The organism is Pseudooceanicola batsensis HTCC2597 (assembly GCF_000152725.1).
GTDB lineage: Bacteria > Pseudomonadota > Alphaproteobacteria > Rhodobacterales > Rhodobacteraceae > Pseudooceanicola > Pseudooceanicola batsensis.
Genome location: NZ_CH724131.1, coordinates 1035081 through 1260497, shown reverse-complemented (window position 1 = coordinate 1260497; position 225417 = coordinate 1035081). Strand labels below are relative to the sequence as shown.

Below are 225417 nucleotides of genomic sequence, written 5' to 3'. Positions count from 1 at the left end.
GAGCGGCCGGGACGCGGTCAGGGGCGCACCTCACCTGCGCGGCGGGCCGGGCACGAGCCCCGAGCAGGCCCCGGGCGCGAACGACGACGGACCGAAGCCATGATATCCCTTTCCATCCTGTTCGGGGTTTTCTTTCTGCTGCTCGTCATCGGGACGCCCATCATCTTTGCGCTGATGGGGGCGGCTCTCGTCGTGCTGCAGGCGAACGACCTGCTGTCCTCGCAACTTGTCTTGCAGCGCATCTATGCCGGGCTCGACAGTTTCCCGATGCTCGCCATTCCGTTCTTCATGGCCGCAGGCGCGCTGATGGAGCGTGGCGGGATCTCGCGCCGCCTCGTCAATTTCTCTTCCTATCTGGTGGGATGGATCCGGGGCGGGCTGGGACATGTGGCCGTCATCGCTTCGACCATCTTCGCCGGTATCTCGGGCTCGGCGGTGGCCGACACCACGGCCATCGGCTCGACGATGATCCCGATGATGAAGCGGCGCGGCTTCGATCCGGCCTTCGCGGCTTCGGTGGTGGCGGCCTCGGGGGTCAACGGGCCCGTGATCCCGCCGTCGATTCCGCTGGTCCTCTACGGTGTGATCTCGGGCGTCTCCATCGGGGCGCTGTTCATGGGCGGCATCGTGCCGGGCCTCATGATGACCGTCGGTCTGATGGTCCTGATCTATATCAAGGCCAGCCGCGGCGACTGGGAGGTCGAGACGGAACCGTTCTCGATGCAGGGGCTGTTCAGAAGCTTCCTGTCGGCCACGGGCGCGTTGGTCATGCCGCTGATCATCGTGGGCGGCATCTTGGGCGGCATCTTCACCGCCACCGAAGCCGCCGTGGTCGCGACGGTGTATGCGCTGATCGCGGGTCTCGTCATCTATCGCGAACTGACCGTTCGGCAGCTGCCCGGGATCTTCAGGACCGCGGCCCTGAACACGGCGGTGGTCATGGTGATCGTCGGGGTCGCGAACCTCGTGGGCTATGTGCTGACGATCGAGCAGATCCCGCTGGCCCTGTCCAACTGGTTCTCCGATCACATCACCAACGCCCTGGTGCTGCTTCTGGTGATCAACGTGCTGCTTCTGGTGGCCGGGTGCTTCCTGGACGGCGGGTCGGCGATCATCGTCTTCACCCCCGTGCTGTTGCCGGTGACGCAGGCGTTCGGCATCGACCCCGTCTTCTTCGGAGTGATGATGACGGTAAACCTGATGATCGGAACGGTCACCCCGCCGGTCGGCCTGTCGCTCTACATCGCGAGCGGCATCGCCAACATCACCATCCTGCAGATCTGCCGGGCGATCCTGCCGTTCATCGCGGTTCATCTGGCGGTGCTTCTGCTGATCACCTTCTTTCCGCAACTCGTGCTGGCAATCCCGCAAGCACTTTATGACTATTGAGACAGGACCAGACACATGGCGACGAAGAATTCCATTCTGCTCGGGACATTGGGCAAGTACTCCGACCGGTTTCACACCTATCAGCCCGCCCGGAGCTTTTCCGAACGGCTCGAAATCTCGAAGACGATCGCCCGCGTCGACGGGGTGGAGCCGGTCTATCCCCAGGACCTCGGTCATGACGGGGAGCATGTCGAACTGCTGAAGGAAAGCGGCCTGGCCGTGTCCGCGGTCAACGTGAACCTCAAGGGCGAGGACCTTTTCCGCGCCGGATCCTTCACCAATCCCGATGCAGGCGTGCGGCAGACGGCGGTGGATTACATGAAGCGCGCGATGGAGATGTCGGCCGAGTTCGGCGCCGACATGATTTCCGTCTGCCCCCTGATCGACGGCAGCGATCATGCCTTTCACGTCGATCACATGGCGCAATGGCGATGGGCGATCGAAGCGTTCGAAGAGGTCGCCGCGCACAGGCCGGACGTGAAGGTCAGCATCGAGTACAAGGCCTACGAGGTCCGCAACCGGATCGTTCTTCCTTCGATGGGGCGCACGCTGCATTTCTGCGACCGGGTCGGGGCGGACAACCTCGGTGTCACGATGGACCTCGGGCACGCCCTGATCGAGCATGAAAGTCCCGCCGCCGAACTCGCCGTCGCCTTCGATGCGGGAAGGTTGTTCTATGTCCATTTCAACGACAATAACCGGCAGGCCGACTGGGACATGCCGGTGGCGTCGGTCAACCTCTGGGAGACGCTCGAGACGATCCACTATATGGACAGCCTCGGCTATGACGGTTGGATCGCCTACGATGTCTTCACCCGCGCAGGCGACGGCCCGGAGGCCGTCGGTCACACGTTCGAGACGATGGAAGACCTTCGGGCACTGCTGGCCAAGATGGGGCCGGAGCGGATCAGGCGCTTTGTCGAGAGCGGCGACAGCGCCCGCACCACGCGCGACCTGATCAAGGCGCTGCTCTGATGAAACCGGGACTCGGCAGTTACGCGTTCCGCTGGTCCATCGGTCACAAGGACCGCCGTCCCGACAGGCCGATGACCGCGATGGAGGTGCTCGAGGTCGCGGCCGGTCACGGGCTGGGCGTGGTGCAGTACGCGGACAACCTTCCGCTGCACACGCTGGATGCGGACGACCTCGACGCTCTCGCCGCCGCGGCAAAGAGCAAGGGCATCGCGCTGGAGCTGGGCACGCAATCCTTCGATGCGGAGGAGGTGGAACTCTATATCGGCATAGGCGAGCGGATCGGCGCGGGCATACTGCGCGTCGCCCTCGATGCGCCAGACGCCGCACGGCCGGTCGCTGACCTGGCGAGAGAGTTCCGCTCTCTTCTGCCGGCGTTGAAATCGGCCGGCATCCGGCTCGCGATCGAGAACCATTTCAACTTTCCGTCCCGGCGCGTCGTCGATGTCTTGGACCGCGTGTCGGACGACCAGATCGGCGTATGTCTCGACGTCGCCAACTCGATCTGTGCGGGGGAATGGCCGATGGAGACCGTCGGCATCCTCGCGCCGCACACGATCAATCTCCACCTCAAGGACTACGTCATCCAACCCGATGGCTACGGTGTGGGGTTCAGCATCCACGGCACCCCGCTCGGCACCGGTCGCACAGATATCGAAGCGGTCCTCGACGCCGTGGGGCGCCGCGACATGAGCGTGATCTACGAGCATTGGCTTCCTTGGCCGGGTGATTTCGCGACGGCACGACGGCAGGAACTCGACTGGGTCGCCGAGAGTGTGGAGCGCCTTAGAACTGCAGTCCGATAGCGGTCGCGCGGACGGGACGCCCTGCAATTCCGTCCGCGTCCGGGCTTTGGAACGCATCCGTCCCTCGCAGACCTTGTGACCTGCGAGGGACGGCGGGCGAAGCGCTGGCGTGTTTGCGACACAGGCCGGCTTCCGCCCGCCCGTCAGGGGCTAGTCAACGGCTGCTCTGGGCCGACGTCGACTGCGTTGGCAGCACTCGAGGCGGAACTCAGGCCGCGACGTCACGCGGGCGAAGAGAACCTGCGGAAGACGTCGGCGCATTCTGAGCCGGCGGAGCTTGCTCCCCCGGGCATGAACGCCTTCGCGCATTGAGAGATTGTTCGTTTTTTCGGGACATGACTGTCTAGTCTCATTACAACTACTCAACACAAAACGACTCAATTGGAAAAGTGCCATGGCCGTAAAAAGGGCGGGAGTTTTTCAAGAGAATTCGTCGAACGGATACTACCTCTACGGGACTGCGGGGGCCGGATCGATCGTTATTGATGACGGATCGGTCTTGCACTTGGAGGCGACCGACGCGGCCTCGGAACCGAAGGTCCGCATCGGGCTGAACGGCGGGACCGGAACCGCCTTGATCACCGGTTCCGGATCAGGTCTCATTCTCACAAGCCAGGGAAGCGTGACGCCAAAGACTTCTGTTCACGTCGGACAGGGCTCGGGCAGCATGGGAACCCTCGAATTGGCTTCTGGGGCGGCCCTGTTCGTTCAGGACCTTGTTGGCACGACGGGGAGCGGCGACGGGGGCGGCGAAAGCGTTCGGATCGGCCTGGGCGGGGGAGCCGGCACAGTGTCGGCCTCCGCGTCCACGATTACGGTGAGGGGGTCGGGCGCGTCCTTCGAAATAGGCGTTAGCCAAGGCACCGGCACCACAAGGCTCGATAGCGGTTCAACCCTTAAGGTCATTTCGGAAACCGGCGAAACTGGCGATATCGCCGAACTGGTCGTCGGAGGAAACAGCGGCTCCGGCGTTCTCGATGTCGACGCCTCGTCAGTGAAAATCAGCGCGACCGGAGAGAGCGCCGCCTCTATTCTTGTGGGTTTCGGCGGAATCGGCGATGCAACTGTGTCCGGCTCGGGGCTGGTTACAATAAGCGGCCACACCGCGATCTTGTCGGTCGGGGACTCCGCTACGGCGGGCGCAAGTCTTGAAGTGCTCACGGGGGCCGCCGTGGAGATCAGCGATGCCGCAGGGGCGCTGGAGGGCCCGATGGACGGGGCCGGCAGTGTCTTTGCCGTCGGGTTCGGGACCCGGACCGAACCGGCTCATGCTCTCATATCCGGAGCAACTTCGCACATCAGCGTCGATGACCTCGCGATCGTCGGCGGCAAGGAGATCGCAAGCGGCCAGCTGATCGGCTCCGGCAACGGTACGCTGACCATCCTACAAGACGGCACGCTCGAGGCCGGAGCGATCAAGATCGGCCCCGGCGGTACGTTGGTCACCGGCTATGCCAAACTCGACGCGGAGGAGACTGGAGTTCATCTGGAAGGCGGTACGTGGGACGTGCTGTCCGGGGTACAGCGAATCGTGGGCGGTTTCACCTCCAAAGCCGGGACCATCAATTTTCATTTCGACGCGCAGACACACGACGCCGGACGCACGTTCGTAACGAGCGGCGACATCGACATCGATCAGGAAACCGAAATCAATATCCTGATAGAAAACGGATATATCAGCGCCGGCACGAGATATAAGTTCGTATCGGTAGGAGAATCAGGAGCTTACGACGTCCCGGCAACGGTCAATGTTCTCGGTCAGGCCGATGAATTCGCCTATGCAATTGCCAGCGACCGGACAGGCCTCTTCATCGAGGCGCTCAATAGAGGCAACGGTTCGGGCACCAGTGTTATCGACTTCGGTAGTACTGTGTATTCGGCTGCGACCTTCACGCTGAACGGTGATACGGGGATTGGAACCGGCACCGGCGGCGTCTACGGTGACGTGCGCGCCATGAACGTCGAGGGGGCATGGGGGACCAGGGGCCGCGACTCGTTCGTGGGGACAGGCGGAACCGGCGTCAGCCTCGGCGGGCGGGATGGCAATGATACTCTGACTGGCGGTTCAGGCGACGACTCATTGTCCGGGGGCAGCGATCACGATCTTCTATACGGAGGAGGCGGCGACGACAGGCTGTTCGGAGGGTCGGGCAACGATACCTTGATCGGCGGGCCCGGTGCGGACCGACTGGACGGCTCGATCGGCGAGAACTGGGTCAGCTATGAATTCGCGACCTCGGGTGCCCGTCGCATCTCTCTCCGCGGTAGTCCGGGCGAAGGCGGTGAGTCGCAGGGGGACGTACTGCTCAACATTCTCAATGTCCGCGGCTCGGTCCATGCGGATTTGTTCGTCGGAGACAGTGAAGCCAACCGGTTCACCGGATTGGGCGGCGACGACATGATCATCGGCGAGGCGGGAAACGACACGCTCGACGGCGGATCGGGCGACGATGTGATCAACGGTGGAGCAGGCGCGGATTCGATCATAGGCGGCTCAGGTGTCGACACGGTCCGCTACGCGTCCTCCTCCTCTGTTTCGATCAATCTCGCCGCCAATACCGCAGTCGGCGGACAGGCTGAAGGAGACGTTTTCTTCGGCATCGAGAACGTGGTGGGATCGCAGGAGGCCGATACCATCGTCGGCAACGGTCAGCCAAACCGGATCGAAGGCCTCGCCGGCGATGACCACATACGTGGCGGAATGGGGGCCGATACGATCCTTGGCCGCGAGGGCAGCGACACCGCCTCCTACCAGGACAGCAGTGTGGGAATCCGGATCGGCCACTTTCTTGTCGGTTCCGGAGGAACGGCTGAGGGTGACAGATTGGTCCAGGTCGAACGGCTCTTGGGTTCAGGACATGACGACATCCTCGTCGGTGGGGGGGTGGCCCCCATTCTCGAAGGCGGGGGCGGCAACGACCTTCTGATGGATTACGGTGCCGTTGCCATTATCCGGGGAGGAAATGGCAATGACACGATAAACGCCGGAAGCGGTTCTGACACGATTGATGGCGGCGCGGGTATCGACACGATCCGCTATGCCAATACCTCGGCGGTGCAGATCGACCTGGAGGCGGGCACCGGATCGGGCTTCGCGGCCGAGGGCGACATCATCGTCAATGTCGAGAACGTCGTGGGATCGAACGCGGCCGACACGCTGACCGGGGATGGCGAGAACAACCGCCTCGAAGGGCTCTATGGCGAGGACACGATCAAGGGCGGCCTCGGGGACGACGTGCTCCTTGGCGGCGGCAACGCAGATACCTTCGTCTTCGACGCGGTCGGCTGGGGCCGGGACCTGATCCTCGACTGGCAAGACAAATTCGACAAGATCGACCTGCGCGGCTCGGGCCTGACCCACGCCAGCTTCACCGAGGTCGACACGGCGCAGGGCGTCCGGCTGGATTACTTCAACGGCAGCACGATGGATGCGATCCACCTGTTTGGGGCGACCCTGTCGCCGGGGAACATCGACGCCAGCAACTTCCTGGTGTGACCGGGTCGCGCTCCTGCCTCCGGCGCAATGCCGGGGGCAGGGGCGTCATGCATCGTGTTTTCGGGTTGAGAACGTTGGACGCCGGTGCTGTCCGGTCCGCCACTTGCCCTCGCGAAAGCGTTCTCCCGATCCGGCTGCGGCCGAATTTTTCCGTAATATTAAAGGGGTTTGCTGGGCAGGCTAAGGACCTCCTTATCGGCCTTTGCGTTGAGGGCGCGACATGGCCATTGGCTGCGGGTTCGGCGGTACTAGGCCTCTCCAGATCCTAACGTCCGGCATTCCTATTCGGGCTTCTCCCAGTGACCTGCCGTTCAGCGCTCACACCAAGAGAAGTGTTGACACAAACTTCAAAATAAGAATTATGAATCACAATTCATGATTTGTGGAGGGGAGGCCGCGAGGATGAACAAGTCAAAGCAGTCGTATGCCGACTTTTATGACGAGGTCATGGCATTCGTAGAGGCGAAACTACCCTTCGATCTTGCCGAGAAGATCAGGCTGAATGTCGATCTGGAACATGAGGATTTCCTGCGCTGGCAGAAAATTCTGGAATCCAACAACTGGTATTGCGCCCACTGGCCCGAAGCGGACGGCGGGCAAGGCTGGTCGCCGCTCAAACGGTATATGTTCGAGCAGGCGCTGGCCGAAGCGGGCGCCCCATGGATGCTGCCCTTTGGTCCCGCCTACGTCGGCCCGGTACTCAGCGAATATGGTACGCAATCCCAGAAGGACCGGTTTCTGCCCGACATCATCGCGTCGCGGACAAGCTGGTGTCAGGGCTATTCCGAACCCGGAGCAGGCAGCGATCTTGCGGGTCTGAAAACACGGGCCGTGCGGAAGGGTGACACCTACATCGTGAACGGTCAGAAGCTGTGGACCACCTACGCCCATTGGGCCGACATGATGTTCTGCCTTGCCCGGACCTCGGACGAGGATCGGCCACAGCGGGGGATTTCGTTCCTGCTGTTGGACATGCGCCAGCCCGGTGTGACCGTGCGCCCGATCGTGACGATGGACATGCGTCATCACGTCAACGAGGTGTTTCTGGAAAACGTTGAGGTTCCGGCTGACAACCTTGTCGGAGCGGAAGGCGCGGGTTGGGAAATCGCCAAGTTTTTGCTGTCGAACGAACGGCTGATCGTGGCCGAAACTGGCAAGGCACGCAGGATGCTGCGGCAGGTGCGTGCAATTGCTGACACGGCGCGGGAAGGGGGCAAACCCCTGTCGCAGGCCCCGGTGGTGGCGCGGGAGATCAACGAGGTCCAGATCGCGCTTGATACGTTGGAAGCCTATTGCCGGTCGTTGTTTCGGAAGTTGGCCGACGGTCAGCAACCAACGTTCGAGGCGTCGTTGCTGAAAATCCGCGGTTCAGAGCTGTTGCAGTCGATCACGGGGCTGGGGGTGCGGTTGTCCGCGCGATCCGGGCTTCCGCTCGCGCCGTTCTTTGACGATGTCCGCGGCAACCAAGCGCCCACACTCGAAGCAGAATTGTCAGGCGTCCTGACAGAGTTCCTGTCACAGCGCGCGGCCACCATCTACGGCGGCTCCAACGAAGTGCAGCGAAATATCGTTGCCAAGGCGAGGTTCGGGTTTTGAGCATGAATGACCAAAGCGACGCAGATCTGATCCGTGACCACGCGTTCCGGTGGATCGACAACAGCTATGATGAAACGCGAGAGCTGATCGGGCGGCAGAATTCCACGGGGTTTGACGCATCCACCAATTCGGAAATTGCCGAACATGGCTGGCTGGGTGTTCTGGCGCCCGAGGCATGTGGCGGCACGGACGGCGGGCTGCCGGAAATGGCGGCGGTCATGGAAGCCATCGGACGCGGCCTGGTGATGGAGCCGGTGTTGTCCGTCGGTGGCATCGTCGCGCCGCTGTTGTCCGGTCTCGACACGCCGCAGGCCAAGGACATCCTTCGCGACGTTGTGGCGGGCAAGACCACCGCGGTTCTGTGTCATTTCGAACGGGACGCGGGGTTCGACCGTGGCTTGTCGTCCAGCCAGTGCGATGCCGAGGACGGCGGGTTCGTCGTGACAGCGCCCAAGGCTCCGGCGATCGACGTGGTCGGGGCCGACCTGCTGATCGTCACGGCGCGTGATCCGGATGGCAAAACCGGGGTCTTCGCCGTGGCGCCTGACACGCCCAGTGTCAGTGTCGAAACCTTCCGCTCTGTCGATCAGAGGGGGCTGGGGGCCGTCACACTGGACCAATGTCACCTTCCGGCCACGGCGCGACTGGATGTCGATGGGGCAGGGGAGCTGGTCGAAGGCGTGATCGAGAATGCGGGCATCCTGATCAGCGCCGAGGCGATTGGGGCCATGCAGGTCGTGATCGACGAAACGGCCGAATACCTTAAAATCCGAAACCAGTTCGGTCAGCCGCTGTCGTCCTTTCAGGTTCTTCAGCATCGCATGGTGGACATGCTGCTTCACCTGGAAGAGGCCAGAGGCGCGCTGGACGGTGCTTTGGACGCGGGCGAGGGCCAAGACCGCCTGCATGCCATCGTCCTGTCACGCATCGTTGGCGGACGGGCGGCGCGGTATGTCGCCGAACAGGCCGTTCAACTGCACGGCGGGATCGGGATGACCGACGAGACCCGGATCAGCCGATATTTCCGACGCCTTTTGATGTGTGAATCGCTGTTCGGAGATCCCGAATGGAATGCAGAAAGATACCGCCAGATGCGCGCGGTAAGTGCGTCATGACTCAGGAGAAACCCATGCAAAGCTACGATCACTACAAGACCATCAAATGCGAGCGCGATGGCCGTATCATGACGGTGACATTTAACCGCCCGGACCAGCTGAACGCCACGGATGCGGTTCTGCACAGAGAAGCCTCGCGGATCTTTACCGATCTTTCCTACGATGACGATGTGGACGTGATCGTGTTGACCGGGGCGGGCAAGGCCTTCTCGGCGGGTGGTGATGTCAACTGGATGCAGGATGGCATCGACGAGCCGACCCGGTTTGAACGCACCGCCCGTGAGGCCCGCGATATCGTCTTCAGCATGCTCGACATGGAAAAGCCGGTGATCTGCATGATGAACGGCCATGCCATCGGCCTTGGCGCGACGATTGCCCTGCTGTGCGACATCATCATTGCCAGCGACCGCGCCAAGGTTGGCGATCCGCATGTGCTGATGGGTCTGGTCGCGGGCGACGGCGGTGCAGTGCTTTGGCCGCAGAACGTCGGCTATGCCAAGGCCAAGTATTACCTGATGACGGGCGACCTGATGACCGCCGAAGAAGCGGAACGCATCGGTTTGATCACCAAGGTCGTTCCGGCGGATCAGCTGGAAGCCGAGGCATACGGGCTGGCGAAACGGATCGCCTCTGGCCCGCTCAAGGCGATCAGCTGGACCAAGATTTCCGTCAACCTGCAACTCAAAGCCGCGATGCATGCGTCCTTCGATGCGGGGATCGCCTACGAGACGGTGTCGAACGTCAGCTTTGATCACCAGGAAGCCGTGAATGCGTTCCGGGACAAGCGAGAGCCACAATTCACCGGACGATGATGTGACCGCTTCCGGGGAGGGAAGCGAATTCGCAGAAGGCGCAGCAGCGCTGAAACCGAGGGAGGAGACCTCATGTTTGAAGTGAAGAGACGTAAAGTTCTGGCCGGGCTGGGCGCGACAGCGCTGACCGCGCCTTTTGTCAGCCGCATGGCGCTTGCCCAAGGCGGGGACCCCATCAACATCGGTGTTGTGACCGCGCTGAGCGGCGCACAAGAGTTCATCGGGTCCTTCGTGGTGAACGGCTGCAAAATCGCGGTCGACCAGATCAACTCCAAGGGCGGCGTTCTGGGCAGACCCCTGGCGCTAGAGACGCGCGACAGCCGGGTGTCACCTGCGGATGCGACCACCGCGTCACGCGAATTGATCGGCAATGGCACGAACCTTCAGATCGGCACGATTTCATCCAGTGTCGCGCTCGCCATGGGGCCTTTGATGGCCCAGGAAGGCGGGATCATGATCACCTGCGGGGCAGGGTCGGAAAAGATTAACCACGAAAACTACAGCCCGAATGTCTTCCGTCCGGGCGATGGGCCCTTCATGCGGATGCGGGCTCAGGCCCAGCTGATGGCGCGGTTGAACCCCGACGTGACCAGTTGGACAGGCTTTGTGCCGGACCATGAATATGGCCGGACGACCTGGGCGGTGTTTGTGGATGGCCTGTTGGAATTCTACCCGGAAATCGCCGGGAAAGAGCCCGAGATCCTCGACCCGATCATCGTGCCTTACGGCGCGGGCGATTACCGCAGCTTCATCACGCAGGCCGCGCGTTCGAAAGCGACGGGTATCTTCAACTCGACCTACGGCGGGGACTCTGTGACCCTGTTCCAGCAGGCGCAGCCGTTCAAGCTGTTCGAGGAACGCGTCCTGATGGACTCGGCCAACGAATTCATCGTCGCAGGGGCCTTGGGCACCAAGACCCCCAAGCACTGGACCGGGATCCACTGGTATCACGAGACAAACGCCGGCAACCCGGTCAGCGATGCGCTGTTCGACGATTATGTGAAGCTGACGGGCGACGATACCCCCATGGGCTGGGTCGCCGAAGCCCACGCCGGGATTCTTGCCTATGCCGCCGCGATCGAAAAGGCCGGGTCGACCGAAACGGACGCGGTTATCGCAGCGATGAAAGGTCTGGAGTGGGAGACGGCGACAGGCAAACGCGTGATGCGGGCCGAAGACAACCAAGCGATCAAGGATGTAGAGCTGATCTATATCGAGCCGGATGCCGAGGCCAAAAAAGGCTATGCCGTGACCGACTACAAAAAGGTTGATGGCAACACGGTGATCGAACCCGCAACGCCGGGGCAGGCGGTCGAACTTCGGTCCGCCAACTGACACGCATTTGGCGCGCGGACACTCGACCCGCGCGCCATCCCCGACCTTCCTTCAAAGCGGCGAGGCAGCTATGATCGGTGACATCATCACGATCGGATTCAACGCGCTGAACTGGGCCATGGCGACGTTTCTTGTGGCGTCGGGCCTGACCTTGGTTTTCGGCATTCTGCACGTGTTGAACTTTTCCCACGGCGGGTTTTTCATGATCGGGGCTTATGTGGCCCACACCGTTCTGGTGCAATTCGGTTTTGACATTCCGCTATGGGCCTACCTTATCGCGGCGGTTCTGGCCGCTGTGGTGGTCGGAGCCGCCGGTACAGGCGTTGATCGCCTGATATTTCAAAGACTTAAAAACCTAGACGGTATCTATGTCCTGATTGCGACATATGCCTTGCTATTGGTGTGCAACGGGTTTGTTAAGGCCGTGTGGGGCCTGAACTACCTAAGCGTCTCACCGCCCGAAGGGCTTGGCGGGGCGATATTCTTTGCCGACGCCATCCTGCCGACCTTCTCGGTTTTTGTGATCGGCTGCGGGATCCTGACCTTCCTGCTGCTGGAAGCGGTCTTAAACCACACCACGATTGGCCGAACGCTTCAGGCGATTGCGGTTGATCCGTGGATGGCGCGTGTGATCGGCATCGACGTCAGCTCTGTCTATCGCTGGACGATGATCGCAGGGTTCGCCTTGGCGGGGCTTGCTGGTGGGCTGCTGGTCGCGAACCAGAGCCTGTCCCCCGATCTTGCGGGCATCTTTGTGCTGCAAGCCTTCGGGGTCGTGATCGTCGGAGGAATGGGGTCCATCCGGGGGGCTTTCGTGGCCTCGATCCTGCTGGGACTGGTCGAAGCCCTCAGCGCGGTCTTTCTGCCGGATTATCCCGGTGTCCTGTTCTTTGCCACGATCGCTGCGGTGCTGATCATCAGCCCCGGCGGTATCTTTGGAAAGTCTGCCGCATGACGAGCATTACACGCATCAATCGCTCTACCTTTTTCATCAGCCTGGCGGCCTTTGCAATCGCAGGACTGCTGCTGCCCATGGTTGCCAACCGCGGGGTGGTCTTTCTGGGTGGCGTCGTAGCGATCAACATGGTCTATGGCATCGCCTTCAACTTTGCCTTCCAGAAGGCCGGGATCCTGTCGTTCGGCAACGCGATGTTCGTTGCGGCAGGAGCCTATACCACCGGTTATCTGGTGACGCAGGTTCCGCAGATACCCTTCCTGATGGTCATCCTGCTGTCGGGCCTGTCCGGCGCTATCCTTGCCATGATCACTGGGTTGCTGGCCCTGCGCCGCTCCAGCGGTGTCTATTTCGCGGTTATTACGCTGGCCGTGGGTGAGCTGATCCATGTGCTGGTTACGAAACTGACCTTTCTGGGGCGGAACGACGGGCTGGTCGGTGTCTATCGGCCGACGCTGAACTTTGGTCTGTTTGAAATCGACCTAGGCCAGGGCAACGCTTATTATTACTTCATCCTCGTCGTTTGCCTGTTGCTGATTGCCGGGCTCTGGGTCGTTTGGTCGAACCGGTTCGGCCGGTCGCTTCAGACCGTGAAGTCCGACGAAATGCGCTCGGGTTTTCTGGGAACGGACACTGATCGCCGCAAGCTTCAGGCCCTAGTCATCTCGGGCGCGGTGACGGCTCTGGGTGGGGCGCTGTTCGCGCCTTGGGCGCAGATCGTGACGCCCGACCTTGCTCATTGGAGCCAATCGACCAAACCGCTTCTGTTCGCCTTGCTTGGCGGCACCTCGACCTTTTTCGGCCCGGCCGTCGGAGCCGTGTTGTTCGGCTTCCTAGAATACAGCACCCGCACGCTGGTTGGCATTTCCGACCTGCTGACCGGTGGGCTGTTGCTGGCGGTTGTGCTTGCGGTACCCGGCGGCGTGCTCGGACTGATCATCCGACTGACACGCATCAGAAGGTCGGGTCGGACAGAAGGCAGACTGGCGGAGGATCGGACATGACCACATTGCTGGAAGCAAAGGGCGTCTTTCTGAACTACGGCGCGATCCCGGTTCTGAAAAACATCGACCTTGAACTGATCCAGGGCGAACGGCTGGTCATTATCGGACCAAACGGCGCGGGCAAGACGACCTTGTTCAAGGTCCTGTCAGGCGAATTGCCCCCAACCAAGGGCGCGGTCCGTATGGGTGACGACGACGTCAGCCGCCACACCGGGTTCCGCAGGGTGCGCCGGGGCGTGGGCCGGTCGTTTCAGGTGGCGCGCGTCTTTCTTGAGATGACCGTCCTCGACAACGTCGCCGTCTCGGTCGAGGCGCGGCATGGTCATGAAGGCAGAGGCGCGGGCTTTTTCAGGATTTCCACGTCGCCCGAAGTGATGGACGAGGCCGTCGGCCTGCTAGCGCATCTGGGCCTGAGCGCCCAGCAGAACACGCTGGCCAGCGAACTGAGCCACGGCGACCGCAAGCGGCTGGAACTTGCGATGATCCTTGCCCTGCGGCCGCGCATTTTGATGCTGGACGAACCCACGGCGGGGATGTCACCCACCGACCGGGCGGCTGCAGTTGATCTGATCGACCGGATCGTGACGGAAAACAACATCACCCTGATCCTGACGGAGCATGATATGGGCGTGGTCTTCCAGCTCGGCACTCGCCTGTCTGTGCTGCACTATGGCGAACTGGTCGTCAGCGGCGCGCCCGAAGAGGTCCGCAAGAACCTACTCGTTCGCGAAATTTACCTTGGCCGGAATTCAAGACATGATTGAAGCTCACAATCTCGATGCGTTTTATGGCCAGAGCCATATTCTGCACAGTATCGACTTTCATCTGGCCGAAGGGGAAAGCGTTGCCCTGCTGGGTCGGAACGGGGCGGGCAAAAGCACCTTCCTGAAATCTCTGATCGACGCGGGGCCGACGGTGACTGGTCAGGTCAATCTGCTCGGGGAGGATCTTCACCAGATACAGACCCACAAGCGTGCCCAGATGGGAATGGCGCTGGTCCCCGAGGATCGCCGGATTTTCCCCATGCTGACCGTGGCGCAGAATATCGAAATCGGCGGTCATGCGGCGGGTAAGAACAATCCCCGCTATACGCTTGATGACGTGGTCGAGATGTTCCCGATGCTCAAGCCGCTGCTGTCGCGACTGGGCTATCAGTTGTCCGGGGGACAACAGCAAATGCTGGCCATCGCGCGTGGGATCGTTTCCCATCCCCGCCTGCTGATGCTTGACGAGCCTGCCGAAGGGCTTGCGCCTGTGATCGTCGATGAACTTGCGGACACCGTCAACGCACTTCGCAAGGGCGGCACACGGGGCATGATCCTGACAGAACAGAATGTCGATTTCGCACGCCAGACAACCGACAGGCTGTACGTTTTGGACGTGGGGTCTGTCGTGTTCTCGGGTACCTGGCCGGAATTTGATGCCAACACCGACCTGATCGACCGCTATCTCGTACTATAGGAGCTTCCGATGACCCTGACCGACGAATTACGCGCGATAGAACCGGACGAGGACACCAGAAAAGCCTACCGCGACAGCGGTGTTTGGCGTAACCGCACCATCGCTCAGGACGCGGAAGAGCTGGCGAAAACAGAGCCTAGCAAGGTTCTTTGGGTCGAAGGTGATAACCGGCTGACCGCAGGCGATGCTTATGGCAAGGCACGGAAACTGGCGGCCGGGTTGTACCATCGGGGCTTGAGGCCCGGAGATGTCGTTAGCTTTCAACTGCCGAACTGGACCGAGGCCGTGATCCTCGACATCGCCTGCGTGATGCTGGGGTTGGTGGTCAATCCAATCGTCCCGATCTACAGAAACGCCGAGCTTGAGCTGATCCTCAAAGACTGCGGCGCTCGCGCTTTGTTTATCCCGGAAGCTTTCCGCAGCGTCGATCACGCGGACATGGTCGATGCGCTGCGCCCTAACCTGCCGGATCTTCACGATGTGATCGTGGTGCGCGGGACGCCCCGGGACGGGATGTCGTCCTTTGATGATCTGCTGGCAACAACCGACACGGATATCCCATGGCCGGATCAGCGTCCTGAGGCCGTGAAGATGATCATGTATACGTCGGGCACCACCGGACGCCCCAAGGGCGTGTTGCACAGTCACGAAACCATGGCCCGCGCCATGCACGCCTGTTTCGACCATTGGGGTATCCAGACCGACGATTGGGTGCTGATGCCGTCGCCGGTGACGCATGTCACGGGTTTTTCTTACGGGATCGAATGGCCCTTGGTTGCCGGGACACGCACGATCCTGATGCAACAATGGGATGCCGCGCGGGCGACCGAGTTGATCGATCAGAACAACGTGGTTGCCACCGTCGGCGCCACACCTTTCCTGGCCGAACTCATTTCGGCCGCGGAAACTGCCGGGTCCCGGTTGGAAAGCCTGCGGGTGTTCGGATGTGGCGGCGCGGCTGTGCCTCCGGCCCTGATCCGCAAGGCGAATACCACATTTGCCAATACCTGCGCATTCCGCATTTTCGGATCAACCGAAGTGCCGGTGGTGACACTCGGCTATCTGGGTGACGATACGGCGGACCTTGCCGCCGACACAGACGGAGAGATCATCGATTACGAAGTTCGCATCGTGGATGACCACGGCAACGACGGGGCCGAAGAGGGCGAGATCCTGGTGCGAGGGCCCTCGCAATACCTTGGGTATCTGTCGCCGCAGGATCGCATCGGCGCTGAGGACGAACAGGGCTATTTCCGCACCGGGGACATCGGCAGCTTTGTCAGTGGCAAGGGGCTGGTGATCACCGGACGCAAGAAGGACCTGATCATCCGGGGCGGTGAAAACCTGTCGGCCAAGGAAATCGAGGACGTTCTGCATACGCACGAGGCCATCAAAGAAGCGGCTGTTGTTGCGATGCCTCACAAACGGCTTGGCGAAACCGTGTGCGCCTTTGTCATTCCATCGGGGGTCAATCAGCCCGACGTTGCGTTTTTGGTTGACTTTCTTGACGGATGTGGGCTGGCGCGGCAAAAGTTTCCGGAATGCGTGCGGTACGTGACGGACTTGCCGCGAACATCTTCGGGTAAGGTTCGTAAGGACCTGCTGAGGAAAGAAATCGCAGAATACGTTTCGTCAGCCGCGGAACGTGCCTAGGATCGGATCGCTGATCTGACGGTTGGTCTCGGTCGGAAAAAGATGTGGATTTGCGGGTCGCAAGGTGCATGGAGACAGTAGGTTCGAAACGACAGCGGAGAATTTCTCCTGCCCAGCAAGCTCGTAACGAAAAGACGCGCCGTGCTATCATCCAAAGTGCCGGGCACGTCGTCGGTCAGCATGGTTATGCCGGATGCTCGATCTCGCGGGTGACCGAACGTGCAGGCATCGCGCAGGGCGCATTCTATCTGCATTTCCCTAAACGGCAGGCCCTGTTCGACGTTCTGCTGCCCGAGATCGGAACCGAGATGGTGGCCGAAATCGCCAAGGCCGTGCGCGGCGCGACGACTCTGGCCGAGGTCGAGCGCAAAGGCATCGCAGCCAATATCGCCTATTTGGTCGACAACCCCCATGTCTATCGTGTGATGTTCGAGGCTAGCCAATACGCGCCTGTCGCCTTCAAACGGCATCACGATCTGCTGGTCGCAGGCTACGTCAGATCATTTCGCCGCATTCTGGGGGGCGATGCGCTGGACGAAAAGAAAATGGAAATGGTCGCTTCGATGCTGATGGGCGCGCGATCCTTTCTGTTCATGCGCTATGCAGACGCGGGCACGTTAATCAAGCCGCTCGACCCCGAGATTATCGAGATCTACGTCGATTTCGTCGAAAGCGGCATGAAGCGCATTTTGCAGGTTTGACCATTTCCGCTTTGCCGGTGTGGGGCCTCACTCCGGCGGTTTACAGGTGCCGTTCCACATCCATGCTTTGATGCAGAATACGGATGATCGTGATCACCTCGAATCTGCCCTTCGAGGAACCGAAACCTTCGGAACCGAGCGCCTGACCGGCGCGCTCCTGGACCGGCTGAATGAGCTACTCCCCATCTGTTGGACAGGATCTGGCGTAATTTAAGCTACTCGTTGCACCTGCTGATCGGGTTGGTTGATATCATTTCTCTGCCAATAGACCAGCGCCGGTGGCTTGCCGCCGAGGGCTGAATGCGGGCGCTGGTGGTTGTAGAAGGTCATCCATTTCCGGATGGCCGCCTTTGTCTCCGAACCGGTCTCCCAAGCATGCAGGTAGACGCACTCGTATTTCAGGGTGCGCCACAGCCTCTCGATGAAGATGTTGTCCGTTGCCCGACAATGGTTTGCTTGCAAACCATGAGAGGGGAGGAACCGACCTTTCACGTCCATCCGCTGCCCGGCAGCGCATGTTTTCATGCGCGAGAGGGGAGATCCGCACGCCAGATCGACGCAGCCGATCCGTCCAGGCGAAGGATGTGAACTGGCTTCCTTGATCGGTGTTCATGATCTCGGGCGGGCCAAACTTGTGGATGGCCTCGTTCAACGCGTCGACGCAGAACTGGGCTTCCAACGTGTTCGAGATCCGCCAGGACAGAACCTTGCGGGTGTGCCAGTCCATGATCGCCACAAGGTAGAGGAACCCGCGGCGCATCGGCAGGTAGGTGATGTCCGAGCACCAGACCTGGTTCGGACGTTCCACCCGCAACCCTCTCAATAGGTAGGGATAGGTCTTGTGCCCCTTCGTCGGCCTGTTCGTGTTGGGCTTCTGGTAAATCGGCATGAGCCCCATCAGGCGCATCAGCCACCGGATGCGCTTCTCGTTCACAAGGTGTCCGTCGTTACGCAGATGCCAGGTCATCTGCCGAACGCCGAAGAACGGGGTCTCCAGGAACTGCTCGTCGATCCGCCGCATCAGGCCGAGGTTCTGCTCGGTCTCGCCCTTCGGCTCGTAGTAATAGGACGAGCGCGCGATTGACAGCAGCTTGCACTGCTGCCCGATCGACAGATCCGGGTGGTCAGGCTCGATCATGCCGCGCCTCACTTCCCGCCCCAGGGCTTCAGCTTTCGTTCCAAAAAAGAGTTGGCCACCGCCAGCTCCCCGATCTTGGCGTGAAGCTCCTTCACCTGCTCCTCCTCAATCTCGGGCTTCTTGCGGCCCCCGCGCTCGAACACGCCGGACGCGCCTTCGAGCAGTGCCCTCTTCCATTGATGGATCATCGTCGCCTCTCGGTGTTTGCAGAGCAAACACCTGCCGGTAACAGATGAACCCCGAACCGGCTCGCCAGCTCGGCCGCTGTCTCTTCACCTTTCAGGGCTTCCAGCGCGACCTTGGCCTTAAACTCAGGCGCGTGCTGCTTGCGTTTCGACATCTCTGATCTCCTTCTCGTCGAAGATCAGCAGACTGCAAATCGTAGCTTATGTCAGTGTCCGAATTTCGGGGGGTAGCTCAGAATCATCACGTCAACATCCTCGAGATGAACGGCGAAAGCTACCGCCTCAACCAGAACCGCGCCCGCCTCGCAAAATCCGGAAACTGAGCCTACAAGAAATGGCTCGACGGCCAATGCGCCTTAGAAATTGCCTACTACTCGGGGGCCGCACGCTCCAAGGTGCGCATCGCAAAACTGGCCGACTTTTGCTCCGCCTTTGACTGAATGCTGATAACAAAAACCTAGCCGTTGTAACGACTGCTTTCGGGCATGTGTGCTGCAGCATTTCTGCCTTCGGTGGATGTCCGCTCAGGGCCGCGAGCGACTGCGTTGGCAGCACTCGAGGCGGAAATCAGCGAGCTTTCGCTCCTTGCAAGATATCGCTCCAGAGACCCTCTGAAGCAGTTGAGCGCAGGCCAAAACGTTGCCCCTCTTTTAGTAGCGGCAGGAGCATACAACTTGCGAAGCCGGCTCTCGGAAGGCCGGCATTCAGCCTTCTTGACCTATGCCCGAGGGTGTGAAATATCCTCAAGAACTGCCGAGCGGGTATGGTGTAACGGTAGCGCCCTAGCCTTCCAAGCTAGTCGTGCGGGTTCGATTCCCGCTACCCGCTCCAGCAAAAACTATCCGACACATCGCCGACAAAATCTCCTTGCATCAGCGAACATGTTACTGAAAATTCTCTAGAAAATGAGAATTTCTGGCTAGCCTTCCAAGCTGATGATACGGGTTCGATTCCCGTCGCCCGCTCCAGAAGAATGTTCCCGAAAGATAGTCGCCGAAGGCATGTGAGCACGACCACCGTGCCGTTGAGCCCCGCCGTGTCGTCGCGTGTGGTGCCTGATCTTGTGGGCCGGGCCTCCGGATTCGACCTTCACGATCCGAGCCGGCGGTCCGACGGTGCGGACAGGTGGTGATCGCGTTGCAACCCGAGGTGCCCCGAGGACCGCGGCGGTGGCGTCCGACGGAGGTGCCGGCGAGGGGGGAGATGCGGCGTCTTGCCCCGTGGCCCTTCGGGTTGACCCGATCCGCCGGCCCGGCCATGTAGCGCGGGCCGGTGCAGGTCGGCCGGCACGACCGACGAGGACTTGACATGGCGCGACAGCCGAGCCCCACGCCCGGAGCGGATGACCGAGAGGCAAGCCGCCGCGTCGGCGCCCTGGCCAGCCTCTGGCCGTTTCTCCGGCCCTATCGCGGCATGCTGGTGGCGGCGACGCTGGCGCTGATCCTGACGGCGACGGTATCGCTGATCCTGCCGCTGGCGGTGCGCCGCGTGGTGGACAATTTCGGCGACGCGGCCGGGCTTCTGGACAAGTACTTCGCGGCGGCTGTCGGCTTTGCGGGGCTGCTGGCGATCGGGACCGGGCTGCGCTATGCGCTGGTCTCGCGGCTGGGGGAACGCGTGGTGGCGGATATCCGCAAGGCGGTCTTCGGACGGGTCGTGTCGATGTCGCCGGCCTTCTACGAGACCACGATGACCGGCGAGGTGCTCAGCCGGATCACCACCGACACGACGCTGATCCAGTCGGTGATAGGCTCTTCGGTTTCGGTGGCGCTGCGCAATGTGCTGATCTTCGCCGGCGGGCTGGTGCTGATGCTCTTCACCTCGGCCAAGCTGACCGGGCTGGTGCTGCTGATCGTCCCGGTCGTCATCGTGCCGATCCTCACGCTGGGGCGGCGCCTGCGGGTGCTGAGCCGCGAGAACCAGGACTGGATCGCGGAAAGTTCGGGCAATGCCTCCGAGGCGCTGACCTCGGTCCAGACCGTGCAGGCCTTCACCCATGAACGGCGCAGCCGCGACAGGTTCGACACGATCACCGAGGAAAGCTTCGGCTCGGCGGTGCGGCGCATCCGGGCGCGGGCGATCATGACGGTGATCGTGATCTTCCTGATCTTCACCGGCGTGGTGGGCGTGCTGTGGATCGGGGCGCATGACGTGCGGCAGGGCGCGATGACCACCGGCGCGCTTGTGCAGTTCGTGATCTATGCCGTGATGGTCGCCGGGTCGGTGGCCGCCCTGTCGGAGATCTGGGGCGAGTTGCAGCGCGCCGCCGGCGCCACCGAAAGGCTGGTCGAGCTGCTGCGGGTCGAGGACAAGGTGCGCGATCCCGCCGCTCCGGCGCGCTTGCCGGCGCCGGTCCGGGGCGCCATCGCCTTCGAGGGCGTCACCTTTCACTATCCGTCACGTCCGGCGGTTCCGGCGCTGGACGACATCTCGCTGCGCGTGACGCCCGGGGAAACCGTCGCCCTGGTGGGGCCGTCGGGGGCCGGCAAGACCACGATCATCCAGCTCATCCTGCGGTTCTACGACCCCGAGGCCGGCGTGGTCCGGCTGGACGGCATCGACCTGCGCGACCTGACGCGCGAGGATTTCCGCCGCGCCGTGGCTCTCGTGCCCCAGGACCCGGTGATCTTCGCCGCATCGGCGCGCGAGAACATCCGCTTCGGCTGGCCGGAGGCCACCGATGACGAGGTCGAGGCGGCGGCGCGGGCGGCGGCGGCGCATGACTTCATCATGGCTCTTCCCGAGGGCTACGACAGCCCGCTCGGGGAGCGGGGGGTGATGCTCTCGGGCGGGCAGAAACAGCGCATCGCCATCGCGCGGGCGATCCTGCGCGACGCGCCGGTGCTGCTGCTGGACGAGGCGACCTCGGCGCTGGACGCCGAGAGCGAGCGGCTGGTCCAGGAGGCGGTCGAGCGGGTGGCCCGGGGCCGAACGACGATCGTGATCGCGCACCGGTTGTCCACGGTGAAGAAGGCGGATCGCATCGTGGTGATGGAGCAGGGGCGGATCGTCGCCGAAGGGCGGCACGATGAGCTCGTGCGGCAGGGCGGGCTCTATGCGCGGCTCGCCAGACTGCAATTCACGGGTGACGGTGCGGATATCTCGGCCGCCTGAACGCTGGCCGGTTTTCATTTCGCGATTTCTTGGCTGCAATCTGGCGCGAAAATCCCAGCAGGACTTGGATGAATGCGACAATCAGTACGCTCGCATTCCGGGGCGCATCGACGTCCGGTCCCCGCGTCGCGCCCCGGCGAACCCGGGCCGAGCGGGCGGTCGCCCCGGTCTTCTGCCTGCTGCCCCACGTCGAAAGTGACGTGACAAACGCGCACTCCGCGGGGGCGGTTCCGGCCGGCGACGTGCCGTAAACCTTGCCATAACGGCCAATCTCGCCCATTTTCGCGCAACCCGGGACAACCGGTACAGGCATTGGGAGGATAGGCCTATGGTAATGACGTCGCTCGCCGACAATCTCGAGATTCAGAACGCGATGCCCTACGAGGAGCGCGATCTACCGGTGACGGTCTACCAGATGCTGAAGCGCACGACGGACAAGTTCCCGTCGCACAACGCGATCACCTTCCAGTTGCAGTCCGGTCCGGAGGACAAGGCCGAGACCCTGACCTGGAAGGAACTGCACGAAAAGACCTGTCAGGCGGCGAACCTGTTCCGTTCGCTGGGGGTCGGGGAAGAGGATGTCGTTGCGCTCGTCCTGCCGAACAGCAACGAGACCGCCATCGCCACGGTCGCGGGCATGGTCGCGGGCATCGTGAACCCGATCAACCCGCTTCTCGATCCCGAACAGATCTCGGCCATACTGCGCGAGACCCAGGCCAAGGTTGTCGTCACGCTCAAGGGCTTTCCCAAGTCGGACGTCGCCGAGAAGACCGCCGAGGCGGTGAAGTTCGCGCCCAACGTCAAGGCCGTGCTCGAGATCGACCTCAACCGCTATCTGTCGCCGCCGAAAAGCTGGATCGTGCCCTTCATCCGCCCCAAGACCTCGGTGTCGCATCACGCGGATATCAAGGATTTCAACGCGGAATGCGCGAAGCAGCCCAAGACGCTGTCCTTCGAGGATCGCGCCGTCGACCGGGTCTGCGCCTATTTCCATACCGGCGGGACGACCGGTATGCCCAAGGTCGCGCAGCACAAGAACTCGGGCATCATCTACAACGGCTGGATCGGGCACGAGCTGCTCTACACCGAAGAGGACAACGTGATCTGTCCGCTTCCGCTGTTCCACGTCTTCGCCTGCCACGTCATCTTCATGTCGATGCTCAAGTCCGGGGCGCACGTGGTCTTTCCGACGCCCGCCGGCTACCGGGGCGAGGGGGTGTTCGACAATTTCTGGAAACTGTGCGAGCGCTGGAAGATCACCTTCATCATCACCGTGCCGACCGCGATTTCGGCGCTGATGCAGCGGCCGGTGGATGCGGATGTCTCGACGGTCAAGACCTCGTTCTCGGGCTCGGCGCCGCTGCCGCTGGAGCTGTTCAACCGGTTCGAGAAAGCGACGGGGGTGACCATCGTGGAAGGGTACGGCCTGACCGAGGCGACCTGCCTCGTGTCGTGCAACCCGGTTGCAGGCGAGAAGAAGATCGGATCGGTGGGGATCCCGTTCCCCTATACGGACGTGAAGATCCTCAAGCGTGGCGCGGACGGTACCGTGACCGAATGCGCCGCCGACGAGGTGGGCGAGATCTGCGTCTCGAACCCCGGCGTGAACGATGGCTCGACCTATACCGAAGAGGTCAAGAACAAGGACCTCTATCATTCGCGCCCGGACACCAACCGTCTCTACCTGCGGACCGGCGACCTCGGCCGCATCGACAAGGACGGCTACATCTTCATCACCGGGCGGGCGAAGGACCTGATCATCCGCGGCGGCCATAACATCGACCCCGCCGAGATCGAAGAGGCGCTGCTGGGGCATGAACAGGTGGCCTTTGCCGGGGCGATCGGCCAGCCGGATGCGCATGCGGGCGAGGTGCCCTGCGCCTATGTGGAACTGATCGGCGGGGCGACGGTGACCGAGGACGAGCTGATGGAATATGCCCAGACCCATGTCCACGAACGGGCGGCGCATCCCAAGCACCTCGAGATCATGGACGAGCTGCCGAAGACGGCTGTCGGCAAGATCTTCAAGCCCGACCTGCGGAAGAAGGCGATCACGCGGGTCTACAACGCGGCTCTCGCGGATGCGGGTATTCCGGCCGAGGTGGTCGAGGTGGTCGACGACAAGAAGACCGGCCTGACCGCAAAGGTGAAGAAATCGGGCGACGTGGACGAGATGGCGATCAACGCGCTTCTGGGCAAGTTCACCCGGCCCTGGGTCTGGGCCGACTGATCCGGTCGCGGCGGTCCGACGGCCGCCGCGCCACCAGCAGGCCGCGGCGGGCAGAGCGGGCCTCGGGCGCGCCCCGTGTATGTCGCGCCGCGACGATCTGCCCCGCGGCCGGTTCGGCCTTCCCAAGTGACGCAAGGGGATACCAGGCGGGACTTGCACCGACTCTTCCGGGCATGTCCAATGGGGGCGCGTCCCGGGGTCCGGGGCGTTCGGGAAGGGAGGCTCGGACATGGATGACGCGATTCACGGTAGGCTGAACGAGACGCAGCAGGCGGCGCTGGCGGCGCCGCTGGCGGAATTCACCGCGGCGCGGGCCTCGCTCTTTGCCACGAACACGGAACTGCCGTTCTTCGAACGCCTGCGCAACGAGGATCCGGTGCACTGGTGCGAGACGGGCAATTACGAACCGCACTGGTCGATCACGCGCTATGACGACATCGCCGCCGTGGATCTCGATCACAGGAGGTTCTCCTCGGCCGAGGCGATCACCCTGCGCACGGCGGAGACGATCGAATTCAACCGGTATCAGAGCAATGACGGCGTCGGGTTCATCACGATGGACCAGCCCGACCACGGCCCGCAACGCAAGGCTGTCGGTCCCGTGGTGCAACCGCCGAACCTGAAGAAGCTGTCGGCTCTGCTCCGGGAGAGAGCAGCCCATCTGCTCGACCGTCTGCCCATAGGAGAGCCCTTCGACTGGGTGGACCTCGTCTCCAAGGAGTTCACGGCGATGACCCTCGCCACGCTCTTCGACTTTCCCTTCGAGGAGCGTCGGAAGCTGACCCACTGGTCGGACATGATCACCAATGCCCCCGGTCACGGACCGGTGGAAAGCTGGGAGCACAAGAAGCAGGAGATGGACGCCTGTTTCGCGGCGTTCGACCAACTCTGGAAGGACCGGGCCACGCGGGACGGCGGGTTCGACCTGGTCTCGATGCTGGCCCAGGGCGAACAGACCGCCTCGATGCCGCGTCATGTCTTTTACGGCAACGTCATCCTGCTGATCGTCGGCGGGAACGACACGACGCGGAACACGCTCTCGGGCTCGGTCTATGCGCTGAACCGGTTCCCCCGGCAGTACGATCTGCTGCGCGGCGACCCGTCTCTGGTTCCCGGGATGGTGTCCGAAACCATACGCTGGCAGACGCCGCTGGCGCATATGGCGCGGACGGCGAAGGAAGATGTCGAGATGCACGGCAAGACGATCCGCAAGGGCGACCGGGTCGTCATGTGGTATCTCTCGGGCAATCGCGACGAACGGCATTTCGAGAATCCGGACGCCTATGAGATCACGCGCAAGAATGTCCGTTCTCATCTTAGCTTCGGTTTCGGGATCCACCGGTGTTTCGGCAATCGCGTCGCCGAGATGCAGCTTCAGATCCTGTGGGAAGAAATCCTCAAGCGGTTCCCCGTGATCGAGGTGCTCGAAGAACCGAAACGGTCGTTCTCGGTCTTCGTGCGGGGCTATGAAGACCTGATGGTCCGCATCCCGCACCGGCACTAGGCCGCCCGGGCCAGTCCTCGGCCCTCGCGCTCGGCGCGGGGGGGGGTGCTGGATATTGCCGTCGTCCGTCTGCGACGGAGGATACGGGGCCGGCGAACCGCAGCGATCCGGTCTAGTTGATCTTGAGAAAATTCATGGTGCCGCAGGGGAGGATTGAACTCCCGACCTCACCCTTACCAAGGGTGCGCTCTACCACTGAGCTACTGCGGCGGGGGGCCGTTGGCCGTGGCGGGTGATTAGACGGTATCGACACACCTTGCAAGCGCAATCTGGACGCTTTTTCCGGACTGATTTACAGAGGTCCCATGAGTGATAAGAAGACCCCTTCGGATGGGCGCGCCAAGCCGGGCGAGGCGCGCGAGGACCGGCTGAAATCGGCGCTGAAGGCGAACCTCGCGAAGCGCAAGGCGCAGGCGAAAGCGCGCGGGGCCGGGACGGACAAGACCAATACAGGCGACAAGGCCGGGGAGTGACCCGGCAGAAAAGGCGGGCAGCATGGATCAGATCATCGTCACGGGCAATGGCCCTCTCAACGGCAACATTCCGATCGCGGGGGCAAAGAACGCCTGTCTCACGCTGATGCCGGCGACGCTTTTGTCGGACGAGCCGCTGACCCTGACCAACGCGCCCCGGCTAAGCGATATCCGCACGATGACGACGCTTCTGCAGTCGCTCGGGGCCGAGGTCTCGCCGTTGCAGGACGGCAAGGTGCTTGCACTGTCGTCGCACGGTCTGGACAACCACAGGGCCGATTACGACATCGTGCGCAAGATGCGGGCCTCGATCCTCGTGCTGGGGCCGCTTCTGGCGCGCACGGGCCGCGCCGAGGTCTCGCTGCCCGGCGGTTGCGCGATCGGCGCGCGCCCGGTCGATCTCCATCTCAGGGCGCTCGAGGCCATGGGGGCCGAGCTGGACCTGCGCGAAGGCTATGTGCACGCCAGGGCGCCCGGTGGCCTGAAGGGCGGTGTGGTCGAGTTTCCGTTCGTCTCGGTCGGCGCGACCGAGAACGCGCTGATGGCAGCAACGCTGGCGAAGGGGGCGACGGTGCTGAAGAACGCCGCGCGTGAGCCCGAGATCGTCGACCTGGCGCGCTGCCTGCGCAAGATGGGCGCGCAGATCGAGGGCGAGGGGACGTCGACGATCACCATCCAGGGCGTCGACCGGCTGGGCGGCGCGACGCACCCTGTCGTGACCGACCGGATCGAGCTGGGTACCTACATGCTCGCCCCGGCGATCTGCGGCGGAGAGGTGACCTGTCTGGGCGGACGTCTGGAACTGGTGACCGCCTTCGCGGAACGGCTGGACGCCGCCGGGGTCGAGGTCACCGAGACCGAAGCGGGGCTGACCGTCCGTCGCCGGGGCGACCGGGTCTCGGCGGTCGACGTCACGACCGAGCCCTTTCCCGGTTTCCCGACCGACCTGCAGGCGCAGATGATGGCGCTGCTCTGCACGGCGGACGGAGTCTCGGTGCTTGAAGAAAAGATTTTCGAGAACAGGTTCATGCATGCGCCCGAACTCTTGCGGATGGGCGCCGACATAGATGTCCAGGGCGGCATCGCGACAGTCACCGGCGTCGAGCGGCTGAAGGGCGCGCCCGTCATGGCGACGGATCTGCGGGCCTCGGTCAGCTTGATCCTGGCCGGGCTGGCGGCCGAGGGCGAGACCATGGTCAGCCGGGTCTATCACCTCGATCGCGGATACGAGCGGGTCGAGGAAAAGCTACAGGCGTGCGGCGCCAAGATCGAACGGGTGCAGGGAACATGACCGACGCGCGCTTTGAAGAGGGGCGGGAAGCCCCGCTGAACCTGGGGGCGGAGGATGCCGAGGATATCGGGATCCTCTCGGCGCTCGTGCAGGATGCCGTCTTCGGGGCGACGGATATCCAGTGGGATCAGGCGGGGCGGCGTGTCTCGCTCCTGCTCAATCGATTCAGATGGGAGGACCGCGGCGCCGGCCGCCATGCGCCCGAGCGCGTCCGGTCGGTCCTTGTGATCGAAAATGCCATGGCCGTCGCCAGCCAAGGCGTGGACCGGCGCGACGAGGGGCTCGTGCTGTCCCTTCTGTCCGTGAGCTTCGAGCTGGACGAACAGGCGCCCGGCGGTGACGTGCTGCTGACTCTGGCGGGGGACGGGGCGATCCGGGTCACGGTCGAGGCGCCGGAACTGCGACTGCGCGACGTCACGCGGCCGTATCGCGCGCCATCGGGTCGGCGTCCCTCGCACGACTGACGCCGCGACCCAGTGGTTGCGCGCGGATTCGGCGCGTCGCAGCGGGGTTCCAGCGGCGTCGGCTGCTGTCTCGGCGTCGCGGTCCGGTGGCGCCGCAAACCCGGTGCCAGGTCAGAAACGCCTTGCAATCGCGCTGGTCTTGGCGGAACCAGAGGCAGATTTCACAGGTTCCGAGAGCTACATGACTGACCAGACCCCCGAGCCCGCTCTGCCCCGTGCCGACGATGCGATGACCCCGATCCTGACGGTCGAGCGGATCGAGGACAATTTCTTTCGCGGGCGCGAAACCCCGAACGGCAAGGGGCGCATGTTCGGCGGGCAGGTTCTGGGTCAGGCGCTGATGGCGGCCGCGAACACGGTCGAGGGCGACCGGCTGAACCATTCCCTCCACGCCTATTTCATGCGGCCCGGCGACGCCACCCTGCCGGTGCTCTACCGGGTCGAGCGCGACATGGACGGCCGCTCGTTCAACACGCGGCGGGTGATCGCGATCCAGAACGGTCAGCCCATCCTCAATCTCGCGGCCTCGTTCCAGGTTCAGGAAGAGGGGTTTTCGCATACCGATCCGTTCCCCGAGAACATCCCCGAGCCGGAGGACCTTCTGAACGAGCATCAGCTGGCCGAGAAGTACAGCGATCAGGTGCCCGGCATGCTGGCGCGCTTTCTCGAGTGGGACCGCCCGGTCGAGATCCGGCCCTGTTCTCTCATTCCGCCCTATGACATGACGCCGCCCGAGGGCGAGACCTATCGCTGGATCAGGGCCAACGCGCCGATGCCCGACGACCAGGCGCTGCACCGCGCGGCGATGGTCTATACCTCGGACATGGGGCTGATCGGCGCGGCGCTCGCCAAGCACGAGGTCGGCTTCTTCACGGAAGGGATGCGCGTCGCTTCACTCGATCACGCGACCTGGATCCACGGCGATCTGCGCATGGACGATTGGCTGCTTTACTGCATGGACAGCCCCTGGTCGGGCGGCGGGCGCGGGCTGACCGGCGGCCGGGTGTTCACCCGCGACGGGCGGCTGGTCGCCACCATTGCCCAGGAGGGCATGATCCGGCGCAAGCTTTAGAACGGCGCGGGCCCGGCCACGCATCGGGCCCGCATCGGCTGGGGCGTCACGCGCGCAGGGTCGCCTTTTCAATGCCGTCGAGCACGGCCTCGTAGACTTCGTGCGGAAAGTTGTGGCCCATGCCGGGGATCTCGATCAGGTCCGCGGTCGGGCAATTCTCGGCCGTGTCGCGCCCGCCGGTGACGGGAACGAGGGGGTCGTCGGTGCCGTGGATCACCGCCACGGGCATCGTCAGGTTCCGCAGTTCCGCGCGCCGGTCGCGCGTGGCGAGGATCGCGGCATACTGCCGGGCAAAGCCCGTGGGATGGTAGGATCGGTCGAGATCGGCCTCGGCCTGCGCCCGCAGGTCCTCGTCCGGGATGGGGTAGGCGGGCGAGCCGATCACGTGGTCCGTCTCGATCCGGGAATTGATGAACGCGTCGCGATCCTTCAGCGCGTCGGGCCGGGGCCGGGTCAGCGCCGCCATCGCCGCGTCTGTCGGCTTGGGAAGGTCCGGGTTGCCCGAATTCGACATGACCGAGCTCATCGAGAGCACCTTGTCCGGGTGCTCGATCGCCATCAGCTGCACGATCATGCCGCCCATGGAGAAGCCGCAGACATGCGCCTTGTCGATCCCGAGGTGATCGAGCAGCGCGGCGCCGTCGGCGGCCATGTCCGAGAGTGTATAGGGGATGTCCGGCGTCTTGCCGGCCGCCTTGTCCGCGATGACCCGCTTGAAGTCCGGCAGCCCGTGGTCGGTGAACTTCTGGCTGAGGCCGATGTCGCGGTTGTCCATCTTGATGACACGGTAGCCGCGCGCGACCAGCAGGTCGACGAAATCGGCCTTCCAGCGCGTGCTCTGCGTGCCGACGCCCGAGATCATGAGGATGGGTTTGCCATCCTCGGGGCCGAGCTCCTCGTACCAGATTTCGATACCGTTCACCTGTGCCGTGCTCATGCCCGTCCTCCTGTCCCTGTCCGGTCGCCGCGCAACCTAGGCGGAACGGCTGCGGGTGGAAAGATGCAAACGCGGATCGGGCAGGCGGGGCGCTTCATGCCCGCGCCTCCGGCAGGCTCGGGATGCGGGGGCGAGGGGGGCACGTAAAAGCGGCGGCTCAGAGGCCGCCGCATACTTGGTCATGGAAAGGAATTTCCTATGTTTATGACTAGGGAGTGTAACAGTTTTCGAACCATTTTTGCCATAATTTTGACTTGTTGGTCCAAAATGCAAACTTACTGCGCGCATCGCCATGGATTCGATGAAGAAAGTTTCAGGCGTTCCAGTACCTCGAACCGGGTGTCGGGGCGTTCTCCCACCAGGCAAAGGTCGCGAATCACGAAGGGTGCCGGAAGAATCGGTGCCGTGACCTCCCGTAGCCGGTCGGAGATCCGGTCCATGTCCGGGCGGGGCAGCGGGCCGGTCAGGGTCAGATGGAAGCGGAACTCCTCCATCACGTAAGGATATCCCCAGCGGGCCAGCAGGGCGTCCTGCCGGGGGCTCAGTGGCCGGGCGCGGCGTCGGGCCAGTTCGGCGTCGTCCGGCGGCGCGCGGAACCCGTCGAGCCTGTCCACCACGCTGGCGGCGAGGGCGGAGAGGGCCTCGGTCCCGCCTGTGGGGACCAGGGCCAGGAACCGGCCGAGCCGTTCGAGCCGCAGCCCCTCCAGCCGGACCTCGGGTTGCGCGGCGCAGAGCCCGCGCGCAGCCTCGCGCAGGGCCTCGGGGTCCTGGCCGGACGCCAGGCGGAAGGGCGGCTTGATCGTGCCGTGAAAGCCGTATTTTCGGGGGGTGGCCGTGATTTCCGAGACCGGCAATGGCAGTCCCGCGATGTCGGGATGGGGGCGGGGGCGGCCGGTTTCGATATCCCAGCCGAGCCAGTCGGCGCCGAACGCGGCCAACGGACCGGGTTCGGGGCAGACGTAGATCGCGTAGCGTGAATGGGTCATGGCGCCCTGTCTCTCCGGCATCCGTGACATCCGAATGACAGTGGCATCGGCCCGCCGGGCCTATACCCCGTCGGCGCAGAACATGTCGTAGACGAGTTCCAGCGTGCGCCGGGGGCGGTCGTCGGCGAGGCTGTAGTAGATCGCCTTGCCCACGCGCCGCGGCACGACCAGCCCTTCCAGCCGGAGGCGCGAGAGCTGCTGCGAGACGGCGGCCTGGCGCGCGGAGAGGAGTTCTTCGAGTTCCGTGACGGATTTCTCGCCGCTCACGAGGTGGCACAGGATCATCATCCGGCCTTCGTGGCTGAGCGCCTTGAGGAAATTAGACGCCTCGGTCGCCTTGCCGGCGATGCGGTCCATGTCCTCATCCGTGATGTCGGGGCTCATGTGCGGTAGGGCCATCGTCTCTGCGTCTCTGTCTTCGCCATCGGGGGGGGGAGCGTGCCTTGCACGTCAGTGATTTTTTCTGCGCTTCGGGCCGGTCGCCCGGGTGCGTTCGGGATGTCGGGTGCTTAGTTCGTTATGATCGGCGGGGCAAGTTCGGCCCGGGACGCCGCCGGTCGCGATGTCGTGTTCGCCGCGCGAGCGGGACGGAAGACCCGGCGTGGACGAACGTTGCCGGCCGCGACGTTTACGGTGGGGTTACGGAATGAACCCCGTGCCCTTGCAGCCCGCCATGCGCGTCACTAAGACTCTGTTAGATCCTGATCGATAGGGATCGAACGGGTAGCAGGAGGCAGGTTCGGCATGAGCGACCTTTATGAAAATTACATGAACAACCTGGTCCCCATGGTGGTCGAACAGACCAGCCGTGGCGAACGGGCCTACGACATCTTCTCGCGCCTGCTGAAGGAACGGATCATCTTCGTCTCCGGCCCGGTGCATGACGGCATGTCCAGCCTGATCGTGGCGCAGCTTCTGCACCTCGAGGCCGAGAACCCGACCAAGGACATCTCGATGTACATCAACAGCCCCGGCGGCGTGGTGACCAGCGGGCTGTCGATCTACGACACGATGCAATACATCAAGCCCAAGGTCGGTACGCTGGTGATCGGCCAGGCGGCGTCGATGGGGTCGCTGCTGCTGGCCGGCGGCGCGGCGGGGATGCGCTATGCGCTGCCCAATGCCGAGATCATGGTTCACCAGCCCTCGGGCGGCTATCGCGGGCAGGCGACGGACATCATGATCCACGCCCGCCATACGGAGAAGCTCAAGGAACGGCTGAACAAGATCTACGTGAAACACACCGGCCAGGATTTCGAGACGGTTGTCGATGCGCTGGAACGCGATAACTTCATGACAGCCGAAGAGGCCAAGGACTGGGGGCTGATCGACGAGATCTTCGAAAGCCGCCCGAAAGCGGACGGCGATGACGCATAGTCACGCAGCGGTCACGAACGGTAAGTGACGAATTTTTGACATTGTGGATGCCCGGGGGCTGCCCTAGGCTTGTCCGCAAAGGTCTTGGCCGGAGGCGGCAGTGGCCGGCCAGGACAGGCAAAGCCCCGCCAATTGGGGCGAAAGGTGTAAGATGGCGAACAACTCCGGCGGCGACAGCAAGAACACGCTCTATTGCAGCTTCTGCGGCAAGAGCCAGCACGAGGTCCGCAAGCTGATCGCCGGCCCGACGGTGTTCATCTGCGATGAATGCGTCGAGCTCTGCATGGACATCATCCGGGAAGAGACCAAGTCGACCGGGCTCAAATCCTCGGAAGGCGTGCCGACGCCGCAGGAAATCTGCGACGTGCTGGACGACTACGTGATCGGCCAGAAGATCGCGAAACGCGTCCTGTCGGTGGCCGTCCACAACCACTACAAGCGTCTGAACCACGCGGCGAAATCCGGCGGCGACATCGAACTCGCCAAGTCGAACATCCTGCTGATCGGACCGACGGGCTGCGGCAAGACGCTGCTGGCGCAGACGCTCGCGCGGATCCTCGACGTGCCGTTCACCATGGCGGATGCGACGACGCTGACTGAGGCGGGCTATGTCGGCGAGGATGTCGAGAACATCATCCTCAAGCTGCTCCAGTCCTCGGAATACAACGTCGAGAAGGCGCAGCGCGGCATCGTCTACATCGACGAGGTCGACAAGATCACCCGCAAGTCGGAAAATCCCTCGATCACCCGGGACGTCTCGGGCGAGGGGGTGCAGCAGGCGCTGCTCAAGCTGATGGAGGGCACGGTCGCGAGCGTGCCGCCGCAGGGCGGGCGCAAGCATCCGCAGCAGGAATTCCTGCAGGTGGACACGACCAACATCCTGTTCATCTGCGGCGGCGCCTTCGCCGGGCTCGACCGCATCATCGCGCAGCGTGGCAAGGGCAGCGCCATGGGCTTCGGTGCGGATGTGCGCGACAACGACGAACGCGGCGTGGGCGAGGTGTTCCAGGATCTCGAACCCGAGGACCTGCTCAAGTTCGGCCTGATCCCGGAATTCGTCGGCCGTCTGCCGGTTCTGGCGACCCTCGAGGACCTCGACGAAGAGGCGCTGGTCACCATCCTGACCGAGCCGAAGAACGCTCTGGTCAAGCAGTACCAGCGGCTCTTCGAGCTTGAGGATGCGCGGCTGACCTTCACCGACGACGCGCTGTCGGCCATCTCCCGCAAGGCGATCGAACGCAAGACGGGCGCGCGGGGTCTGCGCTCCATCCTCGAGGACATCCTGCTCGACACGATGTTCGAACTGCCGAGCATGGAGAATGTCGAAGAGGTGGTGGTGAACGAAGAGGCTGTGACCTCGGACGCCAAGCCGCTGATGATCTATGCCGACGCCAAGAAAGAGGGCGCGACGGCGGGCTGATCACGGAGCTGTACCGTGACGAACGGGCGGGGACTTTCCCCGCCCTTTTTCGTGGAGGGGATCATGACGATCACACGTATCCATTCCGGCGGACCCTACGAGACAAAGGTCGGCTATTGCCGCGCCGTCGTCGCGGGCGGCTTCGTCCATGTCGCGGGCACGGTCGGAGAGGGCGAAACCGTCGAGGACCAGTGCCGGGCGGCGCTCGAAACCGTCCGGAGCGCGCTGGACAGGGCGGGGACGTCGCTCGCCAATGCGGTCAGGGTGACATACTACCTGCCCGACCGGGCCGAGTTCGAACCGTGCTGGCCGATCCTCGCCGCGGCCTTCGGTGACGATCCGCCGGCGGCGACGATGATCGAATGCGGGCTGATCGACCCGAAATACCGGATCGAGATCGAGGTAACGGCGCTGGCCGGGTGAGGCCCAAGCCCACCCGTGTTCAAGGGCGCGACGTCATCCTCGGGCGCGACCCGAGGATCCCCCCGATCCGAGAAGGCGCGGCGGCTCGGCAGACCCGCGGGTGGGGAGCCGGAGGAAGCCGGTCAGGGAAAGCCTCGGGCCGCAAGGCGCACGGAACGGGCGTCGCGCGGGGGCCGGGAGATCCTCGGGTCGGGCCCGGTAACGACGGCGGTGGTGTTGAGGACGGCGCTGGCCGCAAGGATCGGGCAGGGGCGGCGCTTGTGCGCCGGTCCATCGGCAAATCGCGGCACCCTTGCGCTGGACCTCGCGGCGGGAATGGGCCATATCAGGGGAAAGTTCTTCGGAGGCTTGGCATGGGCATTCTCAACTCCCTTCTGCGTGCGGCGACGTGGTGGCATGGCGCCACGCTGAACACGATGCTCTATACCCGGCGCAAGGGGACCAAGGTCGGCGAGGACGATGCCGGAAACACCTTCTACACGACCGCCGACGGCAAGAAGAGGTGGGTGATCTACAACGGCGAGGCCGAGGCGAGCCGGGTCAGCCCGGACTGGCATGGCTGGCTGCACCACACCTATGACGAGGTTCCGAGCGAGACGCCGTTCAAGCGCAAGGACTGGGAAAAGCCCCATCTTCCGAACCTGACCGGCACACCGCAGGCCTATGCGCCCGCCGGCTCGATCCGGCGGCCTGAACCTGCCACCCGGCAGGATTACGAGGCCTGGAGCCCGGAGTAAGGGGCGATGTCCCGCACCACCACCGAAGTCGTCGTCGGCGGGGCCGTGCTGGCCCTGGCCCTGGGGTTCGCGGTCCATGCGGGCCGGATCGCCGGGATCGGCGGCAGCCCCGCGGGCTATCCGCTCTCCGCCTCCTTCCGGTCGGCCGAGGGGGTCGCCCTCGGAACGGACGTGCGTCTTGCCGGGGTGAAGGTCGGCTCGGTGACGGGCATCGACCTCGACCCGGCGACCTTCCGGGCAAGGACCACCTTCACCGTGCGCGACGGCGTGGAGATACCCGACGACAGTTCGGTCGTCATCTCCTCGGAAGGGCTGCTCGGCGGCAATTTCGTCGAGATCCTGCCGGGGGGATCCCCGTTCAACTATGCCGAGGGCGACGAGGTTCTGGACACGCAGGGCGCCGTGAGCCTGGTGTCGCTGCTCATGAAATTCGTCGCGGGGGGCGACGGGCAATGAGGTGCGGCGCCGCCCTTGCGCTTGGCCTGGCCCTGGCCGCCCTGGCCGCGCCGGTCGCACCGCTCCGCGCGCAGGAGGACGTGTCGGTCGGCACGGGGGCGGTGCTGCGCGGGCTGGACAAGATGAATGGCGAGACGCGCGACGTCTCGGTCCCCTCGGGGACGGCCGTGATGGTGGGCAAGCTGTCGATCACGATGTGGGAATGCCGCTATCCCGCGGGCAATCCGGCGGGCGACGCCTACGCCTTCATGACGATCACCGAGCCGGCCAAATCCTCGGATCCGATCTTCTCGGGCTGGATGGTGGCCTCGTCCCCCGCGCTGAACGCGCTGGACCATTTCCGCTACGATGTCTGGGTGTTGAGCTGCACGACCTCCTGACCCGAAGCGGGCAGGGCGGGCGTGGTGAAGGCGGCCGGATGCACCAGCGCCTCGGCCAGGCGTGACCGGTATTCGGCACGGCTGACCTCGATCCCGCCGAGCGAGGCGAGGTGCGGCGTCAGGAACTGCGTGTCGAAGAGTTCGAACCCGCCGTTCCGTAGATGCGCGACCAGCCAGGCGAGGGCGATCTTCGAGGCATCGGTGCGGCGCGAGAACATGCTTTCGCCGAAGAAGGCGCCGCCCAGGGCGACCCCGTAGACGCCGCCGATCAGCGCGCCCTCGCGCCAGACCTCGAGCGAATGGGCATAGCCGCTGAGGTGAAGCTGGTGGTAGAGGGCCACGATGCGGCCGCTGATCCAGGTCTCGTCACGATCCGCACAGCCGTCGAGGACGCCGGTGAAGTCACGGTTGATCGTAACATTATAGTCGTCGCGCCGGAGAGCCCGGGAGAGCGAGCGCGAGGTGCGGAACCCGTCGAGCGGTATGATGCCCCTTCGGCGCGGTTCCACCCAGAAGATCTCGGGGTCGTCCCGGTGCTCGGACATCGGAAAGATACCCGACGCGTAGGCATGCAGCAAAAGGTCCGGCGTCAGATCGCTGGCGTCGTGGTCTTTCATGTCAGCCCCGGTTTTCCACCTGTCCGTTGCTCATCTTACACGGCGATTGGCGGAAAGCGAGTATCTCGCGACGCTTGGTGCGGCACCTGCCGGGTATTCCAGGCGCACCATTGCACGCGACAGGCCCCCCGTGTCAGCCCAGCTTGCCCTGGGCCAGCCAGTGCTCGAGCCAGTGGATGTTGTAGGTGCCGGACTGGATGTCCGGTTCCTGCAGCAGGGCGTTGAACAGCGGCACAGTGTTCTCGACACCATCGACGATCAGCTCTCCGAGCGCGCGGTCGAGCCGGGCGAGGGCCTCGGGGCGGTCGCGGCCGTGGACGATCAGCTTGCCGATCAGGCTGTCGTAATAGGGCGGGATGGAATAGCCGTCGTAGAGCGCCGAATCCATCCGCACGCCGAGGCCGCCGGGCGCGTGATAGGCGGTGATCCTGCCGGGGCGCGGCGCGAATTCTGGCAGCTTTTCCGCATTGATCCGGACCTCGATGGCATGGCCGTTGATGGTCAGGTCGTCCTGGGTGAAGGACATCGGCAGCCCCTCGGCCACGCGGATCTGTTCGCGCACGAGATCGACGCCGAAGATCGCCTCGGTTACCGGATGTTCGACCTGCAGGCGGGTGTTCATCTCGATGAAGTAGAACTCGCCGTTTTCATAGAGAAACTCGATCGTGCCGGCGCCGGCATAGTTGATCCGGGCCACGGCATCGGCGCAGACGCGGCCGATCTCGGCGCGCTCCTCGGGGGTGATGCAGGGGCCGGGCGCCTCTTCGAAGACCTTCTGATGGCGGCGCTGGAGCGAGCAGTCACGCTCGCCCAGGTGGACCGCCTGGCCCTTGCCGTCGCCGAAGACCTGGATTTCGATATGCCGCGGCGTGGTGAGGTATTTCTCGATATAGACCTCGTCGTTGCCGAAGGCCGCCTTGGCCTCGGAGCGCGCGTTCTGAAAGGCGCTTTCGAGTTCCTGCTCCGAGCGGGCCACCTTCATGCCGCGGCCACCGCCCCCGGCGGTCGCCTTGATGATGACGGGATAGCCCATCTCGCCGCTCAGCTTCCGCGCGGCGGCCAGATCGGGGACACCGCCGTCCGAGCCAGGCACACAGGGCACGCCGAGCGCCTTCATCGTGTCCTTGGCGGTGATCTTGTCGCCCATGACGCGGATATGTTCGGCCGTGGGGCCGATGAAGGTGATGCCGTGATCCTCGACGATCTGCACGAAGGCGGCGTTTTCCGACAGGAAGCCGTAGCCGGGGTGGATCGCCTGGGCGCCCGTCACCTCGGCCGCCGCGATGATCGCGGGGATGTGCAGATAGCTTTCCGATCCCGAGGGGGGGCCGATACAGACGGATTCATCCGCCATGCGCACATGCATCGCATCGGCATCGGCGGTGGAATGGACGGCGACCGAGCGGATGCCCATCTCGCGCGCGGCGCGAATGACCCGCAGGGCGATCTCACCCCGGTTTGCGATCAGTATCTTCTCGAACATGCGCCGCGGGCCTTATTCGATGATCATCAGCGGCGCGCCGTATTCCACGGCCGCCTTGTCTTCGACGAGGATGCGTTTCACCACGCCGGCGCGCGGCGCGGGGATCTGGTTCATCGTCTTCATCGCCTCGACGATCAGGAGGGTCTGCCCCTCGCTGACGCTGTCGCCGACCTTGACGAAGGCCGGGGCGTTCGGTTCGGGCTGCATGTAGATCGTGCCCACCATAGGCGAGGTGACGGCGCCGGGGTGCTGGGCCGGATCGTCCATCGCGTCGGCCGTGGCCGGGGCTGCGCCGTGATCGCCCGTGGGCGCCGAAACCGGTGCCGGGGCCGCGGGGGCAAGCGCCGGCATCGGGGCGGGGGCCGCGTATTCGACTTTTTTCGAAACCCGGACGTTCAGGCTGTCGTCTTCGCCGTAGTCGCGCTTGACCTCGATCTCGGTCAGTTCGTTGTCGCGCAGCAGTTCCGCCAGCGCCTTGATGAAGGCCACGTCGGCTTCGGTCGTCTTGTTGGTCATGCAGATCCTCGCCAGAGGTTACGGGCCGTCTTGTGCGGCTTTGTCGCTCATAATTGGCCCGCTTATAAGGCAAGTCTCCGGGGGAGAAAAGCGCAGACGGCACGTGCCGGTCTCTCGCGGCCGCGGCGGGACCGCGGCGCCGGACATGGGGGGCCGGTCATCCCGCCGGGTCGGGCGCGGCCCCGGCATGAAAAAGGGGCCGCCGGAACGGCAGCCCCCTAAGGTCATGGTAATTTTCTTACGAGCGGCCCAGGCTGACCGTCGCATCGCTTTCGAGCGAGGTCGCGGTTTCGTCGTTGTATTCGGCCATGCTCTCGAGCTGTTCGCTCGTGTAGCCCCGGGCGGTGATGGTGTCGCCGTCGTACATCAGTTCGGTCACCGGAAGAGCGACATTGTGCTCACCCAGTCCGAAGAACCCGCCGACACCGACGACTGCCATGGTTTCACCGTTGATCTCGACCACATCGTCGATCTCGCCGATGGATTCCCCGGCCGAGCTGGCGACGTCGAGCCCGATCAGGGTGCCTGCGGTCGTCTCGCTGCTTGCGCCGCCCGTCAGACCGGCGTCGTTTTCCGCCATGTCGGTCGTGCCGGTATCGGCCGTCGTGTCATTGGTGATGTCGGTATCCGTCGCGTCGTCCGCCAGATCGGTCTCGGCGTTCATGCCGGTCGCGGCATCTGCGGTTGCCGAGCCATCATCCATCTGGCTGTCGTCCTGCGCGGTCTGCGTATCGACCGATGCGGACCCCGAGGCGTTCGCGTTCGTGCCGGCGTCGGTCCCGGCGTCGGCGGTCGCATCCGTGTCGAATTCGTCGGTGGCCGCGTCGGAGCCGGCATCAGCGGACGCAGTGGTGTCGGCGTCGTCCGTGGCCGCGTCGATTTCGGCGTTCGCGGTGGTGCTGGTGTTCAGTTCGTCCGTCGCCGTGTCGGCTTCGGCATCCGCCGAGGTGCTGCCGTCGAACTGCGTGTCCACCCCGTAGGTGCTTGCGGTGGAATCGACATCCGACGACCCGATGTTGGAGGTATCGACCGACTGGGCGGCTGCGGGTGCGGCGAGGCTGATCACGGCAACACCGGACATCAAGAGGGTCTTGAGATTGGTCATTGCTAGTCTCCTTTCTGCTTCGCCGGACCAACACCGCGCGGAGGGTATCGTTCCAACCCGATATGGCGCGGCGGCGAGAACTTGCGGGAGCGATGCCGTAGAAAGGGGAATTGTGTCCTGTGAACGCGCGTGTCGCAGCCATGTGGCACGGTAACTCATTGGAATATTTAGTCCGGGGCAGTTCGCTGCCGATGGGGAATCGCCGGGTTCCATCACAAGATAGTTCACGGTGGAAACACGCCGGTTCCAGGATCGGGCGCCTCCGGACGTAGGCCGCAGCGCGGTTCGACGATCTTCGATCCCGGGCTTCCGCGACGGTCGCCCGGGCGGCTCAGGCGACCGGAGCGAGGCCCGGACCGGCGCCTCGGGGCGGTCGGTCCCGCAGGGCAGCGGACCGAACCGTGATCCTCACGCTTCGGTCCGCCATCCGGGTGGACGGGTGGTGTCAGCGGTTCATGCGGTTCTCGATCAGGTCGTCGACCACCGAGGGGTCGGCCAGCGTCGAGGTGTCGCCAAGCGCGCCATAGTCGTTCTCGGCGATCTTGCGCAGGATCCGGCGCATGATCTTGCCCGAGCGCGTCTTGGGCAGGCCCGGGGCCCACTGGATCAGGTCCGGCGAGGCGATGGGGCCGATCTCGGTGCGGACCCAGTCCCGCAGTTCCTTCTTCAACTCGTCCGAGGGCTCTTCGCTGTTCATCAAGGTGACGTAGCAGTAGATGCCCTGGCCCTTCACGTCGTGGGGATAGCCGACCACCGCGGCCTCGGCGACCTTGGAATGCGCGACAAGGGCGGATTCCACCTCGGCCGTGCCCATCCGGTGGCCCGAGACGTTGATGACGTCGTCGACCCGGCCGGTGATCCAGTAATAGCCGTCCTCGTCCCGGCGGCAGCCGTCGCCGGCGAAGTAATAGCCCTTGTAGTCGGAGAAATAGGTCTTCTCGAACCGTTCATGATCGCCCCAGACGGTGCGCATCTGTCCCGGCCAGCTGTCCTTGATGGCCAGAACCCCCTCGCACTTGGTTTCCTCGATTTCCTCGCCGCTGGTCGGTTCCAGCACGACGGGTTGGACGCCGAAGAAGGGCAGGGTGGCCGAGCCGGGCTTGGTCGGCGTGGCCCCGGGCAGGGGGGTGATCATGTGGCCGCCGGTTTCGGTCTGCCACCAGGTATCGACGATCGGCAGTCGGCCCTTGCCGATCTTGTCGTTGTACCAGTTCCATGCCTCGGGGTTGATCGGTTCGCCGACGGTGCCCAGCACCTTCAGCGAGGGCATCTCGAAGCCGTCGACGAATGTGTCGCCGGCCCCCATCAGGGCGCGGATCGCGGTCGGCGCGGTGTAGAACTGGTTGACGCCGTGTTTCTCGATCACCTGCCAGAAGCGGGAGGCGTCGGGATAGGTCGGCACGCCCTCGAACATCAGCGTCGTCGCGCCGTTCACCAGGGGGCCGTAGAGGATGTATGTGTGCCCGGTGACCCAGCCCACGTCCGCGCCGCACCAGAAGACATCGCCGTCATGGTAGTCGAAGGTCAGCTGCTGCGTCATTCCGGCGTAGAGCAGGTATCCGCCCGAGGAATGGACCACGCCCTTGGGTTTGCCGGTCGAGCCGGAGGTGTAGAGGATGAAGAGCGGATCCTCGGCGTTCATCGGCCGGGCGGGGCAGTCCGGAGCCACGTCCTCCATCATCGCCTTCACGTCGACGTCGCGGCCTTCGATCCAGGTGGTCTGGTCGCCGGTATGCTTGACGACGAGGCAGCGCACCTTGTCCGAACAATGCAGGAGCGCGGCATCGGTGTTCGACTTCAGTGCGGTCCGCTTGCCGCCCCGCGGGGCGGTATCGGCGGTGATGACGACCTTGGCCTCGCAGTCGTTGATCCGGTTGGCCAGCGCGTCGGGGCTGAAGCCCGCGAAGACGACCGAATGGATCGCGCCGATGCGGGCGCAGGCCAGCATGGCATAGGCGGCCTCGGGGATCATCGGCAGGTAGATCACGACGCGGTCGCCGCGCATCACGCCCTGGGCCAGCAGCACGTTGGCAAAACGGCAGACCTTTTCGTGCAGCTGGTTGTAGGTGATGTGCTGCGCCTCGTCGCCCGGCTCGTCCGGTTCGAAGATGATGGCGGTCTGGTCGCCCCGGGTGTCGAGATGGCGGTCGATGCAGTTGTGCGCGACGTTCAGGACGCCGTCCTCGAACCATTTGATCGAGACGTTGCCGAGGGTGAAGTCGGTGTTCTTGACCGTCGAGAAGGGCTCGATCCAGTCGAGGCGCTTGCGGGCCTCTTCGGCCCAGAACGTCTCGGGGTCGCTGATCGAGGCCTTGTACATCTTCTCGTACCCGGCGATGTCGACATGGGCGTTCTTCACGAGTTCGGCCGAGGGCGGGTAGGTCTGATCGGTCATCACAGATCCTCCATTCTTCCAGTGCATGACGTGCCTTACGTGCCTTGCAAGGCGGTGCCCCGTGCCGCTCCTCACCGGCGCGGGGCGCGGGCCATCCTCAGATGGCCAGGTATTCTTCGCGCAGTTCGGCGTTGCCGAGCACCTCTTTCGCGCTGCCGTCGAAGACGACGGAGCCGGTATCAAGGATCACGGAACGGTCGGCGAGTTCAAGGGCCCGGACGGCATTCTGCTCGACGAGGATGGTGGTGATGCCCTGTTCCTTGATGACGCGCAGGGTCTTCTCGATCTCGTCGACGATGACCGGCGCGAGACCCTCGTAGGGTTCGTCGAGCAGCAGCACCTTGATGTCGCGGGCCAGGGCGCGGGCGATGGCGAGCATCTGCTGTTCGCCGCCCGACAGCGTCACGCCTTCCTGCTTGCGGCGTTCGCCGAGGCGGGGGAAGAGCTCGTAAAGCCGGTTGATCGACCAGCCGACGGGCGGGGCGATCTGGGCGAGCTGGAGGTTTTCCTCGACCGTGAGGCCGGGGATGATGCTGCGGTCCTCGGGCACGAGGCCGATGCCGCCCTGCGCCGCCTGGTGCGAGGCCATGTTGTGCAGCGGCTGGTGGTCGAGCCAGATCTCGCCATGGGTGACCTGCGGATTGTCCATCCGCGCGATGGCGCGCAGGGTCGAGGTCTTGCCGGCGCCGTTGCGGCCCAGCAGGGCGAGGATCTCGCCCTCGTGCACGTTGAACGAGATGTTCTGCACGATGTAGCTTTCGCCGTAATAGGCTTCCATGTTCCAGACCGACAGGAAGGCCGGGGCTGTCTCGGCATAGTTCCTGCCCTTGGAGAAGTCGGGTTTGACGTTCATGTCTTTCGTCCTTGTCCTGCGACGGGGAGGCGATCCCGCCCCATGAATAACCTGTAGGGTGGGGGTCCGCCCCACCCCGTCCGGCCTAGGCCGCCACTTGAGACTCGCCCAGATACGCCTCGCGCACCTTCGGGTGGCCCTTGATCTTCTCCGGCGTGTCCTCGACCAGGGGCGTGCCCTGGGCCAGGACCGTGATCCGTTCGGCCAGCGAAAAGACCACGTGCATGTCGTGTTCGATGATGGCGATGGTGATGTCGCGGTCCTGCTTGATCTTCTTGAGCAGGTCGATCGTGTTGTTGGTGTCCGACCGCGACATGCCGGCGGTCGGTTCGTCCAGCAGCAGCAGGCGCGGGGACTGGGCAAGGCACATCGCGATCTCGAGCCGCCGCTTGTCGCCGCGCGACATCGAGGCCGAGTGCATGTCGCGCTTGTCCTGGAGATTCATGCTCTCCAGCATGTCCTCGGCCGTCGCGACGATGTCCCTCTCGCTCCACATCGAGCCTACGGCGTGCATCCGGAAGGCGCCGTCGCGCTGCGCGAAGCAGGCGATCATCATGTTCTCCATCACCGTCAGATCGCCGAAGATCTCGGGCGTCTGGAACACGCGGGAGATGCCCATCTGGTTGATCTCGTAGGGCTTGCGGCCCAGCACCGACTGGCCGTCGAACATGACGGATCCGGTGTCGGGGATCAGCTTGCCGACGAGCACGTTCAGAAGGGTGGACTTGCCCGCCCCGTTCGGCCCGATGATGGCATGGACGGTGTTCTCCGCCACGCTCAGGTTGACGTCGCCGAGCGCCTGAAGGCCGCCGAACCGCTTGTTCACGTTCTTGACTTCGAGAATTCCCATGTCTCTCGCTCCTTATTCGGCGGGTTCGGTCGTGGCCGACTTGGCGGCGCCCGAGGGTTTCTTGCCCCGGAAGAGGCGGCCGATGCGCTGGCCGCCCTCGACCAGGCCGCCCGGCAGGAAGATCACCACCAGCATGAAGATCACGCCGAGGGTGAGGTGCCAGCCCTTGCCCACGAAGGGATAGACGAGGGTGATGACGAAGTCCTCGAGCCCGTCGGGCAGGAAGCCGAACCAGCCGTGCAGGACGCTTTCGTTGATCTTCGAGAAGATGTTCTCGAAATACTTGATGAGTCCCGCGCCCAGCACGGGCCCGATCAGGGTGCCGGCGCCGCCCAGAATGGTCATCAGCACGACCTCTCCGGAGGCGGTCCACTGCATCCGCTCCGCCCCCGCCAGGGGGTCGACGGCCGAGAGCAGCCCGCCGGCCAGTCCGGCATACATGCCCGAGATCACGAAGGCGGCCAGCGTGTAGGGGCGCGAGTTCAGGCCGGTGTAGTTCATGCGCTGCTGGTTCGACTTGACCGCGCGCAGCATCAGCCCGAAGGGCGAGCGGAAGATGCGGATCGCCAGGTAGAAGCAGAGCAGCATGATCACCGCGCACATGTAGTAGCCCACGTTGAACTGGAATTCCCATGCGCCCAGTTCCATCCGGTGCGTCGCGCGCATCGACAGGCCGAATAGATGCGGCAGGTCGGGCAGGCGGTCGCTGTGGAACCACTGCGGATCGTCGGCATAGACCTGAAGCCCCGTCTCTCCGTTGGTCAGGTTGAACTTGGGGTTCGACAGGACCGAATAGGCGAGGGCAAAGGACATCTGCGCGAAGGCGAGCGTGAGGATCGAGAAGTAGATCCCCGAGCGGCGCAGGGTGATCACCCCGATCAGCAGGGCGAAGAGCCCCGAGACGACGATCGACAACAGGATGCCGGGCAGGACGTTGTAGCCCAGCAGCTTGAACATCCAGACGCAGGCATAGGACCCCACGCCGAGAAAGGCGGCGTGCCCGAAGGAGAGGTATCCGGTCAGGCCGAAGAGGATGTTGAAGCCGATGGCGAAGATGCCGAAGATGACGAACTTCTGCATCAGGTCGGGGTAGCCCGCGTTGAACTGGGCCATCCCGCTTTCCGTCGGGAACGGGTTCAGGAGGAAGGGGGCCGCCATCGTCAGGATGGCGACGATGATCAGCAGGCTGAGGTCGTGTTTTTTCAGGCCGAGCATTGGATTAGTCCTCCATCACGCCTTTTTTGCCCATCAGGCCGCGCGGCCGCGTGAGAAGGACAATGATTGCAACGAGGTAGATGATGATCTGGTTGATGCCGGGGATCGTCGTGGTGGCCCAGGTGGTCGAGGCGAAGGCCTCGAGGATGCCCAGCAGGAAACCGGCCAGGACCGCCCCGGGAAGCGAGCCCATGCCGCCCACGACCACCACCACGAAGGACAGCACGAGGAAGTCCATGCCCATGTGATAGTTCGGCGCGTTGATCGGCCCGTACATCACGCCCGCCAGGCCGGCGATGGCGGCGGCCAGGCCGAACATGATGGTGAAGCGACGGTCGATGTCGATGCCCAGAAGCTGCACGGTCTCGCGGTCGGCCATGCCGGCGCGGACAACCATGCCGAAGGTGGTGAACTGCAGGAAGGCGAAGGCGCCGAAGATCAGCAGCAGCGAGAAACCGATATAGACGAGACGCCAGATCGGATAGGCGATCTGCAGGCCGAGGGCGCCGCCCAGGTTCGCCACGCCGGACAGGGCGTCGGGGGCGGGGGTCTGGATCGGATTGGCGCCGAAGTAGAACTTGACGATCTCCTGCAGCACGATGGCCAAGCCGAAGGTCACGAGGATCTGGTCGGCATGGGGGCGCTTGTAGAAGTGCTTGATGAGTCCGCGCTCCATCACATAGCCGATGACCAGCATGATCGGGATGGCGAAGAGGATGGCGAGCGGGACGGACCAGTCGATGATGGTGGCGCCCACCTCGGGGCCGAACCAGCTTTCGACATAGGGGGTCTTGACCTTCAGCGGGTTGCCCAGGAAATCCTTCTGTGTCGGATCCACCGTCTCGAAGCTGAGGTTCAGCAGCTTGCTGAGGGTGACCGAACAGAACGCCCCGATCATGAAGAGCGCGCCATGGGCGAAATTGACCACGCCGAGCGTGCCGAAGATCAGCGTCAGTCCAAGGGCGATCAGCGCATAGGCCGATCCCTTGTCCAGGCCGTTCAGGATTTGGAGGATGATTGCGTCCATGGACCCCACCTAGATCTGGCGTTTTGAATGCATGTATCCGGTCCGGTTTCTCAGGCCGGTTCCGGTCCGCCGCGACTGCGGAGACTGCGTGCGGAATGCAGGGTGGGTCTGAAACCCACCCTGCGGGAGCGTCAGGCGCCCGGGTTGCACTGCCCGAGGTTGCCGCCGGCGAACATCGGGTGATCGGGTGCGTACTCGACCTGAGCCCGCGGCGTGACCTCGACCACTTCGAGAAGGTCGAATTCCGAGGTCGGGTTCTCCTTGCCGCGCACGACCAGGACGTCCTTGAAGCACTGGTGGTCCTCGGCGCGGTAGAGGGTCGGGCCGTTGCCCAGCCCGTCGAATTCGAAGCCTTCCAGGGCCTCGACCACGGCGCAGGGGTTGAACGACCCGGCCCGTGCCACGGCGTCCGCATAGAGCAGCGTCTGCACATAGCAGGTGTGCGCGGCCTGGGACGGCGGGAAACCGTACTTGGTGCCGAAGGACTTGACGAAGGCCTGCGAGGCCTCGTCCTGCAGCGACCAGTGCCAGTTCGTCGAGCCCAGGATGCCCTTGACGTTCTCGCCCGCGCCCCGTGCCATCAGGCGAGAGAAGAGCGGGACGACGATCTCGAACTGCTTGCCGTCGACCATCTTTTCCCGCAGGCCGAACTGAACGGCGTTGGTCAGCGAGTTGACCATGTTGCCGCCGTAGTGGTTCAGCACCAGCACGTCGGCGCCCGAGTTCAGGACCGGGGCGATATAGGACGAGAAGTCCGTGGCGGCGAGCGGCGTCAGCACGTTCTCGACCGTGGTCCAGCCGAGCGCCTCGGTGGCGGCGGCGATCGATTCCTGCTGCGTCCAGCCCCAGGTGTAGTCGGCCGTCAGGTGATACGCCTTGCGATCTTCGCCGTACTGCGCGGCAAGCACCGGGGCGAGAGCCGCGCCGGACATGTAGCCGTTGAAGAAGTGACGGAAGCCGTTGGCCTTCTTGTCCTTGCCGGTGGTGTCGTTCGAATGGGTCAGGCCGGACATGAAGATGACGCCCGCCTCCTGGCAGAGGCCCTGCACCGCGATGGCCACGCCCGAGGACGAGCCGCCGGTGATCATGACCGCGCCGTCCTTTTCGATCATCGACTTGGCCGAGGCGCGGGCGGCGTCGGATTTGGTCTGGGTGTCGCCGGTGACGTATTCGACCTTCTTGCCCATGATGCCGTTGCCTTCGAGCACCTGCGAGCTGAAGGTGTTCATCATGCCGCCGTCGCCTTCACCGTTCAGGTGCTCGACGGCCAGCTGGTAGGCGCGCAGTTCGTCGGCGCCCTCATCCGCGTAGGGGCCGGACTGGGGCACGTTGAAACCGAGGGTCACGGTGTCGCCCTGGGGGGCGTTGGTAAAGCCGGAGTGGCTGGCGGCGGACAGGTAGGTCGGCAGCGCGAGACCCACACCGGCGGCAGCGCCGGTCTTGAGTACGCCACGACGCGACAGAGTCGGTTTGGTCATGAGTATCCTCCCGATTATTTGGATGCGGGCCCGCCTCCTCTGCGGGCCCGTCGGCACTATTGTGCAAAGATGTTATGACAGACGCCGCGTAAACCGGGCAACAACCTGTTTGAAACGCTGAATTTTTTTGTAAACAAATGCACAGGGTCGTGGTAGGTTCTGTAAAGAAATTATTTCGCACTGCAGAAAGCCGTTGAAACGGCAGGGGAAATGCCATGCCGGGGTCGGGATTGATCGGAAGCCGCATCCGCGAGCGGCGCACCATGGTGGCGATGCGGCAGGCCGATCTCGCGCGGAAGGTGGGGATCTCGGCTTCCTACCTCAATCTGATCGAACACAACCGGCGCAGAATCGGCGGCAAGCTGCTGCTGGACATCGCCGCCGTGCTGGGCGTCGAGCCGGTACACCTCTCAGAAGGGGCCGAGGCGGCGCTTGTCGCCACGCTGCGCGAGGCTTCGGCCGCGCAGCCCACGGCCGGGGCCGAGGTGGAGACGGCGGACGAATTCGCGGGGCGCTTTCCGGGATGGGCGCGGCTGGTCGCGGATCAGAACGCCCGGATCGGACGGCTGGAGCAGGCTGTCGAGGCGCTGACCGATCGGCTGGCGCACGACCCGCACCTGGCGGCCTCTCTCCACGAAGTGCTCTCGACCGTGACGGCGATCCATTCCTCGGCGTCGATCCTGGTGGAGACCCGCGAGATCGAACCGGAATGGCGCGATCGGTTCCACCGCAACATCCACGAAGACAGCGCGCGCCTGGCCGAGGGGGCGCAGCGCCTGGTGGACGAACTCGACGCCGGGCAGCGGCGGGAGGTCACGCTGAATTCGCCCCAGGACGAGGTCGACGCCTTCCTGGACGCGGCCGGCCACAGCTTCCCGGCGCTCGAGGCGGGCGGGCGACCTGAGGAGGTGCTGGCGGAGGTCGATTTCGGCACCACGGCGGCCCGGGCCCTCGCGCGGGACCGGGTGGGCCGGATCGCGACGGATGCGGCGCGGCTGCCGCTGGAGCGCCTGGCCGAGGCGCTGGACGCTCTTCCGGAGGACGCGGCGGGACGGGAGGGGCCGGATCCCACGGTGCTCGCAGAGCATCTGGGCGTGTCGCCCGGCCTCGTGATGCGGCGGCTCGTCGCCCTGCCGGACGATCTGCAGGACCGCCTGCTGCCGGCGGCGCCCGGGCTCGTCATCGCCGATGCCTCGGGCACGCTGCTCTACCGGCGCGAGGCCGCCGGGTTCTCCCTGCCGCGTTACGGGGCGGCCTGCCCGCTGTGGCCGCTCTTCGCCGCCTTCACGCGGCCGATGTTCCCGATCCGGCAGCGCCTCCGGCTTGCCGGGCGCAGCGAGGGGACGTTCCTCACCCATGCCGTGGCCGAGCCGGACCAGGCGCTGCGTGCGGATGCCGACCCGGGGCTGCGCGCGCATATGCTGATCTGGCCCGCGGACCACGACGAGGAAGAGCCCCCTCGCGTCGGCGTGACCTGCCGGATCTGCCCGCGCGAGACCTGCGCCTCGCGGCGCGAGCCCTCGATCATGGCGCGCGGGGCGTGACGGGGCTTTGACACGCGCGTGATCATCGGGCAGGCTTCACATCCGACCGGCCTGCCGGCGATCCGTACCGTGGGAGGGGGCGGGATGGATAGAACGGTTCTCTTGATCGAGGACGAGCCCAACATCATCGAGGCGATCGGTTTCATCCTGTCGCGCGACGGATGGCGCGTGGCCACCCATTCCAACGGTGTCGATGCCGTGGGGGCCATCGAGACGCGCAAGCCGGATCTCGTCATACTCGATGTCATGCTGCCCGGGCGCTCAGGGTTCGACATCCTGCGCGACCTGCGCGCCGGGGCGGGGACGGCGGACCTTCCGGTGCTGATGCTGACCGCGCGGGGGCAGGCGCAGGACCGCGAGATGGCGGCCGCGCTCGGCGCGAGCCGCTTCATGGCCAAGCCGTTTTCCAACGCCGAGGTGCTGGAGGCGGCCAACGCGCTCGTCCGCCCATGAGCGAGAGGCGCGGTCCCCTGTTCCTCGGGCGGGTAAGCTACCGCCAGCGCCGCCTTGCGGATGCGGCGCGGCTGATGCCGGTGCTGGGCGCGATCCTGATGGCGCTGCCGCTGCTCTGGCCGCGTGCGGGTGAGGCGGGAACACCGCCCACCTCGGTGGCGATGATCTACATCTTCGGCGTGTGGACGCTGCTGACGGTGCTGGCGGCCCTGCTGTCGCACTGGCTCGACCCGACATTCGACGCCGCCACGCGCGAGGAGCCGCCCGCCGAGGCCGGCGACCCGGCCCGGGGGGACTGATGGTCTCGCTCAACCTGCTGATCGCCGTCTGCCTTGGCTACGTAGCCGTGCTGTTCCTCGTTGCCTTCGGCGCCGAGCGGGCTGCGCTGCGGGGGCGGGCGGCCTGGCTGCGCTCGCCCCTGGTCTATACGCTGTCGCTGTCGATCTACTGCACGGCCTGGACCTTCTACGGCGCGGTCGGCTACGCGGCGCGGTCGGGGATGGAGTACCTGACGATCTACATCGGGCCCTCTCTGGTCATGGTGGGATGGTTCTGGGCGGTCCGCAAGCTGGTGCGGATCGGGCGCAGCCAGAACATCACATCGGTCGCCGACCTGATTTCGTCCCGCTATGGCAAGTCGACGCTGCTGGCCGTGCTGGTCACGCTGCTCGCCGTGGTGGGGACGACGCCCTATATCGCCCTTCAGCTGCAATCCGTGACGCTGTCGGTGGCGAGCTTTTCGCAGGCGGATGCGACGGCGCGGCCGCTGCCCGACCAGAACTCGACGGCGTTCTGGGTGGCGGCAGGGCTGGCCTTCTTCACCGTGCTCTTCGGGACGCGCAACCTGGATGCCAACGAACGGCACCATGGCGTGGTGATGGCGATCGCCGTCGAGGCGGTGGTCAAGCTCTTCGCGCTGCTGGCCGTCGGGGTCTTCGTGGTCTGGGGCATCGGCGGCGGCATCGGCGAGACGCTGGCCCGGATCGACGCCTCGCCGCTGGGAGAGTGGCACGTCGTGCCGGACCGGTGGCTGGCGCTCTCGGCGCTGTCCGCGGCGGCCTTTCTCTGCCTGCCGCGGATGTTCCAGGTCATGGTGGTCGAGAACGAAGAGGAGGGCCACCTGCGCACCGCCGCCTGGGCCTTTCCGCTCTACCTCATGCTGATGAGCCTCTTCGTGGTGCCGATCGCGGTCATGGGGCTCGATGTGCTGCCGGCGGGGGCGAACCCGGATCTCTTCGTCCTGTCGCTGCCGCTGGCCGAGGGCAGGAGCAACCTGGCGCTCTTCTCCTTCATCGGCGGCTTTTCATCGGCGACCTCGATGGTGATCGTGGCCTCGATCGCGCTGTCCACCATGGTGTCGAACCATATCGTCATGCCGATCTGGCTGTCGCGGCAGGCGGGTGGGGCGATGGTCTCGGGGGATGTGCGGTACGTGGTCATCCTGGCGCGGCGCCTGTCGATCATCGGGGTGCTCGCGCTCGGCTATCTCTACTACAGGATCTCGGGCGGTGGCGCCGCGCTGGCGGCCATCGGCCTGATCTCGTTCTCGGGGGTGGCACAGTTCCTGCCGGCGTTGCTGGGCGGGCTGTTCTGGCGCGGCGCGAACCGGATCGGCGCGCTGGCGGGGCTGATCGTCGGGGGGCTGATCTGGCTGTGGTGCCTGTTCCTGCCGAGCTTCGGGCCGGACATGATCCTGAGCTCGGGAACGATGACCGAAGGCCCCTTCGGCCTGGGCTGGCTGCGGCCCTACGCGCTGTTCGGCATCGTCGGGCTGGACTCGCTGGTGCACGGGGTCTTCTGGTCGCTGCTGCTGAACACGGTGGTCTTCGTGATGGCATCGCTCGCGACCTTTCCGACCCCGATGGAGCGGTTGCAGGGCGCGCAGTTCGTCAACATCTTCGACCACAGCGCCGCGACGCGCGGCTGGTCGGGCGGCATGGCGCAAAGCGAGGATCTGATGATCATGGCGCAGCGCATCCTCGGCGCGACCGAGGCGCAGGCGCTGTTCCGGCAGGCGGCGCGGGCGCAGGGGTTGCAGGGCTACCTGCCGGAGCCGACGTCGGATTTCCTCCAGATGCTCGAACGGGAGCTGTCAGGCTCGGTCGGGGCGGCGACGGCGCACGCGATGATCGGGCAGATCACCGGCGGCGCCAATGTCTCGGTCGAGGACCTTCTCGCCGTGGCGGACGAGACGGCGCAGATCATGGAGCATTCAAGCCAGCTGGAGGCGAAGTCGGATGAACTGGCCCGCACCGCGCGGCAGCTGCGGGCGGCGAACGAGAAGCTGACCGCGCTGTCGGTGCAGAAGGATGCGTTCCTGTCGCAGATCAGCCACGAACTGCGGACGCCGATGACCTCGATCCGCGCGTTTTCCGAGATCCTGCGGGACACCGATACGCTGGATGCGGCGGAAAAGACGAAATACGCCGACATCATCCATGGCGAGGCCGTGCGGCTGACCCGGCTGCTGGACGACCTGCTGGATCTGTCGGTGCTGGAGAACGGACAGGTGCGGATGAACATCGCGCCGGGCCGCCTGCGTCCGATCCTCGATCATGCCATCGCGGCCTCCGGCGTGGATCGCGGCCGGCTGACCATCCAGACGGGCGGCGCGCTCGAGACCGAGATCGCGACCGACCGGGACCGGCTGGCGCAGGTCTTCATCAACCTGATTGCCAATGCGCAGAAATACTGCGACGCCCGGACGCCGGTCCTGACCATCGCGGCCCGCGAGATGGAGGGGCTGCTGATCGTCGATTTTACCGACAACGGAACCGGTGTGGCGGCCGATGCGCAGGACATGATCTTCGAGAAATTCAGCCGGATCGGCCACCAGCAGGCCGGCGGGGCCGGGCTGGGGCTGGCGATCTGCCGCGAGATCATGGTGCGCCTCGGCGGGTCGATCACCTATCTTCCGGGGCAGCAGGGCGCGGCCTTCCGCCTTACCCTGCCGCTTCGGGACGCGATGGCGGCGCAGTAGGGGTACCGTGACGCGGTAACGGAATGGCAACTCCCTGCGGCTAGAGTGATTGCGGTGAGACAATCGTAGGGGTGCTCATCGCGATTGCACATCATGGGGAAAAGGACGGCGCGTGCGCGGTGTCACCCCGCCGGTCAGGGGCTGCGAACGCTTCGCCGGATGAATGGTCCGGGTGTCCTTCGAGCGGTTCCCTTGCCCTTGCCGGGCGCGAGCAGTGGCCCGGTGCCGAGCCGGCCGCATTGGCGCGTCGCACCGGGCGCGCCGCCGGTCGTGGGCGAGGCAGACCGGCCGGTCGAAGCCACCGCCCGGTTCCCGTCGCCTGACCCCGGAACCGGCTCCGCCGGTCGTTACGCCGTTTTGGGCGGTGCGCGGCGCTGCCCCGGTCCGATCCGCCTCCGGACCCTCTGCCGAGGGGGCCGTGGTGTCGGATGGGGCACCGGAGGCCGCGGAGGTGGTTTCGATTGCGGGGTCAAGTAGACCGACCTGCCCGGAAGCGGTCGGGGTCAGCCCTGTTCCAGCCGCGGGCGCAGGCCCGAGAGATCGTAGCCTGCCTTGCCGGCGGTAGCGAGGATCTCGTCCGCCGGCATCCCCTCGGCAGCCCGGCCGAGCGACCAGATCACGGTGCAGCGGGTGCCCGAAGCGCAATAGGCCAGCACGGGACCGGCGGCCCCCTCGATCGCTTCGGTCTGGCGGCCGATGTTCTCGGGCGTCATCGTCTGGTGCGTCAGCGGGATATCCACGAACTCCAGACCGGCGTCCCGCGCGGCCTTTTCCATTGCCGCGGCCTGCCATTCAGGCGGGTTCTCGGCGTCGGGGCGGTTGCAGATGACGGTGGTGAAACCGGCGGCGCGGATCGCCTCCATGTCCTCGGGCGCGATCTGCGGCGAGACGCTGTAGCGGGGGGTGACCTGACGAATATCCATGATCCAGCCTTATTCCGCCGGCACCGGGCTGTCCAGACGCGCCTTGAGGCCCGGCGCGACCATCATGCCCAGCAGCATCGCCGCAAGGAAGACGATGCCGGAGATCCCGCCGAAGCCGAGCGAGGCGATGGCGGGGCCGGGGCAGAGGCCGGCCAGTCCCCAGCCCATGCCGAAGAGGGTCGAGCCGAGGATCAGCCGCCGGTCCAGTTCCGGCATCGGCGCGGCGGGAAACTGCCCGCCCGCGACGGGTCGGCCGGCCACCCGTGTCAGCCGCCAGGCCAGTGTCATCGGGAGGATCGCGCCGCCCATGACGAAGGCGAGCGTGGGATCCCAGTTGCCGAAGACGTCGAGCCAGCCCTGCACCCGGGTCGTGTCGGTCATGCCCGAAATATAGAGCCCGGCCCCGAAAAGGGCCCCGGACAGCAACGCGAGAAGCAGGCGCATCAGATCACCCCCAGTACGTGGCGGAAGAGGGCGATCGTGAGACCCCCCGCCAGGATGTAGAAGACGGTCGCGACGATGCCGCGCAGCGAGAAGCGCGAGATGCCGCAGACACCATGACCCGAAGTGCAGCCATTGGCGATGCGGGTTCCGGTGCCCACCAGAAGCCCCGCCGCCACCAGCACGAGGAGGTTCTCGGTGGCCCGGGTCTCGGGCGTGCCGACCACGCCCATGAGCACAAGCGGGGCCAGGAAGGCCCCGGCGAGAAAGGCGATGCGGGTCCATCGGTCGCCGTGGCCGCTGCCATCGACGAGCCCGCCGATGATGCCGCTGGCGCCCATGATCCTGCCATTGCCCAGCAGCAGCACGGCCCCCGCCAGGCCGATCAGCAGTCCGCCGATCAGGCCCATGATCCATTCCGGTTGCATGTCGTCAATCCTTTTCGTTTTCTTTGCCGCACCGTCGCGCGTCCCCCTGTCGCCCGGGACTCAGAGCTTGTCCACCGGCACCTTGAGATAGACGTCGCCGCTCTCGTCCGGGGGCGGCATCCGGCCCGCGCGCATGTTCACCTGCAGAGAAGGGATGATCAGCCGGGGCATCGCCAGCGTCGCGTCGCGGTCGTCGCGCATCCGGACGAATTCGTCCGCCGACCTGCCGTCGCCGACATGCACGTTGCGCGCCTTCTGCTCGCCCACGGTCGTCTCCCAGGCATATTCGTCGCGGCCCGGGGCCTTGTAGTCATGGCCGACGAAGATGCGGGTCTCGTCCGGGAGGGCGAGGATCTTCTGGATCGAGGCATAGAGCATCTCGGAAGAGCCACCGGGGAAATCGCAGCGCGCGGTGCCGAAATCGGGCATGAAGAGCGTATCGCCCACGAAGGCGGCGTCGCCGATCACATAGGTCAGGCAGGCCGGGGTATGGCCGGGGGTATGCAGGACATCGCCGCGCAACTGGCCGATGTGAAAGCTGTCGCCCTCGCGGAAGAGCCGGTCGAATTGCGATCCGTCGCGCTGGAACTCGGTGCCTTCGTTGAAGACCTTGCCGAAGGTGTCCTGCACGAGGCGGATGTTCTCGCCGATCCCGATGCGACCGCCAAGCTCCTGCTGGAGGTAGGGCGCGGCCGAGAGGTGGTCGGCGTGGACGTGGCTTTCCAGAAGCCACTGGACCTCATAGCCCCTGTCCCTGACGAAGGCGATGATCGCATCGGCCGACCGGGTGTCGGTACGGCCCGAGGCATAGTCGAAATCCAGGACGGAATCGACGACGGCGCAGGCGGTGCCCTGCGGGTCGCGCAGGACATAGGAGATGGTGTTCGTGGCCTCGTCGAAAAAGGCGGTGACTTCGGGGCTCATGGTGCGCTCCTTGTGGCTCGGGTGTACATATATCGTTTTCAGAATGTATCGCAAGGGCGTTGTTCCGGTTCCCGGGCGGTGGTTGGCGAGGGACCGCGAATTTCGACCCCCGGTTGCATTCCGTCGTTGGCTTTTGGCCCGGTCCGGATTATTCTGACGTCACGTCGAAGGCCCGAGGGAGGATGGGGCTTTCGGTGGTTCCGCATTACGGCCATTGCAGCTGCTTGGGGGCAGACGACGGGCCACAGGGACGGGCAGGGCCCGATCCCCAGACCTGCATTCGGGAGGAGACCGACGGATGACTGCTGACGAACTGGAACGCGAGACCCACGCATTGATCGAAGAGATCGCCAACAAGGCGCCGGGGAACCGGCATCATCACCTCGGCCGTCTGCATCAGGTGATGGGGGCCTATACGCGCGCAGGCCGCGCCGCGCCGGCGACGCTGCGCCGGTTGCTCGACGAACTGACGACCGAGGCGGTCGAATCCCGCTTCGAGAACGTGCCTGTGTAGGGTGCTCGTCCATAATGATCTGTAGCCACCGGGGCCGCACGGCATGCGTGCGGCCCTTGTGCTTGCCGCCACCTGACGGGGATCCGTGCGGGGCGGGGCACTGCACCCTGCCGGCGCGGCCCTGCTCTCAGCCCAGGAAGATCCCCAGGATGACGATCATCAGGCCGATCACCGACAGGAAGAGCGCGCCCAGGTTCAGGGGCAGCACCTTGGCGACCTCGGCCCTCAGCGCCTCGTCGTCCAGCCCGGCCCGCTTGGCGCGGAGCACCCGCAGAATGCAGTAGCCCAGTCCCGCGAGTCCGGCGAGTGAGACCGCCGCGCCGATCCAGATCAGGATGTCCATGTCATGCTTTCCCCGCCCTCGGTCGGCCTCCGCCTAAGCCATCTCCGCGCGCTTGCCAAGCCCCGGGCGGGGCGCTAGTCAGAAGACCTTTCCGACGGCATGACAGAGCAGGAGCCAGGGGCGATGACCGACAATCCGGACGTGATCGACAACAGTACGGAGAACTACCGTGTGACCGCAGGCGAACTCCGCCAGTTCATCGAGCGGTACGAACGGCTGGAAGCCGAGAAGAAGGATATCGCGGACCAGCAGAAGGAAGTCATGGCCGAGGCCAAGGCGCGCGGCTACGACACCAAGGTGATGCGCAAGGTCATCGCCCTGCGCAAGCGCGACAAGGACGACATCGCCGAGGAAGAGGCGGTTCTTGAGATGTACAAGGAAGCCCTGGGCATGAGCTGACCGGTCAGGGTCTGAGAACGCGGACGCCGTCCTGGCCCTCGATCTCGGCCAGGTCCTCTTCATAGGCGTCGGTCAGATATTCGAAGACCTCCTGCGGCCAGGGGGGCATCTCGATGTCCTCCTCGAGCGCGTCCTCGATGGCGTATTTGTCGAGGAAGGCGAGGATCGCCTTGCGTTTCTGCGCCTCGGTCATCGTGGGATTGGCCGCGAAATAGGCCCGGAACCGCTTCATCCCTTCGCGTGACATGATTTCGCTCAGCAGGTCGAAGGCGCCGCGGATTTTCTGTCCCTCGGGGAGACCGGCCATGGCGCGGACGATCTCGCCGAAGATCAGCGGGCTGTCCTCGCTGCACCAGACCGTCAGCGGCATGTCGGGCGCGATGACGCGGATGCGCCGGACGAGGTCGGACCAGCGCAGCGTGCCGGGATCCGTCCCCCCCAGCACCTTCTCGAGCGAGGTTCCGGCCGAGGCGGCATGGACGGCGGGAATGAAGGTGCCGGGATCGCGGATGGCGAGGAACAGCTCGATCCTGCAGTCGGGGAACAGCTGGCGCAGATCCGCCAGGCGCTGTTCGGCCAGCGGGTAGAACTGGCCCTTGCCGATGGACATGTGCGGCACGCCGAAGAAATTCTCGTTCGACAGGATGACGTGCTCGGCCTCGTCGCTGTCCAGGATCGCGTCGAGCAGGACGTCGCCGGCCTCGTCCGACGGGTCGACCCGGTCGAGCGCGTGGATCGCCTCGCGCAGGAGAACGCGGTACTTCCCGGGCGGCGGGACCGAGACGCCACGGGCGAGCAGGTCGTCGCGATTGCGGGCCAGCGCCCTGGCCAGCTTGCCCTCCTCCGTGCAATGTGCCCCAAGGTGCAGCACGATCTTCATGCCGGGGCGTCCTCCTGTCCGGTCCCTGTCCGATGGACGACTATAGAGGATCGGCTGGACAGTAAAACCTGTTTCGGGCAACAGGCATGTCATGCAGACCGCCCGATCCGCCCCCTCCCGGACGCTTCTCCGGCTGCCGTCGCTCTGGTCCGCGGGCGCGGCCGTCATCGCCTGCGTGGTGCTTGCGCCGATCCTGGCGGTGATCTGGATCGCGCTCTCGCCGGTGCTGGGCGGCGAGAACCTGGTACAGGTCTGGCCCGCGACCCTGCCGCGCTATCTGCGCACGACGATCCTGCTGATGTCCGGCGTGGGGCTGGCCACTGCGATGGTCGGGACGGGGGCGGCGTGGCTGGTGGCGCGCTACCGCTTCCCGGGCGCGCGCTGGATCGAATGGGCCCTGCTGATGCCGCTGGCGGTTCCCGCCTATGTCGGGGCCTATGCGCTGGTCGACCTGCTGGAATATGCCGGACCGGTGCAAACCTTCCTGCGCGGGCTGATGGGCTGGAACTCGGCCCGCGACTACTGGTTTCCCGAGATCCGGTCGCTCGGCGCGGCGATCGTCGTGCTGTCGGCGGCCCTCTATCCTTACGTCTACCTGCTGACCCGGGCGGCGCTGCGCGAACAGTCGGGCGGGGGGGAAGAGGTCGCCATGTCTCTCGGGGTGGGGCCCCTCGGCCGGTTCCGGCGGGTGGCCCTGCCGCTGGCGCGGCCGGCCATCGCCGCGGGTGTCGCCATCGTCATGATGGAGACGGTCAACGACTTCGGCACGGTGGACTATTTCGCCGTCCAGACCCTGACCACGGGCATCTTCACCACCTGGCTCGAGGCCAACTCCGCCCCCGGCGCCGCCCAGATCGCCTGCGTGGTGCTGGCCCTCGTGGTCGCACTTCTGCTGGTCGAGAGGGTCTCGCGCCGGCGCTCGCGCTTCTACCTGCTGTCCAGCCGGCACCGGCCGGTCACTCGGCAGCCCTTGCGCGGCGTGGCGGGCTGGGTCGCGGCCTTGCTCTGTTTCATCCCGATCTTCCTGGGGTTCCTGCTGCCGGCGGGCGTGATCCTCTCGCATGCGATCGGGCACTTGGATTTCTGGGCGGAGCCCGGCCTGATCCTCGCGCTCTGGCACACCGTGGCCGTCGGCGGCATCGCGGCGGCGGTGACGGTCCTCGCGGCGGTGTTCCTGGTCTACGGGGTGCGTCTATCGGGCCAGTCGCTGCCCCGGCGGCTCCTGCCGGTGACGACGATCGGTTACGCCGCGCCGGGGGCGGTTCTGGGGGTCGGCATCCTGATCCCGCTGGCCCGGATCGACCACTGGATGGCGGACGGGGTGGAGGCGGTGACCGGCTTCGACATCGGGCTCGTCCTGACGGGATCGGCCTTTGCCCTGGTGCTGGCCTACACGGTGCGCTTCTTCGCCATCGCGCAGGGGGCGGCGGACGGGGCCTTCGGCCGGGTCACGCCGTCGCTGCCCATGGCCGCGCGGTCGCTGGGCCGCACGCCGCGGCGCGTCCTGCGCGAGGTCTATGCCCCGCTGATCCGAGGTTCGCTCGCCTCGGCGCTGCTGCTCGTGTTCGTGGACTGCGTCAAGGAACTGCCCGCGACGCTGCTGCTGAGGCCGTTCAACTACGACACGCTGGCGACGCGGGTGCATGAACAGGCCAGCCTGGAACAGCTTTCGCGGGCCAGCCCGGGGGCGGTGCTGATCATGCTGGTCGGGCTGGTCGCGGTCGGCCTGCTGGCACGGGCGAACCGCTGACGAATGCACTTGATCCGGAGAGGGCGAGCGCGTAGACACGCGCCACCTTGGCATGCCCCTATAGCTCAGCTGGTAGAGCAACTGATTTGTAATCAGTGGGTCCGCGGTTCGAGTCCGTGTGGGGGCACCAAAGTTTCCCTGGAAAAGGTATCTGCATGGCGGCGCGATTGCCGTTACCGCGCAAGCCTGTAGTGTCGGGGCGCCGGAACGTTCGGAACGCGAAGGGATTTTCTTCGGCGGGACTGCGGGGCCCGAGGGTCTTTTGCATGCGGACGGTGCGGCTGGCAATCACCGCTTTTCCCTTTGTGCCGATGACAGGCGCCGGGCGATCCGCAATGGCCGGAGGCGCCGGCGAGGGTGCCAAGTCGTTGATCTTGAGGTGGTTCGTCGTTCGGTTCGCCACGCGCGTCGGCGCGGCCCGAGGGAGCGACCCCGGAAAGGTGTCGGAAAAGTTAAAAAAGTATACTCAGCGGGCCCGATCAGTGGCATGATCCCGACATTATCGATGCGTCTGGGGTGAAGTGATTTGAACCCGGCCCGAGGGGGAGGGGCACCTTTGCGCTCAAGACAATTTGGGCTGGGGGGCCGGAAGAATGACGGAGTTTTCCGAGACCGGGCATTCGGAGGAGCTGTCCGAACAGGGCGTCTACTTCGGCGAAACCTATATCACGCGGATCAGCGATCTCGTCTTCACGCCGAGCGGCGGGCAGTTCGGGCCAACGGTCACCGGCTTCGAGTACGACGAATTCTTCGGGGTCGGTGAAGACGACCTGGTGGGTGACACCTTCAGCATCGGCGGCCCGGTGGTGGTCGACATTCCCTTCCGGGGCGATACCGAGATCTTCCGCGCCCGGCTTTTCGGGGAACTGGGCGCGCAGTTCGGTCTGCAGATCACCTCGTCGCTCGATCCCGGGTCGGTGGATGCCGTCCTGCCCTACGAGACGCTGGTCGCCTTTCCCGACGTCGACGCGGCCGGCCTCTCCGAGGGCGACGTGGTCGATCTCTTCTTAGGGGCGAGTTTCGATCCGGGGGCGCATGCGGAGAGCGGCTTTACCACCGAATTTCCCTCGTTCACCTTCGACATCGGCATCGTCACCGAGCTTCTGGTCGAACTGGCGGCCGAGATCGGGGCCTTCGGCAACAACCGGACCTTCAAGATCCTCGACTTCGTGGTGCCCGAGACCCTGTTGTCGATCCTCTCGGTCGATACCAACCGGGAAATCACCGCGGCCGAAGAGGCCGAGGACCCGGAGCTTTCCGCGGGCGACGCCAATCCGATCGAGCTTTTCGGGATCACCACGCCCGAGCTGGTCGACAAGATCGACGGTCTGGACCCGGCCTACAACGATGCGGGCGAATTCGCGGGGATCGGCATTCCGCTCAACACGTTCGTCAGCGCGCCCGAGACCGAGGACGCGGAGAAAAAGGACGCCTCGCCCGAGGGGGAGGAGACGCCGGACAAGGAGGAAGACGACGATCCGGGCTTCGATCTGACCGACATCGACCTGGGCCGGATCGAGGTATTCGTGCCCAACATCAACACTGTGTCGTCCTTCGACGGCGAGATTTTCGTCACCGACCCGACGAAGAAGGCCCGGTACAATTACGACGATCAGGGTAACCGGACCAGCATCGACCGTCTGGACGACCTGGACGAGGAGGGCGAGAACCTAGGCGAGGGCAACCGGGACGATCTGGCGGCGCTGACGCTCGATCTCGACGGGCTCATCACCTATGCGACGGGGGGATCCTTTCCGCCGCTGGAACTGGGCCCCTTCGACATTCTCGACGGTAAGATCGGCGGCGTCTACGTGGACGCGGGCTTTTCCTACAACCTGCTGGATGTCGAACTCGAGGCGGCGCTGCCGCTCGAACAGGAGTTCACGCTCACCCCGAAGCTGCAGACACAGCTGAAGTTCTACGAGACGGACGGCGCTGGCCAGAAGGTCGACACCGCCAAGCTGGTCGAGGTTCAGATGCAGCAGAAGGTGCTGCGCTTCGACGAGACCGGCACGTTCCGCGACGCGGCGGTCGAGGCGCGGCTGCGCCAACTGGCCGAGGGGAACGCGCTCTATGCGCAGGACATCGACGCCTTCATCGACTTCGACGCCGGTATCGCGGGCGCCTTCACCGGGCAGACCGCCTCGATCGGGGGACGGATGATCATCAGCCGCGACGGCGGCGATAGCTGGGACGAACTGTTCACCAATGCCTCGGATCCGATCGCCGAAAGCGCGCCGGCCCTCGGCCAGGACCAGACGGTCGATCTGACGCTGGCCGAGGATACGCGGCTCGGCTACCGGCTGTTCATCGGGTCGGGATCCTCCGAGGTGCAGGAAGACTACGAGATCACGTTCGACAAGTCGGACAGCGTCTATGTCGAGAAGATCGTCGAGACCTCGAACTTCATCACCGAGACGCCCTTCCTCGACGATCTCAACGCGCTGAACCTCGTTTATGACGATGCGGAAACCTTCGTCGAGGTGGTCTCAAAGGCCGTGCCGATCGTCACCAACCGCACGGGGCTGGAATTCGATCTCGCGCTTCTTCTGTCCGGCCTCGCGGCAAGCGCGACCTTCGAGGCGGCCTACGACATAGGTCCCTTCACCATCGGCGCCGGGCTGGAATTCGACCTCGGCCCGCTGTTCGAAGAGAAATTCGAGCTTCTCAACCTCGACATCGTCGACCTGTTCAACGGCAGCTTCCAGATCGAGGAGAGCCAGACCACCGACTTCGTCCTCGGGGCGCCGGCGCAGGGTTCGGATTACGGCGACGCGGTCGTGCTTGGCCCGGGCGATGACACGCATACCGGCACGGCGGCGGACGATGAGATCATCGCCCTCGCAGGCGAGGACAATATCGACGCGGGCGGCGGCGACGATGTCGTCCATCTCGGGCGCGGCGCCGACACGGTCGAGGGCGGATCAGGAGAGGACACGCTGGACCTCTCCGACCTTCAGCGGCAGGTCGCGGCGAGCCACGTCACCTCGGTCTTCGGCGAATTCGACATCCGCCGCGTGACGGCCGGAGAGCGGCTCGGCGTGTTTCTGGAGCCGCTGATCCGCGACGACGGGTTCAACGTCGTTGCCCGCGGCGACGTGCTAGTCGTCGTCCTCGGAAGATGCGGGGCAGGCGGTCCGGGTTTCCGTCCCATGAGGCCCGCGGGTTCGAACGGGTCATCCTCACCGGACTTTGCCGATGACGTCTGGGTGACGAACGATCAGGGGTCTCGGTCTACGAGGCGCGGGGGGGCAACGACGGCATCACCCTCGATACGACCGACAGCCTGCCGCTGGCGCCAGTGACCGTTCATGCCGGCGCGGGCGACGATGTGCTCGCCACCTCCTACGCGCCGGTCGCCGCCGGCAGCCTGTTCGACGGCGGGGCGGGGTTCGACCGGCTCGAGGTGGACGGCGATCTGGACCTGATGACGGGGATCGGGGGCCAAGGCGAGATCTACCGGAATTTCGAGGCGGTCGCCGCCCATGCGGATCGCGACGAGGACCAGACCTTCCGCGGCGACGGCGGCAACAACCTTCTCGGCGGGGGGCTGGGCGACGACACGCTCGTGGGGCGGGACGGCAACGACAGCCTCTATGGGGGCGCGGGCCGCGACGTGCTGATCGGCGGCGCGGGGGCGGATGCGCTCACTGGCGGAGCGGGCGTCGACACGGCGGACTATTCCGGCGCCGCGACCAGCGTCTTCGTCGATCTTGATTTCGGCGGCACCGGCCGCGGTTTCCGCGGCGAGGCGCAGGGCGATGTGCTGGACGGGGTCGAGAACCTCGTCGGGTCGGATTACGAGGATATCCTGATCGGCGACAATGCCGCCAACGCGCTGGCCGGCGGAGAGGGCGACGACCGGTTGCAGTCGCAGGGCGGCACCGACACGCTCTCGGGCGGAGAGGGCGACGACCTGCTCAATCGCGGGACGCTGGCGACGCTGTCCAATGCCAAGGCCAACCTCTACGACGGCGGCGACGGGTTCGACATCGTGGCGGTCGACGTCTTCAGCCCCTTCCGCCAGACCGGGAGCTATACGGCCGACGACGGGGGCAAGTTCACCTTCAAGGAGGGCGCCTTCGCGGGGACCGAGAAGACGGCCTATCGCGACATCAAGATCTCGTACCGCTACGAGAGGTCGGCCCATGTCGAACTGGAACTGGACGAAACCGGCGCCGGGACCATCCGCTATATCGAGGACGACGCCAGCGGCCGCTTCCTCGCCACAAGGATCGAAGGTCAGGCCGTCTACGGGTCGCGCAACAGCGCGGTGGATCTGAACTGGGACAAGCGGACCACGAACTACAATATCAACATCTCGGATCAGTCTCTCTCGAACCTGCGCGGGGACAACATCAACTATACGCGCGGCGACTATTATTCCCTGTTCGGCAGCGGAACGGTCGACAGCACGTCGGGCGCCCCGAGTGTCCGCGGAGGCGAGTTCGGAAGCGAGCTTGTCCAGAACATCGAAGGCATGATCGCCTCGCGCGGGAACGACCGGATCACCGGCAACAGCGCCGCGAACGCGTTCTTCGGCAACGGCGGCAGCGACCTGCTCGAGGGTGGGGGCGGCGACGACCGGCTGGGCTTCGGAGAGGGGCAGGCGCTGTCCGACGTCTTCTCGTTTCCGGGCAGTTCGGGCGTCCAGGCGCCCGGCAGCGACTCGCGCCTGTTCTACGACATCGAACAGCGTCTCGTGTACCTCAACCCCGAGGGCACGGAATCCAGCGATGGCCGGAACGACTGGACGCCGGTCGGCAAGATCCAGATCAGCGCGGGCGGCGCTGTGCAGGACATCGGTTCGTTCCTCTGGGGGCAGGGCGGGATCGACACGCTGGACATGCGCTATGACCGCGGTGTCAGCTTCTATCCCGACCTCTCTACCAATTATGCCGTGGTCGACCTGAACATCGCCTCTTCCGCCGCGCCGACGAACCTCTACACCGGTGAACAGATCCAGTACGGCCGGGCAGGGTGGTACGACCCGGCCGGCACCCGGCAGAGCTTCGCGACGACCTACGGCGTCGAGAACATCATCGGATCGCGCCGCGACGACGTGCTGATCGGGGACCGGAACGACAACCGGATCGAAGGGCTGGACGGCGCAGACGAGATGCGGGGCGGGGCGGGCTTCGACACCGCCGCCTATTCCCTGGCCGACGAGGGCGTGACCCTGAACCTGCGCAGCGAGGGAAGCGGCTTCGTTCTCGACAATGCGCGCGAGATCGTCACCGGCACGGGCGATGCGACGGGCGACCTGGCCGAAGAGTTCGAGCGGTTCGAGGGTTCTAACCACGGCGATCTGTTCATTCTGGAAGGGCAGGCGGCCGAGATCGCGACCACCTTCGAGGTGGCGTTCGAATACAGCACCCTGAACGGGTCGGTGCCGGTGACGGTTCCCGGCGTGCAGACGGTCACCTTCGCCGCGTTCGATCCCGCAAACCTGGCGACCGGAACCGAGGTGGACACCGGTGCGGGGGACGATGCGGTGATCGTCGAAGGGCTGGGGGCGCACGACATCTCCCTGGGCGCCGGCGACGACACCGCCACGCTCAGAAACATCGGTCATACGCTGTCCGGCGGGGCGGGCGACGACACGATCACCATACTGAAACACGACGCCCTGGGGCTTCAAGGCATCGACGCGGCCCTGCGGGTGACGACGATCGACGGCGGCGCGGATGAGGATACGGTGGTCTTTTCGGGGGGCAACTACGTCACCTTCCAGATCACCAATTCGGGCGTTCTGGTGACCGAGCGGCCGTCGCCCGAGTTCGAGAACGACACCTTCGAGTGGGTCCACCCCGAACTGGGCCCGCAGAGCCTGTCGCTGCGCGACACCCCCGAGTTCACGGCACAGCAGAACGCGCTGAAATCGGCCGTCGCGTCCTATTGGTTGCGGAATGTCGAGATCGTCGAGATCGATGGAGAGCGGATCCGGATCGACAATGCCGATCCGGTCGTGGATGCCGACAAGACAATGGTGCTGGCCGAGGATGCCATCGATCCCTACGAACTGAACCTCAACATTGCACAGGCGGACATGGACGCGGGCGCGACGTTCGAGATCCTCGCCCTGCCGCAGACCGCGACGCTCGTGCTGGCCTCGGGCGCGGCCCTGTCGGTCGGAGACAGCGTGACCGCCGCCGACATGGCAGCGCTTCGCGTCGTGCCGGGCCAGGATTTCGATCCCTCGCGCGATTCCGTGCAATACCGGCTCCAGGGCGATCCGGCGGAAGAGGCGCGGACCAAGATGCTGCCCGAGACGGTGCGCGGCACCGCTCTCGGCCTCACCGCGCACGGGACCGAGGTCGAGGTCACCACCACGCCCCCCACGGAGCCGACGGCCGAGATCCCGCTCGTGCGGCTGAACCCGGTGACCGGCGCCGCCTCGACGCCGGAAGAGCTGCAATACGCGGACGGCGGCAATTTCCGCGATTTCGGCGCGGGCCCGGTCACGGTGGAATTCCTGTTCCGTTCGGCCGGGGCCTACGATCCGGACGGGCCCGCGCAGGTCTTCATGTCCTACAACGTCAGCGGCAATGACAACGAGGTCATGCTCTTCGGGCACACCGATGACCGCGGGCTCGAACTGGCCTTCAACGGGACCAACATCTACACCGGCTACCGGATCGAGCAGCTGTTCGATCGCGAGGCGCACCGCGTCTCGGTGGTGTTCGCGTCCGATGCCGGTGAGATCACGCTCTTCGTCGACGGAGAGCAGGTCTTTCATGACAAGGTCGCAGGCTCGCTCGGCTCCGTGACCAACGGCGGGTTCCTCTACTTCGGGCAGGAGCAGGACAGTCCGGGCGGCGGTTTCAATGTCAACCAGACCATCAACGGCGACTTCGGCGACATCCGGATCTGGAGCGGCGCGCGCAGTCAGGCCGAGATCCGCGCCGATGCCTTTGCCGAGATCGCCGATCCGGGAGCCGAAGCGTCCCTTGCCGCCTACTGGCAGGCCGATCCCGCGAACCAGGGCGTCATGGTCAACGCCGTCGGCGACACGCATCTGAAGCTGATGAACGCGCCCAAGATCGTCTCGGCCGTCGATCCGGCGGCTCCGGTGGCCACGGTGATCCCGACCGTCCGCGTCAATGCCCATCCCAACCAGACCGAGTACGTGCAGGCCAACCCCTTCGCCATGCCGACGGGCGATGCGACCATCGAATTCGTCATGCAGGCGCTCGACCGGCCCGAGGAGTTCTCGGAACGCCAGCACTTTGCCTCCTATGCGGTGCCGGACTCGAACAACGAATTCCTGATGTATGTCGACGGGACGAACTCCGCCGGCACGATCGGCATGGGCATCGCGGGCAATCCGGGCTTCAACACCGGCGTGTCCAGTGCGCTGATCATGGACGGACAGCCGCACCGCATTTCGGTGACGCTCGACGTGTCCGAGCAGGTCGCGACGCTCTATGTCGACGGCGTCGCCGTCTTCACCGGTGACGGAAACGGCCCTCTCGCGATGGCGGCGGGGGGCAGTTTCAACTTCGGGCAAGAGCAGGATTCGGTCGGCGGCAGCTTCGACACCAGACAGGAGGTCCGCGCCGATTTCGGGGACATCCGGGTGTGGAACACCGTCCGGTCCCAGGCCGAGATCGAGAGCACCGCCTTTCACCAGATCGACCACCCCGGCACCGTGCCGGGGCTGGTCGCGAACTGGCAGGTCGATCCCTCGTACACCGCCGGGATCCCTGAGCTTTCCGGCGGCAGCGACATGATCGCCGTCAACGGACCGGCCCTGGGCAGCGTCTCCTTTCCGCTTCCCGAGGTGGCGGGGCCGCCCGCCGCCCCGGCGCCTGCCATCTCGGTCACGCAGTTCGTCGACCAGCATGGCGATGCGCTCACCATCACGGTGGACGAGGTGCCCGGGAACGGCACCGTGTTCTTCATGGCCCCGGACGCCGAACTTCTTGCCATGGGCATCACCTTCCCGGTCGAAACCGCGGTGAGCGCGGGGGACGTGCTGACGCCCGATCAGCTCGAGCGGCTCCATTTCCGCGCCGATCCGGACTTTTCCGGCGATGCGGGAGAGTTCCGCTATACGGTGCGGGACGACGTGGGCTTCCGGCAGCTTTCGGGAACGCTCGCCCCCGACGCCAACTTCGCGTCGGATGGCGCCGCCAACGACGGAGCGGCAAGCCAGACCGTGTCCTTCCGGATCACCCCCGTCAACGACGCGCCCGAGATCGCCAATGTCCTCTTTCCGCTGTCGCCCGGCGGCACGGTGGACAGCAGCGTCCGCGTCTCGGATGCCGAAGGCGACGGCTACACCGTCACCCTGGAGACGCAGGGCCGCTACGGCACGGCCAAGGTCGGCGCCGACGGCGGCTTCACCTATGTCCAGGACACTGCGATCGACTTTGCCGGCGCGGCCTTCATCGAGGACACGTTCCGCGTCACCGTGACCGAGTCCACCGCCGGGCCGCTCTTCGTCTCGGCGCCGGCCCCTGTGGCGACGACGCGCGAACAGACCATGCGCATCATCAACCCGGACATGCAGTCCGCGATCGTCTTCGACCCGCGGGACCCGGACTATTTCGAAGAGGACGGCACGCCCAGAAAACTCGGCGGCCTCGGCACGAACGACCTGCTCTACGGGCATGACGGGGCCAACGGCCTCTTCGGCTTCGGCGGCGACGACAACCTCTTCGGCTTCGCGGGGGACGACACACTGGAAGGGGGCAAGGGCGACGACACGATCCTCGGCGATCTCGGCCTCGATCACCTGCTCGGGGGCGCGGGGGGCGACTGGCTGAACGGCGGGTCGCATGCCGATGTGCTCGACGGCGGCTCTGGCGACGACTTCGTCACCTACGCGGGGGCGGCTTCGGGCGCGCGCCGGATCTCGCTCGGCGGGACGCCGGGAGAGGGCGGGGAATCCCACGGGGACGTGCTCCGGAATATCGAGAACGCCATCGGATCGCGCTTTGCGGACGTGTTCATCGGCACGAGCGGCGCGAATGCGCTGAGCGGGATCGGCGGCAACGACCTGTTCTACGGGCTGGGCGGCGATGACACGCTGAACGGAGGATCGGGGGACGATGCGCTGGACGGCGGCGACGGGGCGGATGTCCTGATCGGAAGTGTCGGCACCGACGCGGTGCGCTATGTGTCCTCTGCCGCCGTCCAGGTCAATCTCGCGGCCAATACCGGTGCCGGCGGTCAGGCACAGGGCGACACGTTCTACGGCATCGAGAACCTCGTCGGTTCCCAATTCGGCGACACCCTGGTGGGAAGCGCCGAAGCCAACGTGATCCAGGGCCTCGACGGTGACGACCTCATGCGCGGCTGGCACGGTGCCGACACGCTCATCGGGCACGCCGGCATCGACACGGCCAGTTATCAGGACAGCGCCGTCGGGGTGAATATCGGCATCTTCCGCGCCGGTTCCGGAGGCACGGCGGAAGGCGACCGGCTGATCTTCGTCGAAGGGATCATCGGCTCGGGGCATGACGACGAACTGGTGGGCGGCGGGTTCGCCCCGATCCTGGAAGGGGCGGGCGGCAACGACACCCTGATCGATTTCGGCGGCAACGCGACGATCCGGGGCGGGTTCGGCGACGATACCATCAATGCCGGAGGCGGAGCGGATTCCATCGACGGCGGGGCGGGGACCGATACGCTGCGCTATGCCAACACCTCTTCGGTGACGATCGATCTGGGTGCCGGAACCGGATCGGGTTTCGCGGCCGAGGGCGACACGATCGTCAACGTCGAGAACGTGGTGGGGTCGAACGCGGCCGATACTCTGACCGGGGACGGGGCCGACAACCGGCTCGAAGGGCTCTATGGCGAGGACACGATCAAGGGCGGCGTGGGGAACGACGTTCTCGTGGGCGGGGGGAACGCGGACACGTTTGTCTTCGACACCGCCGGCTGGGGCCGCGACCTGGTCCTCGACTGGCAGGACAATTTCGACAAGATCGACCTGCGCGGCTCGGGGCTGACCCATGCCAGCTTTGCAAAGGTCGACACGGCGCAGGGCGTCCGGCTGGATTACTTCAACGGCGCGACGACGGATACGATCCACCTCTTCGGGGCGAGCCTGACACCGGCGGATATCACGGCATCCGATTTCCTGACCTGATGCGACCCGAGGCGGTCTGACCCCGCGGTCTGGCCACGCGATCCGACCGCGGGGCGGCCCGCAGGCTCCGGCCGATCTGGACAACCGCCTGCCAGTCATCCACTTTCACCGCGACCCGGCACGTCGCCGGTGCAGAGGGAGGACAAGCTTTGGAGGCTGCGCTGGATCGCGACAGCGCCGTGTTGCGGTACATGCTGGAACGGCATGCGGAGGCGCGCGGCGACGAGACGTTCGTTCACTTTCACGGCGGCCCGGAATGGACCTACCGGACGGTCCTCGACCGTGTCCGGCGCCGCGCCGCGACGCTGCGCGACGAAGGGGTGCGGCAGGGCGATCCGGTTCTGACCTTCCTCGGCAACGGGCCCGACCTGCTCGTCACCTGGTTCGCGATCAACTACCTCGGGGCGGTCTACGTGCCGCTCAACACCGCGCTTCTGGGCGGGTCACTGCAGCATATCCTGACCGACAGCGGGGCGCGGGTCATGGTGGCGGCCCCGTCCCTCGCGGCGCGCTTGGAGGGGATCAATCGCGGCGCGCTCGGGACCGTGCTGCTGGTGGAAGAGGGCGAGACGCCCGAGATCCCGGGGCTCGACCTGCGCCGGCTGAGCGACCCTGAGCAGGCGGAGCCCGTCGAGACCGACCGGCCGATCGAGCCGTGGGACACCCAGGCGATCATGTACACCTCCGGCACGACGGGACAGGCCAAGGGCGTGCTTTCCAGCTATACGCAGCTCTACACCATGGGGCCGGACGCCTTCGACTGCGTTGGCCCGCAGGACCGCTGCATGATCTGCGGCCCGATCTTCCACTGCGGCTCGACGCTCTATGTCTACGCCATGCTGGCGCGGGGGCTCTCGATCGGCATGATGGCCGAGTTCAAGACCGACCAGTTCTGGCCGGCGGTGCGCGAGACCGGATCGACCTACACGCTGCTGCTGGGGGTCATGGCGGCCTTCCTGCTCAAGGCGCCGGTGACCGCGCAGGACCGCGAGCATCCCCTGACCCATGTATTCATCGTGCCCTTCGGCGAGGACGGGCCCGCCTTTGCCGAACGGTTCGGCGTGGACGTCTACACGGTCTACAACATGACCGAAATCTCCTCGCCCATCCATGCCGGGCCGGGGATCACCGAAAAGGGGCTCGCGGGGCGGCTTCGCCCCTGGATGGAGGCGCGGGTCGTCGACGCCAACGACATCGAGGTGCCGCCCGGCGAAGTGGGCGAGCTGATCCTACGGTCGTCGCGCCCCTGGGCGTTGATGAAGGGCTATCTGAACCGGCCCGACGCCACGGCCGAGGCGATGCGCAACGGGTGGTTCCATACCGGGGACAGCTTTCGCCAGGACAAAGACGGACGGTTCTATTTCGTGGATCGCGCGAAGGACGTGATCCGACGGCGGGGCGAGAACATCTCCTCCTTCGCGCTGGAGGGCGAGGTGCTCGGGCATGAGGCGGTCCGGGAATGCGCGGCCGTCGCCGTGCCATCCGAGCATACCGAGGACGAGGTGCTGATCGTCGTCACTCCGGTCGAGGGCAGGCGGATCGATCCGGCGGACCTCGTCGAATGGCTCGCCGGGCGGGTGCCGCGTTTCATGGTGCCGCGTTATGTCCGGGTCATGGAGGAACTGCCCAAGACCGCCAGCGGCAAGATCCAGAAGCATGTCATGCGCAGCGAGGGCGTGACGGCGGACACGTGGCAGCGCGCGGGGCGCTGAGGGACGACCGATTGGGAAATGGGCATGCCGTTGCGCGCGCCGGGACCTCGCGCCTATGGTCCCGCAGGGCGGATCGGGGGCGCCGACAAAGGAGGACGACAATGACACTGACCTGCAAGGGGCTGGTTCTCCGGGAGTTGGAGAGGCCGGCGCCGTTCGCCGAAAGCGCGCCGCTGCAACTGGAGACCGTGACGCTTCTGCCGCCGAAAGCCACGGATGTCGTGGTCAAGGTCATGGGCGGCGGGCTCTGTCATTCCGACCTGTCGGTGATCACCGGCAATCGCGGGCGCATGGTGCCGATGCTGATGGGCCACGAGGGCGCCGGAGAGGTCGTCGAGATCGGCGCGGGCATCGACGATGTCCGGGTGGGCGACAAGGTGGTGTTCCAGTTCGCGCCGTCCTGCGGCCGATGCGAAATGTGCCAGTCGGGCCGTCCCCAGATCTGCCAAGCCGCGGTGAAGGCGCGGGCCGAGGGCGGGCTGCTCTCCGGCGGGACCCGCATCAGGGGTGCGGACGGCGAGGAGATCCATCATCACACCGGCATCTCCTGTTTCGCGGAATACGCCGTGGTGAGCCGGGGCTCGGTGGTCGTGGTGGACGATCCGATCCCGATGGTGGATGCGGCGGTCTTCGGCTGTGCGGTGATGACCGGAGCCGGGGCGGTGATGAACACCGCGCGCCTCCAGGCGGGCGAGACCGTGGCCGTCTTCGGCCTGGGCGGCGTGGGGCTCTGCGGGATCATGGGCGCCAGGGCCAGCGGTGCCGAGGTGGTCATCGGCGTCGACACGGTCGAGGCGAAACGCCGGAAGGCATCCGAACTGGGCGCCACCCATGTCTTCGATGCGGCCGACCCCGAACTTGCGAGCAAGGTGGCGGACCTGACCCGCGGCGGCGTGGACGTGGCGGTCGAGCTTGCCGGCGCGGTCAAGGCGCTCGAGGGCGCCTATTCCGTGCTGCGCCGGGGCGGGCGCCTGATCACCGCCGGGCTGTCGCCCGCGGGCGCGACATTCGGCATCGACCACGCCGAGATGGTGTCGAACGAGAAGGCGATCATCGGGTCCTACATGGGATCGAGCGTGCCGGTCCGGGACATCCCGCGCTTTCTGCGGATGTACCATGCGGGGGCGCTGCCCGTGGACCGGCTGATCGACGGATACCTCGGCTTCGACGAGGTGAACGCCGGGTTCGACAAGCTGGCCGAGGGGCGCGCCCTGCGCCAGATCCTCGCCCCGCACGGCCATCGAGGAGCCACATGAGCCAGCCGATACTGTTCACGCCGCTCACCATCCGCGGCGTCACCATTCCCAACCGGGTGGTCATCCCGCCGATGGACATGTACTGCGCCGAAGACGGGCACGTCACCGACTTCCATCGCACGCATTACGGCAAGTTCGCCTTCGGCGGCGCGGGCCTGATCTTTGTCGAGGCCGCGGCCGTAACGCGCACCGGCCGTATCTCGAACGGGTGCACCGGCATCTACCACGACAGCCATGTCGAGGCGTTCCGCCCGATCACCGCCCAGATCAGGGGGTTGGGATTTCGGTCCTGCCTGCAGCTGGCGCATGCCGGCCGCAAGGCGGCGACCCAGCGGGCGTGGGAGGGCAACGGCCCGCTCACGCAGGAGAACCTTGAGGCCGGGGACGAGAGCTGGACACCGATCGCCCCCTCTGCCGTCGCCTTCACCGAGGGTTGGCTGGAACCCCGGGAGATGGACCGCGCCGACATGGACGAGGTGCGCGAGGCCTTCGTGACCGGGGCGCAGCGGGCGCTCGAGGCCGGGTTCGACATGGTCGAGATCCACATGGCGCATGGCTATCTTCTGCAAAGCTTCCTCACCCCGCTGGCCAACCGGCGCGAGGACGCATACGGCGGATCGCTCGAGAACCGCATGCGCTATCCGCTGGAGGTCGTGCGGGCGGTGCGGGCGGCGCTGCCCGATGACGTGCCGCTCTTCACCCGCATCTCGGCCACCGACTGGATCGACGGCGGGTGGGAGCCCGGTGATTCCGTCGCTCTGGCAAAGGCGCTCAAGCAGGCGGGGGTCGACGTGGTCGACTGTTCCTCGGGCGGGAACATGCTGCATGGCGCGACCAATTCGAACCTCGCACGGGGGCCGGCCTATCAGGCGCAGTTCGCCAAGCTGCTGCGCGAGGAGACGGGGATCATGACCCAGGCGGTCGGCCTGATCCGGACGCCGGACCTGGCCGAGCAGCTGTTGCAGGAGGGGCAGGCGGATCTGATCGCGATCGGCCGTCAATCGCTCTTCAATCCGTACTGGGCCCATCATGCGGCGGAGAGACTGGGCGTTCCGGACTGGGAGGCCTGGCCCGCGCCCTATGCCTGGTGGCTGTCCAGGTGGAAGCGAGGGCTCGCCTCGATGGACGAGGAGCCGCTGGCGTGACCACCGGCGTCAGCCGCGTTGGACGATGCCGAGCATGAAGAGGTCCAGGAAATGGTCCGAGATCTCGGCCGGGGCCATGGCGTCGTTCTCGCTATGCCAGCGCAGGATCCAGTTCACCGACCCCAGGAAGAAGCTGGAGGTCAAACGCACGTCGACCGGCCGGACCGTGCCATCCTCGATCGCCTTTTCGAGCAGCATCCGGCTGTACCCGTCGAAGCACATCCGCCGCTCGCGCAGCTCTGCCTGCTGCTCCTCGGTCAGGGCGCGGATGTTGGCCATGGTGGTATAGGCGCCACGCTCTTCCATCAGGTTTTCCATGAACCGCCGGTAGAGATGCCTCAGCTTTTCGACGGCCGACCCCTCCATCGCCTCGCATTCGCGCCGGGCATTCTGTCCGCAATCGTAAGTCAGCTTGAGACACTCGTAGAGCAGCTGTTCCTTGTTCTTGAAATAGTAGTAGAGCGCCGTCTTGGTGACGCCGATCTCGTCCGCGATCTCGTCGAGCGACGTGGCGTGATACCCTTTTTCATTGAAGATCCGCGCAGCGACCCTGAGCGCCGCCCGACGCTTGATTTCCCGTATTTCCTCACGCGAGGCGATCGCACCGTTCCAACTGGCCATGAGCCCACCGTTCACTGTCGCATATTCCGCCATGCGGGAATTGCACGGGACGGAAAAAATTTCAACTCTTTCGACCCTTAGCTGTCCCGCCGGACCATGCCCGTACTGCGGCGCAACTCGTTGACGCGCGAGTAGAAAGATGTTCTGGTGAGTGCATCAGGGGGAGGGCTCTTGACAGAAACGTCCGCCCGTAAGATCGCGGGACCGCGGACGACGAAGCCGCTTCCCAGGGATGATGGTCAAGGGAGGAAAGCATGACCAACAAGAACGTGAATCGCCGGACGATCCTGCGCGGCGCCGGTCTGGCGGCCGTTGCGGCACCGGCACTGGTCGGCAAGGGCATCGCACAGGGCAAGGTGACCTGGCGGGTGCAGTCGCACTGGCCCAAGGCCTCGTCGTCCTTCGACGACAGCCTCGGCGTGCTCGCGCAGCGGGTCACGGAAGAGACCGACGGCGCGTTCCAGTTCGAACTGTTCGGTGCGGGCGAATTCGCCAAGGGTCCCGAGATCTACAACCTGATCCGCAAGGGCGTCGTGCCCATGGGGACCGCCTCGCCGTCCTATTTCCAGGAAAAGGCGCAGGCAGCCTCGTTCCTTTACGGCATTCCGGGTACGCTGCGCGAAAGCTGGGAGGTGCAGTACGCCACCAAGCAGGGCGGCCTCGAGGAGATGGTGAACGAGGAACTGGTGCCCGACGGCGTCATGGTCCGGACGGACAAGGTCTATCCGACCGAATTCGTGCTGTCGAAGAAGATCGAGAGCGCCGAGGACTTCCAGGGCGTTAAGATCCGGTCCTCCGGCACGATGCTCGATTATCTGAAGGCCGCCGGCGCGGCGCCGCAGTACATCCCGGGCTCGGAACTCTACCAGTCGCTCAGCTCGGGTGTGGTGGACGGCGCGCATTGGGGTGCGGCGATCGGTGCCAAGTCCATGTCGCTCTGGGAGGTCTGCAAGTACCATTACAAGCCCGCCCTGGGCTTCACGACCGACAGCTTCCTGATGAACGTCGACCAGTACGAAGGGCTGGAGGACGACCTGCGCGGCGTGCTGGATACGGCTCTTGCCACCCGCTTCTACGAGCGTTCGTCGGAGTATCAGCTGGGCGAGGCGCAGGCCCTCTCGTCGGGGATCGCGGAACAGGGGGTCGAGGTCGTGCAGCTTCCCGACGACGTGCTCGAGATGCTGGCAGAGGCTTCGGCCCAGATCCTCGCCTCCGAGGCCGAGAAGGGCGAGATCGCGGCGCGGGCCGCCGATCTCTACAAGTCGATGATGTCGGATCTCGGCTACGCCTGATCTTTCGACCTCACGCGGGCGGCGCCGGGTCCGGCGACCCGCGCCGCCGCAGTCGTGCCAACGGTCGAGGCGTTGACGCGGTCCAGGGTTTCGGACCGCGTTTCCAGCGGTCCTGAATCGTTCTCCGGGAAGGTTCTCAAATGCTACAAATCGCGGGCGGCATCACGCGCCTGAACCGGTTCATCGGGAAGTGGCTCTCGCTTGCCGTTCTGATCATATTCGCGTTCCTGCTGGCCGACGTGGTCATGCGCTATCTCGTGGGGCAGCCCACGATCTGGACCGCGGAACTCGCGACGCTGATCTTCGGGGTCTACGCCATCCTGGGCGGCGGGTTCCTGCTGGCCGAGCGGGGCCACGTGAACGTCGACATCATCTACGGAAGCTTCTCGCCCCGACGCAAGGCGCTGCTGGATATCCTCACCTATCCGCTGTTCCTGCTCTTCGTGGGCGTCCTGCTCTGGCAGGGCTGGGACATCGCCTGGGAGAGTTTCGTCGATAAGGAACAGACGAACTCGATCTGGAAACCCTATCTCTGGCCCACCAAGGCCTTCATCCCGGTCGCGGCGGTGCTGCTCCTGTTGCAGGGCTTCGTCCGCCTCTGGTCCGATATCCGCGTCCTGCAGGGCAAGCCGGTTCCCGAAGATGTCTTCGGCGTGCCCGCCCCGTCAGATTCGCACGCCAATGCAGCCGCAGCAGGGGAGGCGCAGGAATGAGCGTCGAACTTCTCACCCTCCTCTTCTTCGGATCGCTTCTGCTGTTCGTGATGCTCGGCACGCCGCTGGCGTTCGTGCTGGGCGGCATCTCGGTGGTGTTCCTCTATTTCGAGATGGGGCAGATCGGGTTCTACCTGCTGGCCTCGAAGATGTGGGAATCCATGTCGAACCCCACGCTCATGGCGATCCCGCTCTTCGTCTACATGGCGATCCTGCTGGAAAAGTCGGGGGTGGCGAACGATCTCTACGAGATGATGCATGTCTGGTGGGGCGGCCTGCGCGGCGGTCTGGCCATCGGAACGGTGCTGATCTGCGTGATCTTCGCCGCCATGTCGGGCATATCGGGGGCGGCCGTCGTCACCATGGGGACCATCGCACTGCCCAAGATGCTGGAACGGGGGTATGACAAACGACTGGCCCTGGGGGCCATCAACGCCGGCGGGGGGTGGGGCATCCTGATCCCGCCGTCGATCCTGATGGTGCTCTATTCGCTGCTGACCGAGGTGTCGGTCGGCCGGCTCTTCGCGGCCGGGGTCGGCCCGGGGCTGACGCTTTTCGTGCTGGTGTCGATCTATATCGGCGTGCGCTGCTGGTTCCAGCCGCACATGGGCCCGGCCCTGCCGAAAGAAGAGCGCGCGGGCTGGGGCCCCAAGCTGCGGTCGCTGAGGGCGGTGATCCTGCCGATCCTGATCGTGACCATCGTGCTGGGCGCGATCTTCGGCGGATTCGCCACCCCGACCGAGGCGGCGGCGATCGGCGTCTTCGGCGCGCTGTTCGCCACCACGGTCAACCGCCAGCTCAACTGGACGGTGATCCACGAGGCGGCGATCGCGACCATCAAGCTGACCGCGCTGATCATGTGGATCCTCTTTGCGGCGCATGCCTTCTCGACCGCCTATACCGCGCTCGGGGCCTCGTCGCTGATCTCGAACCTGATGAGCTTCATCCCGGGCGGCAAGTGGGGCGCGCTGGCGTTCATGCTCCTGGTGCTGTTCCTCTTCGGAATGGTGCTGGACCCCGTGGGGATCATGCTGATCACCCTGCCGGTCTTCCTGCCGGTGGTCGAGGCCTCGGGCTTCGATCCGATCTGGTTCGGCATCCTCTTCATCATCATGATGGAGGTGGGCTACATGACACCGCCCTTCGGGTTCAACCTGTTCTATCTCAAGGGGGTCGCGCCGCCGGGCGTGAGCATGGGCGACATCTACGCTTCGGTCGTGCCCTACGTCATCGTGACATTGGTCGGGGTGCTGCTGATCATCCTCTTCCCGGACATCGCGCTCTTCCTGCCGAACTTCTTCTACGGCGGATAGCGACACGCGGCCCCGCCGGCCCTTGCGGCGGGCGGGGCGTTTCCGGCGTGCGGCGCCGGGCGCGTGCGGTGCGTGCGGGCACGCGCCCTACGGGAGCGGGCGGGCCAAGCCGTGCTGAACTTCTTCTACGGCGGATAGCGGGACGCGGCCTCGCCGGCCCTTGCGGCGGGCGGGGCGTTTCCGGCGTGTGGCGCCGGGCGCGTGCGGGCGGTGCGTGCGAGCGGTGCGTGCGGGCTCGCACCCTACGGGCGGAGCGCGGGGGCCGCTCGGCATGCCGCACAGCGCGGGCGGCTCACTGTGCAAACCCGCGCGCCCCGCATCCGTTTGACGGTCCCCGCGATATCACTAACCATTGGCGGGCGGCCCCTCATCCTGCACGGGACGCCCAGCCGAGGAGAAACGGGATGAAAGACATGCAGACGCGCCGCAAGGGACGGGTCGAGGATTACCGGCTCACCACCGGGACCGGGCGGTATGCCGACGACATACGGGTCGAGGGCGCGCTCTGGTCCGTCTTCGTCCGCTCTCCCCATGCCGCGGCGCGGATCGAGGGGATCGACCCCGGCGTCGCGGCAGGGATGCCGGGGGTCGTCGCCGTCTATACGGCCGCCGATCTCGAGGCCGACGGGGTGGGGCCGGTGCAGACCGCCATGGCGCTCGAGGGGCCGGACGGCCGGACGTGGGAGCATACGCCGCGTCACCTGCTTGCGCGGGACGAGGTGCGCTTCGTCGGCGAACCGCTGGCCATGATCGTCGCCGAGAGCCGCGAGGCGGCGATGGACGCCGCCGAGGCGGTGATGCCGGATCTCGCGGATCTCGATCCGGTCGTGACCATCGCCGATGCGCGGGCCGAGGGGGCGCGACCGGTGCACGCGGACCGCCCCGGCAACCTGGCGGCGGAATGGAGCCGGGGCGACTGGGCGGCGGCCGAAGCGGCGCTCGCCGCCTCGGCGCATCGGGTCCGTCTGACGGCGCCGATCTCGCGCGTGGCGGCCGCGACGATGGAACCGCGAGCCGCCCTGGCCCGGCCCGAGCCGGGCGGGCGCTACGGCCTTTACCTGTCGCATCAGAACCCGCCCGCCATGCGCGGCGCGCTGGCCGAGGCTTTCGGCATGGACCCCTCCGGGATCCGCGTCGTCGGCCCGGACGTGGGCGGCTCGTTCGGGATGAAGTCCGGCCCGCTGCGCGAGGAGGTGTTGTGTTTCTGGGCCGCGCGCAAGCTGGACCGTCCCGTCCGCTGGCGGGCCGACCGGGGCGAGGCGCTGTTGTCGGACGAGGGCGGACGCGCCGTGGAGTTCGATGCGGAGCTGGGGCTGGACCGGGACGGCACCTTTACCGCGCTGACCGTGGCGCTGCGGGTAGACATGGGCGCCTATGCCTCTGCGCGGTCCCTGCCGCCGGTCCTGAACTTCGGCGGCGTCGCGGGTGTCTACACGACCCCGGTGATCGCGGGCCGGCTCGAGGGCTACCTGACCAACACCGTGCCGGTCGCGCCCTATCGCGGGGCGGGGCGGCCCGAGATGACCTTCATCATCGAAAGCCTGATCGACAAGGCCGCGCGGGAACTGGGGCAGTACCGGATCGCGCTGCGCCGGAAGAATCTGATTCCCGAGGACCGGATGCCCTGGCCGCCGATCTGGTATTTCGGCTACGACAGCGGCGCCTTCGAACAGGTCCTGGACGCCGGGATCGAGCGGGCGCGGCTGAACGACTATCCCGCCCGCAGGGCCGCGAGCGAGGCGAAGGGACGGGTTCGCGGGCTGGGGCTGGCGCTCTGCATCGAGACGGCGGGCGGCATGTGGGGCCGGCGCGGCGCCGACTGGACCAACGTGGAGTTGCATGCCGACGGAACGATCTCGGTCGCGGCCGGCGCGTTCTCGGCCGGGCAGGGCGTCGAGACGGCGCTGATCGACCTGGCCGCCGAGGGGTTCGAGATCGCGCCGGACAGGATCAGCTATACCCAGGGCGATACCGATGTCATGCCCAAGGGCGGCGGCATGGGCGGTTCGGGCGGGATGATCAAGGGCGGATCGGCGCTCATGGGCGCGGTCGAGACGATCCTGTCCGAGGCCAGGGGGATCGCGGGCGAAGAGCTCGAGGCCGATGTGGCGGATATAGAATATTCCGGCGGCACCTTCCGCATTGCCGGGACGGATCGCGAGATCTCGTTGGAGCAGGTCGCCCGGGTCGCCGGTGAAAAGGGCATTCCTCTGGCCGCGAACGGCGAGTTCTCGCCCGAGGCGCCGACCTTTCCGAACGGCTGCCACATCTGCGAGGTGGAACTGGACCCTGAAACCGGGCGGTTCGAGATCATGCGCTATGCCGCGGTCGAGGACATCGGCCGCGTGCTGCAGCCGCAGATCGCCGAGGGGCAGATTCAGGGCGGCGTGGCGCAGGCGCTCGGGCAGATCTTCATGGAAGAGATGACCTATGGCGCCGATGACGGCCAGCTCCTGACCGGTTCGTTCATGGATTACGCGATGCCGCGCGCGGCGGATCTGCCGGAGTACGACTGCGGCTTCCACGAGGTGCCGACCGGTCTCAATCCGCTCGGCGTCAAGGGCGTGGGCGAGGCAGGCTCGGTCGGCGGCATGGCCGCGGGAATGAGCGCGGTGATGGATGCCCTGGCGCAGGTCGGCGTGACCGAGTTCCACATGCCCGCCACTCCCGGCCGGGTCTGGGCGGCGATCCAGGCGGCGAAGTAGGGCGCGGCGCAAGGGTCCGCCGCCGTCCCCGGCTCCGCCCGGGGACCTCCCGCCACCTCGCACTGCCTTGCTCCTGCCCCGCCCGGGGACCTACCGCCACCCGGCACTTCCGTCATTCCCGGTCCCGACCGGGGCTCTCTTCGGCCCCCAAGCCGCCTCTCAGGCTGCCGCAGGGTGACGTCGCCGTACCTGATCCATCGGCCGCACGGGATGTGACCCTCGACGCCCGGCACCTGCTGCCTGAGGACCATGTCGACCGTCCCGTCCGCCGCGGTTACGCGCATCGTCTTCCCTCTCCGATCCTCGGGCCGATAGCCATTGACGCCCGTGTCGGGCATGGTCTAGCGTGCCGGAAGAGCGCGAAACAATATTCTGCAATGCGGAACATCGCGTGAGGGGAGGACAGGTGCGCGAAGGCAGTTTCTCCGTCCGCCCGGACGGTCCGCAGGTGTGCTGGGCAGGCGCCCGGGGGAGTGCTACCCTCGACGAACGGCTCAAGCACGGGCGCGGGACCCCGGGTCGGGAGAGGCTCGCGCGCACGCCGTTTCCGCCGGCACCGGCCGAGAGGCCCGGTCTCGCGGGACGGTAGAGAGGGAGGGGCTGATGAGCAGACCGGAGCGTCCGTGGTACAAGTGGTATGCGGAAGGTGTCGATCCGTATTTCGAGCCGGTTCCGGAGACGGTGAACGACCGGCTGGCGCGGAGTTTCGCCACATGGCCGGAGACGGTCATGATCGAGTATTATGGCCAGGAATTCACCTATGCCCGGATGCACGGGCTGATCAGCCAGGTGGCCCGGGCGCTGAAGGCGGCGGGCATCGAAAAGGGCGACCGGGTCGCTCTGCACCTGCCAAACTGCCCGTGGCACCCGATCTTCTTCTTCGGCACGCTGTGGTCCGGGGCGGCGGTCACGCATCTCTCGCCCCTCGACGCCCGGCGGGAGATCGAGCACAAGCTGACGGATAGCGGTGCGAAGATGGTGATTTCGCTGACGACGCCGGAGTTCGCAGACCATTTCGCACCCCTGATCGACGAGGGCGTTTGCCCGCCGCTCTACCTGTGCCCCGATCCGATCTCGGCCCGGGGTCGGGAATGCCCGGTCATACCGGGCGCCCACGCGGTCGAGGATCTTCTGGCCGGACACTCGGTTGATCCCATGGATGCCGCGCCGGTCACGCCCGAGGAACTTGCACTTTTGCAATATACTGGGGGCACGACAGGGGTTCCGAAGGCGGCGAAACTTACACATTCCAATCTTGCGACCACATCGCAGATGTATTCCGAGATGGGCAAGAACGAGGCCTCCGCGCTGCCCGGTACGCGGGCCCTGGGTTATTCGCCGCTCTTTCACATCATGGGGCTGAGCTCGGGCATGATCAAACGGGTGAGCGAGGGCGGGACGCTCTGCCTGCGTCTGCGCTTCGATGCGGCCAGCGCTATCGACGAGGTCGAGAAGAAGGGTATCGTGGCGCTCGCCGGGGTGCCCACCACGTGGATCGCCATCCTCGCCCAGCCGGACATCGACAAGCGGGACCTGTCGTCGCTGGATTACGTCGCCTCGGGCGGAGCGCCCCTGCCGGTCGAGGTCTACAGCCGGGTCAAGCAGCTGACGGGGCTCAAGCTCCGCGGGGGCTGGGGGATGACCGAGACCTCGCCCGGCGGCACGACGGTGCCGCAGGGGATGCCGGACGAAAAGCTCGGGACCATCGGAGTGCCGGTGCCGGGTCTCGACATGATGATCGTCGACGTGGACGACTGCGAGAAGATCTTGGGCCCGAACCAATCCGGCGAGATGGTCATCAAGGGGCCGAACGTCACCAGCGGCTACTGGAACCGGCCGGACGAGGAAAACGCCGCCTGTTTCACCAGGGACGGATACTTCCTGACCGGCGACATCGGCTACATGGACGAGGACGGCTGGTTCTACATCGTGGACCGCAAGAAGGACCTGATCCTGTCGGGGGGGTTCAACGTCTATCCGCTGACGATCGAGAACGCGATACACCAGCACCCGGCGGTGCTTGAGGCGATGGTGATCGGCGTGCCCGATGCCTACCGCGGTGAAAGCGCCAAGGCCTTCGTGATGCTGAATCCCGGCGCCGAGCGGTTCACGCTGGAAGAGCTTCAGGACTTCCTCTCGGACAAGTTGGGGCGGCATGAGATGCCCCGCCACCTCGAGTTCCGCGACGAGCTGCCCCGCACCGCGGTCGGCAAGGCGTCGCGCAAGATGCTGCGGGACCAGGAACTGGCCCGAGCGGCGCAGGAGACGGCATAGAATAAGCCGCCCGGTGGCACTGGGTCGCGGGGCTGGGGAGCGGCGGGGAAAAGACCCGTACATGACGAAAGGGAGCCGCGGCGCCGAGGCCCGCGCTCTGCGACAGGAGGACAGGATGGATCTTTTCGAAGCGATGCGGGAGCGGCGGTCGATCCGCGGTTTCACGGACCAGCCGGTGAGCCGGGCGCTGATGGAGGAAATACTGACGGCGGCGAACATGGCGCCCTCGTCCATGAACACGCAGCCGTGGCATTTTCACGTGCTGACGGGCGAGGTGCTCGAGAACGTGCGCCGCGGCAACACCGAACGGATGCTCGGCGGCGTGCCCCCCAGCCGCGAGATCCCGGCGCATGGCAAATACGAAGGGGTGCATCGCGACCGGCAGGTCGAGATCGCCAAGCAGCTATTCGCCGCCATGGGGATCGCCCGCGAGGATGCCGAGCGGCGGCAGGACTGGGTGATGCGCGGGTTCCGGCAGTTCGATGCGCCGGTCTCAGTCGTGGTGACCTATGACAGGGCGCTGAACGATCACGGCCCGGTGGCGATCTTCGACGCCGGCGCCGCCGTCCACGGGCTGGTGCTGGCGGCCTGGGCCAAGGGGCTGGGCGCGGTGATCAACGGGCAGGGCATCATGCAGTCGCCGGTGGTGCGGGAATGTGCGGAGATCCCCGAGGATCAGGTGATCCTGACCTGCGTGGCCCTGGGCTGGCCGGACCGGGATTTCGCGGCGAACGACGTGAAGTCGGTGCGGCGCGACGTGGCGGAAAACACCTCGTTCCAGGGGTTCGACGCCGAGGGGCAGGGCCGCCGGCTGCGGCGCGAGGCTGCCGAATAGGGCGGGTCGCGGTGCGTGTGAACACGCACCCGACAGGCGGGCGCAGGGCGCGGGCCCGCACACCCGCCGCCGTCACCCCGGAAGGCGTAGGTGCGTGCTTGCACGCACCGCCCCGGTCACCCCAGCTGTGCCAGCAGGGCCGGCGACGGCACGCCCGTCACGCCCAGCCCCGCGTCCCACTGATACGCCTCGATCGCGGCGCGGCTTTTCGGCCCGATGACGCCAGAGGTGCCGCCGGTGTCATAGCCGCGCGCGGTGAGCCTTTCCTGAAGCGCGATGCGATCGGCCCGGGTCAGCCCGTTGGCATCGGGCGGAAAGCGGCCGCGGATCGGGCCGCCGCCGGCGATCCGGTCGGCGAGGTGGCCGATGCCGATCGCGTAGAGGTCGGAGTTGTTGTAGCGCTTGATCGCCCGGAAGTTCGAGGTGACCGTGAAGGACGGGCCTCCCGCCTGGGGCGTGATGGTGGTCCCCGCGGGCGTGCCGGGGGCGCCGGTCTCTCCGCCCCATTTCAGACCGCGGGTCCAGCCCGCGTTCGCCAGATAGGCGGCGGCGGAGGCGAGCGCGTCGGTCGGATCCTCTGACCAGATGTCGCGTCGGCCATCGCCGTCGAAATCGACCGCATAGGCGAGGTAGGAGGTGGGGATGAACTGGGTGTGGCCCATGGCGCCGGCCCAGCTGCCGACCATGCGGGCCGGGGTCACGTCGCCGGATTGCAGGATGCGCAGGGCCGCGATGAGCTGTTTCTCGAAGAAGGCGCCGCGGCGGCCGTCGAAGGCGAGGGTCGAGGTGGCGGAGATCACCGGGACGGTGCCCCGCCGCTCTCCGTACCGGCTTTCCAGGCCCCAGATGGCGCAGATGATTTCCGCGTCGACGCCATAGCGCGACTCGAGCGCGGTCAGGGTGTCGCGCTGACGGGCGAACGCCGCGCGGCCCTTGGCGAGGCGTTCATCGGAGGCGGCGATGGAGAGGTAGTCCTCGAGCGAGTAGGAGCTCTCGGGCTGGCTGCGATCCCGGGTAACGACGCCGGGGATGAACCCCGCGCCGCGGAAGGCGGCGTCGAGGGTCGCACTGGTGATGCCGGCGGACCGGGCGCGCGGGCGGAAGGCGGCCACCCAGGCGTCCCATCCGGCATTGGGCACGGGGCGCAGATCGTCGGCCACGGCCTCGGGCGCGCGGCCGGGCAGAACGGGCGCCGCGCCGCAGGAAGCAAGCGTGGCGGCGCCCGTCAGGGCGAGGAACTGTCGTCTGGGGATCATGCTGCTCTCCTCCCGCTTGTCGCGTTTGGAGGGAGTAGAGCACAGGCGCAGCGAGACGGCAAACGGCGGGGGCGGCGGTCAGCCTGTCGCGCGGGTCATCCGGGGGCGGAACGGGCGGCGATCCGCTCGTCCACCTTGGCTTCGATGTTGTTGCCGTCCGGGTCGAGCAGAAAGGCCGCGAAATAGCCCGGATGGTAGTCGCGCAGACCCGGGGCGCCGTGGTCGCGGCCGCCGGCCGCAAGGCCCGCGGCGTGGAAGGCCGTGACAGTATCGCGGTCGGTGGCCTGAAAACAGAGGTGCAGGCCGCTTGTCACCCGGCCGCCGGGTGCGGCGGCCGTGACGTAGAGTTCATCGGTGTTGATGGCATCCCCCAGCTCTTCGACCTCGTGGCCGAGAGCGGAGAGGATGGCGCGGTAAAAGGGCAGCGCGGCGGCCGGATCGCTCACCCGGATGTCCAGGTGGTCGATCAGCCGTCCGAGCCGTTCGGTCACTCTGCCGCCTTGGCCAGCCCCGGCCAGCCGAGCGTGTCGGCGAGACGATGCTGGGCCGCCTCGTATTCGCGCGCCAGCTGGTCGACGACCTGGGCGGTCGGCCGGATGTCGCGGACGACGCCGATGCCCTGGCCCGAACCCCAGATGTCCTTCCACTTCTTGGCCTTCGATTCGCCGGCCGAGGCGAAGTTCATGGCCGAGGGGTCCGAGCGTTCCAGCGCGTCCGGGTCCATGCCGGCGGCCGCGACCGACGGCTTGAGGTAGTTGCCCCAGACCCCGGTGAAGAGGTTGGAATAAACGATGTCCGAGGCGCCGTTCTGCGTGATCATTTCCTTGTAGCCGGGCTGGGCGTTCGCCTCTTCCGTGGCGATGAAGATCGAGCCGGCATAGCCGCCGTCCGCCCCCATGGCCTGGGAGGCGAGGATCGAGTCGCCCTTGGCGATGGCGCCGGAGAGGTAGACCGGACCGTCGAACCACTCGCGGATCTCCTGGATCAGCGCCATGGGCGACAGCGCCCCGGCATGACCGCCTGCGCCGGCGGCAACGGCGATCAGGCCGTCAGCGCCCTTGTCGATGGCCTTGCGGGCGAACATGTCGTTGATGATGTCGTGCAGCACGATGGCGCCCACGGAATGCGCGGCCTCGTAGACCCAGGGCTGCGCACCGAGCGAGGTGATCCAAACCGGCACCTTGTGCTTGACGCAGATCTCCACGTCACGCTCCAGCCGGGCGTTCGACTTGTGGACGATCTGGTTGACCGCATAGGGCGCGGCGGGGGTGTCCGGATTGGCCTGATTGTGGGCGTCAAGCTCTTCGGTGATCCGGGTCAGCCACTTGTCGAGCTCGATCTCCTCGCCCTCCTTCTCGCGGGCGTTCAGTGCGGGAAAGGAGCCGACGATCCCCGCCTTGCACTGGGCCAGCACGAGTTCGGGGTTCGAGATGATGAAGAGCGGGCTGCCGATCAGCGGGATCCGCAGGTGCTTGAGTTGTTCTGGCAATGCCAATTCGATGTCCTCCCTCTGGTGCGGCATCGGGGCCGACGCTGGGGCGGCCAGTCTGCCGCCCGGTCGGTCACGCCGGTATTCGTCGCAGCGACTTTGGCATCTGCCGCATCGGGTGTCACGCGCTCCAACGGTGTTTTCGGGCATGTGACGTAAGGAACTCTTGCGTGGACGGCCGTCGGGGATCAGCGTGGCCGCATGGCAGGGGCCGTGCAGCATCTTCAGACGCCGTTCGGGCGATACCACCTGCGCGACTGCGACGGCGCCATCGTCGCGGGCGGCTGGCGCGCGATGGAAGGCGCGGCAGGGTCCGAACTGCTGAACCGCGCCGTGGTGCAGCTCAGGTCCTATTTCGCCGGGGAACTGACGGTCTTCGACCTGCCGATCGAGATCGAGGCGCCCGACCTCGTGCGGACGGTCTGCGCGGCGCTCTCGGCCATCCCCTTCGGCGAGACACGCACCTACGGCGCACTCGCGAAAGAGCTGGGCCAGCCGGCGCAGGGCATCGGCCGGGCCTGCGGGCGGAATCCGGTCGCGGTCATCGTCCCGTGTCACCGGGTGCTGGGCGCGACGGGGCTCGGCGGGTTTTCCGCGCCCGGCGGGGTCGAGACGAAGGTCGGGCTGCTCAGGCTGGAAGGGGCGGGCGGTCTGCTGATCTGAAGCCGTGCCCCGGGCGGGCGGTTCGGGCGTGCCTGTCGTTGTCGGGCTCGGCCCGAGGAGTTCCTGCCGGCTGATGAGCCGGGGGACCGGGAGGTTTCGGTTCTGCGCCGGATTACGTCGGCGCAGGGGCAGGGGGGCCTCCGTCGGCCGATCTGAAACCGCGCCCCGGGCGGGCGATTCGGGCGTGCCCGGCGCCCTCGGGCTCGACGCCGGGAACTCCTGTCGGCTGACGGGCCGGGGGACAGGACGCCTCCCGGTCGGAGCCGCGGTTCCGCGTCGCCGGCGGCGAGGTTACTTCGCGACTGCCAGTTTCGCCTTGGCCGCGCCCTTGCCTCTGCCCGTCTTCGCGGTCTTCGAGCCGCCGGTATTCGCGTCGATGAATTCGAGCACGAGCGGGCGGATGTTGTTGCGCCAGGACGAGCCGGCGAAGATGCCGTAGTGGCCGGCGCCGGGTTCCAGATGGCTGGCCTTGAGCTCATCCGGCAGGCCGGTGCAGAGGTCGAGCGCCGCGACGCACTGGCCGGGGGCCGAGATGTCGTCGTTCTCGCCCTCGACGGTCTTGACCGCCACGTTGGTGATCTTGCCGATGTCGATCTTGTGGCCGGCCACGACGAAGTCGTTTGACGCGATCTCGCCGGCCTTGAAGATGCGTTCCACGGTCGAAAGATAGAACTCGGCCGTCATGTCCATCACGGCGAGGTATTCGTCGTAGAACCGGTTGTGGTGGTCGTGCTCCGAGGCCTCGCCGGCCATGACGCGGAAGATCTGGTCCGAGAAGGCCTGGGCATGGCGTTCCGCGTTCATCGAAATGAAAGAGGTCAGCTGGAGCAGGCCGGGGTAGACCCGGCGGCCGATGCCCTTGTACCGCAGCCCGACGCGCTGGATCATCAGCTCCTCGAGCTGGCCCATGGTGACCGAGTGGCCGAAATCAGTCACTTCCGTGGGGGTCGCGTTGGGGTCGACCGGCCCGCCGATCAGTGTCAGCGTGTTGGGCTGCGCACTGGGATCGATCTCGGCCAGATAGGCGGTGGCCGCCAGCACCAGCGGCGCGGGCTGGCAGACGGCGATGACGTTGATGTCCGGCCCCAGCTCCTTCATGAAATCGACAACATAGAGGGTGTAATCCTCGATATCGAACTTGCCCTCCGAGACGGGGATGTCGCGAGCGTTGTGCCAGTCGGTGATATAGACCTCGGCATCGGGCAGAAGCGACACCACCGTCGACCGCAGGAGGGTCGCGTAATGGCCCGACATCGGCGCGACCAGCAGGACCTTGCGCTTCTGTTCCTCGCGGCCGAGGACTTCGAAATGGATCAGATCGCCGAAGGGGCGCTCGACCACCGGGTTGACCGAGACGAGGTGATCCTTGCCGTCGTTGCAGGTGATCGACCGGATCCCCCAGTCGGGCTTGACCACCATCCGTTCGAAGGCGCGTTCCGTGACCTGACCCCAGGCGGCCATCCAGTGCAGGGCCGGATTGGGCATGAGGGCGAAGGCGGGGTAGGAGGCCATGGAGTTCGCCGTCGCACCCAGCCATTGCTGGGTGTTGCGGATCGACTCCATAAAATCGTAGTTTGCCATATAGCGCATGTGCGTCTCCCGGGGGTTCTGAACGGGTCAGTTCGGCGTTAACATGACGTTGTGCCCGGCCACTTCCAGACGGTACCGCGGTGACAGCGCCGAATGCTGCATAGCAGCAACCTAGGGGGGATTTGTTGACATGGCAACTCATACTGATGCCGGCGACGGCGGAGAGCTTGGAACCGAAGACGGCCGCGCAGCGCTCGAGCGGCTGAACGAGAACCTCGCGCGGGTGGATGCCCTGACCCAGCGGCTGACCGCGGCGCTGACCAGGCGACATCCCACCAACGTGGCGCTCAACGCACCGGACCCGGAGGTCTTCACCCGCGCGGCCGGCGCCTGGTGGACCGAGATGATCAACAACCCCGCGCGCGTCTTCGAACACCAGGCCGAGTTCTGGACAAAGTCGGTGCATCATTTCCTCGAGGCGCAGCAGGCCCTGGCCAAGGGCTCGCTAACCGCGCCCGAAGATCACACCCCCGACGATGCCCGCTTTGCCAATCCCCTGTGGAAGAGCCATCCCTGGTTCAACTTCATCAAGCAGCAGTACATGCTGAACGCCGAGGCGATCCGCAACGCGGTCGAGGATGCCGAGGGGCTGGACGACACCGAACGCAAGCGGCTGCGGTACTTCAGCCAGCAGATCATCGACATGATGGCGCCGACCAATTTCCTGGCGACCAACCCCGACGCCCTGGAGCGCGCGGTCGAGACCGAGGGCGAAAGCCTGGTCAGGGGGCTGGAGAACCTCGTCGCGGATATCGAGGCGAACAACGGCGAACTGCTGGTCCGGCTGGCCGACACCGAAGCCTTCAAGGTCGGCGAGAACATCGGCGCGAGCGAGGGGCAGGTCGTCTATCGCAACCGGCTGATGGAGCTGATCCAGTACGCGCCCCGGACCGAGAATGTGCACGCGATCCCGCTCATCATCTTTCCGCCCTGGATCAACAAGTTCTACATCCTCGACCTGAAAGAGCAGAACAGCTTCATCAAGTGGGTGACCGAGCAGGGGATCACCCTGTTCGTCGTCTCCTGGGCGAACCCGGACCGCAGCTATGCCGACACGGGCATCGAGGACTACATCGAAGAAGGATACTTTGCCGCGATCCGCGAGGCGAAGGAGATCACCGGGCAGAAGCAGGTCAACGCGATCGGCTATTGCATCGGCGGCACGACCCTGGCGATGACGCTCGCGCTGATGAAGCACCGCAAGGACAAGTCGATCAAGACGGCGACCTTCTTCACGGCGCTGACCGATTTCTCGGATCAGGGGGATTTCACACCCTTCCTGCAGGACGACTTCATCGACGGGATCGAGGCCGAGGTGGCCGATGTGGGCATGCTGCGCAGTCATATCATGGCGCGCACCTTCTCGTTCCTGCGGTCCAACGACCTGATCTATCGGCCGGCGATCCGAAGCTACATGCTGGGCGAGGCGCCGCCCGCCTTCGACCTGCTCTACTGGAACGGGGACGGCACCAACCTGCCGGCGAAGATGGCCGTGCAGTACCTGCGCCAGCTCTGCCAGCGGAACGAGTTCGCCTCCGAAGGGATCGAGCTCTGCGGCGAGAGGCTGCATGTCTCGGACATCACGCTGCCGGTCTATGCGATCACCTGCGAGACCGATCACATCGCCGCCTGGAAGACGAGCTTTCGCGGCATCCAGAAGATGGGGTCGCGCCAGAAGACATTCGTGGTTTCCGAGTCGGGCCATATCGCGGGGATCGTGAATCCGCCGAGCAAGAAGAAATACGGCCACTACACCAACGACGACCTGACACTCGAACCCGATGAGTGGCTTCGCACGGCGAGCTTCACCCAAGGCAGCTGGTGGCCCCGCTGGGGCGAGTGGATCAAGGCGCAATCTGGCAAGGAGGTGCCCGCGCGGGAACCGGGCGATTCGTCCCATCCTGCCCTCGGTGCGGCCCCCGGAAGCTACGTAAGGGCAACCTTGCCGGTCTGAGCCGGTCCGCATCCTGCGGAACAGGCTCGATTTTCTGCATTGCAGCGAAAAGGTCTTGATTTGCTGCGATGCAGCATCCATATTCCCTCTCAGAAACGCAATACGGCCCCGAATGGACGCGGGGCCGACCCGAAGAGAGGAATGGAACAATGGCGAACACGCAAGATTTCACCACGATCATGAAAGACATGATGGGCGCATTCCCGGTCGACACCAAGTCGTTCGAGGATACCTTCAAGACCTCCGCCACGCTGAACGAAAAGCTGTCCGGCGTCGCCCTGGAAGCAGCCGAGAAATCCTCGGACCTGTCCTCCAAGTGGACCAAGGACACGCTGTCGCGCATGGCCGACCTGACCAAGGTCAAGTCCGAGCCCGCCGACTACGCGAAAGCCATGTCGGACTTCGCGACCGCCTCGGCCGAGATGGCCGCCGAGAACATGGCCGCCTTCGCCGAAATCGCGAAGAAGGCCCAGACCGAAACCGTCGAGCTGATGATGGCCGCCGGCAAGGACATGGCGGAAGAAACCTCGGCCGCCGTTCAGAAGGCGACGAAGGACACTACCGCGGCCGCCAAGAAGGCCTCCGCCGCGAAGTAACGATCGCCGCGAAGACACAGCCGCCGCGCTCCCATCCCCTCCCTGATTGGAGCGCGACGTTCAGGGCGGGTCCGCAAAGGACCCGCCCTTTTTTCGTTCGTCGGTCCCCCTGTCGATTGCGCCGGCGGCCAGCCGGCCGGGCGCCGGCCGCGCGTTTTTCTTTGCCTCGAGCGCTCTCTTTGCCTAATCGTTGCCGCGCAGGCGAAGCGGGGCCGCCGGGCCTCTGCCGGGACAAGCGGGGGCCTCATGACCATCACCGATATCGAAACGCTCGAAGCGATCTACGGCGACCCGGTGCCCAGGTCGATCACCAAGGTGCTGGACCACCTTTCGCCCTGCTATTGCCGCTGGATCGAGGCCTCGCGCTTCGTCATCCTGTCCACCGTCGGGCCGGAGGGCACCGATGCCTCTCCGCGTGGGGATGACGGCCCGGTCGTGCGCATCGCCGACAACCGCACCGTTCTGCTGCCGGACTGGATGGGCAACAACCGCATCGACAGCCTGCGCAATATCGTGCGCGACCCGCGTGCCAGCCTGATGTTCATGGTGCCCGGCAGCAGGAACGTCGTGCGCATCAACGGCCGCGCCGAGGTCAGCGCCGATCCCGAATTGCTCGCCTCGTTCGACAGGGGCGGCAAGCGGCCGCGCACCGTCGTCATGGTGAGGGTCTCCGAGGTCTATTTCCAGTGCGCCAAGGCGCTCATGCGGTCGGACCTCTGGGCCGGGCAGGATCTGAGCGGCACGGTTCCGAGCGCGGGCGACTTCGTCCGCGAGGTGGACGCGGGCTTTGACGGCGCGGCCTACGATGCGAACTACGAGGTCCAGGCGCAACCCAAGCTCTGGTGACGGACCATGGGTCCGCGGCTTCGCCGGGGAAAACCTTTTGCAATTCCGCGCCCAGCCCCTAAGCTGCGCTGCAGTGCTGCATAGGGAGGGATGGCCCGTGGCTGACACCGAAAAACCGCTATTGATCAAACGGTACGCGTCGCGCCGGCTCTACAATACGGAGACGAGCGACTACGTCACCCTCGAGGATATCGCGGGGTTCATCCGGGACGGCCGCGAGGTGCAGATTGTCGATCTGAAATCCGGCGACGACCTGACCCGGCAGTACCTGTTGCAGATCATCGCGGAACACGAAAGCCGGGGCGAGAACGTGCTGCCCCTCGGGGTGCTGACGGATCTCGTGCGCAGCTACACGACGCAGGCGCAGTCCGTCGTGCCCCAGTTCCTGGCCCAGAGTTTCGAGATGCTGCGCGACAGCCAGTCGAAGATGATGGAGAACATGACCGCCATGAACCCGATGTCGAAGATGCCGGGATTCGAGGCGATGCAGGCCCAGCAGGAGGCGTTTCTCAAGGCGATGTCCGGCGGGTTCCCGGGCTGGAAGCCGCCCGAGGGCGGCGAGGGGGCGGCGGCGGCCGAGGGCACAAAGGACGACGACCTCGACACCATCAAGAAGCAACTGGCCGAGCTTCAGAGCAAGCTGAACAAGATGAGCTAGGCCGATGCAGTCGAGCCCCGGCCGCATCACGCTCTGGGGGGTCGAGGTCTTCGTGGCGACGGCGGAAGAGCGGTCGATCTCGGCCGCGGCCCGGCGGCTCGGGGCCAGCGCCTCGGCCGTGTCGCAGCAGCTGACCAACCTCGAGACGGCGCTCGGCGCCACGCTGCTGGTGCGTAACGCGCGCCCCGTCACGCTGACGCCGGCGGGCGAGAGCTTCCGCCGGCGCGCCCAGTCCATCCTGAACGAGGCGGCCCAGGCCCGGGCGGAACTGGCGGTGGCCGGATCGCCCACGCTGCGCCGGCTGCGGCTGGGCATGATCGACGATCTCGAGGCGGATGTGACGCCGCAACTGCTCGTGCGGATGGCCGACCGGTTCGAGGGCTGCCAGTTCCTGCTCGAGACAGGGGCGTCGCACGGGCTCTACGATCAGCTCGAGGCCGAGGCGCTGGACGTGATCGTCGCGGCCGAGATGGGCGAGGCGCCGCCCTGGGCCGAGGTGCATCCGATCCTCGCGGAAGGTTTCGTCGTGGCGGCCCCCAGGGGCATGGCCGACGGCTCGGGCGACCTGCTGGCGCAGCTCAAGGCGCATCCGCTGGTGCAGTACACCACCCGGCATCACATGGGGCGGCTGATCGCGACGCATCTCGCGCAGCAGAACCTGACCCTGGCGCACCGGTTCGAACTGGACAGCTATCACGCCATCCTTGCGCTTGTCGGGCAGGGGGTGGGCTGGACGATCCTGCCGCCGCTCGCGCTGATGCGGGCGCGGCGGCTGATCGGCGGGCTGGACCTGCTGGATCTGCCCTTCGCCCCGGTTTCGCGGCGCATCGTGCTGATGGCGCGGCGCGGGATCCTGGACGAGGTTCCGGGCGCGGTGGCGGGGGAGCTGCGGACGCTCGTGCGCGAGGTGGTGGTGGAGCCCGCGTTGCGCGCCTATCCGCATCTGAACGCGCGTCTGGCGCTGCTCTAGCGCGGTGCGGGGGCGCCTGACGGACGCTTGCTCGGCGGTCGTTCGATGAACGGGCGGCATCCGTCGATGCCGAGGGGCGGGCGCGAGCACTGGCCCGGGACCGGCGCGGTCCGGAAGTGTCGCCGGCCGGGACGGCCCTCCGATGTGCCGAGGACCTCTCCGCGACGCGAGGCGGAAAACGTACCGCGAAAGCGAAAAGTGTGCGCTGAGAGCCACCCGAGCCGGAGGGGGGCTTCGGCATTCGCGGGTCGGGTTTCCCCCGAGCGCCGCGCAAACCTCAGCGGGTGCGGACCGGCAGGCTGTCGAGCCCGTGGAAATGGTAGGTGTCGCCGTAGCGCGGCGGCGCGGCGAGGGCGAGTTCCGGGCAACGCGCGAAGAGGACGGGCAGGGCGCAGCGCAGCTCCAGCCGCGCCAGCGGCGCCCCGAGGCAGAAATGCGCCCCGCCGCCGAAGGCGCTGCCGGTCCTGACGGGGCGGCCGGGGTCGAACCGGTCCGGCTCGGGCCAGACGGCGGGATCGCGGTTGGCCGCGCCGAGCAGCAGCGCCACCCGGTCGCCGCGCCGGAACGTATGGCCGAAGAGCGTGACCTCTTCGTAGGCGTGGCGGGTGAACATGTGCAGCGGCGGGTCGTGGCGCAGGATCTCCTCGACCGTGCCGTCGACGCGGTCGGGGGCGAGCCATGTGGCGGGCGGCGCGGGCAGGGGCGCGGAAAGCAGGTTCGCCACGCCGTTGCCTATGGTGTGGACGGTGGCCTCGTGACCGGCGTTCAGCAGCAGGACGCAGGTCGCGATCATCTCTTCGGTGGACAGGCGCTCGCCCTCCTGCTCGGCGGCGATCAGTTCGGTGATCAGGTCGTCGCACGGATCGGTGCGGCGGGCGGCGATATAGTCGCCCAGATAGGCGGCGAAGTCGCGGGCGGCCGTGGCGGCGGCCTCTTCGACCGCGCGATCGCGGCGGGCCTGGTACATGGCGACCATGGCGTTCGACCAGCCGAGCAGCTGCGGCGCCATGGCCTCGGGCACGCCGAGAAGGCGGGCGATCACGATCACCGGCAGCGGGGCCGCGAAGGCGGGCAGGAGGTCGAACCCGTCCTCGGGAAAGGCATCGATCAGGCGATGCGCGAGCGCTTCGATCTCGGGGGCCAGGCCGGCGATCCTGCGCGAGGTGAAGGCGCGCAGGACCAGACCGCGCAGCCGGGTGTGGCGGGGCGCCTCGAGTTCCAGCATCGAGTGATCCTCGATCGCGTAGAAGGGCCGGAGGTGCGCGGGCACCGGTTCGGCCAGTTCCGCCGGGACCTCCCGTCCGAAGCGCCGGTCCTTGAGAATGGTCTGCACGGCGTCGTGGCTGAAGGCGGCCATCAGGTCGTAGTCCTCCCACCAGTGCAGGTCGCCCTGCGCACGGGCGCGGGCGTAGAAGGGATAGGGATCCTGGACGAACCGCGGGTCGGTCGGAGACTGTCTGAGGCGCATGGGGCCATCTAGAGAGGCGCGGCATTCCATGGCAAGGGCCGGATCGCTATAAGGGCGGGATGAACCGAGCCCCCCTGCGGCGCGCCGCCGCGATCCTGCTGAGCCTCTCGCTCGCCCTCGCCTTTGCCTGGGGCGTCTCGGTGGCGGGCTATCGGCAGGCGCTGACCCCCTTGCGCGAACGGGGCGAGGCGGATCTGGCCCTGACGGTCGACCGGCTGACCGGCCAGTTGCAGCGATACCAGGACATGGCGGTGCTGATGGCGGGGCATCCCTTTCTCTCCGCTCTTTCGGAGGCGCCGGAGAGCGCCGAACTGCGCGTGCAGGCGCAGGACCTGCTGCTGGCGGCGGCGGACCGGACCACGGCGCTCGACCTGCTCTACATGTCGGACGAGGGCGAGGTGCTGGCCTCGGCCCGGCCCGACGGCGAGGGGCTGGAGGGCGGGGTGCCCGGGGCGGTCGCCCAGCGGGCGCTGAGCGGCGCGCTCGGCAGCGGGATCGGGCCCGCGGGGCCGGACCGGCCGCGCAGCTATCTTTTCGCCGCGCCCCGGTTCGATCCCCGGACGGGCGGCGTGCAGGGCCTGCTGGTGGTCGCCGTCGATATCGACCACGTCGAACAGGCCTGGCGGGGCGACCGGCCGGCGGTCTTCTTCACCGACGCGACGGGCGAGGTCTTTGTCACCAACCGCTCCGAGCTTCTCTTCGGCCGGCTGACGAAGGGGCGGTTCGTCTGGCCCGGCGGCGCCTCGGTCGCGCTGGATCGCGGCGTCACCGGGGGGCACGAGATCTGGCGGGCGGATCTGGGACCCTACCTGCCGGCCCCGGCGCTGCGGCTGTCGCGCGGGATCCCCCAGGTCGGGCTGCAGGCCACGGCGCTGATCGACGTCGCTCCGGCAAGGCGGCTGGCGCTGCTGCAGGGCGCGGTGGCGGGGCTGATCCTGCTGGCCTTTGCCGGAGCGCTCTTCTGGGCGACCGAGCGGCGCCGGGTGCTGGCGCGGGCGAACGCGCAGCTGGAAAGCCGGGTCGCGGCGCGGACCGCCGAGCTCTCGGCGACGAACAAGACATTGCGCCGCGAGGTGGCCGAACGGCAGGAGGCGGAGGCGGCGCTGAAACGGGCGCAGGCCGAACTGGTGCAGGCGGGCAAGCTCTCGGCGCTCGGGCAGATGTCGGCGGGGCTGAGCCATGAGCTGAACCAGCCGCTCATGGCGATCCGGCAGTTCGCCGAGAACGGCAGCCTGCTGGTCGATCGCGGCCGGACGGACCAGGCGGCGCAGAACCTGGTGCGGATCGGCGACCTCGCGGGACGGATGGGGCGGATCATCCGCAACCTGCGCGCCTTCGCGCGGCAGGAGAGCGAGCCGGCGCGCCGGGTGGATCTGGTCCAGGTGGTGAGCACCGCGCTGGAGATGACCGAGGCCCGGCTGGCGAAGGAGGGGATCGCCCTGACGTGGAAGCCGCCGGAGCGGCCGGTCGCCGCCTTGGCCGGCGAAGTGCGTCTGGTGCAGGTGCTGGTCAACCTGATCACCAATGCCGCCGACGCCATGTCCGGGCGCGCGCGCCGCGAACTGACGATCGAGATCGCGGTCGGGCCGCGTCCGGTGATCCGGGTGTCGGACACGGGGCCGGGCATCGCGCAGCCCGAGCGGATCTTCGATCCCTTCTATTCCACCAAGGAGGTCGGCGCCTCGGAAGGCATGGGGCTGGGCCTGTCGATCAGCTACGGGCTGGTCCAGAGCTTCGGAGGCGCGATCCGGGGGCGCAATCGCCCCGAGGGGGGCGCGGTCTTCTCGGTCGAGCTGGAACCTGCGGCGGAAACCCTGGCGGCGCAATAGTGCGGGCGCAATAGCTGGGGCGCGATCCGCCGGCGCGCCTGCGGCGCACGCGATTTCAGGCGCTCCTCCCGCGGAGGATCGCGGTGCCTCCGGCGGGGATATTTCCAAGACCAAAGAAGCGGGGGGCGGCGCGGATTGCCCGGCCCGGGCATCGCGGCCCGGAGCGGGGGTGGCCCGCGTCACAAAAGTTTCGCGGAACCGATACAAAACCTTGGCGTCGCGCCCCTAGCACCGGCTGCGGGACAGACAGGGGTGACCTCTTGCTTCGCATCGAGCAGCTGACGAAGACATTCGGCCGGAACACCGCCGTGGATGCGGCGACCGTCGCGGTCGACAAGCCGATGATGATCGGCATCATCGGGCGATCCGGGGCGGGCAAGTCGACCCTGCTGCGGATGCTGAACCGGCTGACCGACCACACCAGCGGCCGGGTGAGTTGCGAGGGGCGCGAGGTGACTGCGCTGCGCGGGGCCGAGAAGCGTGCCTGGCAGGCCGACTGCGCGATGATTTTCCAGCAGTTCAACCTGGTGCCGCGGATGGACGTCGTGTCGAACGTGCTGCACGGGACGCTGAACCGGCGCTCGACCCTGGCGACGCTGTTCAACCTTTTCCCGGCCGCGGACATCCACCGCGCCATCGACATCCTGGACAGGTTGGGCATCGCCGAACACGCGCCGAAACGGGCTGAGGCGCTGTCCGGCGGGCAGCAGCAGCGGGTGGCCATCGCGCGGGCGCTGATGCAGGATCCGAAGATCATCCTCGCCGACGAGCCGATCGCCTCGCTCGATCCGATGAACGCGCAAATTGTCATGGATGCGCTGCGCCGCATCCACGAGGAGGACGGGCGCACCGTCATCGCCAACCTGCACACGCTGGATACCGCGCGGCGCTATTGCGACCGGGTGATCGGGATGCTGCACGGACGGATCGTCTTCGACGGCACGCCCGAACAGCTGACCACCGGGGTGGCGCGCGACATCTATGGCGCGGATGCCGGTTTTTCCGAAGCGGCGACATCGACGGCGATCGAGCCGGTCGAGACGGCGCCGGAACGCGCGGTCCACGGGGCGAAGGCCATCGTCTGACCGCATGATTTCCAACCGCCGCGCGGGGGGAATGCCCGGCGGCTCAACACCAAGGGGACGACCTGAGATGAAGACACTGATTGCCGCCGCACTGGCGACCACCGCGCTGACCGGCGCCGCCCTGGCCCAGGACGGGATCGAGGAATTCCGCATCGGCATTCTCGGCGGGGAGAACGCCCAGGACCGGCTGAACAGCCACGAATGCCTGAAGGAGTACACCGAAGAGGCGCTCGGCGTTCCGGTCAAGCTCTTTGCACCGGCCGATTACGATGGCGTCATCCAGGGCCTGCTGGGCGGCACGATCGACATGGCCTGGCTGGGGGCGAGCGCCTACGCCAAGACCTACCTCGACGACCCCGAGGCGGTCGAGCCGGTGCTGGTCAAGATCAACCTCGACGGCTCCTACGGCTATCACTCCATCGGGTTCGCCCGCAAGGACAGCAACATCGCCTCGCTCGATGACATGGCAGGCAAGAAATTCGGCTTCGGCGATCCGAATTCGACCTCGGGCTACCTGATCCCCTCGATCGAGATCCCGCAGGAGACCGGGGCCACGATGGAGAATGGCGACTACTTCGGCGAGGTCGTCTTCACCGGCGGTCACGAGCAGACCATCGTCGCGGTCAACAACGGCGACGTTGACGGCGGCGTGACCTGGGCGGACGGCCAGGGCAACTGGGAAGACGGCTACAATTCCGGCGCGCTGCGCAAGGCCGTGGACGCGGGCCTCATCGACATGAATGACCTGGTGGAGATCTGGCGCTCCAAGCCGATCCCGGAAGGCCCGATCGTGCTGCGCAAGGCCCTTCCGCAGGAGGTCAAGGCGACCATGACCCAGCTGATCGACGGCATGTACGACGAGGACCGGGACTGCACCTACAACATCTCGGCCGGTGAATCCCTGGGCTTCGATCCGATCAGCCACGACGCCTATCTGTCGATCATCGACGCACGCAAATCCAAGTCCCAGTAAACACGGGACCGAACCGGGCGGGCCCGTTTGCGGGTCCGCCCTCTTCGCGGGGGCATGGCCTGAATGGCAGATACGAGCGGGATGTCCGGCGGCCGCGTGGCGGCGGTCCGGGACGACTACATGGAACTGACGCGCCGCAAGCGCCTCTATTCGGGGATCCTGCTGGCCGTCTTCGTGGCGCTGATGGTCTCGGGGTTCATGGTGGCCGATGCGCGCAATGCGGGCGGGTTCTGGGACGGCTGGACCAACGTGCTGGATTTTCCGCGCGTGGTGGTGGCGGAAGCGGCGGAGAAGGCCGGCGAACTGCCGGGACATCTGATAGCCTTCTTTCCGGCGCTGATCGAGACGATCAACATCGCCGCCGTCTCGACGCTGTTCGGCGTGCTGGGCGGCGCGCTGCTGTCGATGCTGTCGACCCGGGGGCTGGCGCGCTGGCCCCGGCTGATCCCGCTCTTCCGCCGCATGATGGACGTGATGCGCGCCATCCCCGAGATCGTCATCGCGCTGGTGCTGATCTTCGTGCTGGGGGGCGGGCCGGTGCCGGCGATGATCGCCATCGCCTTCCATACGGTCGGCGCCCTCGGCAAGCTGTTCTCCGAGGTGAACGAGAATGCCTCGCTCAAACCGGTCGAGGGGCTGGCCTCGGTCGGGGCCACCTGGACCCAGCGGATGGTGCTGGGGGTGATGCCGCAGGTGGCGCCGAACTACCTCAGCTACGCGCTGCTGCGGTTCGAGATCAACATCCGCGCCTCGGCCATCCTCGGTTTCGTGGGGGCGGGCGGCATCGGCTACGAGCTCAAGAACGCCATGTCCTGGGGCCAGGGGCAGTACGACGAGAGCGCGGCGATCTTCCTTCTGCTCTTCGCCACTATCGTGACCTTCGACCAGGTCTCGTCCCTCGCCCGTGACCGCCTCACCCATGGCCGCAAGTCGGAGATGCTGCACCAATGACCATGACCGCGGATAACGCGCCGGATCTCAGGGCGCAGGCGGGCCGGCTGTTCCGGCGCAAGCGGCTGACCGCCTTCGGGATCCCGTTGCTGGTGCTCGTCTACCTCGTCTACGCGGTCTTCGCCTTCGACGTGCCGGGGCTGATCCGGACGGCCGATCCCGAGAACGGGCGCACGCTGATCCGCGACAGCTACAGCTACAAGACGCACGTGAGCCGGGACAACCGGTCCGGCGAGGTCTCGGTCGCGATCGAGGGCGAGCGCAAGGGCCAATATCCCGACGGCACGGCACCCGGCTGGGTCGCGCTCGGCGAGACGACGGTGATCACGCTCGACGGCGGCGGCATCGTCACCTTCGGGCCGGACGAGGTGAGCTACGACATTCCCGGCTACGGCCTCGTCACCGCGCGGCCCGGCAACGGCGGGGCCAACGCGACCTTTCCGACCGAAGAGCTGCCCGAGTGGATCAACGCCTCGAAGAACCGCGTGGCGATCACCACCGACGAGGCGCGGCTGACCATCACCCGGCGCAAAACCGAAGTCTTCCGCTATGAAACCGGGTGGGAGCTCTTCTTCTTCACCCTCGACAGCCCCTATCACGGCGTGGGGCCGGGCGAGATCGCCGCGCGCGCGATGTCGGGCGAATTGCCCGCGATCTGGAACGACTTCTGGCACAATCGCATGTGGCGTCACGCCGACGTGGCCTGGGCGCTGTTCGAGACGGTTCTGATGGCCTTCCTCGGCACCTTCGGCGCGGCTCTGGTGGCACTGCCGCTGGCCTTCCTCGCGGCGCGGAACTTCACGCCGCTGATGATCGTCCAGCAGGTCGCACGACGGTTCTTCGATTTCTTCCGGGGCGTGGACGCGCTGATCTGGACGATCGTGCTGGCCCGCGCCTTCGGGCCGGGACCGCTGACCGGGGCGCTGGCGATCCTGGTGACCGACACCGGCAGCTTCGGCAAGATGTTCTCGGAAGCGCTGGAGAATGTCGACGGCCGCCAGATCGAAGGGCTGCAATCCACCGGCGCGAAACCGGTCCAGCGCTACCGGTTCGGGGTGATCCCGCAGGTGACGCCGGTGCTGCTGAGCCAGGTGCTCTACTTCTTCGAATCGAACACGCGATCGGCCACGGTGATCGGCGCGATCACCGGCGGCGGCATCGGGCTCTTGCTGACCCAGGCGATGATCACCCAGAAGGACTGGGAAGAGGTGACCTATTACATCGTGCTCGTGGTGCTGATGGTCTTCGCCATGGACTGGTTCTCGGGCTGGCTGCGCCGCCGCCTGATCAGGGGCGACGACAGCGGACACTGAGCGCGCGCGCCCCTCTTCATCTTGCCGAAAATACTCCCGCCGGAGGCGTCCGGCGGCGCCGCATCCCGAAGGAGCCAGATCATGCCCCGCCTCTCCGACCACGGACCCGTCATCCATGAGGGCTGCGCGATCGCCGAAAGCCGGTTCGGCCGCTTTTGCGAGGTCGGGCAGGGCAGCCGGATCGCCCAATCCGAGTTCGGCGACTATTCCTATTGCGACCGCTTCGCCGACATCGCCAATGCCAGCATCGGGAAGTTCGCCAATATCGCCAGCTACACGCGGATCGGGGCGACGGACCATCCGCTGGAGACGGCGGCCTGCCATCATTTCCTCTATCGTTCGGCCGATTACTGGGAGGATGCGGAGGACGATCCGGCCTTCTTCGCGCACCGGCGGTCGCGCCGGGCACGGATCGGGCACGACACCTGGCTGGGCCACAACTGCATGATCAAGCCCGAGGTCACTCTCGGTCACGGCGCGGTGGTGGCGGCGGGGGCCGTCGTGACGAAGGACGTGGCGCCCTACACGATCGTCGCGGGCACGCCCGCCCGTGTCCTGCGGCGCCGACAGCCGGCGGACATCGCCGAGCGGCTGATCGCGCTGGCCTGGTGGGACTGGAGCCACGCGGAGCTGCGCGCGGCGCTGGAGGATTTCCGCGCGCTCACGGCCGCGGCCTTTCTCGAGAAGCACGGCGGGTGAACCGGCGGACGCCCCGCGCGGCGGGGCCACGCGATCCCGGTGCCAGACAGGGGGCTTTCCGCCCCCTCTGGGCCTGCGGCCCATTCACCCCCGGAGGATATTTTCCGGACCAAAGAAGGGCAGGTCGTCGGTCATTCCGCGGCGAGCGCGTTTCCCAGTGAGGCCAGGGCGAAGCGGTGCGCGGCCTCGCCGGCGAGGTGGGTGATGCGGCCGCCGGCGATGGTGGCCTCGATGGCGCGGGTCGCGGCGTTGACGACGACGAGATCGGCGCGTCGGCCCGGGTCGAGCCGGCCGCGGTCCGGCAGACGCAGGATGCGGGCCGGAGTTTCCGAGATCATCTCCCAGGCCCGGGGCAGCGGGAGGATGTCCTCGTCGGCGAGATGGAAGGCGGCGAGGTGCAGCGCGGGATAGTAGTAGTCCGAGACCAGCGCCTGGCAGAGGTCGGTGCGGACGAGATCCTCGGCGGCGATGTTGCCGGACTGCGATCCGCCGCGCACGATGTTGGGCGCGCCCATCAGGACCGGGTCGCCGACCGCGCGGGCCAGGGCGGCGGCCGAGCGGGCGGTCGGGAATTCGCAGATCTTCGCGCCGATCATCGAGAACATCTCGCGGGTTTCGCCATCGGGGTCGTCGTGGCTGCCGTAGATCACGCCGAGTTCGTCGAAGCGTTCGGCCAGGCGGCAGAGGTACCGCGGGACGAGGTGCTTCTGGCGGTGCGCCTCGCGGATGACCGCCAGGTGCTCCTGGGCGGTGCGGCCGGCGGAGGCGGCCCAGGCGGCCAGTTCCTCGGGGTTGCAGGCGGCCATGTGATCGGCCTGGTCGAGGTGATCGTTGAAGATCACGTAGTCGATCCCATAGGTTTCGATGGCCGACAGAAGGCGGTCGGCGGTTCCCACGGTATGGGTCTCGCAGCGGATCTGCAGGCGCAGGTCGGTCAGGGCCTGTGCGCGGTAGCGCGCGAGTGCCTGCATCATCCGGACCGCCTGTTCGGGGCCGCGCCGGCCGCCCTCCCAGCTCCAGCTCTGGGCGAGGTAGGCGGTGGTGATTCCGTTGGCCGCCGCCTCGCGGTCGGTCGAGCGCAGGCCGGTGGAGATGTCGAAGGGGGCGGCGGCGCGGGGGGCGATGTGGCGTTCGAAGGCGTCGCCATGCAGATCGACGATGCCGGGCAGGACGAGATAGCCCGAGAGATCGACCTCGGGGAGGGGGCCGCGGGTGATGCGCCCGCCGGCGATGGCGATCGAACGCGACTGCATTTCGCCGTCGCGCAGGATCTCCGCGCCGGTGAAGCGCAGGGCGGGGAGTGGCATCGACATCGGGTTCGGCCTGCTCATCGTGTTTCGCCTGTGGATAAACGAACAATGTATCGTCGGCGTGACACCGGCGGGCGTTTCGGCTCAGCCGGGGGCCGATCCGGGCCCGGGGTCTGGGTCGCGCTCGTGGTCGAGGGTCAGCGTCACCCGGTCGCCGGCAAACCAGGTCCGGCCGAATTCCACGGGGCGACCGCCGGTCGCGGCATTGACCGAGACCGTCCGCAGGAGCGGGTCGCCCTCGCGGCATTGCAGGTGGAGGGCCAGGGTGGCGGTGGCGCGTTCCGTGGTGATCCGCGTCCAGGCGCGGGTGTAGTCCGGAACGCCGCAGGCCCCAAGCGCTGCGGTGACCGAGCCGGTGGCAAGCAGGTGGTGCGGCAGGTCGGGCAGGTCCGCCGCCGGAAAGACCGAGCGGAAATAGGCCATCGGCAGGTCGTCGGCAAAGGAGAGCCCCTCGGAGACATGGACCCGCGCGGCCTGGGCCAGGCCGAGCGCTCCGGTCTCCTCTTCATCGCCGGCGCGGGTCTCCTGCGACAGGATCCGGCGCAGCGGAAGCCGCCCGGCGGCGCGGATGTTCTGGTGAAAGCGCACCCGCGTCCCGATGGGATAATCCGTGGGGCGCTGTGTGACGAAGACGCCGGCGCCGCGGCGCGACAGGACGAGGTCGCGGTCGGAGAGGTCGCGCAGCGCCCGCCGCACCGTATGGCGGTTGACGCCGAAACGGGCCGACAGCTGCGCCTCGGTCGGGAGCCGGTCGCCGGGCATGTAGCGGCCCGCGGCGAGGTCATCGGTCAGGGCCGAGGCGATGGATTGCCAGAGCGGCGTCTTTTCTCGTGTCACGAAACTTTCACCGGGACGGGGTTGAGGTGATCGGGCGAACCGGGTTATCACTTGTCTAGTTGTATAGGTAAATAGACAACTCGGCAAGGTGTCTAGATGAAAGAACTTCCCCAAGACGATGCGACCGGGCGCAAGGCCTGGATGGGTCTGCTGGCGCGCGCCCCGGCGACCGAGCTGGCCGCGCTCTGGGCGGCGGCGGGGGTCGCGCCCGGGTTCGCCTGGCTGCGGGCGCCGGAAACCGGGGGCGTGATGGTGCGTGGCCGGGCGGGGGCCACCGGCGCCGCCTTCAACCTGGGCGAGATGACCGTCACGCGCTGTTCGCTGAAGCTGGAGGACGGGCGGGTCGGTCACGCGGTGGCGCAGGGGCGTGACCGCCGGAAGGCCGAGATCGCGGCTCTGGTCGACGCGCTGATGCAGGGTTCGGAGGCGGACGAGGTCCGGGCGACGATCCTCGATCCGCTGGCGGCGGCACAGGCCGGGCGGCGCGCGGATCGGGCGGCCAGGGCGGCGGCGACGAAGGTGGATTTCTTTACGATGGTACGGGGGGAGTGATGGCGGCAGACGCTCTGGAAGGCGGGTTCGCCGAGGCGCCGATCCAGTCGGCGCAGGCGTTCCGCGCGGCGATGGAATGCATGGCGCGGCCGGGTCGGATCGACGAGATCGCCGGGGGCGCCGGGCCGGCGCCGCTGTCCGTGGCCGCCTCGACCCTGCTTCTGACGCTTTGCGATCCCGAGACGCCGGTGCACCTCGCCGGCGCCTTCGACCGGGCCGAGCTGCGGGAATGGATCACGTTCCACGCCGGCGCACCGCTGGTCGAAGCCGGCGAGGCCCTGTTCGCCGTCGGCCACTGGGACGAGTTGATGCCGTTGGACCGCTTTCGTGTCGGCACGCCGGAATACCCCGATCGCTCGGCGACGCTGATCGTCGAACTGGACGGGCTGGAGCCTGCGGGCGCCATGCTGCGGGGGCCGGGGATCCGCGAGACGGCCGCGCTGTCCCTGCCGGAGCGCGCGGCTTTCGTGGCGAACCGGCAGCTCTTTCCGCTGGGCCTCGATTTCTTCTTCACCTGCGGGACGCGGCTGGCCGCGCTGCCGCGCACGACGGAGGTTTCCTGATGTACGTGGCCGTCAAGGGGGGCGAGCGCGCCATCGACAATGCGCATCGCTGGCTGGACGAGGAACGGCGCGGCGATCCGGCGGTGGCCGAGTTGTCGGTGGCCCAGATCCGCGAACAGCTGGCGCTTGCGGTGAACCGGGTCATGGCGGAAGGGTCGCTCTACGATCCCGATCTCGCCGCGCTGGCGATCAAGCAGGCGCGCGGCGACCTGATCGAGGCGATCTTCCTGATCCGCGCCTACCGCACGACGCTGCCCCGGTTCGGGGCGTCCGAGCCGGTCGAGACGGGGGCGATGGACTGCGACCGCCGGATCTCGGCCACGTTCAAGGACGCGCCGGGGGGGCAGGTGCTGGGGCCGACCTTCGACTATACGCACAGGCTTCTGGATTTTGCGCTGGAGGCCGAGGGTCTCGAACCACCCGAGGCGGCGCGGGCCGAGGCGGCGCCGGGTCCGGTGCCGCATGTGACGGATTTCCTCGACCGCGAGGGGCTGCTTCAGACCGAGACAATGCCCGGGGACGATCGCCCGCGCGATCTGACCCGCGAGCCGCTGGAGCTTCCCGCCGACCGGCCGCTGCGGTTGCAGGCACTGACGCGCGGGGACGAGGGGTTCGTCCTGGGCATGGCCTATTCGACGCAGCGCGGCTACGGGCGGAACCACCCCTTCGTCGGCGAACTGCGGATCGGGACGGTGCCGGTCGAGATGGAGGTGCCCGAGCTGGGGTTCGCGGTCGAGATCGGTGAGATCGTCCTGACCGAATGCGAGACGGTGAACCAGTTCGTCGGATCGAAGACCGAGCCGCCGCAATTCACGCGCGGCTACGGGCTGGTTTTCGGCCAGACCGAGCGCAAGGCGATCTCCATGGCGCTGGTGGACCGGGCGCTGAGATGGGAAGAGCTGGGCGAGGACAACGTGGGCGCGCCGGCGCAGGACGAGGAATTTGTGCTCTACCATTCGGACAACATCCAGGCGACGGGGTTCCTGGAACACATCAAGCTGCCGCATTACGTGGACTTCCAGTCCGAGCTCGAGCTGATCCGCAAGCTGCGCCGCGAGGCCGAGGAACGGGGCGGAGACGCGCAGAGGGAGGCGGCGGAATGAGTGTCGGCGTGGCGCCAGTGGCGAGGGCAGTCGCCTCCGGCGGGAGTATTTCGGGCAAGATGAAGAGGCGGGGCGGTTCCCCGCTCCCCGGCATCGTCCAGCTTCCGGCGCGGTGTCGGATCGGCGTCGGGGTGGCGGCGCGTGGCGTCGGGATCATCCCAAGCGGAGCGCGGCGCGCCGTCGGGGGCGATCGTGCCCTCGAGGCTTTCGCGCCGGCGCCGGCGTTGGCGCGGGACGAGGAAAGCGAAGATCAGGCCGGACGGGCAGGTCGGCGAGACAGATCCGAGCGCGGGATGATCGCCGGGCCGCGGGACGAGCCGGAGCCGGACCATCGCGACGCGCGGCCAGATCACGGCGAACGGGCCGATCAGAATTCGAAGGGCGGGCGCGCGCCTCGTCCAGACCGGGGGACGCGTCATGTCTGAGTACAACTTCGCCTATCTCGACGAACAGACCAAGCGGATGATCCGCAGGGCGATCCTCAAGGGGCTGGCGATCCCCGGCTATCAGGTGCCCTTCGCCAGCCGCGAGATGCCCATGCCCTATGGCTGGGGGACGGGCGGTGTGCAGGTCTCGGCCGCGACCCTGACACCCGATGACACCTTCAAGGTGATCGACCAGGGGGCGGACGACACCACCAACGCGGTCTCGATCCGCAAGTTCTTCGAAAAGACCGGCGGGGTCGCGGTGACCGAGCGGACGGCGGAGGCGACGGTCATCCAGACCCGCCACCGCATCCCCGAGGAGCCGCTGAAGGAGGGGCAGGTGCTGGTCTACCAGGTGCCCATTCCCGAGCCGCTGCGCTTTCTCGAACCCTCCGAGGTCGAGACGCGGAAGATGCATGCGCTCGAGGAATACGGGCTGATGCATGTCAAGCTCTACGAGGATATCTCGCGCCACGGGCATATCTCGACGGCCTACGCCTACCCGGTGAAGGTCGAGGGGCGCTATGTCATGGACCCTTCGCCGATCCCCAAGTTCGACAATCCCAAGATGGAGATGGCGGCGATCCAGCTGTTCGGGGCCGGGCGCGAGCAGCGGATCTATGCGCTGCCCCCCCATACGCAGGTGGTCAGCCTGGATTTCGAGGATCACCCGTTCGACCCGTCCAAGGCCGCGCATCCCTGTGACATGTGCGGGGCCGGAGACAGCTATCTCGACGAGGTCATCGTCGATGACCGGGGTGGGCGGATGTTCGTCTGCTCCGATACGGATTACTGCCGCGCGCGGCGCGAGGCGGGGCATCGCGGGCGGCTCGCCGCGGAGGAGATGGCATGAAGGATCTCGGGGTGATGCAACCGCTGCTGCGGGTCGAGGGGCTGAGCCGGAGCTACGGCTCGCGGATCGGCTGTGCAGATGTGTCGTTCGATCTCTGGCCGGGCGAGGTCATGGGAATCGTCGGCGAGAGCGGATCGGGCAAGACGACGCTGCTCAACTGCCTCGCCGGGCAGCTGGAGCCGGACGGCGGGGCGGTCCTTTTCGATCAGGGGGGCGTGCTCGTGGACACGGTCACCATGCCCGAGCCGCAGCGGCGCCGCCTGGGACGGACCGACTGGGCCTTCGTCCATCAGCATGCCCACCAGGGGCTGCGGATGAACGTCTCGGCCGGCGGCAACGTGGGCGAGCGGCTGATGGCGGTCGGCGCGCGGCACTACGGCGACATCCGCGACCAGGCGCTCGACTGGCTGGGCCGGGTCGAGATCGCCGGGGACAGGATAGACGACCGCCCCTCGGCCTTCTCGGGCGGGATGCGCCAGCGGCTGCAGATCGCGCGGAACCTGGTGACGGGCCCCCGTCTGGTCTTCATGGACGAGCCGACCGGCGGGCTGGACGTGTCGGTGCAGGCGCGGCTGCTCGACCTTCTGCGCGGGCTGGTGCGCGAGATGGGCCTCTCGGCGGTGATCGTGACGCACGACCTGGCCGTGGTGCGGCTGCTGGCGGACCGGCTGATGGTGATGAAGGACGGCCATGTGGTCGAGACGGGGCTGACCGACCAGGTGCTGGACGACCCGCAGCATGGCTATACGCAGCTGCTGGTGTCGAGCGTGCTGCAGGTATGAGCGTGCGTGACCGAGGGCAGGGGCCGGACGCGGGCCGGCGCGGGGACGGAGACACGGCGCGCCAAGCGACAAGTGACGGCGTCGGACGGACACGGCACCCGCGCGCGGCCGCGCACTGCAAGCTAGAAGGAAGACCATGATGATCAGGATCGAGAACCTGTCCAAGACCTTCACCCTGCACAACCAGGGCGGGGCCGTGATCCCGGTCATGGAGGGCGCGGAGCTCACGGTGGAAAAGGGTGAGTGCGTCGCGCTCACCGGGGCGTCGGGGGCGGGCAAGTCGACGCTGATGCGGATGATCTACGGCAACTACCTCGCGGCCTCGGGGCATATCCGGGTGGGCGGGACCGACGTGGCGGCGGCCGACCCGCGCGAGATCCTGCAACTGAGGCGCGAGGTTCTGGGCTATGTCAGCCAGTTCCTGCGGGTGGTGCCACGCGTGCCGGTGCTGGACGTGGTGGCCGAACCGCTGAGGACCGTGGGCGTGCCGGGCGAGCGCGCCCGGCGCCGGGCCGAGGAACTGCTCAGGCGGCTGAACGTCCCCGAGACGCTCTGGACGCTCAGCCCGACGACGTTTTCGGGCGGAGAGCAGCAGAGGGTGAACATCGCGCGCGGCTTTGCCCACGACTATCCCGCGCTGCTGCTGGACGAGCCGACGGCGAGCCTGGACGCGCGCAACCGGGACGTGGTGCTGTCGCTGATCGAGGAGGCCAAGGCGCGCGGCGCCGCCATCGTGGGCATCTTTCACGACGAGGCGGCCCGCGACCGGGTCTGCGACCGGGTGGTGGACGTGACCGGCTTTTCGCCGGCGCGGGCGGCATGACCGTGGCGGGGCGGCTGATCGGCGTGGTGGGGCCCTCGGGGGTCGGCAAGGACACGGTGATGGAGGCCGTCGCCGCGGCGCGGCCGGAGGTGCGGCTGGTCCGGCGGGTCATCACGCGGCCCGGCGATGCCGGCGGCGAGGCCTTCGACGGCGTGTCGGAAGAGGCTTTCGCCCGACGCGCCGCCGCGGGCGAATTCGCGCTGCACTGGGAGGCGCACGGCCTGCGCTACGGCATCCCGCGCGCCGTCGAGGGAATGATCGCCGAGGGGCGGACCGCCCTGGTCAACCTCTCGCGCGGGGTGCTGGTACAGGCGCAGGCGCGGTTTCCCCGCTTTGCCGTGCTGGCGCTGACCGCCGCGCCCGAGGTGCTGGCGCAGCGCCTGGCGGGCCGCGGCCGCGAGAGCGCCGAAGAGATCGCGCGCCGCCTGGAGCGCGCGGACAGGGCGCTGCCCCCGGGGCTCGACCGCGTGATGACGGTGGACAATGGCGGCGCGCTCGAGGACACGGTGGCGGAGGTGCTGGCCCTGCTGGACCCCGCCGGGACAGAGGTGACGGAATGAGAGATACGGTGCCGGGCGGAGAAACCGTCCTGACCAATGCGCGGCTGATCCTGCCGGGCGAGGTGATCGAGGGCCATGTGGTCCTGCGCGACGGCCGGGTGGCCGAGATCGGAACGGGCGACGCGGCGCAGGGCATCGACTGTGCCGGTGACTGGATCGCGCCGGGGCTGGTCGAGCTGCACACCGACAACCTGGAACGGCACATGCAGCCGCGTCCCGGGGTGAACTGGCCGCATCACGCCGCCATCGTCTCGCATGACCGGGAACTGGCGGGCTGCGGCATCACCACCGTCTTCGACGCGATCCGGGTGGGGTCGATCGTCTCGGACCAGAACAAGCGGTACGGTAAATACGCGCGCTCGATGGCGGACGAGATCCTCGCCATGCGGGACCTGGGCGCGCTGCGGATCAGCCATCACCTCCACCTGCGGGCCGAGACCTGTTCCGAGACCCTGCTGGAGGAACTGGCCGAGTTCGACGAGGCGGATCGCGTGGGCATCGTATCGCTCATGGATCACACGCCGGGGCAGCGGCAGTTCCGCGATATCCGCAAGTTCGAGGACTATGTCTGCGGCAAGCACGGCCTGTCGAAGGAGGGGTTCGGCGAATATTGCGACTTCCTGACCGGTTTGCACGACCGGCTGGGGGCCGAGCACGAGGCCGGGGCGGTCGCGGCGGCGGCGCGCTACGGCGCGGTGCTGGCCAGTCACGACGATACCACGGCCGGGCAGGTCGCGACCTCGGCGGCGCATGGCGTGGGAATGGCGGAATTCCCCACGACGGAAGAGGCCGCGCGGGCCTGTCACGCCAATGGCATCAAGGTGATCATGGGGGCGCCGAACCTCGTGCGGGGGGGGTCGCATTCGGGCAATGTCGCGGCGCGGGATCTGGCGCAGGCCGGGCTGCTGGACATCCTGTCGTCGGACTACGTGCCCTCGGCGCTTCTGCTGGCGGCCGTGCAGCTGGGCGAGATCTGGGGCGACATGGCGCGCGGCATCGCGACGGTGACCTCGGGCCCGGCGCGCGCGGCCGGCCTGACGGATCGCGGCATGCTCGAGCCGGGGCAACGGGCCGATATCGTTCGGTTCGCGATGACCGGCGGCGTGCCGGCCGTGCGCGGGGTCTGGGTGCAGGGCGCGCGGGTGGCCTGACCGGACGGGGCCGCGCCGTGCCGCCGACGATCCCGCCCCCGCATCCCCTTCGCGGCAGGGGGCATGCGCGATGCACGCGGAGAGAGCGATGTTCGGCTCCGCCACGATTCCGCCTTTGATTCTGCTTGCGAATTGAGTATCGCGCTGTACGATTTTGGAAGAACCGGCCCATGATGAGGCCGGATACCGGGAGGAATATCATGACCAAGTACCTTCAGGGTGCAGCCGTGGCTGCGCTTTCCGTCGCCATCGCCGCGCCCGCCGTGGCCGAGGAATGGAACGTCTCCGTCTGGGGCAAGCGCCGAGCCTTCACCGAACATGTCGAGAAACTGGCCGAACTGGTGTCGGAAAAGACCGACGGCGAGTTCACGATGAACATCTCCTATGGCGGGCTGTCCAAGAACACCGAGAACCTCGACGGGATCTCGATCGGCGCCTTCGAGATGGCGCAGTTCTGCGCCGGCTACCACGAGGACAAGAACCCCACGATCACCGTGCTGGAACTGCCGTTCCTCGGCGTGCGCAACCTGGAAGAGGAAGTCGCGGTCAGCCACATGATCTATGATCATCCGGCGGTGCAGGAAGACCTCGCGCGGTGGAACGCCAAGCTGCTGATGACCTCGCCGATGCCGCAGTACAACATCGTCGGCACCGGCGATCCGCGCTCTACCGTCGAGGATTTCGAAGGCATGCGCGTCCGTGCCACCGGCGGCCTCGGCGAGGCGTTCCGCGCGGTCGGCGCCGTGCCGACCTCCGTGCCCTCGAACGAGGCCTACAACGCGATGGATTCCAACGTGGTCGACACCGTGGCCTTCGCCCAGCACGCGCACCTGTCGTTCCGCACCATCGACCAGGCCACCTGGTGGACGGCGAACCTGAACCCGGGCACCGTGAACTGCCCGATCGTGGTGAACATGGACGCCTACGAGGGGCTGTCCGACGAACACCGCGAGGCGCTCGACAGTTCGGTCGATGAGGCGATCGAGTACTACGTCGACAACTATCAGAACAACGTCCTCAAACAGTGGGACCAGATCCTGGAAGAGAAGAACGTGACCAAGGTCGAGTTCTCCGAAGAGGAGCTGCAGAAGTTCCGCGAGGCGACGCAAGGTATTGCCGACCAGTGGATCGAGGAGAAGAGCGCGCAGGGCATCCCCGCGCAGGAGCTCTATGACATGGTCAAGGCCAAGCTGGCCGAAATGCACGGCATGTGATCCCGGCCGGATGCCGGGATCAGGGGGCCCCGGTTCGCGACCGGGGCCTCCGCTTTTTCGAACGGGAACATGAGAGGGGGCGGCCATGGCCGGATCAGCCGCGGTACTCGAGGACGGGTCGGCGCTCAGCCGGCTGGAGCGGGCTCTCTACCGGCTTGAGCAGGTGTTCGGCGTGATATCCGGGCTGGCGGTGCTGGCCCTGATGCTGCTGGCCGTCTTCTCGGTCGGGGGGCGACATTTCTTCAACGCGCCGCTGCCGGGCTATGTCGACTGGATCCAGCTGGCCATGCCGCTGATCGCCTTTCTGGGGATCTCCTACGCGCAGCGCGACGGCGGGCACATCCGCATGGACATCCTGATCGGGCGGCTGCACGGCCGGCCGCTCTGGGCGGCCGAGTTCCTCACGACCCTCGCCACGCTGCTGCTGATCGCGCTGCTGATCTGGGGCAGCTGGGCGCATTTCGGCCGGTCCTTCGACTGGGACGCGCCGAACTGGAGCCGTGACAGCACCATCGACATCGGCCTGCCGATCTGGCCGGCCAAGATCATCGTGCCGATCGCCTTCGGCGTGATGGCGGCGCGCCTCGTTCTCCAGCTCTGGGGCTACGTGCGGGCGCTGGTCCACGGCGGGGACAGGCCGATCGGCGTGCCGCTGATGAAATCGGCCGCCGAACTGGCGGCGGAAGAGGCCGAGCACGTCTCGGGCCTCGACAGGTAGGGGCTGCGGGATGACAAGTATCGAAATCGGGCTCTGGGTCTCGGGCGGGCTGCTGGTCCTGGTCCTGCTGGGAATGCGCGTGGCCTTCGCCGCCGGCACGGCGGGCTTGGTCGGGCTGATCTGGATTTTCTGGGAAAAGAAGGACTACGCCTGGGACGAGTTCAGCTGGGCGCTCGGCGTGGCGGTCAAGACGGCGGGGCAGGTGCCCCACTCCAAGATCGCCAGCCAGGAGCTGTCGCTTATCCCGGTCTTCATCCTGATCGGCTACATGGCCTATTACGCGGGGTTGACCAAGGCGCTCTTCGACGCGGCCAAGAAATGGCTGGGCTGGCTGCCCGGCGGCATGGCGGTCTCGACCGTCTTCGCGACGGCGGGGTTCTCGGCGGTGTCGGGGGCTTCTGTGGCGACCTCGGCCGTCTTCGCCCGCATCGCCATCCCCGAAATGCTGAAGCTCGGCTATGACAAGCGGTTCGCGGCGGGCGTCGTGGCGGCAGGCGGCACGCTGGCCTCGCTGATCCCGCCCTCGGCGATCCTGGTGATCTACGCGATCATCGTCGAACAGGACGTGGGCAAGCTGCTGCTGGCGGGCTTCATCCCCGGCGTCTTCTCGGCCGTGGTCTATGGCGGGCTGATCGTGGGGCTGGCGCTGACGATGCCGAAATTCGGACCGCCGATCCGGGGCTTCACCTGGGGCGAGCGGCTCCGGTCTCTCGGCCCGGCCTTCCCGATCTTCTTCGTGGTGCTGATCATCATTTCCTTCATCTACAACCCCTTCGGCGACCCGCTCGGCACGCCGACCGAGGGCGGGGCGCTCGGCGCGGCGCTGATCTTCGCCATGGCGCTGATCAAGGGGATGTCCTGGTCGCAGCTCAAGGATGCGCTGCTCGAGACCGCCAAGCTGGCCACGATGATCTTCACGATCATCTGGGGCGTGCTGATCTACGTCCGCTTTCTCGGCTTCGCGAACCTGCCGCGCGCCTTCTCGGACTGGATCCAGGGGCTGGAGCAGTCGCCGATGGTGACGCTGATCATGATCCTGCTGGCCTACGCGGTGCTGGGCATGTTCATGGACGCGATCGGAATGCTGCTGCTGACCCTGCCGGTGGTCTACCCGGCGGTGATGGCGCTGAACGGGGGCGATCTTGTGTCGGCGGCCGACAGCACCTTCGGCATGTCGGGGCCGATGTGCGCGATCTGGTTCGGGATCCTGGTGGTGAAGATGGCCGAGTTCTGTCTGATAACGCCGCCCATAGGCCTGAACTGCTTCGTCGTCGCGGGCGTGCGGCCGGAGCTTTCGGTGCAGGACGTCTTCCGCGGCGTGACGCCCTTCTTCGTGGCGGACGCGCTGACCATCGCGGGGCTGGTGGCCTTCCCGGGCATCGTGCTCTGGCTGCCGTCCCTGGCCTGACCGCCCGATCCCGCGGTTCCGGCCCGGGAGCGCTCCGGCCCGCGCAATGCGGAGAGGACTGCGCCCGGCCCGAGGGTGGCGCAGGGGCGCGGTCGTCGGAGCCGAGGTCGTCTTCGTGCGGCCGGGCAGTACATGATCCGAAGGCCGAGGTTCACGACACGGAGTTCATTCCGATCCGAACGTTGCTGGAAACAACGTGCTCACCCGTTCCGACCCGGGGACGCTCCGGCCCGCGCAATGCGGAGAGGACGGCGCCCGGCCGAGGGTGGCGCAGTGGCGCCGACTTCGGAGCCAAGGGCTTCGGCGAAATGGGGGGCGGCGACGCTGGCCGGCGGTCAGGCCGGCGGAACAGGTGCGCGGGGCGGTGCGGGACGCGGCGGACAGCGGAGGGCCTTGGCTTCCTGCCCGGTATGCTGCGTCCGCCCGCATAACGGGCCGTTCGCCGGTCCGCGACCCTTCCGCGCCGCGACGCCGTGCCCCTCAGTCGCGCCGTTCCAGCAGGCGGAAACGCTCGGTCCGGTCGATCTCGGTGTAGCCGCCCTGGATGAAGGCATCGAGAACCGGGAACTGCTCCAGATACTCGGCCGAGCTTTCCGGCCGGCCCGTCACCCAGGGCGTCCCGTCGCCATGCTGGACCACGATGTGGCGGGGCGGGTCGGACACCAGGCGTGTCATCAGGTCGCCGGTATAGCGGCCGTCGTGAAAATCCACGACGAAAGGCCAGGCATAGGGATAACGGTAGCGCGGGGGCTCTCCGACGAGCAGGTAGAGCATCGTCTCGTAGCCCCAGACGAAAAGCCCGTCTTCCGGCGCGCGGTGCGCGGCGAGACGGGCGGCGAAGGCCTCGGTATCGACGATGTCGAAATCGGGCGGCATGGGGTGGATGGCATGGTAGTCGGTCAGCGGGGCCTGGCGCAGCCAGAGGCTGAGCGACTTGATGCTGCGGCCCCAGATCGGCGTCGAGACGATCACCCAGGCCAGGCCGAGCGCGATCAGCGCCCGGGCTGTCGCCGGGCCGACCAGCCGCCGCACCAGAGCGCCGTGCAGCGCGGCGAGGAAGAGGCCCCAGAGGATCGCGTAGACCGGGATCAGCGGCATGAAATGATAGGCAAAGCCCTTGCCCTGGACATGGCCCGACAGGAAGGCGGTCAGTCCCCAGACGAGCAGCGAGTAGACAAACAGGCTCTCGCCGCGCATGAGGGCGGCGAGCCAGGGCAGCAGGCCCAGCACGGTGATCCAGGCCATCACCGGCGACGGGGTGAGGATCGCCACCACCTCGCGCAGGATCCCCGGCGCCTGCGAGCCGTAGGCGATATAGCCGCGGATGTAGTCCTGGATCTCGAGAAAGGGGACGAGGGCGCCCGCCAGGTGGAGCGAAACTCCGATCAGCCCGAGGACGCAAGCGCCCCCGAGGACATAGGCCAGCAGGTCTGAAAGGTGGAAGCGCACAGCGGCCCCGCCGGCAACGAGGGGGAGGAAGACCAGCAGGCCGGAGGCGGCGACGGTGTACTTGAACCCGACCCCCACGGCCAGAACCGCGCCGCCCGCCAGCATCCAAAGGACCCGCGGCCAGCCCGACCGGTCCCATCCCGCCAGCAGGCACAGCAGCGAGGGGATCACGGTCATCCCGGCCCAGCCATCGGTCTGGGCGTGTTCCCAGTAGGTCAGCGCATAGTAGATCAGCGCGAAGCCGAGACCGGAAAAGCCCGCCTCGGCCGGGCTGCGGCCCAGGCGCTGCATCACCCGCACCAGGCCCAGCACCGCCAGCAGGACGAACCCCAGGTCCCACAGGCGGATCGCCTGCATATGGGTGCCGAACGCCGCCTGCGAGAGGTGGTGCATCAGCGTGGTGAGGGGCGGCTTGATGTTGTAGACGTCGCGATAGGTGGTCAGGCCCTCGCCCCAGGCAAAGGCGATCGTGGCGTGAATGCCCTGGTCCCGGCCGAAGGGTTCCGCGATCGTGTAGAGGCCCAGCAGAACGACGCTCAGCCCCGCATAGAGATACGCGCGGGTCCAGCCCGTCGGGCCGATCGCCTGGGTCATGCCTCTGCCCTCACCGTTTCGCTTTTCCGCGCAATCTGCACCAAACCCCGGGCCGTTGCCATAAAATTACCAAGTTTGTGGAAACAATGGGCGGCGATCCGGTGGCCGTTTCGCCGCCGCCGACGCGTTGCCGAGGTTCCAGAATGAATGTTTCTCCACAGCTCCAGAAGGCCCTGCGGGACCGGGCGGCGCGGCGCGGGCCGGTTCGCCGGGTCTCGGTCGTGGTGCCCTTCCTGAACGAGGCGGAGACGCTGGAGGTTCTGCATCAACGCATCACGGCGACGCTGGCCGGGCTCGGACCGGCCTACGAGATCATCCTGGTGGACGACGGCTCCGAGGACGGGGGCGAACTGATCGCCGAGGCGCTGGCCGAAACCGATGCGCATGTGCGCGTGATCCGCTTCACCCGGAACTTCGGCAAGGCCGCCGCCCTGTCGGCGGGCATCGCCGAGGCGCGGGGCGACGTGATCGTCACCATGGACGCCGATCTCCAGGACGATCCGAAGGAGATCGGGCGCTTCCTGGCCAAGCTGGACGAGGGGTACGATGTGGTCTCGGGCTGGAAGCAGACCCGGCACGATCCCGTGGGCAAGACCCTTCCGTCGAAGATCTTCAACCGCATGACGGCGCGGCTCTTCGACGTCGACCTGCATGACATCAACTGTGGCTTCAAGGCCTATTCCCGCCGCGCGGCGCGGCATCTCAACCTCTATGGCGAGTTGCACCGCTTCACGCCCGCCCTGCTGCACGCCGCCGGCTACCGGGTGGCGGAAATCGCGGTGGAGCATCATCCGCGGGCGCACGGGCAGTCGAAATACGGCACCAGACGGCTGATCAAGGGGCTGCTGGACATCGCGACGGTCAAGCTGGTGACCCGTTACCAGTCGCGGCCGCTGCATTTCTTCGCCATGCTCGGCCTGCCGCTGCTGCTGGTGGGGCTGGCCTTCATCTCCTACCTTTCGGCGCTCTGGATTCTCGACATGGGACCGATCGGCAACCGGCCGCTGCTGCTGATCGGCATCCTCTTCACCGTGACCGGAACGCAGGTTCTGGGCGTGGGTCTCGTGGCGGAGCTGCTGCAGGCGGCGGGCCTGCGCGAGCGCGACAAATACGTCATCGACCAGAGGTTCGGCGAAAGCGACGCCGCCCCCGCGGTGATCGAGGAGGTGCGGCCATGATGCATCGGACCATCCGCAGCGGCTATGTCTCGGCCATCCGCGGCGCGCGCGTCGTGGCGAATAAAACGGGTGTTCTGGATCGGCTCGAGGCGGGTCCGCACCGGCGCAGCCGCTGGCTCCGCTCGCTCTTCGCGATCTACGATTTCGACGATCTGGCCCGGCTGGATCTCCCCTGGTGGACCTTCGATGCGATCGACACGGTCGAGCGGTTCCTGGCGGGCCGTCCGCAGGCGCGGGTCTTCGAATGGGGTTCGGGCGCCAGCACGCTCTGGCTGTCGCGGCGCGCGGGCGAGGTGATCTCGGTCGAGCACGACCCGGAGTGGTCGGACATGGTGGCGCGGAAACTGGCGGGATGTGCCCATGTCGCGCTGCGCCATGTCCCCGCACAGGCCGCGGGCGAGGTCGCCTCGCGCAAGGCCGGTTTCGCGGGGCAGTACTTCGACGACTACGTGCGGGCGATCCGCGACGTGCCCGGAGCGCTCGATCTGATCGTCATCGACGGGCGCGCGCGCGAGGTCTGCCTTCGCGAGGCGGCGGACCGGCTGGCGCCGGGCGGAATGATCCTTCTGGACGACTTCCGGCGCAAGCGCTACCAGGTCGCCGCCGAGGCGAGCGGGCTGAAGATCGCGCGGCACGAGGGGCTGGCGGTCTGCCTGCCCCTGCCGGACAGCACGGCCGTGCTGACCCGCCGGCGGGCGCTGGCCTGAGGTGGCGGGGGGGCGCTGCCCCCCGTCCTGCGGACTCCCCCCGGGATATTTCGAAGACCAAAGAAGCTGGGCCCGCAGGCGGATGGCCGGCGGGGGTGCGTCAGTCGCGGGGCGTTCTGAGCGTCAGCCGGAGATTGTAGAGCATCAGCAGGCCCGTGGCGGCCATCACGGCGAAGACCGAGAAGGAGCCGGTGCGCAGTCCTTCGGCGGCCAGCAGCGCGGCGGCCAGGGCGCGGATCACGAAGAAGCGGGTGGAGACGACGGATCGTCCGGCGCGGCGGCTTTCCCACGCCTGGAGGAGCCAGGAGCCGAAGAAGAGGGCGCCGCCGATCAGCCCGACGGCCTCCTGCCGCCAGTCGATCCGGAAAAGGTCTGTCAGCTGCTGCATCGGCGCCCCTCGTTTCCGGCGCAGGCTAGCGGGGTCACGCGGGGCGGGCAATCGCGGAAGGCGGTTGGGACCATTCTTGGACGTGATCCGAGGGCCTGGGGGTGTCGGCGGCCTGGGGCCGATGCGGGTGCGGAGCGGCGGGAGATCCTGCGGTCGAGCAAGCGGATGACGGTGGTGGGGGCCGCGGTGCGGGAGCAGCGCCGGTGTCCTGCGGGGGACGGCACCGGCGGGACCGGTCAGGCGTCGCGCCAGTGGCCCGGGGGCAGGTGGTCCAGTTGCCAGTCGCCGATGCGGATGCGGATCAGGCGCAGGGTGGGATGCCCGACATGGGCGGTCATGCGGCGGACCTGGCGGTTGCGGCCTTCGGTGAGGGTCAGCTCGATCCAGCAGTCGGGCACGCTCTTGCGGTAGCGGACGGGCGGATCCCGGTCCCAGAGGTCCTCCGGCACATCGATGCGGCGGACGCGGGCGGGACGGGTGGGGCCGTCCTTGAGCGTCACGCCCCGGCGCAGGGCCTCGAGCGCGGCGTGGTCGGGCAGGCCTTCGACCTGGGCGAGGTAGGTCTTCGCGGCCTTGTACCTCGGATGCGCGATCCGGGCCTGGAGGCGGCCGTCGTCGGTGAGGATCATCAGCCCCTCGCTGTCGCGGTCGAGGCGGCCGGCGGGGTAGACGCCGGGCAGGTCGATGAAATCCGACAGTGTCCGGCGCGGCGTGCCTGCCGTGCCGGCGTCGGTGAACTGCGACAGCACGTCGAAGGGCTTGTTGAAGAGGATCGTCCGCGCCATGGCCCCCCGGTAGCATCGGGGGCGCCGGCGCACAATGGAACGGCCCGGCAGTCATCGGGCCAGATGACGCTGCCGGGCCGCTGGACGGGGTGAAGCGCCCCGTCATCTCGGTGCGGCGGGATCAGGCCGCGGATTTCAGCTCGGCCGTCTCGGGCTCGAAGAAGGCGTCGTGCAGCGCCTTGATGCAGGGCTTGAGCACATCGCGTTCCATGACGAACTGCACGTCCACGTTGCGCGGGCCCTGGGTCGCCCCGATGCATTCGTGCCCGCTGTCGGCGATGGCGCAGAGGCCGCGCTGCAGGACGCGAAGGGTGCTGAGGTCGCGGCCGATGACGCTGGCCATGGCGAGCGTGCGGGACCGGATCTCGGCCGAGGGGTAGAGGTCGGCGATGTCCTTCTCGACCCGCTTCATCTTCTTGAGCGAGCTGTCGACGTAATGCGTGATCGTGTTGGCGTTGGAGAGCTTCGACACGATCCGGACGTCGTGGCGCTTGAGCACGTCGAGGATCGCGGCATCGTAACCCTTCACCCCGACCATGTCCTGTTCGAAGACTTCCAGCGCGATCACGTCGAGACCGGTGACGATCTCGACCGAGGGCTCATCCGCCGGCTGGTCGTCGATCAGGGTTCCCGGGTCCTCGGGCTCGAAGGCGTTCGTCACCCGCAGCGGCACCTCGGCCTGGCGCAGGGTCTTGGCCGCCTTGGGGTGGATCGCCTCCATCCCCATGTTCGACAGCTGGTCGGCCACGTCGTAGTTCGTCCGGCCCAGCTTGCGCACCGCGCCCTCTCCGACGAGGTTGGGGTCGGCGGAGCTGAGGTGGAACTCCTTGTGGATGATCGCCTCCTTCGCGCCGGTGAGGGCGGCGAGCTTGGAGAAGGTGACCTCGGAATAGCCGCGGTCGAATTCCCGCATCAGCCCTTCGGCGCACTGGGCATAGCCGGTGACGATGGGCATTTCGGTCGCGGGATCCACGCGGGCCATGGCCTTGGTGATGCGGTCCTCGAGGCAGATGTCGCCCTCGTCCCGCCAACCGGAGAGGTCGACGAGGCGCGCGTTGACGCCAGCCCGTTGCAGCAGCATCGTGGTCACGAAGGCCGAGTGGCTTTCGCCCAGGCCCGAGAGCAGCTCGCGCACCTGAAGCAGGTGCTCGGCCAGGCGGAAATGGCCATAGTTGCACAACCGCTGAAGGTCCGTCAGCGCGTTGCGCGCATCCTCGATCCGGCCGCGCACCCAGTCGGTCGCGCGTTCGACGTCCGCCGGGTGATCCAGAACGGTCTCGTGCGCCTCGATCATCTTCTGCGTCACGCGATCGAGGGCCTCGTGCCAGCCGCGATCGTTGTCGGCGTTGGAGAACTGCGCATAGACACCCGCATCGCCGGACTTCTTGTGTTCCAGCAGGAGGTTGGTGATGCCTCCGAAGGCGGAGACGACGAAGATGCGACCATAGAGGTCGTCGCCTTCGCGCCCGCCGATGAAGAGCGTGTCGCGCAGTTCATGGACGCGGGACATCGAAGTCCCGCCGATCTTTTCGACAGTATGGGTCATTGCTTCGCCTCAGGCCGTCTCCACCGGGGCGGCATAGGAGCCGTCGGCCTGGTGCACCTCGTCGCCGGTCACCGGCGGATTGAAGCAGCAGGCCATGACGAGTTCCTCGTCCGCCACCAGAGTGTGCTTGTCATGCTTGTCCAGTGCGTACATCACGCCGGGCTTGATCTCGTGGGTCTCGCCGGTGGCGAGGTCGGTGATCCGCCCGGTGCCCTGCATGCAATAGACGCTCTCGAAGTGGTTCTTGTAGTGGAACGTGTGTTCCGATCCCGCTTCGAGAAAGGTGATGTGGAAGGAAAAGCCCATGTTGTCGCTGGCCAGCAGCATCCGGACCGAGGTCCAGTTGGCGTGCGAGACGACGCGGTCTTTCTCTTCCTGAACGATCTTGTTGAAGTCGCGTACGATCATGTCGATTTACTCCGCTGCAATCTTGTTGTTGTTGTCGGTCACGTCGCGGGCCGCCTCGAGCAGGATGCCGAGCCCCTTGCGGAACATCTCGTCCGGCGTGGTCAGCGGGGCGAGCACCTTGACGACCTCGTCGTCGGCGCCCGATGTCTCGATGATCAGTCCCTTCTCGAAGGCGCGGGCGCAGATCTCTCCGGCCAGTTCGCCCGATCCCACGTCGACGCCCTGCATCAGGCCGCGGCCCTTGAGCTTGGCACCGGGGATGAGATCCGCGACCTCCTGCAGGCCGGTGGTGAGCACCGTGGCCTTCGACTGGAGCTCGCTCTCGAAGGACTTGTCGGCCCAGAACTTCTCGATCGCGACGCGGCCCGTAACGAAGGCGTGGTTGTTGCCCCGGAAGGTGCCGTTGTGCTCGGCCGGCTTCCAGATGTCGTGCTCGGGCTTGATCAGCAGTGCCGCGAAGGGCAGGCCGTAGCCCGAAAGCGATTTTGCCTGGGTCACCATGTCCGGTTCGATCCCGGCGCGCTCGAAGGCGAAATAGGTTCCGGTGCGGCCGCAGCCCGATTGGATGTCGTCGACGATCAGCAGCGCGCCGAGCCGTTTCGCCAGCCGTGCCACCCCCTGCATCCATTCGTCGGAGGCCGCGTTCAGACCGCCTTCGCCCTGCACGGGTTCGAAGATGAAGGCCGCGGGGGCGTCGACGCCCGAGGAGCCGTTTTCCAGCATCGCCTCGATGAACTGCAGCGTGTCGACGCCGTCGCCCATCGAGCCGTCGTAGGGCAGGTGGGTCACGTCGCCGAGATGCGCGCCGCCCGCGCCGTTGCGCTTGCCGGAATTGCCGGTCAGCGCCAGCGAGCCGAGCGTCATGCCGTGGAAGCCGTTGGTGAAGGCGATCACGTTGCGGCGGCCGGTGACCTTGCGGGCCAGCTTGATGGCGGCTTCGACGGCATTGGTGCCGGTCGGTCCGGTCATCATGATCTTGTAGTCCAGTCCCCGCGGCTCGAGAATGTGCTTCTCGTAGGCTTCGAGAAAGTCCGCCTTGGCGTCGGTGTGCATGTCCAGTCCATGCGAGATGCCGTCGCGGCTGATGTGCTCGATCAGCGCGGCCTTCATGTCGGGGTCGCCATGGCCGTAGTTCAGCGAGGAACAGCCGGCGAGAAAGTCGATGTAGGTGTTGCCGTCGGCGTCGGTCATCTCGCTGCCCTGCGCCTTGACGAAGGTCGTCGGGAAGGAGCGGCAGTAGGAGCGTGCCTCGCTCTCGCGGCGTTCGTAGATGGTGGTGTCGGGTGTCATGTCTTTCGGCATCGGATCAGTCCTTTCGGGACGAATGAGGGGTCGGGCGAGGCCGCGCCTCGCCGATCATGTTCGGGATTCGTGCAGTCGGATCCGGACGGATCAGGCGGCTTTCGCCAGGTCGTCGTCCATTTCGGGCAGCGAGATCGTCACCATGTGCTCGGTGTCGTGGTGCCCGTCGAAGTGATCTTCTTCATGGTAGTGCGGCTCGTCCGTGAGTTCGCCGCCCACATGTTTGGCGAAGCTGCGGAAAAGGCCCCATGAGGCATCGTTGTCTTCGGTGATCGTGGTCTTGAGGGCCTTTGCCTCGCCGCATTCGTCACGTTCGATCAGATGCGTCAGCATCTTGCGGCCCAGACCCATTCCGCGGGCCTTGGGGCTGACCGCCACCTGCCAGACGAAGAACGCGTCGTCGTTGGGGATCATGTGACCGGAAATCCATCCGAGAATCTCTCCGTCGACCTCGGCCACGACACAGGTGTCGCGGAAGTGGTCCGCCTGGATGAGATTGCAGTACATGGAGTTCTCGTCGAGCGGCTTGCACTCGCGCACGAGCGCCCAGATGGCCGAACCATCCGTCGTCTCGGGTTTGCGCAGCACGGGTTTGCGACTTCGGGTCTGCTCAAGATCCTTTGGCATTTCGTCTGGCCCTCTTGTTGCTTCGCTTATCTAACTAACTTCAGGACATGAAAGTTTCAACCGTCTAAGCAATTTTCTTCCCCGATCTCGGCTGGACCCGTCCCGCATCGTGGAAAAACCGTTGAATTCCGTTGTATTGCGGGCCATGTGGAAACTTCGAGGCATGAAGTTAATTTCATAAGGTTATCTTCATTGCTTTGAATATTGAAAGAAACCCCGCCGAATGCCATACAGGACGACATGAGCGAGACCGACCCGGACCGAGTTGACGAGAGCCTGATCGCGCTGCGCCGCATCCTGCGCGCGACAGAGCAGTACGAGCGCGACCTCGCCTCCGCGGCGGGCCTGTCGCCCGCGCAGCTGCGCGTCCTGCAGATCATCGCCGGCCAGACCGACAAGACGGCGACGCCCAAGGCGCTGGCGCAGAGGATGGGCGTGACCCAGGCGACCGTGACCTCGGTCGTCGACAAGCTGGTCGCGCGCGGACACGTGCGGCGCGTGCCGTCCGAGACCGACCGGCGGCAGACCAACGTCATCCTGACCGTGACCGGGCGATCCGCGCTGGAGGAGGCGCCGGATGCCCTGCAACAGCGGTACGTGCGGGAATTCGTCCAGCTGGCCGACTGGGAACAGGCCCAGCTCGTCGCCTCGCTCGAACGTGTGGCGGGAATGCTGGACGCGCATCTGATCGACGCCTCGCCCGTGCTGACCGTGGGAGAGATCGACGGGGCCGGGAAGCGCAAGTGACGCCCGAACGCCGGCCCCGGACCGGGCCGGCGCCCGTCCAGGCGCCCTCAAGGAAGCATGCAGCGGGATGTGATACTCGTGCGCAACGCCATCGCGCCCCGGCCCCCGCGCCGGGGCCCCGCGGGCCAACGTGGCCCCGCTGAGGCGGCGACCGCGCGCGGGGCGTTGCCCTCCGGCTGCGGCGCGTTGCATGGCCTGCCGGGTTCCGGCGCGAGGCGTTGCCCTGCGACTGCGCGCGTGGCGTTGCCCTGCGGGGGGCCGGCGTGGGGCGTGGCCCTGTGACTGCGCCGTGTTGCATGGCCTGCGGGGTCCCGGCGCAAGGCCGGGACACCTTCTGCGATGCCACGTGAGCGGTAGGGACCGAAGGGCCCTGATGGGGCTCTCCGCCTGCAACGAGATCGGCCGGTGCGTTTCCGGCCCCGCGGGAGGTCGTCTTCGGACTTGATCCGGGGACCTCGGGGCTCGGCTCCTGGGGAGATGGTTGCGATTGGCGGGAAGTGCTCAAGGCGTGTAATAGTCTGACGGGTGCGCGCGGGGTGGCGGGTGGTCCTCGGATCAAGCCCGACGACGTCGGTGGCGCGGGGCCGAGGATGACCCTTCGCCCGTCCGCGACCGGGGGCTCGCGCCGATGGCGGGTATTGTATGCCAATGTATGCAGCAAAATGACGCGCAGCCACGGGTCGCTGTGGATCTCGCCTCCGCACTGCGTTAAGCGTCCGGCAGAACAATCCGAGGCGTGGACCAATGGCTGACAGCAAAACCCCCGACATCATCTATACCAAGGTCGACGAAGCGCCCGAGCTCGCCTCGGCCTCGCTTCTGCCGATCATCCGGAAATTCGCGGCGGCCGCGGGTGTCAGCGTCGGCACCCGCGACATCTCGCTCGCGGGGCGGATCATCGCGACCTTCCCCGAGGCCCTGAGCGAGGAGCAGCGGATCACCGACGATCTCGCCGTGCTGGGCGAACTGGTCAAGACGCCCGGGGCGAACGTGATCAAGCTGCCGAACATCTCGGCCTCGGTCCCGCAACTCGTCGCCGCGATCAAGGAACTCCAGGGGCAGGGCTATGCGCTGCCCGACTATCCCTACGAGCCCGCGACGGAGGACGAGAAGGCCGTCCGTGCCAAGTACGACACGATCAAGGGCTCGGCCGTGAACCCCGTCCTGCGCGAGGGCAACTCGGACCGCCGTGCCGCCGTCGCGGTCAAGAAATACGCCCAGGCCAATCCGCACCGGATGGGCGAATGGACGAAGGACAGCAAGACGCGCGTCGCCTCGATGGACGGCGGCGACTTTTCCTCGAACGAGGTCTCGGCCACGCTCGACCGGGCGGCGACGGCGAAGATCGTGCTCGAGACCGCCGAGGGAGAGACCGTCCTGAAGGAGGGCGTCTCGTACCCGGCGGGAACGGTGGTCGACGCGACCTACATGTCGGCCCGGGCGCTCGATGCGTTCCTGGCGGAAGAGATCGAGAAGACCAAGGCCGAGGGCACGCTCTTTTCGCTGCACATGAAGGCCACGATGATGAAGGTCTCGGACCCGATCATCTTCGGCCATGCGGTCAAGCAGTGGCTCAAGCCGGTCTTCGACCAGTACGGCGACCGCATGGACGAGCTGGGGGTGGATCCCAACGGCGGTCTCGGCGCGCTGCTGGAGAAGGTCAAGGACGAGCCCGAGATCATGAAGGCGATCGAGGATGTGCGTGCGACGCGGCCGCCGATGTACATGGTGAATTCCGACAAGGGGATCACCAACCTGCACGTTCCGTCGGACGTCATCATCGACGCCTCGATGCCCGCGCTGATCCGCGACGGCGGCAAGGGCTGGGGACCGGACAACCAGCAGCATGACACGACCTGCGTCATCCCCGACAATTCCTATGCGCCGGTCTATGACGAGACGATCAAGTTCTTCAAGGCGCAGGGCAAGCTGAACCCGGCCACCGCCGGCACCGTCCAGAACATCGGTCTGATGGCGCAGAAGGCCGAGGAATACGGCAGCCACCCGACCACCTTCGAGATCCCGCAGGCGGGCACCGTCAAGATGATCCTCGACGACGGCACCGTGCTGCATCAGCACGAGGTGGAGAAGGGCGACATCTGGCGTTCGGCCTCGGCCCGCAAGGCGCCGATCGAGGACTGGGTGAACCTGGCCATCGACCGTCAGAAGGCCGAGGGCTGCGAGGCGATCTTCTGGCTCGACGAGGACCGCGCCCATGACGCGGAGCTGATCCGCTACGTCAAGCCGATCCTGGAAGAGAAGGGCGTCGCCTCGAAGTTCCGGATCATGTCGCCCGCCAAGGCGACGGTGCAGACGCTCAAGACGATAACCTCGGGCAAGAACTCCATCGCGATCACCGGCAACGTGCTGCGCGACTACCTGACCGACCTGTTCCCGATCCTCGAGTTGGCGACCTCGGCCAAGATGCTGTCGATCGTCAAGCTGATGAACGGCGGCGGCCTGTTCGAGACCGGCGCGGGCGGCTCGGCGCCCAAGCACGTCCAGCAGCTGATGGAGGAAAGCCATCTCCGCTGGGACAGCCTGGGCGAGTTCTGCGCGCTCGGCGAGTCGCTGAAGTTTCTCGCGGACGCCCGCGGGAACGAGAAGGCGCGGATCCTCGGCGAAGGGGTGGACGCGGCGACCCAGGGCATCCTGGATCACGACCGCAGCCCCTCGCGCAAGGTCGGCGAACCCGACAACCGGGACAGCCACTACTGGTTCGCCCGCTACTGGGCCGAGGCGCTGGCGCGGCAGGACAAGGACGGTGAACTGGCCGACTTCTTCGCACCGATCGCCGAGGCGCTGGTGGACGGAGAAAAGGACATCCTCGCCGAACTGGCCGAGACGCAGGGCAAGCCGGCGGACCTGGGCGGTTACTACCACACCGACGCCGACAAGGTCGCCGCGGTCATGCGGCCGTCCAAGACGCTGAACGAGATCATCGACTGATCCCGTCGGACCACCGGTTCCAAGGCCCGTCGCGCGTGACACGCGGCGGGCCTTTTTCGTTGCGAAGCCGGCGTTGCAGGGGGGGCGTTCGCCAGCCGGTTCGGATCGGGGCCCGGTTCGGTTCTCGGTCTCACCTTTCCAAATTCGAACCTTTCTGGTGTGATTTGCGGCGTTCGGAACGGATTTTATTTCACTTCTCTTGCAAAACGGCGATCCGGGGGGCGACCTCGCGCGCACCCTGATGCTTCTGACCGGAATTCATGCACATCGGGGATCCGCCTCGGCGAATTCCGGACAATGTCATTGATCTGACGGTTTTTATCAACTATTCCCGCCTCCAGTCACGCAGCCACAACGCCGTCCCTCGCCGTCGTTCGAGCCACGCAGGAATCTTCGAGGGACATCAGCATGATCACCACAGCCCGCAGCGCCCTGCTGCTTTCCACCACCATCCTCGCCGGCGCCGCCACGGCGCAGGAGGCCGACACCCAGTTCCTGGGCACGCTCCGGATCGACACCGCCGGCGCGCAGACCCTTTTGGGCAACGCCGAGATCACGGAAGAGGAGATCGAGGACCGCAATCCGGCCTCGGCCGCGGATGTCTTCGTCGGCGAGTCGTCGGTGACGGCCAGCGGCGGAGCCGCCATCGCGCAGAAGGTCTTTGTCAACGGGATCGAGGAAAGCCTCCTGTCGGTGACCATCGACGGGGCGCGGCAGAACAAGTCCGCCTTTCACCATTCGGGCAACGTCCTCCTCGATCCCCAGCTGCTGAAGTCGGTCGAGGTGAGCGAGGGGATCGCGCCGGCGGATGCCGGACCGAACGCCCTGGCCGGCGGTCTCGCCTACGAGACCAAGGATGCGCGCGACTTCCTTGCCCCGGGCGAGACGTTCGGCGGGCTGACGACGCTGCGGGCCGGCACCAACGGCGAGGGGTTCCGCCGGTCGCTGACCCTGTTCGGCCGGCAGGGTGGATTCGAATGGCTGCTGAGCGGCACCCGCCACACCGGCGACGCCTACGAGGACGGCGACGGCGTGACGGTGCCCGGCACCGCTCCGGACGTCTCGGCGCTGGTCGCCAAGATCGCCTTCACCTCGGACACCGGCAAGCGGCTGTCCTTCGCGGCCTCGCATACCGAGGATACCGGCGTGAGAAGCGGGCAGGCGCATCCGGTCTTCGGCTTCGTGACCATCCGGCCCGACCTGACCGGCGTGCCCGGGCTCGTGACGGTGCCGGTCAACGCCTATTCGAGCCGCAGGTCCTATACGCTCACCTATACCGACGAGGCGCCGGAGGGGTGGTTCGCGCCCACGCTGCAACTGAGCTACAACGAGCAGGAAACCGATGCCGGCGACGTCCAGGGGACCAACACCAGCCTGAGCGGCGTGGCCAAGAACGAATGGCAGCTGGGCAACGGCACGGTGACGGCCGGGATCGACTTCTTCCACGAAACGGGCGAGGGCCGCTCCTTCATCCCCGCCGGCCCCTTCGCCGGAACCTACAGCGGCCGCGAAGAGCTGACGAGCGTTGGCCTCTTCGCGCAGGCACGGCAGGATCTGACCGACCGGCTGTCGGTCTCCTACGGCGGGCGCTTCGACTACCAGGCGTTTACCGGGGCGGACGGGACCGAGCTTTCCGACACGGGCGTTAGCGTCAACGGGATGCTCGATTATGCGCTGACCGACACCGTCAGCCTGAACGCGGGCCTCGCAACGAGCTGGGGCGGGTACGAGCTGGGCGAAGCGGCGCTGGTGAACTTCATCACCCCGTGGGGCTATGCCGGGTTCCAGGCCTCGCAGTCGCAGACGGCGCGGGTCGGGCTGCGCTACGATGACGGCCGGTGGTCGGTGAGCGGTGCGCTCTTCCGGACCGAGATCAACGACATCGCCGACATCCTGCCGACCGGCGGCCGCCGGGGCGCGACCTCGGACCTGACCTCGCAGGGCTTCGACGGCTCGATCGCCTTCACGGGCGCGCGCGGTTTCGCCCGGCTGAACTATACCTACGCGGATGTGACGCTGACCGGGTCCGAGGGGCCGCTGACCTCGACCTCCTACTACTACGGGCGCCCGATGGGTCATGTCTTCGGGTTCGAGGCGGGCTACGACGTGACGAACGAGGTGCGGCTCGGCGGCAATGCGCAGATCGCGCTTGCCGACAGTTCCGCCTCGCTCGCCGGGTACGAGGTGGTCAACGTCTTTGCCAGCTACAAGCCCGAAAGCGTCGCGGGGCTCGAACTGCGGCTGGATGTCGAGAACGTCTTCGACAGCACCTACGTCCGCCGGTCCGCGGACGGGGTGAACGCCCCGAACGCCATCGCCCTGAACGAGCCGGGGCGGACGATCTCGCTGACGGCGACGATGCGGTTCTGACCGCGGGGGCGACGTCCCGATGCAGACGCCCCCGCCGGAGATCGGCGGGGGCGTTTTCGTTTCGGTCAGGGGTACGGGATCGACGCGGGCCGAGGCGCCCGCCGGGCGGGGTTCAGTCCGCCCGCCAGTCCATGCCCTGGCAGTCCTCGCGGAAGGCGAAGCGCTTGAGGTGATCGTCGACGATGAACCGGGCGCGTTCCAGCCCCGGATCGTCCTCGGCCGAGACGGTCACGGTCAGCGCCTCGTCGGAGGCGGCCAGCGTCGCTTCGCCCGAAGGCAGGGCGGCCTTGCCCTTCCGGTCGTCGTAGTCCACCGCGATCTTGTGTTCGAAATGCTTGCAGAGCTGCTGAAGATACCGCGAGGCATTTGGGGTCCGGAAGGTTCCGGTCTGCGTCATCGTCATGTCATTTTCCCTTCTTGTTGTGTCCGGGGCGGTCCTACCGCCAGATGACCTGTGTCGAGAAATTCCGCTGCGCACCACTGGGCGGGCGCGGGAACGGGGCGGCGGACCGGACGACCTGCAACGCCGCCTGGTCCACCCGGGACGAGCCCGAACTGCTGAGGATCCGCGCGCCCGAGAGACGGCCGTTCGCGGCGATGCTGAAGGCGACGGTGGCGGTGCCGCGCGTCCGGATGTTCGGTTTCCGCGCGCGCGAGAGCTTGCGCATGACCAGGCCGGGATAGTTGCTGGCCGCGGCGTTGCCGGCCTCCTGCGCGCGGCCGCCGCTGCCGCTCGAACGCGCCTGCGCCTGTTCCTGACCCGAGGCCTGGCCGGCGCGGGCGTTCTGCGCGGCATTGCCGGGGGCCGAGGGCTGCGCGGTCTGCCGCGCGGGCCGGGCGGGTTTCGGCGCGGGGCGGGGCTCGGCTGTCTCGAGGCTTTCCGGCCTGCGGGCGGGCCGCTTGGAGACGGGCGGCGCGGTGGTGTCCCGCGTCGTTCCGGTGATCCGTTCGGCAGGGGCGGCACGCGTGGCGGACAGGGGTTCAGGTCTGGGGGCGAGGGCGGCGGACTGCACCGGCGCCTGGGCCGGTTGCACGGACTCGGCGGGGGCTTCGGGCGTGGCCTCGGCGCGGTCTGTGGCCTCTGCCTGCGATGCGGCGAGGGGCAGGGCGCCTTCGGGCGTGAGGGGGATCGCGGGCGTCTGCGGATCGGGCCGGGCCGGGGGTGAGGCCGGAACCCGTTCGGCCGTCGTCCGCTCGGTCGCGACGGGCTGCTCCGCCTCGACCGGTTCGGCGGTGGCGGGCCGGGCCGCGTCGGGCGCCTGCGTCTCGACGGGATCGGGCGGGGTTTCGCGCGCGACGGTGTCGGGCTGCGCGGCCTCGATCCGGTCGGGCGTCTCTCGCTCGGTCTCGCGTTCGGCGGCGTCGGGGGCGATGGTGCCCGTGGCGAGGTCCTCGAAGGCATTGCCGAGGCGGACCTCGGAGGCGCCGCTCGCCCCCTCCATGCGTGTTTCCTCCCTATGCATCAGGGCCAGGGCCATGGCCCCGTGGGCCACGACCGCGACAGAGAGGGCGGCGATCTTGGCGGTGCGGGACGAGCGGGTCATTCCAGGCCCCGTTCGGTGACCACCACCACCTTGCCCGCCCCGGCGGCGCGCAGCGTGCGACCGATCTCGACCAGGCGGGAGGCGGGGAGGTCGCGGTCGGGCACGAGGCGTATGACGGCGCGGTCCGTCTCGGGCAGGGTGGAGAGGACCGCGCCGGCCTCGGAGATGTCGCTGCCGCGCCAGCTCATGCGGCCATCGGCGTGGATCACCAGCGCATCGGGCGGCGCCGCGCCTTCCAGTTCGGACGTGCGGACCAGCGTCAGCCCCTTGTCCAGAGGTCGTGCCAGGGTGCCGGTCACCAGGAAGAAGATCAGCATCAGGAAGACGATGTTGATCAGCGCGATGGTGGGTTCGCGTTGCGATTTGGCGCGCTTGCGGATCATGCGGCCCCCAGCACGGTCACCTGCAGGCCGGGCACGGCCCGCAGCGCGACGAGGAGATCGGTCAGGCGCTGCGACGTGACCTCGCCCCCGAGCGAGACTAGAACCGGCAGGTCGGCCCCCTCCTGCCGCTGCGTGTCCAGCGTCGCGGGCAGGTCGGCGAGGGTGTTCTCGGTGCCGTTCACGGTCAGCGTCCCGGGGGTGAGGCGCAGAAAGACCGGCCGCGCATCGGAGAGGCCCGCGCCGGCGCCCGCCGCGGCCAGCTCGACCTCGGCAAAGCGGGTAAAGGTCGAGGACAGCATGAAGAAGAGCAGCAGAAGAAAGATGACGTCGATCAGCGACGTCATCGACAGCCTGCGCCGTGCCTTGGGTCTACGCATGGAGGGGCTGCGCCCCGTCCGGCGCGTGCTCCGCCCGGCCCGAAGGGGCGAGGATCGTGCGCAGCGCGGTCTGGGCGAGCACGCGGTCGGCGTCCATCCGCGCCTCGAACCAGCTCAGCACCAAGGCGGTCGGCATGGCCACGGCAAGACCGACGGCGGTGGTCAGCAGCGCGACCCAGATGCCGCCCGCAAGGACCGAAGGGTCGACCTGCGAGCCGGCCTCCTGCATGGCCTGGAAGGCCGAGATCATGCCGAGAACCGTTCCGAAGAGACCCAGCAGGGGCGCCAGCTGCGCCACGGAATCGAGCAGCCGGAAGCCGCTTTCCAGCCGGGCGAACCGGGCCTCGGCCTCGGCCTCGAGCCGGGGGGCGTCGGACTGTCCGTCGAGCGCCATGGCCACGACCGGGCGCAGGTAGCTGGTGGAGCGGTCGAGATGGCCCCGCGCGCCCGCCCGCTCGCCCGCGTCCCAGGCGCGGATCGCGTCGCGCAGCGCCCGGTGACGGCCGACGCCCGATGCGGCGAACTGCCAGAGCTTGTAGAGCACCACAGTCAGGACGAGGATGGAGAGGGCGCCGAGGATCAGAACCACCGGACCGCCCAGTTCGGCGATGCGGAAGATGGCGGATTGCAGCGTCTCGATCATCCGATGATCTCCGCCTCGGTCCGGCTGTCGAGTTGCAGCCCGTCGGAACAGGCGGCCGCTTCGACACCCTCGCCCGTGCAGGTCTCGGCGCCGTTGATGAGCACGCGGCCCAGCCGGGCACAGTCGAGGCCCGGCACGAGGAACTGCCGCACGCGCGGACGGCTGGCAGGCAAGTCGCCGAAATCGAAGAGCGTCAACCGGTCGACCCGTCCCTCGGTGTCGAAGAGGACCGTCTCGAAGACCGCCTGCGCGATGTCGCGGTCGTGGCCGTTCCGGATGAGAAAGCTGATGCGGCAGGCGTCATCGACGGGGTCGAGCGCGTTCAGCTGAATGCTGAGATGTCCGCCGGTCTCGGCGGGCTGTTCCGCGGCGGGTTGGGCGGCGGATTGGGCGGCGGCGGGCTGGCTCATCAGGCCGATGGCGGCGACGAGGACCGGAAGGCTCCGGATGGCACGGGGGAATGACACGGGCGGTAATCTCATTTTGCTGCGGGCTCTCGGCTGGCGGAATCGATCGCGGGCGGCACCGGTCGCGCGGGGCGGTCCGGTGCGTCCGGCGCGGGGCGTCACTTGGTCAGGATCAGCTTTCCGGCGCGGGTGATCCGCAGGATGTAGGTCTGACCGCCCAGGACGATCTGGGCCTTCACGCCATTGGGGATCAGCGCTTCGGCGTCGTAGGTGACGGTTCCGTCCGCTTCGTTGCAGGACTCTGGCGCGGGTACGTGTTGCATCAGGCCCATTGCGCCCTCGCCATGACTTGGTCGGCCGTTCCGTTCGGGTCCGGTGTCATTCCGTTTCTCCATGTTTCTGACGTCCGGGCTGCCGCTTGGGGTGGCTGGGACCTGCACCGCCGAGGTGCGAATGCGAATATCCGAGCATTCGACTCGGATTTATGGCCCCGACTCTTTCAATGTCCGATCAAATTAGTCAAGTTTTCGATATGCGATCCCGGGTTTTCTTTTCCGCACCGGCGCCGCGCCGCACGGTTGGCGGGCGCATCGCACCGGTCACCGCATGCCGAAGAGCAGGGCGATGCCGCCGAGATAGACGATCGCCACGGCCAGCGAATCATGGCCGATGCCCGCGACCGCCGGGTCCCGTCGTTCCAGCAGGCCGGCCATGTAGATCGCCGTCACGAGGATGCCGAGCACGCCCGCCAGGATCGAGAAGCTGCCCGCCTCGCCCAGGACCGCGGGGCCGACATAGGCCAGGTCGACGACAAGGATCAGCGCGATGTCGAAAAGGTTGGTGCCCAGGATATCCGAGACCGCCATGACGTAACGTTTGAGCCGCATCGCCGAGACGACCGTCGAGACCTCGGGCAGCGAGGTGGCTATCGCCACGAAGACGGCGCCGAAGAAGCTCTGACCCAGTCCGGTCCGCTCGGCCAGCGTCTCGGCGGTGGACGAGAGCAGCCAGCCGGCGGCGAAGATCGCGGCGGCGACCCCCGCGGTGCGCAGGATCAGGCTCTTCTTGCCGAAGTCGGGCGTCTCGATGTCGGGCAGGTCCTCGGAGGGGGGTTCGCCGACCACCTTCCAGTCGAGCCGGCCCTGCGCCGACGACAGCAGGCGCAGCGAGACGAGGAAGACGGTGAAGATGCCCCAGCTCCAGAGGCCCGCGCCCAGAACCAGATGGTCGCCGACCGCGATGGCAGCCACCACCAGGGCCATGAGGATCACGCCCAGCGTGCCCTGCAGCAGCACCACCGGGTCCGGCACGGCCGTGGTCAGGGCGCCGCGCCGGTAAACCGCGTCGGCGAGCGCCAGGATCGCCACCTGCATGGTGAAGCCGCCCAGCAGGTTGTTCACCGCCAGCGGCCCGTTGCCGGCGAAGGCGGCACTGCCCGCCACGGCAATCTCGGGGAGCGAGGTGACGCCGCCCAGCAGAAGCACGCCCAGGGTCGCCTGGCCGATCCCGGTCCGGCGCGCGATGGCATCCGCCAGCCGCGACAGGCGCGTGCCGGCGATCCAGACCACCACGGCGGCGCCGAGAAACAGCGCCGCGCTGAGGCCGATCGGCAGGCTTTCGATCCAGCCGCTCATACGACCACGCGGGACCACGAGCCGTAGCTGTGGCGTACGGGGCCGCGCGGGATGCTGGCGATCATCAGCGCGATGCCGGCGGCGATGTCGGCCCCGCTCTGAAGCCAGGTCGCCTCCATCACGAAGGCGCAGATCACCAGCGCGGCGCCGAGGCAGATGTTGAGGAACCGCGCCGCGCGGATGCTCTCGGCCATGGCGCTGACGGCGATCGTGACGGCGAGCGCGCCGATCAGGTGGTCGGTATCCGCCAGCATCCCCTCGGTGCCCAGCGTCAGCCGCGTGAACATCAGCCAGACGCCGATCGCGATGCTGGCCAGCAGGCCCCAGGTGACGCTGACGCCACCGCCGAGCATGTCGCGCACCACCGCGAGGGGGCGCCGTTCGAAACTCTCGTCCGTCCGGTCGTCCGGCCCCTCGTCCGTGTCGCCGGTCAGGAAGACCCGCAGCAGCGGCGCGCCCGCGCGCTTGCGGCGGCGCAGGAACTGGCAGGTGGCGATCAGCTCGTCCACCGCATAGGGGATCTGGATCAGCATGGCGGCGGCGGTGATCAGGCAGAGCGTGCACCAGGTGCCCAGCAGGATCGGCTGGATCACGATGAAGGTGATCGAGACGACCCCCAGGGGCACGATCATGATGCCGAAGATCAGCACCAGCCAGGGCATGGTCCGCCAACGCCGAGCCGAGCCGATGAAGCCGATCAGGATCTCCAGCAGATAGGTCAGCGCGCCCAGGCCCGCGTCCGGAACCGGCCAGGCCTCGGAGATGTCCGAGGTGATGATTTCCTCGGTGCCGTTCTGCGGGTCCTGGGCGCTGCCGGCGAAGAACGGCTCCCATACCCCGTCGACATGCCCCATCTGGTAGGCCGCGAGATAGCGCGACACGAAGAGCCCGATGAAGGCCAGTCCGATGACCGGCATCCGCTGCGTCCAGTCCGAGGGGGAATAGTCCCAGCCCGGCGGCACGGTCGGCCCCGTCGTGGCCGCCATGGTTCCGACGCCGGGTGCGGGCCGGACACAGACGGCGAGGGCGAAGATCAGCGCCCCGGCGAGCGTGCCGTTCAGGTAGGCCGCCGCGCTTTCGGTCCAGAAGATCAGCGGCGCGGTCATGATCCAGGCCGCCACCGCGGCGACGCCCCACCTGACCAGCGCCGCGCGCCAGGAGAGCGCGATAAAGCTGCCGATCATCACCAGAAGGCCGGCGGCCACGTCGCTGACGGTCATCCAGGTCGCGCCGCCATAGCCCAGGATGACCGGCGCGGTCATCATCCACCCGCCCAGGCCGATGTTCAGGAACTGCGCCCATACATTCCGCGCATGTGCGGTGCGGAACTCCTCCTCGCGGCGGCTGCGCAGGGCTTCGGGATCGCCGCGTTCTTCCGCGACCTGAAGCCAGTGGGGTTTCGTCAGGCCGTTGGCCTCGTACCAGCCAGCGGGATCGGCCTTCAGGTTGGCGATCATCGCGGGCAGGGTCTCGCGCAGGCTGTGACGGGGGGACCACCCCAGCAGGTCGGCCGCGCGCGAGGTGTCGAGCTCGTAGTGATCGTCGGCCATGCGGATCATGAACGGCTTGATAAAGGGCTCCTCGCCCTGGTCGAAGGCGTCCGGCACCACCGGCTCGGCCTTGACCTGGGCCCAGGCACCGGCGGCGGCGATCGGCTTGGGAACCGACAGGGTCTGCCAGTCCTCGGTGCCGTGGATCAGCCAGGCGATGCGGCGCTGCAGGGCGTCATAGCCCATGGCCTCGGATTCGCCGATCAGGATCGTCACCTCCTCGGGCAGGTCCGAGCGGCGGTCCACGGTGCGGGCGAAGGCCTCCAGCATGTCCTCGCGGTGAAGGAAGGACTGGCCGGTCGAGAGATCGCCGGAATAGGCGTGCCCCTTGGGATCGCGTTCGTAGATCCGGCGGATCTGTTCGGCCAGCGTGGGAACGGCGGCGTGCTCGTCGTAGAGCCCGGCGAGATGCAGCAGCGCATAGGGGATGCCGCCGTGCTCGTCGCGGATCACCTCTTCGGTGCGCGCCTTCGAGATGGGATAGGCCCAGGCGGGGTCGATCGGGGTCTCTTCGTCGATGGGCATCCCCGGCGCGCCGGGGCGATGGACCAGCATGGTGCCGGAATAGATGAACCGGTCGACGCGGAAGCGACCGAGCGCGCGCAGCAGGTTGCGCGTGCCTTCGACATTGACCTTGTCGTAAAGCGGGCTTTCCTCGCCCGAAAAGTCGAAATAGGCGGCCAGATGGATGACGGCGGCGATGTGGTCGCCATGCGTGTCCCGGATCGTTTCCAGGGCAGCGTCGACCGACTCCGGGTCGGTGATGTCGCACCCTATGATCCCTTCGCCTTCGTCGAGGTCCAGCCCCATCACCTCGTAATCGCCCGCAAGGCGTCGGGTCAGCGCCGAGCCGAGGCTGCCCCCCGCGCCGGTGACGACGATCAGCGGTTTCGAGGATGCTTCGGTGTCGCCGGTCACCATCCGGCGGCCTTTCCGTCCGGAATCGCGGCGGCGGACGGTCGCGCTCCGATTGCTCTCTGATCGCTCATCATGCCCTCGGTCCTGGTCAAATACTGCAGGGCCAACACCGCAACCGGCGGCATGTTCCAGAATGGCCGTGCCTGCGGCCCCTGCAATGGCACGCCGGCCCGCCGGGCAGAGCGGGCGACACTCCCGCGCGACCGCTGCTCGCAGGCCGCGCCGTTCGGGCCGGTCCGCGCCGCCCTGGCCGAACGGCAGGATCGGTCGTGATGAGGCGGACTGCCTGGTGCGGAATGGCCGGAAAGGTGCAAGGCCGACCGTGGCCTTCCTTGCGAAACGACGCCTGGCCGATAGGCCGGTACAAGCCCGCCGCCGGGTCCAGATCGCATGCGTGGGCCGCCGCCCCCGGGCGGGCTGCAGACCGGCTCGCCATGCGACCGCGGAACGCACAGGCGGGATGTGGCCTGTTGCCCGGCTTTGTCCTAGGGTGGCGCGCGATTCCGGTGGCGCGAAAGGACATTGCTTGGCTAACGAATACGAGGCCCAACGTGCGGCGCTTGCCGATTTCGGGCTGTTCGCTTTCCGGTGCGGGGACCTCGACGAACTGTTGACCCGCGCGGCAGAACTCGTGTCCGAGGCGCTCGGGGTCGAACTCGTCAAGGTGCTGGAGCACCGGCCGGAACAGGGCGACTTCCTGCTCCGCGCCGGCGTGAACTGGGCGCCCGGCGTCGTGGGCCATGTGACCTTTGCCGACCACGAGAACTCGCCAGCCGGCTACGCGCTGCTTTCGGGCGAGCCGGTCGTGTCCCGCGACGTCGACACCGAGACCCGGTTCCAGATCCCGGAGGTTCTTCTCCGCCACAACGTGAAGAGCATGATCAACGTCATCATCGTCGGCGAGGAGGACCCGTTCGGCGTGCTCGAGGTGGATGCGCAGGGGCGCTGCGATTTCGGGCAGGGCGAGATCGCGTTTCTCAGAACCTATGCCAACCTGCTCGCCGCGGCGATCGAACGGATGCGCCAGCACGAGGCACTTGAGCGACAGGCGCGGGAGCAGTCCATTCTCGCACGCGAGCTCGGGCACCGGGTGACGAACGTCCTGAGCCTGGTGCAGGCGCTGGCCAAGCAGACCTCTGCCGACAGCCGCTCGGCAGTGGACTTCCGGGACGAGTTCCTGGGCCGTCTCCGTGCCCTGTCGGCGGCCGAGAGCCTCGTTTTCGAGGACCGCGGCGAAAACGTCGACCTGCGCCGGATCGCAGAGGATGTGGTTGCGCCGCATCGACAGGCCCGCGCCGAGGCGATCGCCCTCGCGGGACCGGCCGTCGGTCTTTCCGCGCAGCAGGGCCGCATGATCGGGCTGGCCTTGCACGAACTGGCCACCAATGCCGCGAAACATGGCGCGCTCTCGGTTCCGGAGGGCCGCGTCGAACTGGAATGGCACCGCGAGGAGGGGGCAGGCCAGCCACGCATCGTGCTGCACTGGCAGGAATTCGACGGCCCCCGGGTGGCGCCGCCGGAACAGCGCGGCTTCGGGTCCCGCCTGCTGGAGACGATCGTGGGGGCCGAACTGGGTGGCGAAGTGAACCTCGATCACCATCCGGAGGGGGTGGCTTATCGCCTCGTCTTTCCCTGCGGTGAGGCCCCGCAGTCGCTCTGACATCACAGGTTGGATTGCGGAGCGGGCCCTTTGCCGGGTGTGCCCCCGGTCGTCCGCCCCGGAGCGATCGGGGCGACCCGGCACCCGCACCGGGCTTGGCGCCTCCGCACCGGGTAGAGGCGCTCATGCAGGTGCCGCTAATTCTTCGGAGGGGCGGCGGCCTGCAGGTTACGATAGGTGCTGGGGCTCATTCCCATCACGGCGCGGAAATCCCGGCTCAGATGCGCGCTGTCTGAATAGCCTGCGCAGAAGGCGACCGCCGTGACGCTCAGATCGCCCGAGGACAGCAGACGGCACGCTTCTTCCACGCGGATCAGGCGCGTGAGGCGCGACACGGGGAACCCGGCCCCGCCGAGACGGCGCTGGAGCGTGCGCACGGAGAGCGCGGTCTCGGACGCGAGGTCGCCGAGGCTCCATCGCTGTCCCGGATCGCGTGCCAGCAGCGCCGCCACCCGGCGCAGCGTTCCGGCCTCTGCCGGGGCCTGTGCGAGGACCGGGAGGCAGGCCCGGCCGAGGTTGTCCGGCGGCCCGGGCTCGCCCTTCTGCCAGCTCAGGCGCCAGTGCGCGGTGTCCAGCCCCGCGAGCGAGGCGGGGAAGGCGAACCGGCCCCCCTTGCGGAGGCACCATTCGCCCCCGTCGACCCGGCGCATGTGACAGGTCACGCCGTGGCAGCCGATGCCCTCGACAAGGGCGACGATCAGGCCGCAGATGAAGAGGCTCTCGGTATCGGTCGGCGCCGAGCCGTCCACCGCGGTGCGGCGACAGAGCGCGACGCCCTCGCGCGGTCGCGTGATCTCCAGCCGGTTGGTCGAGTGCCCGAACCGTTCGAAACGGCCCCATTTGTCGAAGAGCACGCCGGGCGTGGCCGACCGGAGCGCCGCGGCCCAGATCGGGTGATAGGCGATGTGATCCAGCATCCCGCCCACTTCTGCCGGCGCGAAGGGACCCGAGACGCGCACGACGCGTGCCAGCAGGTCGCGCTTGGTCTCGGGGGGCACACGGCCCTCGCGCAGCGCGTCCACCCGGGATGCGCCGGCGGCTCCCGGTGCGGTGCGGTCCAGCCAGGCCCGGATCAGGGTGACGAGGCTCGCGGAGGCGAAATCCTGCACGGCGCAGTTCCTTGCATGGTCGTTCACGGCTCAGGAAACACATCTTCGGCCCTCAGGGGCAAGCGCCGGATGCGCTGTCCCGTGGCGGCATGAACCGCGTTCGCGATCGCCGGCGCAACCGCGACGAGGGCGGATTCCCCCGCGCCCGCCGGAGGCTCTTCCGAGGGGACCAGTTCGATCTCGACCTCCGGACAGTCCTCGTTGCGCATGATCTCGTAGGTGTCGAAGTTGTCCTGCGCAATGCGCGTGCCCTCGAGGGTCAGCCGTTCCCTCAGCACCATGCCGCAGCCCCAGACGATGTTGCCCATGACCATGGCCCGGACCTGGTCGGGGTTCACTACGCGCCCGCAGTCCTGGACGCACCAGACCTTGCGGACCCGAACCTCGCGCCGCGCGGGAACGGTCTCCACCTCGGCGACGGCGGCCACGTGGGTCATCCCCTTGTAACTGCCGCAGGCGATGCCCCGCGCCGTCGCGGATGTCGCGCGGCCCGTGCCCTTCCGCCAGCCGGAGAGCGCCGCGACCCGGTTCAGCACATGGGCCAGCCGCTCCTGTCCGGGTGCGAAGTTCCGCAGCCGGAACGCGCAGGGGTCCATCGCCGCGGCTTCGGCCAGTTCGTCCATGACGCATTCGGTGACGAAGGTGTTGGGTCCCGCCCCGAGGCCGCGCCAGGGGCCGAAGGGGACGGGGGTCCGGATGTCGGAATACCGGATGCGCCGGGTCGCCGCGGCATAGGGATGGACCGCGCCGCGGGCCGTGCCGGCATCGCTTGAGAACCGGTCGATCCCCGCCGCGATCACCCGGCTGAGCCCGCCGCCAAGCGCAGAGACCGGCCCGGTGGTGATCGGAGCGGAAACGAAATCCTGCTTCCACGAGGTCAGTCTGCCCTCGGCCGTCACACGGGCCGAGACACGATGCGCGAAGGGCGGCTGCATGTAGCCGTTGCGGAACTCGTCCTCCCGGCTCCATTGCACGCGCACGGGCCGGCCGACAGCCGCCGAGAGCCGCGCCGCCTGCTCGGCCGCGCCGCAGGCCACCCGTCCGCCGAAGGCGCCCCCCATGCGCTGCGGGTGGATGACGACACTCTCCGTCGCGCGCCCCAGAAGCGATGCGATCCGGGCCCGGACGAAATAGGGATCCTGGGTCCCGCACCAGATCTCTACCTTGTCCGCACGCACATCCGCCACGGCCGCGCGCGGCTCCATCGCGGCGTGGGCCGCCATGGCCGTGGTGAACATGGCCGAGGCGGCCCGGTCGTCCGGCGCGTCCGTCCTGTCGTCGCTGCCCTCATCGACCAGGACGTGTTCGAAGTCCCCGGCCTTGCGCAGCCGCGCGAGATCCACCTCGCGTAGCAGGTCCTTTCCTTCCGCGCCGGCCGGCTCGGCCCATCGCGCTCCCAGGGCCTCGAGCGCCCTGACGAGAAGGAAGGGATCGTGCGCGACCACCCCGGCGAAGTCCGCCCCGGTGTCGACCACGGCGTCGATCACGCCGGGCAGGCTGCGCGCGGCAAGGCGATCGCCCCCCTGCAGGCGCGCGCCGAGAGACGGGGGATGCGCCACGGCACCGTAAAGCATCCCCTCGCGCGCCACGTCCCGGCTGTAGATCGCCCGCCCGGTCACGATATCCTCGAGCTCGGGATGCGCCCAGGCGGCGCCGACGGCCGACGCTGTGCCGTCGCGCGCCGGGTCGTCCCGGGGCGGCGGGCCCGCGTCGGCATCGAGCACGAGGGGATCGCCCGAGACCAGCGCCGCGTAGGGGACATGGGCGCCGTCCGGCCTTGTGAAGCCACCCATTGCCGGCGCCAGGTCCCCGGGGGCGAGAGCTTCTGCCGCGGCCGCGCGGTCCCTCAGGTGCTCGCGCAGGAGGGCCGCCGCGCGCGAAACGGGGCCGAAGAAGAGACGCAGGCTGTCGCTCCCCACCGTCAGCATGCAGGGCGGCACCTGCGAGGTGTCGGGGCGTACCAGTTCCACCTCTTGCTGCGTCAGGATCAATTCCCCGGCCACGACCTGCGACAGGCCCAGCCCCGCACCCTGTCCCATCTCGGCGCGCGGACAGAAGAAGCGGACGCGGCCGTCCGGCAGCATCTGGATCCAGGTCAGCGCCTCGTCCGGCTCGGGGCCGGCCAGGGTGGGCATGGCCGGAACGGCGCCACGCGCCGACCACGCGGCGGCGGCCACCGCGACACCCGCGGCGGCCCAGCCGGTGAGCCGCAGGAGGCGGCGGCGGCCCGGATCGGCCAGCGTGCGTCCGTCAGTCATGCCGCGCCTCCCTTGCGGCGCGCGCCACGGCGGCCCGGATGCGGGGATAGGTCCCGCAGCGGCACAGGTTGCCCTGCATCGCCTGACGTATCTCGGCATCGGAAGGCTGCGGCACCTCCTGGATGAAGGCCGCCGCGGTCATGATCTGCCCGGGCTGGCAATAGCCGCACTGGGGAACGCGTTCCGCCATCCACGCCCGCTGGACGGGATGCAGCCGGTCTTTGCCGGCGAGCCCCTCGATCGTGCGGACCGAGGCGCCCGCGACCGAGGCGGGGGTCATCTGGCATGAGCGGGTCGCCACGCCGTCCACATGGATCGTGCAGGCCCCGCACAGGCCGGCTCCACAGCCGAACTTGGTGCCCTTCAGTCCGAGGTGGTCACGTATGACATCCAGCAAGGGCGCATGCTGCAGCCTGTCGGGCAGCGCGACCGTTTCGCCGTTGATCTCGAGTTCCATGATCTCTCTCCTTGTTCCGGAGAAGAGACTGCGCGTGAATCGCTCCCGGCGCTTGAACGATCGCGCCAGATTGTGCCGCTTGCCCCGCCGCCTCCGCGACGCGGCCACGGTGCGATTCATCCTCGGGTGCCGCTGTCACCCGACGGACCCTGCCGACAGCCCTTCCTGCACTCCGCGATGCCTCTTCCGGCAAAGATGCCGCGAGACGTATCGGGGGCCGGCAGCGCGCCAGGACGAGAACGGCGACGCATCTTTGGTTTGCCAGTGCATCGCCGGCTGATCGGGGCCCTCGGGGTGGATGCGGTCCTCTATATGCTATGAACCCGGGACCATTCCCGCCTCGATCTGCGATCGCCAGGTTTGAAGCCGCGGACACGTGCTGTTATGAGCCTCGCACCGGGACTACCAATCCGGTCCCGGGCCCTTATGTGTGGTCCCATATGGATGAAATACCGCGCGACGCGGTCAATACGACGGAAATGCCGGATGCGCGACTTGTCGGGACAGCCAATGAAACACGGGGTATCCAGCATCCGCGCGGCCGCGCGCCTTTCCGTCGCCCCGATTATGGATGGTGCCGATGAGTCCTAAAGGCTCTTGTTTTATTTATCAAAACGCTGCCCAACGAAATCTGTTGCACCGATTGTTGCACCTTAGCCATGGCCACCTTACGATTGCCGTTCCCTGAATTCGGCCATGATGGCATCGACGATCTCGTCGGTGGCAGATTTGGGCAGGAGGAGCGTGCGGCATTCGAGGTGGTAATATCACTTTCAGCACCGGCGGATTCGAGCACGGCATTGAGGTCATCGACGCCCATCATGACAGTGTCGCGCGTGGCGCGATCGATCAGGTTGATAGCGTCGTCGACGGTGGAGAGCAGCATGAGGACTATGCTGGACACGCCGACCGCGATGGTTCATAAGGGCCGCCCACGTTGGACCGTCCTCCAGAGCGGCCTGGAAGCTTGACTGGCCCAGATCGGTGAACAGGCGTTGCGCTTGCTGGGTCGGGGCGACGAAGTCCTCGCCGATAATCTCGATTGTCATGCGACATTTCCTTCCGAACTCCTCCTGATCAGCTCATCGCAATGCGAGGCTGTCGGAGTTTCCGAGTCGTTCATGGGCGTCTCTAGTCTTGTTGGACACGGCACTCTTTGTTGTTCTGTCCGCCCATAGAGATGGCTTGGTCAAGCAGCATGCCGATCAGGCATGGCGCGACAACGATAGCGCCGTTCCCTTCGATCCGCGCGGGCTCGAAACGGCACGGCTCGGGCTCCTTGCCAGCACCCCTGACCCTGCTCCCCTCGACGCCGCGGCGCAGGCGGCGGTGGTCTTACTCAAAAAAAATCGGGTACAGCAGCCCAGTGCGGCCCTTGACATCGGGATCCTCCCCTACGGCCTCGCCAAGAGTGCGCGCCAGCGGGTTCACTGCGAGGTGGCGCAGGGCCGGGGTGTCTTCCCAGGTCGTATCAGCTTTAAATTGGTCCCGGCACACAGGAAGGCCTGCAGGAAGCGGCGCTGGGAAACGAGACAGGATCAGCAGCGGCCCGATCACCATTGTCTTGGTCGCCGAGATGGCCGATGTTGGCATCCTCGGGCACGGCGAAGATCGACAGGTTCGGGAGGATGATGGACAGTCCGCCGCCGCCCGCAGAAGGGATGGGGTACCGCGAAGGCAGCGGAGCATCTCTGCCCTCACTCAGCCAAGCGGAGGATCTCCATCACGTCTTCCGGCTCGGAAATCGTCCGCGGGTTCGTCTTTCCCCAGATGTCGTCCATTGTGTATTCGGCGACCTTCTGCATCTGATCCGACCTAACGCCGACGGCCGAGAGCGATCGAGGCATCCCGAGCCCGGAGATGAAGCTGTCCGCAAGCTCGGACGCCGGCCTTTCCGGCTGGCCGAAGGCGGCGCTGATGCGGGCCTGCCGCTCCGTGTTCACCTTGGAATTCCATTCCAGCACGAACGGCGACATCACGCAGGAGGTGTAGCCGTGCGGGACGTCGCAGAGGCCGCCCAGCACGTGCCCGATCGCGTGGCTGGCCCCCATCGGGACCCCGGCTATGATTGGGAGCATGGACTGCCAGACGCCCATCTGGCATTTCAGCCGCGCGTCGAGGTCTTCCGGGTTCGCCTTCACTCGCGGGAGCCCCTCGATCAGGAGTCTGAGCGCGCTTTCCGCCAGCCCGTCGCAGAAGTCGTTGGACTGGAAGGACTGCAGTGTCTCGATCGCGTGATCCAGCGCCCGTACCCCGGTCGATAGCCAAAGCCATTCGGGCGTATGCCGCGTCAGCGCCGGATCGAGGACGACCGCCACAGGCGCCATCATGCGTTCCTGATAGCCTTGCTTGTGTTTGCTCACCGGATCGGTGGAGCCGGAAAGCGGGTTGAACTCGCCCCCGGAGAGGGTGGTTGGCACGCAGATGGTGCGGATCTCTTGCGGCGCGAACTGCGGCAGGACCATCGCGCCGGCGTCGTCCACGGTAATGTGATAGTCCTCCATATCCTCGGGGCGGTCAATGTCGTGCTTGAGCATCACCGGCACGATCTTGGCGCAGTCGGTGACGGATCCGCCGCCCACGGAGACGATCAGGTCGGCCCCGGCTTCGCGCGCGATCCCAGTTGCCTCGATGACATTGGTGCGGGGCACGTGCGGCTCGACGCCGGAATAGGTGGCCGCGTGGCGCGCGCCGAGCGCCTGTTCAACCTGCGTGATCTCGTCGGTCCCGGTGGCGAGCGAGCGGCTGGCGATCAGCACGACCCGCTGGGCATCCATCATCTCGGCCTCGGCGGCGATCGAGGCCGCGGCGCGTTCGCCGAAGCGGACCCGTTCGGTCGATGTCATCACCACCATGCCTGTGCTGGGTGTTGTCATGGTTTCCTCCCTCTCAAAATACATAACGCAGGCTGTGCGGGCCTCTCAGGCGCGCGCGAACCTTTCGCTCTTCAGGCTGACACCGGCGGCGTCGCGATCCCAGGTGTCCTCGGTTACGCCTGTCGCGCGCAGCTCGTGCTTGAGCACCTTGGCGCTTGGCGTCTTGGGTAGGGTGTCGAGGGTGCGGACATAGCGCGGGACCATGAAGTAGGCCATCCGATCTTTCAGGAAGTCGATCAGCTGCGCCGGATCGACGGTCTTGCCTTCCACGGGCGCGATGCAAATCATAACGTCGTCCTCGCTGTGCTCGCTCGGCACGGCGACGGCGGCGGCCTCGAAGACGTCGGGGTGGGCGAGGACCTCGGACTCCACCTCGAAGGACGAGATGTTTTCCCCACGGCGGCGTATGGAATCCTTCATCCGGTCAGCGAAGAAGAAGTTGCCTTTCTCATCACGCACGAAGGCGTCGCCCGAGTGGAACCAGCCGTTGCGCCAGGCCTTCGCCGTCGCTTCGGGCATCTTGTAATAGCCGCTGTTCATCGCCCAGGGGCGGTCGGTGCGGATGATCATCTCGCCCATGGTGCCGACGGGCACTTCGCAGTCGTTCTCGTCTACCAGACGCACCTCGACCCCATCGCGGGGCTTGCCGCAGGTGCCGCGTACGGTGGGGTTGGGCTCCGAGACGATCGGGGTGGAGGCCTCGGTCATGTTGAAGATGGTGTAGACGTCCACGCCGAACCGCTTTGAGAAGCTTTCCGAGTTCGCGGCCAGTGGCACCATCAGCACGAGGCGCAGGGGGTTGTCCGCGTCCTGCGGGCCGACGGGCTGCTTTTCGAGGAAACTGGCCATGACGCCCAGCAGGAAGGCCACTGTGCTGCCGGTGTTGCGCACCGACTCCCAGTAAGTCGCGGTGTCGAAGCGGTCCACGAACGCGATCGAAGCGCCCCGCGCCAGCATGCAGAACATCGGGCCCATGCCGCCGATGTGGAACATCGGCGCGTTGATCATGTAGCGGTCGTCTTCCGTCACGAAGGGCCAGCTTTCCGGGCCCGCGTTCGAGAAGAGGTGCAGGTAGGAGGTCAGCACCCCCTTCGACGGACCGGTGGTGCCCGAGGTAAAGATGATCGCCATGGAATCCCAGGGATCGATCGCACGGGTCAGGGGCTGAAGCTGGCCGCTTTCGGGCAGCAGCGCCTCGGCGTAGTGCACGTGGGGAAGGGGGGGCTTGTCCACGCTGCCGCCGGTGACGATCAGGCTTTCCAGCCGGCCGTGATCGACCCCCTCAAGGCGGTCGACAAGGCTCGCGTCCACCACGGCTAGGCGGGCGTCGGAAATGTCAATGACATGCTCCAGCAGCCCGCCCTTGTAGGCGGTGTTGATCGGCACGTACACGGCACCAAGGTAGTTCAGCGCGAAGAAGATGCGGATCTGTTCGCGGCAGTTGGGCATCCAGACCAGAACGTGATCGCCCTGCGCGACGCCCTGCGCCTGAAGGCCGACGGCGGTCTGCACGATCAACTCGCGGAAGGCGGCATAGCTCCATTCCTCGCCGTCGTCGTTGAACTTGGCGAAGATCTTGTCGGGCCGCTCCCGTGCCCAACGGTCGATCAGGTAGCGGGTGACGACGCTGTCGCGCGCCGGAACCCGGGGGTCGGACGTCTCTTCGGACGTCGGGCTTTCGAGCACTTCCAGCATATTCTCCTCCCTGGTTTCGGCGGCCTCCTCCAGCCGCCGGACCGCCCGGTCAGGGCGTGTCGAGTTCGTAGTCTCCGAGGTCCGCCTCGCGCGTCATGCGCCAGAAGTCGTCGTGACGCCATGGGGTGATGGCCACCACGCGTCCCTTCGAGTTGCGGTACCAGTTCTCCATGCCGGGATGAGTCCAGACCATGTTATCATGGGCGTGGTCAACGCGGCGGTTGTAGTCGTCATGGACGTCCTCGCGGACCTCGACGGCGCGGGCGCCGCGGGCGAATGCCTTTTCCAGCAGGTCCATGACGTAGTTGATCTGCGCCTCGACAGGCGTGATCACGCTGCCCCCGTGACCGAGGCCGATGTTGGGCCCCAGCAGGGTGAACAGGTTCGGGAAGCCGGGCACCGTGGTGCCAAGGTAGGCGCGCGCGTCGTCGTCGTTCCAGACCTCGCGCAGCGCCTGGCCGTCACGGCCCACCACGTCGAGCGAGGCCAGAAGCTCGGTCGCGTGGAAGCCGGTGCCGAGAATTAGCACGTCGACCTCGTGTTCGCTTCCGTCGCCGGCCACCAGCGTCGATCCGCGGACCTCCTTCAGGTGCTCGTCTACCAGTGTCACGTCCTCCCGCGCCACGGTGCGGAACCATCCGTTGTCCAGCAGCATGCGCTTTCCGAAGGGCGGGTAGTCGGGCAGGACCTTGTCCAGCAGGTCTTGCCGGTCGCCAAGTTCTTCCTTCACGTAGTCGGTGAAGAACTTGCGGTGCGATTCATTGGTGGGGTTGATGGCGCGGCCGCTGTCCTCCCATTCGGGGTCGCGCTGCAGCGAGCCGTGGACGCGGTCGTTGAAGGTCCAGGCCAGCCGCTGGCGATACCATTTTTGGTAAAGCGGCACTTCCTGGATCAGCCAGCGGATCGCGTCGGGCACGGGCTGGCGGAACTTGGGGAAGGGTGCGGCCCATTGCTTGGAACGCGCGAAGATCGTCAGGTGCGAGACCTGCCCGGCGATCGCCGGTACGACCTGCATGGCGCTCGCCCCGTTGCCGACGATGCCGACGCGCTTGCCCGTCAGGTCAACGTCGTCGGGCCATTCGGCGGTATGGAAGCTGCGCCCGGAGAAGGTTTCGAGTCCCTTGATCGGCGGCACCTTGGGGATGTTCAGCACGCCGACAGCCGAAAAGATCGCGCCGTAGCGCCGTGTCTCTGTCCCGTCGGGACCGGTGATCTGCACCTGCCAGTCGTGGCTGTCGGTGTCGTAGGACGCGCGTTTGACCTTGGTGTGGAACGCGGTGTGCTCCGACAGGCCATAGTCCGTCGCGACAGTGCGGAAGTAGTCATAGAGCTCGTCGCGCAGGGCGAAGTAATGCGACCAGTCGTATTGCGCGAAGGAGTAGGAATAGAGGTGGTTCGGCGTGTCCACCCCGGCGCCGGGATAGGTGTTCTCGCGCCATGTCCCGCCGAAATCGCCGTCCTTCTCGACGATGTCGAAAGGGATACCCGCCGCCTGCAGCCGGATCGCGGCGCAGATGCCCGACATGCCGGCCCCGATGATCAGCGCGCGGAAGCTCTCGGGGGCGTTCACCGGATGCTGGTCGAAAGAGGTGCCGGAAAGCTCGGCCTTGATGATGTCGCCGTAGTCCTCGGAGACGTCCTCGCCCATGGAGACCGAAAGCATGTGCGCCAGCATCGACGGCGAGGGGTCGGGCCAGGCCAGGGAGGCGCCGTTGTGCCAGGCGCGGATGGCTTGGAAGGCGGCGGTGCGAATCTCGTCCTGCGTCTCCTTGGGCAGCCCGCCGGAGTCGTTGTCGTCCAGCCCCCGGCCGCGACGGGGGGCGTAGGGCGGCTCGAGCCAGCGGGGGGCGCCGGTCATCTGCACCAGCACCAGCAGGAGCGTGGGCACGTTCGCGATCCCGACCGCCTTTTTCAGGCGGCTGTCCCAGTCTGTCCAGGTCTGCTTCGTCTCTGCCAATGCCATGGAGCGGCGCCTCCTTGTCGTCTTCGCGGCCAGCACGCCGGGCTGCGATTTCGGCAAGAATGAACCTTGGACTTGACGTAAGTCAATAGACTTGATCATATGATTTAACCAAATGACTTAATGCGGTTCGTTTCGTTCTGTGAGGAGGGCCCATGGACATGCTGCCGGTGACGGAAGCGCTGACTCAGCCGCTCTCCGCCGCGATCACGGGAGAGGTGCATTTGGACTACACGTGCATCGCACACGCCTTCGCGGCGAACTTCGCCGAGCGCGGGGAACTGGGCGCTTCGCTTTGCGTGACGGTCGGGGGCCGGCGGGTCGTGGACCTCTGGGGCGGCGTCACCGAACCGGATGGCCCCGCGTGGCAGCGCGATACCGTGGGCGTGGTCTTTTCCTGCACCAAGGCCGCGACGGCGCTGTGCCTGCACGTCCTCGCCGCGTGCGGCGAGATCGAACTTGACGCGCCGGTCGCCCGCTACTGGCCCGAGTTCGCCGGGCAGGGGAAGGACGCGATCACCCTGCGCATGCTACTGGACCACTCTGCCGGGCTGCCCGCGCTGCGCGCGCCGCTGAAGCCCGATTGCCTGCAGGACTGGGACTACATGGTCAGCCACCTCGAGGCCGAGACGGCCTTCTGGGCGCCGGGGTCTCAGGTGGGATACCATGCCGTCACCTTCGGCTTCCTCGTGGGCGAGGTCGTGCGGCGGGTGTCGGGCCGGTCGCTCGGCGCCTTCTTCCGCGATGAGATCGCGCGGCCGCTGGGGCTGGATTTCGCCATCGGCCTGCCCGAGGAGGACGAGCCGCGCGTGGCGCCGGTCGTGCCCTATCGCCCCAGCCGGGAGGAACAAGGCATGCCCTTCCTCCGCGCGGCGATGGAGGAGGGGACGATCCCCAACCTCTTCGTCTTCAACAGCGGGGACTGGGCGGTGAAGGGGGTGAACACCCGTGCCGGTCGCGCCACCGAAATCGGGGCCGCCAACGGCGTGACCAACGCGCGCGGTCTGGCCGGGCTGTTCGCGGCGCTTGCCGCGGGGGGCGAGGCGCTGGGCCTCGATCCCGTCACCGTCGAAAGCTTCGCGCAGGCGAATTCGGCCACCCATCATGACGCCACGCTGCAGGCGCCGACGCGCTTCGGGCCGGGGTTCATGCTGGCGATGGGGCGGCGGCCGACGCCGGTGGGCGAAGAGGGGCTGGTGATCGGGCCTCGCGCCTTCGGTCATGTCGGCATGGGCGGATCGGTGGGCTTCGCCGATCCCGATCGCGGGCTGGCCTTCGGGTACACGATGAACCGTCTGGGCGGTGGGCTGCTTCTGAACGAACGCGGCCAGTCGCTGATCGACGCCACCTACGGATGTCTCGGGGCGACGGAGGATCGCCACGGGTTCTGGAGCTGAACCACAGAACGACCATAGGTCAAATAGGGAGGAAGACCATGACTCAACTGAAAGGACTGACCACCGCCGTTTCCGCGGCGGCGCTCTGCACCGGGCTGCTGGCCGGGGCGACGCAGGCGCGCGAACTGAGCTTTGCCATCGGGCATCCGCCGGTGTCCTACCTCGTGAAGGGGGGCGAACGGGCCTCGGAAGAGTTCAACGAGGCGACCGGCGGCGACATGACCCTCAAGGTCTACCCGATGTCGCTGCTCTCCATGGCCGAGACCATGGGCGGCCTGCGCGAGGGGCTGGCCGACGTGGGCACCGTGATGACGCCCTATTTCCCGGCCGAGTTCCCGCACACGAACCTGATCATCGAATCCTCGATGATCCTCGAGACCCTCGGCGAGGGCGCGACCGAGGTGCAGGGGCCGGCCTTCGCCGCCGCCGTGTCCGAGTTCGTCTTCACCAAGTGTCCGGAGTGCGTCGAGGAATTCGCCGCGCAGAACCAGGTGTTCACCGGGGGCGCGGGCACGCCGCAATACGTGCTGAACTGCACCAAACCGGTGGCCACGATGGAGGACCTGCAGGGCGCACGGCTGCGCATCGGCGGGGCCAACTGGGCGCGCTGGTCCGAGGCGATCGGCGCCGCGCCGATCACCATGTCAGGCAACGAGATGCTCGAGGCGCTGAACCAGGGCGTGCTGGACTGCATCATCCTGTCGACGCCGGACATCTACAACTTCGGCATGGGCGATTCCGTCACTCACATCACCAAGGGCGCCCCCGGGGGGGCCTATTTCGCCTCAATGTCGAACATGAACATCAGCAGCTGGAACGAGCTGTCGGAAGAGCAGCGCACCGATTTTCTGAAGGCGATGGCCCACGGGTCGGCCTGGACCTCGCAACGCTACCAGGAGGGCGCGGCCGAGGTGGAAGCCGCGGCGCGCGAGAACGGTGTCGAGATCATGCAGGCGGATGACGCCGTGGTCGAGGCCACGCAGGAGTTCATCGCCGAGGACCGCGCGTCGACCGTCGCCTACTTTCAGGAGGAATACGGCGTGGAGCGCGGCGAGGAGATGCTCGACGATTTCACGGCGCTGCTGGAGAAATGGGTCGGCCTGATCGGCGAGGCGGATCCCGAACAGGGCTACGGCGATCTGTACTGGGAGGAGATCTTCTCGAAGGTCGACGTCAGCCAGTACGGCGTCAAGTAAGAGACATGCGGGGGCCCTCGTCCGGGGCCCCCGCACCTGCACGGGCCGCCCATGAAAACCCTTTCGTTCATCCTTTCGCGCGCCGCACGGTGGAGCTCGGCTCTGGCCGGCCTCGCCGTGGCCTTGATGATGCTGCAGGTGACGCTCTCCGTCGCCCTGCGCCATCTCTTCGGCCATCCGCTGCCCGCGACGCTCACGCTCGTCAGCTACTACTACATGGTCATCGCCGCCTTCATCCCGCTGGCGCTGGCCGAGGAGCGGCGGGCCCATATCTCGGTCGAGTTCGTCACCGACCTGTTGCCGCAGCGGGTTCAGCGCCACGTCGCAGGGGTGATGCTGCTGCCGACGGCGGCAGTGACGGGGCTGCTGACATGGCGGACCTTCGGCGCGGCGATGGATGCCTTCCGCGGCGGGACGGCGCAGGTCAGCGGCTCCTCGACGATCCCGGTGTGGCCCGCCTACTTCGCCCTGCCGGCGGGGGCGGGGTTGATGACGGCGCTGCTGGTTCTGCGCTTCGCCACCTACGTGACCGGCGATGACGGACGGGAGCTGCCGCAATGACCGGGGTGGAACTGGGACTCGCCGTGCTCGGGCTTCTCATCGTGTTGATCGCGCTGCGGATGCCCATCGGCGTGGCACTGATCGGCGTGTCCTTCCTCGGCCTGTGGCAGCTCACCAACTGGCGCATCGCGTGGGGTTCGTTGGGGCTGATCCCGCACAACTTCGCGGCCAACTGGGTGCTGTCCTCGGTGCCGATGTTCCTGCTTCTGGGGTTCATCAGCTACCAGACGCGGCTGACCGAGGGGCTGTTCCGGGCCGCGCGGGCGTGGCTCTCGGTGCTGCCAGGAGGCCTGGCGATCGCCAGCATTCTGGGCAGCGCGGGGTTCGCGGCGGTGTCCGGCTCGTCGATCGCCTGCTCGGCGACCATGGGGCGGATCGCAGTACCGGAGATGCTGAAATCGGGCTATCACCCGCAGCTCGCGACGGGCACGGTGGCGGTCGCCGGGACCATCGGGGCGCTGATCCCGCCGTCGGTGATTATGATCCTTTATGGAATCGTGGCCCAGGTGCCGGTGACGCACCTGTTCCTTGGCGGCATCGCGGCGGGGGTGCTGACGGCGCTCGGCTATATCGCCGTGGTGATGATCCGGGTGACGCTGGACCCGTTGCTGGCCCCCTCGACCGACGACCGCGCCTCGTGGTCCGAACGGATCGCGGCGCTGCGCGAGACCTGGCCGGTGCTGCTGATCATGCTGGGCATCTTCTCGGGGCTGTTCGGCGGGGTCTTCACCCCGACCGAGGCGGGCGCCGTCGGGGCCACGCTGGCCACGCTGACGGCGATCCTGAAGGGCAGCTTTACCCTACGCCGCTTCACCGACGCCATCACCGAGACGGTGCTGACCACCGGCGCGCTGATCATCATCGGGGTCGGCGCCAGCCTGCTGACCCGGTTCCTCGCACTGTCGGGCACCGGCGATTTCCTGAGCGGGGCGATCCTCGCGTCGGGCGCGGGGCCGATGACGATCCTGCTGGGCGTGATCCTCGTCTACCTGCTGCTGGGGATGTTCCTTGAACCGATCGGGGCGATGCTGCTGACCCTGCCGATCATCCTGCCGGTGATCGATGGCGCGGGCTTCGACCTGCTGTGGTTCGGGATCATCGTGACCAAGCTGCTGGAGATCGGGATGATCACGCCGCCCATCGGGATGAACGTCTTCGTCATCAAGGGCATCGTGCCGTCGCATATCACGACTGCCGCCATTTTCCGCGGGATCTGGTGGTTCCTGGTCATGGACCTCGTGCTTCTGGCCGTGCTGGTGCTTTTCCCGGGGCTGGTCATGTATCTTCCGGCTGTCTTCGGGTAAGGCATCCGGCCTGTGAACGGAGGGAACGGTACGCCATGGCGCAGCGGCAAAGGACAGAGGACAGCAGGCACGACCAGGCGGAATCGGCGGCGGAGCGGATCAAGGACGCCGCGCTGAAGCTCTTCTCGGCCCGTGGAATCGACGGCGTGACCGTGCGCCAGATTGTGGCCGAGGCGGGGGCGCGCAACAACGCCTCGCTCCATTACTACTTCGGCTCCAAGGATGCGCTTGTCCGGGCGCTGATCCTCGAATGCGCGCACCTGAGCGACAGCGCCCGCATCCGGCGGCTGGACGAGATCGAGGCCGCCGGCGGGCCACGGGAGGTCGCCGAGATCATCCGCCTGATCGTCGAGGTCGAGACCACGCCGCGCGGCGTCGGCAGCGGCGGCGCCATGGGGGCCAGTTCCGGACATATGCGCTTCGTCATGGGGCTGCAGATCAACAACCGGCGTGTCTTCATGCAGGCGCTCACGGGGCACCGGAACTCGGGCTATCTGCGCTGCATCGACCATATCTATCGGCTGCTGCCGGGCATCCCGAAGTCGGTCCTGAACCAGCGGCTGATCTTTATGGACCTCTTCATGGGCTCCACGTTGGCTGCGCGCGAGGCCGCGTTTGAGCAGGATCCCACCGGCGGTAAGCTCTGGTCCTCGGAACTGGCGATCGAGAACCTGATCATCTCGGCCTGCGGGATCCTGACTGCCGGACCGATCACTGCACCGCCAGAGGTGCAGTGGTAGTATAGACCAAGGGGCGTTCAGGCATTTTGTCTGGAGCTTGCTGTTGAACGCTTCGATGAAGCCATTGTCGGTAGGACAGGGGCTTCGAACCTCAAGTACGGTGATGGATGGTGCCGAGGAATCCTGAGAGGCCTTGTTTTATTGGCCGAAACGCTGGCATGCGAATTATGTTGCACCTATTCTTGCACCTCAATCAATTTCGCCGGCTACGAGCGCATGCAGAGGATAGCATCCGGCTACCATTCGAACACTTCCCTTCATCTCTTCCCAGCGGCGGGTTGATCATAGGGGCAGCAGACAGAGCTGGCATTGAACTACTCCTACGCGAGGGCGTGCGGAACTCTGGTGATTACATCAATGCTGAGCAAACCCTCTCTGAACCGCACCGGGTTTGCCGGAGGCTGGTTGCGGTTAGTTACGTCGCCATGTCTTCAGTTTTCAGCGCCGCGTAGAGGTTTGCCTCCGCCTCGGACACTACCCACGGCCTCTGTTCACTATCGGCAATTGACCAAGGGGGGGGCAGGATCGCTGGAGGCCCCCCTTGGTGATCTCTACAACGGGGTAAACAAGATCGGCCCCCATCTCCAGTCTGCGTATTTGTCGCCGATCTGTTCCACATGAATATAGCGGGACAGGCTGCCAGCGGGAGAGTGCCCGGTATACTTCATGACGACGTCACGGCTTCCACCGCCGAGACTGGTCTCGAAAAACCGGGAGATCGCCTCGTGGCGTAAATCGTGGAAGTGGTGGTCCTCGATGCCGAGGATCTGGCATGCTTCCGTAAAGAGGCGACTGATGGTGTCCGGGCTATAGGGAAAGACCCGGTCCTTCTTGCGAGACATCGACAAAACGAGTTTCATGCCCTCTGCCGTGACCCACGTTTCGATGTCGTTGCCCTGGGTCTGGCGCGGGTGTTTCATGTTTCGGATCATAAGGCGGGCCTTCTCTTCATCGAGGTCCCTCCAGGGAAGGGAGCACAACGCCTCCTGACGATGGGCGAGGGTGATCGCGCCGCCGATCACCTTGTGCATCGGGACTGTTCGGCGGTTGGCCAGGTAGCGATTGTGGAAGTGGGTCAGAAGCCTGTCGAGCTCATCGAGCGTAGGCCGGCGAGTCCGAACCGCCGACCGAGCGACCATTCGCTGGTGCTTCAGCGTGCGCATGGCACTCTCGGAGTCGCCGATCGGCATCCGGACCTTGCTGATCGGACCTCCGTAGGACACCACCGTGCGCAGCGTCGCCATGTAGCTGTTGACAGTTTGGGGCATGCGAGGCTTCAGGGCGTAATGCTCTGGACAGTCCGCCGTAGGGTTCGCCGGCGGGGCTTGCACGCCCCGCAGAAGATCCCGAGCCAGGCGGAAGAAGTCGTGTTCCCCGGTCTCCTCGACAATCATCTTTCCGAAATCGAGCCGCTGGAGTTACGCGAGATTCGCGGTCTTCGTCTTGCCGAACGTCTCCGGCGGGGCGTCGCTGTATTCCCGGATGACGCCCGACCAGGTCTTGCGGTGCCGCGCCGCGACGGCCCGGTCGAGTGCGCCTTCGCCTTTCGGACCCCGCTCGGTCTTGGCTGAGCGTGAGGACGATCTTGCCGCCTTTCTTCTCGCGGATCACCGCCGTGAAGCGCTTCGCGCCGTCTTTCTTCTGGCGCGCCATGATGGTACCCATCCGGGTCTCCTTTCGGGAAATCGTTGCCGATGGTCGGGAGATCGAACCGAGCGGCGCGCGCCGGTCGGAACTTTGTCCAGGGTTCGATATCTCACCGGCGCACCCGGCGGAGACCTCGCCTTCGCAGCGACGAGGCGAGGCTCCGAAGGAGCTGGAGGGCGGTGTAACAATTCGGGATTCGGTGCAACATTTGTTGCACTACCCCCGAAAACGGGGGCAAAAGGCCCGAAAACAGAGGAAGACCGGTCAGGTGACCATGCGCGCAGAGCCAGCAAAACAAGGGGTTTCGGACGTCCAGCGGGCCGCACGGCTTTCCGTTGCACCCATGATGGATAATGCCGAGGGATCATAGAATTGCAGCGAATTGCCTTATTTCGTTGCCTTCGTCGTGCGGATAGAAAACCCTTGTAGGCCGAAAATGTAGGCCCGGCCCGGTCCGTGCTCTTTAAGCTCTCGCCCGTGAGCAACGCGGAATCCGGCTCCCAATGCCGATGCGAACCTCTTGCTGTATCCGACGGGAGGAGTGAATTTAGCATCCCTTCGCCCTCGCTAATGCTGCGGCTTGGTTCTGACCCGGGGGCATTCCCCCGCAGCGCCATGACGTTTTCCGCGGAGTTCCGCAATTCGCGGCTCAAGTTGCCAGGCGGCAAGAAATCGTTCTGCATTCTGGACCAATTTTCAGACCAAATCAATCGATGGATATCGAGAGGCCTTCAACATGAGGGCATCAAAGTGCTTTCCATCATTGTGCTTGTCATCGCAGGCCTGCTCGCCGGCATCGTCAATGCCATCGCCGGCGGCGGCACACTGCTCAGCTTCCCCGCCCTGATCTGGCTTGGTGTCCCTCCGATCATAGCCAACGCCACGGCGACACTGACCGCGCTACCGGGTTATATCGGGAGTGCCTGGGCCTACCGCTATGACATCCACGCCGAGGGAAGCCTAAGGCTGAGAAGCATTATCACGGTCGCGGCCTTTGGGGGGCTGGCGGGCGCGGGTCTTCTGTTGGTCACGCCCGGCGAAGCCTTCGTCGGGACCGTTCCCTGGCTCCTGCTCACTGCCACGCTGCTCTTCGCCGCAGGGCCACGTCTCGTGGCAGTCGTTCGCGCGAGGGGGCTGATGATCGGGCCGGCTCTCTCGGCTCTCGCGATCTTCCTCGTGGCCGGCTACGGCGGCTACTTCAACGCCGGGCTGGGGATCATGTTGCTGGCAGTGTTCAGCCTGGTCGGCTACCAGAACCTGCACGGGATGAACGGCCTCAAGAACCTGCTCTCCGCCGTGCTCTCCTTGGTCTCGGTCACGATCTACGCGACCGCCGGCCTGATCGCATGGGAGTCTGCGGCGGTCCTGGCGATCTCGACGACGGTGGGAGGATACATCGGGGCCCGGCAGGCGCGTCGCATACGGGACACTGAATCTCTCCGCGCCCTGATCGTCGGCATCGGTGCTGTGCTGACGGTGGTGTTCTTCGCAATCTGACCGACGGGCGCTCAAGCGCCCTATCGCTTCAAATGCGTCCCATCCGACAATAGCACCTCGCTCATAGGCACGTCCCAGGGCATAGGGTAGATGGTCGGCAGGAGACAGCCGGAGAACCCGACGCCGATAACCCGTGGCCGCGGGGCGCGCCGCGCCAGCGTGCGGTCATAGTAACCTCCGCCATTGCCGAGGCGGTAAAGATTCTCGTCGGCGCCCACCAGTGGTGCGATGACAATGTCCGGCTCATGGTCCTCTCGATCGGCCGGCACCAAGATGTTCCAGAATCCGCGGGTCATGCGGCAGCCCGGAGACCAGGCGTGGAACTCAACGGGTGCGTGTTCTTCGACGACGACAGGGAGCAGGACCCGGGCACCAGCAGCATGTGCCCTCTCCATCCAGGAGCGGAGATCAGGTTCGCCGCGGATTGGCCAGTAGACGGCAACGTTCATGCCAGCCTCGAGGGTCACGATCCGGTCGAGACCTGTGACGAGCGCCGCCGTCGCCCTCTCGCGCTCTTCCGATGAGAGGGCGCGCGCCGCTATCAGCCGCGCCCGCTCGGAGCGTCTGAACCGCGCCACGTCCTGAGCCATCTCCGGGTCGACAGGATGCCCGTCAACAAGGAGGTGAGCGAAGCAGGGAGCATTGCCTCCGCCGGTCTCGTCCTCTGTCATGCGGACACCCGTTGGCTTCGTTGCGGTGGGAACAGGCTGTCGTAGCCCCAGGTGAAGACGAAAGCGTAAACCATGTAGAAGGCGGCGAAAGAGATCTCCATCAACAGCGCGGCGAGCAGAGAGACATTGAGCCACCACGCGAAAAGCGGCAGGAGGAGCGCCAGGAGCGTCGCCTCGAAGAGCACGGCATGGACAACCCGGAGCGGCAGCGACTTGCGCACATCGCCGCGGCGCCAGTTCAGCACATGATCGAACCCGAGGTTGAAGAGGTAGTTCCAGGCCGTCGCAGCCGTGGCGCCCAGCACGACCAAGACGCCCATGTCGCCCATCGGGTGGTCGAAGGCCCAGGCGAAGAGCGGCGTGACGATCAGGATGCCGATGAACTCGAAGCTGATGGCGTGACGAATACGGTCCGCGGTGCTGCGCATTGGTTGGCTCCGATTGTAGGTCGGGCCGTCCCGCGTGCTGACCGTCTGGCCGGGCGAGGTCGTCCTCGCTTGCCCCGATGATGTGTTCCGGATGCCGGTTTTTCAAGCGGCTCTTACGCCGCAGGACGCTCCTCCGCCCCATGAAGCAGCAGCCGCATGATATCGGAGCGGGTCAGGATGCCGACGAGTCGTCCCTCCCGGGTCACCGGAACGACCTCGCTTCCCTGGGCCGCCAGGCGGCTCAGAAGAGCGCCCACGGGCAGATCGTGCGATACCGCCCGGTCGGCGGGTCGCATCACGTCTGATACGGTGCGACGCGGGGATCGCTGCCGCCAGGCCGCCGGGTGGTCCTGCGCTGCGACCGCATCGAGAAGATCCGCCTGGAGCACCAGGCCGCGCAGGTTCATGTCGCCGTCCACGACGGGAAGGCTCTTGATGGCATGGCTGCGGAACAGACGCGCCGCCTCCGGGAGCGGCATGCCGGGCCGCACCGTGATGAGACCGGTGGTCATGATGTCGGCGCAGGTTGTGCCGTCGAAACGGTGTTGCGCCGCCTCGGCTTCGGCTGCCGCCAGCAAGCGGCCGAGGTCCGCCACACCGAGGTTGGTCGACTGGTTGAACCGCTCGAGCAGCTCGCCCAGCTGCTCGGTCGACAACCCCAGCCGCAGCGCGGGATCTCCGGTGTCATCCGTCTCGGGCTGGCGGAACGGATAGATCCGCCCCGTGACCCTGTTGTAGGCGATAGCGGCAAGGACCAGCACGGCGGTGGTCACCCCGACCGGCACCAAGGCAAAGAGCGGTCCCGCATCCAGTGCCAGTGCCGGATCGAGGGCGGTCAGCAGCGCAACGGCTCCTCCCGGCGGGTGCAGGGCCCGGACGAACATCATGGCTGTGATCGCGGCGCCGACTGCGACGCCGGCCGACCATGGGCCGGCAACGACCTGGAGCACCAGGAGCGCGACGAGTGCCGCCGTCACATTGCCGACGACAGCCGACCACGGTTGGGCGAGGGGCGAGTTCGGAACGCAGAAGACCAGCACCGCCGTCGCTCCGAGTGGCGCGATCAGATAGATGGAAGACAGCTCAAGGCTGGCAGCCAGGCTCACCAAGAGGGCGCACAGGCTGATCCCGAGCATGGCGCCGATGCCGGCCCGCAGCTGCTCGCCGCCGTGAAATGCCGGCAAAGCCGGATAGAGATGATGCCATGCCCGCATGTGGGATATCTCCTGACTCGCCCGCAAAGCGGGCGAATATCGAGCCATATGCCTCATATGACGGCAGAATGGGAACGGCCCTGCGTGATGAAAAGAACGTTGGTCCTGTCTCTTTCCGGATGCCGGGACCGGGATTCTGCGGAGAAGCTCTGGATCGAAACGGCTGATTGCACGGGGTCTGCCGCTTGCCTTCAGTGAGGCGGGGTCTGAAAATTGGTCCGATCAGGAGAATGGCATGCGAACAGACAAGGAGACGGCGCAGGCGCGGCTCTGGCACGTCCTCGAGAAGCGTGCGCCTGCGTCGGGAGATCGCCTGCCGCCGGAGAGGGTGCTGAAGGACCTGGTCGGATGCAGTCGTGAAACTCTTCGCGCAGCATTGGCGGCTCTCGAGGCGCAGGGCGAAATCTGGCGGCATGTCGGACAGGGCACGTTTCGGGGCCGGGCACCGCTCGGCCGGCCGGTGAAGGATACGCTACTTCTCGAGGCGACGACGCCCTCGGACCTGATGGACGCACGGCGCCTGCTCGAGCCGCAGGTGGCGCGGGCCGCCGCGACGCGGCGGATTCAGGCTGACATTGCCCTTCTGCGCAAGCGCGTTGCCGAGGGTCGGTCGGCGCGCGATCGTGCGGCTTGCGAGCGTGCGGATGACGCCTTTCACCAGTCGATCGCTCAGGTCGCGCGGAATCCGCTCCTGATCGCCCTTCTGCGACATTTCTCCAGCGCCCGCTGCCGCGCCGTATGGCAGAGGGAGTGGGATCGCACCTATCGCCGGGTCGGCGTGGAAGAATTCACCAGAGTGCATGGTGATCATCACGAACAGGTCGTCGACGCGATTGCGGCCGGCGACGGTCCTGCCGCGCATAGCGCCATGGCCCATCACCTACAGGTCGTCAGCATTGACATGGGCGTTCTCGACCCGGAGCCGCCAGACCTTTGATATCTGCGTCACCGTGGCCGAATCCTGCGGCTCCTGTGGGCCGTCGGTTCCAGGGATGCCGGCGCGCGTGATCGCTCGCGATAGACGACGTAGAGACCGGAAGCGACAATGACCGCGATCCCGGCCCACGTCATGCCATCCGGGAGGTCTCCGAAGACCAGATAGCCGGCGGCGGTGGCACCGATGATCTCGAGATACTGGAACGGCGCCAGGAGACCGGCTTCGGCGTGGCGGAAGGCTTCGGCGATCAGGACGTAGCTCGCGGCTGCGAAGAAGCCGCTTCCCAAGATCAGAGCCCAACCAGAGGCAGTCAGAGCGCCAGGGTCGAGCGCGACAAAGCCCGCTTCCTGAAGACCGAAGCTGAGGACCACCATGCCGATGCAGGCATAGATCGTGGCGCCGCACTGGACCGTCAGCCCCGAGCGGGTGCGCGAGGCGCGACGCAGGACGATCATGTTGAGCGCATAGGAAGTGGCTGCGATGAGTGGCAGGAGCGCGGCGATCTCGAACTCGGCGCCCGGCCGGATCACGATCAGCGCGCCCAAGAGACCGACGCCGACGGCCGCAAGTCGTCGCGCCCCGACAATCTCGCCGAGAAGTGGGCCCGCCAGCACCGTCAGGATCAGTGGCTCGACGAAGAAGATGGCGATCGCGGTAGCAATCGGCATGACCGCAAAGGCGCCGATCAGGCAGATGAGCGTGATCATCACCAGAAGACCGGACAGCGCGACGATCGGGGAGAACATTGCGCCCCTGAGACGATTCCGCAGCACCACCGCCGCCGGCAAGAGGAAGGCCGCCTGGGCGAGAACGCGCACGGTCGCGACCTCGATCGGGTTCAGTGTCTCCGTCAGCAGCTTCGACAACGTGTCGCCCAGCGGTAGCAGGAGCATCGCCGCGGCCATGCAGGTCATTCCTGCGGACGACCCTGTCCACTGGGTCGTCGATGTATTGGGCTGGGCAAAGATCATGACACCACCTCGTTACTTCAGAACCCGCATGAGCTGTGCGGGGAAGTCCGGGCGTTCGGGACATAGATTGCGGGTATCGGAGTTGCGGCAGCGGAACCGCGACGCCATCGCATGCTGCCTTCCAATCTGCATGTAGTCGTCTCGGAAGGGCGGGTCAAATCCGGAAGAGAGAATTGTTCTTCGCCCCCGTTGGGCCCTGCTTGATCCTCTGTCAGGCAAGCGTGTTCAGAACGAAGTCGGCTCGCGCTGTCGTATTGAGCTTAGGCAAGATGACCGGCTCATATCCGAGCCGGTCGAAAGCCAGGACCAGGCGATGATACTCGGCGGCGCCTTCCCTCAGATCCTGCTGGCGTTCACTGTCCCTGTGGTAGATCTCCGGCCAGAGCGGGGTCAGGAACACCTGGCGATGGAAGCGGTCATGTCCGGACAGGGTCTCGGACACTGGCACGCCGGATGCATGCTCCAGTGCGACGGCTGCATCGAGAAGGCCGCGATCGAAGAAGACCCATCCTTCCGTTCGCCTCATTCGTGCTCGGTCGGCGGCCGCCACCTTGATGGCCCGCCTCGCGAACACTTCGAGATCGATCCAGGGAAGCGCCCTGCCGTCCCCGCGCAGTTCCTCCTCGACGATCCTCCTGCCGGGCTCCTCGACGGTCTCGAAACCGCGCCGTCTCAGTTCAACCAGCAGCGTCGACTTCCCGCCACCCGAGCAGCCGGAGATCACGACGTGGCGACTGGCAATGCGGTTCCGCATCGGGGCTCCTTCATCATGTTCCTCGTCACGCCTCGAGACGTTTTCGTTCGGACGGCTCTGCGAAGACCCGCGCAACCTCCGCGTCATGCGCCAGAGGGTCGATTTCCGCGCTACGTGGCCGGTTCAACTCGATCTGCATGCGCGGGGTAGGGATCTTCGCCTGCCGCATCGCGTGGTCGATCAGGGACAGAACCTCGTCGCGGCAGTCGACGTCCCGCTCGAAACGGGACAGCCAGAAGCGGACAGCATAGGAGTTACTGTCGCTTCCCAACTCCTGCACCCGCACATCCGGGGGCGGGTCGGCCTGGATCACACGTGCTTGGCGCAAGGCCTTCAGGATCAGCGCCTTCGCGGTATCCACCGGAAGTTCACGCGTTAGCTTCAGCGACAACTGCGCACGATACTGCGGTTTCGGCGCGGAATAGTTGGTGATGCGTCTGCGGGCGATCTGGCTGTTCGGCAGAATCATGTAGGTCGAGTCCTGCGTCAGCACCCGCGTCGTGCGCCAGCCGATCTCGATGACCCGGCCGCGCGCGACCTGTTCGATTTCCACCCAGTCCCCAATCCGGTAGGGCGCCTCAATGCCGAGTGCGATGCCGGACAAAGTGTCGGCTACGACGTTCCGGATCGCGAATCCCAGCATCGCGAGTATCAGGCTCGAGCCCGCCAGCGCGCCAAGAAGACCCTGGCCAAGCAGAAGTGCGGCCGAGGCAACGACCGCGGCGAAGAACAGCAGAACGGCCACGAGATCCCGGAACAGACGCGGGTAAGGGCGCTTGTGGCGCCTCCGGCGATCGGCGAACAGGCCGAACAGCCGGCTTCCCAGCCAGGCCGCGGCGAGGCAACCGACAACGCCGCCTGCCAAGCGGACAGACAGCCCGACCCGCTGCTCGACCTCCCGGTCAAGGATCAACAGGCCGACGGCGACAAGAAGCAGGATCGAAGGCCAGATCAGCCGTCGGAGATAAGAGACCAGGTTCATGTCAGCAGCCCTGTCGCGCGAGCTGTGATGGCCGATGAAACCGGCACCGGAGGCAGGTCACGGTGGCGCCGGCGTGTCGCTCGACAGCGGAGCCGCAGCGACGACAGGAAAGCCGAATGATTGGAATGGTGTCGCCGAGAATGTGCCGACAGGTGGGGCAGCGATGAGCGGCTGCGCGGGGAAGCGATGTCTTGCAGGACGGGCAGGTAAGCGGAAGGTGACGATTCATGAGACCCTCTTTCAACGGGAAGGGAAGGCGCCGAAGCGGCGATTGCCGAAATCCCGGAAGGAGCGTCGTGGCTTCGTCAGCGCATCGAGCGGCTCCTTCCGGGCAGAACATGGGCTTCGGCAGGGCCCCGGGAATGTCGGTTCATTGTGCCTCCAGGCCTTCGGGGACATCCCGGGACGCAACGTGAAGCACGGTCAGAACCCGCCGCTCTCCGTCCCTGGTGTCCCAGTGGAGCGATGCGCCCTCTGCCAGTCCGATCAGGGCAACCCCGATCGGTGTCAGGATCGAGATCCGGCCGCGTGCGATGTCGGCGTCCTCGGGAAACACTGGCGTTACCCTCTTTTCCTGACCGGTCGTTTCGTCGCGATAGGTGACCGCGCGACCGATGGCCACAACGTTCTGCGGGAGTTTCGCCGCCGGAACGATACGGGCCCGCCCGATTTCGCCGAGCAGCCGGTCGGCAAGGTCCGGATTGCGCTGGATCGCGCCCTCTGCAAGTGCCTCGAGCCTTCTCAGGCAGTCAGCACCTATGACGACCTTGGGCCGCAGGCCGGTGCCGCGAGAGGTGGAGCGTTGTTTGTTCATCGTAGTTTCCTTTCCAACTACTGGTGGTGTGAGTGAATTATGGGTGGCGATAGTCCCTGACCCGCCACGGGACGGATCAAAGCATCAGGCCGCGGCATGGTCCGGAGACGGATGCACATCCAGCACGACGACCGTCTCGATCTGACCGTCGTCCCGCAGGAGCGGCACCTTCTGTAGTTTTCGCATCCCGATCAGGGTCGCCCCAAGCAAGGATGCGACGAGAACGTGACCCGGGATCGGCACCGGGCTCATGGAAAGCGCTCCTGTGCGCGCTCCCTCACCGCTGATCATGTAGGTGACGTGGCATCCGGCCACGACGAGCTCGGGCGGAGCCGGCTCCGGAGCTCCGCGCGAGATCCGTAGCTTGTGGCGCAGAAGCCCGTTCAAGAGCGGTGGATTGGGCGCATTCTTGGTTCCGCGGTGGCGGAGCAGGCGCTCGATGCCAAGCCGATCCTCAACGGTGAGGAGAAAGCCTGTCTCGACAGCGGAGCGCTCGAAGAGTGATCGAAAGTCACTGCCCGCAGGCAGATGGGTGATCCTGGTGATGGTCATGACGTGTCTCCCGGGGCGGCGAAGCCCGCGTTCTCAATTCAAGGATTTGAGAAAGCCCCGGGTGGTCGAAGGCGCGCTTATGCGCAGACCGCCCGGGGACCCGGGCGGTTCAGAAGCAGAAACCGGAAAAGGTTCTCGTGCGTGACCATGAGGAGAGCTTAGCCATTGGGGACAGGCTGTCAATCGCGGGCATCGGACCCGATCTGGAACGGATCAAGAGGCACAGCTGTTGAGCAGGTCAAGGAGGTGACCGATGGCGAAATTTTCTAAAGGCGACCATGTAAGCTGGAGTTCCGAGGCGGGCCGCGTGAGCGGCCACATCGTGAAGGTCCACGAGGCGGATTTCGACTACAAGGGCCATCGTCGGCGCGCGTCGAAGGAGGAGCCGCAATACGAGATCGAGAGCGACAAGACCGACCATATCGCGGCGCATAAGGAGGACGCGCTGACCAAGCTCGACTCGTGAGTGGGGGGTTCGCGACCATCGGACATTCCAACCGGTCGCCGCAGACGGTCATCGACATGCTGCGCGAGGCCGGGGTCCGGCTCCTGATCGATGTGCGCTCATTCCCGAAGTCGCGGACCAATCCGGATTTCAATGATGACAGCTTTCCTCAGAAATTGGCCGATCATCAGATCGGCTACCGTCACATGCTGGCCCTCGGCGGTCGTCGCCCGAAGCAACCCGGTGTTGACGACGACCTGAACGCTTTCTGGCGCGTGCGGAGCTTCCACAATTACGCGGACTACGCCCTCAGCGACGATTTCCAGCAAGCGTTGGCCGATCTCGAGCAGCTCGGCCGCGACCAGTCCCTTGCGATGATGTGCTCGGAGGCCGTCTGGTGGCGTTGCCACCGTCGGATCATCACAGACTACCTGCTGCTTCACGGACACAAGGTCCAGCATCTGATGGCTCCCGGTCGGATCGACGCGGCCCGGCCGTCGGAAGGAGCGCGACTGCGCAACGACGGGACGGTAATCTATCGTCCGGATTGAAGCCGGAGCGGTTTCCGAACCAGAGATCGAAAACGCCGCCACGAGAATCCGCTTTCAACATCTGGGACATCACATCTTTCTCTCCACCTCGGACCGTTTGGGAAGGATGCGCACCATTGCGATGCAATGGTGCGATTGCCTATGCGAGAATGTGGAGCTATGCCGCGCGGTCGCAACGCAGCCTGTAGCTCTGCTCTACGTCCGGGGAGACCGGACGCACGGCCCATTCGCGATCCGTAAAAACATCCACGACGCGCGGGATATCGCTGCGCTCGATCCCGATGTCGCGTAGCAGGCGATCGTCCATTCCTTGTAGGGTTTGGATCATCTTCCGGCGCTCCCGATTGCGGAATGCGGTCCGGAACCATTCCCAAAAAGCCCCCGACTTGCGATTGTGCTGACCAGGTATTCGGTTAGCTGGGAGATGAGGAGGGGTTGGCTTGAACATGTTAAGGTGCATGACGTGCTCCATGGCGAGGAATTGAACCGAGACTTCCGCACCACTGCCGTCGACCCGTCTGCGAACTGACAGGATCGACCGCTCACGATGGCGCGTTCGTCGCTTCGACTGATCTGTATGAGATCGAGGAAACCCCGAGGCGCGGACAGGCAAGCGGCCTGATCCCGCCCGGGGCTACCGGCGGTTCAGTGTGCTTCCTGCGTAAAGCAGGAACCTCGTATGAAGCCTGAACTTGGTCATACTCGGAATATCGGCGCTCCGCGCGTGCTTATCAAGGGCGCGACGCGGCCCGCGATCTTCTGGCACCGTCCGTTGGTGCCATGAGGGCGGACGACGCCGAGCAAGCCCCTTACCAGACGTCTCGTATGGCCAGCGCCAAGTCCCAACTGCAAAGGGGCTTTTAGCAAACGCGCTGCTTCGCAGAAATCTGCGAGCGCGCGGTCGCGTCGGATGCCGGGTATGCGGACCTTACTCCCGTTCGCCGCGCATGCTCAGTTTGTGCCGCGGCCGCGAAGTTCACCGTGAGGTAGGGCGGACTCCGGCCATTCGCTACGTGCGCACAGGCGCTCCGGTGGTAAGCACGAAGCGGACGTTCAGCCAGTAAACCAGTCCGGCATACACATGATCGGCACGAAGGGCGGGATGCGGACATTTTCTGCAAAAGCGAGGCAAGCACGCCGGTCAAATGGAAGCAGACATTCGGGTCTCTCTCAAATAGGACTTGTTCGGCACTCCTGAAAAGTCGTTCCGAATTTGTGGGGGCCCACTAACGCAGTGCATTTCTTGCGGTCAGTTCGTGCATATTCGGGCAGTGTCCGAGCACGTGGTGGAATTTGGCACCGCGCCGGCGGTGTAGCCGGGGTGTCCATGGAGGGCATCGATTATGCGCGGCTGAGCTCGAGTTCTGAAGAAAATTTTTCTAAGGTCATGCTACACCTCCCGGGCTGCTCCTGTATATGTCCCGGGTGCCCATCAAGCCTGCGCTTCTCCGTCGACTTCGTCCCGGTCCACGCGCCACGCATCGCGGGTCGCCTCAATGCCTTCCCATGCGACGTAGGGCACGATGGCCAGAGCCGCGACGGGATCGGCCCACCACCACCCCATAGTCTCGGTAAGGATCAGGCCCGCCAACACCACGATTGTTTGATACTGGCAGATCAGGGTGTCCTTTGCGTCATACTTGAGCGACGGCGCGTCCAGCTTACTGCCGTAGCGGTATTTGCCCCACGCCAGGAACGGATTAACCAACAAAGCCACGATTAGGATTCCGATGCCGAGCCACGAAAACGCCGGAGCCTGCTGTGAGATGAACTTGCCGATCGCCTCGTAGAGAATGAACGCCACCACGATCCAGAAGGCCGCCGCCACCACGGAAAGAGCGATTTTCTTCCGCCGCACGAGGTCTCTACGGCTGATCTCCGCCTCCTCTCCGTGCAGTCGCCAGATCATTGTTCCCGCGGACGCTCCTTCCACGGTGCTGTCGAGTCCCCAACTGATCAGCGCCGCACTGCCTGAAAGGAAACCCGCAGTCAGCGAGATGGCAACCTCGATGGCATTGTAGACCAGGCTGGCGATTTCGACGTATCGCCCGTGTCGCAGCCATTGTTTCCGGTTATCCAATCAGGCCTCCTTCGGAGCACGCCGATTTACTGTATCCGCGACCTCCTTGCCGAGTGGCCCGAGTCGTTTGAGCCTGGGGATGCGCGGAACCTGGCCGGAGCGGATCGCCCGCACCCGGGCATTCATCCAGTGCCGGACGATGCCGCGGTAGATCAGATCTCGAAGCGGGCCGAATTGCTGGCGATGCTCGATGTAGAACAGGTCCGGCGTATCGTATGTTCCGAAATCGCGGGCGATGCCGGTCTTCTGGATGTAGGTGTCCCGCCCGGCCCATTCGACCGGCGGCGCGCTCAGGCAGTCGGTTCCGACGCCGTATCCGCAGAAGCTCTCCGTGCCCGCGAACGCCTGTTGAAGAGAACCGAGGAAGGCCTTGTCGAGGATGAAACCCTCAAGCTCGACCCACCGCCCATCCGTCTGGACCTCGACCCAGGAATGCAGGATCTCGTCCGGCGCGATCGGATAGACGGCTTCGGGGACCACGCCGCGCTGGAGTGCTTTGTGAATGGTGAAACCATGAAGGCGGCAGGGCACGCCGAGCGCGCGCAGCAGCGCCATCAGGAGCGTGCCCTTCGTGTTGCACTGGCCGTAGCCGTCCGCCAACACCTCGGAGGCGGGGATGTCGTCGGCGCGGTTGTAACCGAAGAGGATCTCGTCCCGGACGAAGTCGTAGGTGGCCCCGATGCGGTCATGCTCGGGAAGCCGGAGCCACCCCCGGTCCTCGATCAGGCGCGCTATGCCCTCCGAGCGGAAGTCGAGCAGCGGGGTGGCGTCAAGCAAGCGGGTCTCGTCGATCATGATCGGCTCCATCGAATCGGATCATGATCATGGTGATTGCTACAGCGACTGTAGCTTCAAGTCCTTTTTACGCGGCTCGCGGCGCCGCAAGGATGACGAGGGCGCCGATGAGGCAGAGGGTAGCCCCGGCTATGTCCCACCCATCCGGCCTCTGCCCCTCGGCGGTCCACATCCAGAGCAGCGAGGCGGCGATGTAGACCCCGCCATAGGCGGCGAAGGCGCGCCCCGCGAAGCCCGTCTCGACTTGTGCAAGCAGCCAGCCGAAGATTGCGAGGCTCGCTACGCCCGGCATGAGCCAAAGCGCTGAGGCGCCGTTCCGCCACCAGGCCCAGATGGCGAAACATCCAGCGATTTCGGCCAGCGCGGCGAGAGGATAGACGAAGGCGGCCGACATCAAGCGCCGGTCGCGTGGTGATCGGCGAGGCATTCTTCGTGGTCGCGCAGCACCTCGAGGATGCGGCAATCGGCAACCCTGTCGGCACTGCACTCGCTGATCATCCGTCGCAGTTCGCTCCGGAGCGCTTCGAGCCGGTCGATGCGCGCCTCGACCTCGCGAAGCTGTCTGTGGGCGACCGCATCAACCTGCGCACAGGACCGTTCCGGGCTGTCGGAGAGTTCAAGCAGTTCCCGGATCGCCTCCAGCGAGAAGCCAAGTTGCCGGGAATGGCGGATGAAGGCGAGCCGGTCGAGATCCTTGTCGCCATAGCGGCGCTGCCCGCCTTCGGTCCGTCCCGGCTCGGGCAGAAGCCCGATCTGTTCGTAATAGCGGATGGTCTGCACCTTGGTGCCGGTGCGCTTGGCGAGCGTGCCGATCGGCAGCATGGGAAGCCTCCTGATTGCTACAGTCTGTGTAGGTTTATTGCCCAGATCAGACAAGAGCTTCACGAACCCGTAAGGATCGACATTCCAACCGGGAAAGTTCTTGAACCTCTACCCACTGTAGCTTGTATGCAGCCGCCAGACCGAAGAACTGCGAGGTATTCCGGGCGGATGACGAGACTTCAGAAGGGTTTATGGGCGGCAGTGGCTGTCGCCGCGCTCGCCGCGGCGGGACTTGCGGCCTACGGATCACGCGCGCCGAACGGCACGGCAAGCGCCGCCCCGTCGGTGAAAGCTGATTTCGAGCTGACGGGCCACGACGGTGTCATGCGCACGGAGGATGATTTCAAGGGCAAGTGGACGCTTGTCTTCTTCGGCTTCACGAACTGCCCCGACGTCTGCCCGACAACGCTGGCGGAGATCGCGCAGACTCTGGATGATCTCGGTCCGAAAGCCGAAGCGGTTCAGCCGCTCTTCATCTCGGTCGACAGTGACCGCGACCGCCCGGGGGACCTGGCCGAATACGTGCCGCAGTTCCATCCGTCGATCCTGGGCCTTGCCGGCACGCCCGAGCAGATCAAGGACGCCGCCGCGTCCTTCAAGATCTTCTACGAGCGCGTCCCGGAGGACACGGCGCCCGACGGATACACGATGGGCCATACGAGCCAGGTGTTCCTCTTCGACCCGGATGGCGGCTTCGTGCGGCTCTACGGTTACGGAACACCCGCCCCAGAGATAACCGCAGACCTCCGCGCGCGGATCGACGCGCATGGATAGCTTGCGCGGTGAGACGGCCCTGTTCTTGGCATGGCTCGTGGCGCTCGGAGCCTCGCTTGCAGTGCTGTTCATCGGCGAGGTTTTGGGCCAGACACCCTGTTCGCTCTGCTGGTTCCAGCGCGCCTTCATGTTTCCGCTGGCCGTCCTGCTCGGGCTCGGGCTCTGGTGGCGCGACCTTGGCGCCGGCCGCTACGGCGCTGTGCTCGCGCTGGCCGGCGCCGCGATCGCGCTCTGGCACGTCGCACTCTATGCCGGGCTGATCCCGGAGCGCATCCAGCCCTGCGCGGCCAGCGGCCCCTCCTGCACCGACGCCAACCAGCTGATCCTCGGCGTGCCGCTCCCGGCGCTGGCTCTTCTGTCCTTCCTTGCCATCGCGGCGCTCTGTGCCCTCTCGCAAAAGGGTGTTTCCGCATGACTCGCAGACCGATCATCCTGTCCATTCTCGCGCTCGCGCTCGTCCTCTTCGCGGGTGCCGCATGGTTCGTCTCTCGTTCGGATGCCGGGGCCGAAACCGTGCCGCCCGAGGTGGCCGAGGCGCTGGTGCGGCCGTGGTCTCCGGTTCTGGGCCGCGAGGAGGCGCCCGTGACCATCGTCGAGTTCTTCGACCCCGCCTGCGAAGCCTGCCGCGCCTTCCACCCGATCGTGAAAGACATCATGGCAGAACATGGCGACGCCGTGCGGGTCGTGGTGCGTTACACGCCCTTTCATGGCAAAATCTCCGAAGTCGCGATCCGCGTTCTGGAAGCCGCCCGGATGCAGGGCGTCTTCGAGCCGGTGATGGATGCGCTGATGCGCGAGCAGCCCCGCTGGGCATCCCATGGCGGAATGCGACCCGACCTGATCATGCCGATCGCCGGCGAGGCCGGGCTCGACGTCGCGGCGGCCGAGACGCAGATCCGTGCGCCCGACATCGTCGCCGTCCTCAATCGGGACCGCAGCGACGTCGAGGCGGTCGGCGTCCGTCAAACCCCCACTTTCTTCGTGAACGAACGTCCGCTCGAACCCTTCGGGGAGGCCGAACTCCGCGCACTCGTCGCGGAAGAGGTCCGCCGCGCGGGGACCTGAACGGACGATTCAAAGCATCTGGAGACTACGCATGAGATTTTCTGCGACGACAGCCCTGGCCCTTGCGCTTCTGACCGCGGCGCCCCCTGTTCTCGCCGGCGGGGAAGACGTCGTGGCCAGGGACGCCTGGTCACGCGCCTCGATCGGGACGAGCCGACCCGGCGCGGCCTACATGACACTGCAAAACAACGGGGGCGAGCCCGTCGTGGTGACTGGACTGCGCACCGATCTCGCGATGATGCCGATGATCCACGCCACCGCCACGGATGAGCACGGGGTCTCCCGGATGACGCACATGGAGGAGCTTGAGATCCCGGCTGGCGAGGCCGTGGCGCTCGCTCCTGGCGGGCTGCACCTGATGCTCATGGACCTTCAGCGCCCGATGGTCGAAGGCGAGATCTTTTCCCTGACCGTAGATTTCTCTGATGGCGAGAAAATCTCCGTCGAGGTCCCGATCCTCGGCATCGCTGCGCGCGTTCCGGCGGACTGATGCAAAGGCGGAGCTTTCTGATCTACGGCGTGGCCGGGATTGGCGCGATCGCAACGACACTCGGGATCGGCTGGTGGCGGGTGGACGGTCCCGGCGCGGATGCACCGGTCGGCAAACGCCCCCTGCCACTGACCGAGATGTCCTTCCGGCTGACGGATCACGAGGGGAAGTCTGTCGGCCCGCAGACTCTCCTGGGTCGCGCCTCGCTCGTCTTCTTCGGGTTCACCTACTGCCCGGAGGTCTGTCCGACGACGCTGTCTGACATCTCAATCTGGTTCGATGGGCTCGGCGAGGACGCGGCGGATCTGAACGTCGTGCTCATCACGGTCGATCCGGAACGCGACACGGTCGAGGCGCTCGCCGAGTATGTCGGCTATTTTCATCCTGCGATCCGCGGCTGGACGGGGACGACGTCGCAGGTCGATCAGGCGACAAGCGACTTCCGGGTGCGCTACGAGAAGAGGCCGATGGAGGGCGGCGGCTACACGATGAACCACACATCGGGTGTTTTCCTGTTCGATGCCGATGGGCGCCACGTGAGCATCATCGACTATCACGAGCCGCGTGAGTTTGCTCTCCCAAAGATCCGGCGGGCGATGGGCGCGCAGTAAGACGGGACCAGCTGAAGCGCTGACAACGCCAGAGCCGGATGAATTCCTCATTTCGGCTTGAACCTACAGTTGCTGTAGGTCGTATATCCACATCCGATCGGGAATCACGACGGAGAACCATCATGGCCGACGGGAGCGCAGGACAACGCGAGTGGCGCGTGACGGGCATGGATTGCGGGTCCTGCGCCGCGAAGGTGCGCGGGGCGGTCGAACGTCTGCCTGGTGTGGCGGATGTCGACGTCGCGCTGATGGCCGAACGGCTGCGCCTGACGCTGGACGAGAGCCAGACACCGCCCGAGCGCATCGAGAAGGCAGTGCGTGGCGTCGGCTTTGGCATCGCGCCCAAAGGCGCGCGCCCGGAAAAGCCCAAGGGCGGCTTCGTCCTGCCGAACGGAGCCTTTCCAGATGCTGCGGAGAGATCGGCGACCGACAGCGAGCCGCAGGAAAACGACGAGCCGGCCGAAGAGGCGCCGAGATCGTGGATGAAATCCTCCAAAGGCCGCCTCGTGATCGGCACCGGCGCACTGCTTGCCGCGGCTTGGGCGTCCCGCCTCATCTTCCCGGCAGAGATTGCCCACTGGGTGTTCGTCCTGGCAACCCTCGTCGGGATCGTGCCGGTGGCGCAGCGCGCCTTCGCCATGACGCGGGCCGGCATGCCCTTCACCATCGAGATGCTGATGACCATCGCCGCCGGCGGCGCGCTGGTGATCGGCGAGCCGGAAGAGGCGGCGCTGGTCGTCTTCCTCTTCGCCGTGGGCGAGCTTCTCGAAGGTGTTTCGGCCGGCAAGGCACGCGACAGCATCCGGGCGCTCTCGAAGCTCGTGCCGAAGACGGCGCGGCTCGAAGTGGGCGGGAAGACACGTGAGGTCTCGGCCGAGAAGCTCCAGGTCGGCCAGGTCGTTCAGGTCCGTCCCGGCGACCGTGTCCCCTGCGACGGCGAGGTGATTGATGGCACGTCGGGTGTCGACGAGAGCCCGGTGACTGGCGAGAGTGTCCCGAGCCTCAAGGAGCCGGGCGCGGAGGTTTTCGCCGGGTCGATCAACGCCGAGGCGCTTCTGCGCGTGCGGGTCACGAAGGCGGCCGAGGACAACACCATCGCCCGCATCGTGCGGCTCGTGGAGGAGGCCGAGAGCGCCCGCGCGCCGACCGAGCGCTTCATCGACCGGTTCAGCCGGGTCTACATGCCCGCCGTGGTCGGGGCAGCTGTTCTCGTCGCCATGGTCCCTCCGCTGGCCTTCGGCCTGGCCTGGGGCGAATGGGTCTATCGTGCGCTGGCGCTGCTGCTGATCGGCTGCCCCTGCGCGCTGGTGATCTCGGTGCCGGCCTCGATCACTTCGGCGCTGTCGACCGGGGCCCGCAACGGCCTGTTGATGAAGGGCGGCGCTGTGATCGAGGCGGCGGCCCGCACGACCCATGTCGCCTTCGACAAGACGGGGACGCTGACGCATGGCAAGCCCCGCGTGACAGATGTCTCGGTGTTGAGTGGAAGCGACGACGATCTCATGGCGCTTGCCGCCGGGGTCGAGAGCGGCGCGAGCCACCCTCTCGGACAGGCGATCTCCGCCGAGGCCGAAAGGCGGGGCGTGGACGCGGCGGCGGCGACCGGAGGTCGCGCGCTTCCCGGCAAGGGGGCGGAAGCGTCGATCGACGGCGTAACCGTCAGCGTGGGCTCCCCGCGGCTGGCAAACGAGCGCGGCGCACTCACGGACGACCTGCGGACCCGCGTGGCGGCGCTGGAAGCCGAAGGCAAGACGGTGGTCATCGTGTTGCGCGATGACGTGCCCCAGGGCCTCATCGCGCTCAGGGACGAACCGCGCGCCGATGCGGCGGACGCCGTCGCGCAACTGCGCGGGCTCGGCATCTCTTCGGTCATGCTGACCGGGGACAACCCGCGCACGGCCCAGGCCATCGCCGAGGGGCTCGGGATCGAGCATCGCTCGGAGCTCATGCCCGAAGACAAGGTGACGGCGATCCGCGATCTGACGACGGACGCCCGTGTGATGATGATCGGCGACGGGATCAACGACGCGCCCGCGCTCGCGGCGGCGCATGTCGGCGTTGCCATGGGCTCGGGCACCGACGTGGCGCTCGAGACGGCCGACGCGGCGATCCTGCGCAATCGCGTGACCGACGTGGCGGGCAAGGTCCGGCTCGCCCGGGCAACCATGTCGAACATCCGCCAGAACATCGCGATCGCGCTCGGGCTCAAGGCGGTATTCCTCGTGACTACCGTGCTCGGGATCACCGGCCTCTGGATCGCTATCCTCGCCGACACCGGCGCCACCGTGCTTGTGACGATGAACGCGCTCCGACTGCTGTTCTTCCAACCCACCGGCACGCCTAAATCCACGGGGCGCGTCGGTCGGAACGCCGGGAAGGCCCGCCCCGATCACACATCCGCAACGACTTGAAAAGGAGACACCGATGATCCTTACCCGCCGCGCCATGATAGCCTACGCCGCAAGCTTTGCCGCGGTGGCGCCGACCGCCGGACTGACCCAGGATGCTCCCTCGATCCACGTCTTGAAAGATCAGAACTGTGGATGCTGCGCCGCCTGGATCGAGATCCTGAAGGAGGACGGCTTTACCGTCACCACCGAGCGCAGCTTCGGCACCCTCCTGATCCGGCACAAGCTCGAGAACGGCATCCCCCAGAGCATGACCTCCTGTCATACCGGCGAGATCGGCGGTTACATGATCGAGGGACACGTGCCGATGGCCGACATTCATAGGCTGCTTTCCGAGCGCCCCGATGCCGTCGGGCTCGCCGTTCCCGGCATGCCTTACGGGTCGCCGGGCATGGGTCCAGAGGATGAGCGCGAAGCCTACGATGTGTTCCTGATCCGCAAGGATGGCAGCACGGAGATCTTCTCAAGCTACGAGGCTGCCTGAGGGCACAAGGATCGCCGTCAGGTCGCTGCGCATATTCCACACCTTGCAGTTGCAGCGGAGGTCCGGAAAGACCCGCTTTCCCGAAGCGCGACAACGCACCCCTTTAGCGAGCACAGCGAATGGCCGGTTCGGTGAAGCTGCATTGCAGCGTGCCCAGCCCCGAAGAATGGCTGGTTGGGGCCGCTCACACCGGACATCACGTTGCTGCACATGCAGACTGGGGCTGGAGCGCTTCGTTCAGTCTCGGCTCATAGCGGACATCTCCCAGAAGTGACTGGGTCGTCCGCAGCATATAGCGGAATCCGGCTCCTTTGCGGCAGACGTGATCCGGTGCCGCATCGAGATGCGGCACCGAAAAGACGCAATCAGCCGCCGGGCATCTCGATCCCGCGCGCGTCAAGCCAAGCGCGCATGGCGTCGATCTCTTGTTGCTGTTCAGCGATAATGTGTCGGGCCAGGCCCATGTTCTCGGCATCGGTGCCGGCGGCGAGCTGGATGCGGGCCATGTCGATGGCCCCCTGGTGGTGAGGGATCATTCCAAGCACGAAGGCCACGTCGGGGTCCTCGTGCCGGAGGCCGGCCATCATCTCGTCGTGCATCCCCATCATCGACTGCGCATAGGCGTCGGCGACGGAGGTGTCGCCAAGCTCGGCCGGCGTGATCGGCGGGAGCTCATCGCCCTCGCGCAGGGTCTCCATGGCCTGAGGCCCGTGCGGATGCTCCAGCGAATAGGAGTGCGTCGCCATCTCGCCCTCCTCAGCCATTATCTCGGCCATCGTCCGGGTATCGGTGCCGTAGAAGGCCGCGTGCAGGCCCCAGTAGGCTGTGGCGAAAATCACCAGCGCGCCCGCCAAGCCGATCGGAACACCGACAAGCGCGCGCCTGATCCAGGACCAGAAATGCAGTTCTCGGGTATGGTCGACCGCGATCACGACAATGATCGCCATGATCAGTGCGTGGCCGATCAGGTCGACGCGACCGAAGGGGTAGACTGCGGCATTGAAGATCACGAAGAGCGCGATCGCGGATAGGCGCCGCACCAGTGGCGTGGCAAGCAGGCCGAAGCCCATGGTGAACTCCGCGACACCTGCCATCGGGATGAACATGTCGCGCGGGATGCCGAAGGTCAGGAACGGCTTCTCCTCGACCAGCGGGTAGAACCATTCGGGGTAGGCGAACTTCTCCAGGCTCGACCACATCAGTGCGATCGCGACACCCCAGCGGAGCACCTCGAAACGGTGCTTGCGCCAGTCCTCCCGCTCTGAGGACTCGAGGACCAGGTAGGCCGCCACGGCGACGCCGAGCGCCAGGTAATCGAGCAGGTGGAACGGGTCGTAATCGCGCAGGGCGAGCACCCAGAGGAAGATGATCCCGGCCGCCGAAAGCGGCATGGTCTTGCGCGAGACAATCCCGGCGGCGATCAGGAGCTGAAGCCAGCTCACCCATTCGGCCGGGGTCTTGAGGTCGGGCGTCAGGTATACGCCGCCAACCGAGAAGATCGCGACGAAGAAGCCCGCGACCACGATACGGACGAAGTCATCGAGCCTAAACCAGAGCGGGTTCGTGACGCGATCCATCGCGTCGAGCGCCGTCTCTCCGGCGGCAGTGCGCTCGACGAGACGCGTGGCGATGAAGAAGACCAGCACCAGAACGATTCCGGTCCAGAACCAGGGATCAGCCAGGGTCCGGGTGATTGGCGCCGGCGCCGCGTCGACGATGTAGGGCGCGAACCACTTCACATGGGCCGAGGCCGCAGCCGGCGCCAGCGCGCCGGTGAGCGCGAGGGCGATGCCAAGGCCTGGTTTGCGGGGGAGGGAGGACAGCATGATGGATGCCCCTTTATTGTGAGGGATTGGTGATCAGATCTTCGCGCTCATGGTCGCGAGGTCGATCGGACCTGCGGCCGGCGCGTGTGCAGGGAAGGTCGCGCGCGACAGGATCGTGCCGCTCCGGTCGACGACGAGACGCAACGCGCGGCCTCCGCAATAGAAGGTCAGACGCCAGCGGCCGGCGTCCTCGTCGATACCGGTCTCGCACCGGCTGGTGATCTCTCCGGCACGGAGCTTTGCGGGGACGTCGGCAGGCGGAAGTTTGAAAGCAGCACTCACTGTCTCCGCGTCGACCACAAAGCCATCGGTGCTGAAAGTCACGTTGCTCATGACGCTCTCCTTTCAAGCCACGGCTGGCGCAGGCGCCGGCAAGGCGACGTCGGCCAGCGTCGAGCGGTCAAGCTCAGCCAGGAAAGCCGCCTCCGCAGCGTAGAGCTTGCCTTTCAGGCGACAGACCGGGGTGACGCAGCAGGCTCCGTCCGGAGAGAAACACTCGACGAGTGCCTGATCCTGCTCGAGGAGCCGCACGAGATCTCCAAGTCCTATCTCGCTGGCGGGAAGTGCAAGAATCGCACCGCCGCCGGCGCCGCGGCGCGTGGCGACGAAGCCGTGCCGAGCGAGGCGCTGAACGACCTTGTTCAGGTGATTGCGGGAGATACCGAACTCGTCCGCGATCTCCGCCGTCGAGAAGGCGCGCTCCGGGACACTGGCCATGCGCATGAGCGCCCGAAGCCCGTAATCCGTGAAACTGGTCAGGCGCATCTGGCGACCCCGCTATGAATAAGTATTTCCAATACCTATTATAAATTCTATCCTGCTCCCGCAACAATCGCTCACGCCAGGTCAGCCATGTCTCAGACGCAAGCCTCTATCCCGCCGATCCGCTCCACACGTCCTGCCATGACCTTGGAAATGATGGAGAGGACCGGTCTCAGCGAAGCTGTGCTCACCGACCTGGTGCATGGCTTCTACGGCAAGATCCGCCTCGATCCGGTGCTTGGTCCGATCTTCGCGGAACGGATTACCGACTGGCGACCCCATCTCGAGAAGATGGTCGACTTCTGGTCATCTGTCGCTCTGATGACCGGGCGCTATCACGGTGCGCCGGTGCCGAAGCACGAGGGTTTGCCCGTGATCTGGGCTCACTTCGAGCGTTGGCTCGAGCTTTTCCGGGAGACGGCCGGCGAGGTCTGCACGCCGGAGGGCGCTGTGCATGTGATCGAGCGGGCGGAACGGATCGCCCGATCGCTGCATATGGCCAGCCAAGATGCGCGGCAGCGGGCCGGATGTGCGCCCAACCTGGGTTAACGGTGTCAGGCTGGCCAGCGCGAGCCTGACACGCGATCTCCAGGCGCGATTTCGAGATCAGATGTTGATCGGATCATGCCGCTCGCTTCACTGCCAACTTGCGTGCTTCTTCAGCGCGGTCGTGGAGGTAGTTTGCGAGATCGGTGACCAATACGCCTTTCCGGGATTTTCGATTTCCAGGCTCCATTTCCATGATTGGCAAGGGTATGTCACCCTTTCTGACCTTTCGCATGAACTTCTCCACCGAAGTATCGAAGTAGTGAGTGGCGATCCTCTCCAGATCGACGAGAGGGTCGCCTTCATTGAAGGCAAGGATGGTCATCAGCGTGTATGGCAGTAGGTTCATGTCAGTTGTCCAATTGTTCGCCGCCGTCATGGGCCGCTGCCAGAAGAGTGGGTGCGGTTCAGGTAAGGCGGGAGAAATTTTTTTGCTTGGTCGTTTTGCGCCCGCATGGGGCTCATTGTGCCGCGCAAAAAACTGAACTATGGCAGTATGTTAGGCGGGGCTCTGGTGTGTATTGAAGCGCGCTTGTCCGGGCGGAGCTACGGGTCGTGCCTTGGCGCGAAGGCGAGAAATTGCGCGGGGACCTGTCGGGTAAGCCAGACACCGTTGTCGGCTACCCAGAATTGATGCCCGCCCCGCGACATCGCGCCCGCTTCCACGCTGAGCACGATTGGCTTGCCGTGACGCGTGCCCACGTCGAGTGCCGTGTCGACATCGGCGCTGAGATGCACGAACTGGCGTCGCCCCGAGAGCAATCCAGACTGAAAGATCGAATCCAGTGATTGTCTGTTTGTGCCATGATAGAGCACCGCCGGCGGGCTCTGGGGAGCGAGGGTGAGGTCGACCGCGAGCGAGTGCCCTTGGGCGGCTCGGATACGCTCTCCTCCCTCGGAGAGGGTAAAGCGCCTCTTGTTATCATCCGCAACAAGCCGGACGAGATGCCCCCGCGACATTCCCCGACCAGCCCGTCTCAGGGCGCGCAGCAGCAGGTCAACCTCGACCCATCCACCGGGTTTCAGTGTTAGCCCAAGCAATTCCGGCTCATGACGCAGAACGCGGCTGAGAAAACGGCCTTCACGCGACATGGTAATCCCGCAGTAGCGGCCGTTCGACGCCGCAACTTTTCGGACCGGCCATACATGCTGCTGCAAGACATGCGCATTGGACTTTGTTAGCCATCCTGTTGCAGGCACCGACGACCGCGACCCAAGTCGCAGTGTAATTTCCGGTAACCTCATCTTCACGGAGAGAGTTCTCGGTCCGCGTCGTCGATAACCGTGCGCCCGCGTAGCAGGCTCTCAGCCGCGGCGCCTCGAGATTGCGCGAGATGCGGACCTCGCTCAGGTCCAGTTGCAGTTTCACTGTAATTCTCCTGTAAGCGGCTTCCGACGGTGGCCCGTAACGTGCAGTCAAGACGGCGCATCTCGCGATGCGCCGCGGAGTCACAGGTCGAAGAGCTGATTGGCGATGACGCAGGCCTGGACGGCGTCGAGTGCCGCCTGCACGAGGGTGGCCAGCTCGACGAGTTCATCCTGCGCAAGCTGTAGCGCCCCTGCACGTTCGCTGCGGACGGCCACCTTGTAACCGCACTCAGGATCATGCTCGTGACCGTGCCACGCGTAGGAAGTCTCCCTCTCCGCCTCCTCGCCCACGCGAAGGATGAGTGTTTCGATGTCGCGAAGGAAAGCTTCATTGACAATGTTGCGAGAGGCGATCCTGCGACTGATGTCACCGGCGAAGGTGCGATGTCGCGGATCGAGGATCGGTATGATCTTCACGTCGAGGCGTTTGCGCACGCGGCGGGATTGACCGAGGGCGTCGGCGACGATCTCCGAGATTCTGTCCATCATGCCGCCTCCTTTACCGCCAGAGCAGGAAACGCTCGCAACGCCTGGAGGCCCCTCTCCAGAGCCTCGGCGCAAACGCGCGCGTCATCGGCAATTGGGTCGTCTGGATGCACCGCGGCGAAGCGGGCGGCTTCGTCGCTTTCGATGTCATCCGCGAATTCCAACGTCAGAAGCCGGTGCAGTTCGATCAGTTCCTCCTCCACCACCTCGGGCGACGCTCCGCTTGCCATGGCCTCGGCCACCACGCCCGCACGGCGTGTCCAAGGCTCTCCGCCGAGGAGGTCGGCTGCCGCAACGAGCCGATTAAAATCGGCTCGGAGCCAAGCAACGAACTCGCCGCGTTGTTCAGCGGCCCGAAGCGTGGCGCGCATGCTTTTGCTGTTGTCGTTCATACTGAATCTCCTTCGAGGATTCCGGGTCCAGATGACCCGTCAAGCCCGAACCGCGCTTCCGGTCCGGCATAGCGATGAACTCTCCTTCTGTTTCTTCTCCTCATTCTGATAGTGGCCGGCTTGGCCGCGCCCTCATGAGAGGGGCGCGGACCGAGCAGGTCCACAATCCAACGCATTTTCGATGAAAGTCGATGCTTGATCGCTGCGAAGCGAGTTAATGATGCGGTGCCAAAAGGACGGTGGTTCGAGGAAGTTGCAGCGGTCGGCGGAAGAAGTTGAAAACGGGGTGCCGTCATCCCGTGCGGATGATGACACCCCGTTTTTAACTCGATGCGGAAATAGCGGAAATTGCGGCGACACTCAGCGGTGGGCGGGGACTGAATTCGGTCTGCATCATAGGGCGAGATCCGTCGGCGTGGTGCGGCAACTGTCGATATAGTGCCCGAACTCGGCAGCCGCTTTTGCTGCGGTCGAATGGTCGTAGTGGTCGCCGGTGCCGATGTCGGCGTGGTCGAGCAGCGCCTTCGTCGCGAGACGGCCTCCGACCAGGTTTTCCGCGGCATCGGTGCCGACATTGTCCCGCAGTCGATGGATCGGGATACGAACTCCAAGCTTCTTCTCGGTGATCTCCGCCGACAATCGCCCAATCCGCTTTTCACTGATCGACTGGCCCGGCGCATGAACGGAAGGGAAGAGACAAGAGCCGTCATCGAAAAGCGGCCGGTAGCAGCGGTAGTATTCCTCCAGCGCCGCCACGAGGCGTGCGTTGTGCCACACGATGTCGAAGGGGTCGCCGGCCTTTTGGTCCTCACGCCTCTTCAACATCCGCGCAGGGATACGGACATGCAGGCGATCAGGCTGCTCGGACCAAAGAGTTGTTCCCGCCTGGAGCGCCGAGATTGCGCGTGCCCGCTGCGGCAAGGCGGTGCCCAAGACCAAGATCAACCCATTGCGGAAGATCGTCGCCGCTCGGACGCCACGGATGGATTTGCTCTGCGCTTCCTCGATCTGCCGAAACCCCAGGTCGTAGATAGCGACGGCGCCCACAAGTTGGTCTCCGGTCTTCGTCGGAGACCCGCCCGCGCGGCCTTTTTCGCGCCAGTAGCGGCACACGAACTCCCTCGCGGACGAGTCGGCCCAGGGCGCAATGATTGCCAGCCCCGCCTTGATCCGAGAGAGATAGTCCGCCGCCGTTCTGACTGAGACCCCGTGGTCGGTGTTGGTCGGGTTGGTCAGCCATAGCGCGTAGCAATGCAGGTCCGACCCCGATGGGATCAAGCCGGCGCCGCAACTGCGCGCATAGTCGACATAGCGACCAAGCGCGGTCGTGACCGCCCCGAGATAGTCTGAGCTCAGAATGGGGAGACCGGACGTGACCTTACCTGCCTCGGATCGGTCGAGAATTTCCCGTAGCGAGCTCTGCCATTCCGGAGGTAGGCGCTCGATCGCGGTGCTGGCCATTTTCCATCGGCTGACCTTGGGAGCTTTCGCCGCGACACGAGCTTGCCGCAAGACAACCGCGAAGTGGCTTGTCCGCTCCGGTCCCCACGTGGCGGCGGCGACATGTTGCAGGTATGCGAACTCCTGGAAAGCGACCTCACCGACCGCCGCCATCCGCCCGTGCAGATGCTCGGACAGCTCGCTCATGCCGGGAACGGCTTGCGCGGGCCCGGCTGACCGGAAGTCGGCGAGCATGTCGATATGGGGATTCATGCTTATTCTCCTGTCGAGCCGCGTCGGTCAGGGCGCCTATGCGGCCCTGACCTTACCGGAAGTGGACTTGCTGTTGAGATGTTCGTTCCAGGCGTCGAAGACGAGGCTTGGATCGAGCTCGGCATAGTAGTCTATCGTCGTCTGGAGGCGCGTATGGCCCAGCATCCGCTTGACCTTGGGCAAGTTGTCGATGCTCTGTTTCAGCCAGATCCACCCGATGAGATGTCGATAGAGATGCGGATTGATCCTGGTGCCAACCTTCTCGTTGAGCACGCGGGTGACGCGCTTCAGAATGGTCTTGTAAGGCTGCCCGACCTCCTCTTTCCGGACTTGTGCGGGGAAAAGGTAGGGATTCCGATCATCGCCGCTGACGAGGCACTTTGCCCTCACCGTCTCGAGGTAGGACCTCAGGAGCTTGCTTTGCCTCCCATCGAGGAACAGAGTGAGGTCTTCGTCATCCGGGCCGCGCATTTTTACGTGCACCGCGGGAACGGTGATGCGCGCCTGCTCGCCTTGCCAGCTGATCCAGTCCATTCGGGCATTGATCAGGTTGTCGCTGCGAGGCGCGTTCCGGAGCAGGATCTCATGCGCGAGCGCCGCCATGACCTTCCTGCCCAGTTCGGCATCGATGACATCGACGCGGGCGGGCAGCACCCCGTGCTTCTTGCGGTGGGCCACCCGCCGACGATCGATCTCGGCGTTCACGTCGGCGATGATCTCGTCGCCCAGATCGATGGTGCGTTGGATTCGCTGTTCGTCGAATTCGCGTAACTTTGCCTTGTTGCGCGGCGCGATGCCCCTGCGCTTGCGGTCATGTATTCTGACCAAATTGTCGATCCGCACCAGGTCATCTTTTGACCGGCGCTGAAAACCCTTGGCGATCTTTCGCGCGCACTTCAGAACGCCCCCCAGATACCCGCTTGAAAATTCACCCACGTTGGCCTCCCTGATGCCATCAACGGCGGTCTCCAGGAAGTCCGGATCAAGCAGTTCCTCCATGGATTCCGGCACGATGTCGACGGTCGCGACGGTCGCTTTCGCCAGCGACACGATGTAGCCCCGACGTTTTTCCAGCGTCTTCGTCGACCACTTCTCCTTGTCGGTTAAGAATCCGTTCGCTGCCAATACATCGTCATTCGTCCGTGTCTCCTCGACCGGTTTCTGACCAGGACGCGCGGCTTTCTCCGCACGCCGCTTCTGCAACAGCGCCTTCCGTTCGGAAACCGATCCTTCGCGTTTGTCCAAGTCCTCGATGAACGCAGCAAGCGACTGACCTGTCCGGGACATCTCACCCATGGCCCACGGCGCCACATCCCGATCAAATTCCTTCATCAGGTCGGCGACGACTTCGTCCGCAACGCCATATTTACCAGAGTATTTGCCAAAGGGGTGCTCCACGGGTCGAAAGCCGTAAGTCTGCAAGGCCGCGTTCCCGCTGGCATCCTTCAGAAACTTGGCGACTTCGATGACATGTTGCCGGCACTTTTCCTTTGTCTTCGACGACACCTCGAGCCGCTCTGAATAGTAGGCTGCGAGCGTATCCGTCGTGACATCCCGGATCTGCATCTTCCGGTCATGCAGGAACACCAGGAAAGGACGAGCCACACCTACCTGCCATTCTCGGAGACCGCTCTCATCGTCTGAGATCGCCATCAGGATGTCCGCATGCTCCCCGGTAAGATCACGAGAACCACGCTTCCGGTTGCGCACTCCCAACTGGCTGACGATGTCGATCGCCTCGCTCGAATAGGTCGCGTAGCTGCCTTTCGTCAGATTGAACTCCGCAGAATGATGGGTTCGGAGGAATTCGACGACCTCGCGACGACACACGATAGTTGTTTCAGGAACCCAACCAGTCACGCGCGTCAGCCACCGCACCCTGGCCGCCTTGCGTTTCTCGCCCTCCGCGTCGAAGCGGGCAAGAAGGTCTGAGTAGTAGATGGGCGGGTGCTCCAAGCACGCGAAGAGATCAGTTCCCGTCGTGCGCGATAGGGCCGCGAGCGTCGTAGCTCGAGGATTCAGGCCGGGGATGCGAAGAATGTCTTTCACTGCACTCTCGCCGAGACCGGAGCGGACTGACAGCGATCGTTTCGATTCCCCGCTGGCTTCGAGGTAGTTCTTCAAGGTTTCGACGAGGGTCATGGTCTGTCTCCTGATCTGGCGACCGGCTCAGTCGAGCTCGAGATCCGGCCTTCCAGTGTCAGGCCGGACTCGAAGCTCGAAGACCGCGAGCCATTCGTCCTTGACCTGCCAGGATTTCCCCAGCTTCACCGCCTGCAATTTCACCGGGCCGTCCGGCGTCGGACAGCCCTTGTTGATCCAGTCCCGGATCGTGTGTGGGTCGCGCTCGAAGATTTCGCCCAGCTTCTTGGCAGAGTAGTATTTTGGTGCCGACATGGTTTCCTCCGTTGATGGCGACGGGGAAATAGGAAGATCCGGCAGACTTCCAAAACGGGGCGGCCGATTTCATCCTCCGCATGAGGATTGCTCGGTCGACCCGCAAATCGGATAGCAAAATACTGCTATACGGGGTCAACAACCTGATGATCCAAACCCATGTCGTCGGCTTGAACAAGATCAGCCCGCTCATCGCAAACGACCTTGGGATCAAACTTCGTTATTCCTGATCGATCGACCTTCCAGACCGCTTTTGGCCGTTTGAACAACAGGTAGGCGTGATAGCGCCATCGCGCAGCGGAATGGATGATCCGCACCTTGAAGTGTTCCGGCTCCGGCGAGGACTCTTGTAATTCGAGTGCCGTGAAGCACACCCAGTCCAACACTTTTGCGACGGACATTAAAGCCTTGGTGAGCCGCCGAATGTTCGCTTCTTCAGATACCCGGGAATCATAGGGGACGAAGAACTCCGGCGCCTTGGACCTTCTCCGTTTCGTCGCGTTCATGTAGACGCTGATTTGGAACTGGGAGCGGAACTGGCCGAGTTCTTCCAAGTCGATCAGCACGTAGTTACTGGTGTCTCGGACACGCATGGCTTCCCAGACGACCTCACTGAACTGCCATTGCAGCTTCGTAGCGTTGTGTAACAACGCTATCTGATCAACCAGTCCTGAGGTGCTCAAGGCCGCGGCCGCGTTGCGGATTTCGCGGGCGCTATTACTTCCCTTCGGACCGACCCGCTCCCGGAGATCCGCGCAACTTGCCCAGGTGACCGGGCAAACCCGGGGACTGCCCGGGCCACAAACGCCGGCAAGATCGAGTTGGTGCAGCATCGAGATGGTCAGGCGCAGCGTCGGTGCTGCAAGGTCGAATGAGAGAAGCCTTTCGGCAAGTGGCCATGGGATCATGACCTTTCCGTTGTCGAGCGGCATGGAGTGCCTCCTTCTATGGTGTGGAGGCGGAAGGTGGGTGCGATTGCATCGATACAGAAATGTCGCGGGGGTCCGCTGTCTGGTCGACATTCACCGCAACGATGTCCATTTTGCCCGCACTTTCGGCGCCGGTTCCCGCAACGATGCCAAGCCACCCCTCAATTCGGTCGGTATGCTTGCTCTAACTAACTGATAAGTCGATTATTTCGTGCGGCTGAAGTGATAGAAGGGTAGGAAGGGAGGGAAATGCCACAAATCGCCAGATATCGGATCATGAACGCACACCGCGGTAGCAGCGGTCGGTGGGGATGGGAGACCTTGACCCTGGGGAAATGTATGCGCGCGAATGTGAGCCCGGCGCGCGTGGATGAGAATGCTCCGTCTGTAGATGTTCCGGCTGACCACTTGCACACGTGATGGACGCCTCGGTCTCACAGAGCACGCGCGTGCGCTCTTGTGACAATCTTGGGGGCGACCGCCGAAGCCGGCGATGGTCGGGGAAGCCAGTAGGACCCCGACACCACTATCGCAGATCTGGACATGTAGCACGCCCACGTATGCTCCTTGGGACGGCAGCACATGGTGTCGGGCTGCCTCAGAATTTTTTGTTCTCCTGAGAACGGACCAATCTTCATGGCAGTCGAAATGTTCAGCCCGGGGTTTGACAAACCGGGTTTGACAAACCGAAGGACAAACGCGCCATGACAAAGACCGCAAAAAACAAGACAAACACTGGCGGCCGCCCGCACAGTTACGATCCCAACCTCGTGCACCAGATCATCGCCGACGGCCTCGCCGGTGGCACACCCGCGGCCAAGCTCGACGCTTCCTACGTCAAGGAGAAGCTGTGCACGGAACACGGCGTGAACGGCACGATCCGCAAGGAGGCCCTCGAGGCCCTGGTTGACGCTGTCCATGCCGAGATCGCGGAGGCCGAGAGCCGTGCGCTCCTGAAGGCTTTGCCTGGTGGCATCGCATCTTCCGTCGACGCCGCTGTCGCGGCTGCCGGACGCGAATTGCTGCTGGTTGTGGCCCGCCAGCACGTGACTTCTCAAGGCATCGCGGACAAGGCGTGCGAAGAACTGCGCGCCGACAAGCGCATCGCGCAACATCGCGTCACCGAACTCGAAGGTGATCTCGCCGAAGAGAAGACTGCTCGCCACAAGATCGAGCAGGAGCGTGACGCTGTTGCGCAGCAATTGGCTGATCTTCAGGAAGAGCTACGGGTGGCACGAGCAGAGATCGAGCGGCTTGGCCGTGAACCAGCCGGCTTTGACCGTCTGCTCGCTGAATTGCGAAATCCGGCCAACAAGGCCGACATTCGTGCGGTCGTCTCGGATATAATGGCAACCTCGTCACCAGAACCGGCAGCGTAAGGCGAAGACGAACGAAGGGAAACGGCTGCCCATTCGGGCGGCCGTTTCCCGTTCAGTAAGAAGGGTTTCTCGGTCGAGGGCCAGCCGATATACATGGGTCGAAGCCGGGCCGATCAAGATCCGGTGCCAAGATTCAGATGCCGACACCCTAAAGCGGCAGGCAGCGAGACGTTGGCAGCTGCCATCGTTGGGCTCGACCAGCACGTGTGCCACGAGGTCCGGCACAGAGATGGCGCCGACCGCCTCGCCGAGCATCAGGTCGTGGCGGCCAACATCGCGCGCATCAACATGTCCGGCGGGCCTACGGAACCGCAGCGGATCTTGAACTGCCGCATCTTCGGTGCGATCGCATCCACTGAGGACATGATGACCATCGCGACATACTGCGCGGCCGCGCTGGCGGAGATCGCCGGATGCTTTGCCTTCTGGGCCTGGTTCCGAATGGGGCACTCCTCGCTCTGGCTCGTGCCGGGGATTGCGTCTCTGGCTGCCTTCGCCTGGCTTCTGACACTCAGTCCGGCTGACCAGGCCGGCCGCGCTTACGCCATCTACGGCGGGGTCTACATCGCCGCGTCGCTTTTCTGGCTCTGGCTCGTGGAGGGGCATCGCCCGGACCAGTGGGATCTCGTCGGGGCAGCTGTCTGCCTTGCTGGTGCCGCGATCATTCTCTGGGCACCCCGGGCCGCCTGACGCTCTGCCCTGACCGCGCTGTTGGCAGCTGCCAACAGGGGTCAGAGCATGACGCCGAAGCCGAGATAGGCGGCAGGAACGCTATCGGTAAGCCAGACACCGTTGTCGGAGCAGGTGAAGACGAAGCCGTCGGCGTGCATCTTGCTCGCCTCGACCCGCAGGACTGTCGGCTTGCCATGCCGCTGGCCGACGCGGTTCGCTGTCTCGGGTTCGGGAGAGAGATGAACCTGCCGCCTACGGCCGGGATTGAGACCCGTCTCGAAGATCGCGTCGAGGTTCTGGGCCGCGGTGCCGTGATACAGAAATTCCGGCGGGACAAGCGGCGTGAGGCCGAGGTCGACGTCGACGGAGTGTCCCTGTGCCGCCCGAATTCGCCGGCCGTCAGCGCTCAAGGTGAAGCGACGCTTGTCGTTCGTCTCCACGATCTCGCGGAGTTGCTCTCTACTCATGCCGTGGCCGACTTTCTTCAACCGACGTAGGAGATCGTCGACCGATACCCAGCCCTGGGGGTCGAGCTGGATCGCGATCAGTTCGGGCTCATGTCTGAGAACCCTCGAAAGGAACTTGCTGTCACTGCTCATCGAACGGTCGCCTCATCTGGGCAGTGCATCGTGTTTGGCAGATGCCAACTCCAAACATGAGCCGACGGCTCAGATGCTCGCAGTGGGAATATAGCGCTGCTCATCGGCAAGATACTCGTGGAGTTGGGTCGGTGGCATTGCGTTCCACCGATGCCCGAGGGCGACGGCGAAGGCGGCAGGTCCAGCGATATAGAGCCGCACTCTTTGCGGATTTAGTGAAGTGACCGTCTTCGTCACGCTGTCCTTTATCAGAGCCACGCCGTTCTGTGCCTCCCTTCCCGAGGTGATCGCCTTCGGGAGATGGGCCACCAGCATCGCGTCGTGCGAGGTGCCGGCTGTCTGAGAGATCGCGGCAGAAGGGTCTCTTATCACACCGATGCAAACTGTGAGCTCACCGTTTGCCAAGGTGCTGGGCATCACAATCTTCCAGTCAGCCGACGCATCCTGTGCACTGCCGTGATCATCGGTCCTCCAGACGCCTTCGCGCGTGGGTATCTCTATCTCGAAACCGTGGGCGGCACGTAGCGATTGTCCGAGCACCATCGCGCTCGTCAGCCGGTAGGACCCTTGGACGGCGATCCGAGACTGATCATTCCGACGGAGCCAAACCGCCGCCTGCCGGAGCGGCGATACCAGATCATCTTGCCACTGTCCTGTCTGGGGGAATCTGGCCGAACCTCCGGAGAACGGACTTCCGTCAATCTCGAGCGCGAGCTCGTTGGACTCGTTCCGATCGGAGCGCATGAGTAAAGGAAAGCAGGCAGGCTGAGGTAGCCGCTCACCCAGCCCTGCTTCGATGGCATCGATGAGCGCGTTCCGGGGTAAGGGTCGACCGCGATTGCCTCTTGCGAGCTCGATCAGCGCATTGAAGGCTGCTTTGACCTGGCTGGATCGGGGGTCGAGCGCAGGAAACGCCTCGCCCAAGGCAGTGTCGAATGCCCGTGTGGCTCCGTCCAAGTCTGGGATGTTTTGCTCGCTGAACTCGACTGCATTGGCGATGAAGGAAGCCAGCGGTTCATCGAAGTGCCCGGAGATACGACGGTTCAACTCAGCGTCGCTCACCGCGGCGATGTCCGAGAACGGCGAATAGAAGGGGCGGGCGCGCCGAACCCGATCGGTGTGTTTTCCCAGCCATTGTAGAGTCGGGGGGAGGCGTGGCGTCACCAGTGCGTGCAGGCGCGCCCGCTGAGGAAAGCGCTCATCGAAGGCATGGAAACCCTCGAGGATCTCTCGAATGTCGGCCGGTCCAAGATCATTCCCTTTCGCCTGATAGCGCTCGAGAACGTGATGCTCCGGGGCGTGTGGGGCGAAAAAGCGAGCCTCGTAGTCTTCGAGCCCCTCGAAAAGCAGGTGTTCGAAGACAGGATTGGCAAGCCAGCCAGGGACCCGCCTCAGCCCGTCCCACATCTGGTAGTCGAACCCATCTTGAGCAGTGACGCCGCCCATCCCCTTCTTGTCAGTGAGGGCGTGACCCAGTGTCTCCTCAGTCATTCTCGATCTCCAGCTGAGCAACGCCTTCCCGGCCCAGGGGGTCGAAATTCCAGGCGGCCGCTGCAATGCAATCCGCATCCAGTCGGACGATCATGAGGACAGCGAAGGTGCCCTTGAAACCCGGATCTCGAACAAGCTCGCGCATGGTTGTCAGGTCAGTTCCGCTTGGACGAACCTTGAAACTCGGATGGCTATGCCACTCGCCAATGTAGTTGTGGCGGGTGTAGTCGTGCTGCGTGCTGTCAAAGAAGCGCATGGCATCACGCGCCGCCTGAAAGAGATCGACAATGAAGCGCGTATAGGACCCCCGACGAGCTTGGACCGTAAGGTTGGTCACAAGGAATTGGGACGGAGCCAGTTGCTCGCCAAAGAGTTGTCCGCCGATCTCTCGGTGTCCTCCCTCGTTCAACGCCATACGGAGCTTCTTGGCTTGATCGGGCGCAATCCTAATCCGCACTGCGGGCCCCGTTCAGGAGCTCGAGTGCAAATTTCTTCGCTTCCTCATCATCCTGTTTGACTGGGGTCTCGGCTTGAAAACCGACGCTCAAACGGATGGTGTGACCATGCCCCTCAAACAGCCAGGATTCTTGCAGACCGAGAAGGAGCCACGCCGCCTCCGGTCGCGGCGGATTCCCATCGAGAACGTCCAGGATGACGCGCGCGGCGTGCCCGGCGATGGTGGAAACTGCGGCGTCGTCGGCAGCCATCGGAATCCCATCCGGGGTCAGAGCCTCGTAGCTCCGCGGCCCGGCGGCGGGGGGCGGCTGGTCCTGCTCATGACACCAGCTTAGGAAGGTGGCCCGACCTTCGGCGAAAGGGGGGTCACGTTCCGGGATGACTGCCGCGACGAGACCGCCGATGCCGCCTTCGAACACCTCAACGGATACGAAGGGGCGCTTGTTCGCGTGCGCGATGGCACCAAGAAGCAAGGATGTGGCCGGGTCGCCGGTGGCGTCGACGATGACCTTTCCCTCGGCAATGTCCTCGACTTGCCAGGCGTGGGCGACAGCTGACCGCTGCCAGTTCAAGTTGCTGGGGGTAATGCTGATGCTGGCCCCTGGACTTATGTTCAGCAGCCGCTTCTTCAGCGCATGAACCTTCCGTCCTCCGACATCCCTCCAGTCGAGAACATGCCGCTCCAAGTTCCCGGGAAGCATGACGTCACCATCGGCGATTTGGAGGCGACGGACACCGGAGCGCACCAGTGACTCAGCAATCTTTGAACCTACAGATCCTGCGCCCACTATCGACACGGATTTGTCGTCTCGTGGAGACTTGGCTGCCGCCCGAAGGCCGCCTTCGTCCGGCAGGACGTAGAGCTCCCTTCGATATGTCTTCTCCGCGATCAGACTAAAGATGCTGGGCGTTGGACCTCCGAGGAACAGAACTTCGGCTCCGTGAGTCAGTTCAATGGCCAGAGCCTCTTCAGGCTCCCATTCGCTCGCCTCAAGGAGAGCGGTGCGATCGTTGACCGCGTCTGGAGCCTCCTTGGCGGAGATATACAGGGGGACGGTATTGAGACCGGCTTCTTGGCTTGGGTCAGGCGGGCGGTTCTGCGCTGCCAGATCTTCAGCGTCATGAATATGCAGGGGGAGGGTGTCGTCGACGTAGTGCCACCGCAATGCGCGAACATCGTTCCTTTCCCCTTTTTTCAGTCGATCGAGACACCCTGCTCCGATCAGCGCAGGCAGATGCAAGTCGCCGTAGGTCTGAACTTCGCCGACCCGGTGATCGGAAGGTGCGGTGGCGCCTCCCTCCCCGAGGGGATCTTCCGTGTGAAGAAGGTTGAACGCGCTTTCCAGAACGTCAGCCCCTGTCGCGGTCGGAATCCAGTTGTCCGGCCTAAGTTCGAGGCACAGGCTACCGCCGCTATACTGGTGACTGCTCCACCGAGCTTTTTCTGCTGGTTCAACCCATGCCGGAACCAAAGGAAATTGGTCCGGGTAGATCAGTCGGACGGGATAGGTGTTGTCGTGGGCGAGGATTTCGCCCTCGACGCAGACCAGGCCGTGGTGCAGCGTCCAGCGAGCGAAACGGAACCACTCGCCGGCGGCCGCCTGCTCGATAGAGCGCCTTTCAGCGGCGAGACGCGCGCTGTCCACCAGCCACCAGAACTTCATGCAAACCCGCGCGGCTTTGTGGTCGGCGCCGCCATGGCGTCCGGGAATGAATAGCCGGGCGCCGGAGTAGCTGTTGCAAAAGTGCCGAAAGCGGACGCAGAGGCCTTGGTCTTCTGGGTGGTCTTAAAGCGGTCTCCGAGGACACGGCGCCACTGACGCGTGGCTTCGTCGAGATCGTCAGCATCCTGCGCCTTGCGCGCGATGGCGGCGTAGGTCGCGACCTTCCGGATGAACTCTTGCCACTGGGCGACGGTCACCCTCGAGAGGATGTCGTTGCCAGGAACGGCAGGGTCCGAGATGAAGGGTTTCATTCCGAGTGCCGCATTGATCTCGTAAGCGCTCTGGATATTTTCGAGGAGCTGAGTGAACGCCTCCCCGTAATGCGCCTCTCCGACTGGCGCATGGAGGGAAACCAGTCGCTCCAAAACGAAGCCCTTCGGCCGCTTGCCGCTCGTCGGGTTAATCCGGCGCCACCACTTAAAGAGCTTCACCATGGGCGTGAAGCGCCCGTTGAAGATAGCATTCTGTTCGGCGCTCCACGTCTTATGGACCGGCGGGTTCGTAAACTGCCATGTCCCGCTCTCGCGGTCCGCGATCCAGTAGCCTTCCGTCCCATCCTCGACCACAGGGACGATGTCCATTTCAGCCCGCCAGGTATTCACACGGACCGAGCGACGATTCATGCGCTCGACGGGATATCCGATTCCTTTGTCTTCGATGGCCCGGCAGACCTTCTTGAGAACCCACTCGGGGTCATCGTCGGTGGAAAAGTCCGTGACCACGATGATGTCGATGTCGGGCCGCTCGACTTGGCCTGCGGACGTCCTGGGCCGCAGCGCCGTGTCGCGAGCGGAACTCCCTGACAGGAAGCTGCCAGTGTATAGGTCCTTGAAGTCTGACTGCGTGCGCAGGTGCTCCCGCATCTTGATGTGGGCTGTCGAGGCATGAGACTTGGTCGTCGAGCTTGGCTCGATGTCCTGCAAGAGTTCGGTGAAGCGGGCGTTGGGGACCGTCATTCTACTGGAGACCTTTCACGTTAGTGTTCGGCGCATGGCAGCGTGCGAGGTGGGCTGAGATCTTGGTTCCCCGGTGCGTGAGGCCAGACGAAGAACCAACAAGGCCGACTTGGTGCACTGATGCTGGAAATGGGTCCGCTTTCCACGCTCCGAAAATCAGACGATCATGCCGATGCACCTGGGCGCCCGGCAGCGCCGACCTAAAAGAGGGGGTCTCACACGACCGAATATCGAAGTGAGGGGTGACGCCGTCCGGGCGTCTGCGTTGATAAAAATTACCAAGGGGCATGACGAACTCCTTCCCTTCGAGCTCGTTCAACTGCCTCCCTCAATCAACTTGCTCACCTGCACAATATATGAGCTTACTACCCTCAGGGCAACACCACTGATGGTGTTTTGTTCGCCACCTGTTCCAAGGCAGCCCGTAGGACAGCTTTTGGCCGATCCACTGACATAGCTGCGGCACCGGACGTCGCTGAGGTGCCTTGTCAAAGTTGGCAGCTGCCAACTTCGGAACTGAACGCCACGTCGATCCCGGTAGATGCGAGCGCCCGGGCGAGATCATGGCGCGCGAAGACTGTCGGCAGGATGACTGTCGCGTCACCTGCGTCGACGACGCGCTCTATGGCTCGCTTCGCCGCGGGAAGGGAGGTGCCGCATCGAGCGAGTGCCAGGGCTGCCACGATGGCCTTGATCGGCTCTCCAGCCCTGGATGGCCGCAGGACGACGACCTCCTGCGAACCGGAGGTGTGCCTCTTGACCTCGTGCACCGGTCCGAGCTTCTCCGCGATTTCCCTGACCGACATCGTCATGCTCCTGGCTTGGGGCGCTCGCGTCCTACAGTTGGCAGCTGCCAACACCTACGCTGTCGCGCCGTCTCTCCGACCAGATGATCCGGACCCCTGAACCGGCACCGGCGAGTGAGATTCTCGAAGCCGCTTGAGTATCTCGATCTTGCCCGGGTCGTCCTTCAGGATCTCCAGTAGACCAACGGCGGCATCGCTGGGCGGCATGACGCCCTTCTCGTATTTCTGGAAGGCGCGGGGCCCGCCACCGACGATGTTTCCAGCCTCGCTCTGCGTGAGGCGCAACGCCTTGCGGATTCCTCGGACATGGTTTCCGTAGTCCTTGCGCAGCCTTGCGAGGGTCTCTTCTCTTACCGCGAGGTCCGCTCCGGAATGGATCGAGTCGCTGTCGTCTTTCGGATACCAGCCGGGAACATCGACGCGCTTGTCAACGCCGAGGTAAATTTCCCCAGAAGTGCCGAAGTAAAATTCCCCACTTCGGCGGGGCCGGCGATCGGCCGGCAGTCAGTGATTTGCAGCTCCATTCTTGGGTTTCAGCGGTCGCCCCCTGCGCCTGGGCGGTGGAGGCGGCGAGATGGGCGCGTTGGCTCGGACGTGCTCGGGGATCAGGTCCGCGTGCGCGCGCAGGCGATAGCTGGCGCCCTCGATCTGGATGACGACAGCGTGGTGCAGGAGCCGGTCGAGCAGCGCGGTGGCGACGACAGGATCGCCAAAGACCTCACCCCATTCAGCGAAGCCGCGGTTGGAGGTCAGGATCATGGCGCCCTTCTCGTAGCGGGCGTTCACCAGCTGGAAGAAGAGGTTGGCGCCGCCGCGGGTGATGGGTAGATAGCCGATCTCGTCCACGATCAGCAGAGACGCTCGGGCATAGAACCGGATCTTCTCCGGTAGGCGGCCCTCTCGTTCGGCTTGGGCCAGCCCCTCGATCAGCTCGGCGAGGGTGGCGCGGTAGACGCTGCGGCCCGCCTTCACTGCCGCGACGCCGAGAGCCGTGGCGAGATGGCTCTTGCCGGTTCCGGGAGGGCCGAGGAAATGGACCACCTCTGCCCGCCGGATGAAGTCGAGTTGGGCCAGGGCCGCAATCCGGTCTCGGTCGAGCGAAGGCTGAAAGCTGAACTCGAAGCTTTCCAGCGTCTTGACCGGCATCAGCTTGGCGGTGCGCAGGGCCATATCGATGCGGCGGCTCTCCCGCGTGATGAACTCTTCGCTGAGCAGACCGTCGATGGCCTCGATGGCGGTGATCTCGCCCTTCTCCAGCTGCTGGAGGGTGTGATCCAGAGCTTCCAGCGCTCGGGGCATCCGGAGGCCGACCAGCGCGCCGCGAATGCGATCGAGGAGCTCGGTCATTGCGGGGCGCCCGCCGCAAGGCGGCGGCCGACGGCGTCATAGAACTCCAGCGGCCGACGCAGCCCCTGGATGGGCATCTGGTGCGGCAGTCGCGGTGGCGGCGCCTTGCGGTGGGTAGGGTCGATGCGGCGCAGGGCCTTGCCCTCGAGCACGGGATGGCGAGCGATCAGCTGGCCATCCTCGAAGATCCTGAGCTCCGTGACATGGTGCTGAATCTCCAGCGTGCGCCGCCGGGCCGTGTCCGGCACCGAATAGAGATTGCCGCCGACCGAGATCATGCCGTCCTTGCTGACGCGGCGCTCCACCGTCAGCACTGCGTTGTAGGGGATGGTGGGCAGCGGCTTGAGGCTCGGCCGTTCCTCGACGAAAGCCTCGTTGATGATCCGCCGCGTGGTGGCGTGGACGCGCGGGTTGGCCACTTCGCGGCGCCAGCTGTCGAACTGGGCGTTGAGGTCCTCGAGGTTCCGGAAGGTCCGGGCCAGGAAGAAGTCCTGCCGGATGTAGCGGAACGGCCTCTCGATCTTCCCCTTGGTCTTGGCCCGATAGGGGCGGCACGCGCGCGGCACGGCACCGTAGTGGTTCAGCAGCGCCACCAGCGCGGCGTTGTAGGTGATCACGCCGGCCTCGTCCTCGCCGATCACCGCGGTCTTCATCCGGTCATAGAGAACCTCCTCCGGCGCCCCGCCCATCGCCTCGAAGGCACCGACGTGGCAGCGCAGGACCGATTGCAGGTTCTGGCTGGCGACGAACTGGCCCCAGAGCCAGCGGCTGTGACCAAGGATCATGCTGAACAGCCAGACCTTCCGGACGGTGCCGGGCGCGTCGCTGAACTCGACAGCGAACTCGGCGAAATCCATCTGCGCCTGGCGGCCCGGCGGCGTCTCGAACCGGCACTCGAAGCGGGTCTGCCGCGGCGGCCGAACCTCGCGCAGGAAGTCGGTCACTGCGGTGTAGCCGCCCGCGTAACCCATCTGCTTGATCTCGCGCAGAAGCCGGGCCCCGCTGAGATCAGGGAAAGCCAGAACACGCTCCCGCAGGAACGCCTCGAACGGCTCGATGGTCCGCGGTCGCGGCGCCCGCGGTCCGTAGACAGGAGCCTCCAGACCTCGGTCGAGATGCCTGCGGACGGTCTTGCGGTCGCAGCCCACCTTCCGCGCGATGGCGCTGATGCTCAGCCCCTGTTTCTTCAGATCATGGATCAAGACGATCTCCCTCAGTCCCTTCACCTGCCGCCCCCGTCTCTGCGCTGAGGGCATCAGGCCAGTGGTCCGCGGCGACGCAAATTTCCGGATAAATGAGGTCCGGAAATTCACGACGCCGCTCGCGTCTGGGGAATTTTCAAACGGCGGTTCTGGGGAGATTACGAGCGGCGGTTACACGCGCTCGCTCATCGAGCCGAAGCTGACGACCTGAGCGCGGACCTGTCGGGTCAGCGCTTTTCCGGTCACCGGATGGATACGAGTTCCCGTCATCCGTTCTTCTCCTTGAACGAGACCAGGGTGATGTCGACGATCGTCTGGCCTGCGAACTTGATGTAGAGGTGATGCCCCCCCAGCGCATGTTATACGTGTCGTGCCAGACGCCAGGGATCGGAGGACTGTGCGCAGGACTTGAACTCACGAAGTCTGCACTTTCCAGGTCCTGAACTGCCTCCACGATGTCTTCGAGGCCGAAGCCGAGCTCGTCTGCTGTCTTCACCGCGGTTCGCGTGATCTCGAAACTCTCAACATCCTTGAACTTTGACTGGATCGCTTCGAGGTCATGATGTGGCTTCCGCTTCGTTCTCGATATCGCGTCGAAGTGCGACGAGAACAGATGCTCCGATGGTTTCCTCGACCTCTTTTCGGCGGACATAGTCGACATCGGGCGTGAGGGCATCCGGGGGAGTTAGTGACGTTGTTGCGCGCAGTCGCCCCGGCAAGACAGGAGTTCGTCCGGCCCGTTGGTGCCGGGCAACGGCCCGCAACACTGTGTTGACCAGAGCCTTCTCCGCAGCTTCTCGCCCTTGCTGGGTCTCAAAGGCGCGAAGCGCAATCTCCGCGAGCCGAGTGCACCTTTCCTGCCCGCCCTCGCCTTTCCAAGTCTCCATCAGGGCTCCGGCGAGAAGGTTGGTCACGCTGCCCAGCTCGTTGTTCGGCGCTGCCACCTGATCCATGATCTTCTGAAGCCGCTCGCTCTCGTCGTGGCCTGCCGTGTTCCACTCGTGGAGAAGGGTCGCCGTGTCCACGCTGGTGTATTCGTAGGTGCCCTCCAGCAAGTTTAGGACGGCATCTGCATACGATCCGGGATCGATCCCTCCTGTATTACGCGCGGTGAGCAGCGCCGCTTGGGACCAGGCCGATGAGATACCCTCGAGAGCGGCGATCTTTCGGAGTGCGAGGTCGTCTGCAAGCAGGGGCACTCCTTGCTCTTTGGCGACGATCATCGAGTCGATGAAACAGGGGGCAATCTTCGAGAAGAGCTCTTCCACCTCGGGGCTGAGTCTCATCCCGGCTTCGGGCATGATAACTTCGAGCTTCCTTGCGGCATCGAGGGTTTGCGAGAGCTGTCGGACAAGCATCTCCGTTAGGTCCTTCGACCGCTCGATGATCTGGAAATGATCGCCGACAGGAACGAGCACACCTTGGCGGTCCGGATCGCGAAACGAGTCGTCGCGATCGACCAGCGCTTCTTGCAGCAGATCGATGCTGCTGCGGGTGATCATGAGGTCAGGGCGAGCGGCCACGAAGGTTTCGAGGACCCCAAGTCCCGCCAGACCGTAGAGGGTCACCGGGTCGATGATGGCCCTCGAGGATTTCCGAAGCGTGCGTGTCGCGGTTGTGCGTTCTGCGCCGTCACCGACAGCGACTTGGAAGCGAAGCTCGGGATGGTGTCTGATGTGATCCCACAAGTCGAAGGGCGTGCCTCCCCCGATGATAGCCAGTAGCGGCAGCGGCATGTTCCCGGTGCGGTAGGCTTCCTCGATGCGTTCTACGGTCTCTCGGCGCCGCCGTGCACTCTCCAAGACGGGCTTGAGGCTACCTTCGACGTCGTCTTCGTCGAGACGAAGGGCGCCGAGGAACCTGTTCTCGGGAAACATGCGATCGCAGTCCCTGAGGGCGCGAGCTTGGGCGTGAACGAACTTGCTGACGATCTCCTTGATCGTGAGGGCGTAGGGGCCGTTCAGCCCTTCCATCTCGATCTGATCGCCCACTTTCTTGCCCATCAGGCGCTGAGCGAGCGCATCATCTGGTGCGATTTCGTCCCGGGTCGACTGAGGGGCCGGAGCGGCTTCAATGATCCGAACGATGTCGTCACGGTTGTTGCCAGACAGAACGACTGCGGTGTCCGGCTCGACGACTTGCCGTTCAAGATCAGCCCTGCGCCCCGCACGTCCCATGAAAAAGAGGTGGATGATGAACGCGGCATGGAGCTGCGGGTCGGTGTAGTCGTCCCTAAGAGCCCGATAGCCTATCTCGAGAATTTTCAGCGGATCATCGAGTATCCGGTCCATGATGACCGCGAGTTGCATCCGTGTCCGCGGCTCACCGACGATGCCGACGCTGACCTCCCGAAGGTATTCCTCGGCGGCCTCAAGGTCCGGAATCCGTAGACAGAGGTTCAGCCAAAGAAGTCGGTCTTCAAGAGTTTCATCTGCTCCGGTCAGGCATGGCTCGAACTCCTTCCGCGCCTGCTCAAGCTGTCCAGATTCCTCGAAGATCCATGTCCCGATCCGCCGGATTTCCTTCTTGTCGCGGATGCGTCTGTCGAGCTTCTGGTAGAGTTTTCTCGCCTCTTTGAGGCGGCGAGCGTGCGTAAGAGATCTCAAAGCCAGCCGCAGCTGGTGACTGTCAGTGCTCGGATCGCACACCGCCATGAAGAGGTCAGCCGCTGCTGAGTGTTCTCCGACTTCGTAGAGTGCATGCGCCGCGCGATCCTTCGTGAAGGTGTCGGCGTCCTTGGGAAGCGTATCGAGAAGGCGCTGCTTGAGCTCCTCCTTGTTGGGGGCCTTAGGCCTCAAACCCAGGTAAGTCGAGATAAGGAGGACGGAGTCCCCATGAACCTCGAGGAGGGCGGAAGCCTCAGCGTCCAAGGCATCGTCGGACAACTGCGAGGCACCAAGAAGCCGACAGCTGGCGGCCGATAGCCTGAGTTCATCCCCGTCCGCGTCGTCGTAGAGCTTCACGGCGGCTTCCAGGGCCTCTTCGGCTGCACCGTCTCTGATCTGAGCTTGGATCAGCATCAGCCGATCGTTGGGATCACGTTCCTGCTCAGTTAGGTCGCTGAGGGCGCGTCGCGCCTCATGACACTCGTCCAGGACCATGTGGCGCAAGGCCTTCACGCGAAGCAGCGACGGCGTTCTTCCGCAGAGGGCGAGTGCCTCCTCGAGCACCTGATCGGCCAACGCGACATCGCCGAGGAGCAACAGCGTCGATACTCGATTGGCGGCAATCCAGTCGCCCTGCGCTGGCCATCCGGTCTCCTTGATCGCCGACCAGGCGTCGCCAAAGTGGGAGGAGGCGTCTTCCACGACTTTCCGGTCCGCCTCTCGAAGCATGCGGAGGAAGCGGATTTCATCCTTCTCCGCAACCTTGCCGAACTCGAGCAACCCCGCTCTGACCAGAATGCGCCAATTCTCGGGCTCGCGCCTGAGCGCTGAGGAAGACAGTTTCTTGGCCTCCTTCGTGTCGCCCTGTGCGAGAGCACGTTCGGCCAGTGCCATCAACACCATCGGTTTCTGCTGGAACTTGTCGGGCAGGAGACTCTGAACGTCCTGCCAGGGGAGTTCTGCGGGTGCGGTCTCGACACGCACGCCCGCAGCTCGCTCGGAGTCCTTGTCGCCCGCAAGCGCCTGCTGAGCGAGCTCAAAGGCCTTATTATGGTCGCCTTCGAGCATCTCTGCTGAGGCAAGGATCGCTATCCCGTCGGGCTCTTCGGGCAGCTCGTCATGAGCTTCGCGGAAGCTGGCACAGGTTGCCGGGTAGTCCCCAAGAATCCAGTATGCCGCACCGATATTCGCCTTGATCCGGTATCGGTTTCGGTCAGAGGCAGTCGCCGCCTCCTCCTGCCACAGCTTCTCGAAGCGCGTGAGCACAGTCCGTGGAGGCGTGTCCTTGAGTAGATCGGCGGTATCCGTGATGCGCCGCCCGAGCGGGTCTTCCGCGGGCGAGCTGTCAGGTGCCGTCGCCTGTGAACTTCTGACGTCGTCGCGATGCGCGGACGCTGGGAACCTTCGTTCCATCTCGCTCGTGAAGTGAGCGCGGGTGCGTTCGCCATCTTCTTCTATTGCTGCGATCACCCTCTGCGGAACGCCAGGAGACATACCGCTGTAGTAGGCCTCGAAGACCGCGGGATGATCCTGGATGAGATGCTTGATCTCCTCCCATCCCATGATGTCGACCTCGAAGAGGCCGACCTTCTGGTTCTTCTCGTTGAGCGTTCGTGCTTGCGACTGGATCTTCGCGTCATTCGGCGCGGTGGTCACAAGAACGAAGCGATCGAGGCGAGGCTTAAACCTCTTGGCCTTCTCGACTTCGCCTGCGAGCTCGGCAGCGGTCACGGCGCTGTTGTAATCGCCGTTCTTCCCTTTGCACTGGACACCGACTCGCTTTCCTTGCCGTCGGTCCGTGCCGTAGACATCGACGCCATGCTGCTCTTGGCCGGTTCTACCGTGCATGTGGGCGTCGTCGGTTTCCCAAACCCGCCGGAACAGATCGTAGGTAAGCCGCTCAAACTCCTGCCAATCGTTGGGCGCTCGGAGGCTACGGTTCGTGATTTCAGTCATCTTATTTCGGGCTCGACCTACCGTTCCTGCTGGGTGCTAAGGAATAGAATTCTCGTCTGTGGAGTTGGGAGTCCCTTATCAGCGCAGGGCCGTCTTTACCTACTGGAACAACGATTTGATCTCCACAACCGCCTTCGAGGTCGGCCGCCTCCTGCCCTGTTACCCCTTGCGCGCTAAATGTATGACGGCAATGCGGGCTGAGACCGCAGCATCAAAGCTGGCTTCTGTATGTCTCCTTCGAGCCGCTTCTGTTGAAGAACTCGCCGCATTCCGACGCACCGCCTGGCCGCCGGGACGGGACTCCTGATAGGCGCTGCGATGCAGCTGTTCCCTCACTGGATCAACGCCGCCGCCCCTCAGATCATGCCGTTGCCAACGTCGAAGGCCTCGGCTTCGCCAGCTTCCGGAGGTTCTGGGCAATGGCGGCGAGGAGGAACTCGTCCTGGCGCCCTTCGGCCCCCGCAATCGAAGCCGCGTCAGGTTCAGGATGCGCTTGAGATGGGCGAGGAGCATCTCGACCTTCTTCCGCTTGTCGCGCGAGACCCTATATCCCTTCGTCGTCCGGCAGGCCCCGGCCACATGGCGGGGCGTCCTCGTGCTCCTCGCGGGTCACCGCACGGAACTCCATGTTCGAGCAGCACCTGTGCCTCGACGGGCAGGCCTGGCAGTCGGCCTTGAGGGCGCGGTATTTGCGGGTGCCGGTCAAGTCTCTGCCGCGGGCGGTATCGGAGTAGTTCCGGCGGAATTGCTTCAGCTCATGGCCCTCGGGGCAGATGTATCGGTCGTTCTCCGGGTCCCATTCGAAGGCGGATCGGGACGCCACGCGCTCGACAGGCGATCTGCAACGAGTCTGAGCGAAAGGGCGTGCTCGCGCTGCGGTGATTGGAGGCCACGTGCGCCCCGGCAAGGGGGCGGAAGCATTGGTCGCGACCGTCACGTGTTATATTGCTGGCGCCAGAGAGCGGGGCACTCACGGACGGCCTATGTGCCGGCGTGGCTACGTTGCAAGCCGAGGGTAAGATGGTGGTCATCGTGTTGCACAACGACGTGCGCCAGCGCCTCATCCCTCTGAGGAACGAGCCGCTCGTTGATGCGGCGGACGCCGTGGCACAGCTGCGCGGCCTCAAGCTACGAGGCCGCGTTGGAGAGATTCGATCATTAAACTGATAGGAACTAAAGTCCGATCAGACACAACCACCGCCAATCCTTAAATTTGTCACCCTTCTTTTTGAGGTGGGTATAGCGTTCGAGCGTCAGCCAGTGTTGGTGACCAGTGACGGCCGCTACTTCCGGGATCTGGAGGCCCATTTCGAAGAGACGTGAGATCCCCTCATGACGCAGGTCATGAAAATGAAGGTCCTCGATTCCCAGCACCTTGCAGGCCTGAGTGAACCGTCGACTGACAGTATCAGGATGATAAGGAAAGATCCGACTGTCGTCATGATCCATAGCCCTTATAACTGCTAATCCTTCACTGCGAATTTGAACCGTAATGTCGTTCCCTTGCTTCTTCCGGGGATGCTTCATGTTGCGGATCGTGAGTGTGGGCTCCTCATCGGTCAGTGCTGCCTCGACGTCCGACCGAAGAAGCCGGGTATGCTCCGCCTGACGATAAGTAAGAAAGATGGCAGCCAATACCATCATGTGCATTGGAACTGCGCGAGGGTCATCATCGCTGAAGCGGACAAAGTAGGCCATAAGCTGATCGAGTTCTTCAACGGTAGGTCGGCGGTCACGCTTGTCTGAAGGTCCCACAATTCCGAGATGACGGCAGGTTTCCATTGCCTCGAGAAATTCTGCCTTTGGCAGCTTCAGCCCGACCAATGGTCCTCCGTGACGCAGGACGACGCCGAGATGCGTCATGTAGCCGCCGACAGTCTGGGGCAATCGGGGCTTAGGTTCGTAGTAGTCGAGAGGGATGGACTTGGGGTCCAAGGGCGCAGGCTGCGTCCCCTTCAGCAATTCTTGTGCGAAGGCTACGAAGTCCGATGCGACGAGAGCCTCGACGTTCTCGTTGGCGATCTCAAACCGGCATGTCGCCCTCAGGTTCTGGAGCTTCGACTTTCCGATCTGACCATTCTGGCTCTCGATATAGGCGATGATGACCTCGCCAAGCGTCTTCGCCGTCTTCTTCTTGAGGGCGATCGCAAGGCCGTCGGGCTGGTTGAGTTCCCGCTCCTTTCGCTTCATCCATGCTTTGGCGTCGGCCCTCTTATCGAAGGTCTGCGCGAAGCTGAAGATGGTCTTGCCGCTTTTTTTGCGTCGGACCTGCGCGGTGTAGGTTATGCTGCCGTCTTTCCGGCTGCGTTCGATGATTTGTCCCATGGGTAACTTCCCTTCTTGGTCTGGCGGGAGGGAAGTCGGTTCATCCAGTTGCGGAAAAAAATCCGCCGCTCGTCCAGAGGAACCGACGCGTGCACGGGGTTGCGCGGCGGTCCTCTGAGGCGAACGGATACCAGTCCTTTGCGTTGGAGCCTGTAAGGTGCTATGGACCGTCGCTTCGGGCCTACAAGGCGTCTCTCGGGCCTACATTTGTAGGCCCTCGTGTCGGAAACGGCTGCAATCTCAGCCTTCGGGCCCCGAAACCAGCACTGCGCCACCAGTCCGAAGGCCAATGAAACAAGGGAAAACTGATCTTTGCGGCGCCGCCCGCCTGTCCGTCGCCCCGATGATGGACTGGACCGACATCTCGAAAATCATTTAAAATTCGATAGTTGCAAGGCACGTTACATCGTCGTAGCAGATCTGTAGCACCTCTCCAACTCTGATGCGGCAGATCGGCGAGCAGTTCCTGGAGAAGCCGTTCCTCGGTGTCTGCCAGGTGACTTGGCACCTGCGGAATGACGGGCATCTTGTGAACGAGAGAGTGTGTCCCACCGCGTGGTGTAGCTCTTGACGAGATGGATGTCGGCGGGCCGAGCTGATCAGTCTGTGTGCGCGGCAGGCAGGCTGACGATGAGATCGTTGCAGACCGGTGCGAGCGTTTCCGGCGTCATGTAGCGTTCGCGCTGGACGGTCCATGGCTCGGTCTGCTCCATGAGACTCGCGCAGCAGCTGCCGCCAGACTTTCCGAGCCCTGTAAACACCCAAGTTCTCGGCATGCACGCGGGCGATCTCGATGCGCAGCTCGGCGTCCCGCTTGGCGCAGTCGGGGAGGCGAGAAGGATCAACCCGCCGCGCCCGATGCGCATGATACGTCGACGGGGCGATCGGCAGCAGGTGGCAGATCGGCTCGACCCCATGGACGTTGCGGTGGTCATCGATGAACGCGATCATCGCTTCGACGGGCGGTCGAGCTCCGCCTGGGCAAAATACGCCGACGACTTCCGGGGCGTCACCGTGCCCTGGACGCTTGGTCTCAGCGCCGCCATCGGGGTGATGCTGATGCTGTCGCGGGAGATTTTTCGGCAACGTGATGCCGCTTGCGGGAAGTGATCATCTCGTGGGCGCGCTGGTCCTTACCACAGCCGTGATCGCATGGGCCGAGGTTGCCCGCCCCCTGCGCATTCTGAACATTCTGTTCGGACTTTGGCTAATCCTGGCCCTTTGGCTGCTGGATGGCGGCGGGAAGCCTTCTGGGGGTGTTGGCGGGTCTGAGCCTTATCGTTCTAAGCCTGCCTCGGCGCAGTCGCAGTTCCGAGCATTACGGTAGTTGGGATCGCTACATCGTCTGAAGCTGATACGAAGCGCGCATCATGCTCGTGCCGCCGATTAAATAAAGGCGATGCCAGCAGCCATCCGTCTTGGGCGTCGGGCATAGGATCAATGCTATAGCGCAAATCTTAAAAGCTTCTGCCTTTGCTTCAGGGAGGAGCGGGCGGGACGGCGGATGTCCATGATAGGCTATCCCGCATCGCGCCCCTGGTTGCTTTGGCAGGTATACCCCTGTTAGGTATCGGGCATGGCTCTTCTTCGTGCTGTCCTGCTGGTCTTTTTGGTCCTCACCACTGCGGTGGCGGGAGGGGCAAGCACCGGCCATGCAGTTGACGGGCACGAACATTTTTATAACGAGCCCATGGCAGATGACGAGCCCTGGTGCTGCTCCGAAAGCACCGAACGTGGTCAGAGTTGCCATCTCACAGTGGCTCTGCTTTCCCCCCTTGATTCCTCACCTGGTGGGTTGAATGCGCGGAGGCTCGTGTTCGCAATCAGCCACAGCATGCTAACCGGCATCGATCCGCCAAGCCCTCTCGAACCTCCTCGCGCGTCGTAGCCTTCTCTGCGCCTTCCGGGGCGCGGCTACACCTTGCACCCAAAGACAAACGGGCTGTGCCCGTGCGCAATCCTATCGAGAGGATCATCCATGAAACCGATCAAGACGCTCTTCGCCGTCGTGCCTGCGGCTGCTCTGTCGCTCGGCATCACCACCCTTGCCGCCGTGAACGGTGTCCATGCCGAGAGCCACGCAGACATGGCCGAGCATGGCACGATGCACGTGACCAAGAGCCCCACCTGCGGCTGCTGCGGCGCCTGGGTCGAACTGGCTCGCGAAGAGGGCTACGAGGTCGAGGTGACCAACACCGGCGCCATCACCCTGGCGAAGCAGGAGCATGACGTGCCCGGGACGCTCTGGGCCTGCCATACGGCGGTGATCGACGGCTACGTCGTCGAAGGTCATGTGCCGTTCGAGGCGATTGCCAAGCTCCTCAAGGAGCGGCCTGCGATCGACGGGATCGCGGTGGCTGGCATGCCTGCCGGCTCACCCGGCATGGGCAACGATCCGGCGGCCCGCTACGACGTCATTGCCTTCGGCGGGGAAGCGGGCGAGGGAGAGGTGTTCTTCCGCGCGGGGTCGTGAACCGGCGCACGTTGGCGGGTCTCGGGGCCGCGGGTGTTCTCGCGGCCATCGCCCTCATCGTGACCATGGGGTCCGACACCGAGCCGTCGAGCCTCCTTGCGCCCTCCGATCCCGAGGTCGTGGCTCGGGGCCAGGCGGTCTACGCCGAGACTTGCGCCGCCTGCCACGGAGGCGATCTCGAAGGGCAGCCGAACTGGCGCGAGCGCACCCCTGAGGGTCGCCTCCCCGCGCCGCCGCACGACGAGACCGGCCACACCTGGCACCATGATGCCGACACCCTGTTCCGCCTGACGAAATACGGAGTCGGCGCTCTTATCGGTGAAACCGATTACCCGTCAGACATGCCCGCCTACGAGGGCGTGCTCACGGACGACGATATCATCGCCGTCCTTAGCTACATCAAATCCACCTGGCCGCAGGAGATCCGCGCCAGGCACGACGAACTGGAAAACAGACCATGAAAACGATCATCTTCGCCGCCGCGCTCACGCTGACCACCTCGGCCCTGCTGGCACATTCGAATTCGAACGAGACGACCCCGCAGGAAGGGGCGATCGTCGAAACCGTCGAGGTGATTGAGCTGCGCTTCGACATGCCGATGCGGATCACCGTCATCACCCTCACCGGCCCGGAAGGGGAGGTCGAGCTGACCCGCGAGACGGGTCTCGAGCCGGTTCCGGAGTTCCGGGCACTGCTGCCAGAGGAGGTGGTCGTCGGGGGCTACAAGGTGGATTGGCGCGGTCTGTCCGAGGACGGTCATCCGATGCAGGGCACCTTCGCCTTTACCGTCGGGGATTGACCGATGGAGGGTCTTTCCCCGGTCGACGGTTGGGCAGTCTTCGCGATCTCCGCGAAGGCTGCCGGCTATGCGGCTGCGCTCGTTGCCATGGGCGGGCCGCTCTTCATCGCAACCTTCCGCGAGGCGCCGGAAGAGGTTCTGCGCCTCGCGCGCAGGGCCGCCGCCCTCGCGGCGCTTCTCGGGCTCGTGGTGCTGGCGCTGCGGCTCGGCATCCGCTCCGCCCGGATCTCGGGAATAGGGCTGGCGGGGGCGACGGACCCCATGATGCTCGGCCTGGTCTGGGACAGCCCGCTCGGAACGGCAGCGCTCTGGCGCGGCGCGGGTGAAGTGCTGATCCTCGGCCTGGTGTTCAGAAGCACGCTCACCTTGGCCGGAGGGGTGCTCGGCGCGCTGCTCGTGGCTTGGTCCTACACGCAGGTGGGGCACTCCCTGGGTGAACCGCGCTGGCTTCTGGCAAGCCTCCTCGGCCTGCACCTGCTGGCAGCGGCCTTCTGGGTCGGCGCGCTTGCCCCGCTCCATCGCGCGGCGGGCAGGGTCGAGGGCGTGGACCTCCTGCACCGCTTCGGCATCATCGCCGGAGGCACGGTCGCCGCCCTCGTCCTGCTCGGGCTGACCTTCGCCTGGCTGACGATCGGCTCGCTCGGCGGGCTTTTCGGCACCGCTTACGGCTGGATGCTCATCGTCAAGCTGACTGCCGTGACGGGCCTCCTCGGCCTCGCCGCGCGGAACAAGCTCAGGCTGGTGCCCGCGCTCGCCGCCCAAACCCCATCCGCCCCAAGCCGCTTGCGGCGCGCCATACGGCTCGAGAGCGTTGTTGTCGTCCTGATCCTGATGGCGACCGCGGCGCTCACGACCATCACAACACCTCCGGCGAACCTCTGAACGGACTTCTTATGATCAATTCTACACGACGCACCTTCCTCGTCTGCGCGGCCGCCCTCGGCGGTGTCGCGCTACTGCCAAGGAACGCCTTGGCCCGGGCCGCCGCGCCCATCCTGCGCGCAGCGCCTTCGAACGCGCAGCTCGTCCCCAGCCAATACCCAGCCACTCCGGTCTGGGCCTATGCCACGGAGGGCGTCGGCACGGTTCCGGGGCCGGAGATCCGTGTCACCGCTGGAGAATGGGTGCGCACCCGGCTGGTCAACGACCTGCCGCAGTCCACGGCCGTGCACTGGCACGGCATCCGCATCGCCAATGCCATGGACGGAGCGGCGCCGCTGACACAGACCCCGGTGGAGCCGGGCTCGACCTTTGACTACGCGTTCGAGACGCCCGACCCCGGCACCTACTGGTATCACGCCCACCACAACGGCACCGAGCAGATCGGGCGCGGTCTGGCCGGGCCCCTGATCGTGGAGGAGCGCGATCCGTGGCTGGGCCAGCCGGGCGCCGCGACTCGCGAGCTTACGCTGCTCCTGGCGGACTGGCTGCTGGACGACGATGCGGCCATCGTCGGGGGACGGTGGGACGATCTCCACGCAGCCTCGCACAGCGGGCGCATGGGCAACACCATCACCGTCAACGGCAAGACGCGGCCTGCCTTCGATCTGCGCCTCGGGGAGCGGGTCCGGCTGCGGCTCATCAACGCCGCGACAGACCGAGTCATGCCGCTGGCTCTGCCGGGGCTCTCACCGCGCCTGGTCGCCCTTGACGGCCATCCTGTGCCGCCGCGTGCCGTAGAGACCATCCTGCTCGGCCCGGCCCAGCGAGCCGACGTCGTTATTGACGCGCCTCAGAAGGCCTCCGCCGCCCTCTCGCTCCAGCTCAATCCGGGCAACGGCGAGTGGTCCGGGATCGCGGGCTTCGTGCTCGACGGCGATCCGGTGGTTCCGGAGCCGGGCGAGGTCCGTCCGTTGCCGGCGTGGGGCACGCTCGCCGCTCCCGACCTGACCGAACCGCTGCGCGCCGCGGTGGTGATGGAAGGCGGCGCCATGCGGGGAATGGACGGAGCGTCGTTCCGAGGCGAGAGGATGGGCTTTCGTGACCTCGCGGCGAACGGCATTGTCTGGGCCTTCAACGGCGTCGCGCATGGCCTGGAGGCGCCCATGTTCCGCGCCCAGCGGGGCCAGACGGTGCAACTACAACTGACCAACCGCACCTTCTTCCCGCACGCCATCCACCTTCACGGCCACCACTGCGAAGTTCAGCCCCGTAGCGGTGCCTTCAACCAGCCGGGCGACGTGCGCGATACCGTGATGGTGGGTGCGGACGAGACGGTCGACGTGGCCTTCGTCGCCGACAATCCCGGCAAGTGGATGCTGCACTGCCACATGCTCTCGCACCAGCAGTCCGGCATGATGGGATGGTTCGAGGTGACGTGAGAGATATCGCAACCGTTGCAGTTTCAGGGTCTCGGCCGCCGCCAGGGCGGCCGTTACCTCCATCCGGCCTCAGACCGAACAGTCGAGGAAGCCGCGGTAGCCGACCGTCAGGCCCTGGTCGAGGTGGAAGACCATCTCGGCATCGGAGCGGCGAAGGCCGGGGTTTTCCTCAGTCCAGTTCGCATCGGGGTCGGGCATCAGGGTGATCTCCGTTCCCGAAGCGGTGAACCGAGCACCGTCGGTCAAGGTCTCCACGGCGATCGGTGCGTCGGCGGCGAGCGGCACGAGCGTGCCCGAGAGCTTGATCGCGCCGCTTTCGCCGGCCATCGCCAGGATCGGCTCGCCCTCGTTCGTGCGCCGGAACTCGCAGGCGGCTTCCGTCTCCAGCGCCGCCTCGATCTCTTCGGGCTTCAGGCCTGCCGGATCGAGCCCGGCGAGTTCCGCCGATCCTAATGCCTCTTCGACGCTGCCTTCGGCTGGGGGAGCCTCCGGCTCCCCGAGCGCAGGCTCGGCGGCGTCGCCGTTCTCCTCGATATCGGCGATAAGGTAGCGCATTTCCCCGATTTCCTTGCGCTGCGCCGCGATAATCTCATCGGCCAGTTTTTTCACGCGCGGATCGGAAATGTTGGCGCGTTCCGAAGTCATGATCGCAATGGAATGGTGCGGGATCATGGCGCGCATGTAGCTGGTGTCGCCCACCGTGGCTTGGCTGCGCACCAGCCAAAGTGTCAGCGCGAAGACGGCAATCGAACCAGCATAGATGGCGATGTTAATCGCTTTGCTCTCATACATCGACAGCATGAAGCTGAGCATGATGACCGCCATTGTGGCCCCCATCAGCAGCGCCATGTAGGTTCGGGTCTCGCTGAAGAAGATATGCTCGAATGCGTATGTGTTGAGATACATCAAGATGAACATGACCACGGTCGAGGTCGCGATCATTGCGGCGAAGCGCCAGTAGGACATGAAACTCTCCTTCTATTCAGAATGGCTTTCTGTCGATTGCCCGTGGCCATTGGCCCCGGCTGTCAGGCTTTCGTAGGTCTCGGGCCGCATCGCGGGAAGCTCCTTCACGAAGGCCGTGATCTCCCAGATCGCCGCGTCTTCGTGATCGGTTCCGAAGGCGGGCATGCCGGACATCTTGACCCCGTGCTTGACCAGCCAGAAGACCTCCCGGCTCTCCCATTCGCTGGCCGCATGCCACAGGATCGGCGGTTCCGGGCGCATGCCACGGCTCCAACCCGCAGGCTCGGCGCCCGGCCCCCCATGGCAATGGGCACACATCGCGGCGTAGCGCTCACCGCCGGCCTCGACCATCTCGGGGGTCAGTTCGGCGGGAGGTTCGATCGTCTCGGCGCGGGATCGGACCGAATTTTCATAGCTGGTGTCGAGCGCCCATCGCATCGTCGGCGCATGAGACTCGGTTGCGGCAACGTTGTATGAGCCCGAGTAGACATAGGCGATGCCGGCGACGGCGGCGATGCCAACGGTGGCGATACTACCGATCAGCACACCCAGTGCGACGGGTTTCGATCTCGGCATGGTCTGTCTCCCTGTTACTCGCTATCGAATGACGACAGGGCGACGCGGCCAACGCCGCCCGCCGTCGAAGTTAAGCGTCAAACCCCACTCGGGTGGCCCGCAGGCGAAGCGCGTTGCCGATCACCGAGACCGACGACAGGCTCATCGCGGCCGCCGCGATCATCGGCGACAGCAGAAGGCCGGTGAAGGGATAGAGCAGGCCCGCCGCAATCGGCACGCCGAGCCCGTTGTAGAGGAAGGCGAAGGCGAGGTTCTGCTTGATGTTGCGCACGGTGGCGCGGCTCAGGCGGCGCGCCGTGACGAGCGCGGTGAGGTCGCCGCGCACCAGCGTGACGCCCGCGCTCTCAACCGCAACATCGGCGCCGGTGCCCATGGCGATCCCGACGTCCGCCGCCGCCAGCGCGGGCGCGTCGTTGACCCCGTCACCGGCCATGGCGACGGTGCGGCCCTCCGCTTGCAGCCTGCGGACCGCCGCCTGCTTGTCAGCGGGCAACACCTCGGCAATCACCTCGTCGATCCCGAGCTCATCGGCCACGGCTTGCGCCGTCATCTCGTTGTCGCCGGTGAGCATGACGATACGCAGGCCTTCGTCATGCAGCGCCTCGATGGCGCGCGGGGTCGTTTCCTTGATGCGATCCGCGACGGAGACCAGGCCGACTGCGCGGCCGTCCACCGCCACCAGGATAGCGGTCTGTCCCATGCGCCGCGCGGCATCGGCCCGGTCAGAAAGGACGCCCGGATCGGCGCCGACCTGCTCCATCATGGCGCGGTTGCCCACGGCCACGGCCCGCCCTTCGACACGGCCAGAGATGCCCTTGCCGGTGGTGCTGTCGAAGCTCTCGACCTCGGGCAGAGCGACACCCCGCGCTTCGGCTCCCTCGACGATGGCACGCGCCAAGGGGTGCTCCGACTGCGCCTCCAATGCCGCGACGAGGCCAAGAAGCTCGTCCTCGCCCATGCCCTCGGCCACGACCTCGACCAGCGCCGGCCGGCCCTCGGTCAGCGTGCCGGTCTTGTCGACGACCAGCGTGTCCACGGCGGCGAAGCGCTCCAGCGCCTCGGCGTTCTTGATCAACACACCATGACCCGCGCCCTTCCCGACGCCGACCATGATCGACATCGGCGTGGCGAGGCCGAGCGCACAGGGGCAGGCGATAATCAGCACCGAGACCGCCGAGACCAGCGCGAAGGCCATCGCCGGGTCGGGGCCGAAAAAGCTCCAAACGACGAAGGCGAGAATCGCCACGCCGACCACGAAGGGCACGAAGTAGCTCGAGATCCTGTCGGCCAGCTTCTGGATCGGCGCCTGGCTGCGCTGCGCTTCGGCGACCATGGCGACGATGCGGTTCAGCATCGTGTCCGCGCCCACGCGTTGGGCCTCCATCACGAAGCTGCCGGTCTGGTTGATCGACCCGCCGGTGACCTCGGTGCCTTCTTCCTTCTCCACCGGAATCGGCTCACCGGTGATCATGCTCTCGTCGATGGTGGAGCGCCCCTCCAGCACCATGCCGTCCACCGGCACGGCCTCGCCCGGGCGCACGCGCAACCGGTCGCCCGAGCGCACCATGTCGAGCGGCACGTCCCGCTCGCCATTCGCGTCGACCAGCCGCGCTGTCTTGGGCGCGAGATCGAGCAGCGCCCGGATCGCGCCGCCGGTCTGCTCTCGCGCACGCAGCTCCAGGAGCTGGCCCAGCAGCACCAGCGTCACGATCACCGCCGCAGCCTCGAAATAGACGCCAACCTCGCCCTCATGCCCACGGAACTGCGGCGGGAAGAGCCACGGTGCGACAGTCGCCACCACCGAGTAGACGTAGGCCACGCCGACGCCGAGGGCGATCAGCGTAAACATGTTGAGGTTGCGACTCTTCACCGAGGCCCAGCCGCGCTCGAAGAAGGGCAAGGCGCTCCACAGCACCACCGGGGTCGCCAATATCAGCTCGATCCAGTCGAGCCAGGAGGCCGAGATGATGGCGAAGGCCTGCGGCGCGAAATGCCGGCCCATCGCGACGATAGCCAGCGGCACGGTCAGCACCGCACCGACCACGAAGCGGCGGCGGAAGTCGATATATTCCTCGCTCGGCCCCTCCGTCATTGGAATGCCCTTGGGCTCGAGCGCCATGCCGCAGATGGGGCAGGAGCCGGGGCCGATCTGCTCGATCTCGGGGTGCATCGGGCAGGTGTAGACTTCGTCCTCGCGTGCCGGCGGGTCCGCCTTCAGCGCAGGGTCGAGGAAGATCTCTGGGCGGGTTCCGAACTTCTCTCGGCATCCGGCCGAGCAGAAATAGAAAGTCTCCCCCTCATGTTCCGAGACATGCTTGGCCGTCTCGACCTCGACCGTCATCCCGCAGACCGGGTCGGTCGCTGTCCGATCGCCCGGGAGGGCGTGGTCATGGGAGTGCGCGTGAGAGTGGCTCATGGCGGTTTCCTCGTTGCGACAGCGCCAACGCGGCGCTGCTGCGGGCAAGATACCCCTTGGGGGTATTCTTGTGCAAGATACCCGCATGGGGTATAGCGGAAACCTGTCGGCGCGCTTATTGTTCCAAGGCCGGAGGCGTCGAGATGCAAGAAAAGAAAAACAAAGCAGCGATTCAGAAGCGCCTCGCGCGGCTGGAAGGGCAGATCAGAGGCGTGTCGCGCATGGTCGAGGAAGACCGCTACTGCGTCGACGTGCTGATGCAGACGGCGGCGGTGCGCTCGGCACTGAAAGCCGTTGAACGCTTGCTGATCGAAGACCACACCTCGCATTGCTTGGAGGCGGCCATACAATCAGGCGACCCCGACGAGCAGCGCGCGAAATTCCAGGAGATGGTCACGCTGCTGGAGAAAGCCCGCGACAGCTAAGGTGGGCAGCCAAGGGTTTGGGAAGGTCGGCCCGGGTCAGGTGACGGTGAACTGGCCCATCATACCCGAGTCCTCATGCTCGAGAATGTGGCAGTGATACATGTAGGGTGCCTCGGGCGTCGCCGGATGGTCGAACCGCACGAGAATCTCGGCGTGATTTTCCACCCAGACCACGTCCTTCATACCGGTTTCGGCGAAACTGACGGGTCTGCCATTCTGGCTGAGGACCTGGAAAGAAGTGCCGTGCACGTGAAACGGGTGAGACATCATGTCTGCTGAAATCTCCCAGATCTCCGTCTCGCCTATGCGCAGCTGCTCATCGATGCGCTCCATGTCGTAGGTCCGGCCGTTGATCCCCAGGGTGGGGCGGCCCCCGAACATGCCTCGCATCATCCCCATGCCCATCATCATGTTGAGCTCGAAACGGCGGCGACGCACCGGCTCCCCCAGGTCCGGGATATGAGCGCCTCTGATTTCCCGCGGCACGTCGGAAACCGCGGCCTGTCGGCTCTCGTCAACCGTCAGGCTCAAGATATTGAAGGTGCCGTTCGGGCTATCGGAGCCTGCGCTCCTGCCCATCATGCCTCCCCCCATCCGGCCGCCCATCATGCCACCCATCATCTGCACCGGGACGTCTTGCGATATCAGCCGGCTACTCGCTCCATCCGAAAAGTCGACGAGTATCTCCGCACGTTCCGCAGGCGCGAGCTGAAGGCGATCAAGGCGCACCGGCGCTGGCAGCAGGCCGGCATCGCTGGCGATTTGATAAATAGCCCGGCCGTCATCAAAGCTCAGGACGTAGACGCGCGAGTTCGAGGCGTTCAGTAGGCGGAAGCGCACCAGCCCGGGAGGGACCTGAGCGACCGGCTCGAGCGCTCCGTTGACCGCGATACGGTCGCCGCGGAATCCCTGCATCGCAGTCATTCCGTCGTCATCGTAGCGAAGCCTGCCGCGCCGAGAGAAAGACTTGTCCTGTATGATCAGGGGAATATCGTCGATCCCGTAGGTGGCAGGCAGCGCATTCTCGCCCGGTTGCTCGTCCTCGATCAAAAGCAGGCCAGCGAGCCCGTGGTAGACCTGGTCGCCGGTCGTGCCGTGCGGGTGTGAGTGATACCAGAAAGTGCCGGCGGGCTGATCGATTTCCAGGGCCTGTTCGAGGACGGCGTCCGGAGCGATCAGTGACTGCGGTCCTCCGTCGTTCCACCCAGGCACATGTAAACCGTGCCAGTGAGAGGTGATAGCGTGCTCGATCCCATTGCCAACCGTGAGGCGCGCTGTGCGCCCGCTACGGAGCCTCAACGTCGGCCCAAGGAAATCCTGAGACCAGCCCATGGTCCGAGCCTCGGCGCCCTCGAGAAACGCGTGAGTGCCATAGATCGCATCGAGGCGATTGCCGGCATCCTCCCCGACTTCCATGAGCGGAGGGATCGGCAGCGTGTTTCCGGGAGCCGCCTCCGCGAAGGCGCGTCCGCACAATGCCGGCGTCGCAAGGGACGCGAGTGCGCTTTTCAGAAATCTGCGTCTTAGCACCGGGGTCACCACGTTTGCAGGACGGCTATTGCTACTCTCCTCAACATAGCTGGATCGCAGTGATGTCGAGCAGAACTGGCGTAAGCGATGACGCCGTATCCTCAGCGCATCGCCGCCGACAGGTCAGATTCCCCGGAACATGCCTCCCTACCTACTCCTTCCCGGAGGGAGCAACCGGAAAAAATCGTGCAAGTGCAAGACATCATGACATCTAAGCCGACCTGCTGCGGGCCCGAGAATTTGATCCAGGACGTGGCAAAAGTCATGACAGAAAATTCCATCGGCGCCATCCCGTTGATCGACGATGACGGGCGGCCGGTCGGTATCGCTACGGACCGAGACATCTGCTGCCGCGCTGTTGCAGAAGGAAAAGGCGCAGATACCAAGGTATCAGACGTGATGTCGGAGAAAGTCGTAACGACCTCCCCCGACGAGGAGCTCGACAACTGCTACAACAAGATGGAAGATGACCTGCCCCCCGCTGGTCCCTCAGTCTGATGTAGAGTTTGCGGGTTCGAGATTGGTAGTCTGGGCGGTCGTTCTGGGCAAGCGCGCCGGGCGCGGAGCCCTCAGATTGCTCAAGTGTCCGGCGCGCTTCGAGCGGGGTCTGGTTCCCGAGCGAGGAATGCGGCCTGACCGCGTTGTAATCGTAGCGCCAGAGCGCCAGCTTCCGGCGGGCGTCCTCCAGAGTATCGAAGATCTCCTCATACAAAAGCTCGTCGCGCAGGCTGCCGTTGAACGACTCGATGAAGGCGTTCTGCTGCGGCTTGCCCGGGTCGATGTAATGCCAGGGCACCCCGTTCTTGTCGGCCCACTTTAGGATGGCGCGGCTGGTGAACTCGGTGCCGTTATCGCTGACGATGCAAGCGGGCGTTCCGTAGATCCGCACCAGCGCATCCAGCTCGCGGGCGACGCGGGCGCCCGAGATGCTGGTGTCGGCGGTCAGGCACAGGTTCTCCCGGCAGCAATCGTCGATCACCGCCAGGATGCGGAACTTGCGCGAGGCGCCGAAGCTGTCGGCCAGAAAGTCGAGCGACCAGCGGGCATTGGGATGCGCCGCCTCCGGCATCGGCGTGCGTGACCCACGGGCCCGCTTGCGCCCGCCCCGTCGCTTCACTGACAGTCCCTCTTCTCGGTAGAGCCGATACAGCTTCTTGTGGTTCATGAGCATGCCCTTGCGCTCGAGCAGGATGCCGATCCGGCGATAGCCGAACCGGCGCCGCTTCCCGGCGATCTCCTTCATCTCTTCGTGGATCTCGGGGCAGTCCGGCGGGCGTGTGCGCCGGACCGTTTTGGGATCGACACCGACAAGCTGGCAGGCCCGGCGCTGCGAGATATCATGGTCCCGCATTGCCCTGAGCGCCGCCTCTCGCCGCCTGGTCAATGTCGTCAGTTCTTTCCCAGCAGATCCTTTAGGACGACATTGTCGAGCATAGTGTCGGCCAGCAGGCGCTTGAGCTTGGCGTTCTCGTCTTCCAGCGCCTTCAGCCTGACCGCCTCGGAAACCTCCATGCCGCCATACTTGGACTTCATTTTGTAGAACGTCGCCGGACTCAGGCCGTGCCTGCGGCACACCTCTGCCGTCGGCATCCCGGCCTCCTGCTCCTTGATCATTCCGATTATCTGCGCCTCGGTGAAACGGCTCTTCCTCATTCGTCTGCTCCTTCGCGGTTGAGCAAACTCTACATCAGACTGAGGGACCTCGCGGGGGGCAGGTCAAATCGATTGAGGGAGCCGCCGCGTAACTTGGACACCGTGGCGCGTGCATTGTCGGTAGCCTCCGCGAAGGAGAACCCGAAGTCGACCGGATCGAAGGGTGCCTTGGCGAGGGTGTCGAGGGCTTCGTAGATGTCGGTCGGGTTCATGGGTCTCACTCAAATAAGGGCGTCTTCACTGGATATTGGCCGGTGGGTGCCGAGCCAAAATCGGGTCAGCCGGAAAACAGCTTCGGGATGTCGGCCAAGTCCATGGCTCGGGATGAATGTGCAGTGTCGGCAAGAGCGCCCAGGAAGCGCCTGTCCGCGGTGATCAGCCGACGATCCGTGCGCTCTGCGAGAGCCAGATAGACGCAGTCATAGACAGGGTGCCGTAGCTCGAGGGCGAGCTCCAGGGCGCGGCGCTCGAGCATGTCGTCGGCATCTATGATCGTGACAGGTGCGGTCTGGAGGAGCAGGAAGAGGTCGACCGCCTGGGGGCCGGTCACGGTCTGTCGCGCGGCGATGGTGCGCAGGACATTCGCGGCTTCGATCCGGAGAAGGGCGGGCGCCACCATGTCGGCGTTCTGAAGAAGGTCGGCTTCGTCACTGCCCTCTTCGTCGATCACCCACTTGATCGTGACGGAAGTGTCGACAACGAAGCCCGCCCTTGTGGTCATCTGATCTCGTCTCGATCCCGGTCGGCGCGGAGAAGCTCCGTGGTTGTGGGCGCACCCGAGACGAGCTTCATGCGCCGCGATCGGGCTTCCGAGAAGAAGTCGGCATTGCGGGCAGGGCCCAAAGCCTCCTCCAGTATCTTGCGATGCTCCGCTTCGGCAGAGCGCCCAGCCTTCGCGGCGCGCTCCTTGAGGGCCGCGGCAATCGCATCATCGACATTTCGGACCGTAAGCTGAGCCATGCTTCCACCGGTTGCTTGCATATTGCAGGCAATATGATGGCGCATCATCTGTCAATCAAGAAGAAAGACAGACAGGCAAAGGGTGCGGAGGTGTCAGCTCTTGTTGGGGTCGGTGCTCTTCTTTGGCCGAGACAATGCGGTATCGATATCCATTCGGGGCTGGCGACGCTTCGGAAGGCCCTGGGTGGTGATGTCGAGTGGCGGCCCGCTTCTGGCCAGACGCGCATGCATTTCCTGGCCGGTCGCAAATCCGGGTCTTCGTCCTTCGTGCGGCCTGTCCTGGGCCATTGCCTCCTCCTCGTATCTCGTTGACCCTACACCAGGTCGTAGATCGCACATAGCGCGCCTTTCGGCCCAAAGCTGCCGTTGGCCACCATTGTCTCCAACGTCTGCTATGCTGAGAACAGCGGAACCACTTACCTACAGCCCCCAGAGGGAGGAACGGAAAGTCTTGTCGCTTCAATTTTCGGGGCAACCAGTTCGTGTCTCAGCTTTGAGACTGCAATCTTCGTATCAGTCCCGGCTGCCGTGTTGTAATGCGTGTCGCCGAGCCGGGCATGTGGCGGCCAAAGATGATCCGTGCTGAGCTGGAAAGGCTACCGAGGAGGCTTCGAGGACAGGTTGCCGCCACATAGCAAACGAGGTGCGATTGCAAGCTAACACCCGAAGCCTGATGATTCAGGGGCCATGGCAATCGCGCGCCCCACAACGCGATACTTCTCGTGCAGGCGTCGAACGACCGCTACTCCAAGGTAGCCGCTGGTGTCGGTGACCAGAGTGACGAATTTGCCCGGTGCCTTACCTATTTGCGTAGATATTTCACCAGCGCCAAGATCGCGAGGATCACCAGCACGAGGATCAGAAGACCCCAGATCCCCATGCCGAACATCATTCCGCCGTCCATCATCTGTGTCTTCCTATGTTATGTCCGCGTCGATACTTGCGGGGACCTTCGGACTTTTTGGTCCCCGGCATGGACGATGGCTTCGTCCACCGGCCCCGAGGCCGAGTAAGGGGCGGAGCACCACAATGATGCTCCGCCCGTTTCGTCAGCAGCAGCCGGAACGGCCTTCCGGCTGCGAAATCTTCTGCACGAGATCTGCCGTTTCTGCCCCTTGCGCCTCACGCGCAACGTCGGCTTGCGCGACCATGCCGCAGCACTTGCCTTCCTCGTCGGTGACGACGGCACGACGCACCTGACGCTCCTCCATCTTGTTGCAGCAGGACGAGACCTCCTCGTCTGCCGTCGTGGTCAGCACGTCCGTGGACATGACGTCCGAAACGGCGGTCGCACCGGATTTGCCTTCGGCCACGGCCCCGCAGCAGATGTCGCGATCGGTGACGACCCCGATTGGTTCACCCGCCTCGTTGAGCACGGGTAAGGCACCGATGGACTGCTCGGCCATCAGCTTCGCCGCTTCCTGGATGGTGGTGTTCCCCCCACAGCAGGTGGGGTTGCTCGTCATGATGTCTTGGACTTGCATGTCTTGCTCCTCTGCTGAGTGCCAGGACAAACCACGGCGGCCGGGATGACGTTCCGTCGCTACCTCCGTATCGGCAACGGACCGCCGGTTGACGGCCTCGTGACTGATTTCTGACTGTGCCCAGTGGACAGGCGTCCCGTCCGTTCATAGATCTGTGCCATGCGCCTATGGGTCCGCCTTGTCTCGTTCTGCCTCTCGATCGCCCTTCTGGGCGGCGTGATGATGCATGACGCGGCCGGTGCCCGGATGTCGTTCGACATGGCGGCATCGGCAGTCGCCGAGGCGCAGGACGATCTCTGCCCTGCCTGCGATCAGGATGCGAGCGAGCAACTGGTCTGCGATCTCGATTGCACCGCGCCCCTGCTGTCGACCGAGGGGTCGCCCGAAATCCTGCCGCAAACCGTTGCCACGCGGGGCATAACGCGTCCGGACGATACGGCGCTGCGAACACGTCGACCGGGTTTCGATCCCGCGCCCCCTCGAACCACTATCCTGAGTTGACCGGCCGCACCGCATAGGTGACGGCCTGGTAACGCCGTGCCTGTCCGATCAGGACAGGCAGGCCGTGAACCGACCGATCCCTTCTCAGGATATCTTCCATGACTGCCCTTACCGCACGCGCGCTTTCGCGTCGTCGCGTCCTGTCCTCCGGCTTGGCCGTGCTGGGCGCAACGATCCTTGCCCCCGGCTTTGCCCGATCAGGCCCGTCGCTGGCATTCGACCCGGCCTTTGCCCTGGCCTTCGACGGCTCCGCCATTCTTGCCGCCAAGCCCGACGGGTTGCTGCGGCACGACGGCGAAAGCTGGACGAAGCTCGGCGACGTGGAGCCGCCCAACACTCTCTCGACCCACCCGTCCCGTCCTGGTGTTATCTTCGCCGGATGGAAGGACGGCAGCCTGCGCCGCAGCAGTGACGGCGGCGTGAGCTGGACCGTGGCGGATGCCGGACTGCCCGGTGCGCCGATCCTGTCCCTCACTATGGCCGCGCATGCGCCCGACACCCTTTATGCCTCTCTCGAGGGCGACGGGCTGTGGCGCAGCGAGGATGACGGCAAGACATGGGCGTTCGTCATGGACCGTCCCTATCTCGACGGCGCGGAGCATGACGTGGTCAGCCTCGTCTCGGTCGCCAACGAGACCGGGATGGGTGGCATCTGGCTCTATGCGGGCACGCAGGCCGGGCTGACGCGGGTGCCGGACTGCTTCTGCCGCTGGCAGGATGTCGTCGCGGGAGACGCGATGGATGCATTGGTCGCGGGCAATGCGCCGACCGAGGCCGCCGCGCTGCCCGCTGGCGAGCCGGTCGAGATCCTCGCCCTTGCGCCCGACGCGCCCGAGCGCATCCTCGCCGCGCTGCCCTCCGGGCTGTGGCTGTCGACGGATGCCGGGGTGAACTGGGCACAAGTCACCTTCGCCCCCGTCACCGCGCTCGCCGTCGATCCCGCCGATCCACTCCACGTGATCGCAGCCGGACCCTCCGGGCTACGCGTCTCACGCGACGGCGGCACCACCTGGAGTTCCTTCGATCAATCCAAGGACAGCTGACATGAACCGCAAGCTTCTCACCGTCGCCGCAGCGGCCCTCGCTACTGCCGCCGCCATTGGCGCCGCGACCTTCACCACCGCCGAAACCGACAACACCGCCAACGCGCCGGCCGAAGCCACCGTCCCGGCCGAAAAGCAGATGACGATCTGGCGCGATCGGAACTGCGGCTGCTGCGACGCCTATGCCGACTACATGGAGGAGAACGGCTATCACGTGACGCGGATTGACGACCCGGACTTCGACAAGCGCTCGATCGAGGCGGGCGTGCCCGAGCAGGGCCTTGGCTGCCACCTCGCGCAGGTGGACGGCTACTATGTCAGCGGGCTGGTCCCGGCCGAGATCGTGGAGCGCCTGACCACGGAGCGTCCCGAGATCACCGGCATCACCTTGCCCGGCATGCCGATGAATGCCCCGGGCATGGCCGGCAAGAGCGGCACGCTCAAGACCTACGCCTTCTCGGGCGATGACATCACGGTGTTCTCCGATGAATGAGTGCATGGAGGGCATGATGTCGATGATGGGTAGCCCGATGATGGGCACCATGATGCTCGGAGGCGGGCTGGTCCTGCTGCTGGTGCTGACCGTGCTGGTCCTGAGCCTGATCGCGCTGGTCAAGTTCCTCAGGAGCCCGCGATGAGACGCGGCCTGACGCTGGGGCTCGTTTCCGGTTTGGCCGGCGCCGCCGCGATCGCGGCGGTGGCGCAGGGCCTGCTGGAGGAGGAAGCAAAAGCGCCCGAGCAATCGCAGGAGATCGCAGGGCTCTCCGTTCTCGGAGAGCCGGTCACCCGTGACATGGTCGAGCAAGGTGGCGAGATCTATGCCGAGAGCTGTGCCGCCTGTCATGGCGCGAAACTCGAGGGTCAGCCGGACTGGCGCCGCCGGACCGAGGACGGGCGCATGCCCGCGCCGCCGCACGACGACAGCGGCCACACCTGGCACCATGCCGATCGGGACCTGTTCACGATCACCAAGCATGGCGTCGGCGCGGTGGTGCCGGGCTACGAGAGCGATATGCCCGCCTTCGAGGGGCTGCTGAGCGACGACGAGATCAAGGCAGTGCTGGCCTATATCAAGACCAGCTGGTCCAAGCGCGAACGCGCCTTCCAGGCCGAGGTCTCGGCCGGTGCCGAGGGCAAGCCATGAGCGCGGCGGAACAGGAACCGCGCAAGCGGCCCCGTGGTCGGGTATTAGTGCTCCTTCCGGCAGCGCTGTTCGCAACACTCGCGGCGGCGTTCTACTGGGGCCTCATGAACTCCGACGACCGGCTGCCCTCGGCCCTGACCGGCAAAGCGGTTCCCGAGTTCGACCTGCCTCCCATCGAGGGCCGCGCCGACGGCCTGTCGACTGCGGACCTGCAAGGCGAGGTGTCGATCGTCAATGTCTGGGCCTCATGGTGCGTGCCTTGCCGGGTCGAGATGCCGCTCCTGGTCGAGCTGGCCGCGCGGGACACGGTCCCGATCCACGGCATCAACTACAAGGATGCGCCGGATGCGGCGCTCCGTTTTCTCGACGAGACGGGCGATCCCTACACCCGCATCGGAGCCGACCGCTCCGGGCGCGCCTCGCTCGACTGGGGGGGCTACGGGCTTCCAGAAACCTTCGTCATCGATGCACGCGGCGGCGTTGCCTACAAGCATGTCGGTCCGTTCGACCGCCGCTCGCTGGAAGAAGAAATCCTGCCGGTCGTGCGCCGGCTTCAAACGGAGAACAGGACATGAGCGAGCGATCGACGAACGCGATCGGGACGATCCCCGCAAGCCGGCTTCCCGGCCTGGGCAGGCGTGGATGGATTCTGGTGGCGCTGGCCGTCATCGGCACCGGCATGGCCCTGAACTGGGGCTGGCTCACTGCCATTGGCGCGGCCCCCCTGATCCTGAGCTTTGCCCCCTGCGCCGCGATGTGCGCGCTGGGGCTCTGCATGCGCGGGGGCTCGTCCGCCTGCGCCAACAAGACCGCTCCGGCAGGCAAGCCGGACACCCCGACAGACTGAACCCTACCTCGAAAGGATACGACATGAAGACCATTACCAAGTTCGGCAGCGCCGTGGCCCTGTCCCTGCTCGCCTTCGCGCCCGTGGCCTACGCGCAGGATACCGCCCCGGCGGACGCAGAGGAGACGAAGGAAGGCGGCCACATGGGTGGCGACATGACGGGGATGCAGGGCATGGCCGGAATGGAAGGCATGGAAGGCATGATGCCGATGATGATGAAGCACATGCAGGCCTGCATGGAGATGATGGAGACGATGAACACCCACATGCAGGAGCATCACGACCAGGCCGATCAAGCCGATCAGGGCTGATCGAAGGCCCGCCCGGGCTCCGGCCCGGGCCGGCCAAACAGAAAGACAGACAGATGCCCACTTCCTCTCCCGACACCTTTCACAAGCGGCTGCGCTTCCTCCTTTGGAGCGGAGCCGCTGTCCTCACCGTTGCCACCGCCGGACTGCTGCTCCTGCGAGATCAGGCCGCGCCCGCACAGGTCGTCTATAGCGGCGAGGCGGATATTCGCTCCGACTTCGAACTTGTCGACCATACGGGACGCCCGGTCACCCAGACGGATTACGCCGGCCGCTGGCAGCTCGTGTTTTTCGGTTTCACCAACTGCCCGGATGTCTGCCCGACAACCCTGGCCTACATGGCCACTACCCTCGACCTGCTGGGCGAAGACGCGGACCATGTCGCGCCGCTCTTCATCACCGTCGACCCCGAACGGGACACGCCCGAGGTCATGGCGGACTACGTCGCGAACTTTCATCCCCGGCTGGTGGGGCTGACGGGAAGCCCGGCCCAGGCCGCGGAGGCCGCGCAGAGCTTCAAGGTATATCACGAGCATATGGCGGATGCGGAGGCGCAGGACGGATACACCATGGCCCATGCCGGGCACATCTACCTGATGCGCCCTGATGGCCGGTTCGAGGCCGTCTTCCTCGAGGGGGATCAGCCGCCCGAGGATCTCGCCGAGGAAATCGAAATGCGACTGGACAAGGAGAGGCGCAGTTGATGCGACAGGCAATTCTCATCTCCATGACAGCCGCCATGGTTGGCTCAGCAGCCTCGGCCGATCACCCCGGGAAGCGGTTGAACGAAGTCACGGCCGAAAAGGAACCGGGCTTCGAGGCGATCTTCCGGCCCGGACCCGACCTCGTCACCGAGGACGGGGAAACACTAAGCCTGGAAGACTTCGCCGGGCGCATTCTCGTGGTCAATTTCCGTCAGGCATCCTGCACCGAGGCCTGCGACGCGCAGCACCAGCGGTTGGCGAAGACCGTCACCTCGCTCAATGCGGGCCCCATGCGCGAGATGGTCGGCTTCGTGACCGTGGTCGAGGATGCGGCGGACATTGATACGCTCGACGCCGAGAACTGGTCGATGGTGCGGTCGCAGGGCGGCCTTGAGGATCTCGAGGCGCGGCTCGCTGCTGTCTCAGAGCGCTCGGACGAGGCGACGATGATCCACCTTTTTGACCGGCAGGGCCGCCATGTCGGCATCTTTCACGGGACCGATTTCGAGCCGCTCAATCTCCTCATGCATATCAACGGGCTGACCAACGCGCATCCGCATCCGGAACCCGAAGGCATTCTCGACAGGGCGCTGGGGTGGTTCGAATGACGGTGACAAATTCAGCAAGCGTCGCGGCGACCCCGGACTGGCTGGGGGTTCTACGGCGCTATTTTCTGTTCTCCCTCATCGGCCATCTGCTCTGGGAAGTCGCCCACATCCCGCTCTACACGATCTGGACCGAGGGCAGCGCGGGCGAGATCGTTTTCGCCATCGTGCATTGCACGGGCGGCGATCTGATGATCGCCTTCAGCACCCTGCTTCTGGCGCTGTTCCTGTTCGGACGCGCGGAGTGGCCAAAGCAGCGGTCAATCCCGGTGCTCCTGGCCGCCGTGGTAATGGGAGTTGGATACACCGTTTTCAGCGAGTGGCTGAACATCGTCGTGCGGGAGGCCTGGGCCTATCGCGACATCATGCCGGTGATCCCGGTCATCGATGCTGGCCTGACGCCGTTCCTGCAATGGCTCGTCGTGCCCACGGCAGCCTATCTCGGCGCCACCTCCCCGCGCGCGTGGCGGAAGTGAGCCATGCCTGACATCCAGACCCTCGGCCTTCTCGCCGCGCTTCTGGCCGGCACGGTGTCCTTCCTGTCGCCTTGCGTCCTGCCGCTGGTGCCCGGCTATGTCTCCTACATCGCCGGGCGCACGGGACCGGGCAAGGCGCCGAGTCGGGCCGCCATGATCTGGCTGAGCCTGTGCTTCGTGCTCGGGTTCTCGACGATCTTCATCGCGCTTGGCGCCTCCGCCACCGCGCTCGGGCAGGCCCTGCTGCGATGGCGCTTTGAGCTGAACATCCTCGGCGGGGCGATCGTCGCGCTGTTCGGTCTGTTCATGCTGGGCGCGGCCCGTATTCGTGCGCTGGAGCGCGACCTGCGCTTCGATCTCGATATTCCCGGCGGGCAGCCCATGGCGTCTTATGTCCTCGGCCTCGCCTTCGGCTTCGGCTGGACCCCATGCATCGGGCCGATCCTCGGCGCGATCCTCATGGCGAGCGCCATGCAGACGACCATGGGCGAAGGAGTGGCGCTCCTCGCGGTCTACTCCGTCGGGCTCGGCGTGCCCTTCGTCTTGGTCGCTGCCTTTATCCAGCAGGCCGGCACGAGGCTGCGCAGGGTCCGTGGCTTGGGGCGCGGCCTGCACAGGGTCGCCGGGGCGGTGATGATACTGATGGGGCTCGCGATGATGACCGGCCAGCTGACCGTCTTTTCCTACTGGTTGCTCGAGACGTTTCCGGCCTTGGGAGCGATCGGATAGGCACCGGATTACGGTGGTATCGTGCGACATTTGCATGGGGAAACGGCATGGGCATCTATGAAGCGCACCACGGATGGACCCCGCTCGACTGCAACAAGGGCCTTATTCGGTTTTCCAACTTTGAACTCAATGCCCTTCCCGGCCCTGTCCAGCTTCGATGCGGTCGAGCAGAAGTGACTGGCCGAGTGCGGCTGCAAGCGCGATGAGGAAGACGATCCAGGTATCCAGCGCAGCGACAGCAAATCCGCCGACGAATGGCAACACGAAGGCCGGCGCCGTAAGCGCGTTGAAATAGCCGCTGTATGCGGGTCGGCGCTCCTCCGGCGATATCTCCATGAGCAGTTCGATGACCGCGATGGTCAAGCCATTCGCCAGGGCGCCAAGCAGTAGGAAGACAGCCAGCAGCGCCGGCATGAGCGCAGCATGTGAAATTGGAACCATCAGCAGCGCGAGAAGCGCGACCGGCGGCGCGATGCGGCTGGCCGCGATCACGCGCATCAGGCTGAGCTTGCCCAACCGGTCGCCCCACCAGCCCCATAGCGGGTTGCTGAGCAAGGCGCCCGCCGTCTGGGCTCCCAGCAGAAGCGCCACGTTTTGCAGGCTCATGCCCAGCGAGTCCGCTGCGACCACGAAGAAGGGCGCTGCGGCGAGCACGGCGCCGCCGCACCACTGCGCGAAGACGAAGCGATGGAACACGGCGTCGCTGCGGAATGTCTCGGCACCTTCTTTCAGATAGGCTCCGAAGCTGGCGGCCGCCTTCGGCGGAGTGGCTCTCACAGGTTCCCCCATCGAGGTGAAGACAACGGACGACACCAGCATCAACACGGCGGCGATACCCAGAACCGCCGCGTAGGAAGCAGGGAAGTCGAGCGCCCGGAGGAGCCTGTCCGCGACGGCGGCGACAAGCAGGGCCACAAGGCCTCCCCCGAAGAAGCGGACCGCGAGGAGCCTACTCCGCTGGCGGGATGGCACGGACCGTGCCACGATGTCGTTGTAGGGCACGCCGACGATGCCGCTGAGACAGGCGTAGACGGCCCACAAACCGAGCGTGACCGCGCCAAGAGTTGCCGAACTCCATCCTGCGCTCGCTCCGATCCACAGGACGCCAGCGAGCGCGGCGATGGCTGTCGTTCGCCCGAAGGCGCCGAGGACGTAGAACGGCATCGAGGAGCCACTGCGCCCGGCAAGGTAGCCCACGAAGAGCTGCGGCAGGAGCCAGCCGAGCCGCAGTCTCGTGGAGACTGCGCCTACGGCCACCGGGCTGCCTGTCAGCTGGAAGACCGACGCCGACATTACAGTGGCGCTGTCCACCGCCGCCGAGCCGGCCTGAAATGCTGCGCCGGCGCCCGCGACATGCCAGAACCGGCGGCAGGGGGTCACCTGCCGCTCCAGTCCGCCGGATCAACGAAGAGCCCGAACCAGATCGACCACAGGCCCAGGTCGATGAAAACCGCGCCCAGGAGCCAACGGCGCGGCCTCAGCCAGTTCGCGACCCGGTCGAGCCCGCCTGCAAGTCCGGGCGCGATGGATAGGGGAATGAGCGGCAGCGAGAGCGCCAGGGCGAAGACGGACATCATCAGCACGCCGCTCGCGGCCGAGCC

At 65.7% G+C, this 225417-nt stretch carries 212 protein-coding genes, 3 tRNA genes, 7 pseudogenes and 1 other annotated feature (2 of these 223 running past the window's edge); of the genes and pseudogenes, 117 read left to right on the top strand and 105 right to left on the bottom strand.

The window, feature by feature from the left end:
* The 15 genes from OB2597_RS10035 to OB2597_RS09965 all read left to right on the top strand — a co-directional run.
* Positions 1 to 103, top strand: the end of a protein-coding gene (locus tag OB2597_RS10035) for a TRAP transporter small permease (RefSeq protein WP_009805435.1). 482 nt of this gene lie to the left of the window's left edge; the window shows 103 of its 585 coding nt (coding positions 483–585); the start codon falls outside the window, past its left edge; it ends in the stop codon at positions 101 to 103.
* Positions 100 to 1389: a TRAP transporter large permease gene (locus tag OB2597_RS10030; protein ID WP_009805434.1), complete on the top strand. Its 1290-nt coding sequence runs from the start codon at positions 100 to 102 to the stop codon at positions 1387 to 1389. Before OB2597_RS10035 ends, OB2597_RS10030 begins: the two co-directional genes overlap by 4 nt.
* 15 nt (positions 1390 to 1404) lie before the next feature.
* Positions 1405 to 2364: a sugar phosphate isomerase/epimerase family protein gene (locus OB2597_RS10025; protein WP_009805433.1), complete on the top strand. Its 960-nt coding sequence runs from the start codon at positions 1405 to 1407 to the stop codon at positions 2362 to 2364.
* The gene (locus OB2597_RS10020; protein ID WP_009805432.1) at positions 2364 to 3167 is read left to right on the top strand and encodes a sugar phosphate isomerase/epimerase family protein; all 804 of its coding nucleotides are present in this window, start codon (positions 2364 to 2366) and stop codon (positions 3165 to 3167) included. The genes OB2597_RS10025 and OB2597_RS10020 overlap by 1 nt, the downstream gene beginning before the upstream one ends.
* A gap of 394 nt (positions 3168 to 3561) precedes the next feature.
* Positions 3562 to 6663, top strand: a complete 3102-nt coding sequence (locus tag OB2597_RS22530; protein ID WP_238529712.1) for a beta strand repeat-containing protein — start codon at positions 3562 to 3564, stop codon at positions 6661 to 6663.
* A 402-nt stretch (positions 6664 to 7065) separates the two neighbouring features.
* The gene (locus OB2597_RS10010) at positions 7066 to 8259 is read left to right on the top strand and encodes an acyl-CoA dehydrogenase family protein (RefSeq protein ID WP_009805430.1); all 1194 of its coding nucleotides are present in this window, start codon (positions 7066 to 7068) and stop codon (positions 8257 to 8259) included.
* A gap of 2 nt (positions 8260 to 8261) precedes the next feature.
* Positions 8262 to 9374, top strand: coding sequence for an acyl-CoA dehydrogenase family protein (locus tag OB2597_RS10005; protein WP_009805429.1), 1113 nt, complete (start codon positions 8262 to 8264; stop codon positions 9372 to 9374).
* Between the two features lie 14 nt (positions 9375 to 9388).
* Complete coding sequence (locus tag OB2597_RS10000) at positions 9389 to 10186, top strand: enoyl-CoA hydratase-related protein (protein WP_040609252.1); 798 nt, start codon at positions 9389 to 9391, stop codon at positions 10184 to 10186.
* Between the two features lie 72 nt (positions 10187 to 10258).
* Positions 10259 to 11521, top strand: a complete 1263-nt coding sequence (locus tag OB2597_RS09995; protein ID WP_009805427.1) for an ABC transporter substrate-binding protein — start codon at positions 10259 to 10261, stop codon at positions 11519 to 11521.
* 70 nt (positions 11522 to 11591) lie between these two features.
* On the top strand, positions 11592 to 12476 hold the full coding sequence (locus OB2597_RS09990) for a branched-chain amino acid ABC transporter permease (RefSeq protein WP_009805426.1): 885 nt from the start codon (positions 11592 to 11594) through the stop codon (positions 12474 to 12476).
* On the top strand, positions 12473 to 13480 hold the full coding sequence (locus OB2597_RS09985) for a branched-chain amino acid ABC transporter permease (protein WP_009805425.1): 1008 nt from the start codon (positions 12473 to 12475) through the stop codon (positions 13478 to 13480). Before OB2597_RS09990 ends, OB2597_RS09985 begins: the two co-directional genes overlap by 4 nt.
* Complete coding sequence (locus tag OB2597_RS09980) at positions 13477 to 14244, top strand: ABC transporter ATP-binding protein (protein ID WP_009805424.1); 768 nt, start codon at positions 13477 to 13479, stop codon at positions 14242 to 14244. Before OB2597_RS09985 ends, OB2597_RS09980 begins: the two co-directional genes overlap by 4 nt.
* Positions 14237 to 14941, top strand: a complete 705-nt coding sequence (locus OB2597_RS09975) for an ABC transporter ATP-binding protein (protein ID WP_009805423.1) — start codon at positions 14237 to 14239, stop codon at positions 14939 to 14941. The genes OB2597_RS09980 and OB2597_RS09975 overlap by 8 nt, the downstream gene beginning before the upstream one ends.
* A gap of 9 nt (positions 14942 to 14950) precedes the next feature.
* Complete coding sequence (locus tag OB2597_RS09970) at positions 14951 to 16594, top strand: AMP-binding protein (RefSeq protein WP_009805422.1); 1644 nt, start codon at positions 14951 to 14953, stop codon at positions 16592 to 16594.
* A gap of 68 nt (positions 16595 to 16662) precedes the next feature.
* On the top strand, positions 16663 to 17295 hold the full coding sequence (locus tag OB2597_RS09965) for a TetR/AcrR family transcriptional regulator (RefSeq protein WP_084658697.1): 633 nt from the start codon (positions 16663 to 16665) through the stop codon (positions 17293 to 17295).
* 210 nt (positions 17296 to 17505) lie between these two features.
* On the opposite strand, the pseudogene OB2597_RS09960 reads toward OB2597_RS09965, so the two are convergent.
* Positions 17506 to 18773: pseudogene (locus tag OB2597_RS09960) on the bottom strand (IS3 family transposase).
* 602 nt (positions 18774 to 19375) lie between these two features.
* Here OB2597_RS09960 and OB2597_RS09950 point away from each other — a divergent pair.
* From OB2597_RS09950 to OB2597_RS09930, 4 genes are all read left to right on the top strand, one after another.
* Positions 19376 to 19449, top strand: a tRNA-Gly gene (locus tag OB2597_RS09950).
* A 477-nt stretch (positions 19450 to 19926) separates the two neighbouring features.
* On the top strand, positions 19927 to 21732 hold the full coding sequence (locus OB2597_RS09945) for an ABC transporter transmembrane domain-containing protein (protein ID WP_009805415.1): 1806 nt from the start codon (positions 19927 to 19929) through the stop codon (positions 21730 to 21732).
* A gap of 328 nt (positions 21733 to 22060) precedes the next feature.
* Positions 22061 to 23962 carry an acyl-CoA synthetase gene (locus tag OB2597_RS09935; RefSeq protein ID WP_040609250.1) on the top strand — a complete coding sequence of 634 codons (1902 nt, stop codon included), beginning with the start codon at positions 22061 to 22063 and terminating at the stop codon, positions 23960 to 23962.
* A 229-nt stretch (positions 23963 to 24191) separates the two neighbouring features.
* Positions 24192 to 25466 (top strand): cytochrome P450, encoded by a 1275-nt coding sequence (locus OB2597_RS09930; protein WP_009805412.1) that lies wholly within the window; start codon positions 24192 to 24194, stop codon positions 25464 to 25466.
* Positions 25467 to 25601: 135 nt separating this feature from the next.
* Here OB2597_RS09930 and OB2597_RS09925 read toward each other — a convergent pair.
* A tRNA-Thr gene (locus OB2597_RS09925) sits at positions 25602 to 25676 on the bottom strand.
* Between the two features lie 95 nt (positions 25677 to 25771).
* Between OB2597_RS09925 and OB2597_RS22275 the strand changes: the two genes are divergently transcribed.
* The 4 genes from OB2597_RS22275 to OB2597_RS09910 all read left to right on the top strand — a co-directional run bounded on the left by OB2597_RS22275 (position 25772) and on the right by OB2597_RS09910 (position 28766).
* Positions 25772 to 25939, top strand: a complete 168-nt coding sequence (locus tag OB2597_RS22275; RefSeq protein ID WP_009805411.1) for a hypothetical protein — start codon at positions 25772 to 25774, stop codon at positions 25937 to 25939.
* Positions 25940 to 25961: 22 nt separating this feature from the next.
* Positions 25962 to 27230 (top strand): UDP-N-acetylglucosamine 1-carboxyvinyltransferase, encoded by a 1269-nt coding sequence (gene murA / locus OB2597_RS09920; RefSeq protein ID WP_009805410.1) that lies wholly within the window; start codon positions 25962 to 25964, stop codon positions 27228 to 27230.
* Positions 27227 to 27694: a DUF2948 family protein gene (locus OB2597_RS09915; protein ID WP_009805409.1), complete on the top strand. Its 468-nt coding sequence runs from the start codon at positions 27227 to 27229 to the stop codon at positions 27692 to 27694. The genes murA and OB2597_RS09915 overlap by 4 nt, the downstream gene beginning before the upstream one ends.
* Before the next feature lie 181 nt (positions 27695 to 27875).
* The gene (locus OB2597_RS09910) at positions 27876 to 28766 is read left to right on the top strand and encodes an acyl-CoA thioesterase (RefSeq protein WP_009805408.1); all 891 of its coding nucleotides are present in this window, start codon (positions 27876 to 27878) and stop codon (positions 28764 to 28766) included.
* Between the two features lie 46 nt (positions 28767 to 28812).
* Here OB2597_RS09910 and OB2597_RS09905 read toward each other — a convergent pair whose 3' ends face one another.
* From OB2597_RS09905 to OB2597_RS09895, 3 genes are all read right to left on the bottom strand, one after another.
* Entirely contained in the window at positions 28813 to 29703 is an 891-nt protein-coding gene (locus tag OB2597_RS09905) for an alpha/beta fold hydrolase (protein ID WP_009805407.1), read from the bottom strand.
* Between the two features lie 275 nt (positions 29704 to 29978).
* Positions 29979 to 30689 (bottom strand): DUF1045 domain-containing protein, encoded by a 711-nt coding sequence (locus tag OB2597_RS09900; protein ID WP_009805406.1) that lies wholly within the window; start codon positions 30687 to 30689, stop codon positions 29979 to 29981.
* 60 nt (positions 30690 to 30749) lie between these two features.
* Positions 30750 to 31088, bottom strand: a complete 339-nt coding sequence (locus OB2597_RS09895) for an ArsR/SmtB family transcription factor (protein WP_040609249.1) — start codon at positions 31086 to 31088, stop codon at positions 30750 to 30752.
* A 345-nt stretch (positions 31089 to 31433) separates the two neighbouring features.
* Here OB2597_RS09895 and OB2597_RS09890 point away from each other — a divergent pair, with 345 nt between their 5' ends.
* The 6 genes from OB2597_RS09890 to OB2597_RS09865 all read left to right on the top strand — a co-directional run bounded on the left by OB2597_RS09890 (position 31434) and on the right by OB2597_RS09865 (position 35482).
* Entirely contained in the window at positions 31434 to 32066 is a 633-nt protein-coding gene (locus tag OB2597_RS09890; protein WP_009805404.1) for an ATP-dependent Clp protease proteolytic subunit, read from the top strand.
* A gap of 151 nt (positions 32067 to 32217) precedes the next feature.
* Positions 32218 to 33486 carry an ATP-dependent Clp protease ATP-binding subunit ClpX gene (gene clpX, locus OB2597_RS09885; RefSeq protein WP_009805403.1) on the top strand — a complete coding sequence of 423 codons (1269 nt, stop codon included), beginning with the start codon at positions 32218 to 32220 and terminating at the stop codon, positions 33484 to 33486.
* A 63-nt stretch (positions 33487 to 33549) separates the two neighbouring features.
* Positions 33550 to 33909: a Rid family hydrolase gene (locus tag OB2597_RS09880; protein WP_040609668.1), complete on the top strand. Its 360-nt coding sequence runs from the start codon at positions 33550 to 33552 to the stop codon at positions 33907 to 33909.
* Between the two features lie 353 nt (positions 33910 to 34262).
* Positions 34263 to 34646 (top strand): NADH:ubiquinone oxidoreductase subunit NDUFA12, encoded by a 384-nt coding sequence (locus OB2597_RS09875; protein WP_009805401.1) that lies wholly within the window; start codon positions 34263 to 34265, stop codon positions 34644 to 34646.
* A gap of 6 nt (positions 34647 to 34652) precedes the next feature.
* Positions 34653 to 35102 (top strand): outer membrane lipid asymmetry maintenance protein MlaD, encoded by a 450-nt coding sequence (gene mlaD, locus OB2597_RS09870; protein ID WP_009805400.1) that lies wholly within the window; start codon positions 34653 to 34655, stop codon positions 35100 to 35102.
* Entirely contained in the window at positions 35099 to 35482 is a 384-nt protein-coding gene (locus OB2597_RS09865) for a DUF2155 domain-containing protein (RefSeq protein ID WP_009805399.1), read from the top strand. The genes mlaD and OB2597_RS09865 overlap by 4 nt, the downstream gene beginning before the upstream one ends.
* Here the strand turns inward: OB2597_RS09865 and aat are convergent.
* From aat to OB2597_RS09815, 11 genes and pseudogenes are all read right to left on the bottom strand, one after another.
* Positions 35446 to 36099 (bottom strand): leucyl/phenylalanyl-tRNA--protein transferase, encoded by a 654-nt coding sequence (aat, locus tag OB2597_RS09860; RefSeq protein ID WP_009805398.1) that lies wholly within the window; start codon positions 36097 to 36099, stop codon positions 35446 to 35448. The two genes, OB2597_RS09865 and aat, sit on opposite strands and share 37 nt — an antisense overlap.
* Positions 36100 to 36232: 133 nt before the next feature.
* Complete coding sequence (gene accC / locus OB2597_RS09855; protein ID WP_009805397.1) at positions 36233 to 37582, bottom strand: acetyl-CoA carboxylase biotin carboxylase subunit; 1350 nt, start codon at positions 37580 to 37582, stop codon at positions 36233 to 36235.
* 12 nt (positions 37583 to 37594) lie between these two features.
* The gene (accB, locus tag OB2597_RS09850; RefSeq protein WP_009805396.1) at positions 37595 to 38098 is read right to left on the bottom strand and encodes an acetyl-CoA carboxylase biotin carboxyl carrier protein; all 504 of its coding nucleotides are present in this window, start codon (positions 38096 to 38098) and stop codon (positions 37595 to 37597) included.
* Between the two features lie 238 nt (positions 38099 to 38336).
* Positions 38337 to 39203: a PRC-barrel domain-containing protein gene (locus OB2597_RS09845; protein ID WP_009805395.1), complete on the bottom strand. Its 867-nt coding sequence runs from the start codon at positions 39201 to 39203 to the stop codon at positions 38337 to 38339.
* 445 nt (positions 39204 to 39648) lie between these two features.
* Positions 39649 to 41598: an acetate--CoA ligase gene (acs, locus tag OB2597_RS09840; RefSeq protein WP_009805394.1), complete on the bottom strand. Its 1950-nt coding sequence runs from the start codon at positions 41596 to 41598 to the stop codon at positions 39649 to 39651.
* A gap of 97 nt (positions 41599 to 41695) precedes the next feature.
* The gene (locus tag OB2597_RS09835; RefSeq protein WP_009805393.1) at positions 41696 to 42451 is read right to left on the bottom strand and encodes an ABC transporter ATP-binding protein; all 756 of its coding nucleotides are present in this window, start codon (positions 42449 to 42451) and stop codon (positions 41696 to 41698) included.
* A gap of 85 nt (positions 42452 to 42536) precedes the next feature.
* The gene (locus tag OB2597_RS22750; protein ID WP_407636177.1) at positions 42537 to 42677 is read right to left on the bottom strand and encodes an ABC transporter ATP-binding protein C-terminal domain-containing protein; all 141 of its coding nucleotides are present in this window, start codon (positions 42675 to 42677) and stop codon (positions 42537 to 42539) included.
* Positions 42678 to 42782: 105 nt separating this feature from the next.
* Positions 42783 to 43301 (bottom strand): annotated as a pseudogene (locus tag OB2597_RS09830) (ABC transporter ATP-binding protein); the annotation flags it as partial.
* Positions 43302 to 43313: 12 nt separating this feature from the next.
* Positions 43314 to 44516 (bottom strand): branched-chain amino acid ABC transporter permease, encoded by a 1203-nt coding sequence (locus OB2597_RS09825; protein WP_009805391.1) that lies wholly within the window; start codon positions 44514 to 44516, stop codon positions 43314 to 43316.
* Between the two features lie 4 nt (positions 44517 to 44520).
* On the bottom strand, positions 44521 to 45543 hold the full coding sequence (locus OB2597_RS09820) for a branched-chain amino acid ABC transporter permease (RefSeq protein WP_009805390.1): 1023 nt from the start codon (positions 45541 to 45543) through the stop codon (positions 44521 to 44523).
* A 131-nt stretch (positions 45544 to 45674) separates the two neighbouring features.
* Positions 45675 to 47021, bottom strand: coding sequence for a substrate-binding protein (locus OB2597_RS09815; protein WP_009805389.1), 1347 nt, complete (start codon positions 47019 to 47021; stop codon positions 45675 to 45677).
* A 215-nt stretch (positions 47022 to 47236) separates the two neighbouring features.
* On the opposite strand from OB2597_RS09815, the gene OB2597_RS09810 reads away from it, so the two are divergent.
* The 4 genes from OB2597_RS09810 to OB2597_RS09795 all read left to right on the top strand — a co-directional run bounded on the left by OB2597_RS09810 (position 47237) and on the right by OB2597_RS09795 (position 51998).
* The gene (locus OB2597_RS09810) at positions 47237 to 48565 is read left to right on the top strand and encodes a helix-turn-helix transcriptional regulator (RefSeq protein ID WP_009805388.1); all 1329 of its coding nucleotides are present in this window, start codon (positions 47237 to 47239) and stop codon (positions 48563 to 48565) included.
* An 84-nt stretch (positions 48566 to 48649) separates the two neighbouring features.
* Positions 48650 to 49018: a response regulator transcription factor gene (locus OB2597_RS09805; protein ID WP_040609247.1), complete on the top strand. Its 369-nt coding sequence runs from the start codon at positions 48650 to 48652 to the stop codon at positions 49016 to 49018.
* A complete protein-coding gene (locus tag OB2597_RS09800) occupies positions 49015 to 49317 on the top strand; it encodes a hypothetical protein (protein WP_009805386.1) in 303 nt (100 codons plus the stop codon). Before OB2597_RS09805 ends, OB2597_RS09800 begins: the two co-directional genes overlap by 4 nt.
* Complete coding sequence (locus tag OB2597_RS09795; RefSeq protein ID WP_009805385.1) at positions 49317 to 51998, top strand: ATP-binding protein; 2682 nt, start codon at positions 49317 to 49319, stop codon at positions 51996 to 51998. The genes OB2597_RS09800 and OB2597_RS09795 overlap by 1 nt, the downstream gene beginning before the upstream one ends.
* Before the next feature lie 503 nt (positions 51999 to 52501).
* Here the strand turns inward: OB2597_RS09795 and OB2597_RS09790 are convergent.
* From OB2597_RS09790 to OB2597_RS09775, 4 genes are read right to left on the bottom strand one after another with little or no spacing between them, the layout of a single operon-like run.
* Positions 52502 to 52921 (bottom strand): TIGR01244 family sulfur transferase, encoded by a 420-nt coding sequence (locus OB2597_RS09790; protein ID WP_009805384.1) that lies wholly within the window; start codon positions 52919 to 52921, stop codon positions 52502 to 52504.
* 9 nt (positions 52922 to 52930) lie between these two features.
* A complete protein-coding gene (locus OB2597_RS09785; RefSeq protein ID WP_009805383.1) occupies positions 52931 to 53365 on the bottom strand; it encodes a DUF6691 family protein in 435 nt (144 codons plus the stop codon).
* The gene (locus OB2597_RS09780; protein WP_009805382.1) at positions 53365 to 53790 is read right to left on the bottom strand and encodes a YeeE/YedE family protein; all 426 of its coding nucleotides are present in this window, start codon (positions 53788 to 53790) and stop codon (positions 53365 to 53367) included. Before OB2597_RS09780 ends, OB2597_RS09785 begins: the two co-directional genes overlap by 1 nt.
* A 60-nt stretch (positions 53791 to 53850) precedes the next feature.
* Positions 53851 to 54714 carry an MBL fold metallo-hydrolase gene (locus OB2597_RS09775; RefSeq protein ID WP_009805381.1) on the bottom strand — a complete coding sequence of 288 codons (864 nt, stop codon included), beginning with the start codon at positions 54712 to 54714 and terminating at the stop codon, positions 53851 to 53853.
* A 298-nt stretch (positions 54715 to 55012) separates the two neighbouring features.
* Between OB2597_RS09775 and OB2597_RS09770 the strand changes: the two genes are divergently transcribed.
* On the top strand, positions 55013 to 55228 hold the full coding sequence (locus tag OB2597_RS09770) for a hypothetical protein (protein WP_009805380.1): 216 nt from the start codon (positions 55013 to 55015) through the stop codon (positions 55226 to 55228).
* Positions 55229 to 55355: 127 nt separating this feature from the next.
* Here OB2597_RS09770 and OB2597_RS09765 read toward each other — a convergent pair whose 3' ends face one another.
* Positions 55356 to 55571, bottom strand: a complete 216-nt coding sequence (locus OB2597_RS09765) for a hypothetical protein (protein WP_009805379.1) — start codon at positions 55569 to 55571, stop codon at positions 55356 to 55358.
* A gap of 123 nt (positions 55572 to 55694) precedes the next feature.
* Here OB2597_RS09765 and OB2597_RS09760 point away from each other — a divergent pair, with 123 nt between their 5' ends.
* Positions 55695 to 55970 (top strand): DUF2312 domain-containing protein, encoded by a 276-nt coding sequence (locus tag OB2597_RS09760; protein WP_009805378.1) that lies wholly within the window; start codon positions 55695 to 55697, stop codon positions 55968 to 55970.
* A 4-nt stretch (positions 55971 to 55974) separates the two neighbouring features.
* Here the strand turns inward: OB2597_RS09760 and OB2597_RS09755 are convergent, their stop codons facing one another.
* A complete protein-coding gene (locus OB2597_RS09755) occupies positions 55975 to 56850 on the bottom strand; it encodes a hypothetical protein (protein ID WP_009805377.1) in 876 nt (291 codons plus the stop codon).
* A 91-nt stretch (positions 56851 to 56941) separates the two neighbouring features.
* On the opposite strand from OB2597_RS09755, the gene OB2597_RS09750 reads away from it, so the two are divergent.
* The 7 genes from OB2597_RS09750 to OB2597_RS09720 all read left to right on the top strand — a co-directional run bounded on the left by OB2597_RS09750 (position 56942) and on the right by OB2597_RS09720 (position 72815).
* Complete coding sequence (locus OB2597_RS09750) at positions 56942 to 58600, top strand: ABC transporter permease (protein ID WP_009805376.1); 1659 nt, start codon at positions 56942 to 56944, stop codon at positions 58598 to 58600.
* A gap of 54 nt (positions 58601 to 58654) precedes the next feature.
* Positions 58655 to 58730 (top strand) — tRNA-Thr (locus OB2597_RS09745).
* A 463-nt stretch (positions 58731 to 59193) separates the two neighbouring features.
* Entirely contained in the window at positions 59194 to 61905 is a 2712-nt protein-coding gene (locus tag OB2597_RS09740; protein WP_009805375.1) for a hypothetical protein, read from the top strand.
* Positions 61902 to 68702: a LamG-like jellyroll fold domain-containing protein gene (locus tag OB2597_RS22520; protein WP_009805374.1), complete on the top strand. Its 6801-nt coding sequence runs from the start codon at positions 61902 to 61904 to the stop codon at positions 68700 to 68702. The genes OB2597_RS09740 and OB2597_RS22520 overlap by 4 nt, the downstream gene beginning before the upstream one ends.
* A 149-nt stretch (positions 68703 to 68851) precedes the next feature.
* Positions 68852 to 70414, top strand: a complete 1563-nt coding sequence (locus OB2597_RS09730) for an AMP-binding protein (RefSeq protein ID WP_009805373.1) — start codon at positions 68852 to 68854, stop codon at positions 70412 to 70414.
* A gap of 101 nt (positions 70415 to 70515) precedes the next feature.
* The gene (locus tag OB2597_RS09725; protein WP_009805372.1) at positions 70516 to 71670 is read left to right on the top strand and encodes a zinc-binding dehydrogenase; all 1155 of its coding nucleotides are present in this window, start codon (positions 70516 to 70518) and stop codon (positions 71668 to 71670) included.
* Complete coding sequence (locus tag OB2597_RS09720; protein WP_009805371.1) at positions 71667 to 72815, top strand: NADH:flavin oxidoreductase/NADH oxidase; 1149 nt, start codon at positions 71667 to 71669, stop codon at positions 72813 to 72815. Before OB2597_RS09725 ends, OB2597_RS09720 begins: the two co-directional genes overlap by 4 nt.
* Positions 72816 to 72824: 9 nt before the next feature.
* Here the strand turns inward: OB2597_RS09720 and OB2597_RS09715 are convergent, their stop codons facing one another.
* A complete protein-coding gene (locus tag OB2597_RS09715; protein ID WP_161601042.1) occupies positions 72825 to 73436 on the bottom strand; it encodes a TetR/AcrR family transcriptional regulator in 612 nt (203 codons plus the stop codon).
* A 254-nt stretch (positions 73437 to 73690) separates the two neighbouring features.
* Here OB2597_RS09715 and dctP point away from each other — a divergent pair, with 254 nt between their 5' ends.
* From dctP to OB2597_RS09685, 6 genes are all read left to right on the top strand, one after another.
* Positions 73691 to 74728 carry a TRAP transporter substrate-binding protein DctP gene (dctP, locus tag OB2597_RS09710; RefSeq protein ID WP_009805369.1) on the top strand — a complete coding sequence of 346 codons (1038 nt, stop codon included), beginning with the start codon at positions 73691 to 73693 and terminating at the stop codon, positions 74726 to 74728.
* A 140-nt stretch (positions 74729 to 74868) separates the two neighbouring features.
* Positions 74869 to 75441 carry a TRAP transporter small permease subunit gene (locus OB2597_RS09705; protein WP_009805368.1) on the top strand — a complete coding sequence of 191 codons (573 nt, stop codon included), beginning with the start codon at positions 74869 to 74871 and terminating at the stop codon, positions 75439 to 75441.
* A complete protein-coding gene (locus tag OB2597_RS09700; RefSeq protein ID WP_009805367.1) occupies positions 75438 to 76754 on the top strand; it encodes a TRAP transporter large permease in 1317 nt (438 codons plus the stop codon). Before OB2597_RS09705 ends, OB2597_RS09700 begins: the two co-directional genes overlap by 4 nt.
* 404 nt (positions 76755 to 77158) lie before the next feature.
* Positions 77159 to 79459, top strand: a complete 2301-nt coding sequence (locus OB2597_RS09695) for a xanthine dehydrogenase family protein molybdopterin-binding subunit (RefSeq protein ID WP_009805366.1) — start codon at positions 77159 to 77161, stop codon at positions 79457 to 79459.
* 603 nt (positions 79460 to 80062) lie between these two features.
* Positions 80063 to 81733: an AMP-binding protein gene (locus OB2597_RS09690; RefSeq protein ID WP_009805365.1), complete on the top strand. Its 1671-nt coding sequence runs from the start codon at positions 80063 to 80065 to the stop codon at positions 81731 to 81733.
* A gap of 115 nt (positions 81734 to 81848) precedes the next feature.
* Positions 81849 to 82568 (top strand): nitroreductase, encoded by a 720-nt coding sequence (locus OB2597_RS09685; RefSeq protein WP_040609242.1) that lies wholly within the window; start codon positions 81849 to 81851, stop codon positions 82566 to 82568.
* Between the two features lie 116 nt (positions 82569 to 82684).
* On the opposite strand, the gene OB2597_RS09680 is transcribed toward OB2597_RS09685, so the two are convergent.
* From OB2597_RS09680 to OB2597_RS09670, 3 genes are all read right to left on the bottom strand, one after another.
* The gene (locus OB2597_RS09680) at positions 82685 to 83824 is read right to left on the bottom strand and encodes a lytic murein transglycosylase (protein ID WP_009805363.1); all 1140 of its coding nucleotides are present in this window, start codon (positions 83822 to 83824) and stop codon (positions 82685 to 82687) included.
* Between the two features lie 95 nt (positions 83825 to 83919).
* Positions 83920 to 84315, bottom strand: coding sequence for a VOC family protein (locus tag OB2597_RS09675; RefSeq protein WP_009805362.1), 396 nt, complete (start codon positions 84313 to 84315; stop codon positions 83920 to 83922).
* Positions 84312 to 85346 (bottom strand): NAD(P)H-dependent flavin oxidoreductase, encoded by a 1035-nt coding sequence (locus OB2597_RS09670; protein ID WP_009805361.1) that lies wholly within the window; start codon positions 85344 to 85346, stop codon positions 84312 to 84314. The genes OB2597_RS09675 and OB2597_RS09670 overlap by 4 nt, the downstream gene beginning before the upstream one ends.
* Before the next feature lie 168 nt (positions 85347 to 85514).
* On the opposite strand from OB2597_RS09670, the gene OB2597_RS09665 reads away from it, so the two are divergent.
* On the top strand, positions 85515 to 85976 hold the full coding sequence (locus tag OB2597_RS09665) for a methylated-DNA--[protein]-cysteine S-methyltransferase (protein ID WP_009805360.1): 462 nt from the start codon (positions 85515 to 85517) through the stop codon (positions 85974 to 85976).
* A gap of 291 nt (positions 85977 to 86267) precedes the next feature.
* On the opposite strand, the gene phaZ is transcribed toward OB2597_RS09665, so the two are convergent.
* Positions 86268 to 87566 carry a polyhydroxyalkanoate depolymerase gene (gene phaZ / locus OB2597_RS09660; RefSeq protein ID WP_009805359.1) on the bottom strand — a complete coding sequence of 433 codons (1299 nt, stop codon included), beginning with the start codon at positions 87564 to 87566 and terminating at the stop codon, positions 86268 to 86270.
* A 130-nt stretch (positions 87567 to 87696) separates the two neighbouring features.
* Here phaZ and OB2597_RS09655 point away from each other — a divergent pair, with 130 nt between their 5' ends.
* The 5 genes from OB2597_RS09655 (at position 87697) to OB2597_RS09635 (ending at position 92590) form a co-directional block, all read left to right on the top strand.
* Positions 87697 to 89520, top strand: a complete 1824-nt coding sequence (locus OB2597_RS09655; protein WP_009805358.1) for a PHA/PHB synthase family protein — start codon at positions 87697 to 87699, stop codon at positions 89518 to 89520.
* 149 nt (positions 89521 to 89669) lie between these two features.
* On the top strand, positions 89670 to 90116 hold the full coding sequence (locus OB2597_RS09650; RefSeq protein WP_009805357.1) for a phasin family protein: 447 nt from the start codon (positions 89670 to 89672) through the stop codon (positions 90114 to 90116).
* Positions 90117 to 90362: 246 nt separating this feature from the next.
* Positions 90363 to 90962 carry a pyridoxamine 5'-phosphate oxidase family protein gene (locus OB2597_RS09645; RefSeq protein ID WP_009805356.1) on the top strand — a complete coding sequence of 200 codons (600 nt, stop codon included), beginning with the start codon at positions 90363 to 90365 and terminating at the stop codon, positions 90960 to 90962.
* A gap of 97 nt (positions 90963 to 91059) precedes the next feature.
* On the top strand, positions 91060 to 91620 hold the full coding sequence (gene phaR, locus OB2597_RS09640) for a polyhydroxyalkanoate synthesis repressor PhaR (RefSeq protein WP_040609240.1): 561 nt from the start codon (positions 91060 to 91062) through the stop codon (positions 91618 to 91620).
* A gap of 4 nt (positions 91621 to 91624) precedes the next feature.
* Positions 91625 to 92590: a LysR family transcriptional regulator gene (locus OB2597_RS09635; protein ID WP_009805354.1), complete on the top strand. Its 966-nt coding sequence runs from the start codon at positions 91625 to 91627 to the stop codon at positions 92588 to 92590.
* Between the two features lie 277 nt (positions 92591 to 92867).
* Here the strand turns inward: OB2597_RS09635 and OB2597_RS09630 are convergent, their stop codons facing one another.
* Positions 92868 to 94058 (bottom strand): cytochrome P450, encoded by a 1191-nt coding sequence (locus OB2597_RS09630; RefSeq protein WP_009805353.1) that lies wholly within the window; start codon positions 94056 to 94058, stop codon positions 92868 to 92870.
* Positions 94059 to 94117: 59 nt separating this feature from the next.
* Between OB2597_RS09630 and OB2597_RS09625 the strand changes: the two genes are divergently transcribed.
* The 6 genes from OB2597_RS09625 (at position 94118) to OB2597_RS09600 (ending at position 100908) form a co-directional block, all read left to right on the top strand.
* Positions 94118 to 95887 (top strand): sensor histidine kinase, encoded by a 1770-nt coding sequence (locus OB2597_RS09625; protein WP_009805352.1) that lies wholly within the window; start codon positions 94118 to 94120, stop codon positions 95885 to 95887.
* Positions 95888 to 96147: 260 nt separating this feature from the next.
* The gene (phnC, locus tag OB2597_RS09620; RefSeq protein ID WP_009805351.1) at positions 96148 to 96972 is read left to right on the top strand and encodes a phosphonate ABC transporter ATP-binding protein; all 825 of its coding nucleotides are present in this window, start codon (positions 96148 to 96150) and stop codon (positions 96970 to 96972) included.
* Positions 96973 to 97039: 67 nt separating this feature from the next.
* On the top strand, positions 97040 to 97945 hold the full coding sequence (gene phnD, locus OB2597_RS09615) for a phosphonate ABC transporter substrate-binding protein (protein WP_009805350.1): 906 nt from the start codon (positions 97040 to 97042) through the stop codon (positions 97943 to 97945).
* Positions 97946 to 98008: 63 nt separating this feature from the next.
* Positions 98009 to 98896: a phosphonate ABC transporter, permease protein PhnE gene (phnE, locus tag OB2597_RS09610; RefSeq protein ID WP_040609239.1), complete on the top strand. Its 888-nt coding sequence runs from the start codon at positions 98009 to 98011 to the stop codon at positions 98894 to 98896.
* On the top strand, positions 98893 to 100209 hold the full coding sequence (phnE, locus tag OB2597_RS09605) for a phosphonate ABC transporter, permease protein PhnE (RefSeq protein WP_009805348.1): 1317 nt from the start codon (positions 98893 to 98895) through the stop codon (positions 100207 to 100209). Before phnE (OB2597_RS09610) ends, phnE (OB2597_RS09605) begins: the two co-directional genes overlap by 4 nt.
* Before the next feature lie 81 nt (positions 100210 to 100290).
* Positions 100291 to 100908, top strand: coding sequence for an LbetaH domain-containing protein (locus tag OB2597_RS09600; protein WP_009805347.1), 618 nt, complete (start codon positions 100291 to 100293; stop codon positions 100906 to 100908).
* A 131-nt stretch (positions 100909 to 101039) separates the two neighbouring features.
* Here the strand turns inward: OB2597_RS09600 and OB2597_RS09595 are convergent, their stop codons facing one another.
* Both OB2597_RS09595 and phnF read right to left on the bottom strand, forming a co-directional pair.
* Positions 101040 to 102221 (bottom strand): alpha-D-ribose 1-methylphosphonate 5-triphosphate diphosphatase, encoded by a 1182-nt coding sequence (locus OB2597_RS09595; protein WP_009805346.1) that lies wholly within the window; start codon positions 102219 to 102221, stop codon positions 101040 to 101042.
* An 81-nt stretch (positions 102222 to 102302) separates the two neighbouring features.
* Complete coding sequence (gene phnF / locus OB2597_RS09590; protein ID WP_009805345.1) at positions 102303 to 103055, bottom strand: phosphonate metabolism transcriptional regulator PhnF; 753 nt, start codon at positions 103053 to 103055, stop codon at positions 102303 to 102305.
* A 96-nt stretch (positions 103056 to 103151) separates the two neighbouring features.
* On the opposite strand from phnF, the gene phnG reads away from it, so the two are divergent.
* The 11 genes from phnG to OB2597_RS09530 all read left to right on the top strand — a co-directional run bounded on the left by phnG (position 103152) and on the right by OB2597_RS09530 (position 113207).
* Positions 103152 to 103607: a phosphonate C-P lyase system protein PhnG gene (gene phnG, locus OB2597_RS09585; RefSeq protein ID WP_009805344.1), complete on the top strand. Its 456-nt coding sequence runs from the start codon at positions 103152 to 103154 to the stop codon at positions 103605 to 103607.
* Positions 103607 to 104170 (top strand): phosphonate C-P lyase system protein PhnH, encoded by a 564-nt coding sequence (gene phnH, locus OB2597_RS09580; protein ID WP_009805343.1) that lies wholly within the window; start codon positions 103607 to 103609, stop codon positions 104168 to 104170. Before phnG ends, phnH begins: the two co-directional genes overlap by 1 nt.
* Positions 104170 to 105273, top strand: a complete 1104-nt coding sequence (locus tag OB2597_RS09575; protein WP_009805342.1) for a carbon-phosphorus lyase complex subunit PhnI — start codon at positions 104170 to 104172, stop codon at positions 105271 to 105273. Before phnH ends, OB2597_RS09575 begins: the two co-directional genes overlap by 1 nt.
* 417 nt (positions 105274 to 105690) lie before the next feature.
* On the top strand, positions 105691 to 106551 hold the full coding sequence (locus tag OB2597_RS09565) for an alpha-D-ribose 1-methylphosphonate 5-phosphate C-P-lyase PhnJ (RefSeq protein WP_009805340.1): 861 nt from the start codon (positions 105691 to 105693) through the stop codon (positions 106549 to 106551).
* A gap of 14 nt (positions 106552 to 106565) precedes the next feature.
* Positions 106566 to 107333: a phosphonate C-P lyase system protein PhnK gene (phnK, locus tag OB2597_RS09560; RefSeq protein ID WP_040609664.1), complete on the top strand. Its 768-nt coding sequence runs from the start codon at positions 106566 to 106568 to the stop codon at positions 107331 to 107333.
* Between the two features lie 139 nt (positions 107334 to 107472).
* Positions 107473 to 108156: a phosphonate C-P lyase system protein PhnL gene (phnL, locus tag OB2597_RS09555; protein ID WP_040609663.1), complete on the top strand. Its 684-nt coding sequence runs from the start codon at positions 107473 to 107475 to the stop codon at positions 108154 to 108156.
* Positions 108153 to 108716: a phosphonate metabolism protein/1,5-bisphosphokinase (PRPP-forming) PhnN gene (gene phnN / locus OB2597_RS09550; RefSeq protein WP_009805337.1), complete on the top strand. Its 564-nt coding sequence runs from the start codon at positions 108153 to 108155 to the stop codon at positions 108714 to 108716. The genes phnL and phnN overlap by 4 nt, the downstream gene beginning before the upstream one ends.
* Entirely contained in the window at positions 108713 to 109867 is a 1155-nt protein-coding gene (locus tag OB2597_RS09545; protein WP_009805336.1) for an alpha-D-ribose 1-methylphosphonate 5-triphosphate diphosphatase, read from the top strand. The genes phnN and OB2597_RS09545 overlap by 4 nt, the downstream gene beginning before the upstream one ends.
* Before the next feature lie 200 nt (positions 109868 to 110067).
* The gene (locus OB2597_RS09540) at positions 110068 to 111081 is read left to right on the top strand and encodes a C4-dicarboxylate TRAP transporter substrate-binding protein (RefSeq protein WP_040609237.1); all 1014 of its coding nucleotides are present in this window, start codon (positions 110068 to 110070) and stop codon (positions 111079 to 111081) included.
* An 85-nt stretch (positions 111082 to 111166) separates the two neighbouring features.
* Complete coding sequence (locus OB2597_RS09535; RefSeq protein WP_009805334.1) at positions 111167 to 111799, top strand: TRAP transporter small permease subunit; 633 nt, start codon at positions 111167 to 111169, stop codon at positions 111797 to 111799.
* A 10-nt stretch (positions 111800 to 111809) separates the two neighbouring features.
* Positions 111810 to 113207, top strand: coding sequence for a TRAP transporter large permease (locus OB2597_RS09530; protein ID WP_009805333.1), 1398 nt, complete (start codon positions 111810 to 111812; stop codon positions 113205 to 113207).
* A gap of 480 nt (positions 113208 to 113687) precedes the next feature.
* Here the strand turns inward: OB2597_RS09530 and OB2597_RS09525 are convergent, their stop codons facing one another.
* Positions 113688 to 115250 carry a hypothetical protein gene (locus tag OB2597_RS09525; RefSeq protein ID WP_009805332.1) on the bottom strand — a complete coding sequence of 521 codons (1563 nt, stop codon included), beginning with the start codon at positions 115248 to 115250 and terminating at the stop codon, positions 113688 to 113690.
* A 143-nt stretch (positions 115251 to 115393) separates the two neighbouring features.
* On the opposite strand from OB2597_RS09525, the gene OB2597_RS09520 reads away from it, so the two are divergent.
* Both OB2597_RS09520 and OB2597_RS09515 read left to right on the top strand, forming a co-directional pair.
* Positions 115394 to 116428, top strand: coding sequence for a glycosyltransferase family 2 protein (locus tag OB2597_RS09520; protein ID WP_009805331.1), 1035 nt, complete (start codon positions 115394 to 115396; stop codon positions 116426 to 116428).
* Positions 116425 to 117135: a class I SAM-dependent methyltransferase gene (locus OB2597_RS09515; protein ID WP_009805330.1), complete on the top strand. Its 711-nt coding sequence runs from the start codon at positions 116425 to 116427 to the stop codon at positions 117133 to 117135. The genes OB2597_RS09520 and OB2597_RS09515 overlap by 4 nt, the downstream gene beginning before the upstream one ends.
* Positions 117136 to 117235: 100 nt before the next feature.
* On the opposite strand, the gene OB2597_RS09510 is transcribed toward OB2597_RS09515, so the two are convergent.
* The 6 genes from OB2597_RS09510 to ectA all read right to left on the bottom strand — a co-directional run bounded on the left by OB2597_RS09510 (position 117236) and on the right by ectA (position 122191).
* On the bottom strand, positions 117236 to 117523 hold the full coding sequence (locus tag OB2597_RS09510; protein WP_009805329.1) for a lipid-A-disaccharide synthase N-terminal domain-containing protein: 288 nt from the start codon (positions 117521 to 117523) through the stop codon (positions 117236 to 117238).
* Between the two features lie 236 nt (positions 117524 to 117759).
* On the bottom strand, positions 117760 to 118308 hold the full coding sequence (locus tag OB2597_RS09505) for a pseudouridine synthase (RefSeq protein WP_009805328.1): 549 nt from the start codon (positions 118306 to 118308) through the stop codon (positions 117760 to 117762).
* 121 nt (positions 118309 to 118429) lie between these two features.
* A complete protein-coding gene (locus tag OB2597_RS09500) occupies positions 118430 to 119854 on the bottom strand; it encodes an aspartate kinase (RefSeq protein WP_009805327.1) in 1425 nt (474 codons plus the stop codon).
* 9 nt (positions 119855 to 119863) lie between these two features.
* Positions 119864 to 120262, bottom strand: coding sequence for an ectoine synthase (locus tag OB2597_RS09495; RefSeq protein ID WP_009805326.1), 399 nt, complete (start codon positions 120260 to 120262; stop codon positions 119864 to 119866).
* A 6-nt stretch (positions 120263 to 120268) separates the two neighbouring features.
* Positions 120269 to 121564 (bottom strand): diaminobutyrate--2-oxoglutarate transaminase, encoded by a 1296-nt coding sequence (gene ectB, locus OB2597_RS09490; protein ID WP_009805325.1) that lies wholly within the window; start codon positions 121562 to 121564, stop codon positions 120269 to 120271.
* Between the two features lie 90 nt (positions 121565 to 121654).
* Positions 121655 to 122191 (bottom strand): diaminobutyrate acetyltransferase, encoded by a 537-nt coding sequence (gene ectA, locus OB2597_RS09485; protein WP_040609236.1) that lies wholly within the window; start codon positions 122189 to 122191, stop codon positions 121655 to 121657.
* A 240-nt stretch (positions 122192 to 122431) separates the two neighbouring features.
* Here ectA and OB2597_RS09480 point away from each other — a divergent pair, with 240 nt between their 5' ends.
* The 3 genes from OB2597_RS09480 to OB2597_RS09470 all read left to right on the top strand — a co-directional run bounded on the left by OB2597_RS09480 (position 122432) and on the right by OB2597_RS09470 (position 128257).
* Complete coding sequence (locus tag OB2597_RS09480; protein WP_009805323.1) at positions 122432 to 122938, top strand: MarR family winged helix-turn-helix transcriptional regulator; 507 nt, start codon at positions 122432 to 122434, stop codon at positions 122936 to 122938.
* Between the two features lie 744 nt (positions 122939 to 123682).
* Positions 123683 to 125887 carry an NADP-dependent isocitrate dehydrogenase gene (locus tag OB2597_RS09475; RefSeq protein ID WP_009805322.1) on the top strand — a complete coding sequence of 735 codons (2205 nt, stop codon included), beginning with the start codon at positions 123683 to 123685 and terminating at the stop codon, positions 125885 to 125887.
* Between the two features lie 408 nt (positions 125888 to 126295).
* Positions 126296 to 128257, top strand: a complete 1962-nt coding sequence (locus tag OB2597_RS09470; protein ID WP_009805321.1) for a TonB-dependent receptor domain-containing protein — start codon at positions 126296 to 126298, stop codon at positions 128255 to 128257.
* A gap of 112 nt (positions 128258 to 128369) precedes the next feature.
* On the opposite strand, the gene OB2597_RS09465 is transcribed toward OB2597_RS09470, so the two are convergent.
* The 9 genes from OB2597_RS09465 to OB2597_RS09430 all read right to left on the bottom strand — a co-directional run bounded on the left by OB2597_RS09465 (position 128370) and on the right by OB2597_RS09430 (position 135716).
* Positions 128370 to 128654: a DUF2218 domain-containing protein gene (locus OB2597_RS09465; RefSeq protein ID WP_040609658.1), complete on the bottom strand. Its 285-nt coding sequence runs from the start codon at positions 128652 to 128654 to the stop codon at positions 128370 to 128372.
* Positions 128655 to 128694: 40 nt separating this feature from the next.
* Positions 128695 to 129801: a TonB family protein gene (locus OB2597_RS09460; protein ID WP_009805319.1), complete on the bottom strand. Its 1107-nt coding sequence runs from the start codon at positions 129799 to 129801 to the stop codon at positions 128695 to 128697.
* Positions 129798 to 130184: an ExbD/TolR family protein gene (locus tag OB2597_RS09455; RefSeq protein ID WP_009805318.1), complete on the bottom strand. Its 387-nt coding sequence runs from the start codon at positions 130182 to 130184 to the stop codon at positions 129798 to 129800. The genes OB2597_RS09460 and OB2597_RS09455 overlap by 4 nt, the downstream gene beginning before the upstream one ends.
* Positions 130181 to 130561 carry an ExbD/TolR family protein gene (locus OB2597_RS09450; protein WP_148234710.1) on the bottom strand — a complete coding sequence of 127 codons (381 nt, stop codon included), beginning with the start codon at positions 130559 to 130561 and terminating at the stop codon, positions 130181 to 130183. Before OB2597_RS09450 ends, OB2597_RS09455 begins: the two co-directional genes overlap by 4 nt.
* Positions 130554 to 131204: a MotA/TolQ/ExbB proton channel family protein gene (locus OB2597_RS09445; protein ID WP_009805316.1), complete on the bottom strand. Its 651-nt coding sequence runs from the start codon at positions 131202 to 131204 to the stop codon at positions 130554 to 130556. Before OB2597_RS09445 ends, OB2597_RS09450 begins: the two co-directional genes overlap by 8 nt.
* Positions 131201 to 131671: a hypothetical protein gene (locus OB2597_RS09440; protein WP_009805315.1), complete on the bottom strand. Its 471-nt coding sequence runs from the start codon at positions 131669 to 131671 to the stop codon at positions 131201 to 131203. The genes OB2597_RS09445 and OB2597_RS09440 overlap by 4 nt, the downstream gene beginning before the upstream one ends.
* A 98-nt stretch (positions 131672 to 131769) precedes the next feature.
* The gene (hemP, locus tag OB2597_RS21450) at positions 131770 to 131943 is read right to left on the bottom strand and encodes a hemin uptake protein HemP (protein ID WP_009805314.1); all 174 of its coding nucleotides are present in this window, start codon (positions 131941 to 131943) and stop codon (positions 131770 to 131772) included.
* A 267-nt stretch (positions 131944 to 132210) separates the two neighbouring features.
* Complete coding sequence (locus OB2597_RS09435; RefSeq protein WP_009805313.1) at positions 132211 to 133245, bottom strand: sodium:calcium antiporter; 1035 nt, start codon at positions 133243 to 133245, stop codon at positions 132211 to 132213.
* Positions 133242 to 135716: a vitamin K epoxide reductase family protein gene (locus OB2597_RS09430; RefSeq protein WP_009805312.1), complete on the bottom strand. Its 2475-nt coding sequence runs from the start codon at positions 135714 to 135716 to the stop codon at positions 133242 to 133244. The genes OB2597_RS09435 and OB2597_RS09430 overlap by 4 nt, the downstream gene beginning before the upstream one ends.
* 523 nt (positions 135717 to 136239) lie before the next feature.
* Between OB2597_RS09430 and OB2597_RS20940 the strand changes: the two genes are divergently transcribed.
* Positions 136240 to 137373, top strand: a complete 1134-nt coding sequence (locus OB2597_RS20940) for a sensor histidine kinase (protein WP_009805310.1) — start codon at positions 136240 to 136242, stop codon at positions 137371 to 137373.
* A gap of 137 nt (positions 137374 to 137510) precedes the next feature.
* Here OB2597_RS20940 and OB2597_RS20935 read toward each other — a convergent pair whose 3' ends face one another.
* The 7 genes from OB2597_RS20935 to OB2597_RS09380 form a co-directional block, all read right to left on the bottom strand.
* On the bottom strand, positions 137511 to 138482 hold the full coding sequence (locus tag OB2597_RS20935; RefSeq protein ID WP_009805309.1) for a helix-turn-helix transcriptional regulator: 972 nt from the start codon (positions 138480 to 138482) through the stop codon (positions 137511 to 137513).
* A gap of 23 nt (positions 138483 to 138505) precedes the next feature.
* Positions 138506 to 140740: a xanthine dehydrogenase family protein molybdopterin-binding subunit gene (locus OB2597_RS09410; RefSeq protein ID WP_009805308.1), complete on the bottom strand. Its 2235-nt coding sequence runs from the start codon at positions 140738 to 140740 to the stop codon at positions 138506 to 138508.
* Positions 140733 to 141197: a (2Fe-2S)-binding protein gene (locus OB2597_RS09405; protein WP_009805307.1), complete on the bottom strand. Its 465-nt coding sequence runs from the start codon at positions 141195 to 141197 to the stop codon at positions 140733 to 140735. Before OB2597_RS09405 ends, OB2597_RS09410 begins: the two co-directional genes overlap by 8 nt.
* 565 nt (positions 141198 to 141762) lie before the next feature.
* The gene (locus OB2597_RS21875) at positions 141763 to 142083 is read right to left on the bottom strand and encodes a hypothetical protein (RefSeq protein WP_148234709.1); all 321 of its coding nucleotides are present in this window, start codon (positions 142081 to 142083) and stop codon (positions 141763 to 141765) included.
* 811 nt (positions 142084 to 142894) lie between these two features.
* Positions 142895 to 144073: an iron-containing alcohol dehydrogenase gene (locus OB2597_RS09390; protein WP_040609652.1), complete on the bottom strand. Its 1179-nt coding sequence runs from the start codon at positions 144071 to 144073 to the stop codon at positions 142895 to 142897.
* A gap of 45 nt (positions 144074 to 144118) precedes the next feature.
* Positions 144119 to 145768 (bottom strand): AMP-binding protein, encoded by a 1650-nt coding sequence (locus OB2597_RS09385; RefSeq protein WP_009805302.1) that lies wholly within the window; start codon positions 145766 to 145768, stop codon positions 144119 to 144121.
* A 49-nt stretch (positions 145769 to 145817) separates the two neighbouring features.
* Positions 145818 to 147731, bottom strand: a complete 1914-nt coding sequence (locus tag OB2597_RS09380) for a flavin-containing monooxygenase (protein ID WP_009805301.1) — start codon at positions 147729 to 147731, stop codon at positions 145818 to 145820.
* Between the two features lie 152 nt (positions 147732 to 147883).
* Here OB2597_RS09380 and OB2597_RS09375 point away from each other — a divergent pair, with 152 nt between their 5' ends.
* From OB2597_RS09375 to OB2597_RS09355, 5 genes are read left to right on the top strand one after another with little or no spacing between them, the layout of a single operon-like run.
* The gene (locus tag OB2597_RS09375) at positions 147884 to 149125 is read left to right on the top strand and encodes an EstA family serine hydrolase (RefSeq protein ID WP_009805300.1); all 1242 of its coding nucleotides are present in this window, start codon (positions 147884 to 147886) and stop codon (positions 149123 to 149125) included.
* A gap of 38 nt (positions 149126 to 149163) precedes the next feature.
* Positions 149164 to 150321, top strand: coding sequence for a C4-dicarboxylate TRAP transporter substrate-binding protein (locus OB2597_RS09370; RefSeq protein WP_009805299.1), 1158 nt, complete (start codon positions 149164 to 149166; stop codon positions 150319 to 150321).
* A gap of 51 nt (positions 150322 to 150372) precedes the next feature.
* Positions 150373 to 150882 (top strand): TRAP transporter small permease, encoded by a 510-nt coding sequence (locus OB2597_RS09365; RefSeq protein ID WP_009805298.1) that lies wholly within the window; start codon positions 150373 to 150375, stop codon positions 150880 to 150882.
* The gene (locus tag OB2597_RS09360; RefSeq protein WP_009805297.1) at positions 150879 to 152186 is read left to right on the top strand and encodes a TRAP transporter large permease; all 1308 of its coding nucleotides are present in this window, start codon (positions 150879 to 150881) and stop codon (positions 152184 to 152186) included. The genes OB2597_RS09365 and OB2597_RS09360 overlap by 4 nt, the downstream gene beginning before the upstream one ends.
* Before the next feature lie 35 nt (positions 152187 to 152221).
* Positions 152222 to 152926 (top strand): TetR/AcrR family transcriptional regulator, encoded by a 705-nt coding sequence (locus tag OB2597_RS09355; RefSeq protein ID WP_009805296.1) that lies wholly within the window; start codon positions 152222 to 152224, stop codon positions 152924 to 152926.
* A 551-nt stretch (positions 152927 to 153477) separates the two neighbouring features.
* Here the strand turns inward: OB2597_RS09355 and OB2597_RS09350 are convergent.
* Positions 153478 to 154194, bottom strand: a complete 717-nt coding sequence (locus OB2597_RS09350) for a tyrosine-type recombinase/integrase (protein ID WP_161601041.1) — start codon at positions 154192 to 154194, stop codon at positions 153478 to 153480.
* Between the two features lie 317 nt (positions 154195 to 154511).
* On the opposite strand from OB2597_RS09350, the gene OB2597_RS21870 reads away from it, so the two are divergent.
* On the top strand, positions 154512 to 154943 hold the full coding sequence (locus tag OB2597_RS21870; RefSeq protein ID WP_148234708.1) for a hypothetical protein: 432 nt from the start codon (positions 154512 to 154514) through the stop codon (positions 154941 to 154943).
* 380 nt (positions 154944 to 155323) lie between these two features.
* Positions 155324 to 156070 carry a sulfite exporter TauE/SafE family protein gene (locus OB2597_RS09345; RefSeq protein WP_040609648.1) on the top strand — a complete coding sequence of 249 codons (747 nt, stop codon included), beginning with the start codon at positions 155324 to 155326 and terminating at the stop codon, positions 156068 to 156070.
* A gap of 20 nt (positions 156071 to 156090) precedes the next feature.
* On the opposite strand, the gene OB2597_RS09340 is transcribed toward OB2597_RS09345, so the two are convergent.
* The 3 genes from OB2597_RS09340 to OB2597_RS09330 form a co-directional block, all read right to left on the bottom strand.
* A complete protein-coding gene (locus OB2597_RS09340; protein WP_009805293.1) occupies positions 156091 to 156741 on the bottom strand; it encodes a 5-formyltetrahydrofolate cyclo-ligase in 651 nt (216 codons plus the stop codon).
* The gene (locus tag OB2597_RS09335) at positions 156738 to 157169 is read right to left on the bottom strand and encodes a PACE efflux transporter (RefSeq protein WP_009805292.1); all 432 of its coding nucleotides are present in this window, start codon (positions 157167 to 157169) and stop codon (positions 156738 to 156740) included. The genes OB2597_RS09340 and OB2597_RS09335 overlap by 4 nt, the downstream gene beginning before the upstream one ends.
* Positions 157170 to 157282: 113 nt before the next feature.
* Positions 157283 to 158383 (bottom strand): HPP family protein, encoded by a 1101-nt coding sequence (locus OB2597_RS09330; protein WP_009805291.1) that lies wholly within the window; start codon positions 158381 to 158383, stop codon positions 157283 to 157285.
* 235 nt (positions 158384 to 158618) lie between these two features.
* Here OB2597_RS09330 and OB2597_RS09325 point away from each other — a divergent pair, with 235 nt between their 5' ends.
* Complete coding sequence (locus OB2597_RS09325; RefSeq protein WP_040609231.1) at positions 158619 to 159320, top strand: FadR/GntR family transcriptional regulator; 702 nt, start codon at positions 158619 to 158621, stop codon at positions 159318 to 159320.
* An 8-nt stretch (positions 159321 to 159328) separates the two neighbouring features.
* Here the strand turns inward: OB2597_RS09325 and OB2597_RS09320 are convergent, their stop codons facing one another.
* The 5 genes from OB2597_RS09320 to OB2597_RS09300 form a co-directional block, all read right to left on the bottom strand.
* On the bottom strand, positions 159329 to 160291 hold the full coding sequence (locus OB2597_RS09320) for a DMT family transporter (protein WP_238529711.1): 963 nt from the start codon (positions 160289 to 160291) through the stop codon (positions 159329 to 159331).
* Positions 160292 to 160502: 211 nt separating this feature from the next.
* Positions 160503 to 161045 (bottom strand): AAA family ATPase, encoded by a 543-nt coding sequence (locus OB2597_RS09315; protein WP_009805288.1) that lies wholly within the window; start codon positions 161043 to 161045, stop codon positions 160503 to 160505.
* A gap of 25 nt (positions 161046 to 161070) precedes the next feature.
* Positions 161071 to 161958, bottom strand: a complete 888-nt coding sequence (locus OB2597_RS09310) for a mechanosensitive ion channel family protein (protein ID WP_238529710.1) — start codon at positions 161956 to 161958, stop codon at positions 161071 to 161073.
* 439 nt (positions 161959 to 162397) lie between these two features.
* A complete protein-coding gene (gene rnk, locus OB2597_RS09305; RefSeq protein ID WP_009805286.1) occupies positions 162398 to 162841 on the bottom strand; it encodes a nucleoside diphosphate kinase regulator in 444 nt (147 codons plus the stop codon).
* 84 nt (positions 162842 to 162925) lie between these two features.
* A complete protein-coding gene (locus tag OB2597_RS09300) occupies positions 162926 to 163393 on the bottom strand; it encodes a hypothetical protein (protein WP_009805285.1) in 468 nt (155 codons plus the stop codon).
* 253 nt (positions 163394 to 163646) lie between these two features.
* Between OB2597_RS09300 and OB2597_RS09295 the strand changes: the two genes are divergently transcribed.
* Positions 163647 to 163859, top strand: a complete 213-nt coding sequence (locus OB2597_RS09295) for a hypervirulence associated TUDOR domain-containing protein (RefSeq protein WP_009805284.1) — start codon at positions 163647 to 163649, stop codon at positions 163857 to 163859.
* Positions 163856 to 164389 (top strand): DUF488 domain-containing protein, encoded by a 534-nt coding sequence (locus OB2597_RS09290; protein ID WP_009805283.1) that lies wholly within the window; start codon positions 163856 to 163858, stop codon positions 164387 to 164389. The genes OB2597_RS09295 and OB2597_RS09290 overlap by 4 nt, the downstream gene beginning before the upstream one ends.
* A gap of 157 nt (positions 164390 to 164546) precedes the next feature.
* On the opposite strand, the gene OB2597_RS22645 is transcribed toward OB2597_RS09290, so the two are convergent.
* From OB2597_RS22645 to OB2597_RS09270, 5 genes are all read right to left on the bottom strand, one after another.
* On the bottom strand, positions 164547 to 164837 hold the full coding sequence (locus OB2597_RS22645) for a DUF1127 domain-containing protein (RefSeq protein ID WP_274377794.1): 291 nt from the start codon (positions 164835 to 164837) through the stop codon (positions 164547 to 164549).
* A 984-nt stretch (positions 164838 to 165821) separates the two neighbouring features.
* Entirely contained in the window at positions 165822 to 166469 is a 648-nt protein-coding gene (locus OB2597_RS09285) for a cation diffusion facilitator family transporter (RefSeq protein ID WP_009805281.1), read from the bottom strand.
* Positions 166470 to 167264, bottom strand: coding sequence for a transglutaminase-like domain-containing protein (locus OB2597_RS09280; RefSeq protein WP_040609646.1), 795 nt, complete (start codon positions 167262 to 167264; stop codon positions 166470 to 166472).
* A gap of 67 nt (positions 167265 to 167331) precedes the next feature.
* Positions 167332 to 167658 (bottom strand): YnfA family protein, encoded by a 327-nt coding sequence (locus tag OB2597_RS09275; protein ID WP_009805279.1) that lies wholly within the window; start codon positions 167656 to 167658, stop codon positions 167332 to 167334.
* The gene (locus tag OB2597_RS09270; RefSeq protein ID WP_009805278.1) at positions 167658 to 168086 is read right to left on the bottom strand and encodes a MerR family transcriptional regulator; all 429 of its coding nucleotides are present in this window, start codon (positions 168084 to 168086) and stop codon (positions 167658 to 167660) included. Before OB2597_RS09270 ends, OB2597_RS09275 begins: the two co-directional genes overlap by 1 nt.
* Positions 168087 to 168254: 168 nt before the next feature.
* Between OB2597_RS09270 and OB2597_RS09265 the strand changes: the two genes are divergently transcribed.
* From OB2597_RS09265 to OB2597_RS09235, 7 genes are all read left to right on the top strand, one after another.
* The gene (locus OB2597_RS09265) at positions 168255 to 168860 is read left to right on the top strand and encodes an SCO family protein (RefSeq protein WP_050759225.1); all 606 of its coding nucleotides are present in this window, start codon (positions 168255 to 168257) and stop codon (positions 168858 to 168860) included.
* Positions 168853 to 169275 (top strand): disulfide bond formation protein B, encoded by a 423-nt coding sequence (locus tag OB2597_RS09260; protein ID WP_009805276.1) that lies wholly within the window; start codon positions 168853 to 168855, stop codon positions 169273 to 169275. The genes OB2597_RS09265 and OB2597_RS09260 overlap by 8 nt, the downstream gene beginning before the upstream one ends.
* Positions 169272 to 169925, top strand: a complete 654-nt coding sequence (locus OB2597_RS09255; RefSeq protein WP_009805275.1) for a DsbA family protein — start codon at positions 169272 to 169274, stop codon at positions 169923 to 169925. The genes OB2597_RS09260 and OB2597_RS09255 overlap by 4 nt, the downstream gene beginning before the upstream one ends.
* Positions 169926 to 169956: 31 nt before the next feature.
* Positions 169957 to 170415, top strand: coding sequence for a copper chaperone PCu(A)C (locus OB2597_RS09250; RefSeq protein WP_009805274.1), 459 nt, complete (start codon positions 169957 to 169959; stop codon positions 170413 to 170415).
* Entirely contained in the window at positions 170415 to 171026 is a 612-nt protein-coding gene (locus OB2597_RS09245) for an SCO family protein (RefSeq protein WP_009805273.1), read from the top strand. The genes OB2597_RS09250 and OB2597_RS09245 overlap by 1 nt, the downstream gene beginning before the upstream one ends.
* Positions 171027 to 171148: 122 nt before the next feature.
* Positions 171149 to 173437, top strand: coding sequence for a heavy metal translocating P-type ATPase (locus OB2597_RS09240; RefSeq protein ID WP_009805272.1), 2289 nt, complete (start codon positions 171149 to 171151; stop codon positions 173435 to 173437).
* Positions 173438 to 173450: 13 nt separating this feature from the next.
* Positions 173451 to 173918 carry a DUF411 domain-containing protein gene (locus OB2597_RS09235; protein ID WP_009805271.1) on the top strand — a complete coding sequence of 156 codons (468 nt, stop codon included), beginning with the start codon at positions 173451 to 173453 and terminating at the stop codon, positions 173916 to 173918.
* 365 nt (positions 173919 to 174283) lie between these two features.
* Here OB2597_RS09235 and copM read toward each other — a convergent pair whose 3' ends face one another.
* Genes copM through OB2597_RS09220 form a run of 3 tightly spaced genes read right to left on the bottom strand, consistent with a single transcriptional unit; the run spans position 174284 to position 176509 of the window.
* Positions 174284 to 175744, bottom strand: coding sequence for a CopM family metallochaperone (gene copM, locus OB2597_RS09230; RefSeq protein ID WP_009805270.1), 1461 nt, complete (start codon positions 175742 to 175744; stop codon positions 174284 to 174286).
* Between the two features lie 33 nt (positions 175745 to 175777).
* Positions 175778 to 176077 carry a DUF6522 family protein gene (locus OB2597_RS09225; RefSeq protein WP_009805269.1) on the bottom strand — a complete coding sequence of 100 codons (300 nt, stop codon included), beginning with the start codon at positions 176075 to 176077 and terminating at the stop codon, positions 175778 to 175780.
* 12 nt (positions 176078 to 176089) lie between these two features.
* Entirely contained in the window at positions 176090 to 176509 is a 420-nt protein-coding gene (locus OB2597_RS09220; RefSeq protein WP_009805268.1) for an Rrf2 family transcriptional regulator, read from the bottom strand.
* Positions 176510 to 176659: 150 nt separating this feature from the next.
* Here OB2597_RS09220 and OB2597_RS09215 point away from each other — a divergent pair, with 150 nt between their 5' ends.
* Positions 176660 to 177055 (top strand): group III truncated hemoglobin, encoded by a 396-nt coding sequence (locus tag OB2597_RS09215; RefSeq protein WP_009805267.1) that lies wholly within the window; start codon positions 176660 to 176662, stop codon positions 177053 to 177055.
* 73 nt (positions 177056 to 177128) lie between these two features.
* Here the strand turns inward: OB2597_RS09215 and OB2597_RS09210 are convergent, their stop codons facing one another.
* The 8 genes from OB2597_RS09210 to OB2597_RS09175 form a co-directional block, all read right to left on the bottom strand.
* Entirely contained in the window at positions 177129 to 177401 is a 273-nt protein-coding gene (locus tag OB2597_RS09210) for a pyocin activator PrtN family protein (protein WP_009805266.1), read from the bottom strand.
* 197 nt (positions 177402 to 177598) lie between these two features.
* A complete protein-coding gene (locus OB2597_RS09205; protein WP_040609640.1) occupies positions 177599 to 178144 on the bottom strand; it encodes an RNA 2'-phosphotransferase in 546 nt (181 codons plus the stop codon).
* A 357-nt stretch (positions 178145 to 178501) separates the two neighbouring features.
* Positions 178502 to 178909: a hypothetical protein gene (locus OB2597_RS09200; protein WP_148234707.1), complete on the bottom strand. Its 408-nt coding sequence runs from the start codon at positions 178907 to 178909 to the stop codon at positions 178502 to 178504.
* The gene (locus OB2597_RS09195) at positions 178906 to 179298 is read right to left on the bottom strand and encodes a hypothetical protein (protein ID WP_009805263.1); all 393 of its coding nucleotides are present in this window, start codon (positions 179296 to 179298) and stop codon (positions 178906 to 178908) included. The genes OB2597_RS09200 and OB2597_RS09195 overlap by 4 nt, the downstream gene beginning before the upstream one ends.
* Before the next feature lie 393 nt (positions 179299 to 179691).
* Positions 179692 to 181011, bottom strand: a complete 1320-nt coding sequence (locus OB2597_RS09190; protein WP_009805262.1) for a site-specific integrase — start codon at positions 181009 to 181011, stop codon at positions 179692 to 179694.
* 36 nt (positions 181012 to 181047) lie between these two features.
* Complete coding sequence (locus tag OB2597_RS09185; RefSeq protein ID WP_084658686.1) at positions 181048 to 183153, bottom strand: tyrosine-type recombinase/integrase; 2106 nt, start codon at positions 183151 to 183153, stop codon at positions 181048 to 181050.
* A 27-nt stretch (positions 183154 to 183180) separates the two neighbouring features.
* Positions 183181 to 183408, bottom strand: a complete 228-nt coding sequence (locus OB2597_RS09180) for a MerR family transcriptional regulator (RefSeq protein WP_009805260.1) — start codon at positions 183406 to 183408, stop codon at positions 183181 to 183183.
* 125 nt (positions 183409 to 183533) lie between these two features.
* On the bottom strand, positions 183534 to 184340 hold the full coding sequence (locus OB2597_RS09175) for a hypothetical protein (protein WP_009805259.1): 807 nt from the start codon (positions 184338 to 184340) through the stop codon (positions 183534 to 183536).
* Between the two features lie 701 nt (positions 184341 to 185041).
* Here OB2597_RS09175 and OB2597_RS09170 point away from each other — a divergent pair.
* Both OB2597_RS09170 and OB2597_RS21865 read left to right on the top strand, forming a co-directional pair.
* Positions 185042 to 185716: a hypothetical protein gene (locus tag OB2597_RS09170; RefSeq protein ID WP_009805258.1), complete on the top strand. Its 675-nt coding sequence runs from the start codon at positions 185042 to 185044 to the stop codon at positions 185714 to 185716.
* Between the two features lie 363 nt (positions 185717 to 186079).
* Positions 186080 to 186406: a YnfA family protein gene (locus OB2597_RS21865; RefSeq protein ID WP_456153961.1), complete on the top strand. Its 327-nt coding sequence runs from the start codon at positions 186080 to 186082 to the stop codon at positions 186404 to 186406.
* Positions 186407 to 186447: 41 nt separating this feature from the next.
* On the opposite strand, the gene OB2597_RS09160 is transcribed toward OB2597_RS21865, so the two are convergent.
* The 12 genes and pseudogenes from OB2597_RS09160 to OB2597_RS21425 all read right to left on the bottom strand — a co-directional run.
* Entirely contained in the window at positions 186448 to 186987 is a 540-nt protein-coding gene (locus OB2597_RS09160; protein ID WP_009805256.1) for an RNA 2'-phosphotransferase, read from the bottom strand.
* Positions 186988 to 187056: 69 nt separating this feature from the next.
* Positions 187057 to 188478: an SAVED domain-containing protein gene (locus OB2597_RS09155; RefSeq protein ID WP_009805255.1), complete on the bottom strand. Its 1422-nt coding sequence runs from the start codon at positions 188476 to 188478 to the stop codon at positions 187057 to 187059.
* Positions 188471 to 188893, bottom strand: coding sequence for a Mov34/MPN/PAD-1 family protein (locus OB2597_RS09150; RefSeq protein WP_009805254.1), 423 nt, complete (start codon positions 188891 to 188893; stop codon positions 188471 to 188473). The genes OB2597_RS09155 and OB2597_RS09150 overlap by 8 nt, the downstream gene beginning before the upstream one ends.
* A gap of 31 nt (positions 188894 to 188924) precedes the next feature.
* The gene (locus OB2597_RS09145) at positions 188925 to 190598 is read right to left on the bottom strand and encodes a ThiF family adenylyltransferase (RefSeq protein WP_009805253.1); all 1674 of its coding nucleotides are present in this window, start codon (positions 190596 to 190598) and stop codon (positions 188925 to 188927) included.
* The gene (locus OB2597_RS09140; protein ID WP_009805252.1) at positions 190595 to 191614 is read right to left on the bottom strand and encodes an SMODS domain-containing nucleotidyltransferase; all 1020 of its coding nucleotides are present in this window, start codon (positions 191612 to 191614) and stop codon (positions 190595 to 190597) included. The genes OB2597_RS09145 and OB2597_RS09140 overlap by 4 nt, the downstream gene beginning before the upstream one ends.
* A 488-nt stretch (positions 191615 to 192102) precedes the next feature.
* Positions 192103 to 192420 (bottom strand): hypothetical protein, encoded by a 318-nt coding sequence (locus OB2597_RS09135; protein WP_009805251.1) that lies wholly within the window; start codon positions 192418 to 192420, stop codon positions 192103 to 192105.
* 54 nt (positions 192421 to 192474) lie between these two features.
* Complete coding sequence (locus tag OB2597_RS22745) at positions 192475 to 192750, bottom strand: type II toxin-antitoxin system MqsA family antitoxin (RefSeq protein ID WP_407636176.1); 276 nt, start codon at positions 192748 to 192750, stop codon at positions 192475 to 192477.
* 174 nt (positions 192751 to 192924) lie between these two features.
* Complete coding sequence (gene istB, locus OB2597_RS09125; RefSeq protein WP_009805249.1) at positions 192925 to 193767, bottom strand: IS21-like element helper ATPase IstB; 843 nt, start codon at positions 193765 to 193767, stop codon at positions 192925 to 192927.
* Positions 193764 to 194993, bottom strand: coding sequence for an IS21 family transposase (gene istA, locus OB2597_RS09120; RefSeq protein WP_009805248.1), 1230 nt, complete (start codon positions 194991 to 194993; stop codon positions 193764 to 193766). Before istA ends, istB begins: the two co-directional genes overlap by 4 nt.
* A gap of 391 nt (positions 194994 to 195384) precedes the next feature.
* Positions 195385 to 195621, bottom strand: a pseudogene (locus tag OB2597_RS22740) (type II toxin-antitoxin system MqsR family toxin); the annotation flags it as partial.
* Complete coding sequence (locus OB2597_RS20925; protein ID WP_009805247.1) at positions 195527 to 199531, bottom strand: PIN domain-containing protein; 4005 nt, start codon at positions 199529 to 199531, stop codon at positions 195527 to 195529. The pseudogene OB2597_RS22740 and the gene OB2597_RS20925, both read right to left, overlap by 95 nt.
* A gap of 361 nt (positions 199532 to 199892) precedes the next feature.
* A pseudogene (locus OB2597_RS21425) lies at positions 199893 to 200348 on the bottom strand (transposase); the annotation flags it as partial.
* A 203-nt stretch (positions 200349 to 200551) separates the two neighbouring features.
* Between OB2597_RS21425 and OB2597_RS22515 the strand changes: the two are divergent.
* Positions 200552 to 200698, top strand: a complete 147-nt coding sequence (locus OB2597_RS22515; RefSeq protein WP_154653347.1) for a hypothetical protein — start codon at positions 200552 to 200554, stop codon at positions 200696 to 200698.
* A gap of 6 nt (positions 200699 to 200704) precedes the next feature.
* On the opposite strand, the gene OB2597_RS09105 is transcribed toward OB2597_RS22515, so the two are convergent.
* The 3 genes and pseudogenes from OB2597_RS09105 to OB2597_RS21420 form a co-directional block, all read right to left on the bottom strand.
* Entirely contained in the window at positions 200705 to 201856 is a 1152-nt protein-coding gene (locus OB2597_RS09105; RefSeq protein WP_009805244.1) for a tyrosine-type recombinase/integrase, read from the bottom strand.
* A 599-nt stretch (positions 201857 to 202455) separates the two neighbouring features.
* Positions 202456 to 202578 (bottom strand): annotated as a pseudogene (locus OB2597_RS22510) (IS256 family transposase); the annotation flags it as partial.
* A pseudogene (locus OB2597_RS21420) lies at positions 202574 to 202843 on the bottom strand (IS3 family transposase); the annotation flags it as partial. The pseudogenes OB2597_RS22510 and OB2597_RS21420, both read right to left, overlap by 5 nt.
* Positions 202733 to 202849 (bottom strand) — a sequence feature (AL1L pseudoknot). (Overlaps the previous pseudogene by 111 nt.)
* Positions 202850 to 203834: 985 nt before the next feature.
* Here OB2597_RS21420 and OB2597_RS09095 point away from each other — a divergent pair.
* Genes OB2597_RS09095 through OB2597_RS09075 form a run of 5 tightly spaced genes read left to right on the top strand, consistent with a single transcriptional unit; the run spans position 203835 to position 207449 of the window.
* Entirely contained in the window at positions 203835 to 204329 is a 495-nt protein-coding gene (locus tag OB2597_RS09095) for a DUF411 domain-containing protein (protein WP_007253811.1), read from the top strand.
* Positions 204326 to 204790 (top strand): c-type cytochrome, encoded by a 465-nt coding sequence (locus tag OB2597_RS09090; RefSeq protein ID WP_007253812.1) that lies wholly within the window; start codon positions 204326 to 204328, stop codon positions 204788 to 204790. The genes OB2597_RS09095 and OB2597_RS09090 overlap by 4 nt, the downstream gene beginning before the upstream one ends.
* Complete coding sequence (locus OB2597_RS09085) at positions 204787 to 205128, top strand: copper resistance CopC family protein (protein ID WP_009805241.1); 342 nt, start codon at positions 204787 to 204789, stop codon at positions 205126 to 205128. The genes OB2597_RS09090 and OB2597_RS09085 overlap by 4 nt, the downstream gene beginning before the upstream one ends.
* 3 nt (positions 205129 to 205131) lie before the next feature.
* A complete protein-coding gene (locus OB2597_RS09080) occupies positions 205132 to 206010 on the top strand; it encodes a copper resistance D family protein (RefSeq protein ID WP_007253814.1) in 879 nt (292 codons plus the stop codon).
* An 11-nt stretch (positions 206011 to 206021) separates the two neighbouring features.
* Entirely contained in the window at positions 206022 to 207449 is a 1428-nt protein-coding gene (locus tag OB2597_RS09075) for a multicopper oxidase family protein (protein ID WP_009805240.1), read from the top strand.
* Between the two features lie 69 nt (positions 207450 to 207518).
* Here the strand turns inward: OB2597_RS09075 and OB2597_RS09070 are convergent, their stop codons facing one another.
* The 3 genes from OB2597_RS09070 to OB2597_RS09060 form a co-directional block, all read right to left on the bottom strand.
* On the bottom strand, positions 207519 to 208415 hold the full coding sequence (locus OB2597_RS09070) for a DUF305 domain-containing protein (RefSeq protein ID WP_007253816.1): 897 nt from the start codon (positions 208413 to 208415) through the stop codon (positions 207519 to 207521).
* 12 nt (positions 208416 to 208427) lie between these two features.
* Positions 208428 to 208991 (bottom strand): c-type cytochrome, encoded by a 564-nt coding sequence (locus tag OB2597_RS09065; RefSeq protein ID WP_009805239.1) that lies wholly within the window; start codon positions 208989 to 208991, stop codon positions 208428 to 208430.
* Between the two features lie 70 nt (positions 208992 to 209061).
* Positions 209062 to 211407: a heavy metal translocating P-type ATPase gene (locus OB2597_RS09060; protein WP_084658677.1), complete on the bottom strand. Its 2346-nt coding sequence runs from the start codon at positions 211405 to 211407 to the stop codon at positions 209062 to 209064.
* Between the two features lie 143 nt (positions 211408 to 211550).
* On the opposite strand from OB2597_RS09060, the gene OB2597_RS09055 reads away from it, so the two are divergent.
* The gene (locus OB2597_RS09055; protein ID WP_009805237.1) at positions 211551 to 211832 is read left to right on the top strand and encodes a metal-sensitive transcriptional regulator; all 282 of its coding nucleotides are present in this window, start codon (positions 211551 to 211553) and stop codon (positions 211830 to 211832) included.
* 36 nt (positions 211833 to 211868) lie between these two features.
* On the opposite strand, the gene OB2597_RS09050 is transcribed toward OB2597_RS09055, so the two are convergent.
* Entirely contained in the window at positions 211869 to 213248 is a 1380-nt protein-coding gene (locus OB2597_RS09050; protein ID WP_007253820.1) for a multicopper oxidase family protein, read from the bottom strand.
* A 201-nt stretch (positions 213249 to 213449) separates the two neighbouring features.
* Between OB2597_RS09050 and OB2597_RS21410 the strand changes: the two genes are divergently transcribed.
* Positions 213450 to 213860, top strand: coding sequence for a CBS domain-containing protein (locus OB2597_RS21410; protein WP_322786303.1), 411 nt, complete (start codon positions 213450 to 213452; stop codon positions 213858 to 213860).
* Between the two features lie 4 nt (positions 213861 to 213864).
* On the opposite strand, the pseudogene OB2597_RS09045 reads toward OB2597_RS21410, so the two are convergent.
* From OB2597_RS09045 to OB2597_RS09020, 6 genes and pseudogenes are all read right to left on the bottom strand, one after another.
* Positions 213865 to 215015: pseudogene (locus OB2597_RS09045) on the bottom strand (IS3 family transposase); the annotation flags it as partial.
* A gap of 29 nt (positions 215016 to 215044) precedes the next feature.
* On the bottom strand, positions 215045 to 215227 hold the full coding sequence (locus OB2597_RS09035; protein ID WP_007253823.1) for a hypothetical protein: 183 nt from the start codon (positions 215225 to 215227) through the stop codon (positions 215045 to 215047).
* A 65-nt stretch (positions 215228 to 215292) separates the two neighbouring features.
* Positions 215293 to 215736 (bottom strand): type II toxin-antitoxin system VapC family toxin, encoded by a 444-nt coding sequence (locus tag OB2597_RS09030; protein WP_007253824.1) that lies wholly within the window; start codon positions 215734 to 215736, stop codon positions 215293 to 215295.
* Positions 215733 to 215975, bottom strand: coding sequence for a FitA-like ribbon-helix-helix domain-containing protein (locus OB2597_RS09025; protein WP_007253825.1), 243 nt, complete (start codon positions 215973 to 215975; stop codon positions 215733 to 215735). The genes OB2597_RS09030 and OB2597_RS09025 overlap by 4 nt, the downstream gene beginning before the upstream one ends.
* A gap of 93 nt (positions 215976 to 216068) precedes the next feature.
* A complete protein-coding gene (locus tag OB2597_RS21860; RefSeq protein WP_148234705.1) occupies positions 216069 to 216263 on the bottom strand; it encodes a hypothetical protein in 195 nt (64 codons plus the stop codon).
* Between the two features lie 761 nt (positions 216264 to 217024).
* Positions 217025 to 217459, bottom strand: a complete 435-nt coding sequence (locus tag OB2597_RS09020) for a CBS domain-containing protein (protein ID WP_009805233.1) — start codon at positions 217457 to 217459, stop codon at positions 217025 to 217027.
* 159 nt (positions 217460 to 217618) lie between these two features.
* Here OB2597_RS09020 and OB2597_RS09015 point away from each other — a divergent pair, with 159 nt between their 5' ends.
* From OB2597_RS09015 to OB2597_RS08965, 12 genes are all read left to right on the top strand, one after another.
* On the top strand, positions 217619 to 217960 hold the full coding sequence (locus tag OB2597_RS09015; protein ID WP_009805232.1) for a hypothetical protein: 342 nt from the start codon (positions 217619 to 217621) through the stop codon (positions 217958 to 217960).
* A 98-nt stretch (positions 217961 to 218058) separates the two neighbouring features.
* Complete coding sequence (locus OB2597_RS09010; protein WP_009805231.1) at positions 218059 to 219003, top strand: WD40/YVTN/BNR-like repeat-containing protein; 945 nt, start codon at positions 218059 to 218061, stop codon at positions 219001 to 219003.
* Position 219004: 1 nt separating this feature from the next.
* Positions 219005 to 219496 carry a DUF411 domain-containing protein gene (locus tag OB2597_RS09005; protein ID WP_009805230.1) on the top strand — a complete coding sequence of 164 codons (492 nt, stop codon included), beginning with the start codon at positions 219005 to 219007 and terminating at the stop codon, positions 219494 to 219496.
* Complete coding sequence (locus tag OB2597_RS22265; protein ID WP_154653346.1) at positions 219489 to 219641, top strand: hypothetical protein; 153 nt, start codon at positions 219489 to 219491, stop codon at positions 219639 to 219641. The genes OB2597_RS09005 and OB2597_RS22265 overlap by 8 nt, the downstream gene beginning before the upstream one ends.
* Positions 219638 to 220147, top strand: a complete 510-nt coding sequence (locus OB2597_RS09000) for a c-type cytochrome (protein WP_009805228.1) — start codon at positions 219638 to 219640, stop codon at positions 220145 to 220147. Before OB2597_RS22265 ends, OB2597_RS09000 begins: the two co-directional genes overlap by 4 nt.
* Entirely contained in the window at positions 220144 to 220722 is a 579-nt protein-coding gene (locus tag OB2597_RS08995; RefSeq protein ID WP_193371879.1) for a DsbE family thiol:disulfide interchange protein, read from the top strand. Before OB2597_RS09000 ends, OB2597_RS08995 begins: the two co-directional genes overlap by 4 nt.
* Positions 220719 to 220994 (top strand): hypothetical protein, encoded by a 276-nt coding sequence (locus OB2597_RS08990; protein WP_009805226.1) that lies wholly within the window; start codon positions 220719 to 220721, stop codon positions 220992 to 220994. Before OB2597_RS08995 ends, OB2597_RS08990 begins: the two co-directional genes overlap by 4 nt.
* 23 nt (positions 220995 to 221017) lie before the next feature.
* A complete protein-coding gene (locus OB2597_RS08985) occupies positions 221018 to 221305 on the top strand; it encodes a hypothetical protein (protein WP_009805225.1) in 288 nt (95 codons plus the stop codon).
* A gap of 53 nt (positions 221306 to 221358) precedes the next feature.
* A complete protein-coding gene (locus OB2597_RS08980) occupies positions 221359 to 222006 on the top strand; it encodes an SCO family protein (protein ID WP_009805224.1) in 648 nt (215 codons plus the stop codon).
* A 35-nt stretch (positions 222007 to 222041) separates the two neighbouring features.
* A complete protein-coding gene (locus tag OB2597_RS08975) occupies positions 222042 to 222614 on the top strand; it encodes an SCO family protein (protein WP_148234704.1) in 573 nt (190 codons plus the stop codon).
* The gene (locus OB2597_RS08970) at positions 222611 to 223087 is read left to right on the top strand and encodes a hypothetical protein (RefSeq protein WP_009805222.1); all 477 of its coding nucleotides are present in this window, start codon (positions 222611 to 222613) and stop codon (positions 223085 to 223087) included. The genes OB2597_RS08975 and OB2597_RS08970 overlap by 4 nt, the downstream gene beginning before the upstream one ends.
* A 3-nt stretch (positions 223088 to 223090) precedes the next feature.
* Positions 223091 to 223816, top strand: coding sequence for a cytochrome c biogenesis CcdA family protein (locus OB2597_RS08965; RefSeq protein WP_009805221.1), 726 nt, complete (start codon positions 223091 to 223093; stop codon positions 223814 to 223816).
* 126 nt (positions 223817 to 223942) lie between these two features.
* On the opposite strand, the gene OB2597_RS08960 is transcribed toward OB2597_RS08965, so the two are convergent.
* On the bottom strand, positions 223943 to 225196 hold the full coding sequence (locus tag OB2597_RS08960) for an MFS transporter (RefSeq protein ID WP_009805220.1): 1254 nt from the start codon (positions 225194 to 225196) through the stop codon (positions 223943 to 223945).
* Positions 225193 to 225417, bottom strand: partial view of a cytochrome c biogenesis CcdA family protein gene (locus tag OB2597_RS08955; protein WP_009805219.1) — the 3' portion only. 444 nt of this gene lie beyond the right edge of the window; the window shows 225 of its 669 coding nt (coding positions 445–669); its start codon lies beyond the right edge, outside the window; its stop codon occupies positions 225193 to 225195. Before OB2597_RS08955 ends, OB2597_RS08960 begins: the two co-directional genes overlap by 4 nt.

Bases quoted from the DNA above. Each gene is read 5' to 3' on its own strand.
- OB2597_RS10030 (WP_009805434.1), top strand. From the start codon at position 100: ATGATATCCCTTTCCATCCTGTTCGGGGTTTTCTTTCTGCTGCTCGTC.
- OB2597_RS10025 (WP_009805433.1), top strand. From the start codon at position 1,405: ATGGCGACGAAGAATTCCATTCTGCTCGGGACATTGGGCAAGTACTCC.
- OB2597_RS10020 (WP_009805432.1), top strand. From the start codon at position 2,364: ATGAAACCGGGACTCGGCAGTTACGCGTTCCGCTGGTCCATCGGTCAC.
- OB2597_RS22530 (WP_238529712.1), top strand. From the start codon at position 3,562: ATGGCCGTAAAAAGGGCGGGAGTTTTTCAAGAGAATTCGTCGAACGGA.
- OB2597_RS10010 (WP_009805430.1), top strand. From the start codon at position 7,066: ATGAACAAGTCAAAGCAGTCGTATGCCGACTTTTATGACGAGGTCATG.
- OB2597_RS10005 (WP_009805429.1), top strand. From the start codon at position 8,262: ATGAATGACCAAAGCGACGCAGATCTGATCCGTGACCACGCGTTCCGG.
- OB2597_RS10000 (WP_040609252.1), top strand. From the start codon at position 9,389: ATGCAAAGCTACGATCACTACAAGACCATCAAATGCGAGCGCGATGGC.
- OB2597_RS09995 (WP_009805427.1), top strand. From the start codon at position 10,259: ATGTTTGAAGTGAAGAGACGTAAAGTTCTGGCCGGGCTGGGCGCGACA.
- OB2597_RS09990 (WP_009805426.1), top strand. From the start codon at position 11,592: ATGATCGGTGACATCATCACGATCGGATTCAACGCGCTGAACTGGGCC.
- OB2597_RS09985 (WP_009805425.1), top strand. From the start codon at position 12,473: ATGACGAGCATTACACGCATCAATCGCTCTACCTTTTTCATCAGCCTG.
- OB2597_RS09980 (WP_009805424.1), top strand. From the start codon at position 13,477: ATGACCACATTGCTGGAAGCAAAGGGCGTCTTTCTGAACTACGGCGCG.
- OB2597_RS09975 (WP_009805423.1), top strand. From the start codon at position 14,237: ATGATTGAAGCTCACAATCTCGATGCGTTTTATGGCCAGAGCCATATT.
- OB2597_RS09970 (WP_009805422.1), top strand. From the start codon at position 14,951: ATGACCCTGACCGACGAATTACGCGCGATAGAACCGGACGAGGACACC.
- OB2597_RS09965 (WP_084658697.1), top strand. From the start codon at position 16,663: ATGGAGACAGTAGGTTCGAAACGACAGCGGAGAATTTCTCCTGCCCAG.
- OB2597_RS09945 (WP_009805415.1), top strand. From the start codon at position 19,927: ATGGCGCGACAGCCGAGCCCCACGCCCGGAGCGGATGACCGAGAGGCA.
- OB2597_RS09935 (WP_040609250.1), top strand. From the start codon at position 22,061: ATGGTAATGACGTCGCTCGCCGACAATCTCGAGATTCAGAACGCGATG.
- OB2597_RS09930 (WP_009805412.1), top strand. From the start codon at position 24,192: ATGGATGACGCGATTCACGGTAGGCTGAACGAGACGCAGCAGGCGGCG.
- OB2597_RS22275 (WP_009805411.1), top strand. From the start codon at position 25,772: ATGAGTGATAAGAAGACCCCTTCGGATGGGCGCGCCAAGCCGGGCGAG.
- murA (WP_009805410.1), top strand. From the start codon at position 25,962: ATGGATCAGATCATCGTCACGGGCAATGGCCCTCTCAACGGCAACATT.
- OB2597_RS09915 (WP_009805409.1), top strand. From the start codon at position 27,227: ATGACCGACGCGCGCTTTGAAGAGGGGCGGGAAGCCCCGCTGAACCTG.
- OB2597_RS09910 (WP_009805408.1), top strand. From the start codon at position 27,876: ATGACTGACCAGACCCCCGAGCCCGCTCTGCCCCGTGCCGACGATGCG.
- OB2597_RS09905 (WP_009805407.1), bottom strand. From the start codon at position 29,703: ATGAGCACGGCACAGGTGAACGGTATCGAAATCTGGTACGAGGAGCTC.
- OB2597_RS09900 (WP_009805406.1), bottom strand. From the start codon at position 30,689: ATGACCCATTCACGCTACGCGATCTACGTCTGCCCCGAACCCGGTCCG.
- OB2597_RS09895 (WP_040609249.1), bottom strand. From the start codon at position 31,088: ATGGCCCTACCGCACATGAGCCCCGACATCACGGATGAGGACATGGAC.
- OB2597_RS09890 (WP_009805404.1), top strand. From the start codon at position 31,434: ATGAGCGACCTTTATGAAAATTACATGAACAACCTGGTCCCCATGGTG.
- clpX (WP_009805403.1), top strand. From the start codon at position 32,218: ATGGCGAACAACTCCGGCGGCGACAGCAAGAACACGCTCTATTGCAGC.
- OB2597_RS09880 (WP_040609668.1), top strand. From the start codon at position 33,550: ATGACGATCACACGTATCCATTCCGGCGGACCCTACGAGACAAAGGTC.
- OB2597_RS09875 (WP_009805401.1), top strand. From the start codon at position 34,263: ATGGGCATTCTCAACTCCCTTCTGCGTGCGGCGACGTGGTGGCATGGC.
- mlaD (WP_009805400.1), top strand. From the start codon at position 34,653: ATGTCCCGCACCACCACCGAAGTCGTCGTCGGCGGGGCCGTGCTGGCC.
- OB2597_RS09865 (WP_009805399.1), top strand. From the start codon at position 35,099: ATGAGGTGCGGCGCCGCCCTTGCGCTTGGCCTGGCCCTGGCCGCCCTG.
- aat (WP_009805398.1), bottom strand. From the start codon at position 36,099: ATGAAAGACCACGACGCCAGCGATCTGACGCCGGACCTTTTGCTGCAT.
- accC (WP_009805397.1), bottom strand. From the start codon at position 37,582: ATGTTCGAGAAGATACTGATCGCAAACCGGGGTGAGATCGCCCTGCGG.
- accB (WP_009805396.1), bottom strand. From the start codon at position 38,098: ATGACCAACAAGACGACCGAAGCCGACGTGGCCTTCATCAAGGCGCTG.
- OB2597_RS09845 (WP_009805395.1), bottom strand. From the start codon at position 39,203: ATGACCAATCTCAAGACCCTCTTGATGTCCGGTGTTGCCGTGATCAGC.
- acs (WP_009805394.1), bottom strand. From the start codon at position 41,598: ATGACCGATCAGACCTACCCGCCCTCGGCCGAACTCGTGAAGAACGCC.
- OB2597_RS09835 (WP_009805393.1), bottom strand. From the start codon at position 42,451: ATGAACGTCAAACCCGACTTCTCCAAGGGCAGGAACTATGCCGAGACA.
- OB2597_RS22750 (WP_407636177.1), bottom strand. From the start codon at position 42,677: ATGCACGTGGTCTTTTCGCTGGCCGAACGGATCACGGTCCTGGCCCAG.
- OB2597_RS09825 (WP_009805391.1), bottom strand. From the start codon at position 44,516: ATGCTCGGCCTGAAAAAACACGACCTCAGCCTGCTGATCATCGTCGCC.
- OB2597_RS09820 (WP_009805390.1), bottom strand. From the start codon at position 45,543: ATGGACGCAATCATCCTCCAAATCCTGAACGGCCTGGACAAGGGATCG.
- OB2597_RS09815 (WP_009805389.1), bottom strand. From the start codon at position 47,021: ATGACCAAACCGACTCTGTCGCGTCGTGGCGTACTCAAGACCGGCGCT.
- OB2597_RS09810 (WP_009805388.1), top strand. From the start codon at position 47,237: ATGCCGGGGTCGGGATTGATCGGAAGCCGCATCCGCGAGCGGCGCACC.
- OB2597_RS09805 (WP_040609247.1), top strand. From the start codon at position 48,650: ATGGATAGAACGGTTCTCTTGATCGAGGACGAGCCCAACATCATCGAG.
- OB2597_RS09800 (WP_009805386.1), top strand. From the start codon at position 49,015: ATGAGCGAGAGGCGCGGTCCCCTGTTCCTCGGGCGGGTAAGCTACCGC.
- OB2597_RS09795 (WP_009805385.1), top strand. From the start codon at position 49,317: ATGGTCTCGCTCAACCTGCTGATCGCCGTCTGCCTTGGCTACGTAGCC.
- OB2597_RS09790 (WP_009805384.1), bottom strand. From the start codon at position 52,921: ATGGATATTCGTCAGGTCACCCCCCGCTACAGCGTCTCGCCGCAGATC.
- OB2597_RS09785 (WP_009805383.1), bottom strand. From the start codon at position 53,365: ATGCGCCTGCTTCTCGCGTTGCTGTCCGGGGCCCTTTTCGGGGCCGGG.
- OB2597_RS09780 (WP_009805382.1), bottom strand. From the start codon at position 53,790: ATGCAACCGGAATGGATCATGGGCCTGATCGGCGGACTGCTGATCGGC.
- OB2597_RS09775 (WP_009805381.1), bottom strand. From the start codon at position 54,714: ATGAGCCCCGAAGTCACCGCCTTTTTCGACGAGGCCACGAACACCATC.
- OB2597_RS09770 (WP_009805380.1), top strand. From the start codon at position 55,013: ATGACTGCTGACGAACTGGAACGCGAGACCCACGCATTGATCGAAGAG.
- OB2597_RS09765 (WP_009805379.1), bottom strand. From the start codon at position 55,571: ATGGACATCCTGATCTGGATCGGCGCGGCGGTCTCACTCGCCGGACTC.
- OB2597_RS09760 (WP_009805378.1), top strand. From the start codon at position 55,695: ATGACCGACAATCCGGACGTGATCGACAACAGTACGGAGAACTACCGT.
- OB2597_RS09755 (WP_009805377.1), bottom strand. From the start codon at position 56,850: ATGAAGATCGTGCTGCACCTTGGGGCACATTGCACGGAGGAGGGCAAG.
- OB2597_RS09750 (WP_009805376.1), top strand. From the start codon at position 56,942: ATGCAGACCGCCCGATCCGCCCCCTCCCGGACGCTTCTCCGGCTGCCG.
- OB2597_RS09740 (WP_009805375.1), top strand. From the start codon at position 59,194: ATGACGGAGTTTTCCGAGACCGGGCATTCGGAGGAGCTGTCCGAACAG.
- OB2597_RS09725 (WP_009805372.1), top strand. From the start codon at position 70,516: ATGACACTGACCTGCAAGGGGCTGGTTCTCCGGGAGTTGGAGAGGCCG.
- OB2597_RS09720 (WP_009805371.1), top strand. From the start codon at position 71,667: ATGAGCCAGCCGATACTGTTCACGCCGCTCACCATCCGCGGCGTCACC.
- OB2597_RS09715 (WP_161601042.1), bottom strand. From the start codon at position 73,436: ATGGCCAGTTGGAACGGTGCGATCGCCTCGCGTGAGGAAATACGGGAA.
- dctP (WP_009805369.1), top strand. From the start codon at position 73,691: ATGACCAACAAGAACGTGAATCGCCGGACGATCCTGCGCGGCGCCGGT.
- OB2597_RS09705 (WP_009805368.1), top strand. From the start codon at position 74,869: ATGCTACAAATCGCGGGCGGCATCACGCGCCTGAACCGGTTCATCGGG.
- OB2597_RS09700 (WP_009805367.1), top strand. From the start codon at position 75,438: ATGAGCGTCGAACTTCTCACCCTCCTCTTCTTCGGATCGCTTCTGCTG.
- OB2597_RS09695 (WP_009805366.1), top strand. From the start codon at position 77,159: ATGAAAGACATGCAGACGCGCCGCAAGGGACGGGTCGAGGATTACCGG.
- OB2597_RS09690 (WP_009805365.1), top strand. From the start codon at position 80,063: ATGAGCAGACCGGAGCGTCCGTGGTACAAGTGGTATGCGGAAGGTGTC.
- OB2597_RS09685 (WP_040609242.1), top strand. From the start codon at position 81,849: ATGGATCTTTTCGAAGCGATGCGGGAGCGGCGGTCGATCCGCGGTTTC.
- OB2597_RS09680 (WP_009805363.1), bottom strand. From the start codon at position 83,824: ATGATCCCCAGACGACAGTTCCTCGCCCTGACGGGCGCCGCCACGCTT.
- OB2597_RS09670 (WP_009805361.1), bottom strand. From the start codon at position 85,346: ATGCCGCACCAGAGGGAGGACATCGAATTGGCATTGCCAGAACAACTC.
- OB2597_RS09665 (WP_009805360.1), top strand. From the start codon at position 85,515: ATGGCAGGGGCCGTGCAGCATCTTCAGACGCCGTTCGGGCGATACCAC.
- phaZ (WP_009805359.1), bottom strand. From the start codon at position 87,566: ATGCGCTATATGGCAAACTACGATTTTATGGAGTCGATCCGCAACACC.
- OB2597_RS09655 (WP_009805358.1), top strand. From the start codon at position 87,697: ATGGCAACTCATACTGATGCCGGCGACGGCGGAGAGCTTGGAACCGAA.
- OB2597_RS09650 (WP_009805357.1), top strand. From the start codon at position 89,670: ATGGCGAACACGCAAGATTTCACCACGATCATGAAAGACATGATGGGC.
- OB2597_RS09645 (WP_009805356.1), top strand. From the start codon at position 90,363: ATGACCATCACCGATATCGAAACGCTCGAAGCGATCTACGGCGACCCG.
- OB2597_RS09635 (WP_009805354.1), top strand. From the start codon at position 91,625: ATGCAGTCGAGCCCCGGCCGCATCACGCTCTGGGGGGTCGAGGTCTTC.
- OB2597_RS09630 (WP_009805353.1), bottom strand. From the start codon at position 94,058: ATGCGCCTCAGACAGTCTCCGACCGACCCGCGGTTCGTCCAGGATCCC.
- OB2597_RS09625 (WP_009805352.1), top strand. From the start codon at position 94,118: ATGAACCGAGCCCCCCTGCGGCGCGCCGCCGCGATCCTGCTGAGCCTC.
- phnD (WP_009805350.1), top strand. From the start codon at position 97,040: ATGAAGACACTGATTGCCGCCGCACTGGCGACCACCGCGCTGACCGGC.
- phnE (WP_040609239.1), top strand. From the start codon at position 98,009: ATGGCAGATACGAGCGGGATGTCCGGCGGCCGCGTGGCGGCGGTCCGG.
- phnE (WP_009805348.1), top strand. From the start codon at position 98,893: ATGACCATGACCGCGGATAACGCGCCGGATCTCAGGGCGCAGGCGGGC.
- OB2597_RS09600 (WP_009805347.1), top strand. From the start codon at position 100,291: ATGCCCCGCCTCTCCGACCACGGACCCGTCATCCATGAGGGCTGCGCG.
- OB2597_RS09595 (WP_009805346.1), bottom strand. From the start codon at position 102,221: ATGTCGATGCCACTCCCCGCCCTGCGCTTCACCGGCGCGGAGATCCTG.
- phnG (WP_009805344.1), top strand. From the start codon at position 103,152: ATGAAAGAACTTCCCCAAGACGATGCGACCGGGCGCAAGGCCTGGATG.
- phnH (WP_009805343.1), top strand. From the start codon at position 103,607: ATGGCGGCAGACGCTCTGGAAGGCGGGTTCGCCGAGGCGCCGATCCAG.
- OB2597_RS09575 (WP_009805342.1), top strand. From the start codon at position 104,170: ATGTACGTGGCCGTCAAGGGGGGCGAGCGCGCCATCGACAATGCGCAT.
- OB2597_RS09565 (WP_009805340.1), top strand. From the start codon at position 105,691: ATGTCTGAGTACAACTTCGCCTATCTCGACGAACAGACCAAGCGGATG.
- phnK (WP_040609664.1), top strand. From the start codon at position 106,566: ATGCAACCGCTGCTGCGGGTCGAGGGGCTGAGCCGGAGCTACGGCTCG.
- phnL (WP_040609663.1), top strand. From the start codon at position 107,473: ATGATCAGGATCGAGAACCTGTCCAAGACCTTCACCCTGCACAACCAG.
- phnN (WP_009805337.1), top strand. From the start codon at position 108,153: ATGACCGTGGCGGGGCGGCTGATCGGCGTGGTGGGGCCCTCGGGGGTC.
- OB2597_RS09545 (WP_009805336.1), top strand. From the start codon at position 108,713: ATGAGAGATACGGTGCCGGGCGGAGAAACCGTCCTGACCAATGCGCGG.
- OB2597_RS09540 (WP_040609237.1), top strand. From the start codon at position 110,068: ATGACCAAGTACCTTCAGGGTGCAGCCGTGGCTGCGCTTTCCGTCGCC.
- OB2597_RS09535 (WP_009805334.1), top strand. From the start codon at position 111,167: ATGGCCGGATCAGCCGCGGTACTCGAGGACGGGTCGGCGCTCAGCCGG.
- OB2597_RS09530 (WP_009805333.1), top strand. From the start codon at position 111,810: ATGACAAGTATCGAAATCGGGCTCTGGGTCTCGGGCGGGCTGCTGGTC.
- OB2597_RS09525 (WP_009805332.1), bottom strand. From the start codon at position 115,250: ATGACCCAGGCGATCGGCCCGACGGGCTGGACCCGCGCGTATCTCTAT.
- OB2597_RS09520 (WP_009805331.1), top strand. From the start codon at position 115,394: ATGAATGTTTCTCCACAGCTCCAGAAGGCCCTGCGGGACCGGGCGGCG.
- OB2597_RS09515 (WP_009805330.1), top strand. From the start codon at position 116,425: ATGATGCATCGGACCATCCGCAGCGGCTATGTCTCGGCCATCCGCGGC.
- OB2597_RS09510 (WP_009805329.1), bottom strand. From the start codon at position 117,523: ATGCAGCAGCTGACAGACCTTTTCCGGATCGACTGGCGGCAGGAGGCC.
- OB2597_RS09505 (WP_009805328.1), bottom strand. From the start codon at position 118,308: ATGGCGCGGACGATCCTCTTCAACAAGCCCTTCGACGTGCTGTCGCAG.
- OB2597_RS09500 (WP_009805327.1), bottom strand. From the start codon at position 119,854: ATGACCCATACTGTCGAAAAGATCGGCGGGACTTCGATGTCCCGCGTC.
- OB2597_RS09495 (WP_009805326.1), bottom strand. From the start codon at position 120,262: ATGATCGTACGCGACTTCAACAAGATCGTTCAGGAAGAGAAAGACCGC.
- ectB (WP_009805325.1), bottom strand. From the start codon at position 121,564: ATGCCGAAAGACATGACACCCGACACCACCATCTACGAACGCCGCGAG.
- ectA (WP_040609236.1), bottom strand. From the start codon at position 122,191: ATGCCAAAGGATCTTGAGCAGACCCGAAGTCGCAAACCCGTGCTGCGC.
- OB2597_RS09480 (WP_009805323.1), top strand. From the start codon at position 122,432: ATGAGCGAGACCGACCCGGACCGAGTTGACGAGAGCCTGATCGCGCTG.
- OB2597_RS09475 (WP_009805322.1), top strand. From the start codon at position 123,683: ATGGCTGACAGCAAAACCCCCGACATCATCTATACCAAGGTCGACGAA.
- OB2597_RS09470 (WP_009805321.1), top strand. From the start codon at position 126,296: ATGATCACCACAGCCCGCAGCGCCCTGCTGCTTTCCACCACCATCCTC.
- OB2597_RS09465 (WP_040609658.1), bottom strand. From the start codon at position 128,654: ATGACGCAGACCGGAACCTTCCGGACCCCAAATGCCTCGCGGTATCTT.
- OB2597_RS09460 (WP_009805319.1), bottom strand. From the start codon at position 129,801: ATGACCCGCTCGTCCCGCACCGCCAAGATCGCCGCCCTCTCTGTCGCG.
- OB2597_RS09455 (WP_009805318.1), bottom strand. From the start codon at position 130,184: ATGATCCGCAAGCGCGCCAAATCGCAACGCGAACCCACCATCGCGCTG.
- OB2597_RS09450 (WP_148234710.1), bottom strand. From the start codon at position 130,561: ATGCGTAGACCCAAGGCACGGCGCAGGCTGTCGATGACGTCGCTGATC.
- OB2597_RS09445 (WP_009805316.1), bottom strand. From the start codon at position 131,204: ATGATCGAGACGCTGCAATCCGCCATCTTCCGCATCGCCGAACTGGGC.
- hemP (WP_009805314.1), bottom strand. From the start codon at position 131,943: ATGGGCCTGATGCAACACGTACCCGCGCCAGAGTCCTGCAACGAAGCG.
- OB2597_RS09435 (WP_009805313.1), bottom strand. From the start codon at position 133,245: ATGAGCGGCTGGATCGAAAGCCTGCCGATCGGCCTCAGCGCGGCGCTG.
- OB2597_RS09430 (WP_009805312.1), bottom strand. From the start codon at position 135,716: ATGGTGACCGGCGACACCGAAGCATCCTCGAAACCGCTGATCGTCGTC.
- OB2597_RS09410 (WP_009805308.1), bottom strand. From the start codon at position 140,740: ATGACTGACGGACGCACGCTGGCCGATCCGGGCCGCCGCCGCCTCCTG.
- OB2597_RS09405 (WP_009805307.1), bottom strand. From the start codon at position 141,197: ATGGAACTCGAGATCAACGGCGAAACGGTCGCGCTGCCCGACAGGCTG.
- OB2597_RS21875 (WP_148234709.1), bottom strand. From the start codon at position 142,083: ATGCTGCTCTCCACCGTCGACGACGCTATCAACCTGATCGATCGCGCC.
- OB2597_RS09390 (WP_040609652.1), bottom strand. From the start codon at position 144,073: ATGACAACACCCAGCACAGGCATGGTGGTGATGACATCGACCGAACGG.
- OB2597_RS09385 (WP_009805302.1), bottom strand. From the start codon at position 145,768: ATGCTGGAAGTGCTCGAAAGCCCGACGTCCGAAGAGACGTCCGACCCC.
- OB2597_RS09380 (WP_009805301.1), bottom strand. From the start codon at position 147,731: ATGGCATTGGCAGAGACGAAGCAGACCTGGACAGACTGGGACAGCCGC.
- OB2597_RS09375 (WP_009805300.1), top strand. From the start codon at position 147,884: ATGGACATGCTGCCGGTGACGGAAGCGCTGACTCAGCCGCTCTCCGCC.
- OB2597_RS09370 (WP_009805299.1), top strand. From the start codon at position 149,164: ATGACTCAACTGAAAGGACTGACCACCGCCGTTTCCGCGGCGGCGCTC.
- OB2597_RS09365 (WP_009805298.1), top strand. From the start codon at position 150,373: ATGAAAACCCTTTCGTTCATCCTTTCGCGCGCCGCACGGTGGAGCTCG.
- OB2597_RS09360 (WP_009805297.1), top strand. From the start codon at position 150,879: ATGACCGGGGTGGAACTGGGACTCGCCGTGCTCGGGCTTCTCATCGTG.
- OB2597_RS09355 (WP_009805296.1), top strand. From the start codon at position 152,222: ATGGCGCAGCGGCAAAGGACAGAGGACAGCAGGCACGACCAGGCGGAA.
- OB2597_RS09350 (WP_161601041.1), bottom strand. From the start codon at position 154,194: ATGCCCCAAACTGTCAACAGCTACATGGCGACGCTGCGCACGGTGGTG.
- OB2597_RS09340 (WP_009805293.1), bottom strand. From the start codon at position 156,741: ATGACAGAGGACGAGACCGGCGGAGGCAATGCTCCCTGCTTCGCTCAC.
- OB2597_RS09335 (WP_009805292.1), bottom strand. From the start codon at position 157,169: ATGCGCAGCACCGCGGACCGTATTCGTCACGCCATCAGCTTCGAGTTC.
- OB2597_RS09330 (WP_009805291.1), bottom strand. From the start codon at position 158,383: ATGCGGGCATGGCATCATCTCTATCCGGCTTTGCCGGCATTTCACGGC.
- OB2597_RS09325 (WP_040609231.1), top strand. From the start codon at position 158,619: ATGCGAACAGACAAGGAGACGGCGCAGGCGCGGCTCTGGCACGTCCTC.
- OB2597_RS09320 (WP_238529711.1), bottom strand. From the start codon at position 160,291: ATGATCTTTGCCCAGCCCAATACATCGACGACCCAGTGGACAGGGTCG.
- OB2597_RS09315 (WP_009805288.1), bottom strand. From the start codon at position 161,045: ATGCGGAACCGCATTGCCAGTCGCCACGTCGTGATCTCCGGCTGCTCG.
- rnk (WP_009805286.1), bottom strand. From the start codon at position 162,841: ATGAACAAACAACGCTCCACCTCTCGCGGCACCGGCCTGCGGCCCAAG.
- OB2597_RS09300 (WP_009805285.1), bottom strand. From the start codon at position 163,393: ATGACCATCACCAGGATCACCCATCTGCCTGCGGGCAGTGACTTTCGA.
- OB2597_RS09295 (WP_009805284.1), top strand. From the start codon at position 163,647: ATGGCGAAATTTTCTAAAGGCGACCATGTAAGCTGGAGTTCCGAGGCG.
- OB2597_RS22645 (WP_274377794.1), bottom strand. From the start codon at position 164,837: ATGTTCAAGCCAACCCCTCCTCATCTCCCAGCTAACCGAATACCTGGT.
- OB2597_RS09280 (WP_040609646.1), bottom strand. From the start codon at position 167,264: ATGATCGACGAGACCCGCTTGCTTGACGCCACCCCGCTGCTCGACTTC.
- OB2597_RS09275 (WP_009805279.1), bottom strand. From the start codon at position 167,658: ATGTCGGCCGCCTTCGTCTATCCTCTCGCCGCGCTGGCCGAAATCGCT.
- OB2597_RS09270 (WP_009805278.1), bottom strand. From the start codon at position 168,086: ATGCTGCCGATCGGCACGCTCGCCAAGCGCACCGGCACCAAGGTGCAG.
- OB2597_RS09265 (WP_050759225.1), top strand. From the start codon at position 168,255: ATGACGAGACTTCAGAAGGGTTTATGGGCGGCAGTGGCTGTCGCCGCG.
- OB2597_RS09260 (WP_009805276.1), top strand. From the start codon at position 168,853: ATGGATAGCTTGCGCGGTGAGACGGCCCTGTTCTTGGCATGGCTCGTG.
- OB2597_RS09255 (WP_009805275.1), top strand. From the start codon at position 169,272: ATGACTCGCAGACCGATCATCCTGTCCATTCTCGCGCTCGCGCTCGTC.
- OB2597_RS09250 (WP_009805274.1), top strand. From the start codon at position 169,957: ATGAGATTTTCTGCGACGACAGCCCTGGCCCTTGCGCTTCTGACCGCG.
- OB2597_RS09245 (WP_009805273.1), top strand. From the start codon at position 170,415: ATGCAAAGGCGGAGCTTTCTGATCTACGGCGTGGCCGGGATTGGCGCG.
- OB2597_RS09240 (WP_009805272.1), top strand. From the start codon at position 171,149: ATGGCCGACGGGAGCGCAGGACAACGCGAGTGGCGCGTGACGGGCATG.
- OB2597_RS09235 (WP_009805271.1), top strand. From the start codon at position 173,451: ATGATCCTTACCCGCCGCGCCATGATAGCCTACGCCGCAAGCTTTGCC.
- copM (WP_009805270.1), bottom strand. From the start codon at position 175,744: ATGCTGTCCTCCCTCCCCCGCAAACCAGGCCTTGGCATCGCCCTCGCG.
- OB2597_RS09225 (WP_009805269.1), bottom strand. From the start codon at position 176,077: ATGAGCAACGTGACTTTCAGCACCGATGGCTTTGTGGTCGACGCGGAG.
- OB2597_RS09220 (WP_009805268.1), bottom strand. From the start codon at position 176,509: ATGCGCCTGACCAGTTTCACGGATTACGGGCTTCGGGCGCTCATGCGC.
- OB2597_RS09215 (WP_009805267.1), top strand. From the start codon at position 176,660: ATGATGGAGAGGACCGGTCTCAGCGAAGCTGTGCTCACCGACCTGGTG.
- OB2597_RS09210 (WP_009805266.1), bottom strand. From the start codon at position 177,401: ATGAACCTACTGCCATACACGCTGATGACCATCCTTGCCTTCAATGAA.
- OB2597_RS09205 (WP_040609640.1), bottom strand. From the start codon at position 178,144: ATGTCGCGTGAAGGCCGTTTTCTCAGCCGCGTTCTGCGTCATGAGCCG.
- OB2597_RS09200 (WP_148234707.1), bottom strand. From the start codon at position 178,909: ATGATGGACAGAATCTCGGAGATCGTCGCCGACGCCCTCGGTCAATCC.
- OB2597_RS09195 (WP_009805263.1), bottom strand. From the start codon at position 179,298: ATGAACGACAACAGCAAAAGCATGCGCGCCACGCTTCGGGCCGCTGAA.
- OB2597_RS09190 (WP_009805262.1), bottom strand. From the start codon at position 181,011: ATGAATCCCCATATCGACATGCTCGCCGACTTCCGGTCAGCCGGGCCC.
- OB2597_RS09185 (WP_084658686.1), bottom strand. From the start codon at position 183,153: ATGACCCTCGTCGAAACCTTGAAGAACTACCTCGAAGCCAGCGGGGAA.
- OB2597_RS09180 (WP_009805260.1), bottom strand. From the start codon at position 183,408: ATGTCGGCACCAAAATACTACTCTGCCAAGAAGCTGGGCGAAATCTTC.
- OB2597_RS09175 (WP_009805259.1), bottom strand. From the start codon at position 184,340: ATGCCGCTCGACAACGGAAAGGTCATGATCCCATGGCCACTTGCCGAA.
- OB2597_RS09170 (WP_009805258.1), top strand. From the start codon at position 185,042: ATGACAAAGACCGCAAAAAACAAGACAAACACTGGCGGCCGCCCGCAC.
- OB2597_RS21865 (WP_456153961.1), top strand. From the start codon at position 186,080: ATGATGACCATCGCGACATACTGCGCGGCCGCGCTGGCGGAGATCGCC.
- OB2597_RS09160 (WP_009805256.1), bottom strand. From the start codon at position 186,987: ATGAGCAGTGACAGCAAGTTCCTTTCGAGGGTTCTCAGACATGAGCCC.
- OB2597_RS09155 (WP_009805255.1), bottom strand. From the start codon at position 188,478: ATGACTGAGGAGACACTGGGTCACGCCCTCACTGACAAGAAGGGGATG.
- OB2597_RS09150 (WP_009805254.1), bottom strand. From the start codon at position 188,893: ATGGCGTTGAACGAGGGAGGACACCGAGAGATCGGCGGACAACTCTTT.
- OB2597_RS09145 (WP_009805253.1), bottom strand. From the start codon at position 190,598: ATGAAGTTCTGGTGGCTGGTGGACAGCGCGCGTCTCGCCGCTGAAAGG.
- OB2597_RS09140 (WP_009805252.1), bottom strand. From the start codon at position 191,614: ATGACGGTCCCCAACGCCCGCTTCACCGAACTCTTGCAGGACATCGAG.
- OB2597_RS09135 (WP_009805251.1), bottom strand. From the start codon at position 192,420: ATGTCGGTCAGGGAAATCGCGGAGAAGCTCGGACCGGTGCACGAGGTC.
- istB (WP_009805249.1), bottom strand. From the start codon at position 193,767: ATGACCGAGCTCCTCGATCGCATTCGCGGCGCGCTGGTCGGCCTCCGG.
- OB2597_RS20925 (WP_009805247.1), bottom strand. From the start codon at position 199,531: ATGACTGAAATCACGAACCGTAGCCTCCGAGCGCCCAACGATTGGCAG.
- OB2597_RS22515 (WP_154653347.1), top strand. From the start codon at position 200,552: ATGGTGGTCATCGTGTTGCACAACGACGTGCGCCAGCGCCTCATCCCT.
- OB2597_RS09105 (WP_009805244.1), bottom strand. From the start codon at position 201,856: ATGGGACAAATCATCGAACGCAGCCGGAAAGACGGCAGCATAACCTAC.
- OB2597_RS09095 (WP_007253811.1), top strand. From the start codon at position 203,835: ATGAAACCGATCAAGACGCTCTTCGCCGTCGTGCCTGCGGCTGCTCTG.
- OB2597_RS09085 (WP_009805241.1), top strand. From the start codon at position 204,787: ATGAAAACGATCATCTTCGCCGCCGCGCTCACGCTGACCACCTCGGCC.
- OB2597_RS09080 (WP_007253814.1), top strand. From the start codon at position 205,132: ATGGAGGGTCTTTCCCCGGTCGACGGTTGGGCAGTCTTCGCGATCTCC.
- OB2597_RS09075 (WP_009805240.1), top strand. From the start codon at position 206,022: ATGATCAATTCTACACGACGCACCTTCCTCGTCTGCGCGGCCGCCCTC.
- OB2597_RS09070 (WP_007253816.1), bottom strand. From the start codon at position 208,415: ATGTCCTACTGGCGCTTCGCCGCAATGATCGCGACCTCGACCGTGGTC.
- OB2597_RS09065 (WP_009805239.1), bottom strand. From the start codon at position 208,991: ATGCCGAGATCGAAACCCGTCGCACTGGGTGTGCTGATCGGTAGTATC.
- OB2597_RS09060 (WP_084658677.1), bottom strand. From the start codon at position 211,407: ATGAGCCACTCTCACGCGCACTCCCATGACCACGCCCTCCCGGGCGAT.
- OB2597_RS09055 (WP_009805237.1), top strand. From the start codon at position 211,551: ATGCAAGAAAAGAAAAACAAAGCAGCGATTCAGAAGCGCCTCGCGCGG.
- OB2597_RS09050 (WP_007253820.1), bottom strand. From the start codon at position 213,248: ATGGAAGTCGGGGAGGATGCCGGCAATCGCCTCGATGCGATCTATGGC.
- OB2597_RS21410 (WP_322786303.1), top strand. From the start codon at position 213,450: ATGACGCCGTATCCTCAGCGCATCGCCGCCGACAGGTCAGATTCCCCG.
- OB2597_RS09035 (WP_007253823.1), bottom strand. From the start codon at position 215,227: ATGAACCCGACCGACATCTACGAAGCCCTCGACACCCTCGCCAAGGCA.
- OB2597_RS09030 (WP_007253824.1), bottom strand. From the start codon at position 215,736: ATGACCACAAGGGCGGGCTTCGTTGTCGACACTTCCGTCACGATCAAG.
- OB2597_RS09025 (WP_007253825.1), bottom strand. From the start codon at position 215,975: ATGGCTCAGCTTACGGTCCGAAATGTCGATGATGCGATTGCCGCGGCC.
- OB2597_RS21860 (WP_148234705.1), bottom strand. From the start codon at position 216,263: ATGGCCCAGGACAGGCCGCACGAAGGACGAAGACCCGGATTTGCGACC.
- OB2597_RS09020 (WP_009805233.1), bottom strand. From the start codon at position 217,459: ATGCAAGTCCAAGACATCATGACGAGCAACCCCACCTGCTGTGGGGGG.
- OB2597_RS09015 (WP_009805232.1), top strand. From the start codon at position 217,619: ATGCGCCTATGGGTCCGCCTTGTCTCGTTCTGCCTCTCGATCGCCCTT.
- OB2597_RS09010 (WP_009805231.1), top strand. From the start codon at position 218,059: ATGACTGCCCTTACCGCACGCGCGCTTTCGCGTCGTCGCGTCCTGTCC.
- OB2597_RS09005 (WP_009805230.1), top strand. From the start codon at position 219,005: ATGAACCGCAAGCTTCTCACCGTCGCCGCAGCGGCCCTCGCTACTGCC.
- OB2597_RS22265 (WP_154653346.1), top strand. From the start codon at position 219,489: ATGAATGAGTGCATGGAGGGCATGATGTCGATGATGGGTAGCCCGATG.
- OB2597_RS09000 (WP_009805228.1), top strand. From the start codon at position 219,638: ATGAGACGCGGCCTGACGCTGGGGCTCGTTTCCGGTTTGGCCGGCGCC.
- OB2597_RS08995 (WP_193371879.1), top strand. From the start codon at position 220,144: ATGAGCGCGGCGGAACAGGAACCGCGCAAGCGGCCCCGTGGTCGGGTA.
- OB2597_RS08990 (WP_009805226.1), top strand. From the start codon at position 220,719: ATGAGCGAGCGATCGACGAACGCGATCGGGACGATCCCCGCAAGCCGG.
- OB2597_RS08985 (WP_009805225.1), top strand. From the start codon at position 221,018: ATGAAGACCATTACCAAGTTCGGCAGCGCCGTGGCCCTGTCCCTGCTC.
- OB2597_RS08980 (WP_009805224.1), top strand. From the start codon at position 221,359: ATGCCCACTTCCTCTCCCGACACCTTTCACAAGCGGCTGCGCTTCCTC.
- OB2597_RS08975 (WP_148234704.1), top strand. From the start codon at position 222,042: ATGGTTGGCTCAGCAGCCTCGGCCGATCACCCCGGGAAGCGGTTGAAC.
- OB2597_RS08970 (WP_009805222.1), top strand. From the start codon at position 222,611: ATGACGGTGACAAATTCAGCAAGCGTCGCGGCGACCCCGGACTGGCTG.
- OB2597_RS08965 (WP_009805221.1), top strand. From the start codon at position 223,091: ATGCCTGACATCCAGACCCTCGGCCTTCTCGCCGCGCTTCTGGCCGGC.